The sequence below is a fragment of the Shewanella sp. KJ2020 genome (assembly GCF_024197625.1).
GTDB lineage: Bacteria > Pseudomonadota > Gammaproteobacteria > Enterobacterales > Shewanellaceae > Shewanella.
Genome location: NZ_JAKUKD010000010.1, coordinates 1 through 221,828, shown reverse-complemented (window position 1 = coordinate 221,828; position 221,828 = coordinate 1). Strand labels below are relative to the sequence as shown.

Sequence of the window (221,828 nt, the reverse complement as noted above, 5' to 3'; positions counted from 1 at the left end):
AGGGTCTTCGATGAGTTTCAAGTGTTCAAATAAGGACATGGATTAGGCTCAGTAGAATAACATGCCCGATCAGATCATGCAGATACGAAGAAGTTCCCTACTGTTAACAAAGTATGATCCCGCCCTGATCTTACTCTTGACTCGTCAAAACTAAAGAAATTGGAACAACATCAGATTTTACAACAGAGAATTATTGGTAAAAGTGATGTTGATATAGCAGGTGTAATTAATAAGCTCAATAACAGTGACTGGGTTAGACATGGTATGAATTACTTACTTCAATCAGAAGGTGAGTGCCCCTTTTGCCAACAAACACTACTGAGTGGCTTTGAAGATGAGCTAGCCAATTATTTCGATGAAACATTTACTCAAAATATTGAAACTCTACAGGCTATAGTGGCGACATACTCTAGCACATCACAACAATTGATTTCACATCTCGAAAGTCTTGTAGCTAATAGCCATGCAGATATTGACAGCAACTTATTAAAAGCGAAGTTTGACACATTGAAGGCGATAACCAGTGAGAATATGCAGTTGCTTGGTAATAAAATATCAGAGCCTGCTTCTACAGTTACATTAAAAGCTACTCATGAAGTAATCGATGAAATTCAATCGATAGTTGAAAACGCCAACAACTCAATTAATCAGCATAATTTAATTGTATCTAACTTTAAAAGCGAAAAAGAATTGTTAGTCAATCAGGTTTGGAAATTTGTGTTGGAGAAGGAACTGAAAGCAGAACTTCAACAATACACAAAAGATTCCTCAAGTTTGCAAAAAGCTATTCATGGTTTAACTGTCGGTATAAGTACTAAAAAGGCAGGCAAGATAGCTAAGGATGCTGAAATAAAGGCGCTAGAAAAGGACACGACTTCAATTCAGCCAACTATCGATGCGATTAATAGCTTATTAAAGTCATTTGGATTTACTAGTTTTACTATTGGGAAATCTACGAAAGACCGTTGCTACTCTATTGTTAGAGGTGATGGCTCTTGTGCAAAAGAGACATTAAGTGAAGGAGAGAAAACCTTTATATCTTTTTTATACTTTTACCATTTACTTAAAGGTAGCTTCAGCGAAATTGGCATAACAACTGACAGAGTTGTAGTTATCGATGATCCTGTTTCTAGTTTGGATAGCGATATTTTGTTTATCGTAAGCACTTTAATAAAAGGATTAATGTCCGATGCCAGAAATGATTCTAGCTTAATAAAGCAGTTATTCATCTTGACTCATAATACTTATTTCTTTAAGGAGGTTACGTTTAATAAAAGGCGGTCAGGGCAAGAAAAACTGAGTGATGAAACCTTTTGGATAGTGAGGAAAGTTGATGGTACATCTAAAATTGTTGGGCATAATTCAAATCCAATAAAATCATCGTATGAATTACTCTGGCAGGAGATAAAAGCGGCAGAACCTTGTTCGCTAACTATTCAAAATACAATGAGAAAGATATTAGAGAACTATTTTACATTTTTAGGAAATATCAAAAAAGATGACATGATTGAGCTTTTCGAAGGAGAAGAAAGGTTGATTTGCCAGTCACTGTTTTCGTGGGTTAACGATGGCTCTCACCATGCTATTGACGATTTATACGTAACTCAAGACATTGGGGTTATTGATACCTACAGAAAAGTTTTCAAGAAGATTTTCGAAGAGTCTGAGCATGGCGCTCATTATAAGATGATGATGGGGATTAACGGTGAGCCACATGAATCGTCAAAAGATCAAGGAGTGGCTGCATAATGAAATTTGCTAAAGCTTAGTTTCGAGTGTTCTAGAATGGATGACCATTTTTTGTACCTCAAGAGGGACTGTCAACGCGTGGCGTTTCCACTCCCATTGAGCCGCGGTGGTTGCAGTTGTTGTGTTTGAGTTTAGTGGTAATGTGTTGCCAGCCCTTTAGGCGGGCGTTATACCCTTAGGAGGATAAATGAACTTCGATGAATCAAATAATCCGACAGTAGACAGATTGGCTGCTATGTATGATGCGTTAGAAAGCCTAGGAGTGTTGTCGGCAGATCTTGAACGAGAAGCTTCTGTATTGTCAGTGATTAAAAATTTTAATTCACGATTTAAAGATCAAGCATGGGTGCTGAATGATTACTTACCTTTAGCGCATTGCGAAGAAGCGGTATTGTTGGCGGAGGGTGGCAAGCTATCTGAAGCTGAAACAGTGCTGATAAAAGGGGTCAATGATGGTCTTTCACTTTTTATGCAACACCTATCAACGGCTAAAGAATTTAAACAACGTGCAGTAATTCTGAACAACGCAAAAGAACTACAGTTGCAAAAAAACTATGGAGCAGTTGTTCCTCTTTTGTTGATGGCCATTGATGGTATATCTAATGATATTATTAATCTTGGGCTATTCGCCCAAGGTTCAGACATAGGTGTGTGGGACTCTATATGCCAATATGACGATGCTTTCACTTATTTACAAAAGAACTTTCTTACCAAAAGTAGAACTAAAACAAATTTCGATGAGATATTTGTTCCGTTCAGAAACGGGATTTTACATGGTAGGGACGTAAATTATGCAAATGCAAGTGTATCGGCTAAATGCTGGAATATATTGTATGTTTTACGTACTTGGTATCGTGATAAAAAAGATGAATCTTACAAAAGGCGCAAACTTGATGCTGAGTTAAATATTTCGAAAGAAAATGAAAAATTGAAGTTTTACTTAGAGCAGTTTGATAAGCGTGAGAATGATCTGTTAGTTATCGAAAGCTCAGGTGCGTCAAAAGCAGCTAATGTTTTTTTGGAAAGCTGGCAGAAAAAGCAATGGGGGAAAATTGTACCTCTTATGTACCATCTAGTCGGTAAGCATCAAGGGAAATCAGCAAGTGAAGTTAAAGAAACATACGTTAACTTTGAATTGATCGATTATAGGAGTATCGGAGGCCATTGTGACACTCCTAGTAGCGTTGTCTTAGATGTCTATTTGACTATCTCATTCGGAGGGCAAAGAGAGGAGCACTTGGTAAAACTTCGGTTAAACTATTCATCTGACGACCTCCTACCTTTGCCAATAAATCATCCTGATGGCAGTTGGGGGATTGTACAAAACTCATTGTCCTCAATACTGTTTGGACGGGTATAAAAAACAATTTAAGAGTGATTCCCCACGCTTGGCATTTTTGGTTTGGGTCAAGTTTAGTGTTTAAGGTGTTCAAATTGGGTATCGTGGTTGCGTGGTTCACACCTTAATTGGGCGTTAATCCATAGAAATTTTTATCCGAAATTCACCTGATACAGCCGACGTCCAGATACGCTTTTGTCCCGAAGTGAGGTACAACGAGTATGATACTTTAATACTCCGTTGTTGCTCGATTCTAAATGGGTAGAAGCAAGTAGTGTGAATCTTTATTTTTGATCACGTTTAATCACAAACAGTACGATCAGAGTTACTTGGCTGTTTAGTGTGAGACTTAACCTTGGCCATTGCTGCGTCTTAAATTATGACGATAGTGCCACAGCCCACGAAAAACTGGTTCCAGCGTTAAAGAACCACTAATCATATTACCCGTCATATTCGTTTGCATTCGGATGTCAAAAAGCTGCCCAAGTCATAACAAGAGGGCTTCGCTCACTACCCAATAGCGATTAACTAACTAATAAATATAAGATTAAAACTATAAATTAAATCATATTATTTGATTAAAAACACCAAGGTTAGCGCATCAACAGAAAACACCAAGGATAGAAACTTTATTCCTCTCCCACATTAGCGTACGTTTTCGTTCCATTGGGCTTCAGACCCCTTTTTAATCTACAATTGAATGTAAATTATAGAGGTTTTGTAACTTTGAATTAAGCGAAAACTGTAACATTGTAAAATGCTATATTAATCAGTTTCTCACTCATTGTTACATGTAACTTGGTATTTATAATATATGAATACCCTACGCATCGAAGTGGAGAAAACCCAAAAAGACGCCTTGATCACTAAAGATAGGATGCGTGTGGATGTGAAGGCCGACTTCTACTTGCGTGTCGCCCCCAATGCCGACGGCATTTCGATGGCGGCACAAACCCTAGGGACGCGCACTACCCGAGTGGAAGAGTTGAAAAAACTGATGGAATCTAAGTTTGTCGACGTGCTGCGCGCCGTTGCGGCTGAGATGACCATGACAGAAATGCATGAGCAGCGCGCCGACTTTGTGCAGCGGGTGCAGAATAACGTCGCTAACGATCTGGAGAAAAACGGCCTCGAACTCGAGTCGGTTTCATTAACGGGTTTCGATCAAACTGATCTGCAGTTTTTTAATGAAAACAACGCATTCGACGCCGAAGGTCGTGCTCGTCTAGCGAAAATCATCGAAGAAAAACGCAAAGAAACCAACGATATTCAGCAGGAAAACCGCATTAAGATTGAGCAGCGTAACTTAGAGGCTGAAAAGGAATCCTTAGAGATTGAAAAGTCGGAAGAAGAAGCGCGGCTGATCCAGCAACAGTCTTTGGAATTTAAACGCGCCGATCAAAAAGCGGAAATCATTAAGCAGAAAGAAAATAAGGCCCGCGAAGAACGCGAAGCCGAAATTGCTAAAGAGCGTGCTATCGAAACCGCTGAAATCGAAAAGACCAAGGATATCGAAACCCGCGAAATCGAAAAGTATAAGTCGATTGAGCAATCGCGCATTCAACAGCAAAGGGATATCGAAGTTTCTGAGCAGGAAAAACGCATTGCGGTTGCGGCCAAATCTGAAGAAGAGTCGGCCGCCCGTGCCCGTGCCGCCGAAGCGGAAAAGCTGAAAGTAGAGAAAGAAGAAGCGGTTATCACAGCGCGCCAAGTGGCTGAAGCGAACCGTCGCAAAGAGATTGAAGTGATCGACGCCCGTAAAGAAGCTGAACGTGATGCGGTAGGCGTAACAGTACAGGCCGAAGCCGAGAAACGTGCCGCCGAAGACAGATCGAGTGCGATCCTGATTGAAGCGCGCGCCAGTGCCGATGCGAAAAAACTGCAGGCCGAAGCGGATGAGAAGGTCTATGCCGTTGAAGCTGCGGGTAAACAAGCACTTTACGAAGCCGAAAACGTCTTGAGTGATGAGCAGATTGCCCTGCAAAAATCCCTCGCGATCTTAAAAGCACTGCCTGAAATCGTGGCACAAGCCGTTAAACCATTGGAAAACATCGAAGGCATTAAAATCCTTCAAGGTTATGGTTCGGGCAATCAATTAGCTGCGGGTGGCGAAGCTGCTCACCATCAAGGTGGCATCGCAGAGCAAGTGACTAGTGCGGCATTAAACTACCGCGCCAATGCGCCAGTTGTTGATGCCATGCTCAGGGAGTTAGGGTTAGTGAATGGCGACTCTGGCACCTTGAATGATCTATTGAATGGCAATAACACCTTAACCGCCCAGGCGTTAAGTGGCGTGAAGTCGCCTCATGCTGAGATTAAAGAATATAGCCAAGTGCAGGTGGTCGAGAGTCAAAGCGTGCCTAAGCAGTAAGGTCGACTTAGCTAACTTTACGAGATTAAATCCGCTTGATTAAATAAACCGCTCGCATTATTGCGAGCGGTTTTATTTTTGGGCGAATAAAATCTAACGGCTTATTTGTGGACCTTATCGACACCCGATGAGCGGCCTTCGGCATGGCAGGTGGCGCAGGATTCTTGCCCCGATTGGTAAATTCGACCACCGCTGGCATCACTTTGATAAACCCCGCCAAAGCTGCGTGCATGGACGACTAAACTATCGATCAACGTGTGACAAGCCGCGCAGGTTGCTAAGGTTGGCGAATACTCGGCAATTTGCCCTAGTTTGGCTGCATCGGGCGTTGCAACTAATAGGGATTGCTGTGCACTCAGTCCCGCAAGATCCAGCTGTCCAGTGCTATGGCAAACACTGCAATTGTTTTTTGCATTTGGGTAGGTGAGTTCGGGGCGTGGGTTGCCAAAACCGACTACAGTACGGGTTCCCGCATGCAGTGAATGCACCATTTCCCTGTAGCTCAAAGTATTGTTGATGGTGCGATAGGGCTTGATTTGGTCGGCCCCTGGTGTGTGCATTACACCCGCATTGAGATACATAATCGCATCATTACTGTGGCAACTTTGACATTGCCCATCGGTCAGTGCGGTTGCCGTTTGCGGAGCATGACAGGTGCCACAGCTGCTATTGGGCTCAAAAATCCCATTCATTTGATGCGCCGATTGGACTCTATCCTCTAATCCTTGATCATGACATTGGCGACAGGCCTGTTCATCGACTTTAGCTTTTGCCGTAACCGCTTGACCTTGCAGGGTTAGCGAGTTAATGGCGCTGAGACTCACCTCTTGATTGGCGCTATTACAGTTAACCGCAAAGCCGGTATTTTTATCGGCACAGAGCACCAGTTTACTGTAGAGCTTTGATTGACTCAGGTCACCAAAATCGGCAGTCGTCAGGTTAGATATGGTAACGGTTAGCTGATTGGGCGCGGTAATTTTTAAGGCGACGTCGCTCGTGTTTGCCACTAAATCCCACACTTTACGCTGGCCATTATTGATTGGCATGTTCGCACTATTTGTTTCCCCCGCGGCAATCAACCAGAAGGATTTAATCATAGGTTGACTGGCGGGCAGTTGCTCCATTTGCTGCACTTGCAATGTCACCGCAAGGGTTTGAGTGTCAACACTTAGCTGCGAACTCAGCAACTCAACTTGGTAATCGCTCACCAGCTTAGTGGTTGTTTTCGCTGCGGCATTGTGGAAAAGCCCGACACCTTCAGGATTAGTGCTATCGGGGTGGCAGCCGCTACAACCCAGTGCCCAGGCATTGGCAAAAATTTCCCTGTTGTGGAATAAACCCGCTACAGTGCCATTCCAATCGGCAGGAGTTTGCGCTTGGTGACAGTCAAGGCAAGCGGTTTTGCTGGGGATATTGCTATTGCCACTTTGCGCCGCTGCGCCGGGAATATGACATTGCTGACATTGGGTCATATCACCGGGATAGGTCACCTTGGCGTAGTCATACAACTGCCCCTTGTAACCGACAATTTGATATTTGGCTTGGTGGATCTGGTGTGTCAATGTCGCCATATCAAGGCTATTGCCCGTTTCAGGATCGCCAGAGTAAGTCGTGTGGCAGACAACACAGCCCTCAAAGGCAAAACGTTTACTGCCGTGCATCAAAAGGCGAGTATCGGTATTGGCTAAGTCTGGGTTATGACATCGAAAACAGGCTTGTTCCGGAGCGATCACTTTACGGCCCATATCGGCTGCAACGGTTTGCCCCGTGGCGGGCACAAAATCGTACACGCTGTTGATCAACTGAGTGTCGATCGGGCTATTTGCGAACGGTTTTAACTCTAGGTAAATCCTGTGGGTGAGCTCTGGCGAGTACTGGGTGTCTATCCCCGTAAATTGCGGGTAACCCGTGAGTGGTTTACTCAAAGTGTAACGGTATTGGCCCGCGCCTAATGAGGTTAGACAAGCCGTTTTACAGCTGCTTTCAATGCCTGCTTGCCACTGAGTCTGTGCATTCGCTTGGGCATTTGCGGCCGGTTCGACTTGATTATTGATGTAACTGGTCCACTGCAGTGCAGGATCTGTCGTGCTTTTAGCCTCGGTACTTATGGCTGTTTGGGCTTGATAATGAGCCTGTGGTGGAGCCAATTTAGCAATACCGACACCTAAGGTATCGAGATCCTGCAGGCTTTCTAGCCCAGTGACCGCAATCCCATTGGCATTGCTGAGGAAAAAATCGATCTGCACATGGGTTTGCGCATCGATAACCACATTTTCTATTGTTGCTTTAAGTGTATCGGCCTGTTCTATGCTGATACTCACAACCCCAGGTTGGCCTGCTTTCCCATCGTCACCATCGGAGCAGGCTGTCATCAAACAGACTGCAATAGCCATTGGCGTAAATATTTTCCATTGAGAACGGGTATTCGTTTTCATCATTTTCCATTCCTTTTAATTAGATTCTGTCGGGACTCTAATCGGAATGTATGCGGTATAGATATTAACTTAGTTATGAGCCGAATTGCACTTAATTAACCCATTTTAAAAGTTGTTTGTTAATTATATTGAGATAATTTGATGTAGGGCATTATTTGAATTTGCGAGATGTTTAATTGTTAATTCTGAAAACTATTATTTTGGCTTAAGTCATGTAACTTGAACTAATACTGTCCCAATATGGGTAATTGTGACGCAGGTTAAAAATCAAAGACGTAATTACTTTAGCATAAATTGTCGGGAATCAAAGTGTATGCATATTTTAATTATATTGCTTTGACTAATAAAGGATCAAATATGATTACCAGAAGAGGAATGCTTAAAGGCGGTATGGGCGTTGCTGTCGGTACGGTTTATAGCGGAACATTGATAAGTTTTCTGACCGGTTGTGGCAGTGACAGTAATAGCCAAGAAATCGTAGAAGTCATGCCTGGTGGACTCATGGTGGTAAACCCTACGGTTTGTGTAAGTTGCAGACGCTGCGAAATTGCCTGTGGTTGGAACCATGAAGGGGACAGTAGCCCTACATTGGCCCGCGTCAAAGTTGAAAAAAATATGAACTATGGTCCACATGGTGTGCAATTTGACTATGAAATACAACGAGGTGAGTGCGGCGATAAAACCGTTGTTCCTTCAACTTGTCGCCACTGTGAAGTTTGTACTGAAGTTTGTCCACAGCAGGCTATTTCAACGAATGCACAAACTGGCGCCAAAGTGATTGATGAAGCACGTTGTGTCGGATGTGGTTATTGTGCAGATAAGTGTCCTCAGCAGGTCATTAAAGTTGATCGCAGTAAAATGAAAGCCGTTAAATGTGATTTATGTAATGGTAATCCTGCTTGCGCGCAGGTTTGTCCTACGGGTGCAATTAAATTTTATAACTGGGAAGAGGCTGAAGCTGCATTAGAACAATATGAAAAATACACTGGCTTAGTTTCTTAAATTCAGGAGAAGTAATATGAGTGATAAAATAGGCGGTTGGGCGGGTAAAGTTCTCAGAGTTAATTTAACAACTAATCATATATGGTATGAGCCAATCAATAAATATTATGATTATATCGGTGGTATGGGTATTGGTTATAAAATATTGTGGGATGACCATAAAGATAATATCACTGCCACCGACCCAGATAATATTATTGTCTTTTCCGCTGGGCCATTAACGGGGTCGGGCGTTATTTGTACGGGACGAACAACTATTACTTCCCGTAGTCCCGTCATTGAAAAACATCTGATTGCCGATGGTCATTTTGGTGGGCATTTTTCACCGGCGATGAAATTTGCCGGTTTCGATGCGATTGCGATAGAAGGCAAAGCGAGTAGCCCTGTGTGGCTGAAAATTGTCGATGATAAGGTTACGATTGAACCCGCCGATGCCCTATGGGGTAAAGGCATATTTGACACCCACGCCATGATAGCGCAAATGATGGGACCCAACGCACAGGTCGCTGCGATTGGCCAAGCGGGTGAAAACCAAGTGCCACTGTCAGTGATTATGACCCAGGGCGGGCACTCAGCCGGTGGTCATGGCTCGGTAATGGGATCAAAAAATTGTAAAGGGATCGGCATTATCGGCACTGGCGCCGTTAAAATCGCCGCCAATAATGAAAAGATGCGTGCCTTAGATGACCATATTTTAGGGATTATCGGTGCCAACAATAATGGTGTCGTACCTTCAACGCCGCAATCTTGGGCTGAGTACTCAGCACCCATCAGCCGTTGGAAATCTCGGCCTGGTTTGAAGTGGGGCGCCGCCGATCAAGAAATCGATTTAGGCGAAGTGCCATGGAATGAGCGCAATCGTATTGGGTTTCGAACTTCAATGGCAGAAAGCTACATAGGTGTGGAATACGCCAATAAGTGGATGAAGCGTACGGGGGGCTGTCATTCATGCCCAATACGTTGCTTCTGCGAGCTTAAAGTCCCTGAATTGAAAAGCAAATATGGTCGTAAAACCGAACATATATCTAACGTCTGTATGGGATTCCTCGTACCGCAGTATTTAATGGGCACCAAAAATGGTACCGAAGCACACGCAATGGTGGGGGCTTTAGGGGCCCATATTCTCGATGACTATGGTATTTGGTGTAACTATGGCTCCATTTCTCATCTATTTAAATTCCTAAAAACAAAGGATATGTTTAAGCATTTATTACCCGAAGATGAATTTAACAGTATTCCTTGGGCGCTTTGGGATAATCAAGATCCCGCTTTCTTACTGGATTTTTATCGTCGAGTGGCGTTTAAAGAAGGTGAAATCTCCCATATGGCTGACGGCTTATATGATTTGATCAAGCGCTGGGGTTTAGATGGAACCAATCCTGCATTAGGTTATTGGGATATTCACAAAGAAAGTGCCACTAAGGTATTCAACAAGAAAACCAATGCTGCCGTTCACCATGCCAGTGAAACCGCGGGGCAGGTTGGTACCTTAATTAACGTCGTCTTTAACCGTGATGCCCAGTGCCATTCCCACATCAACATAGTTAACAGTGGTTTGCCACACGATATGACAGTCGCGATTGCCGAGAAAAAATGGGGTGAAGGGGCATTCGATAAGGTGAATTGGTATACCCCAATCAATGCGGCTAAGATCCGTTTTGCAAAATGGTCGCTGGTGAAAAACGTATTACATGACTCTCTGACACTATGTAACTGGATGTTCCCACTGCTGGCATCTCCGGATAAAAATCGTAACTATGAAGGCGATAGCACCATTGAATCGCAGATGTTCAGCTTAGTGACTGGGATTGAAACCAGTGAGACTGAGTTAGATTTCAAGGCGGAAAGAGTGCTGCATTTACACCGCGCCTTAACCGTATTGCAAATGAATGAAAGCAATATGCGTGAAGAGCATGATGTGCTTAGTGACTGGGTTTATGATTTGAATCCAGATAAAAACTTTGGTGATGAGGGCACCATTAAGATGGACCGCGCTGATATGCAAACCGCGCTGGACATGTTCTATGAAGCCTTTGGTTGGGATATTCAAACCGGTGCGCCAACTAGGGCCACGCTCGACAAGTTTGGCTTAGGATTTGTTGCCGATAGATTGGCGGCGCGAGGCCTGTTACCCAGTTGAACACTATAGTTGGACACTATGATTGAACTTGTCGGTTATATCAGAGTATTTAGCCAACACGGACGCTTAGTCACGGCGGAGCAAATCGCCGCCGTGGCAGGGCTTAAGTGGGAGAATAAGCAAACGGTTGGTCGTTATATTCGCCTGATCCTCAATGGAAATTATGCGGATATTCAGATGCGTCTATCGGGTAAAGAACATTACTTTTATTCCGAGAAATTTATCGTCGAACGTTATGCTGAGCAGTGGTTAGCCCTTAATCGAGGGGAAGATCTAGAGGCTATTGCCGCTCAGATCCGCCGCAACAGTTGTCGACATACTGCCGTATTTGAGGAAAGTATACTGACCTTCGCCCCCTACCATTATGATGAACTCAAGCTGGCTAAAACTCGAGATCTGTTGCCACAGCAGCCTGGAACCGAAGATATTTTTTACGCCGTGGATAATCAGGGCCGAGGGTATTATTACTCTACTCAAGGGTTGAGTCACAGTTATGCCGCAGTGCTGGCGAATTACGATCCCTATGAGTGGTCATACTGATATTCATTGCTGAGTCACTCTGAGTGATTAAGCGGTTCATTGGGCTATGTTGGCCTTTATACCCCCCAGATTAAGCGCCTACGGGCGCTTTTTTATGGAATAAATTTGTAGTATTTGGTTGTTACCTTTGTCGCGGCAAGGGGAGTAAAGTGGTGAAGTTATTTAGAGAGTGGTTGCAAACTTTCATTCAGATACTGTCCTAATAAAAGGAGTTTACCATGGCAAAAATTTTGATCATCGCCGGTGATTTTGTTGAAGATTATGAGTTAATGGTGCCGTTTCAGGCGCTGCAAATGGTGGGTCACCAAGTTACCGTCGTTTGCCCCGATAAAGTGGCCGGACAAACCATTAAAACCGCAATCCATGATTTTGAAGGCGACCAAACCTACAGCGAAAAGCCTGGGCATCTCTTTGCTTTAAATGGTGATTTTGCAAAGGTGAGTGCCAATGATTTCGATGCTTTGCTACTCCCTGGGGGCCGAGCACCTGAGTATTTACGTTTAAATCCGTTAGTGCTGAATTTAGTGAGGGCGTTTTCGGAGCAAGATAAGCCGATGGCGGCCATTTGCCACGGTGCACAGTTGCTGACGGCGGCGGATGTCGTTGGCGGTAAAAAGGTTTCAGCTTACCCTGCATGTGCTCCCGAGGTGAGGCAAGCGGGTGCTGAATATTGCGATATTGCCGTAACCCAAGCGATTACCGATGGCAAGCTTGTCACCGCCCCCGCTTGGCCAGCACATCCTGCTTGGCTTGCACAATTTAATCAGTTGCTTGGCTAGCTTATCAGTTTGATTTTGTGGCATAACAGTTCGGGTAGCCATCTAAGGGGAGCAAGAAAGTGTGTGAAATCTATTCCGGCGCCGAACCCGAACTGTTCGAACTAAAAACTCGTTCGATTCGTATCGATGGCGTCGTGACCAGTGTGCGTCTCGAGGCGGTTTTTTGGCAAATCATAGAAGATATCGCCGACGAAGCGGACCTCAGTGTTGCGGCATTTTTAACGCGAATATATCAGGAAGTGTTAACTCGCGACGGCAGAGTGACCAATTTTGCCTCTCTGCTGCGTGTCGCCTGTACAACCTATCTAAATGAAGGCAAACGTTTAGTGTTAAACCCTAAAGTCACCTTACAGCCAAGGAAATGAGCTAGGTTTAACTGGCTAACCTTTGGGTGTACTTTTTGATGATTTCGTCAATTTTACCATTGGCCTTCAGTGTGACTATGGCTTGATTGATGGTAGGAAGCAAATCGGTATGTTCTTTCCTTAGCCTAAACACTAAGTCACCATCAGAATGCACTGCCGCCAGTGCGACAGGGCAAATCGAACTAAGTGTTTATACTGCAAACATCGCTTAACCGTATTGCTTTTATCCTTGTTATCAGTGCTTTAGCCAAGGCCTGTCCGATGGCCATTCTACCTAAACTGTGTGAATAAATTGTTTATTGGCTCACAACCGGTCACATCAGCCATAGTTAAACAGTTTTCAACTTTACACCATTACTCTTTACGCTATGACGCCTAAGCCAATAGCTGGCACAGGGCTGGCTGCTGATTATCAGGATAAATTCTATAGGCTTTATGGTGTTTAATTAGGCTCGCTTTCTTATTGCCTTGGCTCAGCAGTAGACCGTGGGATAGGGCGATGCGTGTGAGTTGTTGCTCATCGGCCCGCACATATAAATTAATTGGCTTAATAAGTTGCCCATCTTTGATATGTTGCGCCAACTCCTTTGCATCAATCACTAGGCTAGATTGACCATCGCCGTCGAGCTTGAGCTTAGTGTTGATTTCTGTGTCAGTAAAGACTAACCAATCGGCTTTTTTTAAAGTGTCTAGCATGGCATTTAATGCCGTACCTAAAGCGGCTTCTGATTTTTCAACCGTTTGATATTGAAATACAATTCTCTCTAATAAACGCTTGAGTTCAGCACCAGCACCTTGGCTGCGGGCTAAACGTATCCATGCTGTGAGGTCATCGGCAACCAGTTTAGAAAAGCGTTTTTCCTTTAGGGATTCAACCATCCAATTACACAGAAAATGGCTTTCCTGCGCAGGGGTGCGTTGTGCTTTTTTGGTTTGTGCCGATGCAGTTAAATCGGCAAGGCCTGCGAGTGCGAGTTCGAGCACAGCTTGGTTATAGGTTTGAGAATTCATTATGACTCCGCCGCGGGTTGAAGTGATGTTATCTAATTGAACATTGACGATTTTGATTGCGGCGGGATTAGTTTAACAAAGCGGCCATTAAATCGATAATGATTCTTGCGAATTGACTAGCCCAGTGCTGGTGGCCGTTGAGTGGCGGGTGACTTTATTCTTAAGGTTGACATCTTCATATCGGTTCTAAAAAGTACGGTTGAAAGAAGGGGGCTCTAGGGCTAGACTGAAAATATTAAAGGATTGATCCACTTTAAATATTAAGTTAAGTGGTAATAATGGAAGGGGTGAACTATGCGCTTTTATATGGCAAGACAACCTATATTGAATAGAAAAAAACATATAGTTGCCTATGAGTTACTCTTTAGAGATAGTCGAGAAAACCGTTTCCCGCAGGGAATTGCTGATAAAGTCGCTACCGCAAAACTACTCATAAATAGTTATTTGAATATGGATTTAGAAGAGTTAACTGAGGGTAAGCCCGCGTTAGTTAACTTTCCCGCTCATTTCTTGAGTGAGTATTTAGTGTATATGTTGCCATACAAAAATATTGTTGTTGAAATATTGGAAACAGTCAGTCCAAGTGAAGATAACTTTAGTGTTATTAAAGAACTACATAAAATTGGGTATTATCTGGCTTTAGACGATTTTGTATATTCGCCCCTATGGGAGCGTTTTTTACCTTTTTTTAAACTGGTGAAAATCGACATAGTTGCAACACCGCTTAATAGTATTTCCCATTTAATTCCAATGTTTAGACGATATAATTTAAAGTTGTTGGCAGAAAAGGTTGAAACATTAGAAGAGTTTGCATTGGCTAAATCTCTAGGGTTTGATTATTTTCAGGGGTATTTTTTCTGTAAGCCAGAAATAATGGAAGGAAATGATATTGGCTCTAGTCAATATCATTTAATGTCAATTTATAATGAGGTGATTAAACCTGAGTTTAGTTTTTATAAGCTGGAAAGGTATTTTTCACAGGATTTAGATCTTACATACAAACTACTAAAATTTGTCAATTCAAGCGAGTTTAAGCATGAAAAAGAGTTTTCCTCAATTAAACAAACAATGATTTTTTTAGGTGAAAATAAACTGCGTAAATTTGTTAGTCTGATTGTATTGGCAGAACTCAATCCAAATAAACCAATAGCACTAATACATAACACTATGATAAGGGCAAAGTTATGTGAAGAATTAGTTTCTTTAATGGGTTATCCCTCCCTAATGGAATCAGCTTTCCTAACCGGGCTACTCTCTACTTTGGATGCTATTTTAGACAAACCGATGGAGAGTGCATTAGAACAACTTCCTCTAGATCAACAAATAAAATGTGCGTTACTTAAAAATGAAGGTTGCTTAGCGCATTGCTTACAACTCGCATTAGCATATATCGAGGGAGATTGGATTTCGGTCGATTATTTCACGGACACTTATAACATTGATGCTGATAGGCTGATATCAAGATGTGACAGAGCATACAATTGGTTAAGGCAGTATCGAAGCTCTGTTCAATAATGATAAACGTAAGCTAACCATAAGGATATTGGTATATGAGTAGTGTGGATTTGAACTTGTTTAATTCATGTGCATTTATGCTATCACCTAAGGGCGAGTGGTTAGGTGAGAATCATGCATTTTCAATAGATAGGTTTTTTTCAAGTTCAAAAGAAGTACTGATCGAACACTTTAACACCTTGAAATTTAACTCATTGCCAGATGATGAACTAATAGTAGATACCCATCGTATAAGATTTAAAATACTAGAGATTAAAACTAAAGATATTATTGTGTTTTGTAGTGTTATAAATGATTTTAAATTAACTTATAAAACTGAGTTTAAGCAATTTAACCGCTTTGAAATCACTAAACGTGACAGCGAACATCGCCGTTCCGTTTGTTTTGATGCATTTATCATTATAAATAAATATGATTGCATTGAGTTTGTGAGTGAAAATATTGTGGCTATATTTCCCTATATTGATACTCGTTTTTATATAGGTAAGCCATTATTATCATTAGTCGGTGATGTTGTGAATCGCGAGTTTAGTACTATTAATAAAGAACACTTTAAAGTACTTAAATGGTTTGGGTTTAAAATTGAGAAAAATAAACGAATTAAGTTCACATTCAAAGCTGCATCTGGAGTATTTCTCGAATATAGAGATGTTTTTCTTGCCGACGGGAGTCGATTTGGCTTATTAATAGATAAATCCGCTAGCGCTAAACATGAAGAAGCGCTGATGTTGGAATACTCATCACTCGTTCAACTTAATAACAATCAGAGTGACTTTATTGCAACACTTGGCCATGAGATTCGGACACCATTAAATGCGATATTAGGTTTAATTGAGCTCGGTTTAGGTAGTGTGAGGGGACAAGAAAGAGCACTGCTATCTATAGCATTTAGCACTTCTAAACAAGTGTTATCTCTTATAAATCATATGTTGAACTTTAAAGGAGGAAGTAGAGATAGGCTGAATAATACCAATAAAGCCGTAGATATAAGGGTGTTGGCAGAGTCTATTGTTGATGCCTTCAGTGTTCAAACTGATAAAAAAGGGATTGTGTTAGATTTTTATATGCCATTAAGTTTTAGTGGTAAAGTAATTTGTGATGAAGTAAAAATAAGTCAAGTTATTTATAATTTAATTTCTAACGCCATTAAATTTACAGATAAAACAAATGCTTTTATCTTGCTATCTATTGATGTGTTGGATAAAACATTTTATAGTGTTAAATTAAAATTTTCAGTTATCGATAATGGTATTGGTTTAACCGAGGGTGAAAAGTTACGAGTGTTTGGTAAATATGAACAAGTCATTTCAACTGCTTTCAGTCAACATAATGGTGTCGGTTTAGGTTTATATATAAGTAAAAATATATGTAATTCGATGGGCGCAGATCTTCAGGTGGTTAGTAAACCGGGTGAAGGTAGCACTTTCTATTTTGAAATAGAATTTATGTTAGATGATAAAGATACTAGTGAAATGGAAAGTCATACATATGGCTCAGTGGGAAATGGTTTAGCTAAGGCTTACACTAATAGTCCTGAATTTTATAAATCTGTAAATTTATACTCAAAAGAGATTAATTTTACTTTGTTATACTTGCCAAGTGATGAAATTGTTGATGTTGCTATTGGTGATGGAGTTTTATTCGTTGACTTAAATCAAGGAGATATCATTTCTATGGAGGAGTTTTTAAGTCATATCTCCCTCCGTAGTGAATGTATTATTGAGTTGAGAAAGGTGTCATTGACTAAATCATATTTAGACTGTGAAATCATGTTGTATCCGCCGCTAAAGATACAACAGGTTATCGATTTTGTTAATGCTAAAAATAAGTTGAATTGTATCGGTGACGGTAATATTGCTGAATTTGATTATAATGATATCAGTGTTTTAGTTATTGATGATTGCCAAGAGAACTTATTTGTTATTGAAAAGCAGTTGCTATCCTTTGGCGTTAAAGCGACTTGTGTGCAAGATCCGATACAAGCCATTGAACTTTTTAAGGTGAATAAATTCAATGTCGTGATTTCAGATGTAGTGATGCCAACGATATATGGTGTCGACTTAGTGAGTGTTATTCGTGAGGTTGAAAATTACAGGGCGTTGACACCGGCGATCATTATTATGCTGACAGCAGAACATGGTGATGACTGTAAAGATGAATGTTTGCAGGCGGGTGCTAACAGAGTACTGGTAAAACCGTTAGCCTTAAGTGAATTGGTGGACCTTTTGGATGATGTTAAGGCAACTTTTACCCATCATAAAAGCAATCACTTTGTTATAGCAGATAGCGATAATATGATTGAAGAGCATGATTTTGTTTGCTTTGATGAGCAGGATGCAGAACTGTTTGAAGTGACACTGCCGTCAACGTCTAAGGTGCAGTTGGTCAATTTATCAGAGATATATAATTTTGTTGGGGAAGATGTTAGCGATGAGGAGTTAGATACATTTTTAGAACAATACTATAGTAACTTACTCCTAAAGCGTGAAGCGTTAAAATTAGCCATAATGGAGAATGATTGTCTGAAGATTAGTGCTATTAGCCATACACTAAAAAGTAATTCTCTTTTTGTTGGTGCTAAAAAACTCAATTTATCTTGTCAAGAGTTAGAAACTATTTCACGAGGTAATTCAGTTGATTACAATACATTGTTAGACTGTTGGCAGGAAGTGGATGATGATTTGTTCACTTTAACGGAGTTTTTTATGGAAAGGAGTCACCAGAGTGGACAGAGTTAATTTTGAACATATCGTTCTCTATACAAATGATCAAGAAAATGACCGATTGTTAATCGGTGTGCTAATACGTCATTTCTCTCGGATCCATGTTATTAAGTCTAATGCTGAGCTGATTGAACAGATAAAACAGCCAACACCTAAAGTTATTTTAGTTGCGGCCGAAACTTTGCAAGAAACTTTGCTCATTTATTATGAGGCCATTGAGGCGCTACAAGCGGTTGAAATATGTGAGCACGCGGTTGTTTCTCTCATTCCAAAACATCAAGAGAAAGAGGCGTATGAGGCTTATCGCAGTGGAATAATTAATGACTACTTAATTGCTAGGCCCATGTATGAAATACATAGGGCAGTTATTATATGTACACATTTATTGAGAGAGATAGGGTTAAAGGGTAAATATAGAAAAGCTGAAGAGTTTGTCAATGTGCAAGAAAATTACTCTGAGCATATAAAAGAGATCGTTCTAAGAGGCGCTCAGCGTAAGAAAGATTTGGAACATGACTTTGAGTTGAGTTTAGATGAAATTGACAAGTCTTTAGATAAGGCCGAATCCCACCTAGCAAATAAAAAAGTTGCTGAATTAGATGTAGCATCATTAAAAAAAATATTATCTTTTATTCGTTCTAACGAGATTCGACCAGCACTGTTGAAATTGCAGAGTAAGGCATTGCACTTGCTCGAGCTTGTAGTGACAGACGTATCAAATGTTGCATCAGTTGCAGAAGCTCCTTTACCTGAAGATCAGGAGGTCACCGTCATTCATCAGAATGGTTCTTCAGCATCTGACACTAAATACACCTACAATAGATTATATTCTGAGTCAAAAGGTGTTACCCCATCGCAGGCTGCAATTGAAATTCCTATAGTCCCAAAAATGTTAATTGTTGAGGATGATCATATTAGTTTGAATCTGACTATTATGCTGCTTAGAACCTATGCGATAGAACTTGATACTTCTCTATCGGGACGTATGGCATTAGATTTATTGTCGAAGAAAAAATACGATGTTATTTTAATGGATATAAACCTTCCCGATACTAATGGGTTTTATATTATAAACCATGTAAATAAAACTAATGGAATAAACTCAATTACGCCTATTGTTATGTTGACGGGGAATAAAAATAAGTCATCTGTTCAGCAGGCCATCACAGCCGGTGCTAAAGGTTACATTATTAAGCCATTGCATAGGGAATCGATAGTAAAGCTTTTTAGGAAATACGATATTCCATTGCATTTACGTTGAAATAAGATTTGGCATAATGAATGTCATCTTAACGGCAGTTGAATAAAAAAGCGTCCATTTTAGGACGCTTTTATGTGTATTTTAGTTTGGTTCAATCATGCAGCTATTTAAGCTTCATTTGCAAATCACTTTAGTTTTTTAGCTTTGCTTGGCGCTTGGCCGACTTTGACCTTGACGCGGCGGCCCTGCATGCTTTTTTCAGCTATAACCTGTGCACCAACATTGTCGGTTCTTTGTTGCTTTTTGGCAAAGCTACGGCGGGTTTGCAGTTGTTTTAGGAGTAGCTCGCGGCTGCCAACTTCATAACCAGGCACAGTGACGCGGCGGATCTGTTGGCCGATCAATTTTTCGATATCTGCCAGCGTGCGTTCTTCTTCGCGGCTAACGAATGAAATGGCGACCCCGGTTTTACCCGCGCGGCCAGTGCGACCGATACGGTGGACATAGTCCTCGGCGAGGAAAGGTAAGTCGTAGTTGACGACATATTCGAGGCTTGGAATATCCAGACCACGGGCGGCAACTTCGGTCGCGACTAATACGCGAACTTTACCTGCCACAAATTCACGCAGGGCACGGCGGCGACTGCCTTGGCCTTTTTCACCGTGGACGACTTCAGATGGGATCCCATCTAAGTTTAATTCTTTGACTAAGGTATCGGCGGCTTCACGGGTTGCGGTAAATACCAATACCTGTTGCCAGTTTTTCTTGCCGATAAGCTCAGATAACAGTTCGCGTTTACGGCGTTGTTCAACCGGATAAACCACTTGGCTAACGGTATCTGCGGTGGTGTTTTGTTTATCGACGCTGATCACCTGCGGTTTGACCATCATGTCGTTGGCGAGTTTCTTCACGGCGCTCGAGAAAGTGGCCGAGAAAAGCAAGTTTTGACGCTTCTTATTCACCGCTTGGAGGATCTTTTGAATATCGGCGCTAAAGCCCATGTCGAGCATTCGATCGGCTTCATCTAGCACTAAAAAGTCGACGTTCGACAGGCTTAAATTACAGGCGGTAAGGTGCTCGAGTAAACGACCAGGTGTGGCGACAATCACATCGGCGCCGCGTTTGAGCTTTTGCGCTTGAGTCTCGATTTTTACGCCGCCGTAAATCGTTAATACACTGAAGTTTAAGTATTTACAGTAGGCCGTGACGTTGTCAGCCACTTGAGCCGCAAGCTCGCGAGTCGGGGTTAGGATCAATACGCGGGCATTCGACTTTAGGGTTTCGCTTGGGTTTTCAACCATCTTTTGCAGGATAGGAAGCGCGAAGGCCGCAGTTTTACCTGTGCCTGTTTGTGCGCTGGCCAGCACATCTTGGCCGCGGCGAATAGCGGGTATCGCTTGCTGCTGAATAGGCGTCATTTTTTGATAACCGCAATCTGAGATAGCGCGCAAAATCTCGGGGGAAAAACTAAAAGATTCAAATCTCATTTTGGATTCCTATCATTCACTTATTCAAACATTCAAGCGCCAAGTTTGACTCTGCCACACAGGGCGCGACATCACACTGGGTTTGCTCATTCTTCCACACAGATTTATAAGAAAAATGGCGGGCGCGGAGTATAGCAAAATTTTCGGTTAAAACCTGTACTTTTTAACCTAGGCTGCGCTTTATACCGACTTGGCGGCCCCAATACCTCAATCGAGTAAGGTATTGGGGCATAAGCGACCTTTCGCTAGAAGCGACGTTTTGAATATGTTTATGCCCTAACCAAAGGCGCGGCGTAACCCCTGCGCCTTTTGAGCATTGTGTTTTAGATGGTTAGCTGCATCACCAATTTGATGGGTTGCAGCGAGGTTTTCACTGCTAGTTTGAGTGATAGAGTGAATATTATTGGTGATTTCATTGACCACTTGGCGCTGCTGATCGGCGGCAACGGCATTTTGCTGGGCAAAGGTATGGATCTCACTGACCTCTTGGTAGATGGTATTGACGTTATTGGCGGATGCTTGAATATCATTAGCGCAGAGTTCGGCGTGTTGGCGGCTCTGCTCCATTTCCTTGGCCCAGGCATTTAACATGCTAAACATCTTATCGACACTCTGGGAAATGCTATTGGTTGACAGTTGGGTGCGGCTCGATAGGGCGCGCACCTCATCGGCAACCACCGCAAATCCTCTGCCTTGTTCACCTGCGCGGGCGGCTTCGATGGCGGCATTGAGGGCGAGCAGATTCGTTTGTTCGGCGATAGAATCAATTTCCCCCATAGCGTTGGCAACCTGTTCCGCCTCGCGATTTAATTGATGGGCATTGTTAGCCGCATCGGCAACAGATTTCGCTAATAATTCAATCTGTTGAGTGTTAGCCTTCATATTGGCGCTACTTTTAAGGCAGAGGTCGTAAGCGGTGTTGATGCTGGTCGATGTTAGGTGGGTATTTTGTGCGACCTCGGCGATAGTGGCACTCATTTCTTCCATCGCACTGGCGAGTTGCTCTAGTTGGTTTTTCTCTTGATCTAGGCTCACATAGGTTTGCTCTGTGGTGACGACTAGTTGGTCGGCGATAGCATGTAGATGATTGGCTTGGTCTTGGGTTCGACCGAGTACACCATTCATTTTTGCCTGTAGCATGATCAGTTGGAAATCAAGGATAGATGAGGTATCGGCACCGGAATATATATAACGGCTGATAGAGTCGTATTTTTGCTGCATTTGCAACAGCTGAGCCGGAATGCGAAAGGCCTCATCGTAGAAAATGGCCAAGTTGAGGCTCATTAAAATGGCCCCTGCGATGATCACGCCCCAGCCCCAAAAATAACCCGCGATCAGTAATCCCGTTGTGGCAACAATGGCTGAGACAAAACGCTTTTGCATCAAACTTAAGGGTTTTGGTATGGATTTATCCTGCTTAAGCCTTTGATAGATATCGGTCGCTTTAGTCACATAGGCCGCTTTGGGCTGAATGCGTACCGATTGATATCCTACGATAGTGCCGTTTTCGAACAGTGGGGATACGAAGGCATCGACCCAATAAAAATCGCCGTTTTTACAGCGATTTTTGACGACGCCACGCCAGGATTGACCGGATTTAAGCTTTTCCCACATTTCTTTAAAAGCGGCACTGGGCATATCGGGGTGGCGCACTATATTGTGGGGAGAACCTAGCAACTCTTGGGCGCTATAGCCTGAAATGCTAACAAAGCGGTCATTTACATAGGTGATGATGCCGCGACTATCTGTGGTGGAAATCAGTTCGTCTTGTGCGGTTAAGCGGATTTCTTGTTCAGTTCGTCCCATAGGGGAGGGGCGATTATCGATGACGTTACTCTGGCTCATTGTGCAGTCTGTCCATTCAGGGTCGATATTATGATTCTGGGTAAAATCGAATGTGCTAAATATGCGCCATCTCTCATAGGAGGTAGCTTGTTATGTGATAATGGTATCATTTTAGTGTGGGTATAGGAGAGGGCTTTTTTACCTTAGCCCTGTGATTATCAATCGTTCGTTGTATTTATAACTTACTGCCGAATATGAGATTTTTGATTTTTTATGGCAATTTAACTCCCGCGTTTATCCTGTTTATTGGCTAATTCCAGTATTTTATATAGGGTTAATTGGATCTGGGTTTAATTAATGTGGGAGTCTGCTGTTGTTGGTAGGGGTTGATAGCTTAAATACCTATAAAGGGATAAGGCTCGGGTCGTTGTGGGGGATGATGAGCGTCTATGGGGTTGATCTGCCAGTTTAGACTTGTTCGACTATGCTTTAATGGGTTTGAGTTCTTGTATGCAGCCTAACCTGTTATTCATCTATATTGATGGGGTATGCATTCTTTAACCCACTGGGTTACCACGGAATACCATTGCAAAAGGACCTTCCCATGGCGATAGCTCTGCGAAGTGATGTAACCAGCTCAAATAATGCCGTATGCCTACCACATTGGCGGCGATTGATTTTTAAACATTTATTTGGGTTTCTCGCCATTCTGTGCGTGCCCGTCTATATCACCAGCGTGTATCTCTGCGCGATTGCCCAGTTATGGGGCATGGTGATATTTGATACTTTGGCGTATCTATGTTTACTGGCTTTACTCCTGTTCCCTCATTTTTCCGATAAGACTCGTTTTGGTATCGGTTGTTTGCTCGGCTATGCCATAGGGGTTGGTTTTTTGATCACTATAGGCCCCTCTGGCGCTGGATTTTTCTGGTTATTTATCTTCCCGCCATTAGTGAGTATTTTTTTGGGGCGTAGAGCCAGTTTTTATGCGCAGTTTTTAAATGCATTCAGTTTGATATTGATTGGCATCGCTTACCATTTTCAATGGTTGAACTGGCCAATCACCCAAGACTATAGCGTAGGAATTTGGGCAGTAGTGGCGGTCAACTTTTTAGTCACTAATGCGATGCTGACCTTAACTATGGGCTATCTATTAGAAAAACTCAGTGTGGCCTTAGACTCCACTTTAGCCTCTAGGCAAGCAACCGTATTGGGTTTAGCCAAGTTGGCCGAATATCGAGATAACGAGACTGGCGCGCATTTATTACGGATGCGGCAGTATTCTAAAATGCTAGCCGCCCAGCGTATGTTGGCCGAAAATCCCCCCGCAGAATTGAACGAAGATTTTATTCAAGACATTAGTTTGTCGGCCATTTTGCACGATATAGGTAAGGTCGGTATAGCCGATGCCATTTTGCTTAAGCCGGGTAAATTAACCCCCGAAGAGTTTGAGCAGATCAAAGCCCATCCTGTAATTGGGGGGCAAGTGTTACGCAGTTTGTTGGAATATGCGCCCCAATGTACTTTTATTCAAATGGGACGGGATATTGCCTCCGGTCATCATGAAAAATGGGATGGTAGTGGCTATCCATATGGTTTAAAAGGGGAAGATATCCCGCTGTCGGCCAGAATTGTCGCCCTTGTCGATGTTTATGATGCGCTCACTTCGCCCCGTTGCTATAAGCGTCCCTTCAGCCACCAAGAGGCGATTGATTTGATCCTTGAGGGAAAAGGCAAGCATTTCGATCCCGTTTTAGTCGAGTGTTTTATGGCGATTCACGGGGAGTTTGAAGCACTATCTAAGGCATCTTTAGATAACGAGGTTCGGCTCGCTATGATGCAACCTAAGGTGGTGTAGGTAGTAGGTGTCTGTGGTGGAAATGAATTCGTCTTGAGGTATAAGGTGGGTTTATTGTGCATTGTTATTGTGAATGTTACTGATTTTACTGCAGTAAAGTTGTCTAGTTAATCATATGAACATATTTGGGCCGTTTTGGCTCGCTGCATTCTTTCTGTTTTCTCTGACAGCTTTTCGCTGATTAGCCAGATTTGTAGCCATTCTCACTGTTGTCATGCCAACAAAGTATATCGTTTAAAAAAAAGAGTTGGGTACTGGTTTTTATAAGAAATGATGACTATACCTATAAAACTATGTTCGAAATGGTAGAGGCATAAATAAATATGAGTTAACTATTAGTAATGTGAGTCTAGTAATGTGAGTCGATTGTTCAATTAACTTGAATAAATATCATCAAGTTGGTTTTTTAACTCGACGCCTTATGTTTTTATAAGTGGTTTTATTAAGGTTGATGTTTTTAAAAGGCAATTTTTAAGGGTGAACAAAATGAAGTTTAGTCACAAAATTGTTGCTGCCTCCTCTGTATTGCTTCTATTAACTGTAACCTTGTTAACGATGAAACAATATTATCTAATTAAAAAAGAAATGCAGTCACAGCTCGAAAACAGCGTTTCCGAAATTGTTGAAGGTGTTAGGAATACTGTTTCATCCGAAATTGAAGCCCGTAAAAATATTGCTGCTTATACTACAAGTTTAATAGAGCAGAACCTCACGCCAGAGCATATTACTTCAGTCATTACTCGTCCTGTTATAAAAGACTCTTTTATACTTGTGGGTTTTGGTTATGAAAAAGATGGTACTAATATCAATAATAACCCTAGCTGGGATCCTGGTCCAGGATGGAACCCAAGAGTTCGACCTTGGTATATAGATGCAAAAAATTCCGATAAGCTAATTATCACGGCTCCCTATGCCGACTCAGCGTCAGGCGAAATTCTCGTTTCGATTGCTACACCTGTAAAGGATAATGGTGAGTTTATTGGTGCTATTTTCTATGATGTTAGTCTTGTTGGTTTGGCTGAGCTCGTTAATGAAGTTAAGTTATTTAATGCTGGGTATTTATTTATCATTTCAGGCGATGGGACCACTATTGCGCATCCAGAGTCGAAACGGAATGGTATGCCCATGAATGATTATTTACCAAATGTGAAAGTAATGGAGCAATCACAGCAAATCACCCTAGATGGCAAGAGTTATACACTGAATTTTTCTCGAGTTTCAGGAGAGGATTGGTATGTAGGTGTGATTTTAGATGAAGAAATTGCCTACGCGGCAGTCACTAATTTACGTAATAGTTCTATTTTATATTCTGTCATAGCCTTAGTGATTAGTATCACTGTGCTGCTTTTCTTGATGACGACCTTGCTTCGTCCATTGGAGGCCTTAAATAATGCTATTCAAGATGTTGCTTCAGGTGAAGGAGACTTAACTAAACGTTTAAATACGCAAACAGATGCTGAATTTTCGTCCTTAGCGATTGGATTTAATACCTTTACAAGTAACTTGCAGCAACTGATTATTGAGTCTAAGTCAATTGGACAGCTCATTCATAAAAGTTCTGAGATGACATCCTTAGAGTTACAGCAATCTACCGATGCGATGAACGCACAATTGCATGAGCTAGAGCAACTTGCTACAGCCATGCATGAAATGGCAACAACATCTTCTGATGTGGCTCGTAATGCTCAAGGAGCTTCTTCTGCAGCAAAAGAGGCTGATGAGGCGACTAGTGTTGGAACCAAAGTGGTGAGTGAGACAACCAATGCTATTAATACCCTTTCATCGAGAATCGATATGGCTGTTGCTGAAGTCAACTCATTAGGAGCTGCCACTGACAACATTGCCACTATATTAAAAGTGATCAATGACATTGCAGACCAAACGAATCTATTAGCCTTGAACGCAGCTATTGAGGCGGCTAGAGCAGGTGATTCAGGTCGTGGTTTTGCAGTCGTTGCAGATGAAGTTCGAACGCTTGCCCAAAGAACTCAACAATCTACAACTCAAATTCGCTCCATGATAGAGCAGCTTCAAGCTGGGGCACGTGCCGTTGCAGATGTTATGAGTCAAAGTAAAGAAAATGCAAAAGATGCGGTGGTACGTGCCCAAGATGCTAATACCGCACTGGAAAAAATCCGTGAAGCCATATTGCAGATTAGTGATATGAATTTACAGATAGCCTCTGCGGCTGAGGAGCAAAGTTTAGTTGCCGAAGAGATTAATAATAATACGATAAGAATTAAAGATTTATCTGTACAGGTATCGAATGTAGCCATTAATGCGAATACCGCTATGCATACTCAAACTAAGTACATTAAAGATCAAGATGAAATTCTTAATAAGTTTACTGTGTAATTTCTAATTGTTATATAAATTTGAAAGGTGGTGTGATAAATAATTTCGAATGATTCCTACTTAATTAAATTAGGTTTTATATAATTACTCGAGCAGTTTTTTGATGTGAGTGTTAGTGTGACTGTTTTATTTCACTATATTTTTTTGAAATTTAAGTAATGCAGGTGCAGCATGTTGTTATTCTGAATTAACGATAGAAAATATTAATATAGGAAGGTACTCATTATGAGTAGAATCGTATTGTTAGTATTAGTTATTGCTCTTCAAGTACCAGCACTCGTGAATGCCCAAACACCAGAAGAGTCAGAACGGTTAAAACAACTTGAGCAGAGAGTGAAGGAGTTAGAGCAACAAACAAAATCGACACAAAGCAGCCCTTCAATGCAATCTTCATTGCAAAATAGTCATTTTTCCCTCTATGGTTCACTTCGTCCTACCTTGGAGTATCAAGATAAATCCGATGAAGTATGGGATATCGGTGATGCGCTTTCTCGATTGGGTGTCAAGGCTGATACCGAGTTTGTCGCTGGTTGGCGTGCTATTGCCCAGGGAGAATGGAAAATTCGTCTCGACGATAATGGTCAATTCGGCGAAGCTCGCCTTGCCTTCGCAGGATTAGCCTCTCCCTATGGTCAGCTTACCTTTGGACGTCAGCGGCCAGTGCAATATACTTTAGTTGCTGAATATATTGATATTTTTAATAATGCAAATAGTCCGTTTGGTTATAATCAAGAAAGTCCATTTTTTGTTAATAATGCTTTGATATACGAAGGGAAATTCAAGCCTGTCACAATGATGGTTTCCGCCACTTTTGATGGCAACACTGGTGGCGGTGGTGCGGATACTGTTAATCTTGGTGCTGGTTTTGATCAGAATGGATTCCATTTAGGCATTGCCTATTTACAAAAGGATACATACGTTGACTCTAATAGAACTGGAGAAGAACAGCTGACCGGTGGGGTTATTTCATATGAATTCAGTAATGGAATATATGCTGCTGTGGGCTATCAGAATAAAGAGTATGAATTTGAAACCGCGACCAATCGCACTGGTAATACTTTTGATAGCGCTTTAGCGATCCCTTTTGCTAGTGCTTATAAGTTAAAATTGGGCTATTTTGGATTTAAAGATGGGATAAAGGATATCAGTAGTCAGGACTATGATGGCTATAACCTCACATTAGAATGGTAACCTACAACAAATGTGCGTATGCACTTAGAATACTTACAACAAAATAATGAGCAACGTGTAGATGATACTATTATCGCGTTAGGGGTTCGCTATGATTTTGATTTAAATTGGCAACTCTAATTCAGCGTCATTATGTTTGCTTTGACGCAATCTTTATTTAGTATGAAGAGTGAGAAAAAGGTCAGGTTTTTCTCAGGATTGTGACTAGGAGTAATAGCCTCCAATATAAGAATCTAGACGAGTGGAGATATTTCGTCATTGTTAGGTTTTTAAGTTGTGGTTGACAGATATCATGCTGCAGGCGCTAGGTGCCTGCAGCATGCGGATGTCAATTTATCGCATTAAACGAGTTTATATTTTTTCGAACTTTGCTTCTTAATTTCTATTCCCGCTAAACATAAGTGGGCTAAATGGATTTTGTTGCTTGTGTAAGCCACTTGAGTTCATCACCCGACATCAAAGGCGACAAGCTATTAAACACTTTTTGATGGTAAGTATTAAACCAATCAATTTCTCCTTGGGTTAACAGGCTTTTATCGATAAGGCGTGCGTCCATAGAGATCATCGTCAGGGCATCGAACTCATATATTTCACGCTCGGCCCCGTTAAGTGCTTCACAGTGTTGCACTACCACTAAGTTCTCTAAGCGAATACCAAAACTCTCCGCGCGGTAGTAACCCGGCTCGTTGGAGAGCACCATACCTGGCATCAGCGCGATACCATTAACATTTTTACCTATGCGCTGCGGGCCTTCGTGCACACTTAAAAAGTGGCCAACACCATGGCCTGTGCCATGGTCGTAATCAAAACCATGCTGCCATAAATATTGACGGGCGAATGCGTCCAGCTGTTGGCCTGAAGTGCCTTTCGGGAAGCGAGCTTTATCCAGCGCGATATGGCCTTTTAGCACTAGTGTGACCATTTTTTTATGCTCATCGGTCACTTTGCCAATCGCAATGGTACGGGTCACATCTGTGGTGCCATCGATATATTGCGCGCCAGAATCCACTAAATAGATGCTGTCCATGGTCATCATGGCTGGGGTGCCATTATTGTGATTGTAATGGCACATGGCGGCATTGGGACCGGCGGCTGAAATGGTATCGAAACTTGGCTCGCGGTAACGCTCATCTTCTAGGCGAAAGCTTTCTAATTTATCGGCAAGGGTGCCTTCATCGTGCATGCGATTGGCTGCCACTTCGGCATCGAGCCATGCAAGGAATCGACTTACGGCAACGCCATCGCGGATATGACAGGCGCGCATTCCGGCAAGTTCTGCTGGGTTTTTCTGCGCCTTAGGTAAAGAGGCGGGATCGATTCCGGCAATTAATTTAGCCCCGGCTTCACGGGCGAGGTTTTGTGCCCAAGCGTTAGCCGAATTGGGATCCGCCAGCAGCTTAACACCTTGTAAACTCGATAAAGTATCGGCAAAAGATGCCTCGCTCTTAAAGCTTACGCCAGCACCAACATGCTCCTCAATGCCCTCTGGTAGCTTGCTTAAATCGGTAAAAAGCTGCATATCGCCATTGGCGTGGAGCAGCGCACTGCCGAGCACAACCGGTAGGCGCGGCACATCGTTACCGCGAATATTGAGCAACCAGCAAAAGGAGTCTAAGGCGGCGATTAAAGCGATATCGGCGCCGGCTTTTTTCACTAAGGTGCCAATTTCAATGCGTTTTTGCAGGCTAGTTTTGCCAGCACTCTCGTTACTGAATAAAGTGATAGGCGCGCTGGAGGGGGCGGGTCTATTCTGCCAATGCAAATCGATGGGGTTTTGTTCAACCGCCACTAATTCGATTTGGGCTTTGCTGAAGGTTGCCTTGGCATTTTCATACCAAGCTAAGGTATGCAATCTTGCATCGAAGCCGACACGGGAGCCCGCTGGCAATGTGTCACACAACCACTCAATTTGTGGGGTATCGGTCAGGCTCTCATAATTGAATAGGCTGGCATCGACTTGCAGACGAACTTGCACCGTATAACGGCCATCGGTAAAGATAGCTGCCTTATCTTTCAATACAATAGCCATGCCTGCTGAACCGGTAAAATCCGTTGCCCAATATAAACGCTCATTGTGTTCTGGCACATATTCGCCTAAGTACTCGTCGGCGCGGGGAATAATAAAAGCATCTAAATGGGCGGTGGTCATTTCGCTACGAATAGCATCGAGACGCTGGGCTATCTTGTGTGACATAGGGGCTCCAATGGGTCTGCTTTGGTCGTGGGATACATTCCCACTGAATCCTGCATCTTCAGGTTATTTGGGTGTATTGCTGGCGGCGATTATCGCAAGCACTATGGCGAAGTTGCAAGGGGATGGAATAAAGGATTTTGTATACAATTTTGTGAGTGTTGCAAAAATGCCTGCGAGTAAGGGCTGTATTTTGGTGTGATCTCCTGCAAAAATTCATTACCGCCTGCTGTCTATCTCACGTAATTTTTGACACTACACCTTACAAATTAGCAACTTAAGTATTATTCAATCGCTAATATACACCCCCTGTGCTAACATTCGCCATCTCCGATCGGGGTCAGAGGGGAGCACATGTATCAGTGGAGTTGACGATGCAAACATTAACAATAGACGTGGGCGGTACCAAAGCCCTATTCGAACTTCAGCTCGCGGGGCATACAGAACAATATAAAATCCCCACAGGTGAAGGCTTTAAAATTGAAGAGTTAAATAATCAAATCGCAGCCTTAGAACGGGATTACGATTTACAAGATTACCAATTAGCGATAGCCGTACCTGGACTCGTACAACATAATCGTTTGGTCTCCTGTAAGTCGTTACCCGGTCTCAATGGGTTAAGTTTTGACACAGTAAAAACCCAGGGCGAGCTTAAGCTTATCTGCAACGATATCGATGCCGGTATGCAGGCGACCTGTGATGCAAAATATGCCTGTGAGTTATTAGTGATGTGCGGCACTGGGATAGGCATGTCAATTGCCTTCAATGGCAAGGTGTTTACCGGCGCATCCGGTGTGGCGGGGGAGCTTGGTCATTGCCGCGTGATGACCGAATCCGGCGAGTTTAGCTTAGAACAACTCGCCAGTGGTGATTCAGTGCGTAGCCGCAAAATTTCCACCCAGGATGAGTTGTATCGTGCGGGTAGTTACCTTGGTATGGGACTGGCGTGGGCGGTGAATTTATTTAACCCCAATCGCATCTGGTTAGCGGGTGGCATGATGAACAGTGCGCCTTACTACAAGGGCTGCCTCGAAAGCTTAAAGCAAATGGCGTTGAGTGCACCCCTTGCCGAGATGAAAATCCATCGGGTCGATGATATGGAAACCTTAGTGTGTCGTGGGTTATCTGTGATCCTTGCGAGGGATTTTCACCAGCCTAAATAATTATGCTACATCGCAAGGTATCGTTGGCACGTCATTGACTCTTCCCTGATGGCTACAGTGCTGCCAAATGCATCCAATAAAAAGCCCTGCGATAATGCAGGGCTTTTTATTGATTAGATTTTTTGCTTGATGTTTTTAGGCAGTCGAATTTACGACTGATTTAATCAATCTTAAGCAGTTCCACATCAAAAATTAACACAGAACCCCCGCCAATCTTGCCCGTGCTGCGGTTGCCGTAGGCGAGATCGCTCGGGATAAAGAAACGGTATTTATCGCCAACGACCATCAGCTGCACGCCCTCGGTCCAACCTTTAATTACGCGGTTAAGCGGAAATGCGATAGGCTCGCCGCGATCAACTGAACTATCAAACACAGTACCGTCGATCAAAGTGCCATGGTAATGCACTGTCACTGTATCGCTGGCTTTAGGGTGAACTGTGCCATCGCCTTGGTTTAGCACTTGATATTGCAAACCCGAAGCTGTGGTGATCACACCTTCTTTAGTTTTGTTTTGGGCTAAAAATTCATTGCCTAAACGGATATTCTCCTGGGCGGCTTTTTGGCCGTTCATCGAGGTAAAGAAGTAAAAAATCACCCCAGCTATCACCACAATGGCAAGTAACATTTTCATATAAAAAGCACCTTAAGTTAATTTCCGCCATATTATCAGTTTTTTAGCGTGTGAGGCTACTCATGGCAACTCAGCCTTTAATTGGATGGCTCGCGTTACATTTTCCTACAGTTAAAAACAGCAACAAGACTTTATCCCGCTTTAGAGATCGCTTAACCTGTGGGCTTAAGACTCAATAAAAATTCAATAAAAACAGATAAGAACTAGGCGTGTTGACGTTTCAGTTCAGATAATAAACAAGGAAAGTCTATGTTAAACAAAGCGGCAAAACCTTTGGTTAAGCTCGTCGACCGATACCTACCAGATCCCTATATTTTCGTGCTTTTACTTACCTTAGTAGTGTTAATTGCGGCTGTGGTCGCAGAGCACAAAACTCCGCTGGAAGTCATCAGTTATTGGGGCGATGGCTTTTGGACCCTGCTGAGTTTTTCTATGCAGATGTTGTTAGTGCTGGTGGCGGGATTTATGCTGGCAAGCTCGCCGCCGATTAAAAAGCTGCTCGATGCGATTGCGGGGTTAGCTAAGTCTGCGCCCAGGCCATTATTTTAGTGACCTTAGTATCACTGGCCGCCAGTTGGATTAACTGGGGATTCGGGCTAGTGGTAGGCGCATTATTTGCTAAAGCCTTAGCGCGCAAAGTGAAAGTGGATTATCGGCTGCTGGTCGCCAGCGCCTATGCGGGCTTTGTGGTGTGGCATGGCGGCCTTGCGGGTTCTATCCCATTAACCATAGCGACGGCGGGGCATTTCACTGAATCACAAATTGGCATCATCCCCACTAGCGAAACCATTTTTGCTAGCTTTAACTTACTGTTAGTGGCGATTCTGTTTGTGGTCATGCCCTTAGTGAATCGCTTTATGTTGCCAGAGGAAAAGGACAGCATCTATGTGGATCCTAAGCTTCTTAATGAAACTGGCGCCGAAAATGTCCCTTCTATGTTGGATGGGGACAGTGGTAAGAGTAACTCGAATCGTCCCGCGGATAAGTTAGAAAATAGCCGTTTACTCGGTTGGAGTGTCGGTGGCGCTGGGCTGGTATATTTAGGTTATTACTTTTGGATGCAAGGCGGCAGCTTAAACCTTAATTTAGTGAACTTCTTATTCCTGTTCCTCGCCATCCTTCTACATCAAACGCCACGCAGTTTATTAACCAGTTTAAATGAGGCCATCAAGGGCGGCGCAGGCATAGTAATCCAATTTCCCTTTTATGCGGGCATTATGGCGGTGATGGTGCAATCGGGTTTAGCCCAAAGTATTTCGGAAGGGTTTGTGGCCATCGCCAGCGCCGATAGCCTGCCATTTTGGAGCTTTATCAGTGCGGGGATTGTGAATATTTTTGTGCCATCGGGAGGCGGTCAATGGGCCGTGCAGGCACCCATTATGTTACCCGCTGCGCAGGCCTTAGGCGCCGATGTGGCTCGGGTCGCCATGGCCGTTGCCTGGGGCGATGCCTGGACTAACCTCATTCAGCCTTTCTGGGCATTGCCTGTGCTGGCCATTGCGGGCTTAAAAGCGCGGGATATTATGGGCTTTTGTTTAATGCAACTGATGATCACAGGCGTGATTATCAGTATCGCGTTGAGCTGGTTTTAAAGGTAATAAATAGTGCAAAATTAAACAGGGTAATTCTATGATTACCCTGCTTTTTAGTTAAGGTTTCAATGGTATTAATTGCTTGAACCATTTACTTTTTTTGTTGCTTCATCAGCGGTGATTTGACCAAATAGAGCTGACATCATATAGCTAATACGATCTGCAGCATTACCAAACTTACTCGGGTTTGCAGTATAGGGTACTTGAAACTTGATATTGCCAACCCTTTGGCCATTTTGAAATGCGTTAATTTCAGCACTTTTTAAATATAACGCCAAGTCCCAAGCCCAATTACCTTCATATTCTAATGTGAGTTTATTTAAATCATGTTTAGAACCATCAGGTTGCACTGTGTAGGTGTAATTGTTTGCTTTTAGCCATGTTTCCATAGTTTCTTGGAAGCCGTCACGTGTTTCTTTATCTTTAATAATGACTATTTCTACATTGCTAGTATCTGTTTCTATTGGTTTTGCTGTATAGCGAGGTGCGGCGCAACCCGATAATATTGCAATACCCAAAACTGCAACTAAAAATTTTTTCATAATTTAACCTTTTGTTATTTATATTGAAATAAGTTAAAGCGCTTTAGTGACGAACTTTATATTTTTATAGAATCCATTGTTTGCTAGATAAACATATTTACGGCGCCGGCTTGTATGCCATACCCCAGCACGGCTAAGTTGGCGACAACGGTCAGCCAGAAGACGTTTCTAAATGAGGCTTTAACGGATTTATGCCTGAGCAGGTTTTGGGCAAAGAGGGCGCCAGGCCAGCCGCCCATTAGAGCGAGCAGGTGTAAAGTGCTTTCTTTCGTGCGCCATCTACCACCTTTGGCGGCGGATTTATCGATAGCATAGGCGATAAAGGTCAGCAGGCTCAGCGTGAGGTATATACCTACAATGCCAACAGGCAACATATGTTGCTGGGCTGCACCTATTAATCCTGCAAGAAAAATCACTACCAATAACAGTGGCATAAGGCGTGAGCCTGACGCTGCGGCATTGGATTTTTGACTGCGGCTTTTGGGGTGGCTCTTCTGTATGCGATTGGTTTGAGGACGATTTGTTTGGGGTGAAGCCTTGCCGCCCGTTTTGGCTGACTTTGTGTTTGCCATTCTCTTGTCTCTATCCCTTGTCTCTATCTCGTGCCAGTGTGTTAAGGCTTATTGGTGTTCCAGTGGTGCCGCCTGTTTTTTAAACGCGAGGTGGCGCCACAGTTTTTCTAGCGGTCCTTGCTCGAAATAACGTAAGTACAGGCTGGCCAACAATAATTGCACTACTGAATAAACCAGTGCCATCACCATATATTCCCCCCTATCTAGACTCAAGATCCATTCGGGGGCGAGGTGCCTAAACACGAGAACGCCAACGATGGATTGCAGAATATAGAGGCTGAACGCGAGTTTGCCGACATTTTGCAATGCTGTCAGCTTCTTTGGATTGTTTTGGCATAGTTTTACTATGATGTGAATATAAATCAGTGCCATAGGGATGGCGCTTAGCATGATTAATACATCTGAAAACGCGACTAGAATAGAATTGTTCGTTAACCCAAGTAGGGTATCGAGTAGCGAGAGTGTCAGGCTGGCGAGTATTAACTTTAGCAGCCCTGGCTTGTTAAATCCCCGCTCAAATGTGCCCTGCTGGTATAGCGCCATGCCGTGTAACATCAAGCCAGCGGTAAACCACATCAAAGTCAAAGGGATAACCAGTGCCATGTAGCCAACCTGCATCAATTGCAACAGCAGTTGATTTGCATAGCTTGAGGTCCATGCGCTGTATTGCTGTGTAAATAGGTTAGATCCACGGGTAAAAGGTTCATCGCTGCCCGTAAGGCTAATTAGTGTGATAATCACTAGGGCGATAAATATAAAGATATTGGCCTTACGTTTAAGGGCATCAATACTTAACTCTCTGTAACACAAAGCTAAAAAACCGCTGATCCCATAGGTGAATAGGATATCACCCGACCAAATAAAAATACCGTGAATAAGGCCAAACACAATTAACCATTTCAAACGTGAGCGTAGGAGGGGATAGGCGTTATATCCATTAGCACTAAATCGTTGATATTGGATGAAAAGCCCGACACCAAATAAGATGGAAAACAGGCTGATAAAGCGCGCCTCGATAAAAAAATTACTCAAGATTTCGATGATGCGATCTAACAGCGGCTGGGTTTCGTGGGGCGCATAGCCATAAAAAGTAATGCCCATAAAATAGATATTCATAAAAAATATCCCCAACACGGCTAAACCGCGAATGGCATCGAGATTGGCGTTACGCTGGGCGGGTATGGGGCAAGTATCTTGTGTGTTAGTAGGTTCACAGGGCGTCATCCATGGATCCTGGGGGGAGTTTTTGCTTGACACGTTAGCCGAGTTCCTTTCGCTATTAAGCATGTTGGCTGTTAATTTGAGGGCTAGCCTAGCAGGGGTTAGCCCTTAATGAAATAGAGGAAATCACACAGTGAAAGACGTGTTACTCGCCAATATCTTCATTCCAAAGCTTGGGATTATTGGCGATAAAGTCCTGCATCAGTTGCTTACATTCGGCATTATCGACCACAGAGACATCCACGCCGCGGGATTTGACATAGGCTTCTGGTCCTTGAAAGGTGGTGTTTTCTCCGACGATCACTTTAGGTATGCCATAGAGCAATACCGCGCCGCTGCACATGTCGCAGGGGGATAGGGTGGAATACAGCGTCGCCCTTTGGTATTCGGCGGCGGTGAATCGCCCCGCATTTTCGAGGCAGTCCATTTCGGCATGCAATACTGAGCTGCCTTTTTGCACTCGTTTATTGTGACCACGCCCGACAATCTTGCCATCGATAACCAGCACAGAACCAATAGGAATGCCGCCCTCGGCGAGTCCCTGTTTGGCTTCTTCAATGGCCGCCGCTAAAAATTCATCCATCTTGGTTTTCCCCCTAGGTTGTGTGATTTTTAGCATAGCAGCAAGTGACTGTTTTTCAAGTGACTGTTTAGAAAGTAACTTTAGCAGTTATAGCTGGCAATTACTGTTGTGGTTTTGCCGAAATCCATAACTTGATATGGCCTTTGACCACTATCACTCCTTGGGTGTCATAGGCGGTGACAGGGACAAGCATATCGCCGGGTACCCATTGTTCTGGCGTGACTTCGGCGACACATAAAATATCGCTGCCCGCTTTAGCCGTGTAATCCAAACTCATGCCCTTAGGGATCCAACGTAAATGCTTGGGAATAGAGGCTTCGGCCATCACGCCCATGGCCATTTCGAGGCCATTACAAATCGCAATCACATGGACGGTTTTGATATGGTTATGCACGGCATGGCGTTTTTTGATTAAACAGGCACAGCGATTAACGCGTAACTCAGTGATCAGTGGCTTGATAGTGCCAAAGTATGGCGCCATACGTGACACCATGATTGAAAAGATTTTTTGGCCAAAGGGATAACGGCGAGTCCTCTGGTAGAGCGCTAACACTTTATTGGTTTTTTGTTCTGCAGTGTTGGGAGTATCAGTCTGGCTCATGGTCATCCTTAATTGGGTAAATATCGCGCATGATATTGGGTGAGCGTTAAGTTAGGTTTGTACTCGCTCTGGTCGGATGAGTGTAACATTAGGATAACAACAAATACCAGCCTGCTAAATTAAGCAAACTTCATTTCGCGCTTTAAAGCGTAACGCCGTATAATTGCGGCTAATTTGTCGTTTAACGACTGGAATCGGATTGAATAACAAGGACTCAGAGTGAAATACTTGCTGACGTATTTGAAGGGAATGGCCATGGGCGCCGCAGACGTTGTACCGGGCGTTTCGGGCGGTACTATCGCTTTTATTACGGGGATCCTCGATACCTTGCTCGACAGCGTAAAACGCATTAATCCATCGCTTTGGGGCGTGATTAAGTCGCAGGGGATAAAAGGCGCATTTATCCATATTAATGGCGGTTTTTTAGTGAGTCTGCTGGCGGGGATCCTGACCAGTATTTTTACCTTCGCTAAGTTAATTTCTTGGTTGCTGGCGACGCATCCTATCCCTATTTGGTCGTTCTTTTTCGGCTTAATTATTATTTCTGTGGTGCATATGCTTAAGCAAGTGAGTGGTTTCACGCTTGCGCGTTTAGGCTTATTTGCCTTCGGTGTACTGGCGGCTTGGGCGATTACTGTGCTTAATCCTGTGTCGGTCGAAGCCAGTTATTTAAATATCTTCTTCGGCGGCGCGATTGCGATTTGTGCCATGGTATTACCGGGGATTTCAGGTAGTTTTATCTTATTATTGTTAGGGTTATATCCAGTGGTACTGGCGGCGGCTAAAGACATTCAACTGGATATTCTGGCCTGTTTCGCCGCTGGCGCTGTGATGGGATTACTGTCGTTCAGCCATTTATTGTCGGCGTTACTGCGCAAATACCACGATGCGACCATCGTCTTTTTAACCGGCTTGATGCTCGGTACCTTAGGTAAAATTTGGCCGTGGAAGGAAACCTTAACCTGGCGGACAAACTCCCATGGCGAGCAAGTGCCGTTATTGGAACAGAATATTTCGCCGCTTAATTTTGAACAAGTGACCGGCCAACCTTCGCAGCTCGCCTTTGCCATAGTGTGTATGTTGGCGGCGATTGCACTGGTTTGGGGATTAGAGAAAGTCGGGCAAAGGGATTAATCCTTTATTTAATACCATTGGTATAACGTTTCCCCTCTTAAAGCAGCGAGCCTTCGCTGCTTTGTTGTTTTTGCCTCAAAGGCGTCAGATATTTAATTTTCTTGGTTTTTTTTGTACAATCCTTAGCCTTTGCAGCGGTGTGTCCTTGGTTGAAGGCACCTGTATAAACTCAGTATGAGTTTGTCGTTACGATAAGGATGTTTTGTGAATAAGAATTCCGTTTCATGGGCGGGCGCTGCGCTCGCTTTGTTCGCGTTAACCCATGTGATTACCAATAGTATCAATAAGCAAGATGCTGGGCTCTCCCCTGAGCAACGCACGCAGATGGAAAACACCTTGCAGCAGTATGGGCCCAAGGGCAATGGATCTCAGTATGGCCAATATGCTCCAGCCGATGATACCAATCTCACTACTGACAACAGCCTTGAGAATGTCCGCCATATTTACGCTAATAAGGGCGCTTTTGCGGCACTTCGGCAGGATGGCAGCGTGGTGACATGGGGGGATCGTCAGTGCGGCGGCGACCATAGCGCCGTGGAGGCTGAATTAGTCAATGTCAAAACCATTTTTGCTTCGACAAATCGGTGTGGTTTTGCGGCATTAACCCAAGACCATCGACTGGTAATTTGGGACATGGGTGATGCGCCTGCATTACTGAAAGATAAGCTTACGCAGGTGGCGGATTTTGTGATGCGTGATGATCTATTTGCCGCCATAAAACGAGATGGCAGCGTGATCAGTTGGTCTATCGTGGATGGGTCTTTGGATGAGTTAACCCATGGGATTTACTCAGCGCCAGAGATGAAAGATGTGCAGAGTGTAAGCATGAATGATGCGGCATTTGCAGCCCTAAAACAGGATGGCACTGTAGTGACTTGGGGCTCGGCATATCACGGTGGAGAGAGTCAGTACCTTGCTGCAAAACTTAAGGATATTAAAGCTATTTATGCGGGGCCAAGTGCTTTTACTGCCGTGACTCAAAATGGAGAGTTAATTTCTTGGGGGAGCGTCAATGATGGGCAAGAAAGCCAAAAACAACTGGCGAGACTCAGTGAGTTTACTTCAGCCATCAAAGTGGTTAATACCGCATTTGGCTTTGCTGCATTAATGGCCGATGGCCGAGTCTATGGGTGGAGCGAAGGTTTTTTGCCTGAGAGCAGAGTGCTTTTTCCCTTAGCCTTAGCGAACTCGCCAGCCAATAGCCAAGAAAAAGTCATTGATATCATTGCTAATGATGGCGCTTATGCTGCGTTAAAAGCGAATGGCGATGTCGTGGTTTGGGGCCATATTCGCCATGGAGGCAATACTGCGGCCCTGCAAAAAAAGTTGCAACATGTACGTGCGCTCTATGCTACTGAGATGGGGTTTGTTGCGCTGCGTGGGGATGGCACAGCAATAGGTTGGCAAGGTGTGGAGGATTTAAGCGCTGAACCTATGGTGCAAGAGATTACCGATGTGATTCAAATAGTCACGTTAAACCAAGGTTATGCAGCGTTGAGAGCGGATGGCACTGTGGTGGAGGATAGCGCGGGACCTAAGGCTGGGGTCTCTGAGGTTGTTGAACTTATTCCGAGTGTCCTAGGATTTACGGCTAAGCACAGTGATGGGAGCCTTTCCGTTTGGGCGTCTGGTGGACTGAGTTGGAAAGTAAATAATCAAGACATTGATTTAACTGATTTTATTGAGATGCGTGGCAATATCTCAAACATGATAGCACTCACGCCTGAGGGTAAAGTGTTGAGTTGGGATCTGCTAGGTAATGCTGGTGAAGCCGATCCAGATCGTCCTTATTGAAGTGGCTGAATCCTAAAAATAGGGCTGAGATTTGTTGCATCTCAGCCCCGTTTTAACGCATTAGGCGATGGTAAAGATATGGTATTGAGCGATGATATTAACGGACGGTATTAAGCTTGATTAGGCGTGGTTGGCTTTAATTTCCCGCAGGTAACGGTAAATTGAATGTACTGAAATCCCTAATCGGGTTGCGGCCACTTGGGCGCTGTCTTTGAGTTCAAAAATGCCTAACTCATAGAGCTGATTGACAATTTCACGGCTCTTCTGTGATGGCGAAATCGCTGGATTCGAGCGAACTTCATTATTTATACTATCGATAGTGCTGTGGAGTGCTTCATCGATATTACGGGCAAAGACCTCGGGTGAACTCGTGAGTTCGCTGCTAAATAGGTGATCTGGCATCATAGTGCGCAGCACGGATTGCAGCGGGGCATCCATATCGGTATTGATACATAACAGCCCAATAGGCAGATTTTTACTGTTGCGGATCACTGTCGTGATCGATCTGAGCGTCTTACCATTGGCGCATTTCGTGAGGTAAGAGTTAGAGATATCTTGCCCCGTCTTTAGCTTCAGCAGGGCAAGATTGGTGATCGGCGCACCCACTTCACGCCCAGTGACATGACCATTGGCAATTTTAACCACAGAGGGATGTTTGGCATCTAGGCTATGCAATACCACTTCCGTGTGTTCGCCGTACATAGCGGCAATACCATCAACAATATTTTCGATGGATTTGAGCACACTTAGATCAGTTGGCGTTAAATCTTGCAGCTTCACAATTTCAACCTTTCATTATCAATCCGCCCAATCGCAGCGGATTAAAGCCATTATGCCGACATGATATCGATTATGGTGACATCGGTGGATGACATGCCATTGAGGACCATTTTGCCTATGTTTTTAATGGTTTTTTCAACATCGGTGGCAATAATACCTTGGCCAGAAACATTGTGACTACTTAACGCCATCAGAAATGAGCGCACGGCCGCACTGGATGAGGTGCTGACCTTCATGGCACAGGAGGCCTTGGCACCATCACACACCATGCCAGAGCTATCGCTGATCACGTTTTGGATTGCGAAACAGGATTGCTCGAAGGAGCCGCCAGCAATATACACCATGGCCATAGAGGCGGCAGCGCTGGTCACCGTATTGCCACAAAATGCCGACAGTGGTGGGTAGTGTGACTTGATATAAATCGCCCCTAGATGGCTCATGATCAAGGCGCGGGCCAGTTTTTCTTCGCTGGCGTTATAGCATTGTGCGGTTAATACCACGGGGATAGTGGCCGCAATGCCTTGATTACCGCTGCCAAGATTGCTCATAGCGGGCAGATTCGCGCCGCCCATACGGGCATCGGAGGCCGCGGCAGTGAGCATTACAATTTTATTCAGTAAGTCTTCGCCAATGATCCCGGCAGCAATACCACTTTTCATGGTTCGACCCACTTCGAGCCCATAGGGATTCGCCATGCCTTCATCGGATAATTTGCTATTCAATTCAGAGGCTTTAAGGATGAATTTAATCTCCTCAAAGGGGACTTCCTGGGCGAACTTATAGATAGATTCGATACTGATCTCAATCCCATCACAGATGGAGCCTGTGGCTACCGCTTGGGTGCTATCAGAGGTGTAAACTGGCTCGCCATTGAGACGCTTTTCAGCGATTAGGGTGTGGCCGCCACAGATTTTCACTTGGGCTTCTTGCTCGCCAGCCTTGAGGGTGACACAGCAATAGATAAATTCTGCCGTTTCGGTTCGCTCTACTTTCACTTGGCCGGCATCAATAAGGCGTTGTGCCTGGTCGACCTGTTCGGGAGTGATAGCGGCAAGTACTTCTAAGCCCGCATCTGCGTTACCCGCAATAGCCCCTGCTGCAGCCGCAATCGCAAGGCCAATTTTGCCTGTGCCTGGTACATACACACCCATAGAGTTTTTATAGAGGTTATCTGATACTTGTACTGCAATGGAGTCAGGCGCTGCATTAAGCAGTGCACGTGCCACGGCCGATGCATAGGCTGCGGCTATGGGTTCGGTGCAACCTAATGCGGGTTTGACGACTTGGTTGATGATCTGAATATACTGCTGCCATTGGGGGATCATGGGGTTACAACCTTACAATACTGAAATGTGAACGTGGGCTATGGCTTTAATTGTTATTTTTAGGCCTGTGGTTTTCATTGTCTCTAATCTGCAAATAAAATTGAATGACAGGGCCAACGGCTGCGCAACATTATTGGTATTTTTAGGTGTTATTGCAATTGTTTTTTAATCAATTTCACCGCTAGTGGTGATTTTACGCTGCCTATTGCCCATTAAGCTAACCTTGTTTGTATTCACGCTTTACTCAACAAAAGTTGAGTATTTTGGTGGTTGAGCTTATTGGTTTAATTCCCTTTGTACAAAAAGACTGGCAAAACAAAGCAGAAGTCAAAGTGTACGACTCGTTAATGCCACTATCTGCGATGGAGCCTAAATAGGCGCAATGAGTTGGGTCATTTTGTCTGATACAAATGTGAATTTGTATACTTACTGTGCTCTGCCGTAGGTTTTTGAGTGTTGGGGTCGCCGCGTTATTGTGCTCGATGTAGGACTCCCTATAATGCCGAACATTACTTTAGTTTTCTCTTCTTTTTCTGACGCTAATCAATGGTAAGGAATGTACCCTATGCAAAGACGTGATTTTCTAAAAACGGCGGCGCTGTTGTCGACCGCAGCGGCGATGACTCCGGTATTAGCTTCCGCTAAGTCGAGTGTCATTGAGCAGCCTTCCTCAGAGGGGCGCCGTCGTTTTACCCTGATGAACACCTATGATTTGAAAGCGCCCTATGGCTCTGAGGGCGCTGTTAACTTGTGGATCCCGCTACCGGAAGACACCGCATTTCAACAGGTCCGCAAACTTAATTTTAATGGCACATATCAGGATGCCTATATCAGCACCAATAATGCCTATGGGGCAAAAACCCTGTTTGCCACTTGGCCCGATGCCAAAGGCAAGATGACCATAACGGTCGAGTTAGTGATAGAAACCGAAGATTGGGAGCCCGTAAAAAGAGGGGAATTAACCCATTACCGGACTCCAACAAAACTCCACTATCCCGCCGATATTGCACTCTACCTACAGCCGACTAAACATATGCCCATCGACGGTATTGTTAAGCAGACCGCAGATAAAATTGTGGCTGGTGAAACGGATCCATTGAAAAAAGCGCGACTCATTTATAACTGGGTCAGCGCCAATATGTTCCGCGATAACAATGTGATTGGTTGCGGCACTGGTGATGTAGCGACGATCCTTGAGAGTGGTAAACTCGGCGGGAAATGTACCGATATCAACTCGGTATTTGTCGCGCTAATGCGCGCCGTGGGGATCCCTGCCCGAGAGATGTTCGGTATTCGTTTAGGCCAAGCCATCAAGATGGGTCAGTACTCTAAAAAAGCCTTTGGTAGCGCCGACGATAAAGGCATTGCCGATGTCACCGGCGGCCAACATTGCCGTGCCATGTTCTACCTTGCCGGTTATGGCTGGTTACCTGCCGATCCCGCCGATGTCACCAAAATGCGCCTTGCCGAGAATAAGGAGCATAGCGATCCGGCCGTTCAAGCGGTAAATGACTACCTGTTTGGTAATTGGGAAATGAACTGGGTCGGCTTTAACTATGGCCGCGACTTTGACTTATTCCCCGTAGCGGAGCAGACTCCGCTGAATAATTTTGGCTATCCCTATGCCGAAGTGGATGGCGATCCTGTGAATTACTATGAGCCAAAAGTCTTTGCCTATGATTACAAGTCAAGCGAACAGCGCTAAGCAGCTGTTAGCCACTATGGTCGCCGCAGTCATTGCGGCGATTGCCTCTAGCCTTTGCTGTATCGCGCCCTTAATCTATTTAGTGTTTGGCGTATCTGCGGCTGCGGCTGGGTTGTCGGGGTTATCGAGTTTAGCTTGGCTGCAAGTGCCCATGTTGATTCTGTCAACAGGGATGATTTTGCTTGGGTTTTGGCGCTTGTACCTTGCGAAAAAACCACTCTGTACTGGCACCTTTAGCCGAGGACAAATGCTGCTTATCTATTGGCTCACAGTGCCCATTGTGCTCGCTTTTCAGCTCTATCCCTTTGTTTTACCTTGGCTGCTTGAGGTGTTCGAATGAAGCCACTATCACGTATCACACGATTAACCACACTATCGACCCTATTAGTCATCACATCATTGGGATTTACGCCATTCACTTGGGCAGAAAATCTCTTGGTCACACTCGATGTGAAGGGCATGACCTGCCCATTATGCGTCACCGTCGTTAATCAGGCCCTTCGCAAAACCGATGGGGTGATTAAAGCCAAAGCGAACCTTAAAACTGAGCAAGCCGTAGTCACAGTCGCAGAAGATGTTAACCTCGATAATCTGCTTAAAGCCGTCGATGCCACCGGATATAAAGGCAGCATCAACAAGGTTGAAAAGCAGAGTTGAGTCGAGATGGGTCAAACTGAGTCTGCGCAGACTTCGTAGTGCTAAAGTGGGTGGGTTTAGATAGAGAACGTCAGCTTTATTCTGATATGAAGTTCACAACCAACCGCAACCTATTCGAGTCACACCAAACTTTAAGATGAAGCCTTAGTGTGACTTCTGAGCTGATTAAAATCGAGGATGTTACCAATCATTATTGGACGTCTATGGACTGTGAATTAAGCTAAGTCATTGATTTTACGTTATTCAAGGCAAGAAAAAAGACGTCCTGAGACGTCTTCGTTCTTATATTTGGTGGAGGCGGCGGGACTTGAACCCGCGTCCAGAAAACCTACATCCAAGGCGCTACATGCTTAGTCTTTCTTTTGGTTAACCTGAATAAACTCCGAAAGACAGGATTTCATCAGGCGAGTCCGGTACTGTTTCGCGGTTCACCCCCGGACGGAGTTCCCTCGCTATCAAATGTAAGATGACCATCTGTATACACTGCCCATTTGAGAGACCTGTGTCAGATGGCTAGCGGCATTAAGCGGCTAGAGCGTAGTTATCGTCGTTTGCAACTATAACTGTGCGGCTTTTTACGAGGCCAACCGCCCCTCGGCATGCTCCCAGGGTTTCGTGAATCCTGTCGAATCCAGAATCGCCCCCAAGAAAGTTGATTGTAACCTGTCGCTTAAAGATAACCTAGTATCATTTATAACAAGTTCAATCGTTTGTTCATTATCCGCGCGTTTTCTCTTTTTTCATCACCCGGGCTTTTTCAACTTCCCATTCCCGTGCTTTGGTGTCTTCGCGCTTATCGTGATCTTTTTTACCTTTACCTAGGCCTATTTCTACTTTGACCCATGCACCTTTACGCCAGTACATTGAGATCGGAATAATAGAGTAGCCTTGGCGTTCGACTAAGCCTGCAAGTTTGTCGAGTTCTTTGCGGCTTAGGAGTAATTTTTTTAATCGAAGCGGGTCGCAGACTACGTGTGTCGATGCAGTATTGAGCGGAATAATAGTGCAGCCATGCATAAAGGCTTCACCATTTTTCAGGAATACATAGCAGTCCGACAGGTTGACCTTACCCATGCGGATCGACTTCACTTCCCATCCCATAAGGGACAGGCCAGCTTCCATTTTTTCTTCGAAACGGTATTCGAAGGTTGCGCGCTTATTGCGTGCGATTGTCGCAGGCGCGGCTTTTTTTGAGTTTTTCTTTACCATAGTGGCGCCATTATACGCACGGTGAATCAATTTGAAATGGATATAAGGGCTTATTTGACTTATTTCAACCCTATAGTATTTTATTGCTGCTTTTTTACACTCACTTAGTGCAAAACGCTATGGGTGTGATGCCCTTATGTGAGCAAGGGATGCGTTTTTTGCGTATCGTGATAAAATCCCATGCAATTTTTAGTTTCCCTAGGTTTCTTAGGGCATGTGAGATGACTTCTGCTCGCGTGAATTGGTTATGTTAAGAGTACCTAAGCCCTATGCCGCAAATTTCTCGAAGTGTGTTAGTTCGTTTTAGTGCGATGCAAATGTATGATTTAGTTAATGATGTTGAGTCATATAAAGAGTTTTTACCCGGTTGTGTTGGCGGAAAAGTGCTAGAGTTTGATGGTAAAACTATGCTGGCTTCGGTTGATGTGAGCAAGGCGGGGATCCGTAAAACCTTTACAACACGTAATCAGGTTGTTCCCGGTAAAAGTATTGATTTAACGTTAGAAAATGGGCCTTTTAAACATTTACTCGGACAGTGGCGTTTTACCGAATTAACCGAGGATGCCTGTAAGGTAGAGTTCGATTTAAGTTTTGAGTTTTCAAGCTCACTCGTCGATATGGCCTTTGGTAAAGTGTTTAATGATCTTATGGTATCAATGGTGACGGCGTTTACGAGCCGCGCTAAGGTAATTTACCGTGATAAATGAAGCAGATAAGTTTGTAGTCGATGTGATTTATGCGCTGCCGATGCAGCAGAAAGTCATTTCGGTGAGCGTGCATCCTGGCACGAGTGCGATTGAGATAGTACGCCAGAGTAATATGGTGAGTTTTTTCCCTGAGATCGATCTAGAAACGGTTAAATTAGGGGTGTTTAGCAATCAGGTTAAACATGACCAAGTGATTTTACCGGGGCAGAGGGTTGAAATTTACCGCCCTTTGATTGCCGATCCTAAGGATGTACGCCGTCGCCGTGCCGATAAAGCTAAGGATGAGGGCCGCGCGAACAAAGTCACGGGTGGCCGTGCTTAATTGCATTTTGCACATAGTGGGTCATTAGCAATAAAAAAAGCGCCTTAGGCGCTTTTTTATTGTTGAATCAAGTCAAAGTGTTATTAAGTTTTTGACACTACTTAATGGGTTTTTGCACTTGTACTTCAGATTGATTTTCTTTTACTAGCGGCTTTTCATCTGGACGTTGCGCTGGGATTAAGGGCGTTGTTTCCACCGTTGTCGCCATAGGCAATTTGCTTTGTTCCAGTGGGGTATCAAATTCTTTACTTAATTCGTAATCCCCAGTGACCGACGTTAATTTGTTGCCCGTAAAACGCAGGATCAACTCTTTGTGGGTGATACTGGCATCGCGGCCACTCTTATAGTGATAAACATAATACCAAGCATCGTCGGCAAAACTATCGCGTAACACAGGACGTCCGAGAATGTATTCGGCTTGTTCTTTGGTCATGTCGATACGCAACTTTTCAACTTGTTGCTGTTCCATGTAGTTACCCTGTGGAATGTCCGGCTTATATATCAGCCAATCAAACACACTACATGCACTGAGCGAAACAGAGAGCGCCACAGCGCCCAGCAGGGTAAGACTTTGCTTTTTATTGATCATTGTATGCGCTACTTCTGAAAATCTGGCGGCCATAATACCCAAGCATTCCCCCTTATGACAAGGGCATTTGGGCTTTGCTGCCTTCATAGTTCGAATTGTGTGAGTTTTCGACCTAGGATATGGGGTTAAGTTCTCAAACGGTGGAGATATTTGTGCGTTTATTGGGACTAGGTTTTCATTTTGTGCCTTATCTGGCGTGAGATTGATCAATGGTTAGGCAAATTTTACTAAATGGAGTGTTGCTATGTGGCAATGTTGTAAAAACATAGGTAGAGTTGTGAAAAGGTTTTACTTTGATGGCGTTAGCATATAGTTAGGCGAATTGGGGGCAGTTTGGGGTCATTAGTCTGTGTGGGGACTGGTTTGCAGCTAGCGGGACAGATAAGCGTCTTAAGTCGCAGCTATATTGAGCATGCCGATATCGTATTTTCACTCCTGCCCGATGGTTTTTCCCAGCGTTGGTTGATGAAAATCAACCCAAATGTCATCAATTTGCAGCAGTTTTATGCGCAAGATGGCGAGATAAAAAATCGCCGAGAAACCTATGAACAAATGGTCAATGCCATTTTGGAGGCCGTGAGGGCGGGTAAAAAAACCGTTTGTGCGCTCTATGGTCATCCGGGCGTGTTTGCCTGTGTTTCCCATATGGCAATTGCGCGGGCGCGGGTGGAGGGATTTTCGGCTAAGATGGAGCCAGGGATCTCAGCTGAAGCCTGTTTATGGGCGGATCTGGGTATCGACCCTGGTAACTCTGGCCACCAAAGCTTTGAAGCCAGCCAGTTTATGTTTTTTAACCATGTGCCCGATCCGACAACCCACTTATTACTCTGGCAAATTGCCATTGCGGGTGAGCATACATTAACGCAGTTCCATACGTCTGCGGACAGATTGCAAATTCTGGTGGAGCAACTTAACCAATGGTATCCCCTCGAGCATGAGGTGATTATTTATGAGGCGGCAAACTTGCCGGTGCAAACGGCGCGTATCGAACGCTTGCCCCTTGCTGATTTGCCCCAAGCGCACTTAACACCGATTAGCACTCTGTTAATTCCGCCAGCAAAAAAGCTCGAGTACAACTATGCTATTTTGACTAAGTTAGGGATAAGCCCCGAAGATTTAGGCTAAATAGATGATATTGAGTCATGACTAATAATAAGGAGAAACGATGTCTGCATTATCGGATTTTTTTACCCAGCTAGGCCAAGATGCGCAGTTAATGGAAGATTATCAACAGGATCCAGAGGGTGTGATGCGTGCCCATGGGTTAACTGATGAAGAAATTACCGCCGTGATGACGGGGGATATGGAAAAATTGAAAAACCTCAGCGGGGATGAGAATTATCAATCTTACGTTATTATTTCACATGGTAATGGTGGTTAGTTGAAGCTTGTTTGTGCTTTATTTACGGTGATCTTGGGCATACTCTGTATGCCCTTAATTGCTGCACCTAAAAATTATGATGAAGCATTAACTAAGATTGAAACATTACAACATTCCAATTTACCTGATGCAATAGAACTGCTTAAAACCCTTGAGTCTGAATTTGATTCAATGTCACGTTTGCAACAAGGGCGATTCTTGGTCTTTAAAGGCGCAGCATCTATTTATGCTGGGCAGTATCAAACAGCTATCGATACATTGAATCAATCAGAAGCCTTACTCAAAGATTCTGAAATGTTATTTTCTGCATATAGCTATGAGGCGACAGCCTATATTGTTTTACGCCATTTTAATGATGCTTTCAATGTGATGGGGAAGAGTCTTGGGTTAATTGAGCGCATTGAAGATGTTAACCTTAAACGCGCCTCATATTTACGTTTGGCCAGTCTCTATGCCACCATGGGGATTACAGAAGAAGTGGCAACATACGCAGCTAAAGCGCTTGCTCTTGCTTCTCCTAATGATGTTAAAGATGTGTGTGGGGCTAAGTTATATTTATCCGTTCACCAGTTAGAGTTAAAGTCTTATTCTCAAGCATTTGATGAATTTAAATTCACTCGTAGCTTTTGTGAGTCCAGTGGTTACCCATTAATTGCATATATTGCATTAAAAGGTATGGGTGAATCTAAGTTAAGGTCGGATGAACCACTCCCTGCCGTATCCTATCTATTGGATGCGCTAAAAGGTTATGAGTCATTTAATTTTCAACTTGAGATAAATAGTACACATGCGTTGCTCAGTGAAGCCTATTTGATGTTGCAAGATTTTACGAAAGCAGAGTTACATGCTCAATATGTTATGAATCTTGTGGATGATTCTAGTAATACAGAGCTTAAGCACGGTGCATCACGTGTACTCGCTAAGATTTATGCTCAAAAACAGCAATTTGAGCAAGCCTATGAATACTCAAGAAAAGAGCAGTATTATAATCAACTGCTTTTTGATGAGTCTAAGATGAAGACCCTCGCTTATCAGGCGGCTAAATTTAACGCCGATGAACAGGCGCGTGAAATCAATTTACTCAATAAAGAGCGTGAACTCTATATTGCCCAGCAAATGGTCAAGGAGCGTGAGTATACTAATATGCTGATGTTTATCACTATATTAGTAGGTGGGCTGTTTTTCCTCGGGATTTTATTAATCGTTGGCAGTCTGCAAAAGCGCAAATTTATGCGCATGGCGAGGATCGACGCCCTCACTGGGGTGCTTAATCGCGGCGCGGGGCAAGAACTCGGGGAAAACCTGTTTGTGCAGGTTGCTGCGCGAAAAGGGGATTTTTGCGTGATCTTATTCGACCTAGATCATTTTAAGTTGATTAATGATTCCTATGGCCACGGTACTGGAGATTGGGCGCTGAAGAAGGTGGTTGAGTCACTTAAACCCCATATTCGCAATGGTGATGTGTTTGCCCGTATTGGTGGCGAAGAGTTTGCAATCTTTCTGCCCTATGCCAATGAAGCAAAGGGTATGGAGGTTGCCGAGCAGTGCCGGGTCAGAATTGAGGCAATTGATACCCATCTTTCGGGGCATAAATTTGTTATTACCGCCAGTTTTGGGGTGAGTGGTATGAGGTCGGAGGATTTAAGCCTCGATCCTTTATTGCACCGTGCCGATATGGCCCTATACGCGGTGAAATCCAGTGGGCGTAATAACGTTTTTTGCTATTCGGATATATTAAAGTCCGATAAACAAGCGACCAGCTTAGGTAACCGATTGGTGAGTATGCGCTAAGTGTTGTCGCTATTGGGGTTGCTTATACCGCCGCGGGTCGATAGGGGTTGATATCAATTTCTTCATGTCTTTAGCCGCGTTTATTCCCGTTTTCCTCCTTCGCCGATTTATCCTGATGTTTTGATTTTCCTCTTAAGTTTTAGGGTTTGTTAACAAATAAATCGGGTATGATTAGCGATAATCTATGCGCGCTTGTTGCCTATCATTTTTACTTTGTTGGAGCCCTGATGGAACAGTCGAGTTTGTTGACTTCCGTGCTACTTTTTTTACTCGCCGCGGTGATTTTTGTGCCCTTGGGTAAGCGCTTTGGGGCGGGGCCTATTCTGTCCTATCTTGCTGCTGGGGTGATTTTAGGGCCTGGCGGTATGGCGTTAGTTTCCGATCCTGCTGCCGTTTTACACTTTGCCGAGCTTGGTGTGGTGCTGATGTTGTTTGTGCTCGGGCTTGAACTGAATCCAAGTAAACTTTGGGAACTGCGCAGCGCTATTTTTGGCTTAGGTAGCGGTCAGTTACTGCTTTCATGGGCGGCGATAGGTGGTTTAGCTTGGGGATTTGGCCTATCCGTTGAGGCGGCATTAGTGGTGGGCGCGGCATTATCCTTATCTTCGACCGCTTTTGCGGTGCAGCTGATGAGTGAGCATAGACTGCTGACGACACCACTCGGGCGCGATGCCTTTGGGGTGTTGTTAATGCAGGATCTTGCCGTGATCCCCATGTTGTTACTCACGGCCTACTTAGCGCCCAATTCGGCCCAGATTGAACACCATGCCGTGCCATGGTATTGGACATGTGTGGCATTAGTCGGCTTTGTGTTGGTGGGTAAATATCTGCTGCCGCGAGTGCTTAAATTAGTGGCAAGTAGCGGTGTTCGTGAAGTGCTCACCGCCTTTGCATTATTGCTGGTGATGGGCAGCGCCGAGTTGATGGAATGGCTCGGGTTATCCGCGGGTATGGGGGCATTTTTAGCGGGGATTATGCTGGCAAACTCCAGCTATCGACATCAGCTTGAAACCGACATAGAACCCTTTAAGGGGCTCTTACTCGGCCTGTTTTTTATGGCGGTCGGTATGAGTATGGATTTAACGTTATTGCTGACCGAACCCTTGTTTATCTTAGCCATATTGCTGGGAATGTTAGTGATTAAAACCTTAGTGCTGATGCTGCTTGGGCGCTTACGTCACCATACTTGGCGCCCGAGCATCGCCCTTGGATTAATCTTGGCCGAGGGTGGCGAGTTTGCCTTTGTGCTGTTATCGCAGGCACAATTATCCGGTATTGTGGGCGACAAAATTGCACAGATTTTAGTGCTTGCTATCGGTCTATCGATGGCGGTTACACCGCTGATTTTCACCTTGTTCCGGGCCACTAAAGCTAAAGTGGTGGATACAAGGTTACCCGATACCATTAATGTGACTGAGTCAGAGGTGGTGATCGCAGGTTTTGGTAGAGTAGGGCAGATAACGGGACGGATTTTGGCCTCCTCGGGTATTCCATTTGTGGCTTTGGATAAGGATGCCAGCCATGTGGACGTTATTCGTAAATATGGCGGTGAAGTGTATTTTGGTGATGCCAGACGATTAGACATGTTGATGTCGGCGGGGATCGCGCGCTCACGGTTACTCTTGCTGGCGGTTGATAATGTTGAGGATTCCATTGAGATTGCCCAACAAGTAAAAACTCACTTTCCTCACGTTAATATTGTTGCCCGAGCTCGGGATCGTAACCATGCCTATCGTTTGATGAGTCTTGGGGTAACCGATGTGTTCCGCGAAACCTTTGGTTCGGCATTATCCGCTAGTGAGAAGATCCTGCAGGGCTTAGGTTTATCGCAAGTGCAGGCCAACGAACGGGTTAAAATCTTTGCCGAGCACGATAAAAAGCTGGTGGTTGCCAGTGCTGTCCATCAACATGATTTAGCGAAGCTGATTGATTTATCTAATAAAGGTAGAGCCGAGTTGGAATCCTTGATGCGCGGCGATAGGGAAAATGTGAGTTAAGTTTTATTGCCATAAACAACAAGAGAGCCCATGGGCTCTCTTGTTGTTTATGGCTGCGGGAGAATGCTTAGAAACTATAGCTATATTGCAATGTCATATTGCGCTCTTCGCCGGGCATACCGCCGAGGAACATGGCTTTACTGTAATAGTCTTTGTTGAACAGATTGTTGATATTGAGCTGCACTTTCCACGAGTCGGCGGTGTAGCTGATTGCCGAGTCCACTATGGTATAGCTTGGCACGTAACCCTCTGGGATCCCAAATGAGCTCGAGTGCGTGCTTCTATCATCCACATATTTTGCGCCAAGGCTGAGTTCAATTGGGCTAGCTAGTGCAAACCAATCGGCACCGTAGGTTACCCAAGCGCTGGCAGTGACATAGGGCACACCTTTTTGACGGCTGTTATAGGTTGAACTGTTTGGATTTTGTTTATCCCTTGCATCTTGGTACATACCGTTGAGGTTGATACGCCAATTGTCGTTTAAGTGGGCATTGAGATCGAGCTCAACCCCTTGGGTATCTTCGCTGCCGTCGTAGAAATACAGGGGGACTTCTGGCCCTGAGACGCCTAATTTATAGTCTTCATTCGTATAGGGCACATTGGTGCGTGAGCTTTTAAACAATACGAGTGATGCGAGCAGTTGATCATCGAAGGCTTTAAAGCGCATGCCCAGATCATTGCTTATCGATTCAGAATCTTCACGGTCAGTAAGAGTGCCAGTGACAGAGCCTAAAATATTGTAGGCGGTGCGTCCCTTAGCGTGATTGATAAAGAATGACAGATCATCCATCGGCATATAGGTCATGCCTAAGTTATAGGTAGTGCCGTTATCCGTGGTGTCCTGTTCTTCGGTCGCTTTGGCCTCGCTGGCACTGTAGCGCGCATCGACACCTAAATGTTCATAGCTTTGTTTTATCTCATTAAAGGCAACACCAATCCGAGTCGTAAAACCGTAACCTAAATAACCAACATGCTGTAGCCCTAGGCCCCAGGCACTGACTGTCTTGTTATAGTTGGCGGTTTTTAGTGGATCATAGTCCTCAAATGTACCTGTGCCCCAATTAGGGTGGCGAATGTCGTAGATGTAGGGGAGTGATCCCTGGTAAGTGGTTTTCCCGTCCTTGCTTTTAAAGATTTGATCCGCATCGTAGATAGAGTATTGCTGGAAGCCAATTGTACGGTCTTCGTAGTTAGCGTTAAGTAATAACTCATTGTCTATATTGCCAATTTGGAAGTCATAGCGTAAATCGGCAAAATATTGCCAGGATGTTTCATCGGCATCGACTTTACGGTATTCCTGCCGTCTGGCGGCAAAGGGATATAACACGCCATTTTCAACCAAGGGCGCGCGCGGATCGGCATTGATTGCCCCTTTATTATTCCAATAGACGTAGTTATAGGCACCAGTTTGGCGAGCAAACCCTGAGGTGTAGTCACGGTACTGCAGTTGCTGATTGAGGAAGAGATTGTCGTTAAAGTAGATATTGTGGGTCAGCTTAAATCTTAATTCTTCGCCTTCGTTATCCTTCGCCATGGGCGAAATCAGGCCCGCATCGCCAAAGGAATAGGGCGTTAGGCCATCCCCGCTGGCCAATGATGCCGCTAATTGCTGGCGCTGCTCATCGGTCAGTTGTATGCCTTTGCCGTTAGGATCGTTGATCAAATCTTGCCAACTGACTTCCCCGGCCGTTTTGCCATTAACAGAGTCGGCGTTATAGATCCGAATAGGGTGGCCTATGGAGTCAACGGCAATGGCATCTTTGATATAAGCTACTGAAAGCATTAAATCTTGGCTATCAGTGATTAGCCACTTTAAGGAGGCGTACACTTCGTCTCTGTCGGTCCCTAAATCCCGATATCCCTCACTTCGGGCGGATTTGGCGACTACGCGATAGGCAAGGTTATCCGTGAGACCGCCGGTACTATCGAGTGCCAATGAATAGGTGTCCCACTGGCCGATTTCAGCGGTAAATTTATGGTTTGACTCAAATTGAGGCTTTTTCTCGATCAGGTTGATGACTCCGCCTGCACTCCCCATACCGTAGAGACCCGTCGCAGGGCCCTTTAGTACCTCAACTGAGTCTACATTGGTTAAAGAACGTGTAGGGTTAAAAGTGTTACCAAGGCCTGCGCCACCATACATACCGTCATAGGTATAGTTAGCGCCTAAACCACGGATCATTAAGTTATCGCCAATACCGTAGTTATTCCCCGCTTGGATTACACCACTGATGTTATGGATTAAATCCTGAAGATTATCTGTACCTTGGGCTTCTATTAGCTCTTGATCGACAATTACAACGGCGGCAGGGGTTTCCATTAGTGACATATCGGATTTGGTTGCTAACCCTGAATTTTTAACGACGGAGTTCTGTTTACCGTAAACCGTAATACGTTCGATATTGGTTTGGTTATTTGGCGCTGAAATAGGATCCGCCAACGCGGTTTGATACAGGCTGCCCATGCAGGCGAGTGCGATGAGTGATAAGCAAAATGGCTTCATAAATGTAATTCCCCCATGAAAAGGTTGCGAATGATAATGGTTTTCATTTTGTTTGCAACAAATGTTTCAGGTTCGAATGGGGTATAGCTGTGGCATCCTTTACGTATATAAAACGGTAAAAGCTAAGAGGAGGTAATCCTCTTATCGAGTTACTCCCATGTTGTTGGTGGCATTTTCGCTAACATGCCGTTGTTATTTCGACTTTGTTTCATTTTTTTTATAAAAAAGTGATTATTTTTTTGAGTTAACCAGAGCAACCGACCTTGTTGATCTGGAAACGCAACCCTAAGTGAAGTGATCTATAGGTTTATGCGTTCAACCGTTTACGTAAACGTCAAATTGAAACGAGTGTTTAAATTTGTCATATGTCACTTAATGTTTAAGATTATGATTTTTATCACATTTAAATCTTTACCTCTAGGTTAGTTCAAAACATCTTCATATTTCTACTTAGGTCTAATAAGGTCTCAAGTGTGTATTTAAAAATTTACTTAATGTAATAAATATACGGAATTAATTACAATGTGTCATCGCTGGTAAAGTTGTCTGACAATTTTCATATTAGTAAATATTTATGATATTGCGACTTACTTATTTTGTTGTTAATCAATGTCTTGTGCTGTAACTTTTTGCTTGGTCTGACCAATTTTTAATGCGATTTTGGTCAAGTTTAAGCTGTTTTTACCCTTGACTGGACTGTTGCAAATACAAAGGTTTGTCGGTAAGTTTTAGTTCGAAACAAACATTTGATGGTTTTGTGGCTGATATTTAGACAGCGTGATTGGGGGCTTGTCCCAGTATCTGCGACAAAACTGTGATAGTTGAGCCTCTTGGGAGGGCGAGAAGATGACGGAACACACTTTGAGTGAACAGCAGTTGAATTCAGCGCAGGGCAAATCAATTTCCAGCGGTCCATTAACCATAGTGGGCAAACATATCCCTGGGCAGGAAGTCATATTTACCGAAGGGGCCATTGCCTTACTCGAGTCTCTTTGCCGCGAGTTTGGTGACGAGGTACCAGCGTTACTGGCTAAACGTAAAGATAAGCAAGCTCGTATCGACAAGGGAGCTTTGCCAGACTTTTTACCCGAAACCCGTGCGATTCGAGATGGGGTGTGGCAAATCCGAGGTATTCCTCAAGATCTACTTGATCGCCGGGTGGAAATCACCGGCCCAGTTGAACGTAAGATGGTGATCAATGCACTCAATGCGAATGCCAAAGTGTTTATGGCTGACTTTGAGGATTCCTTAGCGCCGAGTTGGCAAAAAGTCATCGAAGGTCAAATCAATTTACGCGATGCAGTGCGCGGGGATATTGAATACACGGCTCCCGAAACGGGCAAACATTATAAGTTGGGGCCAAATCCTGCGGTATTGATCTGCCGCGTCCGTGGTCTGCATTTAAAAGAGAAGCATGTTGAGTTTAATGGTCAGGCCATTCCCGGCTCACTGTTCGACTTTGCCCTGTATTTTTACCATAACTATCGCCAACTGCTGGCCAAAGGCAGTGGACCCTACTTCTATATCCCTAAGCTAGAGAGCCATATTGAGGCGCGCTGGTGGGCAAAAGTGTTTGCTTTTGTTGAAGAAAGATTCTGCCTGCAGGCGGGAACGATCAAGTGTACTTGCCTGATTGAGACGCTGCCAGCAGTGTTTGAAATGGATGAGATCCTCTATGAATTGCGTTCTAACATTGTCGCGCTCAACTGCGGCCGTTGGGATTATATCTTCAGTTATATCAAAACATTAAAACGTCATAGTGACAGAGTGTTGCCCGATCGCCAGGCCGTCACTATGGATACACCTTTCTTAAGCGCTTACTCAAGACTCTTGATTAAGACTTGCCATAAACGTGGCGCCTTAGCCATGGGCGGAATGGCTGCCTTTATTCCTGCGAAAGACCCCGCACAAAATGAAGCAGTTTTGCAGCGAGTGCGCAGGGATAAAGAGTTAGAAGCGCGTAACGGCCACGATGGTACTTGGGTTGCACACCCTGGACTTGCCGACACGGCCATGGGGATTTTCAACGAATATATCGGTCAAGACCATAGTAATCAGTTGCATATTACCCGCGACGTCGATGCGCCTATTCTCGCCGCAGAGTTACTCAAAACCTGTGACGGTGAGCGTACCGAACAGGGCATGCGCCTCAATATTCGTATTGCGCTGCAATATTTAGAAGCGTGGATCAGCGGCAATGGTTGCGTACCTATCTACGGCTTAATGGAAGATGCGGCTACGGCGGAGATTTCCAGGGCATCTATTTGGCAGTGGATCCAACACGGTAAGTCGTTGTCAAACGGCAAACTTGTTACTAAACAACTCTTTAGAGATATGCTGGTGGAGGAGCTTGCCAATGTGAAGCAGGAAGTGGGCAGCGACAGATTCACCCATGGCAAGTTTACCCAAGCCGCAGTATTGCTCGAGGATATTACCACTTCTGACGAACTGGTCGATTTCTTAACCTTACCCGGTTACGAGATGCTCACGGCTTAGCATAAACGTTTATCTAAAACATTATTAGCTGTGGCGGGGCTACCGCCAATCAAACCCATAAGCAGAGTGAAACTGGGGGGCAGTTTCATGATAGCTACAACATCACAGAGAAAGGAGTGACCCTATGACTAAGGCAACGCAGATTTCACGTCAACAGCAGATTGATGCGATCAAGAAAGACTGGGCAGAAAACCCACGTTGGAAACATGTGCGTCGTCCTTACACTGCGGAGGAAGTGGTGGCGTTACGTGGCTCAATCGTGCCAGAGAACACCATCGCAAAACGGGGTGCGGCTAAGTTATGGGATTTAGTCAACGGTGGTGCGAAAAAAGGCTATGTTAACTCCCTCGGTGCCTTAACCGGCGGTCAGGCGGTGCAACAGGCCAAAGCGGGTATTGAAGCGATTTATCTTTCTGGCTGGCAAGTGGCTGCCGATGCTAACTTGGCTGGCACTATGTACCCAGACCAATCTTTGTACCCAGCGAACTCAGTTCCGGCTGTGGTATCGCGGATTAATAATTCCTTCCGCCGTGCTGACCAAATCCAATGGGGCAATGGCGTCAATCCAGAAGATGAAGCATTTGTGGATTACTTCCTGCCAATCATTGCCGATGCCGAGGCGGGTTTTGGTGGGGTATTAAACGCCTTCGAATTGATGAAGTCGATGATCGATGCTGGCGCTGCCGGTGTGCATTTTGAAGATCAGTTAGCTTCGGTTAAAAAATGCGGTCACATGGGCGGTAAAGTGTTAGTGCCTACTCAAGAAGCGGTGCAAAAGTTAGTTGCAGCACGTTTAGCGGCGGACGTGAGCGGCGTTGAAACCTTAGTGATTGCCCGTACCGATGCGAACGCAGCCGATCTGTTAACCTCCGATTGCGATCCCTATGACCGTGACTTTGTGACTGGCGAGCGTACTGCCGAAGGTTTCTATCGCGTGAGAGCGGGTCTTGACCAAGCGATTTCCCGTGGCCTTGCCTACGCCCCCTATGCCGACTTGATTTGGTGTGAAACCGCTAAGCCAGATTTGGAAGAAGCGCGTATTTTCGCCGAGGCTATCCATGCCAAATATCCAGATCAATTATTGGCCTATAACTGTTCACCTTCCTTCAACTGGAAGAAAAACTTGGATGACGCCACTATTGCGCGCTTCCAACAGGCCTTATCCGACATGGGCTATAAGTACCAGTTCATCACTTTAGCCGGTATCCACAACATGTGGTACAACATGTTCGATCTTGCATATGACTATGCTCGTGGCGAAGGCATGAAGCACTATGTTGAGAAAGTTCAAGAAGTTGAGTTTGCAGCGGCCAAGAAGGGTTATACCTTCGTTGCCCATCAGCAGGAGGTTGGTACTGGTTATTTCGACCAAGTGACGACAGTGATCCAGGGTGGTCATTCATCGGTCACTGCACTGACTGGCTCAACCGAAGAGGAGCAGTTTTAAGGGATTGCTAAGGTCGATTTACCCGTAAGATGTTGTCAATGTAAACCCTGTGTTTAGCTGCGTTGCAGCTGTTGTACCCCCGTGCAGTTTGCCTACATGTGCTGCACGGGTTTTTAAGTCAAAACTTGTGACTTAACTTCCTACCCAGTAAGTATTTGCTTGCCTAAGCTTGGCGACTCTTTGAGTCGCTATTTTTTTATCGTTAACTGACTGATTATTATGGTGCAACTCTGGTTCGAGTTGGTGCAATTTTTAGCGCATTTTATAAACACTTATTGCTATCTCATTGTTATTTAATGGCGAGTAAAAATGGCCTGAATAATGCTCTCAATATAAGGCACGCTTATTTGCGTACTTAAGCTGTTTGTTGGCATTCATATAGAGGTCATCGCCATGAAATATTACAGTCGTCGTTTAGTTAAACCCGAACATTTAAACCCCGCGAACACACTGTTTGGTGGCCAGCTATTAAGTTGGATTGATGAAGAGGCCGCCATCTTTGCCGCCTGTCAGATGAAGACGACTAGCCATGTCACTAAGTTGATCTCAGAAATCAATTTTATGACGCCAGCCCGCCAAGGGGATGTGCTCGAATTTGGCTTAGAGTTGGTGAGTCTTGGACACAGTTCCATCACTGTCAGTTGTCAGGTTCGCAATAAGATGACGCAGGCGCCTGTGGTCAGTATCGATAAGATGGTGTTTGTAAACGTCAATGCGCAAGGTTTGCCTGTGCCCCATGGTATTCGGGCTAATGCGGCCTAGGGATTGAGACCCGATAAAGCAGAGTGGCGCATGGGCGTCACTCTGAATCTTCTGTCAGTTCTTCTTTGACCGATTTCACCGCATCCCGTGAGGCATGACCAATAGCTTTGGTGGTGTCGCGGGTGGCGTGACCTATCTCCTTGGTCACATCTTTAGTGGTGGTGCCAATGGCTCGTCCGGCATCCTTTAAATCTGCACAGGCCGAAGTTGCAAGCAATAGCGGGATCATGATTAGCGTTGCTTTATTCATTTTGATATCCATCTCTTAAAAGTGATAGTAACGTTAAGTGAGGGCAATATAGCAGATAGTCGCACTTTATTTCACCTCTTAACGGGATACAGGTGTTGCCGTTAGTGTCATTTAAGGTGGAAATGGTTAATACGACCGATGTTTTTAGGGGGCTGAGTGTGAGTGGTGCCGAGGGGGAATAGGGTGCTAAGTGTGAATTATGGAGTGAGGCGATTATCATGGGTGCCAGCACTGCGCGTGGCACCCGCTGGGAGAGATTAGGCTTGTTCGAGCTTGGCTAATCGCTGCTGATAATCTTCAATCAGATGCTGCATAATTTCCTCTGGCGCGGCATCGTCACAACATTCATCTAAAAAGATTTTAAAGGTGACGAGGGCGTGGCCATCATTTTTCAATCTGTCACTCTGCATCGAAAAGTAAGCGTCTTCATTTTCGGCTTTGCGAACGACAAATTTATTGGTCTCGAAGGATTTATTCCCTGAAAGTTCATGCCATTTGGTAATACGGTTTAACGCAATTTCACAGGACTGGTTCATTTCGATATGGTTTAACCAAGTAACCGGATGTTCAGGATCTTTGTAATGTGGACATCTAACTGTGTAGTTATATACGTGCGTAATTGCTGTCATAGCGTACCTACCTGTTCGAGGATATTGTTGCCATCATAGGCATCGTTTTTGAATTCGGTCAATCATTAATTATGGCGATTATGTTCGGTTTCTTTTCTAAATAAAGCGTTTGTTTTTGTATGAAAATTAAATAGTTGCTTCGGTTTGTTATGACTCTATTTAGCATGAGTTTTTTACCAATAACTTTGTGCTAGCTCTCAGTTTAGAATGAAGTTTCGTTTTTGCTGAATTACTGATTAATAAAGCAACAATTGACCGCAGTGCTATCAGTGTAAGTGATTAAAAGAGTGTTAGGCGCAATAAATCGCCTATGGATAGAATAAGCGCAGGGTATAAAAGCAGAAGGCGGAATGGACAGAGGCCCATTCCTTAGAATGGGCCTCTCAGCTGGCTTCATCTTTTGCAGGGAAAAAGCGAACTGGCTGCAGTTTATCGGATCTGTAACAGGGTGTAACCCACAGAGATCACGTTTTTTATATCATTTTGCGATAACTGTGAGATTGCATGGCGATTCCTGCTGACCTCATTCAGATTAGAGCGCATTAGTGAAGATCTGGCAGATCTCCCCATGGGTCGCTTGTTTTGGATTGGTGAATCCACAGGCATCTTTTAAGGCGTTTTCAGCTAGGGTTGGAATATCTTCCGCTTTAACGCCTAACAAGGTCAGATTTTCAGGAATTTTGACCGCAACAGACAGTTTTTTAATTGCCGCGATCGCCGCACTGGCACCTTGCTCATCTGTCATCGCAGATACATCCACGCCCATCGCTTTGGCAATATCTTTTAAACGGTTAGGGACGATCTGGGCGTTATATTCCTGCACATGGGGCAACAGCAGAGCGTTACACACGCCGTGGGGCAGATCGTAGAAACCGCCCAACTGATGCGCCATCGCATGTACATAACCTAAGCTGGCATTGTTAAACGCCATACCCGCTAAGAATTGGGCGTAGGCCATTTGCTCACGGGCATTGATATCTTGACCATTTTCAACAGCATTCACTAAGTTTGCCTGGATTAACTCAATCGCCTTGATAGCACAGGCATCTGTGATTGGGTTCGCTGCGATTGATACATAGGCTTCGATTGCGTGGGTCAGTGCATCCATACCCGTTGCCGCCGTTAGGCTAGCAGGTTTTTTCAGCATTAACTCAGGATCGTTCACCGACAGCAAAGGCGTAGTGTGCTTATCGACAATCGCCATTTTAATGTGGCGGGCTTCGTCGGTAATGATGCAGAAACGGGTCATTTCACTGGCGGTGCCTGCCGTCGTATTGATGGCCACTAACGGCAACTGTGGTTTTGCGGATTGATCTAACCCTTCGTAGTCTTTAATGCTGCCGCCGTTGGTGGCAACTAGAGCGATACCCTTAGCACAATCGTGGGGGGAGCCGCCGCCGAGGGAAATCACAAAGTCACACTCGTTAGCTTTTAGCAGGGCTAAACCGGCTTCGACGTTCGCCACGGTTGGGTTTGGTTGCACGCCATCATAAATGGTTGAGGTAATGCCATTTTGACCGAGTTTTTCGGCCACTTCACCGACTAAGCCAATTTTGACTAAGGGTTTATCCGTCACTATGAGTGCGTGTTTAAAGCCTAAGGTTTTGATATCACCGATAGCGTCATCCACTGCGCCTTGGCCTAATACGTTGACAGAAGGAATAAAAAATTTAGCAGCCATATATCCACCTATATAATTTACAAAGATAAATTTGTTTCATTTTCTGGTTACCAAGCTACCAATTAAGGGGGAGTCGATATGTGATTTAGATCGAGTTCAAGGGATTGTTGGGGCTAAATTCCCACTAAAGTTGGAACTTGGTAACAAAATGATGAATTTTTATGACGGGGTCGCACGGGTATTAAAAAGCACTGAATATTCAGTGCTTTTTTACGCTATAACATTCGCTTTAGCGGGGGATTTAGCTGGCTGGGCAGTTGGTTTCTGTTACTGAATTGATAAAAATTTCTTCCACCGGCGTATAGGAGAAACCCCCGCTGGTTTTAGTGGGCACTATGCTTATTTGATCGACTACATCCATCCCATCAACGACTTTGCCAAAAACGGCAAAACCATAACTGCTGGCCGATGCATCCAGATCCGAATTATCTAAGATGTTGATAAAGAACTGTGATGTTGCAGAATCAGGAGCAGTCGTTCTCGCCATTGCAATTGTTCCGCGCTTGTTGCTAATACCGACTGCGGCCTCATTGACTATGGGGGCACTGGTCGGTTTAGTCTTTAATCCCGTCGTAAATCCGCCGCCTTGAATAACAAAATTATTGACGGCTCTATGGAATAAAGTGCCGTTATAGAATGACTTATCCACATACTGCTTAAAGTTTTTACCTGTGATTGGCATGTTCGTTAGGTCAATGGCGAGGGTAATATCACCCTTCGATGTGTCCATTAAATAGCAGATATCGGCGGATAATGCGGGTGGCGTCGGATCCGGTGTGGGGATGACTGGCGTCGAATCTTCCTCGCTACTACCACCGCATGCTGTTAACAGGAGTGTCAGCCCACTCGCAAAGAGTAGCCCTGTGAATGTTTTCATCTTATATCCTTATTTTTAGTAAAATTTATAACCAATTCATCGCCGAAGAAACACGCGGTTGTGCATATTGGATTTAAATAAACAGCGCTGTATGTTGGCTGTATGTTGCTTTTTTGTGGCTGAGCGAATGGTGACAGAAGTGGCTCGCAAAATTCAAGGTAAAATTCTAATTGATACAAAGTGTTGCAGCTTGATTGTTGCAACCTAATTAAACAAAGTTCAAGGCGTGAAGGTTGAGTAATGGCGCAGGGGGGGTATTTGTTCTGCCAGTGGAGCATTAAAAATGCTCCCTTTAAGTTCATTGCACCTTTTTTAACCACTGCTTGCTTCAATCTAGTGCACTAAGGCATTTATCTTCCACGGCAAGATTTTGCAATATTCCAAACTAAGTTATTCAAGTCACTGATTTATAAATTGTCTTCACTGTCATTTGGCTGACACAAATTTGTCGTCATGCTGTTATTTTGTGCTGGCATGGTTACTGCCTATCTAAAGCTATGGATGAGCCGTCGCGGGGGCGACAAATATGGGGCTGGAGAAGTTGCTGTATTTGCGAGGGGTTGGAGCAGACTTTACTGACTGCTTTGGCCAATATATCCGCATTCCTGAGACGGATAGGCAAGGGATTTTGACTTGCATGCTGCAGGAGAAAAACACCCTTGCCAGTGGTGAAAAAGGCACACAGGCGCAGCCAGCCTTACTGAGTGAGAGTGAGATTGCAGCTCAAATTCACCAGCTTGATGCGCAGCATTGGACTCAAGTTTTGCCCACATTCCATTGGTGTTATGTGGATGAGCCCTGGCTCAACCTTTACTTACCCCAGGACTATACTGGCGAGTTAACTATCACTATTGCCTGTGAACAAGGCGAAACGATTGTTTTTGATGTGCCATTTCCATCCTTAAAGCCAATAGGTGACTACCGAATTCAACATGCCCTCTTCGGTGAAGGGCAATATATTCAGTATCGTCTCGAGTTAGTGAACTGTGACTTAGGTTTGGGGTATCACGGGATAGCGTTAAAGTTAAAATCGCCACTAGAGACTTGTCGTCAACGGACTGAAATCCCAGAAGATTTGACCTTCCATGGCACGTTAATGGTGGCGACTAGGACGGCGTACCAAGGTGTGCTCAGTGCCACGCTCCAAGAAAAACGCCATAAACCATGGGGAGTGAGCGTTCAGCTATACAGTTTACGCAGTGATAGCCAATGGGGCATAGGTGATTTTGGTGATCTTGAGGAATTGCTCGCTTTTCTTGCGAGTCATGGGGCTGATTTTATTCAGCTTAATCCACTGCATGCCCTAGATATCGCCGCGCCGGAACACCCCAGCCCCTACAGTCCATGCGATCGCCGCAGGCTTAACCCTCTCTATATTCATTTACCAAGTGTGCCCGAATATGAGCACTTGGCTAGCGAGTTAACGTCACCGAGTTGGCAGGAGGCAATTGTTGCACTTAATCGGGATAATTGGCTCGATTATCCCAAGGTGAGTGAGCTTAAGTACCGAGCCTTTGCCCGTTTATATAGCGTCTTTTGCGAAATGCATTTAGCGAAGGAGACCCCAAGAGCAAAACGTTTCCATGACTTTGTTGCCGAGCAGGGGGAAGCCTTAGTTGAATTTGCCCAGGCTGAATCCCGGATAAGTCCAAGGGCGATCGCCCAGGATGAGGGTTTCTACTTATATTTGCAGTTTGTTGCCGAAACCCAGCTGCAACTGTGTCAGTTAAAAGCCAAAGAAGCGGGGATGGGCATTGGACTTATCCGGGATTTGGCCGTAGGTGCAGCGCTTCAAGGGGTTGAAGTTCAAGCAAATGCCGAGCAGTTTTGCCTCAATGCCAGCATAGGAGCACCGCCGGATCCCTTTGCCCCCCAAGGCCAAAATTGGGGTTTACCCCCCCTCGATCCTGTCAAATTAAAACAGCATGATTACCGTCATTTTATTGAACTTATCCGTGCCAATATGGAGAACTGCGGGGCGCTACGCATCGATCATGTGATGGGGTTACTGCGTCTATGGTGGTGGCCGCTGGATAAGCACTTAGGCAAGGGCGCCTATGTGTATTACCCCGTTGAAACCTTACTGGCCATCGTATGCCTTGAGAGTCAGCGCGCCCGCTGTGTGGTAATAGGTGAAGACCTAGGGCTAGTGCCACCCGATATTATTCACCGCCTCTATCAGGCGGGCATTTACTCCAACGAGTTGTTCTACTTTTGCAAAGACCATCAAGGCTTTAAGTCGCCAGAGCAATACAAGTCCCAGAGCCTGATGATGCTGGCAAACCACGATGTGCCGACCTTGGTCGCCTGGTGGACGTGCAGCGATTTGCATTTAAGGCGGCAGCTCGCCCTGCTTGCCAGTGATGGGCTGCTAGATGAAGCCTTGGCGGCGCGGGAATATGAGAAACAGCAGTTAGTGTCCCTGCTAATCCAGCAAAAACTATTACCGGACTCTGCGGCCCAAGACGTTGATATTAATGAGCTATTAACCGCTTGGATGACCCTTGGTGCCTCGGGTTGCAGTGCGCTCTATAGCGTGCAGTGGTGCGATCTCCTCGGCGATCGCCACGCGGTGAATATTCCGGGGACTTGGCTCGAATACCCCAACTGGCAACGGCGTTTACCCCTTAGCGTCATGCAGGCTAAGACTCAGGGGGAGATCCGCCAACGCTTGCAGAATATTGCCAGCGCACGGCAACTGCCCCAGCGAGCTAATACCCATTTACCCGATTGAACCATTGATGAATAACGGAAGCAAAATGATGACTGAGGCTAATGCTTATTTTTATGACGGTGCCGAGGTGGCGCTGCTAAATGGTCAATACACGGATGTGTTCTCACTCTTAGGTATGCACAGCTCGCCGGATGGTAAGGGACTCATAGTACGTTGCTTTTTACGCAACGCCCTTAAGGTTGACGTGATAAGTCTTAAAGATGGCCGTAAGGTGGCGAGTCTGGATAGAGTCAACGAGCAGGGCCTGTTTGCGGGCACATTGGGGCGGCGGGTTAAGCCGTTTCTCTATGGCTTAAGGGTGGAATATCCCCTGTGCCAGTTAGAGATAGTTGACCCCTATCAATTTGGTTCTTTGCTCAGCGACGATGATGTTTATCTGTTTGGCGAAGGTAGCGCCGAGCGGGCCTACGGATTTTTAGGGGCGAATTGGCGCTATGTGGACGGCATTGAAGGTGTGCATTTTTGTGTCTGGGCGCCCAATGCGAAACGGGTTTCCCTGGTCGGGGATTTTAATCATTGGGATCATACCCACCATGTGATGCGCCAACATATCGCTAATGGCCTTTGGGAGCTATTTTTACCTAATGTGGCCGAAGGTGCGCACTATAAGTTTGATTTGGTTTATCAAAATGGTGAGCGGCACGCTAAAGCCGATCCTATGGCAACCCAAATGGAATGCGCGCCCCATAATGCGTCTATCGTGCCGCCCAAACAGCATCACAGTTGGAATGATACCGCTTGGATGAGCAAGCGGGCGGCAACGGCTTGGCATAAAGCACCTATGTCTATCTATGAAGTGCACTTAGGTTCCTGGCGCCGAAAGGGGAGTCATGGCGAGCAATTCTTAGATTATCAAGATCTTATTGAACAGCTGATTCCTTATGTGAAGGCGCAAGGTTTTACCCATATCGAATTGATGCCGATCAGTGAATATCCCTTCGACGGCTCCTGGGGCTACCAGCCCGTCGGCCTTTTTGCCCCGAGCCACAGATTCGGCGAGGCCAGTGGGCTCAAGGCCTTTGTTGATGCCTGTCACCGGGCGGATATTGGCATTATTCTCGATTGGGTCGCGGCCCATTTCCCTAAGGATCCCCACGGCTTAGTGCGTTTTGACGGCACTTGTTTATACGAGCATGAAGATCCCCGCAAGGGTACTCACCCCGACTGGGACACATTGATCTACAACTATGACCGCGGTGAAGTGCGCAGTTTTTTACTGAGTAATGCCTGCTATTGGCTAAGGGAATTTCACTTCGATGGTCTAAGGTTAGATGCCGTATCCTCCATGTTGTACCTCGATTACAGCCGCGAGCCGGGGCAATGGTTACCCAATGCCTATGGCGGGCGGGAAAATTTAGAAGCCATCGATTTTCTGCAGGTGCTCAATCAGCGCCTTTATCAAGCCTTCCCCGGTATTTGCATGATAGCCGAGGAATCTACCGCCTTTGCGGGGGTGACTAAGCCTACAGATCACCATGGTTTAGGCTTTGGCTTTAAGTGGAATATGGGCTGGATGAACGACAGCCTAAGTTACCTAGGGCGCGATCCCATCTATCGCCAATACCATCACCATCAACTGACCTTCAGCTTAATGTACGCCTACACTGAGCAATTTATGTTGTCCGTCAGCCACGATGAAGTCGTGCATGGCAAGGGCTCACTGCTGCATAAAATTCCCGGAGATGATTGGCAAAAATTTGCGACTCTGCGTGCCTACTATGGCTTTATGTGGGGACATCCGGGTAAGAAACTCCTCTTTATGGGCAGTGAATTTGCCCAACGTAACGAGTGGAACCATAACCACAGCTTAGACTGGCATCTGTTGGCCTTTGAGCCACACCAAGGCGTGCAGCACTGGCTTCGCGATCTCAATCAGTTATACCGGCAAATGCCGGCGTTATCGGTGCTCGATTATGACACAGCGGGGTTTCGTTGGCTCGATTGCGACAATGGTCGTGACAGCATTTTCACCTTCGTACGCTATGGCTTAGCGGAGGATTCGCCCCTCGTCTTTGTGATCAATATGACGCCCACGGTTCACCAAGGGTTTCGCATCGGCTTACCCCAAGGCGGGGATTTTTGTGAATACCTCAACAGCGATAGCCATCTCTATGGAGGTTCTAATCAGGGGAATGCTGGCCTAGTCGTGGCTGAGGCGCAGCCATGGCAGGGGATGGCGCAGAGTGCGCTGATTACAGTACCGCCTCTGGGTTGTTTAGTCCTAGGCCCTGCAGCGGGGCGAGGTTAACAGACTATGGCAACCGAGGCTTGGCTGACACCAAAGCACCATTTCCCCTATGAACTCAGTGCAGGAAGCCCCTTTCCCCTAGGGGCAACTGTGGATGAGGGCGGGGTGAATTTTTCGCTATTTTCTGCCCATGCGACTGGGGTCGAACTCTGCCTATTCGATGATGCCGGCCATAGCGAAATCCACCGTATTGCCCTGAGTGAACAGACTCAGCAGATCTGGCATGGCTATGTGCATGGGCTTAAGGCCGGGCAACTGTATGGCTACCGGGTTTATGGTCCCTATGAACCGCAGCTCGGGCATAGATTTAATCCCCATAAATTGTTACTCGACCCCTATGCACGTCAACTGGTGGGTGAGTATCAACACCATAGGGCTAACTACGGCTATGAATTAAATAGCAGTAATGAAGACTTATCATTCAGTACCTTAGATAACGCGGCTTTTATGCCTAAGTGCAAAGTGGTGGATATTCGGCCGCTCATCGCTGCCGCCAAGGAATCGGCCATTCGGCCACTCGTTCGCCGGCCATTAGCGCAAAGCATTATCTATGAGATGCACCTTAAGGGGTTTACGGCGGCGCATCCCGAGATTGACGATAAGCGGCGCGGCACTTTTGCGGGGTTAGCTTCCACGCCCGCCATCGATTATTTAGTCGAGCTTGGGGTGACCTGTGTTGAACTCCTTCCGGTGCAGGCTTTTTTTACTGAACCTTTCTTACTGGAAAAACAATTAACTAATTATTGGGGTTATAACAGCATCGGTTTTTTTGCCCCCGAACCCAGTTACTTATCCTCGGCGGAGATCGGCGAGTTTCGCACTATGGTGGATGCGCTCCATAGCGCCGGGATCGAAGTTATCCTCGATGTGGTCTACAACCACAGCGCCGAAGGCAGTCGGCTGGGGCCAACTTTAAGTTTTCGTGGCATAGATAACCTCAGTTATTACCGTTTGCACCCCAACGATAAACGTTTCTATATCAATGATACGGGTTGTGGAAATACCTTAAATATCAATCATCCTCGCATGTTGCAGCTAGTGCTGGATTCGCTGCGTTATTGGGTCGAAGTCATGGGCGTGGATGGCTTTCGCTTCGATTTGGCCGCCTGCCTTGGGCGTGAAGCCTATGGGTTTGATCCGGGTTCAGGCTTTTTCGACGCACTGCTGCAGGACCCTGTACTGTGCCAAGTGAAATTGATTGCCGAGCCTTGGGATATTGGCCCCGGCGGTTATCAATTGGGCAATTTCCCGGTGGCCTTTAGCGAGTGGAACGACAGATACCGCGATACTATGCGCCGTTTCTGGCGTGGCGATCACGGCATGTTGCCCGAGTTTGCCCGCCGCTTTCACGGCTCTGGGGATTTTTTTGAGCACAGTGGACGGCCTCCCGCCGCCAGTATTAACTTTTTAACCAGCCACGACGGATTCACTCTGGGGGATCTCGTGAGTTATACCCACAGGCATAACCTCGCCAATGGGGAAGATAATCGCGATGGCCACCAAGAAAACTTCAGTTACCACTACGGCGTTGAAGGGCCGACCTCAGACCCTACCATCATGGCGATTCGGGCGCGGCAGCAGCGTAACTTATTAACCACGTTATTGTTATCCCAGGGCGTGCCCATGTTGCTCAGCGGAGATGAAACGGGTCGAACCCAACTAGGCAATAACAATGCCTATTGCCAGGACAATAAACTCAATTGGTTCGATTGGTCGTCACTCGGGATGGACAGGGAACTGCTTGCTTTTACCCGCACACTCATTGCCCTACGTAAGCGTTTTCCGCTCCTGTGCGCTAGGCATTTTATCCACGAGCAATTAGCCGCCCAGCCCTTAGCCAGCTCATGTGCCCGTTTAGACTGGTTTAGCCGTCAGGGGGAGCAAATGACTAAGAGCCTGTGGAGTGAGTCCATGTGCCGCAGCCTTAGCGTGGTCTTGTCTGGGGACTTAGAACTTAAGGGCAAACAACAGGCGTTACTGCTTATGGTTAATGCCGACGATAATCCCTTAGCTTTTACGCCCCCGACACTTACCGACTTAAGCCCGTGGCAATGTCTCATTCATACCCAATCAGACTCGCAATCGGGCACACCATTAGACAGCCAATCGTCCCCCTGTGTTGAGCCGCTGGATGCTCAGGTCTTACCGACTCGATACCTGTTACAGGATCGCAGTCTTATGCTGTTTCATGCTGATTTGATTTTATAAATTAATCAAGGAATTAACTATGAGTAATGACAGTGAACTGAGCCTTAATCCCCCTGACGCTAAAACGGCTAAATCCAGCCGCGCCAAAAAAACGAGTACCGTTAAAAAAGCGGCAGAACCCTGTGAGCCCTGCGATGCGCTGCCCGCGTCCTTCGAACGCCATGTTCGTTATGGTTTAAGCCGCGGTGAAGGGGTTAGCTGCGAGTTATTTCAAGCCCTTGCACTGAGTGTAAAGGAGCAAATGTTAGATAACTGGCGCCAGACCCGACTCGATGACAGCCATTTTGAACGGCGGCAAGTGGCTTATTTTTCCCTTGAATTTTTAATGGGTAGGGCGCTGGGTAATGCCTTATTAAGCTTAGATTTACAACAGGATAGTCGTGATGCATTGAGCCATTATGCGGTCACATTGGAGGCGCTAGAAGAGGTGGAACATGATGCGGGCTTAGGCAATGGGGGCTTAGGTCGACTCGCAGCCTGTTTTCTCGATAGCTGTGCCAGCATGGATTTATCGGTAACGGGTTATGGCATTCGTTATGAGTACGGCATGTTTGCCCAGAAGATTGTCGATGGCTATCAAGTCGAGCGCCCCGACCGCTGGTTACGTGAGGGTAATCCTTGGGAAGTGCGAGTGCCAAACCATAATGTGACAGTGCCGTTTTTTGGCCACACCGAATCCTATGTGGATAAGCAGGGGCGCAGGCATATGACTTGGGTCGACACCCAGGATGTGCTCGCCGTCGCCTACGACATGCCAGTCCCGGGGTATCGCAATGGCAGGGTGAATACCTTGAGGTTGTGGAAGGCGGAGGCCACGGATGACTTCGACCTCGCGGAATTTAACCAAGGTGACTACACAGAGGCCGTGGCCCGTAAAAACTTGGCCGAGCAGATCACTATGGTGCTCTATCCCAATGATGCCAGCGAAAACGGCAAGGAGCTGCGCTTACGTCAACAGTATTTTTTATCCTCCGCCAGTTTGCAGGACCTGCTCAAACGTTGGGTGCACCAGCATGGCCATGACTTTAGCGATTTTGCCGCTAAGAATGTGATGCAGTTAAACGACACTCACCCGAGTATCGCCGTACCGGAATTAATGCGCTTATTGTTGGATGAATATGGTCTGGAATGGGATGCCGCTTGGGCCATCACTTGCCACACTATGGCCTACACCAATCACACCTTGTTACCCGAAGCCTTAGAGCGCTGGCCCGTGCGCATGATGGCGTTAATGCTGCCGCGCATTTTAGAAATCATCTATGAAATCAATGCTCGCTACTTAGATTTAGTCGCCCACCATTGGCCAGGGGATGGCGCAAAACTGGCGAGTATGTCGATTATTCAAGATGGTCCAGATCCCCACGTGCGCATGGCATATCTGGCGATAGTGGCCAGTTTTTCGGTGAATGGGGTGGCGGGGCTGCACACCCAATTATTAAAGACAGGGCTATTTAAGGATTTTTATACCCTGTGGCCGGAGAAGTTTAATAACCGCACAAATGGCGTGACTCCAAGGCGCTGGTTGGCCCATTGCAATCCTGCATTGGCCAAGCTGTTGACTGCCCATTTAGGCCATGGGTGGGTGACAGATTTAAAGCAACTCACGGCGCTCAATGCCCTAACGCACGATGTCAGCTTTATTCAAAAATGGCGTGAAGTAAAACAGGTCAATAAGGCGCAGCTGGCACAAATGATCCTTAAGGAGTGCGGCGTCGCGTTCGACCCCAGTATGCTGTTTGATGTGCAAGTTAAGCGTATCCATGAGTATAAACGTCAGCTACTCAATATCTTACATGTTATCCATCTCTATCATCAGATCCAGCAAGGCCACACCGACAACATGGTGCCGCGCTGTGTGCTTATCGGTGGTAAGGCCGCCCCCGGCTATTTTATGGCAAAGCTGATTATCAAACTCGCTAACAATGTGGCCCATATGGTCAATTCCGATCCCGTGGTGGCCCCCTATCTGCGCTTTGCGTTTTTACCCAACTACAACGTCAGCGCCATGGAAAAAATTTGCCCAGGCACAGATTTGTCGGAGCAAATTTCGACCGCGGGTAAAGAGGCCTCTGGCACCGGCAATATGAAATTTATGATGAACGGTGCGCTCACTATCGGCACCTTAGACGGCGCGAATATTGAAATGCTCGAGGAAGTCGGGGTGGATAACTTCTTCATGTTTGGTCTGAATGCCGAGCAGGTTGGGCAGATGCGCTGCGATTATCACCCGCAGCGGATTATCGCCCAGTCCAGTGCCCTGTCTGAGGTGATGGCGCTATTAAAGAGTGGCCATTTTAACCTACTCGAACCCGGTATTTTTGACCCTATCATCGCCTCCATCGAAAGTTCGGACGATCAGTGGATGACGGCGGCGGATTTTGATAGCTATCGCACCGCCCAAGAGGCGGTCGCCCATGTGTATAAAGATCCTCAATTGTGGACGCAAATGAGCATTCGCAATACCGCGGCCAGCGGCCGTTTTTCCAGCGATGTCACTATCGCAGGTTACAGGGATGAAATTTGGAAGTTGTAAAGGCATCCAGCAATCAGTCAAAGGAGAGTGGAAATGAAAGGATGCCAATATGGGGAAGTCCGTTGCCAGTCAACTGGGGTTAAGGGGATGTCGATGCGGTGTTTTATCGCGGCATTAATCGACTGTAATGCGTCGTTTTCGGAGTAATAGCCTATGTCTAATGTACGTTATATCAGTAATTTAACTCGTGAAACCTATGCATTAATTTTGGCTGGTGGGCGAGGCTCACGTTTGCATGAACTCACGGATTGGCGCGCTAAACCCGCGCTGTATTTTGGGGGTAAATTCCGCATTATCGATTTTCCCCTATCGAACTGTATTAACTCTGGGATCCGTCGTGTGGGGGTGGTGACTCAATATAAATCCCATTCATTGATCCGCCATGTTATGCGCGGCTGGGGCCATTTTAAAAAGGAGTTGGGTGAGTCGGTGGAGATTTTACCCGCATCACAGCGTTACTCGGAAAATTGGTATCAAGGTACGGCCGATGCCGTGTTCCAAAATATCGATATTATTCGTCACGAGTTGCCTAAGTATGTGATGGTGCTGTCGGGGGACCATGTGTATCGCATGGATTACGCCGGACTGTTAGCGGCCCATGCCGAGTCGGGTGCGGATATGACAGTCTCCTGCCTCGAGGTACCCGTTGCCGAGGCCGCCGGCGCCTTCGGGGTGATGGAAGTCGATGAAGATTTGCGCATTTTAGGCTTTGAAGAAAAACCGCTACAGCCGAAGCATTCACCTGGCAATCCTGAAAAGTGCTTAGCTTCCATGGGAAACTATGTGTTTAACACTGAGTTTTTATTTGATCAGTTGAAAAAGGATGCGCAGAACGCCAATTCTGACCGTGACTTTGGCAAAGATATTATTCCCTCGATCATTGAAAAACATAAAGTGTTTGCTTACCCCTTTAAGAGTGCCTTCCCGAACGAGCAAGCCTACTGGCGCGATGTTGGCACCTTAGACTCCTTCTGGCAGGCCAATATGGAGTTGTTATCTCCAACGCCCGCCTTAAATCTTTACGATGCGAAATGGCCTATTTGGACCTACCAGGAGCAATTGCCCCCCGCCAAGTTTGTGTTTGACGATGATGATAGGCGTGGCATGGCGGTGGATTCGATTATTTCCGGCGGCTGTATTATTTCCGGCGCGACCGTGCGGAGAAGCGTGTTATTTAATGAGGTGCGCGTTTGTTCCTATTCGCTGGTGGAGGATTCAGTGGTACTGCCCGATGTGGTCGTGTTGCGTCACTGCAAGATTAAAAATGCCATTATCGATAGGGGCTGCATTATCCCCGAGGGCACAGTGATTGGTTACAACCATGACCACGACAGGGCTAAAGGCTTTCGGGTTTCAGATAAGGGGGTCACCTTAGTGACGCGGGATATGTTAGGCCTACCCGTGGGATATGAATAAGGCTAAACCATTAATCGCCCGTGGTGTTGGATAATAACTTTTGGAGTGCCGATTTAAGTGAAACGTATCTTGATGGTTGCGGCGGAAAATGGCGCCCTAGCGGGCGCCAAGGTGGGCGGCATGGCAGATGTGATCCGTGATTTGCCACCGGCTTTGGCGGGCGTGGATTTGTGCGTCGATGTGATTATGCCCAGTTATGGCTTTTTGACCTCGCCAACGGCCCAGGCTTTAGGCGAGTTTGAGGTAGCCTTTGGTGGAAGGTCTGAGCGGGTCAAATTAGTTGTGATCCCCCATCCTAGGGTCGATGGGGCCAAGATTTACTTGCTCGAACATGGACTCTGGCAATCCACCTCCGGGAAAATTTATAGTCAGGGAAGTGCCGAACGTCCCTTTGCCGATGATGCGACTAAGTTTGCACTTTTGTGTGCCAGCGTAGCCAAAGCCTTAGTGACTGGCCTTATCCCTATGCCGCAGGTGCTGCATCTCCATGATTGGCATGCGGGTTGTCTAGCCATGTTGCGGGCTTTTGCGCCAGAGTACAGCGCCCTCAAGACGATTGGCTGTGTGTTCTCTATTCATAACCTCGCCCTGCAGGGCATTCGGCCCCTAAGCCAGGATGCTTCATCGCTGGCGGCCTGGTTTCCCGACCTGTTTGCCGCCCTGAGTGATGGGCAAAGGCAATTGATCGTCGATCCCCGTTATCCCCACTGCATTAATCCTATGCGAATGGGCATAGTGCTCAGTGATAGGGTGCATCTTGTCTCGCCCAGCTATGCAAAGGAAGTGTTGTTGCCATCGGATGTCGCTGCGGGATTCTTTGGTGGCGAAGGGTTAGAACAAGACCTAAGGCGAAAAGCCGCTGAGGCTAAGGTCATTGGGATCTTAAATGGTTGCAACTATTCAGACCTAAACCCGCATCTGAGCTCAAATCTAAGCTCAAGCTCCCCAAAAGGTCAACCCGCAACGCCGCCGTTGCAACATATTCAACTCGATGAATTTAAAACATTACTCACAACGATTGAGGCGGCGTTAGTCGAATGGCAGGGCACGCAAACCCAAGTGAGTGGTGTGGATATGATTGCCTTCGCCCGGACTCAGGCCCATTGGCGCCATGCCCTAGCAGGTGAAGTCCCAACTTTCCTCCTGACATCCGTTGGCCGCTTGACCGATCAAAAAGTGCTGATTTTGCGCCAGCAATTACCTTCGGGTTGCTCTGTGCTCGAAACTCTATTAACACAGCTACAACAGGCTCAACCCCAGGCCCTATTTATCCTGCTGGGAAGTGGTGATGCTGAGATTGCTAAATTTTTTCAAAGCCTTGCCGCCAAATATGCTAACTTTCTGTTTCTGCAGGGATACCATGAATTGCTCTCTGAATGTCTCTACCAATATGGGGACTTATTCCTGATGCCGAGTTCCTTTGAACCCTGTGGGATCAGCCAAATGCTAGCGATGCGGGCCGGGCAGCCCTGTTTAGTGCATGGTGTCGGTGGACTCAAGGACACAGTACACGATGGTATCGATGGCTTTGTGTTTAATGGCAATGGCCTCATTGAACAAGGTGAAGGTTTTTTAAGCAGGCTGAAGGAGGCAATAGATTGTTTTAATAGTGAAAACTGGTCAAAAATCCGGATGAATGCCCGGGCGAAACGTTTCGATTGGAGCCAGATTGCGCAACTGTACCAACAGCAGTTGTATGATAATTTGTGATAACAGGCTTGTAATTAGCGCATGATTTGTAAGCAATTCTGCTACACTAGTGAGGGAAAGTTGTAACAGGTTTCTCATCCTTCACTTTTTGGAGTTGCTCCCTGATCCATGGATAAAAGCATTTTATTACCATTAGTACAAAATGCGGCATTACTGCTCGCTTTAGTGTTTTTGTATGATGCGATACCTAAAAAACACCAGCGGCAGTATTTTTTACTGTGGCGTTTGGGGATTGGATTTCTGATTGGTGGAATATGCATCACCATTATGAGCAGCCCTCTCATATACCAACCTGGCATTATCTTCGACACTCGCTCCGTGCTGCTCTGTGTTTCTGGGCTCTTTTTTGGTGGATTGCCGACATTTATCGCCGTGACCCTTACCTCCCTTTATCGCATCGGCATCGGTGGCTCAGGTATGTGGATTGGGGTGGGGGTGATTATCTCCTCTGGACTTATCGGGATGATGTGGCGTCAATATCGCAAGGCCTACCTTGCGGATCTCTCGGTAAAGGAAATCTTCAGTTTTGCCTATCTGGTCCATATAGTGATGCTACTGTGGTTTTTTATGTTGCCCTTAGACGTCGCTTTACCTCTCCTGATGACCATCAGTTTACCCGTGTTAACCATTTACCCTATCGCTACTTTGCTGTTATGCAGGTTGCTATCGAGACGGTTTGAATCTGAGCGGGACGAGCAAATTCGTCTTCAGGATGATTTTCTGTTTCGCAGCCAATTCAACGTGGGCAATATTGGTATTGCGATAACTGATGTGGACCAAAAGTGGATCAAGGTGAATCCCCGTCTGTGCCAAATGCTGAAATATTCAGAAGGTGAATTACTCCATATGACATGGAAGCAGCTGACTCATCCAGAGGATATAGAAGCGGATATCGTTAAGTTTGAATTGATGTTAGCGGGAAAACTCGATAATTATGAGATGGATAAGCGTTTTATCGCTAAGGATGACTCGGTTGTCTATACCCATATGACAGTTGCCTGTAAGCGCGCAAACAATAATGTACTGCTGGTCATTGCCGGTTACTTAGATGTGACAGCGCAGACGTTGGCGGATAGGGAAGTGCTTGCCAGTCGTGAGCAACTCGAACTGGTGTTAAGCAGCAGCGATCTGGGTGTGTGGGATTGGGATATTCGCCTTGATCGCATCGAACGTAATGCCCGCAGTGCCGATATGCTGGGCTGCGATATCGACATGTTGAATGCCGACAGCCGCCAGTGGATGGACGCCATCGTCGCCGAAGACAGACCTAAGGTGCTGCACTCCCTCGAAGCCCACCTGCGGGGGGAAACCGCGCAGCATAGGATGGAATATCGTTTAAATACTCTTAATCGAGGTGTTCGTTGGATTTTAGATACGGGTAAAGTCGTTAGCCGCGATGCCAATAATAATGCCCTGAGGATGTGCGGTACTTATACCGATATCACCGAGGCTAAACTTATTGAGGAGTCGTTAAAATTATCCGCCCTAGTGTATGAAAACAGTTCCGAGGCCATGAGCGTACTCGATGAAAACGGCCTGATTATAACCGTCAATGCCGCATTCACCGATATCACAGGGTACAGCGAGTCCGAGGTCCGAGGGCAGCATATTCGGGTACTTTACTGTGATCTCAATAGCCATGATTTTTACACCAGCATGAACGCCGAAATCCGCGAAAAGGGCCGCTGGCAGGGCGAAATGTGGCAGAGGCGTAAGGGGAAGGAGGAGTATGTCATTTGGTTAACGATAAATACCATTAAAGATGAAGCAGGCAAGCCCTTCCGCCGAGTGGCACTGTTCTCCGATATTACCGATAAAAAACAAAATGAACATTTGATCTGGAAGCAGGCCAACTACGATACCTTAACGGGCTTACCTAATCGCCGCATGCTGCTCGAATACCTTGGGGCTGAAATAAGAAACTCCGACCGTAATCGCAATCATTTTGCCTTATTATTCCTAGATTTAGATTACTTTAAAGAAGTCAATGACACCTTAGGCCATGCGATGGGCGATCTATTGCTTATCGAAACCGCCAACCGTTTAAAAGACTGTGTGCGCGATACCGACGTGGTTGCACGCCTTGGTGGGGATGAATTTACTGTAGTGCTGAGTGCTATGGCCGACCACAAGGGGATTGAGCGGGTCGCCGAGATGATTTTGCGGCGTATTGCTGAGCCCTATCTATTAGGGGAAGAAACCGCCTATATCAGCGCCAGTATAGGTATAACCCTATATCCCGATGACTCTACAAGCATTGAAGGTTTACTTAAGCACGCAGACCAAGCCATGTATGCGGCCAAAGATCAGGGGCGCAATCGCTTTAATTACTTCACCCCCTCGATGCAGGAATATGCCAAATACCGCATGCGGCTAATCCAAGACCTACGCCAAGCCGTGCTCAATAAAGAGTTTCAGTTGCATTTTCAGCCGATAGTGGCATTGGAAACGGGGGCCATCACTAAGGCCGAGGCATTGATCCGTTGGGATCATGCGGAGCGTGGTTTTGTGTCGCCGGCGGAATTTATTCCCGTGGCCGAGGATACGGGACTTATTGTCGACATTGGTAACTGGGTCTTCGAGCAAGCGGCACGGCAAAGTGCCGCCTGGCGAAAGGAGTTAGGCGTTGAAATCCAGATCAGTGTGAATAAATCCCCGATACAGTTCCGCGATGAGGGCGCATTACTGCACCATTGGCTCGGGCTGCTGCAGGAATTGGATATGACGGGAGCCGGTGTCTGCGTCGAAATTACAGAGGGATTATTACTCGATGCCAGCATGGGGGTGACTGAAAAACTGCTCGCCTATCGGGATGCGGGAGTACAGGTTTCCTTGGACGACTTTGGTACTGGGTATTCGTCACTCGCTTATTTGAAGAAGTTCGATATTGATTATCTTAAGATAGATCAATCTTTTACCCGCAATGTGGATACGGATACCAACGATCAAATTCTCTGCGAAGCCATTATAGTGATGGCCCATAAGCTGGGGATGAAGGTCATAGCCGAAGGGGTTGAAACGGAGGCCCAGCGCCAGGTATTGCTGGCCGCGGGGTGTGATTTTGGTCAGGGGTATTTATTCTCTAAACCACTGATAGCGAGTGACTTTGCTGAAAAATATTTAAAGGCATCGGCTAAGCTTATCTCTCCAGTCGCTTAAATTTCCCTTGGCTTTAGACTGCGTTGGATAATTGCCTATAAAAACGCCGTGGATTTTGGTAGACTCCGCGGCCCTGCTTTTAGGGGCAGTGCGCTTTCCTTGCAACCCCTTAGATGTTTTGCCACTTAGCTAAAGAGTCTTTATGAAATTTGAAACACTCGGTTTATCTTCCCCCATTTTGAATGCGATAACTGAGTGCGGCTATCTGCAACTCACTCAAGTACAAGAGAAAGTGATCCCGCTTGCCTTTGAAGGCAAAGATATTATGGCCTGCGCTCAAACGGGAACGGGTAAAACGGCCTCTTTTGCTTTACCTGTGCTTGAAAAATTGTCCGCTGAGAATATCGATAAACCCACACTGCGCGCTCTGGTGATGACACCCACCCGCGAACTTGCTATCCAAGTTTGTGATAATATTCAAAAATATAGCCAGTTCTTACCCCTTAAAACCCTAGCGGTTTACGGCGGCGCAAATATGAATCCGCAGCGTAAAGGAGTGGAGCAAGGGGTGGATATTCTGGTGGCGACCCCGGGACGTTTGTTCGACATTATTGGACAGTTTAATTTAGATTTATCGAGTGTAACGACGCTCGTTGTCGATGAAGCCGACCGTATGCTGGACTTAGGCTTTGTGCGCGATATTGAAAAGGTGAAGCGTTTAATCGCGCCATTGCACCAAACCATGTTGTTTTCAGCAACCTATAGCGATGCGGTTAAACAGCTCGCCGAGAAGATGCTCAATGAACCCCAGTGGGTCAATGTGGCCGAAAATACGACGGCATCGACCGTAGTGCAGGAAGTGTATCGCGTCGATAAACGCCGTAAGGCCGAATTGTTGTCCGAACTCGTTGGCCGTCATAACTGGCGCCAAGTGCTTGTGTTTGCCAGTACTAAGGAGAGTGCCGAGTATTTATTGCAGGAATTAAAGCTCGATGGTATCGCTGCGGGCGTGTTCCATGGGGATAAAACCCAAGGCGCTCGAAACCGCGTGTTAGAGGATTTTAAAGCGGGCAAACTACGGGTATTAGTGGCCACCGATGTGGCGGCCCGTGGCCTCGATATTCAGGCCTTGCCCTTAGTGATTAACTTAGAGTTGCCCTTCCTTGCCGAAGATTATGTCCATCGCATTGGCCGCACTGGCCGTGCCGGACTCTCGGGTCGAGCCATCACTTTTGTGTCCCCCTCCGATGATGAGATGCTCGCTGAAATTGAAGCCTTGATTGGACAAACACTGCCCGTGTCGGTCGAGCCAGGTTATGAAGAGGGTGCACCATTGCTAGGACGTTACCGCGAGTCGCCAGCATCGACGGCCAAGGCGACTAAGTGGAGCTATAAGGCCCCTAAGGATCGCACTATTGGTAAGTCGAACGGCAAGTCGAGTGGTCCGTCTAGTGAGAGTCAAGCGCGGTCCCGCCAAGCACCATCTCGAGCGGGGAAATACGCTAAAGATAAACCGACCCAAGGCGCTAATGCTCCGGCGGGGAATGGTTTTAATAAAGCTAAGCCGAAATCCCCCTCGGCAAATCGCTCGGGTTTTGGCGCATCCCGCGGTAATAAGCCGAAATAACCCAGACTAGCCTAGTTATCCCAACCTATTTTAGACCCAGTTGAGTTTAGCCATGATAGTAAAAGCCATTCCCACTAATATCATCACAGGTTTTTTAGGGGTCGGTAAAACCTCTTTAATCAAGCAATTACTGGCAACTAAACCGGAGAATGAAACCTGGGCCGTATTAGTCAATGAGTTTGGCGAAGTGGGGATTGACGCAGGTTTACTCAACAATAGCGATGCGGGGATCCAGATCCGTGAGGTTTCCGGGGGCTGTATGTGTTGCGCGGCGGGGGTGCCGACCCAAGTTGCCATCAATCAACTGATTGCTAGGGCTAAACCCGATCGTTTGCTTATTGAACCCACGGGACTGGGTCATCCAAATGAAATCATTAAGGTATTATCAGCGCCCCACTATCAGAATGTGATTTCCCTACGCAGCACTTTATGCCTAGTCGATGCCAGAAAGGTGAGCGATCCCCGTTACAACACCCATGCAAACTTTATCCAGCAATTACAGGTTGCCGATGTGATTGTGGCCACTAAGGCGGATTTATATTCAGATGCCGAAATTGCAGGAAGTGACTGTACAGAAAGTGACGCACTATTAACGGCGCTGCACGCTTATATTAATGATTTACAGCGTATTGATATTCCTATCGTCAGCCATAGTTCACAGCGTGACTTGCCACTGGAATTACGCGTTTTTCTGGATCAACCACGGCGGGAGCGAACATGGGCACTTAAGGCCAATGCGGTTGCAAAGCCCCACAGTTTACTGCGCGGGACGGTTACTTCATTGGCTGAGATGGGGCTTTTTGCCGAGAGTGATAGTGAACAGTTACTCAGCTTTGACCCACGTGGAATTGCGCGTAAACAGAATCAAGGCGAAGGATGTTTTAGCTGTGGCTGGGTATTTGAACCTTCTCAAGAGTTTGATTTTTATAGGCTAATGGCGTTTGTCGAACGGCAAACTAAGTTGGCTTCGGCGGGAGCATCGCTACTGAGGTTGAAAGCCGTGATGATCACTACCGACGGTATTGTGGGCATTAATTGGGTGGATAGGGAGCGTCATATTACCGAAATCGATGACACCTTAGACTCGAGATTAGAGATGATTGCGACCCAAGAATTGGATTGGGATGATATCGAGCAGCAGTTAATGGCTTGTTTAGTCGTTTAATTGGGATTTAGTTAGGGATTTAATTGGGGATTTAATCGGGAATAGTCACTCGATGGATTTTGCTAAGGTTGGCAAGTTCGCCGCTTTGCAGCATATCCTCGAAGAAAAAGTCGAATTGCTGCTTGAGCGGTGCAAATTGCGCTTGTTTAGGGAACGCCATAAAACCATCCTGAGTATCGATAAGCGGAAAAATGGGGTCGATCGCCTGGGGGATTTTTATATTAGCTAAGGTCGCCTCGGTATTACGCACATTGGTGGCCAGCAGATCGAGATCGCCGCGGGATAAACGTTCAATACCACTCTTGATATCAACAAACTCATTTATGGTAAGTGACTGAGTTTTTTCATTAAATAATTCTCCATAACTCCAGCCCTGCATCTTACCTATGCGTAGACCTTTGATACTCTCGTAGTCACCATTCCAGGGGATGATGCTGGTTTTTCGGGCGTAAAAAACAATCTCATCACGGTAGAAAGCCTTGGCCGAGAAGGAGAGTAGGTGTTGCCGAGCTTGGTTGAAGTATGGCCCGATCAAAATATCTGCTTGACCGCGTTCAACCATAGACTGAGCTCGGCGCCAAGGGGTCATTTGATAGTGAATAGTGACTTTTTGTTGCTTGGCGAAACGGTTCAATATATCGACCCCAAGGCCAGTAAATTCCCCATTGGCTTGTTGTTCAAAGATTTGATTAAAGCGAGTACCAACCGCAAGCAGATCCTCAGCCTGAACAGTACAGCAAAAGCCACTGAGTGCTAAAAGGAGAGCTTTGGGATGGATTTTGCTCAGTATCATGGCGCTCCTTAGGGGATTTATCATATTAAATTAGTGGGATCCAAGGCTTAGGGGATAAACGACATTCATAGCCAGTAAATTGTACACCTTTTTGAACATTCGTAGACATTGCGTGTGTTAAGTGTAATCGAGTCACTCTGTTTTATTGGGTGAATAGTACTGAATTAACTGCTTGTATTAGTTTGACAGTTAACCTTAATTTTCAGGTTGTTTCAATTTGTATCTTCATCAGTCTTTAATCATTTAAGGCCGACGAAAGGGGATTCGAGTATGCTAAGCCTCGCATTAAACATTACGCCTATTTAGGCGGCTATTTGAGAATGGAGATTATGAAGTTACAGCATGTTGATAAAGGCATTTACCGCAAAAACATGAACTTATTTATGGTGACTTTAGTGCTTAGCCTGATATTGCTCTCGCTTTCCTTCGGGGCAGGGCTGATTGCGCTTTTCGGTGTGCCTGCTATATCCGGTGAGCCTACGGGGAATTTTCACTTAAATTTACTCGGGGTGATACTGGCGGTGATCCTCTGCAGTGCCATAGTGTTTCAACTTAAAGCAAAACCGTTTTTTACTGAAATTTACTATGTTTGGCAGTTAAAACAGTTGCAGAATCGTATCTACCGTAAGCTGATTAAAATAAAGGCTGCTGCGGCTAAAAATGATGTTAATGCGCTGATTACTTTGTTGTTTTACTATACGAGCTTAAGGCAAGTGTATCTATTGGATGATAATACCTTAACCTTAGCCACAGTGGATCAAGCGTTAAGTCAGCTGCAGACTCAAATTCAAGAATTGGGGTTAGTGCTCAGCGCCGAACAATTCACCCCAACGCTGCTGGACTGATTGCCAATCGCCCAATAAAAAAGTGAGTATGTGCATACTCACTTTCAAATGTTGTTTGGGTTACTGCGCCGCTTGCTGCGCCTTTTGCAGTGTCAGTAACCACTTACCATAGAAATAAATTCCGACCGCAGAAATCGTGCCTATCGCAGCAATAATGTACCAAGCCATGCCTATGTTGTGGCTATGGTAGAGCAGTTGCGTGAGATCATGGGCATTTTCCCCGGTATAGCTCACCAGAGTCGTAAAGGCTTCACCCTGTGGGATGGCATCTACCTCCGTGCTACCCATGCCGCGTTCTAGTAATAAATCCCGTGAAAATAATTCCTTAGAGGCATAAATCTCATAGAGTTTAGGGCCAAAGTAGCCTTCTAATCCCCAACCAATCCCTTGGGGTAACATCACAAACCCTAGGTACATGGCCTTTTTGCCTTCGGGGGCGATATTGCCCATAAATTCGTTTTTCTTCGGGCTTATCATCATTTCGCCGATGGAAAACATGGCAATAGCGAGCACGATAAACCAAGCCGCATGGAAAGCACCAATAAACACAAAAGCTAAAATACTCAGCAAGCAACCAATTAACATGGCCGTGGTGATGCGATATTTGGCGGTCAATGCGGCGATGATAAAGCAACTGGTCATGATCAGACCCGCATTGAGGTTGAGCATGCCCTCTGGCATCACCTTAGTGCCTTCGTTATTGAGACCGAGCCAGAATTGCAGGATGCCGTTACTGGTGCCTTCGCTACCAAAAAGCGAGGTGACGATGACGCTAGTGTCGACCCATTCGGAAATATGGATGGGCAGCACATCGAACAGGGCGTTGAACAGGAACCAGAAACCTGAAAATACCAGCATATAGTAGATCACTATTGGCTTTTTCAGCTCATGCCATGCATCACGCCACAGGGCTTCTTGCTTGATTTCCCCTGACTTAATCTGCTTGTTGCGTGCCAGTCGCTCGGCTTTACCGGGTTCAGTGTAAGTCAGTAAAAATAAGAAGTTGAGTGAGATAATTGCCGCGCAGGCGAAGAATACATTGTCCCAGGATAGTTGGCGCATATGTACGGCAACCAGTGGCCCTAAAAAGCCACCAATGTTCACCACTTGGTAAAAAATCCCCCAAGCCATGGAGGTATTATTGCGATTGGTCGATAGCACTAAGGTGCCTTGAATACCGGGTTTAAATATCCCTGTGCCTATGGCGAGGAGTAAAGAACCCGCGAGAAATCCCCAAAAACTGGGGAAAAATGCCATCACCAGATAGCCAAAAATCTTAATGATGGTCGAGCCAAAGATGGTTTCTTTATAGCCGACTCTATCGGAAATGCCGCCAGTAAATACCGGGACAAAGGTCTGCATAATGGCCCACAGCGAAATAATAATGCCGTAGTCACTAAGGCTTATGCCTAAACCACCCGCCGATTCGGGGGCCTTGGCATACAGACCCGCACTCGCCTTAACACCGTAGTAGGCGATACGTTCGACCAGCTCCATGCCGCCAACGAGCCAAAAAATGTAGCCCAAGCTCGTGATAGAGGCCCACATGCCTAGCTGTTTTACTTCCCGCAGATCGTTTTCTGCATTTGGACTATTTTGACTCATGTCCTTCCCTTTATTATTGTTATCAAATTAAATTGTCTATAACTCATTTTTTATCAATATGTTAGATATATGTCTTTCGTTATTTTACTTAAGACATAAAACCCAATTTGAGTTATTTAAGCCAACACTTTACCTAATTCAAGATTAAATACCAAAAAAGTAGCGAAAAATGATGAGTTGCCCTAGAACTGTTGCCAAGTGGTGCTGCGATTGTCACCGGGCTGAAATGAAACTGTTTTATGTATAACTTGTTGTGATTATTATGTTTTGCCATAAATTAAATCGAATGATCCGGTTTTGTTTTATGGCGAAATTTAGGTACAATCCGTTGCCGCATTTTTGTTCATTGATATTTTTTTAGATCCGATGCGCGCCTCCTTAATCTTTTTGAGACACGGTAATGACAGCACTATCCCAGGCACCAATAGATCAGCATTTGCTCAAGGAGCCGATCGCCAAGCTTTTTTGGCGTTATACCATACCCACCATAGCGTCCATGCTCGTGACTGGGGTGTATGTCACTATTGACGGCATTTTCGTTGGGCATTACTTAGGTGAAACTGGGCTGGCGGGCATGATGCTAGCGTACCCTGTTGGGGCCATTTTATATGCCGTTGGTGCCATGATAGGCATGGGCAGCGCGGCATTAGTGTCGATCAATCTTGGCCAAGGCAATGTCGCTAAGGCGCGTAAACTCCTCGGTAATGCCTTTAGCCTATGTCTATTGGCTGGCGCGTTTTTTGCCCTTATTGGCGGGGTATTTTCCAGGGATATTTTAATCGCCTTAGGTGCAGAAGGGGAAATCCTTGAGAATGCCAACGAATACCTATTTTGGTATTTCGCCCTGTGTCATTTTCCCATTATCTCCATGACTTTTACGACGTTATTGCGTAATGATGGTCGGCCTTCTATGGTGACCTTTGTGCTGATCTTAGGGGGAGTGCTTAATACTTTCTTAGATTGGCTATTTATTGTGGTGTTTCCCTTCGGTTTGGCGGGGGCCGCGATTGCGACTATGTTGTCCCAGGCTGTGACTGGGCTTTTGTGTTTGCAGCACTTTTTTAGTCCGCGTACCCAGCTAAAGATCAACCTTGAGCAGATGAAGCTCAAGCTCGACAATTGTTTGAATATCGCCCGTGTGGGGCTTCCCAGCTTTTTGATGAACCTCTATCTGTCGATAGTGTTAACCCTGCACAATACGGCCTTTTTGTGGGTCGGTGGACCTTTGCATGTTGCCGCATACGGCGTAGTGAGTTACACCGAAGCGTTTTTCTATTTGATTTTTGAGGGTATCGCCCTTGGTACTCAGCCCATTTACAGTTTTAATGCGGGAGCAGGGCGGTTCGATCGGGTAAAACAGGCGCGCAATATTGCCTTTGGCATGACGCTACTCACCGCGGTATTAGGGTTATTGCTGATCTATTCTCGCCCCGAGTGGTTAGTGTATTTATTTGCTGGCGATAATCCTAACTTAACGCCGGTGGCAATTGAGGGCATGCGTTGGTATTTCTGGGGCTTACCTATGGAAGGTTTGATCTTAGTTGGTGCGAGTTTCTTTCAGGCGATTAATTGCTCTCGGCAAGCCTCGATTCTGACAGGCGCTAAACTTATCCTGATTGCCGCGATAATTTACTGTTTTGCTTGGGCATTTGGGGTTGTTGGTGTGTGGATATCATTGGCGACCTGTAGCGCAATTCTCACCATTTGGATGTTTATCGCCATGGGACGGGTCGAATCGCGTCTACTTGTCCCTTCGGCTAAAACTGCCCAAGATTAAGCCTAATTCCCCATGTGGAGGGCTTTTATTTTAGTGCGAGCGGTGATGTAAATATCTTTTGCGGCAAATATGACTTAGGGCTAGCGTGGGATGATGTGCTCTGATACATTTCGCTGGTTTTAGTCATTTATGTTTTTAATGAGGCCCCTATGCGCACCACTGCAGTCATTTCTATGCTGTTGTTTGGCGTGTTAACTAGTGTTAATGCCAGTGCCAAAGATAATGAGTTAGTGTTTGCCAGCGACTTTGAAGGTAATCGTTTATCTCAACCTTGGTCGTGGATCATGGGTTGCCAATTTGAAGGCGCTGAGCCCCACAGCGGTGAAAGCGCACTCCTATGCGCCGAAGGCAATAGCAGTATCGTCAGTAAGTATCCTATTTCAGAAGCGGGCCTATTAGAGTTTTGGGTGAAAACTCAAAATACTCAAACCCAGTATCGAATCAATGTATTAACCTCTCCGGTATTAAAACTCGATGCCCAGTGGCAGCATGTCGCCTTAATCGATATCACCCCCGGCGCGAATGAATATTTGGCCCATCGCGTCTCTATTGACGACCCGAGCCGCCAGTATATTCGCCTTGACATCGAGTCCATCAATGGCTCTATAAGCTTGGACGATCTGACGCTCGATAAAATTCGCCTCGATATTGCGCTGCAAAAAAACGAGCAAAAAATTATCGGTGGGATTTTAGATAAGCTTAAGGAAGATAAAAATTACGAGGTACAATCCGAGTCATTTCGCACCCTTGGTAAAAATTACGCCGCCCAGCTTGAGAGCCAAAGGCAATACCTCGAATACTCCAATGCCATCTATTCGAGTATTACCTTCGTATTAGCAACCTCTGAGCGCAATAAGATGTCTAACCCATTAGGTTATAACACTTTTAGGTCGGTTCTGACCGATGCTAAACGAGTGGCATCGCCTATCCAGCAGGCGCGTTTAGGTTCTATGGTGAAACCCTTCGGTGACTTGGCAACCGCCACATTAAATGTGGTCAGTGCCGGTGCTTATTCCGCCTTTGCCGAACCTTTTAAGTCATTCTTGGCCGCGACTTTTGATCGCTCTAACTATGACAACAGCGACTTGAGCCGCAGCGATAAAAAGTTTGCCGAAGAAAATGGCCTAAAGATCTACCAGCAGGCCGAGCGATTTATGTCTGAAATCGAGAAAGAGTTGCAACAGGTCACAGCGCTCGATAATGATTTAGTCAATATGCAGAAGAACTTAGATACGTTTCGCCGCGATCTCGACAAGCACCTGCGCAGCTATTTACAACATGCTGGGATTGCCCGCACCCCTGAAAATTACAGCCGAGTGATGAGTAAGGACGAACAAACCCGTGCATTAGTGATCGCCGATGCCAGCGCCAATATTAGCGCTAAGGCCGAAGCCCTATTAGCGTCAAATAGCAATGCTGAACTTGTGCAGTATATGATTAAGACCACTGAAAAAATTGATGAATTTCAAGAGTTCAAGGAGCGCTTTAACCAGATCACTTCGGCCATGTTAACCTTCTATGACCGTTTTGAACGCTCAATTGCCGCCGAACAAAACCCTTTCACCGACCCAAGCGATCGCGCCGTGTGGGAGCAACATGCCCAAAGCGCCCGTAACTATATTCGCCAGTCGAAGGAAGCGTTCACCAAGGCCTTTATGTAGCAGATTGTTATAAGTGGTTGTAATGGCATAAAATTATGGAGATCTTTCTATTTTCGGTGTTGAGGTTATCAAGGATAAAACAGGTAGTCAGAATCATTTCTGTTAGTGGGCAAGGATGATGAGTAAACCCTATACAACAACTCGGTTTGACACAGATACCGCCACAATGGCGATATTTGATCCCGCGGCATTAATTCATCGCTGCGAAGATACGGCTGATTGGTGGTCTGTGCCGAGTGACGAAATTTTGGAAATCAATCAAGGTCATGTGCTATTCGTAGGACTTGGTATCGATGGCTGTTATGAGGTTGAAATTTTCCGCAAGTTAGGTGAGGCTGGGCTCAATTCGAATTATCTCTCTGCAAATTTAACAGTATTGTCAGGGTGCCTGTATATTGGCGCCGCCGAGCAAGTTCCAGCAGGAGATCTTGGGCCTGAAACAACCTATGGCGGCGCTTTAATTTATGCTGTGCGAGGGAATATTGAGGTGAGAGTGTATCGGCTTACACTCCATAAACTGGTGGTTGAATATGAGTCAACCTCAGAAGATGTACTAAACGAGTTTACGTCTAGCCCATTACTTTAAGCGGCTTACTTTATGCGCTACCATTTTTAATCCCTATATGGGCTGTTAAACACCAAAGGTAACTTGTTAATCATCAGGGGTAAAAAAGCAATTTAACATTATGAGTTCTATGATGAATAATACTAAATGGCGCGAATGTATGACGCTGTTAGCTTCTCGTCCTGTGTATTTGCAACTACAGTTGGTCGGTGAAGAGGACTTTCCTCTCGATTATGAAGCCTCCAATCAAGTGTTATCCGAGATCATGGCTACTGATTGTCTGTTTGTGCAAAGGCGTATTCGCTATAAATCCATTAACGCGATTAGAATTGCGAAAACCGTTTTTCCCGCCGGTTTGGCGGATGACAATGTATTTCTGCTTGCGGAATTAAAAATCAGATTACAGCAACTCGGCCAGTTACCCCTAATTGAAGACGATCAGTTTATTGTTATTCATGGCTATCATAACCTCCTAGTTTGTTGAATCCAGAGCATCTACACTGGCTTACAACACACACCATATCTTAAGCTCGCTCTGCGATGGAGTTCATAGACTTCACAACCTAACAATGGCTCAGTTCTATTAAGAACGGCACCAAAACGCTCAAAGTAGTCTTCATTAACTTGTTTTGCACTGATAAGCGGTACTTCAATACTGACATCTACACGACCTTTACGTATTAACGCTGGGTCAAGATTATCAAGATGATTTGTGGTCATTATGACAAGGCAATCATCAAGAGGGACGATTCCGTCTAAGGCGTTTAAAACGCCACCTAAAGTGAGTGGTGGGTTATCGACATTGCTTTCAGCAGTACGTGATACCGTAGCCTTTACACAGTCACAGTCCTCTATTAACAACATAGCTCCGGGCGGTACTTTTCTAATCGCCTTATGAATAGTGGCATCATTGACAGTCGATAGATTCAATATGTATAGATCGCGATGATACTCAACCGCTAAGGCTCTCGCTATACCCGTCTTACCCGTGCCCGTTTTTCCATGTAACAGTATGGTTAGCTTACTGACAACCGATTTTCCCCGACTTGCGAAGTTATCAACTTCCCTCATCAACTCCTGCTTAAACCCTTCATCTAGCACTAATTCACTAAAACCCGATGATTTCAATGTGCCATAGCGACACCATTCGGTTTCTTCGAAAATATTCACTTTCGGCTCAGTAGAGATGTCTCCACGAGTATCTTCTAAAAAACTATGTAGTTTATCTTTTGCCCACCATGGTGCTCTTACAGTAATAGAATCGTATGCCATCGTACTATCGACCTTAGTACGGGTTGCCAACATAAAACAACCACAGTATTTAAACAGGTGCATTCCGTAGCCGATAGATTTAACACTGACACGCCCGTCGTAATTCACACCATAGTCAAAGTACACAGCCTCAGAGATAGAGCGTGAAAAAAACGGAATGGTAGTATTACTGATCAAAAAGGACAGCTTATTGAATATCTCTGCGCGCGCCTGATGGCTATCGTCTATAGTGAGCCGCACAAACAGCAGACTACTGAGCCAACTTAACAGTTTCGCGGGGACATCTTTTAGCATGTAGCCTACGAGTCCAATTAGCGTAAATGTTAATACTCCAACAATGACAGCCGTCAACAAAGGATCACCATTGGTGAGCGCCTTTATTTGTAGTAATACTTCGTTCATTTACTCACCTTTACTATAAATGCCTCATGGACATAGTCGAGAATACTATCAACCGAGTCGAGGAGACTACCAAGGTATCCTCAGTTTGTGCGCTATAGCACGTGGTTAAAGCGACTTGATAAAGGAGCCTGACCAGCAGAATGGGGCGGCCCTGCATCCTCGGATTGACTTGAACAATACCCGTGTTTAACTGCCAGTTCGTTTCGCCATCTGATGCTAAAGTTTAAATAAGAAAGCCGCCGATGAAGGCGGCTTTTGTGTTTCGATTATCCCGTAACCTGTGCGTTTTCTAGGTTACTTTACATCATGACGTTCATTCGTGGTTCTAGAGCAAATACACGTTCAAGCTGCAGGCACCGTGGGCGCCAACGACGAGAGCTTGTTCGATATCGGCGGTTTTTGATGGACCCGCGATAAACACTCCGAACTCACCTGAGGCTAAGGTGATTTCTTTAGCTGCCTGATGTAGGTTCGGCACAATCTTATTCGTTGGCAGGGCTAAGATCAGGTTTTCACAGATAAAAGGCGTCACTCTGTGGCCTAGATTCTTATTGTTAACCCAAATGGCACCGTTTTCAGCAACGCCAATGTCACCCGGGATCACTGCATAATCTATGTCTTTGAGCTCGTGGGCTGTGGGTGGCATTTCACGGTTTGCTGTGACACCTTCTACAAGGGAGATGACCTGTAACCCTTGGGCGACAAGTTCATCCACTTTGGCTTGCAGGGCTTTGATGCCACCGTCTTTATGTAGTGTACCCGCCACAGCATTGAGGTTAGTTTCAAACTGGCCGACAAGGTTTTCGAGCCTTGGCGTCACGTCTATGCTCGGCATTGGGTGATTGGTTAAGGCCGACAGTTTGAGCGCATTGAGAATTTCAAGTTTACTAGACATCTTATAGGCTCCTGTGTTTCTTAAACCAAGCTTCAAAGCTGGAATTGGGGGCGACTGGGAGTTCACGGTATTTGCCCCATGCGCCACTAAATGGCTTGAGTAGACTGCCAGGTAAAATACGTAGCGCCGTTCTTGCCATGCTCATAGAGCAATTTAGCATGGTTTCACTTGCCATAAATTTACCGACTAATGGCATATAGCCATTTTTACCGTAGGGGAGTTGCCCCGCTTCGGCCTTAAGGCGTCTGTGGTGATGAATAATCTTATCGAGCGGTACTTTGGTCGGGCAGACATAGGTACAGCTACCACACAGAGTACAGGCCCAAGCGATGGAGTTGGTATCGTCATGCTTGGCGCCCACCGCAATCCCAATCGGACCAGGAATGGTGTAGTTGTAGCTGTAACCACCGGAACGGCGATACACAGGACAAGTATTCAAACAGCCACCACAACGAATACACTTCAATGATTCTGCTAGGATTTTATCCTTGAGCATCTCAGTTCGACCATTGTCGACGATAATAATGTGCATCTCGCCTTCGGGCTGTGGACCACGGTAAAAGGCGCTGTAAGTCGTGACAGGTTGGCCGGTGGCATTGCGTGCCAGTGTGCGCAGTAGCACCGCTGCGCTATCGACATCGGGGACTATTTTATCTATGCCCATAGAATGCAGCTGCAACTTAGGCAGGTTAGCGCCCATATCGGCGTTGCCTTCGTTCGTACAAACCACCACGGCGCCTTTATCGGCAATCGCCATGTTCACGCCCGTCATCGCGGCATCGGCGCTGAGGAACTGTTGGCGCAGGTGGGCGCGGGCGGCGCGGGCTAAATACAAGGGATCGGATGCCCCCGCTTTAGTGCCGAGTTTCTCATGGAAGAGGTCGCCGACTTCTTCTTTTTTCATATGGATAGCGGGCACAACTATGTGCGATGGCGGCATTTTGGCGAGCTGAATAATCCGCTCACCTAAATCGGTATCGATAACTTCAATACCACGCTGCTCTAAATACGGGTTGAGGTGGCATTCTTCGGTCAGCATCGACTTAGACTTCACCAGCTTTTTCACTTTGTGGCTGGATAAGATGTCGTGAACGATACGGTTATGCTCGGTGCCATCTTTGGCCCAATGAACTTGTATGCCGTTTGCTTGACAATTTTTTTCAAAATTTTCAAGATATTGAGCAAGATTGGTTAGCGTGTGTAGCTTGATTTCAGAGCCAAGTTGACGCAGTTGTTCCCATTCTGGCAAGCTTCCTGCGGCGCGGTCGCGTTTTTCTCGCAGCACCCAAAGGGCTTTAGAGTGCCAGTCAACTCGGGTTTCATCGCGGCAAAAAATATCGGCCTTATGGGCATGGACTTGTGAGCCAACCGCCCCGTGATTGTGTTGATAAGCCATGGTCAGTCTCCTAGAGCGCTGCGTTTAGCACTTGCGCTATGTGGCGAATTTCAATCGGCAATTGCTGTCTGCGGATCATGCCATCGAGGTGTAATAGGCAAGATGGGTCAAAACCGACCACATATTGAGCCCCTGTCGCCGCGTGGGCCTGCGCCTTATCTTTGCCCATTTTGGCTGAAACGGCGCCCTCATCGACGGCGAATGTTCCACCAAAGCCACAGCATTCATCACGGCGATCGGGATAAAGGATTTCGATGCCTGCAATGTTGGCTAATACGGCTTCGACTTTGTTAAATCTTGGGCCCATTTGCTCGCTTGGTGTCGCAAGGCTCAACATGCGGATGCCATGGCAACTGAGTTGCAGGCTGATTTTGTGGGCGAAGGGCTTGGTAAAGGCGGGGATTGGTGCGATATCGTGTAAAAACTCCGTGAGTTCATAGAGTTTATCGATCACCGCTTGGGCTTCTGGGCTGCTATCAAACTCGTGGAAGTTTTCCTTTGCGGCCACTAAGCAAGAGGCGGCGGGACAAACAATGGCGTCGCATTCGACTCCCTTAAAAGCGTTGAGCAATTTAAGGGTGGTACTGCGCGCTGCATCGAAGCAACCCGAGTTGGTCATAGGTTGCCCGCAGCAGGTTTGGCCCTCGGGAAGAATCACTTGGTGCCCGAGTTTTTCTAATAATTCCAAGGTGGCGATAGCGACATCTGGCATCATTTGATTAACGAGACACGGGATGAAAAGAGCAATTTTCATGGTGTTTTCTCTTTCTTGTTAGTGAACGACATTGCCTTACATTGTGTCCCCAATGTCCACACAAATGTTAAGGTAGTTGATCAAATATAGGCTTATCTTTACAGAATATGTAGCCCTAATTTAGTAAATGATCCTATGGATTTTTGCAAAAATGAGAATATTTTAATGCATTGATTTTATTGTGTTTTATTTGGTTTTTTATTGCTGTGTTTCAAGATTTTAAATTGTGTTTTAGCTATAAATGAGAATGATATCTTTTAGATGTAAAAGCGGGCTAAATTAGCCCCGCTTTTACGCCATTAACGAATGATTAACGGGTGCACTCTTCCAGCAGATAGGCTAAGTGGCGATAGGAAATCCCACTGTGTTGGGTTAGACCTACCTCACACATACGGTTGGCGTAATAGCCTTCCTTAATCTCTACTGGGATCAGCTTTTTAATATTACGCAGTGCACTGGCATTGATTTCGGGTTTGTATAACCCTTTTTCACCCGCGTAACCACAGCAGTCAATCCCTGCGGGTTTTAGCACTTGGGCTGAACAGGCATTGGCAATCGCCTGCATTTTGGGCTCGAGTTTCATCTTGCGAGCACTACAGCCTAAGTGAAGAGCCACATTGACTTTTTTGCTGATATTGAGCTTATCGAGCAAGTTGTCGTGCATAAACTCAACTAAGTCGATAATTTGTACTTTGGGGTTACCCGTGAGGGTGCGATAGGTACAAGACAGTGCATCGACGACCACAGGCAGCTTGCCACCATTGGTCATTTTGCTGACCGCATCGATCAGTTCCTGACGTTTGGCATCGGCATTTTTAAAGTCACCCTTAGATTCCCACATCTGACCACAGCAGAGATCGCGGGTCTTTTCTGGGGTGATGACGTTATAACCCGCGCGTTCTAGCAGGGTGACAACGACTTCAGGCAGGGTGCGATTATCGGGATCTTTCGGCGTTGGGCCAAAGGTTCTGCCGCCACAGGCGGGGAAGTAAACCACGGTTTCTTGGCCAGCTTTAGCAGGCGATGGTTTTGGCAGTTTGCCGCCCTTAGGGAAATCCGGATTCCAATAGGGCACTTCTTTAGAAATTAAGCGGCCGGTTTTCATTAAGGCATTGGTAATGCCATCGCCGGTGATTTTATGGATAACCCCGAGCATATCGAAACCTGAGCTGATCACTTGGTTCACTGCGCCAAAGTGTTTGGCTTGGAAATCCAGCACTTTTTGTTCAGTGGTGGTGATGTACGGCGTGCGCAATTTACGTACCAATTGGCCCATGCTGTTATCAACCGGACAGGCAATAGTACACAGCTGGCAGGCGGCGCAGGTATCAACCACATCGTATTTAGCCGCGGCGCGCATTTCTGCTGCAGCGGCTTTATCACCCGATTGCTCTAGACGCTCAATTTCACGCAGGGTGGCGATACGCTGACGTGGCGAGAAGTTAAGTGCCGAGGTCGGGCAGGTTTTTTCGCAGAAACCACATTCGATACACTTATCGACAAAATCATCGACCACAGGGCAGGGTTTGATGTTTTTAACGTGGATATTGCTATCGTCGTTGAGTATGACGCCGGGGTTTAGGATCCCCTTAGGATCGAACACTTGCTTGATGCTTTTCATCAGAGTGTAGGCATCTTGTCCCCATTCTTTTTCGACGAACGGCGCCACAGCACGGCCAGTGCCATGCTCGGCCTTCATTGAACCGTCGTACTTATTAATCACCATATCGGCAATATCATCCATAAAGGCATGGAAGCGGTCGATATCGGCTTGGGTAGAGAAGGTGGGGGTAATAATAAAGTGGAAGTTACCCGCTAGGGCATGGCCATAGATACAGCCTTCTGGGTAGCCATGTTTATGGAAAAGCTCGGTAATATCCCGTGCTGCTGCCGCCAGATGCTCAAGTTCGAAGGCTACGTCTTCGATAATGACCGAGGTACCCTTTGGCCGCTCGCCGCCCACAATCGGGAATAGCCCCTTACGCATGGCCCAATACTTGTCACACACCGCAGGGTCGGCACTAAATTCCATTGGGCGAATAAAGTCAAACCCGGTAAGTTTTTGGGTGACATCTTGGGTATAAGTTTCGAGGGTTTGCGCATCATCGGCTCGGGATTCAATCAGCAAAATAGCGGATAATGCAGGTAATTCCGATAGCCAGTCTGGCATACCAGGTTTACCGGTTACCGCTTTGATGGATGGCCAGTCGAGGAGCTCCGCCGCTGCAACACTCTCACCGTTGATCAATGGAATAGCGCGGGCAGCATCTTCCATATTGTGGAACACGGCCATGGCCGAGGCTTTAAATTTAGCCTCATTGACAGTGTTGTAGGTGACTTCGTTAATGAAGGCTAAAGTGCCTTCCATACCCACCATTAAATGATTAATGATGTCGAAGGGATCGGTAAAATCGAGTAACGAGTTGATACCATAGCCAGTGGTATTTTTGATGGAATATTTTTTACGAATACGCTCCGCCAATACTGGATTATGGCGAGTCATGTGCGACAGTTCTTTTATCGCATCGAGCATTTTGCCGTGGGTTTTGGCAAATTCTGCCTTTGATTTTTCACAGCCAGTATCGAGCTCTGTACCATCGACAAAAAGCAGCTTGGCTGAGGCAATCGTTTGGTAGCTGTTTTGGGCTGTACCACAGCACATTCCCGAAGCATTGTTTGCCACAATACCACCAATTTTGGCGGAGCCTATAGTGGCGGGATCGGGACCAATTTTGCGGTTAAGCGGCGCTAGTACGGCGTTAGCATCGGAGCCAATAACAGCGGCACCTAGGGTGATTTGCTTGGCGTCGCTACTGACTTCAATTTTTCTAAAACCATCATGGCCGAGGATCAGCAATATGCCTTCACCGATAGCTTGGCCAGATAAACTGGTGCCGGCGGCCCTAAAGGTCACGGGCGCATTATGCTTTCGTGCTACCGCTAACGTCTGTTTAACTTGCTCTAGGGTTTCGGCATGTACTACGACTTCGGGGACGATTCTGAAGTAACTCGCATCGGTAGACCAAGCAAAACGACGGACGGGATCATCTGTGACAGGGTGGTCACCTAATTGCACTCTTAGATCATCGATGACCAATTTATAGTTAATCGACATTGCATTACTCTCTTTGTAAATTGACTGAAGTCGAAGTCACAGAAAGTGACCTCGACTGTTCAATTAAATCAATGGATTAAAAGCCACCCCATAGGGTTGCGATAGTACCTGCCAGTAGGGCATAAGCGATGGCAACTGGCATAGTCTTACGGATAATTTCTGATTCTCTACCCGCCATACCTACCACAGTTGCTGCGGCTACCACGTTCATTACGCACATCATGTTACCGGCGTTTGCGCCAATCCCTTGTAGTGCCAAAACCAATGTGTGGTTCATGCCGATATTGTCGGCCACGCTGTATTGTAGACTAGAGAACATCATGTTAGAGAAGGTCGCTGAACCCGATAGGAAGGCACCAAAGATACCAACGATAGGCGCCATCCATGCCCATACCGCGCCCATTGATTGGCCTAACATGTCTGCTAATGCCACGGGCATAGAGGCGAGGCCTGAACCGTTAGCACCTGAGTTTAGGAAGATTTTCACCATAGGTACTGAGGCGCCCAGTGAAATAATCGTCGGTAACATTGATTTACATGAAATGCTTATTGACTGCTTAATCGCAGGGCTTTTCATTTTGAACAGGAAGAAACCTATGATACACACGGCGACGAAGAACGCACCCGGTGCATATAAAGTGGCAAAGCTGGCCTTAAGTTCGGTGCCCATTAAACCTGTCCAGCTGATATTGAAGCTAGATAACCAGGCAGTTAATGGTGCCACTGTGCGTGATAACACTAGCAGGGCAGCCATAATGATATAGGGTGTCCAAGCGGCAATTTGTGAGAATTTGGCCGTAGCCTCAACCTTCACACCCTCTTGATTGTCATTCTCGGCAAAATCATTCCAAGGGGTTTTAGGGAGCATATAACCTTTGCGGGCAACGGGGATCACCAGCGCCATACCGATTAACGCACCGATCACTGAGGGGAATTCTGGGCCTGCAAGGTAGTTGATGATCCATGCGGGAACGGTAAAGGCAAGACCTGCAAAAATCGCAAATTTCCAAATCGCTAATCCTTCCTTGAAGGATTTATTGCGTCCAAAGAACCCCGTCAACATAGTCACCATGACCAGCGGGATTAATGAACCTGTGATTAAATCGATAGTGATCATATGCATGACGATATATCGAGCATAACCAGCATAGTCACCGCCGTGTGCAGCAAATTGCTCCGCCGCCATGCTTACGCCGCCCTGAATTAAGCCCTGTTCCATACCAAAGAGCACGGGTAAACCGATAGCACCAAAGGACACACAAGCTGAGTCAGCAATCAAAGCTACAACGGCTGCGGCAACGGGTGGAACCCCTAGCAATACCAGCAGTGGTGCACCAATCGCGGCGGGGGTACCAAAACCAGCACTGCCTTCGATAAAGGCGCCAAACAACCAACAAATGATGATCACTTGCACCCGGGCATCGGCGCTGATATTAGTAAAACCGGCGCGAATAGTGTCCATAGCACCTGAGTATTTCAGGGTATTGAGTAGGAATACGGCACCAAAAATGATGGTTAATGGTGTGATGGCTGAGAGTAGTCCCTCGAGGACCGATGCGGCCAGTAGCGTCGTATCCATTTGCCATATAAATACGGCGGCGAGCGCTGTAGCTATCATGGAAATGGGCATAGCCTTTGATGCTGGCATTCTGAGTAACACTAGAAATAGCATTACGCTGAGCACTGGCGTCAAGCTGGCGAGGAGTTGAAGTATTGTCATGCTTGCCTCTTCATAAAGTGGTCTGTCTTTTTTATTAAAATATTAGGATTATGCATCTACCTTAATGTCGACTTTCCAGACCTTGTATCAGCAGTTTTTACTGAAAATATTGATGGTCACGACATTCTGTGGTGTGTACTAGACGCTATTTGGTGCTCGACTAATATGATCTAGATCATTTTGACTGCTATATGAAATGCTAATTTACAGCGCTGCGGGGTGCTTCTCTCATAGGAATTTTCTATCTGTGATCAAGATCACTCGATATGGCTATGGCATATCAACTTCACTTATATATGTTTCAATAAATCGCTATTAAAGTTATTAAAAGTGAACTTTTAAACGGGTTTAGCCCTCGTAATTGCAATTAACTGATCCATTTATTTCATTAATGGGTTCTTACTGGATTTTTAACACATTTTTAAGGTGTGATTAAGGTCGCATAAGTTAACGCTCAAAATACATCAGAATATTAACTGGTTAGCTATTAATATGATATATAAGGTAAAAATTTTTATTTTTGCGATTTTTTGATGGTGATATGGATCACGTTTTTGATGGGTGTTAAATATGGTGTGACCAAGGTCACTTAGTGAAATTAAGTTAATTGTGTAATTTACTTTCCGTTAATTAAGTCGTTTACATAAAAAAACAGCACAAAAAAGCATTAGCCATTTTTAAAAGTCTGGGTCGATGGGACTGGTATTAGAGTAGCTATCAGCGGTTATCAGAACAGTTTGCTACCCCAGCCTAATTTGGTGCGCAAAACGTGGAAATAATTATGCCCCTTAGGGTGGATAAGCCGTAGTTGTTCCGAGCTACGACGTACAATAATTTCATCACCCGGTAACACGGCCAAATGCACATGACCGTCACAACTCACTTCGAGGTTTTCCCCATTTTCCGGCGATACCACCATCTTAATCGTGCTACAGGCGTCGACCACAATCGGGCGGCAGGATAAAGTGTGTGGAAACATAGGTACTAAGATGAGTGCCTGTAAATTTGGCGTTAAAATAGCGCCGCCAGCGGAGAGGGCATAGGCCGTCGATCCCGTTGGTGTTGACACTATCATGCCATCGGCACGCTGGCTGTACATAAATTGGTCGTCAATATAGACTTCAAATTCAATCATATGGGCAATTTTACCCGGATGAAGTACGGCTTCATTGACCGCGGTGTTGCTCGCCTTGAGCATGCCGTGGCGATAAACCTCGGCTTCGAGTAAGAATCTGTGCTCGGTATCAAATTCGCCATCAAGCACTTTAGCGAGTGCTTCTTCGAAGGCATCGGGTGGTAAGTCCGTTAAAAAGCCTAAGTTGCCGCGGTTCACGCCGATCACACCCACATCGAAGCGGGCTAATACCCGGGCGGCGCCTAACATATTGCCGTCGCCACCGACCACTATGGCTAAATCACAGCGCCGGCCAATCTCCAGCAAATCCACTGCTTCAATATTGGCGCCTAGTTCGGTGGCAACTCGCTCTTCGGCTAACACTTCATAGCCTTGCATCGTCAGCCAATGGTGCAGACGTTTTAAGGTTTGGTTAGTCCCTTGATGATGCGGTTTGCCGATAAGGCCAATGGTATGGAACTTTGTGGTCATATTTATGCTAGATCTGGCCTTAGGCCTTGAAACGTCAAAATTGATCCCCATAATATGCCCAGAGTATTTAGAAACAAAGCATTTTTAGCTGGAGTGAAAATGAGCAACGAGTCGATTAAAGCAGAACAGGATCTGATCCAAGAGGGTGTAGAGTCTGAAGTCTCTACCGAAGAAGCGAGTCTTATCGACGAGCTTACCCAAGCCAATTTCCGTATTGAAGAGCTGGAACAGTTACTCGCTGACGCTTTGGCGAAAGTTGAAGAGCAGAAGGATTCAGTGATACGCGCCGCAGCCGAGGTGGATAACATTCGTCGCCGTGCCGCTATGGATGTGGAGAAGGCAAACAAATTCGCATTGGAAAAGTTCGCCAATGAACTTTTACCTGTGCTGGACAACATGGAACGTGCTCTACAGGGCACAAATCCTCAGGATGAAGCGACAAAAGCCATCTATGAGGGCGTTGAGTTAACCCAGAAAGGTTTCTTAACTGCCGTGGCTAAGTTCGGGGTTAAGCCTATCGATCCCCAAGGTCAGGCGTTTAACCCTGATCAACATCAAGCGATTGGCATGCAGCCAAGTGCCGAATTTCCGGCAAATACTGTAATGTTAGTGATGCAAAAGGGTTATGAGCTCAATAGTCGTTTGCTACGCCCTGCTATGGTGATGGTGTCCCAGGGCAGCCCAAACCAAGAAAGCGCGACTATTGATATCGAGGCATAGGCAATACTGAGGCTTTGCTAAAGTAGATGTTATGAAAAAGGACTGCAAATGCAGTCCTTTTTTATGTTCTAATCCCAACACCATTTAGGGATGGGATTCAAGATTGTTTGACTAGATAATCTATTGATTATTCAGCTAGATAAGCATTGATTTGCGCTAGAATGCCTTCGGCATCGAGCTGTAAATCATGGGTCACTTCTTCCGGTGAACCGTGTTTAATAAACTCATCGGGTAGACCAATTTGCAGCACAGCTTTAGGCATTTTAAGTTTTTGTAAAAGCTCTAATACGCCAGAGCCAGCGCCGCCCATAATGGCGTTTTCTTCCACTGTGACGAGTACATCGTGGGTCTGCGCCATCTCTTTAACTAAATCCACATCCAGCGGCTTCACAAAACGCATATCGACCACAGTGGCATCTAAATCCTCGGCCGCCGATAATGCCGCAGCTAATGTCGTACCAAAGTTCAGTATGGCAATGCGTGTACCGTTACGCTTGATGACCCCTTTACCAATAGGCAGTGCCGTCATCGCCTCGACCTGCGTGGCTCCTGTCGCGCTACCCCTTGGATAGCGAACCGCACTAGGACCGGCATCGTAGCAATAACCGGTATACAGCATCTGACGACATTCATTTTCATCCGACGGCGCCATAATCACCATATTGGGGATGCAACGCATAAAGCTTAAATCGAACGCACCTTGGTGAGTTGGACCATCGGCGCCGACAATACCACCGCGATCTATTGCAAATAAAACGGGTAATCGTTGCAGGGCAACATCGTGGATCAGTTGATCATAAGCTCGTTGCAGGAAGGTCGAGTAAATCGCCACCACAGGTTTATAGCCTTCACAGGCAAAGCCTGCGCCGAGCGTCACAGCATGTTGTTCGGCAATGGCGGCATCGAAATACTGTTTCGGGAAGCGCTGGGAAAACTCCACCATGCCTGAACCTTCACGCATGGCTGGGGTAATACCGAGCACTTTGTCATCCTGCTCGGCGATATCGCATAGCCATTTGCCAAATACCTGGGAGAAGGTCGGTAGCCCAGGTTTTGTCGCGGGCTTTTTAAACTGTGAAGGGTCAAACTTAGGCACGGCGTGCCAACCGATAGGATCTTTCTCGGCGGGCTCATAGCCACGACCTTTTTTGGTCATTATATGCAGGACCTGTGGCCCCTTGAGATTACGCATATTGCGTAGGGTTTCGACCAAAGCTTCCACATCGTGGCCATCAATCGGACCGATATAATTAAAGCCTAGCTCTTCAAACAGTGTGCCAGGTACCACCATCCCTTTGAGGTGTTCTTCGGTACGTTTGGCCATTTCTTTGATGACAGGCATGCCCTTGAGCACTTTCTTGCCGCCTTCGCGCAGTGTGGTGTACAAACGGCCTGACATCAGTTGGGCTAAGTGATTGTTTAGGGCGCCGACATTTTCAGAAATTGACATTTCGTTGTCGTTCAGCACCATCAGCATATCATTGTGCAAGTCGCCAGCGTGGTTCATGGCTTCAAACACCATACCGCCTGTCATGGCGCCATCGCCGATAACGGCCACTACTTTACGTCCAGCTTGTTCTTTCTCTGCGGCAACGGCCATCGCCAGCGCGGCACTGATGGATGTGCCTGAATGCCCCACGCTAAAGGTGTCGTATTCACTTTCTTCACGCCAAGGGAAGGGATGCAAACCATTCTTTTGCCTGATGGTATGCATTTTATCCCGGCGCCCCGTTAAAATTTTATGGGGATAGGCTTGATGGCCCACATCCCAAATTAAACGATCGAATGGGGTGTTGTAGACATAATGCAAGGCAACGGTTAATTCGACCGTACCTAGGCCAGAGGCAAAATGTCCGCTGGACATGCCGACGGACTTAAGAAGGAACTCTCGCAATTCATCGGCTACCTGTGGTAATAGGGCCTGAGGAAGTTGGCGGAGTTCATTGGGAGTATTGGCCTGGGCCAATACGGGAAACTGAGAAATGTCCAAACTCATAGCGAGATACTTCGTCTCTTATTATATTCTTCGCTCAATGATATAGCGGGCGAAGTCTGCAATTAACTGGCTATTGTATGGCAATTTAGCCAGCGCTGATAGTGCCTCTTGGATCAGTTGCGCTGCGGTGTCTTTAGCACCTTGTAGTCCAAGCAGTTGCGGAAAAGTACTCTTATTCGATTCTGCGTCCGAGCCCTGGGGCTTGCCGAGTTCTTCCGTGGTGGCAATGATATCCAGAATATCGTCTTGCACTTGGAAGGCAAGCCCTACTGCATGGGCAAATTCCATCATAGCCTGATATTCATCTTTTGGTGCATTGGCGGCAATCAAGGCTAACTCAACGGCGCAGCTGATCAGCGCACCCGTTTTCATATTGTGTAGTTGAGTTAAAGCATTAAGATCAATTTTTTTATCGGTTGAGGCTAAGTCTATCGCTTGGCCGCCACACATACCCCGATACCCCGATGCTTTTGCCAATGCCCGAACCATAGCGATATGCTGCTCACTGCTGATACCAGGAACCGCTTCGGTCACAATTTCAAAGGCTAAGGTTTGCAATGCATCGCCAGCAAGGATGGCGGTGGCTTCATCGAAGGCAATATGCACTGTGGGTTGACCGCGGCGAAGCGCATCATCATCCATGGCGGGTAAATCGTCATGGATTAAGGAATAGGCATGGATGCACTCAATGGCGGCGGCGCAGGCATCTAATTTTTCAAGCGTGACGCCGAACATCTGCCCAACACTGTAAACAAGAAATGGACGGATCCGTTTACCACCTAGGAGTGCGCCATGGGTCATGGCCGCCTTTAATTGGGGGGCGGTATCTTCGAGTGTACTAAAACGCTGTTTTAATTGGTTATCAACCCGTTGTTGATATGTTTGTATGGCATTGACTAACACGCTTATTCACCCTCAACGGCATAGGGAGACAGGGGCGCATTTTCATCTGGTTTCAGTAAAATGGCCACTTTTTGTTGGGCTTGTTCGAGCTTAGCTTGGCTATTACGCACGAGGTTAATGCCACGTTCAAATTGTTTTAACGCATCATCGAGTGAGACGTCCCCCTGTTCTAACTCGGCCACAATGCGCTCGAGTTCAGCTAGGGATTCTTCAAAACTGAGGTTTTCGGGTTTCTTCGCCACGTTAATAATTCCTTTGAAAGAGCGGACACAAGGTATATCAGGGCGGCGCAAGGGTCAAATTCAGACGGCGGATATTTGCTCAATAGCACGCTTTGTTGCTGAATTTTTTTCAGAAAATATAAATAGTCGCTAAACTTGCTTAGTGCTTGTCCGATAACTGACAATAGGATAACCACGTTTTAGATGATTTTTGCATAACTGATAAGGCTCACGTAAATACTAGCGTGTTATGTTGACGCAAATAACACGAGTGTAATTTTACTCATAGAGTCAGTATTATGTTGTTTATAGCCAATATTGAGGAGCCATTGTGGATTTAGCTACATTAATTGGTCTGGTCGGAAGCTTTGGTTTTATCCTTTGGGCGATGGTGACCAGCGGCGGTTTGATGATCTTCGTTGATGTGCCCTCGGTTTTGATCGTATTTGGTGGTTCTTTCTTCGTTGTGATGATGAAGTTCAATCTTAAACAGTTTTTAGGTGCGGTTAAGATCGCGACGAAAGCCTTTATGTTTAAGCTTGATAAGCCAGATGATCTTATCGAGCAATCAGTTACTATGGCCGATGCCGCCCGTAAAGGCGGTTTTCTCGCACTAGAAGAAGCGCAAATTACCAATAGTTTTATGCAAAAAGCCGTCGATATGCTGGTTGATGGCCATGACGGTGAAGTGGTGCGCGCCGCCCTCGAAAAAGACATCGCCTTAACGGAAGAACGTCATCGCATTGGTATTGCTATTTTTAGAGCTTTTGGCGACGTTGGCCCAGCGATGGGGATGATAGGTACACTCGTCGGCCTAGTGGCAATGCTATCGAATATGTCAGATCCTAAATCCATTGGCCCTTCGATGGCGGTGGCGCTGTTAACCACTTTATATGGTGCTGTGGTTGCCAACATGGTGTGTCTTCCTATCGCCGATAAACTCACCCTGCGTATGGGCGAAGAAATGCTCAACCGCAACTTGATCATGGATGCGGTATTGGCTATTCAAGATGGACAAAACCCACGGGTAATTGAAGGGTTCTTGAAAAATTACCTGGCTGAAAAACAGCGGAAAGTCGATACAACGGACGGAGAGTAGCCTATGGCTAAGTGCAATTGTCCACCGCCAGGGGCTCCACTCTGGTTGGCAACATTTGCCGACTTAATGTCGCTGTTAATGTGCTTTTTCGTGCTGCTGCTATCGTTTTCTGAAATGGATGTGATGAAGTTTAAGCAGATCGCAGGCTCGATGAAATATGCTTTCGGGGTGCAAAACAAGGTCGAAGTGAAAGATATTCCTAAGGGAACGTCGGTGATTGCACTGGAGTTTAGGCCCGGTCGTCCCGATCCCACTCCGATTGAAATTATCAACCAACAAACCAATGAAATGACCGAGCCTGTTTTGGATTACCAAGCGGGTGAGGACGAAAGCTCCGGTGGCGTACAGCAACAAAATGGTTCTCAAAGGGGAGGCGAAGCGAGTGCGACGGCTCAGGATACCGCCGACGCTGTCAAAGCCGAAGCCGCTGCGGCCCAGGATCAGATTAATCAGCAAGTGAAAAAAATGGCCCAGGAGCTTAATAAAGAGATCACCGATGGTGCGATTGAAATTGAGTCTTTAGGTCAACAGATTATTATCCGGATCCGCGAGAAAGGCTCATTTGCCTCGGGCTCTGGCTTCCTTCAGCCCAAATTTAAACCTGTAGTTCATGCTGTGGGTGAGTTATTAAAAGATGTGCCGGGGATCATTACCGTGTCTGGTTACACCGATGATATGCAGATAAGTGATGAGCTTTATAGCTCTAATTGGGATTTATCTAGTAAGCGTGCCGTTGCCGTTGCCAGTGTGTTATTAGAGGTGAAAGACTTTGATTCTAAACGGATGAAAGTGGTAGGTATGGCATCTAACAATCCCATAGTACCAAATAATTCAGCGGAAAATCGGGCCCGTAACCGCCGAGTGGAAATTGCTATAGAGCAAGGTAAGGCAAAGGAATCCGAAGAAATTCAAATCGATAAGACGCCTTAAATCCATTGGGTTTATTTTTAGCTAAAGCCGCAAATTTACTGCGGCTTTTTTATTCGGACTTTTTGGGCTGTAAGATCCTAACCCTTTGTGTTGAATGATTGAACACTTACTCTCCCGTGATGGCGCGCATCCTTAGGCATCATTATCTAGTGCAAAGCACAGCTGAAAGACATGGTGCATGGAAACAGGTGCGTCAATCGCGGTGAGTTTGTTATAATCCCCCGATTATTCTTTTAACCAATTTTGCTGTATTCAAAATTGCCCGCGGAAATCCCATGAAGTTTATTGTAAAGCTATACCCAGAAATCATGATGAAGAGCAAGCCTGTGCGGATGCGCTTCACCAAAATGCTCGAAACCAACATCCGTAATGTGCTCAAAAAAGTTGATGAAGATGCCAAAGTGCAGCGTCAATGGGACCGTATTATGGTGATGGTACCTAAGGATAAACCTGAGTTAGCGCAGGCCTTTGGTGAGCGCTTGGCATGTATCCCTGGTATTGCCCACGTTGTTCAGGTCGATGAGTACAGTTTTACCTCTGTGGATGATATTTATCAGCAAGTGCTGCCCGTTTACCGTGAGCAAATTGCCGGTAAAACTTTTTGTGTGCGGGTGAAGCGCACTGGCACACACGACTTTAATTCCATCGAAGTGGAGCGTTATGTCGGTGGTGGCTTAAATCAGTTTACCGATGCATTGGGTGTCCGTTTAAAAAATCCAGAAGTGACAGTCAACCTCGAAATCGAGGGAGATAAATTGTACATGGTGACTAAACGCATCGAGGGGTTAGGTGGCTTCCCGATGGCAACCCAAGAAGATGTGTTGTCGTTGATTTCCGGCGGATTTGACTCGGGTGTTTCTAGCTACCAATTTATCAAGAAAGGCGCTCGCACCCATTATTGCTTCTTTAATTTAGGCGGCGCGCAGCACGAAATCGGTGTAAAACAGGTGGCGTATCACTTGTGGAAAACCTATGGTGAATCTCACAAGGTGAAGTTTATTTCTGTGCCCTTTGAGCCCGTGGTTGCCGAGATTTTAGAGAAAATCGACAATGGCCAAATGGGAGTTGTGCTTAAGCGGATGATGATGCGCACCGCGGCGCGTATCGCCGATCGTATGGGCATTCAAGCCTTAGTGACGGGCGAAAGCTTAGGCCAAGTATCAAGCCAAACCCTCACAAACCTAAATGTGATTGACCGTTGTACCGAACTGCTGATCCTTCGTCCCTTGATTGCCATGGATAAGCAGGACATTATCAATGAGAGTCGCAGAATTGGTACCGAAGATTTTGCGAAGTCTATGCCAGAATACTGCGGCGTTATTTCCCAAAAGCCGACCGTAAAGGCGGTACTGGCGAAGGTTGAAGCCGAAGAGAAGAAATTTTCAGAAGATTTGATCGATCACATAGTGGCGCAGGCTGTCGTTATCGATATTAGGGAGATTGCAGAGCAAATGGATACTCGGATAACAGAAACGGAAACCGTGGTCGCCATCGAAGATACCAATGAGGTTGTGATTGATATCCGCGCTCCAGAGGAAGAAGAAAACAAACCGCTTCAAATTGAAGGGGTTGAGATTAAACGTATTCCATTCTTCAAGTTAGCAACCCAGTTTGCGGATCTCGACAGGCAAAAAACCTACTTGTTGTATTGCGAACGAGGGGTGATGAGTAAATTGCAGGCGCTGTATTTAATTGAGCAGGGATACACTAACGTTAAAGTGTACCGTCCATAGATAAAGGCTGCTAATTGCTTGATTGATAAGCGTCTTGGGTGAATGCCAAAACGAAAAAGCCGCAATATTTGCGGCTTTTTCGTCAAACATCCCCCTCTATTGGCGATAGGGTAGGCGTTAACATTATTGCTCTACTTTTACCACTTGCTGGCTTGGAACTTTGCCTTCTTCCGCAATCAGCATGGTGGGAGTTTGTAACTCTTCCTGCTGCATTTTATCCATGGCTGCGGTGAGATCGGCATTGATACTTGCCTGTAAGTCAGTGGTATCTATAACGATTTCGTCAACGAGTACATTGGCACTGACATTAACACTGAGTGCTGAGACTAACACTAACGCAAATGCAGATTTTAAATTGAACATAGTCGCCTCCGGGCTGACAAAATAACGCTGTCAGACATTCCCATCATCGTTGTCGAGATTGTCCAACCTAGGTGTTTCATTGGCGCAAAATTTAACCAAAAAAGCTGGCCTTTACAAACGATTAAATGTAACAATACGGATTAGAAAAACTAATTAAAAATTGAGATAGAGATCACTATGTCAAGACGATTACCACCACTTAATGCGGTTAAAGCATTTGAAGCCGCCGCACGGCACTTGAGCTTTACTCGCGCGGCTGAAGAACTGTTTGTGACTCAGGCTGCAGTGAGCCATCAAATTAAGGCGTTGGAAGACTTTCTCGGATTAAAATTATTTCGCCGAAAAAACCGCTCTTTGCTGTTGACCGAAGAGGGGCAGAGTTATTTTCTCGATATTAAAGATATCTTCACCCAATTGGCCGACGCCACCGACAGACTTTTAGCCCGCAGTGCCATAGGTTCGTTGACTGTGAGTATGTCTCCGAGTTTTGCTATCCAGTGGCTGGTGCCACGTTTGGCCAAATTCAGTGAAAAAAATCCCGATATTGACGTGCGGATTAAAGCCGTTGATACCGAGGCCAGCTCTTTGACCGATGATGTGGATGTGGCAATTTACTACGGTTTAGGTAATTGGCCTGGCCTACGGGCCGATAAGCTCAGAAACGAAGTGCTTATCCCTGTATGCTCGCCCATGTTACTCAATGGACCTAAGCCATTATCAAAGCCGGAAGATTTAAAATATCACACCCTGCTGCACGATATGAGCCGCCACGACTGGCAGGCATGGTTTAGGCAATGTGGCATTAACGATATCAATGTTAACCAAGGGCCGATTTTTAGTCATTCCTCCCTCGTATTACAGGCTGCGGCCCATGGCCAAGGCGTGGCCCTGGGTTATAGCGTACTCGCTCGCCCTGATATCAAAGCGGGGCGACTTGTGTGTCCATTCCAAGAAGTGTTAGTCAGTAAAGACGCTTACTATCTAGTGTGTCAGCAAAATCATGCGGAGCTTGGAAAGGTCGTCGCATTTCGTGAATGGATGTTAGATATGTTTGCCGAGGAGTCCCGTAGTGAGTTACTGCCAGGATAACCCCGCATATTTGATTGAAGGTGAGCCCAGTGACACATTGATTTTATTTGCCCATGGAGCAGGGGCCAACCGGGATTCTGAATTTATGCGCTCGATGGCGTCAGGATTGGTGGCCAAGGGTTTTAAAGTGATGCGTTTTAATTTCCCCTATATGCAGGCCAATGCGGCCGATGGCAAGAAGCGCCCTCCCGATAGGGCGCCCAAACTGCTCGCTTGCTTTGCAGAAATGCTCGATGTGGCGCATGCAGAGCCGCAGGTAAAACGCGTGGTACTGATGGGCAAATCTATGGGCGGTCGTATGGCGGCTAGCCTTGCCTGCGATACTCACCTAGCAAGCCGGATCGACAGGGTGATTTGTTTAGGTTATCCCTTTATTCCCCTTAATGGCGGCGAACCGAGATTGGCGCCACTCAATGAATGCCAAGTCCCGGTGCTCGTGTTGCAGGGCGAGCGGGATAAATTTGGGAATAAAACCCAAATACCCACTTGGCCACTGAAGGATACTATCCAGTTCGGCTGGTTACCCGACGGGGATCATAGTTTTGTCCCAAGAAAGTCGTCTGGCGCGACTGAAGCGGCTAATCTAGCCCTTGCTATTGATTTATCAGTTAAATTTATCATTAGTTAAATTTATCATTAAGAGTTAAGCCCATTCCATTTGGAGATTGAAATGCGTAAAGGTCTGTTATTACTCGCCGCACTTAGCGGATTTTTAGCCGTGGCTTTAGGCGCGTTTGGTGCCCACGGTTTAAAAGCAGTTGCCCCACCAGAGTTGATTGACGTGTTTAATCTTGGGGTGCAATACCATTTCTACCATACCTTCGCCTTAATCATGGTTGCTTTCTCGGGCCAATGGTTAACCTCACGTTTATTGGATTGGTCGGCCTATTTGTTTATTGTAGGCATAGTGCTGTTTTCTGGTTCGTTATATGGACTGGCATTGTTTGGAACTAAGTGGCTTGGCCCTATCACGCCTATGGGTGGCGGTTGCTTCTTACTGGGGTGGTTATTATTTGCCGCTGCGGTATGGCGCCACAAAGTGGTAGATGGTAACGAGTCTTAAGTTAAAGTCAGAATGTGAGTTGCTAGGCTTAGGATGCTCCTAAGCCTTTTTTATTGCTCAAATCGCACTTAGTGTTTGCGGTGCAGCAAATAGGGCATTTGTGGATTGAAATTGGTATACTGGCGCCCAAATCGATAGTCAGCCAGAGCTTTGGCTTGGATTTCTTAAGGATCTCCATGAAAAACCTATTTTTATTTTGCCGCGCCGGCTTTGAAAAAGAATGCGCAGCAGAAATTCAACAGCGAGCCAGTGAGCTCAATGTCGGTGGCTTCGTTAAGGCCAATAATAACGACGCCTATGTGGTGTTCCAGTGTTTTGAAGAAGGCGCGGCGGATATTTTAGCTAAGCAACTTCCATTAGATTCATTGATTTTCGCCCGTCAAATGTTTGCAGCGAGTGAGTTGCTCGCCGATTTGCCTGAAAACGACAGAGTCAGCCCAATCGTTGCGGCGCTCAGTGAGGTCAGTAAGGCGGGGGAAGTGCGGGTTGAAACGCCAGATACTAATGAAGCGAAGGAGTTGTCGGCTTTTTGCCGTAAGTTTACTGTGCCCTTACGTCAGCATTTGAAAAAGTCTGGCAGTTTGCTCGCCCAGGAAAATCCCAAGCGTCCGATTATCCATGTGTGTTTTGTCGGACCAGGCCGTGCCTATGTGGGTTATTCCTACAGCAATAACAGTTCACCACATTTTATGGGGATTCCACGCCTTAAAATGGCGGCGGATGCGCCGAGTCGTTCTAGTCTGAAACTCGATGAAGCCTTCGGTCAGTTTGTGCCTAAGGAAGAGCAAGAAGAGCGTATTCGCAGTGGTATGAATGCCGTGGACCTAGGCGCTTGCCCTGGTGGCTGGACCTATCAACTGGTGCGCCGTGGTATGTTTGTCTCGGCGGTCGATAATGGCCCCATGGATGAGAAACTCATGGAGACGGGTCAAGTAAAACATTACCGCGAAGACGGCTTTCGTTTCGAGCCCCAGCGCAAAAATATCTATTGGTTAGTGTGCGACATGGTTGAAAAGCCTGCGCGCGTAGCCGAACTGATTGAAGCGTGGGCGATTAATGGTTGGTTTAAGGAAGCGATTTTTAACCTTAAATTACCGATGAAGAGCCGTTATAAAGAAGTCACGGCGATCCTTGAGACCATGCAGAACATTTTAAAGGAAAACGGCATCACTGAGTTTAAGGTGCAGTGTAAACACCTCTACCATGACCGAGATGAGGTCACAGTGCATTTATGGCTGCGCCCTAATACGGCTTGGAACTGATCCTGATTGCAGTATTAGGTGATTGCTGCTTGTGGTATAAGGCTATGATTATGTAACAAAAAGCCCCGAATATTTTTCGGGGCTTTTTTATTTGGCTACCTTAATGTAAAGCGGTTAGCTTAAACATGCTAAGGTCACAGACGATGATCACAGGCGATCGAGTACCGCTTGGGTAAAGTCGGTCGTGCCGTGGGTGCCACCTAAATCGCGGGTGGTACGGTCGCCTTCTTCGATCACGGCAGATACCGCTTTACGGATCTGCTCAGCTTTGTCAGCCATGCCTAAGTATTCCAGCATTTGGATAGAGGCTAAAATCACCGACGTTGGGTTCGCAAGGTTTTTGCCCGCGATATCAGGCGCACTACCGTGAACGGCTTCGAAAATTGCTGCATCACGGCCAATGTTGGCGCCTGGTGCCATACCTAAACCACCCACTAAACCGGCACACAGATCCGATAGAATGTCACCAAACAGGTTGGTGGTGACGATCACATCGAAGTTCTCTGGGTTCATCACTAATTTCATGCAGGTTGCATCGACGATCATTTCTTCTGTCTTGATGTCTGGGTAACGTAGGCTTACCTCACGGGCCACTTTCAGGAACAGGCCTGAAGTTGACTTCATGATGTTAGCTTTGTGCACGATAGTGACTTTTTTACGGTTTTCTTTGCGGGCCAGTTCGTAGGCGAAGGTGGCGATTTGCTCTGCACCTTGGCGAGTAACGATACTGGTGGCTTCTGCCGTTAACCCATCGTCAGACACTTTTTGACCGTGGCCAGAGTACATGCCTTCGGTGTTTTCACGGACTGTGATGATATCGATATTTTCGTAGCGGGCTTGGGTGCCTTTAAAAGACAGCACTGGACGTACGTTAGCATACAGACCGAATTTCTTACGTAGGGTCACGTTGATAGACGTAAAGCCTTCACCAACCGGTGTCGTCAGTGGACCTTTAAGGGTGATACGATTTTTTTCGATAAGCTCTAAAGTGCGTTGTGGAAGTAGCTCGCCCTGCTTCTCGAGCGCGGTGAGTCCAGCATCGGCAAATTCATATTCAAAATCACAACCTGCTTTATCAAGAATTTTTAAGGCAGAGTCAATAATACTTGGGCCAATTCCATCACCTGGAATTACGGTTATCGTTCTTTTTGACATGGAGAAGTCCTTCCACGGTTCGTCGTTACTGCAATTGTCTGCCCCAGCGTTAGCCGGGTAACATGACTATGAATTTGGTATTTTTTCTGGCTATTATTTTAACCATCTTTGGTCAAACTTCACAGGGAATAGTGAGCGATATCACGATTTTTTGTGTGGTATAACTTGTAAAAATACTGGGTTATAACGATGATGGAGAGCTAACCGTTAAAAAAGTCTACTTTAGTCTAACAAATATATAAAAGAGGAAGACATTGAAGTTATTACCTATCACATCTTTGGTACTGTTATCCCTCGGTATATTGCCAGTCGTGCAGGCAGAAACCAGCACTAAGCCGCTTACCTTAACAGACATTATGCATTTTGAATCCCTCGAAAAGCCGGTTATCGCTGACAATGGTCAGGTGATTGCGGTCGAGGCAGCCCCTGACCGTGGTGATAGCCATGGCATAGTGAAAAATGTGCTCACTGGACAACATTTTACGGTTGCAGGTGGTTCAGATCCGCTTATTAGTCATTCAGGGCGTTTTGTGGCTATGGTGGTTAAGCCTAGCTTATTAACGCTTGAAACCAGCGATGCTAAAACGAAGAAAAAACTCAAGTCTGACATGGTGTTACTCGACATACAAACGGGTTCGCAAACCCGTTTCGAACGGGTAAAAGAATTTGTATTCAGTGACGATGGCAAATATTTAGCGATTGGGTTTGAGGCCGATGAGGAGTCCAAAAAAGACGCCGATGGGGCTAAATCGGTCGATGTTAGCACCGAAAATCCAGCTAAAGCCGAAAAGCCAAAGGTGGATAAGTTTGACCAAGGCCGCCGCTTTACCTTGCTTAGTTTAGAAGATCAAACCAAGCGCATCGATGTTGAGCATGTCACGGCTTATGTTTTCGACAAAGATAGCCGTAGACTCGCGCTCGCCATCAATAATAGCGCGGAGCAACAACACCAATTGCAGCTAGTTGACTTACAGATCCTTAAGCAATCCACTGTTTTTGAATCGACGACTCAACAAATTGGCGCTTTAGCGCTGGCAAAAAATGGCCGTTGGTTAGCGTTTACTCAAGGTCAGGCGAGCGAATTGCCCTATGGCCGCAGTTATCAGTTAAGTGTTGTGGAATTAGCCTCTAGCAAAATCCGCCATGTGCCCAATTCCAAAGAGTGGACACTCAATCGTTACGCCAGCTTGAACTTCTCTCTGGACAGTGAACGACTATTTTTTGGTCGTATACCCGAGGTGAGTCAACAGCTGAGTTTGGCAAAAATTACCGAAGAAAAGGATCTGTTCGATACCAATATCGTCACTGGCCAGCGCGGGCTTAAGGTGTGGCATGGTGATGATCCGCGGATTAAACCCAATGAAATCAAGCAATACGAGGACGAGCAAAAACGCACTTACCTTGCAGTATTGCATTTAGGCTCAAATAATGTGGTGCAACTCGGGGATAAAACTGTACCCGATGTGGTGATGTCGCAGCATAAGCGTTTTATGCTGGCAAGTTCCGATTTGCCCTATCGTAAAATGGCAACCTGGGCGGGTTTTTTCCAAGACTATTACCTTGTCGATCTGAATACCGGTCATAAGGTGCCATTTTTGACCCAACAGACCAGCGATGAGCTGCCGAGTCTGTCGGGAAATGGTAAATATGTGGCTTATTATCAACAAGGTAATGTCTATCTTTATGATGTCGCACAGGGGCGGCGCACTAATCTAACCCAATCCTTAAGTGTCAGTTTTGCCGATGAAGACCATGATTATCCATCTAATGCGCCGGGCTATGGTTTTGGCCCTTGGCTTAAGGATGATGCGGGTTTCTTAGTCTATGACAAATACGATGTCTGGCAGTTTAATACTGAGTCTAAGGACGGATTTGCGCTAACCGCAGGTCAAGGGCGCGCGCAAAAAATCCAATATCGCCTTGAAGGCTTAGTGGATAATCCCGATGCGCCGACTGAACTTGCCTATAACGCCACTGTGTTACTCCACGGTTATAGTGATAAAACCAAGGCCGATGGTTTTTACCAAGCGACCTTAGGCGAAGCGGGCGTGAAGACGCTGATGCAAGGCGAGTATAAGCTGAATGTGCTTGGGCGCAGTAAAGACGCCGACACTATCGTGTTTTCTAAGGAGCGCTTCGATCTATTCCCCGATTTATATACAGCCAGCTATAACGCTCCACAAAATGCGGTTAAACAAACCGACTTGGATAAACAGCGCCAAGCCTTTAACTGGAGCAAATCCGAGCTGGTTCACTGGACGAATGGCGATGGTAAGCCGTTAGATGGTGTGCTGATTAAACCTGTCAATTATCAAGCGGGTAAGCGTTATCCTGTGTTGGTTTACTACTATCGCTTTATGACGGATAGACTGCATGCCTTCCCGCAGATGAACATTAACCACAGACCTAATTTTGCCTGGTATGTGAATAACGGTTATGCGGTGTTCTTACCGGATATTCGCTTTGATATTGGTTATCCAGGGGCGAGTTCAGTTCAAGCGCTTACATCCGGTGTACAAAAGCTGATTGAGATGGGCATTGCCGATCCCGCTGCGATTGGTCTGCAAGGGCATTCTTGGAGTGGCTATCAAACGGCCTTTGCCATCACTCAAACTAAAATGTTTAAGGCCGCAGTCGCGGGTGCGCCAGTGGCGAACATGACCAGCGCCTACAGCGGTATTCGCCATGGCACTGGGATTGCGCGTCAATTTCAGTATGAAACTGGGCAGAGTCGTATTGGTGCAAGTTTGTTTGCTGCGCCACAAAAATACATTGAAAACTCACCGGTATTTTATGCCGATCGCATTCAAACGCCTTTGATGATCATGTTTGGCGATAAGGATGATGCAGTGCCTTGGGAGCAGGGTGTTGAAATGTACTTAGCGATGCGCCGTGCGGGTAAAGAGGTCGTATTTTTGCAATATGAAGATGAACCACATCATCTGAAAAAATACCCCAACAAACTCGATTACAGCATTCGAATGATGGAGTTCTTCGACCATTATCTTAAAGGTAAACCCGCACCAGCTTGGTTGAGCCAAGGTGAAGCCTATGTCGAATATAAAGCCGATGATGAGTAATCCTCTGTTTTAGCGTTATCAATAAGCCAAACGCCACCAGAAGGTGGCGTTTTTTATGCTGAAAAGGGCACTAGGGGGAGAGTATTGATATCTTATGCAGATAACTTTCTATGGGACAAAAGCGTGATAGCTCCTTTGCTCTAATTTGTCAGTTTCGGATTAAAATTTCTATGGAGATAACGCCGCATTCAGCGGCTTGTCCGCTGCAATGCTTTGTTATAAGCCGCTTTGCAATTCATTTTTTAATGCCTTGAGCAACCCTGGGGCTGACTCTCTTACGAAAGCTATCTGAGCTTTTGAAAGGGGCTCTCCATGAACTGCATAGTTGCAGACAGATATAACTTCCATAACCCCATGAAGTACATTTTTGGATATGCTTTCATAATTTCTTAGGTCACTCAAAAGCTTACCAACGGAATACCTACGTCGATATTTTTCATCAATGTCTGAATACTCGCGCAACAGATTTTCAAAGGACAACCTTACTTTGAACATTTCAACGTGGACTGGATCAACACCGTAATCATAAAAATCGTCTTGCGCTGCCGTTATGCCCATTTTGTTCAGAGTACGTTGTATCTGATCAGATAGATCTGGAATCTCAGAATCTTTCGGAGGTACTGCACCAGACTGAAAATATATCTGGTTGCTGTTGGCATTTGACACCTCTATTGAAGACTTAATTTCAGTTTCAAGTATGGATAGTTGATGGTTTACATCTTTCTTTAACTCATCGATTTGTTGTTTTAGCTTTACGCCAAATAAATCCATTTCTTGGAATATGGGCGCAAGACAAACACCAACCCAGATAACGAAAACGACAACGTCGAAGTAAGATGGTTTCCCCTCTATTAGATTTGGATATCTCCCATACAAATAGAACCCTATGACAACAACGAGGATTCCCCACCATACAGTTTTGAAGTTTTCAGAGTTTTTCATTTACACCTTGCGTCTCTTAAGGCTTATAACTTCTTAGTATTTATGCGCTGCGCTGTTTGCGGGGCATAAATCGCTTCTTCACCACATCTCAAATATGGCCGCTGCCACATCCGTGTAAATGGGTATGAACGATGCTATAGGAATTTGCTTTTTTGCGGTAGCGGTTTTTATACGGTTCGATGGGTAATTACTTGATATTGTTTTACCTTTCTCGTTCTTTCACGCTTATTTTTTGCAGATGAATCGCTATCTAACGACTCAAAACTCCAAGGAATACACCTCCCCTCCGAGTTGCCGCAGGGCGAATAGACAAATTGCGTGTGTTCGGTCATGGATGACCGACTAGCTTTCGCAGGTGCAGGGACGCATCCTTCGGAAGCGATAGCAAATTTGGCAATGAGCACAAGGGGCTTTCAACTCCGTAGGGGGCGTCTTGGAGCATCCAAGGAGGATAGGACGAGCAGTCCTCCTTGGTCGGGTGTGGGGTGAAGCCCCACGACTTTGATTTTGATTAAGCATTCAAATTACGAAAAAGATGGGATACATAACTGCTAAGTCGAACCATCAACTTTTCTATAGGCAGAGCTTTACTTGGCCAATTCCCCTTTTGAACTGCGAAACACACATTGGGGCAATAGCTTTTTAGCTAAACGAACAGCAGAAGTGTTAGTTAAGATTGGCATTGTTGCACCAGTGACCGTTGGCGACATGGATGTCGCCGTCGAGCCTATATGGATGCTTATTTTGAAAGAAATAGACGGCGTGTCACTGGGGAAATAATGACAATCAGTGCAGCACACCTGACGACAAAGTTATCTTGCTTTGGGGCAAAGTTAGTTTTTGCTGGAGGTTTCAGTCTCTTTGGCTGAGGGACTGGCAATATCCGTTCCGGCATCGAGATACTGTTTATAGGTATCCCCGCCCCAGGCCATGAGTTTATTGTTCTTAAAAATGAGAGGAGTACATTCTTCTTTAGTGGTGATACCATCGGATTTTTCATGGTGAGTGCGATAAAAGAGCACTTGCAATTGTGTTTCTTGAACCGCTTTGGCCTCTGAAAAATCTGCTTTCCCCAATAGTGACTTCACCTCAGTAATGTCCTGCCCTAGGCTTAAATCAGTCATTTTTTGGCTGTTATAGACTTGCCTGTCTTCCCAATCCATTTCATCTGGAGTCGGTTCATAGACGAGTACAACCACAGCGACAAAGGCCACATAGGCAGCGAATATACTACCAATAATTACCGAAGTTTTTGATTTCATTTAACCTTATCCTTTGCTCATCAAGTGAGTCTTCCTAGCTCGCCAATAAAATACGCTTTTGTTGCCTTAAGGTAAATGCGTTTATTGCAACTTAGTGTTAACAAGTGTCTTATTGTTCCCTGTCGGGTGCAGGATGTGCTCCGCTTGCTCGGAAGTCTTTTAAATTGATATTGAGGGGTAGGTCCGTTTGCAATTGCGCCAGTTTGTAACTGAGTCGTGCCATTTCTTTGCCTTCAGCCAGTTTCTTCGCCTGTTTAGCGCCCAAATTAGGTAAAGATGAAAAGAGTGTGCTTAAGGTTCTAAAGGTTTTTAATAGCTCTGCCGCCGATTTGGGGCCAATCCCCGCGATACCGGGAATTTTATTACCACTATCACCGGCGAGCGCCATTAAATCGAGAAACTGGCTGCGTTCGACCCCAAGCTTTTGTTCTAATGCGGTGATATCGAGGTATTGTTGATTAAAATGATCCCATTGGCTTATGCGGGAATGATTTAGTTGACTAAAACCCTTATCGGTTGAAACGATAAGGGCTTCTCCCTGTGCCTTGGCGGTTTTCATCGCCAGTGTGGCGATAACATCATCGGCCTCAGCGGCGGCATAAATGGAGCCTATGCCCATTGATGTTAAATGATCTTGCAGCGCAGTGAGCCCCTTTGCCAGCGGCTCTGGCATAGGTTTACGACCTTTTTTATAATCGGGGTAAAGCTGTTTGCGCCATGAAATTTCATCACCATCCCAGACAATGGCGACATGGGTTGGCTGGTGGACGCGCAGCAGTTTCGAACATGCCGAACTGACACGCTCCTTAAGGCTATCCATATCGTTCTCATCGGGGATCGCCGCATAAATACGGCGAACCAAATTGAGACCATCGATGATTAAGAACTTATTCATTGGCAAAGTTGCATAAATTAACTGACGCTATTTGACTATCTTATAGCAGGGAACATAGGTGCTTCCCGGCAGTTTCATCCTATGTTGGCTGACAAATGCGCTCAGTAAATTGTCCATCAGCTCCATTAAACGGGGATCACCTTTTAATAGGAAGGGACCAAAACGCTCTATATGTTTGATCGTATCCGATTTTACATTCCCCGCTACTATACCCGAAAATGCCTTACGAAGGTTGGCGGCAAGGTCGGCTTTATTGGTTTGGAAATGCAAATCCAAATTGGCCATGACTTCGTGGGTTGGAACAAAAGGCAATTGGAATTCAGGCTCAATTTTGAGTGCCCACTGGTATTGATAGGCATCACCCGTGGCGCGGCGGTAGGTTTTGACTTGCTCCATGCCTTGCTTCATCACCCTTGCCACTTCGGCGGGGTTGTCTATGATGATTTGGTATTTTTTCTGGGCATCTGGCCCTAATGTTGCCCCAATAAACTCATCTATTTTACTAAAATAATCCGCACTTTCCGTTGGGCCTGTAAGCACGAGCGGGAAGGGGGTTTCTTGGTTTTCTTTATTAAGCAAAATCCCTAGGATATAGAGCAGCTCTTCTGTCGTGCCAGCGCCGCCAGGGAAAATAATAATGCCATGGCCCAGCCGTACGAAGGCTTCCAGACGTTTTTCGATATCGGGCAGGATAACCAGTTCATTGACGATTTGGTTGGGCGGCTCGGCGGCGATAATACTAGGTTCAGTCAAACCAATATAACGCGCGTTTTTAACGCGTTGTTTTGCATGGCCGATAGCAGCCCCTTTCATTGGCCCTTCCATTGCGCCGGGACCACAGCCCGTACAGATATCCAGTTCCCTCAGTCCGAGTTGGTAACCCACCTCGCGGGTGTATTGATATTCGACGGCATTGATACTGTGGCCACCCCAGCACACAACCACGTTGGGTTCCTTCATCGGCGCGATTGCCCGAGCATTGCGCAGAATATCAAACACTACGTTGGTAATATGGCTCGCATTGGTGAGATTGATATGTTTTAGGGTGTCGTATTTATCGCTGATATAGAGAATGTCCCTGAGCACAGCGAACAGATGTTCTTGAATACCTACGATAATTTGGCCATCGACAAAGGCTTGTTCTGGAGGATTGATGAGTTCTAGTTTTACGCCGCGTTCCCGTTGTAGGACGTTGATATCGAAATTATGATATTGCTCGAATAAGGCTTTAGAGTTATCGGTTTTTAAACCCGCAGCAAGCACGGCTAATGAACAGTTACGATACAGTTGATAGAGTGCGCTTTTGGCGCTTTTTTTAAGGCGATCAACTTCGAGTTGTGAAAGCTGATCCATGCTACCTTTTGGGCTGATTTTGACTATCATTTACCACTCCTTCATGTCGACAGGAGTGATAAGAGGAGACGTATAGTTGAGTCTAATTATACGTCTATCACAACCCTGTCTCTGCTTTCATGTTTTGCTTTGTAGAGTGCTGCGTCGGCGCGCTCAAAGGTTTCATGTATGAGTTCATTCCCCATAACTTGCGCAGCCCCTATAGATACTGTAACTGTAATTCTCTGATTTTTAAATTTAAATGGAATATTTTTTACTTTCTCGCGCACTCTGTTCAAAAGTTGAACAATATCGCCATTGCCAACATCGGGTAGGAGCAGCACAAATTCTTCACCACCATAACGGGCAACAAACTCAGTATCTCGGAGTGAATTTTTGAGTGCCATGGCGATAACTTGCAGCGTTTTATCGCCAGTGCTGTGGCCAAAACTGTCATTGATGGTTTTAAAGTGATCAATATCGGCTACCGCCACCCACAGGGGCGATTTATGGCGTTGATAGTTGCGATATTCGAGCTCCATGCGTTCTTCTAAGGCGGCGCGGTTAGGCAACTGCGTCAGGCTATCGAGTAAATTGAGTTTTTGCTGCTCGAACAAACGCTCTTTGTAGGTGTTGGCCTCAGTGCTCAGCTCATTGAGCTCTTTACGCATAGTTTCCATCGACTTGCGCAGTAAGGCTTGCTCCCTTTGTTCGAGGGCTTCTTTGCGGGCAAGGGCTGAACGAATCGAATTAAGCTGCTCGGTAAGTTGCGCTTTGAGATCGACAACATCTTCCACATCTATGATGATCTCACCGGCGTTATCGACGCGGGTGTTGATCTCTCGGTTGAGCTGGGTCTTAAGTTGGAAACTGCGCTGATTGTGGTTATAGGACTCAGTGACAACTTCTCGCACCGCGGCTAAGGCATCGTTTAGGGCGTATAAAAACTCCTGTGATGCCGATTTTTCACGGGCGATATTGTCGAGCAGTAAGGATAAAATCGTTTGGTAGGCTTCGAGCAAACTGTCGATTTCGATGTCCGATGCCAGCACTTCTTTAATGACTAACACTTGGTCACGTTGATCTTTACGAAATTCGATTTCCGAAATCATCTGCGCTAACTCATGGGCTAGCTGCCGATGTTTTGGGAGAACATCGAGCTTTTCAGATTCATTAAATTGCTGCTGTAAGATGGTTTCGTAGAAGCCAATGATTTGTTTTACTTTAGGAATATATTCCCAAACCGTGTGAAATGGTTTGGAGAGATCCTGTTTGAAATAGTTAACTTCTTTTTTGAGCTTTTCAGGGGCGGAGTTTACCCTTTGGATCTGACGAACCACCTGCGCAAGGCCCGCTCGGCTCTCTTCGAGCTGAACCATCACATGGTGATACTGACCCTTTAGTAAGCGTTCTACATCGACTAATTCTGGCAACGCTTCATCGACCCGCTCAAAGGTATTTAAGTTGTGGCGGAGTTTGGCGAGTTTATTATCCAGCTCAAGATTTTGCCCTTTGCAGGCGAGGCTTAAATGGCCAATAAATTGGAGTAAGGTTTGTAACTTGGCATTTCTATCTTCATTGACCTCATCTAGGGCAAGTTTAGCCGAGTGAAGTTTTTGTTGAAGCAATGCAAGTTGTGAAACTGTCGCGTTGGAATCCTTCATCCGGGGTATTTTCCTGGCTCTGCAAGGCTAAAAAGCATGATGATCCTCTGTCCAAGTTAGCGCTTAACTCTGATGCTACTAATGTTATAACAACGGCAGTAGAGTGCAAATCTGTTTGCCTGTGTGTCTGTGATTAATTGCTGATATTGATCAAATATTTTCCAATAAATGCCGATCTTGATTATTTTCCCAGCAAGGCCAGTGGATTTCCTCTTTATTGGCGTCGGTTTCGACTCGGATTAGCCCGCGTTCTATGCCCTTTTCAAGGTGTAGAAAGAGCGGGTTAGCGAAGAGGCTAGAGGGCACAAAATCCAATGCTCTAAGGGTGACAAAATGATCCTTATTTGTAGGCAAACTGCGGGCACAGGCGAGCGCCATTTGTACGGTTTCAAACTGCAATTTAGGGTCCATTTTCATTTCTGATTTGGCGAGCAGGGGCAAGTGGATAAATCCAAGATTAAAGGTTTGTGTTAGTTGCCGCTCATCTAATTGTTGCCGCATACGTGTGATAACCTGCTGCGGCTCAATGTTCTCGGTAAATCGTACCGCCAACACGCCTTGCCTAATCACATAAACGGGCATGGCGAAGGTTGCTGAAATAAGATCAGCAAGCTGCGTCATTACCGCATTCGCAAAGTATTGGCCATGCTTGATATCTGAATTTAGATAGCCTTGGAATTCAATTAAGCCAAGGGCCATGGTGGGAAGCGGGTTTGCACGTCCTTCGCCTAAGTGAGCGAGCAGTGCGGCATAGCCTAAATGATGGGTAAACGGCTCCTCTTGACTCAATTGCATTAGCGCCACGTTTTGGGCGCGGATTTTTCGGCGATGTTTGAAGAGTATAATGATGGTTATCATCAAGATAGCGGTAATCAATCCACCGAGGGCTAAGAGTTTATTGGTGGTTTTTGAGGCTTGAATCCTATCATCAAGCTTACCCTGCAGCATGCTGAGTTCGAGCTTGAGTTGCTGCTCCGCGAGGGCTGAGGGTGATACTGCAGCGTCTTTTTCGGGTGCTTGTGTCTGTTGAGCCAGTTCGATAATGCGTTTTTGGGTAGCAATCGTTTTACTCTGGTCCCCTAATTTTTCGGCGGCGAGGGCGATTTGTGTCAATGCGGATTTTTGCTCATCCGCGAGTTCTAACTCGCTGGCGAGTGCCAGGGCGTTGTCGGCATGGGCCATCATCAGCGGCCAGTCTTCCTTGGCTTGGGCTATTTCCCCAATTAAAAGCTCATTGTAAACAAGGTAGTGATGGCTTTGTTTTTCTTTAAATATTTGGTTTGCCATCAATAAATATTTTAGGGCACTAACATTGTCATTGATGTTTGAATAGGCTTGGCCAAGGTTATGAAAGTTGAGGCCTTGGGCAATATAGTTGCCACGTTTAATATCTAATTGCTGGGCGTTAAGGTAGTAATCTATCGCTTTATTCCAGTCCCCTTGCTCGCCGTATACCATAGCGATCACTGTCATACAGCTGGATAGATAAGTGTCATTGCCGAGTTTTTTAAAGCCAGCTGCAGCCTCATGGGCATTCTTTAGTGCTTCATCCCATTGTTTTAAATCTCGATACACCTTAGCCAGTTGTAGTTGCAGATGGGTTTTCATCGAGGGATAGTTGGAGCGATTAGAAAGTCGAATGGCTTCACTGTAATGTTGTAGTGACTTAGTGAGTTGTTGATTTTTATTGTAATAGTGCCCAAGTTTCGATTCTGCTGCCGCAATTAAATAATCATTTCTGAGCTTGTAGGCAATATCTCTGTAGGTATGAAAGTGCATTAATGCTGGCACGTCCTGACGGAGCACTAAATGTAAGCCACCTAAATGTTCGTGAATGGTATGTTTGAGCAGCATGGCTTCGATATCGAAGCTGTCGTTAATGCGAGTTAAAGCCTCATTATAGAAGGTTATCGCTTCTTGATATTTTTGCTCTGTTCGCCCAAGGTAGCGGCCTTGTAGCATAGATACCATAGCTTGTTCATAGGGGGACTGGGCAATGCTAGTGAGGAGTTCGATTAGCGTCTTAGCATCTTGAAATTCAACCTTAGATTTAACATTCGGCTCCATATTGAGCCTTGCGAGCAGTTGCAAAATATGTTCGAACTCATCGGGTTTATAGCCTTGTTCCTTGGCGGCGCGTTCGAACTGCTCCCGATTTTTAAAGGCGATAGGAAAAGAGATCGATTTATTTAAGCTGTCGTACATTTTCTGCGGAGTTTCACGCAGTTCAATCTCTTCCGATTCGAGATCGCGCCCTAGGGTGCTAAAGGATACTGACAGCAACAAGGCCACGAGAATAACGATGAGTTTATGCATTTGAAAGGGGATCCCATATTTCCTAAATCAAGGAATTTATTTTGTTAGCTTTTGTTAGCGCCTAATGAGGATGCTACATCGACTTGTTATACTTGGGAAAATCATAAGAAACATAATAACAGAAGGAAGCAAGAGTGAAACCCAACAGATTATCAATCTTGGTATTAAGTGCATTATTTTCGGGCAATGTGTTTGCCGATGTACATTATCAAATTGAGTTGAGTCAGCCAGAACAGCATTTGGCCCAGGTGAGTGTGACTTTCCCCCATGTGAACGCGAGTGATTTAACCGTTAATCTGCCCGTGTGGCGGACAGGTAAATACCAAGTCTTGCCCCTATCCGACGGTGTGCGTTTATTCAGTGCTAAAGATAGCCAAGGTCAAGTTCTCCCATGGAAGCGCAGCGCCAGTGGCGAATGGCAAGTTTTACTCAGTAAGCCAACGAGTGTCACGGTTAGTTATCAGTTGTATGCCAATGAACTCGGCCAAAGGGTGCGGCATATCGACGCGAGTCATGCCTATTTAGATGCGAGCGGCGTGTTTATGTACAGCCCTCAATTTCGTACTGAACCTGTTTCCATCCAATTAAAGGTGCCTGAAAACTGGCAAAGTTACTCTGGTATGTCCTCGGGCAATGCCGCACATTCTTTCGTAGCTCCCAACTATGATGTGCTCATCGACTCCCCCATAGAAACGGGGATCAGCACCCACAAATCATTCAGTGCCAACGGCAAAGAGTATGAGTTAATCTTTTGGGGTGAGGGTAACTATGACGCAGATAAAGTGGTTAAGGATTTAACCGCATTAAGTGGTCAGGCGAAGGCGATTTGGGATGATTATCCCTTTGATAGATACGTTTATATGGTGCATGCCACCAGCGGCGCCAGTGGTGCGACTGAGCACTTAAACTCTACCGTGATCCAATTACCGCGCTTTAGTTTCCGTGAACGCAAGGATTACCTGCGTTTTATTAGCACGGCTTCCCACGAGTTTATCCATACTTGGAACGTGAAAGCCTACCGTCCCGCAGGGCTGGTTCCCTACGATTATCAGCATGAAAACATGACGGAATTATTGTGGATAGCCGAAGGATCTACCAGCTATTTTGAAGACCAGTTGTTGCTGCGTGCAGGGGTGATAACACCTAAAGAATTCCTCGAAGATTTAGCTAAACGTGTTGAGAGAAACCAACTTAATCCTGGGCGTGAGATCCAGTCTGTTGCAGAGGCGAGTTTAGGTGAGTGGAGCAGTACTGGGGGCGATTATGCCATTAACCACAGTGTAAACATTTATTCAGAGGGTTTTTTAACCTCACTGGCACTGGATTTTTCACTGCTGCAAGACTCTGAGCTTCAGCATTCATACCGCGACGTGCACCGCCGTTTGTATCAAGACCACCGGGTGCCCAAGGGCTATAGTGTCGACGATGTGCTGCACATACTAAAGGATTTATCCGGCAAAGATTATGCGCCTTGGTGGCAGGCGAACGTGAATAGCCCCATGAGCTTAGATTTCCCTGCGTTGTTGTCACAGGCTGGGTTAGTGATCTCCTATGGCAAAGATTCAAAAGCCGAGGCATTTGCGGGCATGAAGTTAAGCAGTACCCACGGATCTTTAGTGTTAGACCAAGTGCTACGTAATGGCCCTGCGTGGCAGGCGGGGATTGTTGCTGGGGATGAAGTGCTAGCGATTAATGGTCTTAAGGTGACGGCTGCGGGTTTCGATAAGCGCATCAAAGACTTTAAGGCGGGTGATAGTGTGGAAGTGACATTATTCAGTAACGATAAAATCAAGCAAGTGAGGATGACGCTCGGCGAGCAGCAAAGCGGTAAGCTAGTGCTCAAGGGCGATGCTAAGGCGACTAAGCAGCAAAAAGCCTTCTTTAAAGCTTGGTTAGGTATTGATTGGCCGTTTGATAATAAAGGCGAGTTAGCGACTAAAAGCTAATTCGCACCTGTGCTCGAGAGCGGCTGTATTCGACAATGAAAATGCTCACTCGCATCAATGCCTGTGTTTTAACTTAGTTGTTAATCATTAAAAAGGCGCAGCGGTTAACCGCTGCGCCTTTTTACTTTCTAGGTGTGCTTAGAGGCTTAATTTGGATATTAAGCTTGAGTTTCTTCAAGGCCACCTAAAGCAGAAACAAGTGCATGCATTAAGGCGACTAACTCACTGCCCATCAAGGCAAAATCGGCATCTAAACGGGCCATTGGGTCATCAGTGCCAACTTCATCGTTACCCGCTCTAAATTCTTCAGAGAACTTAAGACGCTTAACACTGGCGTCCGATTGCAACAGCAGGGCAATTGATTGTCCAAAGTGCAGGGCTAGCTTATGGACCTCTTTGCCTGTGGCGAGGTGGGCTAATACTTCATCTTCCTTTAGATCCTGCTGCTTAAAGCGTACGATTCCGCCTTCGTCAGCGGCGGATTTAAGTTCAGCTTCATCTTGCATTTCAAAGGGTAATGGCGCGCTGCCATTCTTTAACCATTCGGTTAAATGGGATTCTACTGGCGCTTTAAAGCTCAGTGGGATCACAGGTAAACTGCCTAACGCTTTACGTAATAACGCTAATAGTTCTTCGGCCTTAGTGGCGCTTGAGCTATCGACGAGGATCATTTCAAGCTCTGGCAAAATCAGTGCGCGTGTTTGGCTGCGGCGCGAAAAAGCGCGTGGCAATAGGCTAGTGATGATTTCATCTTTCAGTGCATCTTTTTCTTTTTTCGCGAGTTTTCGATTTTCTTCATCTTCGATGAGGGCGACTTTTTCTTCCAAGGTTTCTTTAATGACTTGGCCGGGAAGAATTTTCTCTTCTTTGGTTACACAGATCAGATGGCGATTATTGGCGCTGTGTACCAGTGAACTGCCCTGTTTGCCCAGTGCGTTGGAAAAGCCAAATTTACTGACATCTTGGCTTGAGCACGGAGAGAAAGTGAAATCGGCCAGCGCAGTTTCAAGCGCTTCAGTTTCGACGGCAAAAGGTTTATTGAAACGATAAAGAGTAAGATTTTTAAACCACATAAGAGGCGCTCATTGGAAAATAAAGTGGCAGTTTACGGCATAGTTGGGGCTGGGTAAACCTGTGCGAAACAGTCAAATCTTTACCCAGATACAGAATTCATCAAATTGTAACATTGAAAAAAATCCCGCTGTAACCCTTGTGGTTATTGGCTTTTTATTTCGAAATGTCAGGCGGATCCCAATGGCTAAAACTAAGTTGTCACATTTGAAATAAAACTGAAACACATTCATTGCACACTTTCGGTCGTTCCAAACCAATAACCAAGACGAACATAACGTCGAAAGGATTAAATGATGAACGTTTTTTGTAAAACTCTACTTGCTTCTGCGCTAGCTTCTGCAACTCTGGCTTCAGCTTATGCCGCTGAGCCACTGACTGTTTATGGTAAGTTGAATGTCACCGCTCAATCAAATGATGAGAAAGGTGATGCTACAACAACTATTCAAAGTAATGCCTCTCGTTTTGGTGTGAAGGGTGATTTCGAGTTATCAAGCTCACTTACCGCTTTCTACACAGTGGAATACCAGGTTGATACGGGTGCCGCATCAAGCGATAACTTTACTGCACGTAACCAATTTGTGGGTTTAAAAGGCTCCTTTGGTTCGTTCTCTGTGGGTCGTAACGATACTCTGCTAAAAATTTCTCAAGGTGATGTTGATCAATTCAACGACCTTTCAGGTGACTTAGGCAAGCTGTTCAAGGGTGAAGTTCGTGCTGCTCAAACGGCGACTTACCTAACACCTTCCTTCGGTGATTTTGTCTTCGGTGTTACTTATGTTGCCGAAGGTAATGATGTAAAAAGCCAATTCGCCCAAGACGGTTTTAGTGCTGCGGCCATGTATGGTGACGCTAAGTTAAAGAAAACCGCCGTTTATGCCTCTCTTGCCTATGACTCAGATGTGTCTGGATATGAGATTGTCCGTGCCAGCTTACAAGCTAAGTTAGCTGGCATTAAACTGGGTGGTATGTACCAGCAGCAGGAACAAACTTACAAATACGACTCAACAACGAGTGAGCCTATTGAAGTCTCAGCAGAAAGTGCAACGGGTTACCTGTTAAGCGCCGCTTACGATATCAATGCTGTGACATTAAAAGCACAATTCCAAGACATGGAAGACTTAGGTGATTCATGGTCAGTCGGTGCGGATTACAGCTTAGGTAAGCCAACAAAATTATTCGCCTTCTACACTAACCGTTCGTTAGAAGCGAATACCGATGATGACAAATACATAGGTATTGGTTTAGAACACAAGTTCTAATCTCAGTATTAAGATTGAATTAAGGAGGCAGATTGCCTCCTTTTTTATTGCGATAAACAAACAGTTATATAAACTTAATATGACAATTATCGCTACTATATGGCTTGTGCGGCGCACTTATTCATAAATCTGTAATAAAAATGACTAATAATAGCCGTGTTGACATTCACTGACAGAAAATCACATATGACTGCAAGGATATTGATAGTAGAAGACGAGTTAGCCATCCGCGAGATGCTGACTTTTGTAATGGAACAGCATGGGTTTACGACCTCTGCGGCGGAGGATTTTGATTCGGCCATTGCGCTGCTAAAGGAGCCTTACCCCGATCTGATTTTATTGGATTGGATGTTTCCTGGCGGAAGTGGTATTCAACTGGCGAAACGCTTGAAACAAGATGAGTTTACCCGCCAAATTCCGATCATAATGTTAACCGCCCGCGGTGAAGAGGAAGATAAAGTCAAAGGCCTCGAAGTCGGCGCCGATGATTACATCACTAAACCCTTTTCCCCTAAAGAGCTGGTCGCCCGTATTAAGGCAGTATTGCGCCGCAGTGCTCCTACCCGTTTAGAAGAAACCATTGATGTGCAAGGTTTACTGCTCGACCCCGTGAGCCACAGGGTGAGTGTGGGTGAGACGGTACTCGATATGGGGCCTACTGAGTTTCGCTTATTGCACTTTTTTATGACACACCCAGAACGTGTCTACAGCCGCGAACAGTTGCTCGATAATGTGTGGGGGACCAATGTGTATGTGGAAGACAGAACCGTTGATGTGCATATCAGACGTCTTCGTAAAGCCGTTGAAGAATCTGGACATGATCGTTTGATCCAGACTGTTCGTGGTGCCGGTTATCGTTTTTCAACACGTAGTTAGTGCCGAATAAGAGATAGGCACAGGTTAGCTTTTCGGCTATCTTGTGCTCCTCCTATTTAGCCTGATGTCTGGGTTTATCTATGTCTCACTCTTATTCAGGGTATCGGTTATTTACGCGCTTGGCAGTTTTTCTACTGCTTTGTTTGCTAATTGGTTTATTGGTTGGGAGCCCCCTCTGGATACTCACTATTGGCCTGCTCGGTCTAGTGTTGTGGCATTATCGCCAATTAGCACGGCTTAATTTTTGGTTGTGGCGGGATAGAAAACTCACGCCGCCGCAGGGCAGTGGGAGCTGGGAAGGGATATTTAACGGTATTTATCGCCTGCAAGGTAAAAATCGCCGCCGTGTTGGGCAATTAGCCGCGCTGTTGGCCCGATTCCGCCAAGGTGCTGAAGCGCTGCCCGATGCCGCCGTCGTGCTCGACTCAGAGCATAATATTTTATGGTGTAATAAGTTAGCGCAACTTATCCTAGGTTTTGTTTGGCCGCAGGATAATGGTCAGCGTATTGATAACCTCATCCGTCATCCAGATTTTTCCGCTTATATTAAATCTGCCCAATATAAAGAACCCTTGGAATTACCTTCGCCCGTTTCGGAGAGGCGTTTGCTCGAAATTCGGATTATGGCCTATGGTGACCGGCAGCTACTGTTAATTGCGCGGGATATTACGCGGATAAGACAACTCGAAGGCATGCGTAAAGAATTTGTCGCCAATGTGTCACACGAGCTCAAAACCCCGCTGACCGTACTGCAAGGATATCTGGAAATGATGCAAAGTATGGCAGAGCCCGATTCGATGAATGCTAAGCCGCTGGCATTGATGCAGCAGCAAACCCGGCGCATGCAATCCATGGTCGAGCAATTATTAGTATTATCGCGCATTGAGGATGCGGCGGATATTAACCTCGAAAACACGGTTAATATGGCGCAGTTAATGGAAGTGCTGAAGGAAGAGGCGAAGGCGTTGGCGCAGGATAGATACGAGCTGAGTTTCTATTGCGAAGCGGGGCTTAATTCCCATGGTAATGAGTTGCAGCTTCGAAGTGCTTGTTCTAACTTAATTTCTAATGCGATTCGCTACACAGAACCGGGTGGAAAAATCACTGTGCAGTGGCGCAGTGTGGCGACGGGTGGGCTCTTTAGCGTGACAGATACCGGCGAAGGGATTGCACAGCAGCATATTAACCGCTTAACGGAGCGTTTCTACCGTGTCGACAGTGCCCGCTCAAGGCAAACCGGTGGCAGTGGTTTAGGACTGGCGATCGTGAAACATGCACTTAATCACCATCACAGTGAACTCAATATCAGTAGTGAATTGGGTAAAGGCAGCACTTTTAGCTTTGTGATCCCATTGCATTTAATCGAACGTCAGAAATAGACCTTTATCTCACGCATGAATGTTATTTAAAAACAGGCTCTTATGGCCTGTTTTATTTTTTGCCCTTCCTCTTTGTTGGTCCATGAATTTAAAAAATATAAAAACCGGGCATTGTCATCTAAGTGTCATATCACCGACATAGAATTGTCACTGTAGCGATTGATACTGGCTGCGTCTGAAGAAACTTAAGTTAGAAATTAGTTAGCTTACTACTGGAGCACATAATGAAACTGAAAAAGCTTGTCGGCGCGATGACCCTCACAGCCGCTGGTGTATTCTCTGCCACTGCCATGGCATCTATTGACCCATCTCTGCCAACTTACGAGAAAACAAGTGGCGTGTCTGGCAATTTATCATCTGTAGGTTCAGATACTTTAGCCAACATGATGACACTGTGGGCAGAAGAATTTAAACAGATGTATCCTAACGTCAATATCCAAATTCAAGCGGCGGGTTCTTCAACTGCGCCACCAGCTTTGACAGAAGGTACTTCACAATTCGGCCCAATGAGCCGCAAGATGAAGCCTAATGAAGTTGAAGCATTTGAAAAGCACTATGGTTACAAACCCACTGAAATTCGTGTAGCGATCGATGCTTTAGCCGTATTCGTACACAAGGACAACCCAATCAAAGGCTTAACTGCTGAACAAGTTGACGGTATCTTCTCTTCTACCCACAAATGCGGTGGAGGCGATATCCAACGTTGGGGCGATTTAGGCCTTGACGGTAACTGGTCAGCTAAAGACGTACAGTTATATGGCCGTAACTCAGTATCTGGCACTTACGGTTACTTTAAAGAGAAAGCCCTGTGTAAAGGTGACTTTAAGGCTAACGTGAACGAGCAACCTGGTTCTGCTTCTGTGGTTCAGTCTGTTTCTCAATCACTGAACGCTGTGGGTTACTCAGGTATCGGTTATAAAACCGCAGGTGTGAAAGCCGTTGCGATTGCGAAAAAAGGCAACGAGTTTATCGAAGCCTCTGCTGAAAACGCAGCCAATGGTACTTACCCATTATCACGTTACTTATATGTCTACGTGAACAAGCAACCCAACAAAGACCTAGCACCAATGGAAAAAGAATTTATCCGTTATGTGCTGTCTAAGCAAGGTCAGCAAGTGGTTGAAAAAGACGGTTATGTGACTCTGCCTAAGAGCGTAGTTGCTAAAGATTTAGAACAGTTAGGCATCCGCCTCTAATTCTTAATCGCTAATCATTAAGGGTCTCTTCGGAGGCCCTTTTTTGTTTTTGGAGGGTATTAACTTGGTCTGTGGAATGTGGTTGCAAACGGGCATAAAAAAAGCAACCTAAGTAGGTTGCTGTAAATTCCAATTCGGAATCTTGGGACGGTCGCGCTAGAAACCATCTAAAGGAGAATGATGATGAACGAAGAAACTCATTGCAAAGATTCGGTTCATAATATCTGACTCGGCCTATTTAAATTAGTTCAGCAAGAGTGCAAAAAATTCTTACTTTCTACGATTTATTTGATAAAACATTGTTACTCATCTTTAGCCTAGGAGTTGTCGTTTCCATTTGATTGTTGGTAAATTCGCAGTTGATAATATGGTTTAGGAAGCTTAATCAAATACAGGTTATCGAAGCGATGTCGTTAGATCCAATACTACAAAAAGCAATAACTCCAACAACTTGGGATTTAACTCGGGATTATCATTCCTTTGCCAACAGTGACGAGGTGCAAGTGACGCACCTGTCATTGGCACTCACGGTTGATTTTGATGCGCAGACGCTGGTCGGTAAGGCGACACTTTCCCTGCATTACCTTCAGGATCAGGTCAGCGAACTATGGCTCGACACTCGGGATTTAACCCTATTATCAGTGACGACTCTGGCGGGAGAATCCCTCGCATTTTCGCTTGCAGAAACGAGCGTCATACTGGGGCAAAAATTGGTCGTCAGTTTGCCCAATGTGCGCTGTGACCAGATCTGTATTCACTATAAAACCTCGCCTAAGGCGCAAGGATTGCAGTGGCTAACGCCTGAGCAAACCGCAGGCAAGCAGCTACCTTATCTTTTTAGCCAATCACAACCGATCAACGCCCGTAGCTGGATCCCTTTGCAGGATACGCCTAAGGTACGGGTCACCTTCGATGCTAAAGTGCAAGTCCCCAGCGGAATGCGTGCCGTGATGAGTGCGATGAACCATCCTGAAATGCCAGCCGATGGTCTATTTAGTTTTCAGATGGAAAAGCCCATTCCAACGCATCTTATGGCTCTCGCCGTCGGTGATCTCGCATTTCAAGCGATAGGTCCTCGCAGTGGCATTTATACTGAGCCGAGTATGCTTGCCGCCGCTGCAAAAGAGTTTGAAGACACAGAGCATATGCTCGACGTCGCCGAGTCTTTATTGGGTCCCTATGTGTGGGATCGGTATGACATGATCATCCTGCCACCGAGTTTTCCCTTCGGTGGGATGGAAAATCCGCGTTTAGCCTTTTTAACCCCAACCCTAATCGCAGGGGATAAGAGTCTAGTGTCAACCGTGGCCCATGAATTGGCCCATTCGTGGACGGGAAATTTAGTCAGCAATGCGACTTGGCGAGATCTTTGGTTAAACGAGGGCTTTACGACTTATTTTACCAATCGAATTGTGGAGGCGGTTTACGGTAAGGAACAGGCTGAATTGGAGTGGGTGATCGAGTTTGGTCGCTTAAAAGAGGAAATGACTTCTTTACCTAAGCACAGGCAAACCTTGCCTGCGAACGTACAGGAAGGCGATCCTAATCTGGCCTTTAATCGTTTTACCTATGATAAGGCATCGATGTTTGTGCATGATTTAGAGCATAGGTTAGGGCGAGTGGCGTTTGATAAATTTTTACGCAACTATGTGGATCATTTTGCCTTTAAGGCGATCACGACCGAAGTTTTTGTCGAGTATGCAAAACAGACCTTACTCAAGGAGCACTCCGATAAAATCACCGAGGCCGAGCTTTTAGAGTGGGTTTATGGTGAAGGTTTACCCGCAGGGTATTGTGGCCCAACGTCCTCGAGTTTAGATAAAGTCGACGATGCGCTGGCATGTTTCCTACAGGGCAAAGCTGCGAGCCAACTAACGGTTAAGGAGTGGCGAGTTCACCATTGGCAGTATTTTCTGACCCAATTGCCAGAAGTCTTAAGTCAAGTGCAACTGATGGATCTCGATGAAACCTTTCAATTTACCCAATCGACGAATGCGGAAATTGCCTGTGATTGGTTTAGGGTGGCGATTCGTAATCATTATGATCCTGTGTTACCCGCACTAAGTGCATATTTGGTGAATATTGGCCGAGGTAAGTTTGTGCGGCCACTTTATGCTGAGCTACAAATTGCGGGATATCATGCCGAGTTGGCCGAAATTTACGCTAAGGCTCGTCCCGGTTATCACCCTTCTATTCAAGTTCAATTAGATAAATCATTAGGATTTTAAATTATTGGAGATAAAAAAAATGGCAACCTAAGGTTGCCACAAGGAAATCAGAGTGGGATACAAAGAATGCAGTGCGCTAGCGTGTATTCAATTGTGTCCCCAAAGGGAGATGATGATGAACGACCAACCAATCTGACTTAATGCGCTAAAACAGAAACTGTGTCATTTGAGTAGATGAAACTGCTTATTCAACAAATTTCACTACTAAGGTTGCATTAAATCTTATTCGTTAATCCTTACCTATAGTCAGAGTCACCGTATTGAATAAAGTTCACCTATACCATAAAAAAAATTAAAAATATTTCTAGGTAGCCCATGCAAAGGGGTTTAGCGGTGAGATCTCGGGCGAGTGGTTAAGTAATGGGGTGCGCTCAAGTGGTGGCATACGGCCATGCTTATTTTATATAAAAATCATGGTGATAAAAAAAGGCAACCAAATGGTTGCCTAGTGACCTATTCCTAGGTCAAGGGGGCCGCGCTAGAAGCCCCAGGGAGAATGATGAACATGAAAAAGACATTCGCTGTTCAATACATTTGAGGGGGCTCGTGCGGTTTAAGTTCCATAAAAAATTAAAAATAAATTAAATTTTTTATAAAACACAAATTTTCAAATAGATAGCTCGAAACTATTTTAATAGGGCGGCAATTTTATCTGCGATGGCTTCGGGTTTTGTCGTTGGAGCGAAACGCTCAACCACATCGCCCTGACGATTAATTAAGAATTTAGTGAAATTCCATTTTATGCCTTCGGTGCCTAACACACCGGGAGCCTGCTTTTTAAGGTATTGATACAGTGGATGGGTATGTTCGCCATTCACTTCAATTTTAGAAAACAGCGGGAAAGTGACCCCGAAATTCAGCTCACAAAAGTGTTGTATTCCTTGATCATTGGCTTTTTCCTGGGCGCCAAACTGATTACAGGGAAAACCTAACACGACTAATCCTTGGTCCTGATACTGCCGATACAGTGCTTCTAATCCTTTGTATTGCGGCGTAAATCCACATTCACTGGCGGTGTTGACTATCAACAGGACTTTACCTTGGTATTGGGCCAATGGGACAGGGTTGCCTTTTATATCGGTTGCCGTATAGCTATAAATGGTGGATGCCATGTTTATCTCCTTTAGTGGTCTGCGTTAGCATAAACAATATATAAATTTCTAACAATATACTTGTGCGCAATTTATTTTGGGTATTTGCTAATTTTCTTAAATATCAATATAGTTACGTTAATTTTATTGTGAAAGAAGGGCATTTATGTGACTGAACATGAAGCCGAATATGAAACAAACACTCAGGCCGATGTCGGGCAGGTTGTTCAACAACTCACTGAAGTTGAAGGCGAAGAACAAGCCGAAGTGTTTAGCGAAATTTTAAATGAGCTAGAGCCTGGCACTATTGCGCTGGCACTCGAGTCATTGCCCTTAGATGAACGTTATGAACGTTGGCAGCAAGTTGAATTTAGTGAGCGAGTTACAGTACTGAGTTTGATGCGCGCTGATCCCCGTATGGGGATCCTCAAGCAGATGCCCGAAAACGAAGTGGATCTGTTATTTGCCCAATTAAGTCCAGAGGATTTGATTGAGTGGAGTGATTACCTCCCCGAGAGCTTTACCGACCGCGCCTTGGCACAAATGGGCGAGCGTCAGCGGCAGCGCTTTGAGCTTTACGATCAATATTCTGAAAATGAAATCGGCCGTTATACCGATCACCAAATGCTAGTGCTCAGTGATAAGGCGACTGTGGCTCAGGCGCAGCGCTTTTTCCGGCGAATTGAACTCGATTGCAACGACAATTTGTTTATTGTTGACGATCAAGATAAGTATCTTGGTACGGTTAGGCGCTACGATATCTTTAAGCATGATCCCGATGAGCCCTTAGTATCGATTTTATCTGAAGATAGCCGCGCCTTGACGGCGGATGCAACCTTGCTTGAAGCCGCCGAAGCTATCGAACACAGCCGCGAAATTGAATTACCCGTTATCGATGAGTCTGGTGAATTAATTGGCCGAGTCACGCTGCGAACGGCTACGGCGTTAGTGCGTGAACATTATGAGTCGCAATTGATGGCAACGGCGGGTATGGATGAATCCGACGACTTGTTCGCACCGATTATGAAAGGTGCCCAGCGCCGTGCAATATGGCTTGGGATTAATTTGCTTACGGCATTTTTAGCCTCGGCGACGATTGGCTTATTCGAAAATGTGTTGTCCCAAGTCGTTGCGTTAGCCGTACTGATGCCGATTGTGGCTTCCATGGGCGGAATTGCGGGGAGTCAGTCGTTGACTCTGATGATCCGCGGTATGGCGATGGGGCAGATCTCCGCCGGTAACGTGTTTTCCCTGATGAAGAACGAACTGGGTATCGGCATAGTGAACGGTACTTTATGGGCAATTGTTATCGGTCTCGTCTCGGGTTGGTGGTTTGATGACAGTACGATAGGCATAGTGATTGGCTGCGCGATTCTGATCAATATGGCGGTAGCCGCCTTGGCTGGCGTATTTGTGCCTATGGTATTGCAGAGATTTAACCAAGATGCGGCGCTTTCCGGTTCGGTGATTTTAACGACGGTGACGGATGTGGTCGGCTTTTTCACTTTCTTAGGCATGGCGACCTTGCTTTACCTTTGAGTGATGTAGAACAGTTATTTTATATCAATGAGTTAACCTAATCATGAATGGTATTCAGTTTGTACTTTGTGATAAGCAAGAAGATTTAGTCCTCGCCGCCACTCTGGTCGATAGCCGTGATGATAATGCCCATCCGTTAGACCATGAATCCTTTTTCCACTCAAGAGCGGTGATCCTCGCGAAGACAATTGAAGGGGATATTGTCGGGTGTGCGGCGATTAAGGCTGGAGCTGGTGACCTTGGTGAACTTGGTTATCTTGTTGTTTCCCCTTGTTATCGTCGCCAAGGTATTGCGCAAGCATTAACGCTCAAACGTATTGAAGTCGCCAAGTCCCTCGGTATAGCCATGTTATTTGCGACCGTTCGTGCGGAGAATACCTCAAGTCGAGCGAATTTACTGAAGGCGGGCTTTCAATTTTGGCGTGATTATTTAAGTATTCGGGGAACAGGAAATACTGTGGGTTGGTATTACTTACCCCTTAAAGAGCATGTCGATGTTGAAACCGCTATGCAATCTTTAGTGGGAGATCGAGTGCCAGTAGTTTAAATGTTTTTAAATTGAAATCGGTTCGTTTTGCAGTTGTTTTGAAGATGTTTTAGTTAACGCTAAACCTCAAAAATCTCAGCTATTCTCAGCTAAATATGCAGATTTTCTTTTTTTATTCGGTATGATCCGCGCCATTACCCACAGTCATTATCGAGGTGTTTTTATGGCTAAGTTCAGAGTAGCAAGTGTCTTATTATTGAGTGCAGCAGCGCTGCAAGTGAGTGCGTCAGAATTTAATCTTGGGTTAAACAACGATGTGGTTTCTACCGAGTTAGAACTGCAGATGAATAAAGATACCAATGCGGTATTAGGCTATATCTATTCAGATGAGAGTGGCCATATTGCCCAAGGTGCAATGCACATGACCCATGATGCTGGCGTGCATCATTTTGAAGTGGGGGCACAGTTAAGCCAGCTTTGGTCCGATGATGCACCCAATGGCAGTGCCATATCCGTTGGCGGTCGCTATATCCTAACGATGGGACCGAATATTTCCTTGCATGCCGCCGCTTACTACGCGCCAGAAGTCTTGTCCTTTGGTAATGTCGATGGTTATTACCAGTTAGATTCAAAAGTACAGTACAGTGTCACGCCAAACATGGCGCTGTATGTCGGTTACCGTAAAATCGCCTTTGAATACGATAATGCCCGTGATTTCACCTTTGAAGATGGCATTTACATCGGCGGTAAATACCGTTTTTAAGCCATCGACCGCTTTTATTGGGTTTGTGTGATTGCAAAGAGCCGGCCAAGGATTAACTTTGCCGGCTTTTCCATTTAGCCTTGAGCTCACTGTAGCTGGGGAGTATGGATGAAAAAATCACAAGCCCGATGCCGATTAGCATCACTAAGCTCAATTCCTCATCCAAAATCCACCAACCGAATAGGGCGGCAAAGATCAATCCAGAGTATTCCACTGGCGCCATTTGGCTCGCATCGGCGCGTCGATAGGCGTGTATGATGAGATAAGTCATACCAATATAAAATAGCCCTAACGTGAGTCCCACCTGGGCCACCGACACACTAAAATCGGCTCCTTCGTATAGGGTTGCCGGTATCAGAAATATCATCGCAAAGGCATTAGACCAAAAGAGCATGGAGAAAGGATGTTCATGGGTCGAATAGGCCTTTAAAATCAAGCTATTCAATGCTGATGTCATGGCACCGAAAAAGGCCAAGCCGATATAGAGGTTAAATTCGCTTGGTTGGCTGATAAGTAAAATGCCACTAAAACCAATGATCCCGGCAACGGTACGTCGATAGCCAATGCGCTCATTTAAAAATAATGCCGACAGCACGAGAAGTAATAAAGGTGAGGTATAAATCACCGCGGTTACTGTGGCTAAGGGGAGATGCATAATAGCGAGCATAAAGATAGCGTTGCCAAGTCCAATCAATAACGCCCGGGCAAGGTGCACCTTATAAAAGGGGCTTAGTTTAAGGTTACCCTGCAGACGCCATACAAAAGGGAGCACTAACAAAGTGGCAAATAACTGACGATAAAGCACAAGTTGAAAAACGGGGGCGTCAGTTTCCAGCAGTTTGACCAAAAGGTTACCGCTGGCAATTAACAATTGTGCAGCTAAAATCATCAGTAGAGGGGGCATGGTTTCCACAATAAGAAGTCAATATTGGGTCTGGGTCGTATATGGGCATTTTAGGTCGAGCCTTAGATGTTACGGCTAAAATACCACCATAAGACATTTGATATCCGACTAATTTAGTCTAACTGATTGTAAAAAATTAGAGGTATACATAAAGTTAACGCTCTAATTTTATTTTTAATGTGAAAATAACCCAGTATCCGAACCCATTTACCTATGAATACACTTAAAAAAATCACGTTCCGGTGCTTTTTTCTGATTTTATGGATATTTAGTCCCTTTGCCTTTAGCGCAGAAATTGCGCTGGACTCTCCATATTTATTCCATGCCGACGTGAAGCAATCTCCGCCGAATAACTACAGTGAGATCTCCCATTGGATGGGACAACTCGATGAGGCGACATCGGTCAGTTTAACGGGGGGAGATTACTGGATGATCACCCCAGTGTTAGTCAATAGCCGTCAAAATGAGTGGGTTATCGATGCGAGTAATTCGATCGTTGAATCTGTCGATTATTGGTTATTGGGCAGTGATGGCAGTGCTCAATATGCCCGCAGTGGTTATAGTGCGCCCTATGAGTTTTTGTTCGATTATGGCCGTAAGGTCGAACTCAAGATGGGCACGGATTATTGGTTAGTCGTCAAACTCAGTAGCCGTTATTATTCATCGGCCCCAGAACTCACATTGCAGAGTGTGGATCAGCATCAACTTGTGTCCGATAGACTCGCCATGGCGGTTCTGTTATGTTTGGGCGGATTATTGTTTATTGCGTTCTATAATTTACTGATTTATTTCTCTATTTTTGATAAAGCCTTTCTCTACTATGGCCTCTATGTGTTGGCGTATTTTGGGGGATGGGCACTGACCTTCCATTTACCCGCTCACTTGTTTAATTTCCATTTACTCGAATTGCATCATCTGTTTTTTATCGGTTTGCCGATATTTAATATTATGTTTTACAAGCATTTTCTTCAATTACCTAGCTATTCGCCTCGGTTATGGCGAATGAGTCAATGCCTGATGTTTGCCTGCATTGTGGCATTGCCCACCAGTATTTGGTTGATATCCTACACGGCGATTATCGCCTCAGTGCTGATCATGCTATGGATTGCCCTAGCGATCACCTGCGGTAACGTGTGTTTGATGAAGGGTTTTGCTCCCGCACGCTATTTTATCTTGGCTTTTACTTGCCTATTGCTCCCCGCAGTGATTATTTTGCCTGGCAATATGGGGATAACCCCCGATTTTATTGAGCATGCCGAACTTGCCACCTTAATGGGAGGAACGGCCGATGCCTTGCTCTTGTCCCTCGCATTAGCCAATAAACTCAAACTATTGGCCGAGGAGCGCAAAGCCCATATCGAAGAGTTGGGGATTGCTTGGGAAAAGGCACGTCTCGATGGGCTTACCCGGGTCGGTAATAGGTATGCCTTTGATGAGTATATGAATTCACAATTAGGTTTTTCCAATAAAGCCGTGCAATCCCTAGCCTTAGTGCTACTGAATGTGGATAGTTTAAAGGCAGTTAATGATACCTTAGGGCATCAAGAGGGAGATCGTTTACTGCAAACCTTAGTGCAGTTGCTGCAAACGACGGATATTGCGCACCTTAAAATGTATCGTATCAGCGGCGATGAATTTGTGATTATTCTCCCCGCCAATGGGACTTCAACCTTGCTGAATACCTTAAAAAATTTAACGGCGCTGGTGGCAGAGCAGGGGTTTAGGGATTGTCAGTTTAGTTTTGGGATCTCGTTAAATACTGAGGTAGAAGAGCCCCACGAATGGCTGCGATTAGCGGATACCAGCTTATATCAATCTCGGATGGAAAAACGTCGTCAAGAATATGCACAAACCCAAGGTATCGATGCGAGTCTACATTTAAGTTAAGGGTGTGAATCATCCTATTAAAATAAAACGGCGTGGAATATTCACGCCGTTTTATTTGCTAATAACTAGAAATCCTTTTCCCCCTTGATTATTACTGGGTGGCCGCAGATGGCTTTAGCTGTGTGCATGCCCGCCATAGTGGCTGCCTCGACGCAGCCTGCATTGAGGCCTGTTTTTATCCAATCCCCGGTCATATACAAGTTATCTATCCCTGTGCCATCTGTGGTGATGCGATACTGTGAACTGCCCTTAACCGACAGGACATAACGTTCGGATGGGTCCACATTGGCGCGCCAATATTGGCTATCGAAACGAGCCTCGCCTTGGCGGTTCTGATCATCGTGTAGCCATTCCCAGGGGAAGCTATCACCGACATCTTGCCAAAGTTTATGGATTTCGGTAGTGAGCTGATGGATAGCACCCGCTTTAGCTTCTAAGGTTTTCCGTTGTTGGAACTCCACATCAGAGCGAGGTGGGTAGGCTGTGACGGGTAATGCCGAGCAAAAATAACTGGCATTTTTAGGCGCTAAACCACGCCAATCTTCTTTATCCAATAATTGATCCATCGATGCCCAAGTATCGAAGGGCTCGGTAAAACCGGATAGTACTGGCTCTTCGCCCTCTTCAGAATAATTCGGCCAGCCTATTCCATTCAGATCTTGATTCATCCACAGTTGATAGGCTTGGGTGGCAACGGTTTGCACTTTATCAACGCAGAGTGAGAGGGCGGGGCTTTGCGCCATCACTTCTCTGGCGACATGGGGCACAGAACCTATGGAGAGACCGAAGATCACTTTGTCGAAATCCACCCCTTTGACTAAGCGCTTTTTCGGCAGGGCTTTGCCAAAGTGAGCCTCATACACGCTGTCCCAATCGCTCCAGAAGTGTTCCAGATTGATATTATGGGCTTTAAGCAGCGCCGCTTGTTCGGGCTCAAGCTGCGCATAATTGGGCGTACTCGGCCAGCAAGGAAGCCCTTTGACATCGACTAAGGGGTTGTAACGGGTGACAGTCGGCGCCAACGCGACTTGCTCAGTAATTTCAATCGCTTGAATGCTTTGATCGCGGCACTCGAGATTATCGACTCGATTGAAGTAGTGGAAGTTTACCCCACGGCGTTTGAGCACTTCGTAAAAAGGGGTAAAGACTACATCGCCCATACCTGCCTGCATTTTCCACATGACGCCACCTTGATAGCACAGGGCGATACGCAGCATGGCGCGGATAATCGTACCCGCCTCGACATTGGGTGTGTCGAAGTTACCTTTTTCATAGGCAAACACTAAGTCGTAAAAACCGCGGACGGGCGCACTGTCGACGGTATATTTTTGACTCGCGCCGTGCAGGGTTAACCATTCGCGGTAGTCATAGCCATTGATGGCGTCGAAGCCCTTTTCAAACACATCGTCGGCGAACATGCCCTTAAGGATGGTGAGCCCGAGATCGGCGGCGATATATAAGTGGCGCAGTTCATCATTATTATCTAAATGATCGCCGAAACGTTTTACTAACCTTTGGTGCAGGGCATCGACGGCCGATTCCACCAGTCCATCGTCACTTTCGCTGTGCACATGCTCATCGCATTCACGGCCAATCATTTGATTAAAATGGCATTCTAGCTTATCGCCGAGCGCGTCGAGTGACTCCTTAGCATCTTCGACCGAATCCTCTAACTTATCCCTTAAGCGTTCGAACCAGTCGGTATCTAACCAGTTTTTAGGGGTTGCCATGGCTTTTTCATCGGCATCGAGCAGGTCATCCATGTCCTTGAGCCATTCCTTTATCCAAGCAAAGGCCGCTTTGACCACTTTCCAGAAGGTGAGGGTTTCGGTGCCATCACCGGGGATGCCGGGCAGTGTTGGGAAAGTGATTGGCCAGCTTACAGAGCGACCATCGATTTCCTCCTGTAATACGATGAAATTATGGGGTTTAAAGGCATCAAAAAAGCTTGCTAGCGGAGCGTTTGCTGGCCTATCTAATTCTTCATAGGCTTTGCGCATTAAGGCGAAGGCGTTTTGATAAAAACCAAACCAAATGTGCAGCCCGTGTTCCTCGATCCTCTGTCCCATGGCGGCATTGCGACCACTGGCCCCCTTACCGCCGATACGCCAACCGAGTTGATAGATATCAATGTCATATTGATTCTGCCAACCGGGTTTGTCGGTGAGATAACAGGCCGCTGTCATTGCCGCGACACCGCCACCGAGAATGGCGATTTTCTGTTTTTTGATCTCGGAGTTATCGACTAACACTTCACCGGGCGGCACTTCAAAATCGAAGTTCACATGGTAGGGCAGTAATACGTGCTGCTCGCCAATCTCGACCCCGAGGGTGTCCTTAAGAGGAAAGCTGGCGTTATCAAAAATGGTCGCGACAAAATCATTGTCGAGTAAGGCAACACTGTGCACTTTATTCACTTGGGCAGGGGCGGCGATTATGGCCTGATACACCGCTTTGTGCCCAGAGGAGTCTGGGAGCTGTTTGAGGAAGACTTGCTCGATGGTGGGTTTAAACAACAGTTGAAATAGCTGCTCTTCGCCGAGCTGGTCAAGTTCTGGGATAAAATCCGTCTGTTCTTTAAAGAGCTGCCAGGTTTGAGTAATGGCCTCAAGGGTTGAAAGCTGCGCCTCGGGCTTAGCATCACAATTTACTTCAATCAATGGATGCAGGGCGAGTTCGGTTTCAGGTGAAAAATGTAAAAAGCTTTTGGCTGCAAGTGATAATCGCGTCAGAGGCTCACCGACCGCTGGCATAGTGTATTCACAGGAATATTTGGGATAACCAAAGAGTTCGCGGCCGTTGATCAAGGCCATCGCATCGTTTACCCAAATGTGCAGCGGTTGAAAATACACTTGGCTTATATTTGTACTGTCGCAGCTATCTTGCCGCCCGACCATGACCCAAGTAATGATGTCCGTTTCTTGGATCCAGCCCTTGGCTCTGTCTTCTGGGTAAGCGGAATAAGCCTTTTCAATCTGAGTAAAAGTTGTCAATACATAGGGAGATAACACCTTAAAATACATTGCACTACCGGCAACTTGATTCAAGGTTTTATCGATAGAGCGTTGCAAATTTGCCCGTTTCCCCTTCAGGAAAAAACCGTACATATCGGCTTTATTCAGTACTAAAGGGGAGTGCATTAACATACTGCCTTGGGGATAGATAAAATCGGGGCGTTGTTTTTCCATGGGATCATCCTTTAAACCCGGTGCGAGTCATTTTTGTATCATTATCAATATATTAAGCTCATTAATTGTTGAGTTAATCAGCTCTAAAAAGCATAGGGCAAATAAGCTATTTAGCCTATTGATTTTGCAATTGATTTGTTACAGCGGGAAAACAGGAGAGGAGACTGGTTTAACTAGCAAGTTGGAGGGCTTCCAACTTGCTCGGATTTGACTGGCTTTCATAAGGTACTAATTTAAAGAAATAAATTAGTATAATTCACGCTACTTTGATTTATGCTGATAAAAATCCACCTCAGTCTCGTCAGAGTAACGGCGCTTAGTATCCCTGCGACGTTGTTTTACGCGTTTATTCTTTTGTTTACCTTTGACGTTATCGCCCCATGGCGCATCATCGTCGTCAAATTCATAGGAGTGTGACATGGTCAAAATTCCAAAAATACCTGTGCCATTCTCAGCACCCGATCTTTTTACCCAAAGGTGAGATGAAGCTAAAGCGAAATTTTTCATCATTGATGGTGAAAAGTTTTGTCCAAGATCGTGCTCTATCTATACTTTCAAGATTACTCTGGATTGGTTTGTGACTTTTTACGCCTATCTATATGATATGTAATTAGTATTTAGAACTATATCGGTGAATGTTTTGGTGCGGTGATGATTAGCGCCCATAATGTTGGGCGCTAAGATCCGATAAAAAATAATGAGTTAGTGCTATACCTTTCGCTGCATCTTGGCGACAAACATGCCATCACTGTTGGCTTCAAATGGCCAGACGGTCAACATTTCTGTTTGTTCACCGGTAAAAGGATGACGGATTGGCGTGAGCGTGAACTCTGGATGTTGCTGTAAAAATGCCGTCACTACATCTTGGTTTTCGATGGGCGATAAGGAGCACGTAGCGTAAACGAGAACGCCACCGGCTTTCACTGCTTTGCTACTGCGGCTTAAAATATCGAGCTGCAGCGCGGCTTTACCTGTGACGGCCTCAATACCATCCAACCAACGCATATCGGGATTACGTCGCCAAGTGCCAGTGCAGCTACAGGGGGCATCGACTAATACGCCGTCGAAATGATCCGCAGGCACGGGGAGGGCATCACTCTTCCAACGGGCGATGCTAATGCCGTCAAATTGGGCTCTTTGGGCGCGTTTGCTCAGCTCTTCTAGGGCATTGGCGCGAATATCCGACGAGACTATGCTGCCGGTTGAGTGGGGGGCCGCGGTTTTGGCTAACATTAAAGAGCGCAGTTGCAGTGTTTTACCACCCGCTCCGCTACAAGTGTCCCACCAATGGGCATCGGCTGCTGGGGCGCAAATTTGCCCTATGACCTGGGAAGCCAAATCTTGGATTTCAATCTTGCCGTCTTTATATAGGGTTATTTCATTAAGATTCATGCTCTTGTTGCCAAGATTGATGGCATCGCTGAAGTAGTGGCCACAGCTTGCCTCTATACCGAGTGCTTGCAGTTGTGTTACCGCCTCTTGACTAGTGATCCCCTGTGCCCGTCCCCAAATTGGTGGACGGCTGGACATAGCGGCGATGAATTGCATTTGCTGCGCCGCATCAAGGGGGCAAACCTGCCAGAACCAATCGGGTAATAAATCCTGCGCTTTAAACTCAATAGCGGGAAATAGCTGTCGCATCAGCGCTAATTTATCGTTAAGAGTTTCAACACTCAGTAACTGTGCTTGCTGATAATCTACGGTTGATTGCGATAGCTCATGCCAAGCGCTGGCAATATCCTGCCAAGCATGGGCTTCGAGTAGCGCACTGGCACTTAGGTTGGCAAAGAAGACGGCCGAGGACTGTGGTTCACCGAGTTGTTTAAACCAACCCCACCAACGAAACAGGCTAAACAAGGATTCACGGATGATTTTACGATCCTTGGAGCCGTGTTTTTTATGTTCTCTAAAGTAGTTTGCCAGAATACGGTCCGCGGGCATTTTACTGCTTTGAATTTCATCGAATAATTGCTTAATGGTGCTGGCGTAACTGAGCGCGCGTTTCTGCGCTGGAGTGTTTGCCTCTACATTTAATGCCGATGATGTGTTTGAGTTGAATGCTTTATCGGATGAGAAGCTGTTTGGATTACCCATAAATGTAGCCTGAATCATGTCCCTGTATTGGGGCAAATGGGGGAATAATTGCCATCACAGAGAAGAAAATAAGTGGCGCAGAGTGTAGCAGTTTTACCTAAAAACAGGCAGTAAAAAAGCCCCTATTTAGCCTAAGCTTGCGGGGCTTTAAGTGCTTTAGCCACTGGTGCTCAGTGATTTTGTATCTAACGGCTATTGGCAGGCGATCGGACAATGGCCGTTTAGTTGATAATTATTTGGTTACCATCTTTTGGATTTGCTTAGCCCGTTCTTCATCACTCATTTCCACCGGTGGTGGCGTGACTATGCCCTTTTGGCAGGCGGGTCTGAGTGCTAATTCATCCAACCAACGTTGCAGATGAGGCAGACCTTCCATATTGATGCCGCTCCACTCGTGGATCCGCACCCAAGGCCAAGTCGCGATATCGGCAATTGTATATTCATCACCGGCAAGATAGCGATTTGTCGAGAGTTGCGTGTTCATCACTTCGAATAAACGCCTGCCTTCCTTTTGATACCTGTCAATGGCAGCGGGGATTTTTTCGGGGAAGTAGCGGTAAAACACATTGGCCTGTCCCATCATGGGGCCAACACCACTCATTTGGAACATCAGCCATTGGAACACTTGAGAGCGTTTTTTAGGATCGGCGGGCAGCAATTTACCTGTCTTTTCGGCAAGATATAGCAGAATCGCTCCCGATTCGAATACCACAAAATCGTCGTTGTCGCGGTCGATAATGGCGGGAATTCGGCCATTGGGATTGATGGCAAGAAACTCGGGCTGTTTTTGCTCATTGGTGCTGAAATCTAGCTTATGGACGCGGTACTCTAGCCCCATTTCTTCTAATGCGATGGAGATCTTAAAACCGTTAGGGGTCGCGGCGGTATATAAATCAATCATAGTTGTTCCCTTAGATTACGAGTTTGGCTGCTAGGCTACTTTTTCGGGGTTAACGACACTATCGCTGGACGTTGTGCCATTGTTGTAAACCAAGCCTTGAGATGCGGTAAATTATCCGCGACTTCAATATCTAAATTCTTAATGAAGCTGATAAAAACGTAAGCGGAAATGTCCGCGACACTGAATCTATCGCATGCGATAAAGGGTGATTTGGCCAATTGTTGGTCTAAGGTGGGGAGGAAGTCAATCACCCTTTGGCGGGATTCTTTGCCCCATGCTTCGACATAGTTTTCTCTGTCTTTATAGATGCCGCTTAAATTACGGAAGGCTTGAAATGCTACCATTAGGCCCTGTAGTTCAACGATCCGGTGCCACATTTCAATCTTGGCACGTTCGAGAGCATCATTGCCAAACAGCGAGTTAACACTCGGGTAGATTTCATCTAAATAACGGCAAATGGCAACGGATTCACACAGGTAGCTGCCATCATCGAGTTCGAGTAGCGGGATGCGGCCATTTAAACTTTTAGCTTTAAATTCAGCACTTAAATTTTCACCTCCGCGGATATCGACGTTCACCCTCGGGATATCGATACCTTTTTCTGCGAGGAAAATACTGACGCGGCGTGCGCTAGGCGTAGGGGCTAGTTCATAGAGTTTCATCTAATATCCTTGAGCTTTTAGCTTTTGTTTGAAGTTGTCTAGGCCATATTATGGTTAGAAATCAAGCTCGAGTGCGAAGCACAGATAAGCCATCAATTGAGTGCAATGCGCAAATTGCTCCGCACAAAAACGGGGGGCATCTGGGCGGCAGAGGTCCTCAAAGGCGATATTCTTTATGGCAATAAAATCTTTGCGTTTTAGCTCAGTGAGCATAGGGTGATTTTTATCAAACCCCTTTGGCGGCCGAGTTAAGCTGTCTCCATCCATGTTAAATCCATGACTTTCAAGCGTTTGTAGCGCCTTTTTATAACCGTTGGGATTCTCATCAATACAAGTGCGAATGGCATTTAAGACCTTTGATTCTGGATGCCAAATTCCCGCGGCAATAAAACAACCTTCTTCGGCAATATGCAGATATAAGCCGGGGGCATGTACATCCTTTCCCTGAAAGTGACGAAACTGAATGCCGACATTGGTTTTATAGGGGGTTTTATCGTGGCTAAAGCGGCTATCCCTTTGAGGGCGCATTAAACTGCCGCCCACTTTTTTAGGCACTGCAGTGAGCCTTGGCGACAGTTCAATAATATGGGGTTGAATGTGGGCAATAAAGGCTAATGCTGGGCTACGTACCGTATTTTCGTACTCATCCTGATGGGCTTTAAACCATTCGCGGGAGTTGTTTTGTGCCAATTGTTGTAAAAATTGCATACTGGCGGCGCTGAATGTAGCAGCAGTAGCTATGGGGAGAGGAGTCGTTAGCGTGGCCATTATCGGTGAACCTTATAAATGCATATTAAACGAGTGAAACAGGAGGCGAGTCGCCAACATGCCCCACTTGTGCTGTCCAGTCGTGCACTATCGAGAGGGTGATAGCTGGTTGAATATGCCACTCATACTGCCATCCTTCGGCAAGATCTTCACTTAAATTTTTGCACTGTGGCTGGATCTATCTTGTTTTCAGTAAGTTAGTTATTTACATGTAAAGCTAAATGATATCCATTCTTATTTGTGTGCTAGCTGTCTATAATGCCGCCCTATTTTTAATTGGTTTGTTAATAGGAAGATGTTGAATGGGTTGCCAGCCTAAGTTTGGGAAATGGAAAGCGAAGAACACTCTGTCGCTCATGGGATTATGTTTATTGCCATCACTGCCGTTGCAAGCTGCACAGGTATTAGGTGAGCCTAAGGTGGAACCGATTGAAATTATGCAGGTTCACGGGCAGCAATATCGCCGTGCAATGACAGTGACTAAACCGGGGGAAGCTATTATCTCCATGGAGCAAATCGAGGAGATGCAGGCAACGACCTTTGCCGAAGTGATTGACGATATGGCGGGGGCCCATATTGATGGCGGTACTCGCAGTGGCGGAGAGCGGATTAATATTTGGGGTTTTGGCGAGACCGAAGACTTTAACGTCTATGTGGATAATGCCCCCGTGGGCTTTGAACAGTATCGTTACGGCTCATTTTTCCTCGACCCGGATCTTATCAAGCGAGTCGAAGTGATCAAAGGAGCCCATGATGTGCGTTCTGGCAATGGCGGTTTTGGCGGTTCCATGTATGTGGTCACTAAATCTGCCGATGATTTTCTCAAGTATGATCAATCTGTTGGGGCACGAGTAAAAGCAAGTTACGCCAGTAATAACGATGCCGAAAGCTATACAGGCACAGTCTATGGCCGGGTGAATTCGCATTTGTCTGGCCTGCTGCATTTAACCCGCAGGGATGCCGGAAATGTCACGTTAGCGAATGGCGACGAATTTGAATATTCAGGCTATGAGCAAGATAACTACTTAGGAAAGCTTGATTATACGCAGGGGGATCATCAATTAGCGTTGAGCCTGACCCATTACCTCGATGAGGGCCGAAAACCTTGGGCTAACCGCCGTGGCCCTATGCCAGCAATCTCAGACTACAACATCAAAAAGTATGGCTCCTACGAGCAGGCGCTGTATGCCACTACCGCCTACAACACCTATGAAGACAACACTTGGTCGGCTAATTATCGCTATTCACCCAGTAATCCGCTGATCGATACCCAAATGGTGATTTCCCATTCTGCTAATGCACGTCACTGGGTAAGACCCGAGATCGCCTGGGAGAAAATGACGGTTTCCGTCGGTAACTTTGGCCATGAATCTTGGCTAGATTATAAGCGTGACTACATTGATATCAATAACTTGAGTTTGGTTGGCGATCAGGAGATCACCGCAGGCTTACAGTATCGCAGCCTAGATCGTACTTCACTGGTGTTTAATAAAAGCTATGAGACGAGTCCCGAAAAAAACTTTGGCTGGTATACGCCTTACTATCAACCCGAAGGTCGCCAAGATACCTATGCCGCCTATGTACGGGATGCGATTCATCTCACCAATGACTTAACCGTCACCCCTTCGCTGCGATACGACTATATCTACAGCATAGGTCAGCCAAATATTGCGCCCGATTACAACGATATCAATGCAGGCCACGATTATAGCTCGACCCATCATTCGGGGTTTTCACCGAGATTAGGCATAGATTATCAATTGACAACCCAGGCGCGTGTAAACTTTGATTACGCCTATAGTCTGCAAGCACCTGTCGTTGATGAGATTTATGCAGTGCAATATGCCAAGGCCAGCGTCACAGGCACGAGCCGTGAGATTGATGTCGAGCGCTTGCACGCCTTCAAGTTAGGGCTGATGACGCAGCACCAGCATCTGCTGGCCAATGATGATGGACTGTCGACGCAACTGACATTGTTTGCCAATCTCGGTCGGGATGATATCGCCCAGCGCCGCGGCGCTAAGTCAGATAAAACCCAGTTAATCCAAAGCGGTTATACAAATCTTGATGGTTACAACATCTATGGTGCTGATTTTGAAGGCCAATATCGTTATCAAGAGCTGTTCAGTGATCTTGCGGTTTCATGGCTGCAAGGGCAGCACAATGGCTCACTTAGGGATAGTTTGGATGATGACGAGTATTTAGCCAACATTGCGCCGCTCGATATTCGTTTGCGTTTAGGCATGTATATTAGCGAGGATATTTCAGTCGCTTGGCAGGGCGCTTGGTATGATGCGCAGACGAATGTTCCCCATGGCGATATCTTTAATGCCGAGTCGCCAAGTGAGAACTACTTCCTGCAGAATGTGTACTTTGCCTATGAGCCTCAAGCCCGCTTAAAGGGCCTTAGTGTGCGTTTGATGGTGAAAAACCTCACTAATCAGCAAGTGGTGCCATTTCTATCCGATGGGATCCCTGCCGCTGGGCGCGATGTTCGCTTGAGTTTAGCCTATGAATTTTAAAGCTTAATAGCCGAGGCTGTGGGGACTAGTGAAATAAAACTTATAAAAAATAAGGTTATCTTGCCAAGGCCCCCTGCCGTAAAAAGCCAATTTATGGCATAATCCGCGTTTTAATAAGCATATAGACAGAAAAATGACTGAAAATGAACTGCTAAGTCGCTGTGGCGGCAAGTGTGAGCTCTGCACAAGCGAACTCGAACTTTCAATTTATGACTTACCCGCATCGGATGGTCGTGAAAATGAGATCATGATTTGTGAAACCTGTAGTGGCCAGATTGCTGCGCCAGATACCATGGACATGAATCATTGGCGTTGTCTGAACGACAGCATGTGGAGCCCGGTCCCGGCCGTTCAAGTGATGTCATACCGTATGCTTAAGCGCTTAAATGGTGAAAGCTGGGCGCAGGATTTGCTGGATATGCTGTATCTGGAAGATGACTTAAAAGCCTGGGGTGATGCCGAAGTTGCCGCAGCGGGTGACGATGTGACGCCAACGTTAGACAGTAACGGTGCAGTGCTTAACGCTGGCGATACTGTGGTTATCATCAAAGACTTAAACGTAAAAGGCACGAGTTTTGTGGCTAAGCGCGGCACAGCAGTGCGTAACATTGCCTTGACTAGCAACCCAGAGCATATCGAAGGTCGTGTTAACGGCACTCGGATTGTGATCCTGACCTGCTTCGTTAAAAAGTCTTAAGTTTGGCTTAGTCTGGGCTCGATTTTTTTAGCTCAACACAATAGAAAACCGCCATAGTCGTTAATCGACATGGCGGTTTTTTTATGCCTAGTGAAGCAGTTATTTGTGCACCGAGGGCCCGATAAAGATATTTAAATTCAGCCTGAAAATGACTAATATGCAAAGAATCTTTACGTAGAGATAAACCCGTGGCAACTAAACCTATGGCAACAAAACCGATGACAACTAAAACTAAGCCCACTATCGCTAGTATAACGAACGAGGACCAAGAGGCTATGAACACCCAAGCGGATGGTCTCGATAGAATTGTCGGTCAGTGGCAGCAACAGGGGGTGACTGAAGATTTGATCCCTATGGGGGTGCTCGGGCGAATCGCGCGTTTAACCAAATATATTGAAGTGGTCCTGCTGCAATGTCATGGCGAATTTGGCTTAGGTCAGGGCGAGTTTGATGTGCTGGCGACGTTAAGGCGATCGGGTGAGCCCTTTACCCTCTCGCCATCCCAGCTTTATCAGAGCATGATGTTAAGCTCTGGTGCTATGACGAGCCGATTAGATCGACTCGAAAACAAAGGCTTAATTGAACGGACACACAGTAAGGAAGATCGTCGCGCCGTGCATGTCTCATTAACACTTGATGGCAAGGCGCTCATTGATAAGGCATTGCCGCAGCATATTCAATGTCAGAGTGCGTTGTTAGCAGGGGTGAGCGTTGAAGATAGGCCTATGTTATTACAGATTTTAAAATCTTGGCTGACCCAATTTGAGCCGCAATAGTGTAGTAATCTGCCCACATTGATATTTGGGATAGAGAACCGCTGATAGCTGGCCGAGCGCTATAGGCAAACAGGATAATCCGCGCGGGACAATATTTGATAATACAAGGGAGTTGCCATGGTAAAAAGACGTGAAGCATTTGAATTAGCGGGAAAACGAGTCACAGCGGGGACTCAGCTTGGGATCAAGCTACCCGTCGCTAAGTTATATACCGATACCCAACTCGATATTCATGTGGAAGTGTTTCACGGCGTCAAACCCGGCCCGACATTACTGGTTTGCGCCGCCATTCATGGGGATGAACTCAATGGCATCGAAATTTGTCGGCGGTTATTAGCCAGAGTGAACCCCAAGAATTTGACGGGCACTTTACTTGTAGTACCTATTGTGAATGTATTTGGTTTTATTCAACAATCTCGTTATTTACCCGATAGGCGCGATCTTAACCGTTGCTTCCCGGGTTCGAGTAAGGGGGCGCTGGCAAGCCGATTAGCTAACCTGTTTGCCACTCAATTATTAGTCCATGCAACCCATGTGATCGACTTACATACTGGCGCGATTCACAGGGACAACCTGCCGCAAATTCGCTGTGATACGAATAACGAAACTATGCTCGCCATGGCCAATGCCTTTGGTGCGCCGCTGATCATGCATTCTAAGGCGCGCAATGTTTCCATGCGGGGTTACGCGAATCAGCAGGGGATTCCGTGTATTTTGTACGAGGCGGGCGAGGCGCTGCGCTTCAGTGAATTATCAATAAAATCAGGCCTTAAGGGCGTGCTCAATGTGATGCGTAGTTTAGGCATGCTTAAAGGACGGGTCAGCAATAAGGGCGCGAGTGTTAGCGCCATTCGCAGTTATTGGGTGCGTAGCGAATCCGACGGTTTAGTGAATATGAAGCTTAAGCTCGGCCAGCGGGTGACCAAAGGTTATATCATTGCCCATATCGTCAGCCCCCACGGCGGAGATAGTGTTGCGATACGTGCCCCAACCGATGGCATTATCATAGGGATCAGCAATATCCCTGTGACTAACGAAGGTGAGGGCATGTTCCATATCGCCCAGTTTGAAGGGGATGAGATTGAGATCGCCAACGAACAACTCGATGAATTTTTGATGGAATATGCTTAGGGCCTAGATCCTAATCCCTAGAACCTATCAACTCTATAACTTAAAGCGTGCAGCAGTGCCTAGCTCTGCTGCATACCTTCATTGGCCTGCAACTGCCCTGTAAAGAGTGGTCATTCGTGGGGCATTTTTATGCCGTGCCATACCCCTAGTACATTGTTTTTATTTAGATATAAAATTAAGTGCAGCAGAGAGTCGCAGGCGCAAAATTGTATAATGTGTTTTGATTGTAGTAGCGAGTGGCATTAAGTAACCACAAGAAGGACAGAAAATGAAAACCGTGATGTTAGCTAATGAAGCGATAACGCCGAGTAAAATCCTTTGTATTGGGCGCAACTATGTCGAGCATATCTATGAGCTAGGCAATGAAATGCCAGAGAATATGGTCGTGTTTTTAAAGCCCAATTCGGCGATTTCGTCCCAGCTGCTTGCCGAGCATCAAGGTGAAAGCCTGCACTATGAAACCGAGCTGTGTTTTATGTTCCAAGGTGGCCGTTTCAGCAGCGTCGCCGTTGGGTTAGATCTCACAAAACGTGATCTGCAAACTAAGTTAAAAGCTAAGGGATTGCCCTGGGAGCGGGCAAAGGCCTTCGATGGTGCCGCGCTATTCAGCCCCTTTGTGGCGATTGATGATGCCGAGGCGCCGCTGCATTTTACCTTGAGTATCAATGATAAGCTGGTCCAAGAGGGTCATATCGATTTAATGATCTACAAACCTTTGACTATATTGTCCGAGTTGCAAGCTTTTATCAGCCTAGAGGATGGCGATATTGTGATGACAGGTACGCCTAAGGGCGTGGGGGGTATTCCCGCTGAGAGTGTCTTTAACGTCACATTGAGCCGAGGTTTAAAAGCGAGCACTGAGCCCTTGCTCGAGTGGCAATGGCAAGTGTCTTAAGCCTTGAAGTAGCTGAAATTTGTCTGAACAATGTCAATAAATCGCGAAGCAATAGGTGCTGTTACGGCGAGTTACCCCTAATACTGCTCATGTAATATCCCCGTGGTTGTAACTTAATATTTGGGGTTTAGAGTCTTGAATTTAAAAGTTTAATTTAAAGATTTTTATTCAAATGAGCTAGAGTCCCGCGACGGCTTCCATATCGAGTTCGATGTCGGTGCAGCCTTTAGCGCAGTATATTCCTGCGGCTTGCCCGGTTTTTGCCTGCTCAGGCAATATCACTTTAAGGGTCTGGTTACAGTGAGGACATTGCACTGGCTTACCCTTAAATACCCGCTTAATCAGATTTTTCTGCTCATTAAACGAAGTCGCCGTGGTTTGATTTAATACGGCAAAGGGGCTAGTAGAAGCGCTTGTCATCGGCGAGGGGATCCTTAACTTTTAAGTGGATAAACGTTTAATGCCTAACTGCTAGGGCGTGTAGTACAGGGGCATGGGCCTTAGCGCGGGGATTATAGCCTGAGTCTGGTTATTATTGAAAACTGCCGAGTGATGTTTTTAATGGCGAATGTAAACCGCTTGCTTACTCCCGTCGTCATTAGCTGAACTTAGGCTGACGAAAGCAAAAATAAATCAAGTTTCATGCAGTGTATGGGTTTGTTTTTTACGGCTATCTGTAATACTGCTTTTTCCCTGTGAAATAGGGGACAGGAGTGGAATCGGAAGGGGAAGAAGATGAGTACATTTGTAAAATTAACCGTAGTCGCCACCATCGTTGTGCTCGGCATTCTTGCTGTGGGTATTTACCGTTTCAACATGACCAATGATGATATTTTTATGGTGATGGAAGACGGTGGGGTGATGCAATACGATGAGGCCATGGCGAAGAAGCACGCCGATGCGGTGGCAAATGAGGCGCTAAGCACCCCCGAGTTTGCAGTACCCAGTGAGGTTAAACCTGTGGCGAATGCCTCGGAGGTTATGGGTAAACTCTTTAGCCTAAATACCGCAAACCCCTTTGAAGTGAAACTACCTGAGGGGAATAAGTCTGTAGTGTTAACCCATTTTATCAAGGTTAAACAAACGGAATTTGCCATGGGTGATTATCAGGATGGCGAAGTGAAGGGGCGAGTCTTACTCGACTATATGCGTATTACGCCACTTAATTTTGATCCCGCACTCAATCCCGATACTGAAAATCAGGCACCCATTTCGGATGATCCTAAAATGCAGACCATGCCCTTTGTCGCCCCCTTTATCGTGACGACTCAAGGCTCAGGGGTATTTTGGTATCTTGGATTATTTAACCTCGATTATAGCCAGAATACTCTAAAGCATTTGGGCAGCGTTATGTTAGGTGACAGGATAGAAGTCGATAGTATCGAACCTGTATATCCATTTGAATCACCTTACAAAATAGCAGTGACTTACCGAGATAGGGCGCCGAGCCAAGCTATGTCTGAGGAGCCTAAAGTCGTTAAGACGGTTGAAATGACTGTAAGTGAATCCCAGATCTCCAGTGGACATTAGGGTTATCCAGAGTCCTGTGTTAAGTTATTTTTCGCCCGATAAACTCGCTTAGGTCCTAGATGTGATTTGGTGTTTATGGCTTTTTGAGGCACCAAAGCTTGGGAATGCACAGTTCAAGATCAAAACAAGGAGAGTGCGATGGACAAAAAACAAATCAGCGGAAAATTCGATGTAAAACTCACCCCCAGTAACGCTTATGCAACAGGCGTTAATGGTGTGGCCCTTGGCAGAATGACGTTAGATAAAACCTTTTACGGTGAACTTGAAGCCCGCAGCCAAGGGGAAATGCTCAGTGCTATGACAGCAGTAAAAGGCTCTGCGGATTATGTGGCGATCGAGCAAGTGGTGGGTAGCTTGTGCGGTAGGCAGGGCAGTTTCGTGCTACAGCACTTTGGCATTATGACCGACGGGCAAAATCGCCTGATCTTAGAAGTCGTTCCCCATTCAGGCGCGGGCGAGTTGCAGGGGTTAACTGGCACTATGGCCATCAATATCGAAAATGGCCAACATTTCTATGAATTTCAGTTTGGTTTTGAAACCGCCACAGAGCCTGAATTTTAGCTTGTATCTGGCGTTAGCTTTCAGTGGTCCTATTTCCCGTTCCCAAAATCTGCACGGTTTTTGCTTGGGTTTTTGCTTGGACACCCAACCTAAAATGGCGTAACAGTTAACCTCCTACTCTGCTTTGGTTAAGCATTAGACAAGGAGGTTTTTATGCCGCGCCCTCGCAGAAATTAGATAAGTCTTGAAGAAGATTTAATCAGGCCCATTGTTAAGTTAGGCATCATTTATTCGATTGGTTGCAGGCGAGTATTGTCGCGGTAATTTCTGTTGTGTTAGTAAGCCATCGGGAAAAGGGATTTTTCCGTTGAGCCCCCAAGGATGGTGGGTTTACGGCGTGCCACTGAAGTGGCACGTCGAGCAGAAACTGAACCAAAAACTGAACTAAAAATTGAACCCAAACACGAGCAGGTTAAGTTTTCTTCAACCTGCTCGATAGGCTTTGATCAAACGGGGTTAGCAGCGTTGCAATGGTTTCCAGCGTTGTAGGCTAACTGGAATACTAACCCCTTGGGATAACAGCAAGTTAATCCGGGATTGATAAGCCGCGCCCACCATTAAGTGTTTGGCTAAATCCACCGCATTACGGGCCTTATAGTCATCTAAATAACTGCCTTTGGCCCACGCATTAAATGCCCCCAGCGCAGGGCCTGCCCAGATTTGGTAATCCATTTCGCGGCCGGCTTCACCTGTGTTTGACCAGCGGCTCGACAGACCCAAATACCAGCGGAAAATCAGCGCCATCTTACGTTTGGGGTTATCCAGTGCGCGTTCGATTTGTTTAGGATCGCGCTCGTTAAAGTGGGCGACAGTGCCCGCCCAAATGTCATCGAGTGATGAGCGAAACACTTGCTCTTCGAGTTTTTTACGCTCGTCTGCAGGGATGGCATCAATCGAATCGTAACGGGTATAGATTTCATACAGCTTATTGGCGCGCATCGGGAACAAAGTACCGCGCTTAACCACTTGTAATTTCACGCCCATTTCGAACATATCGGCGGCAGGTGCCATAGTCACATCGGCCATTTCTGTGGTGGCGAGTAACTTACGGGTGTGTTCACTTGCGCCCGCCTCCACACACGCTTGGTTGATTGAACCTGTGACAATAAACGCCGCGCCCATGTTGAAGGTGGCGAGTGCCGCATCGGGTGTGCCGACGCCGCCGCCTGCTCCGACACGGATGGGTGTCTTGTATTGATACTTAGCTTGGATTTCATCTTTAAGCGCCAAAATCGTCGGCAATAGCGTGACCAGTGGGCGATTGTCGGTATGGCCGCCTGAGTCGGCTTCGGCCGTGATGTCGTCCGCCATGGGCACAAGTTGCGCCATCGCCATTTGGTCTTGGCTGATAAGGCCTTCACTCACTAATTGCTGGAGGATTTTGGCAGGCGCCGGCTCCATAAATTTAGTCGCGACTTCGGTGCGGCTGATTTTGGCGATGACTTTGTTGCCAATGACGATGTCGCCATGTGCGTCGCGGCTCAAACCCGCCGCGCGGTAATAGACGATTTGCGGCGTTAAACCTAAAAATGCTGAGGCTTCGACCGTGCGCACTTTATGTTTTAAAAATAACTCAACACTGCCGCGCTCTAATGCGGGCTCGCTTGGGCTGTGGATCAAGTTAAAGGCGTAGGGACCATTGGGCAGCGCCGCTTGAATGCGGGTAATGGCCGCTTCAACACGGGATGGAATTAACCCTGCCGCGCCAAATGAGCACAAAATGCCCGCTTGACCCAGCGCGATAACCAGCTCTTCTGAGGCAATACCGTTGGCCATAGCGCCAGCGTAGTAAGCGTATTTAACCCCGTGTACGCGGCGAAAATTACTGTCGCCTAAACTTTGGGTGCCAAGGGCAGGGGCAAAGGCGCTGACGGGGTGTGAGCCCAATGGCGCTTGGCTGTCGCTTGTGGTGACTTCGGCCGTTTGCGCTATGCCTAAGCCTTTTTCACTGTGATTCACTAAGTAACAGGCTTGGCTTAAGTCTTTGAGTTTTTTGCCTAATGAGTCGATATCAAAGCTCAGCGCTGCATCATTGACTTGCCACGGCCAAGGACTGAGTTTTTCGTTATTGCTATTAAATTGATCGAGAGTATGGCTAATCATAGGTGTTCTCATTTTTAGTGCCGCCTTTGGCTATCTAGCTTATGTTATCTGGCTTATGTTATCAGGCTAAGGCGGCAACATTATTTGTTATGCGATATGTGTTATTCGTCTCTGTTTAACAAGGCAAAACCATTAGGCTTCTTCAATACAGATGGCGATATCTTTGACTTCATAAATTCGCAGGCCATCTTTACTCAAGTTGGCATCGCCCATAATGATGCGTTTGCCATTGTCGTCTGTCACGCTGGTAATGTGAACATCCAGCGACATCTGCTTGTTTAATGGGTTAATTTGGCCGCGATATTTCCATTTGATATCCGATAAAATCTGGCCAAATTTAGGACTCTTAAAACCCGCACCAAGGTCTTGGTCAATCGCATAGGTTTGCATCAGCTCGATAATTGCTTCAACCCCTAATGAGCCTGGCATTACCGGATCTTGATGGAAATGGAATTGGAAGAACCAATCACTCGGGTCAATGGTGCGCTCGGCGTATAAATAGCCAAGGCCCGCTTTACCGCCGGCTTTTACGATTTCGGCCTTGTCGATAAAGTTAAGTTGACCGCCCGCTAAACGGTAATGTGGCTGGCCTTGTGGGGCGTTAAAGCTGCGATGTTGTTTATCTAACAGATTGATTTGGCTATCGGCCGCTATGCCATTTTGCACATGCCAAGGCTGAGTTGTCTTGCCGTTGTCTATCCCAAGTTGGTTTTTCAGTGCATCGCCCTTGAAGTAACCAAATACCGCTTTACCTTGGTAGAAAGGCTCGCCATCGCAGCTTAATTCAAAACTAAAATTCTGGATGATGTTACTGCCAGCAATTACAGTCGATAACAAACGTGAGTCGTTCACTATGGTTTTGCCGCGTAAATCCACATGGCGCAGCAACTTACCGCTACCGTCTAAGTTACGGAAGAACAGCTCTTGGCCGGGGAAACCCAAGGTGGTACCCATATAGCCTGAGATAAAGCCATTTGGCTGCAGTGATATTTCCATCAGCACAGAATAGGGCATCACAGCTTGATGGCTGTTTTTAGTGTAATACCAAGCGTTTGCTGGCACTTCGTATTCGGCGATGCAAGACGAAGGCTTTTTCAGCTCGTCGCGTTTGCCGTCAATCGCAATGACGCGAGTCGTGAGCTGCAAATCACCGCAAGGCGTGCGCGGTGGAATAAGGCCGCGATAGATGCTGAAATCGGGGCCGAAGCAGTTTTCGATGTCGCCAGTGGCAAATTCGAACATGTGGTAAGGCGTGAACGGCAGGGTATCGGGCACGCGGTTAGCATACTTTGAATCCGCTGGCGCGACTGGCGCAGGTACATGCTTAAGCGGCACTACGCCTTTATTGGTTGGCGCAGTTAAATCGGGCTGCTGGGCCATTAGCGGCGCCGCTAAGGATATTGGTGTTGTCGAGGTAAGCGGCGCATTCTTATTAGCTGTGCTGGCATCGTTATCCGCAAGGTAGCGGGTGCATTCGGCTTCTTCTTTGATCATCACCCCAAGGTTTTGGAAATCCACCACCACTTTGCCATTGAGCAGAATATCGATATTCGCCTTCGCATACGGGCGTGGACTCATGCCGATTTCGGTGATTTCCATGCGATAGGTGAGCAGGCCAGATTGCGGCAACACTTGACCGCGACAGCGCACTTTTTGAGAGGCGTTTTCGAGCGGTTGGAAACGACCGTTTTTGACGCCCCCTTCTTCTGTGCTGGCGTGCATTCCAATGTGCAGCATAAAGAATTGCAGTAATTGACCACAGCCTTCGGCCATTAATGACCCCGCCATCACTTGATCGCCCTTGAAATGACACGGGAAATACCAATGGTCGGCTTCGAGCTGCTTATGGCCTTCAACTGAACCTAAGCCCCACGCGCCGCCATGCACCTCAAGATTGCTGACCTGTTCAATCATCAGGAATTTTTCAGAGGCAAAACATAAAGAGGGCTGCAACCCATATTGGGCTTGATGCGCCGCATGGGCACCGCCAAAACAGCCACCGATATCGGCGCCGAGTAATTTATGGATTTGGCTGTAATCAAATTGGTTTTGCGCGCAGTTAAGCAGCGGATTAAAGCGCGGTTTATTCGGATTATTGAGCGCAAGGTTACGGGCTTTGATTTCGGCTTCGGTGCGAATAACGCCCTTGCCGTCGGCGAGTTCCTTGTCGGTGAAGAAGCCGGCGCAGCCGCCATCCATTTTCAGGATCAGCTTATCGCCCACGAAACATTCGTAGGAGAAGAAGAACAACAAGGTATCGCCATTACGGGCAAAGTTGTTGATGGATATGTCGTAGCGCAAAGTGTCGCCACCACGGGGTAAGTCGCCAAGGAAGGTCAGAGTACAATCGAGTAGGCGATAAACGCGTTCGCCCTTGTTTTCAAAGTCGATACCTAAGTAGCTGATCAGCATTAAGTCGCATTGACCCGATTCGACCGCCACGGCCCAAGGGATTTGGCCATCGACCAAATAGGGTGCATCGACAGGAATGTCGTATTCTGTGGTCATAGTGCAAGGCTCATATCGGTTCATCTGGGCGTTTAATTTCGTTACCCGAGACACCAACAAATAGTCCGTGGTTGGCAGGCGCACACGGCGCGAATAGCTGTCGATAATGGCGTAATCTGGGCCAAAAACCTTAGCGATATCACCTTCGGCGTACTCGACCAAATCCGCATAATCCCAAATACAAGGTTTGCTTATCGGCGTTGGCGGCGTGTATTCAGGCACTTTTGCATGGTTTGGATAAAGCACTTGGTTTGGATAAAGTGCAGTATGTGGAAGAACCTCTGTCGCAGATGCCTGAACAATGGCTTGCTGCTCCGCTGGCGTCGCTTGGCCATTGACGGCTAACTCGTTGGCAAGCTGGGCTTTCATCAAGGTATCGGCCAGTTTTAAGCCCTGCGCACGGCTTTGCAAAAAGGCTAAATGTGCTTCACGGGCGAGTTGCTGATTACGTAAAAATGCCGCGTCTTTTAGAGCTGCGTGAGCGGCAGTGTTGTTGGGCGTGCTTAGGGCATTTATTGGCATGCTGCTTAATGTCTCTTTTGGTAGCGCCGTAGTTGGGCTGCTTGTTGCAAAGCGATTAGTGTCTTTGCTTGCTATTTGGGCCAAATGCTTGCGTTGGCTGCGCGCTGGCAATACCGTCATGGCTTGGGCTTTTTGTTGTATTGCATCAAGGTCAGCGAGCGGCGTATCCAGGATATGCTGATAGATATCGCGGCCTCCGAGCGTCACTTGTTTTATCAAGTGTTTTTGCTCAGAAAGCGTTAAGTCTTGCGCGAGTCTTTGTTGCAAACTGTGCGCTTGCGTAGCACTTTGGCTGAGCAATAACTGCGCGCATTTACCTTGGCTAAAGGTGGCTACGAGCGCGTGCTGCGCTTGGTTTTTAAGCTGAATTTGATTTTTTAACTGAAGCAGGGCGCTTAACATACTCGCCATTCCCGCCGCCGCAAAGTTATGGCCTAAGGTGTCTGCGGCTTGGCTGCGCTCACTCACTCTTGGCAACAGGGTATTGAGTTCCAACTCTGAATCGGCAAGTTGCTCAACCGCAATACTGGTTTCAATCAAGCTAATCTGGCTGCTATTCACTTTGGCTTGAGTTAACAAGTTATCGCAAATTCGCGCCGTGTTGCTGTTGCCTTGTGGGTCATATATAGCGCCAAATACTTGGCCGCTAATGTGACCATAACTGTTGCTATTCGCAGCATTAAGCTGAGCATTCGTATTTGAATTTTCAGCAGTGAGTACCAGCGCACCTGCACCTTCACCGACTTTCCAGCCAGTGTCTGTTGCATTTAATGCTACAGGCGATACGGCGTTTTTGAGGATCACTTGCTCGAGACTGCCACTTAAATCGACGGCGGCGATCACTACGGCATCTAAGGATTCTTGGGATAACAGGTTTTCGGCCACATCGATACAGCGGGCGACTGAAAGCTCGGCCGCCGAAATGGTAAAGGCGGGGCCGTTAAAGTCCCACAGGGATGCGATGCGTGACGCCATGATGTTGCCAATAAAGCTAGTATATTGGTTCAGTTTGGCGGCATCGAGCACACTATCCATGGCTATTTTTTCAAGGGCGAGATACTCAGCTTGCGTGAGTGTTATCCCTTGCTTTTTAAGGCTGTCCGCCAATTGCGTGTGCAGATTCACCCGGCCACGGAACTGGTGTAATTCAAGCTCAGTTTCCATCGCCACTAATACGGCCACTTTACCACCGGGTTTTAGATTGGCATCACGAATCGCTTCATCGGCCACTTTGATCAGCAGCAGTTGCTGGGAGATCAGGCGATCGTCCTCATTAGGCGGCACTTTAAAGCGCAGGAAGTCAAAATCGAACTGGTCGATATAGGCGCCCTGCGGTACAGCAGGCAAGCCAAAGTTAGCTAAGATGTCAGGATGTTTATCTAAGCCTTTCCAACGTTTTTTAGGCAGTGGAATGAAGGCGTTTTGCTGAGAGCTAATCGCGTTATCCAGTGCATTAATCGAAGATAAAGGCCCAAAGTGCGATGCTAAGCCAATGATAGTTAACGGCGTGTGCTGATAACTGACTTGAGCTGCACTCTGCGTATGCTGGCTACTGATATTTGTCGGTACATAGGATTCCAGCAACAAATGCGCGTTACAGCCGCCAAAACCAAACACAGAAACACCCGCATGGCGTCGGTCATTGCCAGCTTTATCAGGCCACGCATGCATTTCTGTCGGGAGGTTTTTACCGCTAAACAACCCCTTAGGTGAGAATATCGGCGCCGATAAATTAATGCTGGGCGGCAAGCGGCCCGAGCGCATGGCAAAAATCATCTTCATGATCCCCGGCATGCCCGCGGCCGTGAGTAAATGGCCTAAGTTGGATTTTGCCGAGCCGATCAGCGGCACAGCAGAGCCCGCAAGTTTGTCCTCAAAAAAGCGCTCCATCGAGGCGAGTTCGACCTTATCTCCAAGCGGTGTGCCCGTAGCGTGGCATTCAATCACTTCGATATTCGCGGGCTGAGTGTTTGCCGCACTGTAGGCGCGCTCGAAGGCTTGCACTTGGCCCTTGCTGTTGGGGCTTAATACAAACTGGCCTTTACCGTCGTTCGATAAACCAATACCGCTGACGACGGCATAGATGTTATCGCCATCGCGCTCAGCATCTTCTAAGCGTTTTAACACTAACACCCCAGCGCCTTCACCGGCGAATAAGCCCTTGCTGTTGCTATCAAAGGGCGCCGAAATACCGTGGTCTGGATAGGCGTGGAAAATCGAGAATCCCATGTTGATAAAGAAGGGATCGGCGCCCGAGACCGCGCCCGCTAGCATCACATCGGCCTTGCCTGTGGTTAGATAATCACAGGCGAGTTTGAGCGCATAAACCGAGCTGGCGCAGGCGGCGTCCAGACTCAACTGTGTGCCACCCAAATCGAGTGCATCGCTGACCAGCTTTGAGGCTGTGTGGGCAACCGCGCCATTGGCGATGTTTAAGGTCTGACTATTGGCATTGCGGTCGTTAACTGAGTTGCCAAAATCAGCCAGTTGAAACGCGCTTTGATTCAGTTTGTTTTGCAGCGCCTTTTCAACGGTTTGGTGATACAGAGGCAAAAATAATTCATTGGAGCGGGCGGTGGGGAACGACAAGGTTCCCATTACGACACCTGTGCGCGCCAGTACCGCATCGCTTGGTGCAATCCCTGCGTCTTGCAGGGCTTTACGACTGCAATCGAGTGCCCATAAAAAGCTTTCATCTAAACCGTCAAAGGCGGACTCCGGCAGTTGATAACCTTTGGCATCAAACTCAAAGTGTTGGATGTAGCCGCCCTTATCACAGTAAAAGCGATCAGACTGACCCTGCACACCTTGGTAATCGGCGGGATTGGCATTGAGCTTCTCGCGGCTAATTTGGCTGCGTGAGTCTTTTTTATCCAGCAGATTTTGCCAGAAGGTTTGCGGATTATCGGCGTCGGGATACTGAGTCGCGAGACCGACGATCGCAATTTTTGACGCACTGTTTGATGTGCTTTTTGACGTAGCCATAGGCACGCTAGTGTTATCAATAGTAGGGGAATGCTGAGAACTCACAGGGGTTCTCCTTGTGGTGATACTGCTGATGATAAAGGGGCTGCGTTAGCATTTAATGGCAGCATGAGCGGCGCGAGCGACAGCGGTACTCTGTGACTTATCAGCTGAGCTAAACACTTGAGTAAGCTGGTAATCGCATCGGCACCCTTGGCATTGCAGGCAATGGCGGCTGTAGTTGCGTTCTCGGTGCTTTGGCCTGCATGGGCATGGTTGATTTTATCTATGAGCGTGCTGGTTTGCCTATCGGCGCCCACTTCGACAAATAGCCTTGCGCCTTGCTCGGTGGCATTTTTAATGAGCGCACTAAAGTCGAGTGGCGAACAAAAGGTATCGGCAATCGCGCGGCCGATGCTTGCGCTATCAAGGGTGACTGGCGCAGTTTGCGCTGCGCTGATAAAGCGAATAGGCGAGTCTTGCGCCGCCGCTTCCTGCGCCTTAGGTTTCAGCGCCTCAGGTTTTAGCGCTTGCGTATAGAAATCTTGTACTTGCCCATGGACTAACATGGCGGGCGGGGTATGCATTGCCGTGACGCGATTAGCAGCAATGCCGCGTTTGCCTAACGTGGCAAGCAGAGCTTTACAGCTTGTTTCGCAGCCTGCAATGACGCAAGTATCACCTTGAATGATGGCTAAATAAGCGCGAGGGAACTCTGGCAATAATGCCTTGATTTCATGGCTATCAGCGCGCACTACAAAGCTGTTCCACACTATGGCTTCATCATCCGCAAGCTGCCATGCCCGGCGCACTGCGGTTAGCTCGCCAGAAATGGCATGATTGAAAATATCGCTATTTTCGGTGGCGTTGATCATTGCGTGCGGGGTTTGCCATACATCAAGACTGGCCCACATGGCGGCTTCGCCCATAGAGTAACCGAGCGCCATTTTTGGCTTAATATTAAAGACTTGCGTGAGCAATTTAGTGAATAAATAACTGGCTCCCACGCCGCTAATCGCTTGCTGGCTTAGGCTCATGTTGGCCGCGGCTTTAACATCTGCCGTATAAATCAGCGGAGATTGCAGCATGGCGCTTAAATCGCCTTCACGTTCTAGCTGGTGATACAGCGCAGGGAAATACTCATGCAAGTTATTGAACATATTGGCGTAAACCGTACCAACGCCAGGATACACGAAAGTCAGTCCCGCATCGCCTAGGGGTTTAGCGGTAAAACAGCTGCCCGCAGGGGTCTTAAAGGCTTGACCCTGATGACGAACCGCATCATTTTCAAGGGCCGAAAGCATAGCTTTGGCTTCAAGTTTCAGATCGTCAATCGATGCCGCCATCAAGACTAATGCCAGTGATGCGTTGGCATCATAGCGTTCAAACCAAGGTTTGAGTTGCTCAGTGCGAAAGCCGGCGCAATTTTCCAGTGTGCCCGCACCATTTTCTACTGTGTTAGCTAGTCGCAATACTTGCGTTATGAGTTCATCAATATTGTCAGCACTTATCGGCACAAACAGCCGGTTTTCATCAACAAGAGCTTTGGGCGCGATAACTTGTGTGCCTTGGGTCAGCACAATACTTTGGTTTAGATGTCGAAGCTCATCCGTTTGATTTGACGTTTTTGCGACAAGATTTAGGCACAACACCCGCGCTTGATGTTGGTCGCTAAACCAATAGCCCGTTTGCTGATTTTCCCCTTCTTTGCCATGAAGCGGCACTTGTGTGCGCGCGGCGAGGGCGGTTATGCCTTGGCGCAGCGCAACAAATGCCTCGTTGAGCGTGTTGGCGACCATCTGATACTGAACGGTTTGTGCTGGACTGCGCTTTGCCGCCGCCAATGCCGCATTAGCAACAGCTGCCGCATTAGCAACAGCCGCCGTGTTAGCAACAGCCGCATTCACGCCACTTGTTGCCTCATTACCAGCGGCAAAGCCTGCAATAAACGCGTGGGCGTGAAGGCGCAGTTTGGCAGCGGTTAAACCATCGAGCAAATATAAAGACTGAGTCAAAGGCTGGGGCAGATTGCCATCATTGAATATCAATTCAACCAGCTTGTCTTGCTCAATGGCCGCCACAGCTTGGCTCAATAATGCAGTAAGCGAGCTTTGTTCAGGTACTCTTGGTTCATGAGCTGTCGGCCCATGTACTGTTGATTGGTTGACATCTAAAGCGAAAATCTGAACGCTTTCATGTTCCGCAAATCTCCCTAATACTTGGGCAGAGTGAGAGTCAAGGCTGAGCGCATCGCCAAGCAGCACTGCAATACGCAGTGGCTTGGCGCTATTTGTCGTTGCTAAAGGAGAGGCTAAGTTCACTCGACTTTTGCCTCCACGCTTTCCATGCTTTTATTAGCAACTTTATTCGCAACTTTATTCGCAACTTTATTGGCTAAGAATGCACCGTTAAGGTTTTTGCTGATGGTGACTTTGGCATTGTTCATCTCGCAGCTTAAACGGCCATCTTGATGATATAGCGCGATATTGGCTTCAAGGGCACGGCCAGAGTGTTTTACCACCTCGAGCACGAGATAGCCATTATCACCAAAGGCAAACGGCGCATGGGAAATAAACTCACCAATGCTTGATGGCAAACTTGCCGCGCCATATTTGAGTCGTGCCCACACCAGCATCCCCTGCAGCAGCAAATCTTCTGCAAAGGCTTGTGAGCCTTTAGGCGTGAGATTGGGCACAAAATCCCCGCAGTCCGCTAACGCAACATGGGGTAGGCTCACCTTGGCGACTAAGCTCGCATCGTCAAATTTCAACACTGACTCAATACCTTGCAGTCTTGGGCCGTGGAACAGCGTGCCGTCGCTGTAAAGGCGGCTCGCGGTTGTGATGGCAGAAAGTCCTGCCAAGCTTTGCGCGTCAAAGGCAGTTGCTTTGCTGTTAGTGGCTAAGTGTTCGCTAGCTGCATCATCAACGACTAGGATGGCTTGATATTGCGGACGACCTTCAAAGCTGATTAAGGCATTGAATGTTTGTGCATTATCCAAGGGCGTTAGTTCAAGTTCCAGCGTGATGGGTGCTGCACTTTCTAACACTCCATTTTGTAACACGGCAGTGTCGAAAATAATGCCCTTCAACAGCTTGTAGCTTTGCACTTTGACAGGCTGCTTAAGCACGTCAAAGGCGGCTTCACGCATCCACTGAATTGCGCACACAGTTGGCAATACGGGATTACCATTAATGCAATGATCTTCAATAAAGATCATTGCCTTAGGGTCCAGTGTGCGCTGCAGTTTTACTGTTTGTGTGAAAGCGATTGCAGCAAGTGTTGATGCCAAAGCATGCGGATCCGACGCGTCAGTGGTCAGATCCGCTTCAGGCTTTTTTAGATTGCGACCTTGAGTTGCTGGTTCGTCACTTGGAACTGTGCCTTGCATATCAGTACCAACCAGCAATTGTGCACCTGTGTTGCTCAGTAATTGGCTGGCAAATAGCTCTGCACCCGCCTTTAACGGGATCACATACACACCGCGATCGATAAACATCTTTTTCAGCGCAGGATTCACCATGCCGCCGTCCCACGGACCCCAATCGAAGCTCATCACTTTGGCATTTGGCAGTTGCTGCGCCAGTTGCAGTGCGGCTTTGTTGAGTATGTCGTTGGACATAGCGTAATCGCTTTGGCCAGTATTGCCGTAAAAACCCGCCGCCGATGAGAACAGGGCAACCAGTTTTAACTTATCTAAATCCAGTGCGGCTAGCAGATTGCTAATGCCAGTGACCTTAGTGCCATACACCCGTGCTAACTCATCTAAGGTTTTGTCTTGGATGTGTTTATCGGCGAGTACGCCCGCACCATGGATGATGCCAGTAATAGGCGACAACTCAGTGATCGGCACTATAGTGCTGGCGATGGCATCTGGGTTGTTAACATCGAGACTTAAGTACTCGGCGCTGGCGCCTACCGCGGAAAAGGCTTCTAGTGCGGCTGCAATTTCTAGGCTGCTTTGCACTGGCCATACTAAGGCATCCACTTGTTTTGGCGTGGGTTTCTCGCCCAAGCTTTGGATGTGGGCGATGGCAGCGGCTTTGAGTTCACTGTTATTTTTGCCCTGTGCCCAAGCGGGAATCGCTTGTTGGCTGCTTCTGCCGGCAAGGATAAAGTGCGCCTTGCTGCGTTTGGCCAAACTTAGCGCACATTCAAAGGTCACGCCTTTTGCGCCGCCGGTCACCAGAATTTTATCTGCACTCGTTAAGTTCGCCGCGCCGTGGCGGGTATAGGCCTTGCCTGCCACTAAGGTCACGCGCTCAAGTGCTTGGGCTGCGCCTTGGCTAACACCGACTTCTAATAGCTTATCGGTTGCAAATAACTTATCTGTTGCAAATAGCTCTGCGATCACTGCATTGGCCAGTTGTTTGGCATCAAGTGCGGGCGCGATATCTAAGGCGCGGCAATGCACACTTGGCCACTCGTGGCTTAAGGTTTTCGTCAGGCCTGATAACGCTGCTTGGTTTAATTCGCTATTGGCAATTTGGCTGTGGTTGAGGTAGCCAAATCCGCCGTCGATACGACTGACGCTGATAAAGCTACTTTGTCCAGTGACCAACAAAGGTTGCAAGTGTTTAGCGAACAAGAAGGCTTGCTCGACCGACGCTTTGGCGGCATTGGACAACACTAAACCTTTCGCATCGGCGGAGGTTTTATGTTGCGGTTGCAGATGAATAAAGCCTGCAATTGTGCCTAAGTTTTTGATCTCATTAATGACACTGCTAATGCTAGCATCGTCAATCGCCGCCAAGGTAAAGCTGGCAATGTGGCTATCAAGCGGCGATGCACCAGTTACAAGGCTTTCTGGTGAGCGCACAACCGCGACCTTGAGACCTTGAGCATGCAATTTCTCGGCAAGTACGCCGGCATTGTGACCATCATCAGCGATGATAATGCAGGCATCTTTAGCAAAAACGCGTGTTAGAGCCTGTTGCGCTGCCTTTTGTGACTCACCTTGTGCTGATAGTTGCGTTAGCTCAGCCGCCGCTGGCAACTTTTTTAGCACTACCTCACTGTGTGGGGGGAAATCATGTGGTAGCAAATCGATAGTAGGTTCAGCTGCGACAGTGACGTTTACCATATTTGCCGCATTATCCTGGTCTAGCTTGCCTTGCCCTAAATCTTGCGAAAAGAGCATAACGATTTCACCTAAGGTACGACACTCGGCCAGATCTTCAGGATTCAGCTCAGGTAAGCCCGGCAGTTCGTCTTGCACTGTGCCTAGGATTTCAACGCGCTTGATAGAATCGATACCTAGATCGGCTTCCATATCCATGCTGAGTTCCAGCATTTCAGTGGGGTAGCCTGTCTTGTCTGCCACCACAGACATCATGGTTTGTTGAACTAATGCAGCGCTTAAACCGTTAACGGCAGGTACGGCTGTGACAACTTGAGTGACTACATTTGCTGTTGTAATCGGCGTAGCAATAACAGATCCCGCAGCGGGCAGCTTGCTATTCATATAGCTTACGATTTCACCCAAGGTACGACATTCGGCGAGATCTTCAGGATTCAGCTCAGGTAAGCCCGGCAGTTCATCTTGCACTGTGCCTAGGATTTCAACGCGCTTAATCGAATCAATACCTAGATCGGCTTCCATATCCATGCTGAGCTCCAGCATTTCAGTGGGGTAACCTGTCTTGTCAGCCACCACAGCCATCATGGTTTGTTGCACTAAGGCAGCGCTTAAACCGCTTGCGGCAGGAGCTGTAATGGTTTGAGCAACTGGCGCAGCTGTCGAAGCAATAGCCACCGCTGCTGGTAATTTGCTATTCATATAGCTAACGATTTCACCCAAGGTACGACACTCGGCCAAATCTTCTGGGCTGAGTTCAGGTAAGCCCGGCAGTTCATCTTGTACTGTGCCTAAGATTTCAACGCGCTTGATAGAGTCGATACCTAAATCGGCTTCCATATCCATGCTGAGCTCCAGCATTTCAGTGGGGTAGCCTGTCTTGTCGGCCACCACAGCCATCATGGTTTGTTGTACTAATGCAGCGCTTAAAGCGTTAGATGCAGTAATTGCAATGGTTTGAGCAACTGGCGCAGCTGTCGAAGCAATAGCTCCCGCTGCTGGTAATTTGCTATTCATATAGTCAACGATTTCACCCAAGGTGCGACACTCGGCCAGATCTTCTGGGCTGAGCTCTGGTAAACCCGGCAGTGCGTCTTGCACTGTGCCTAGGATTTCAACGCGCTTGATCGAATCGATACCTAGATCGGCTTCCATATCCATGCCAAGTTCTAGCATTTCAGTGGGGTAGCCTGTCTTATCGGCAACCACAGCCATCATTGTTTGCTGTACTTTTTCAGCACTTAAACCGTTCGTTGTTGGTGCCACAGGTGTCACTTCTGGCATCACCACAGCAGGCATGACTAATTCAGGAGCAGGAGCTGCAGGCGCCACTTGTACTGTTACCTCAGGCGTATAAGCAACGGGAGCGGTTTGCACCACAGGCGCAACAGGTGTGCTAACCGCGGGTCTCGCCGCAACAGCTTGAGTCGCTACTGGTGCGGCATTGTGTGCCACTGTCGATGCAGCAACAGGTGCAGGAGCCGGCGCAGTTGCTCGTGGCTGACTTGCAACCGCTGGGGTAAAGTTAATCGGCGCATTGTTTAGCATGGCCAAGGCCGCTTGGCTGCTACTGCTTTGCAGTTGCATAAATTCGGCGTGGCTTTGCAGGGTTTGTGCTTGATGCTGGTGGAACATTTCCATCGAGCGTTGCAGGCTTTCAGGGATTGCAATGCCAAGGCTTGCCATCTTGGCTTGTTCAGTCATCAGTGTCGTGAAGGTATCGCCATATTGCTGTGGGATGGCTAAAAACTGTTGATGCAACTGCGCCGCTTGAGATTGTGCGCTGAAAAATGCCGTTAATGCATCGCCGCTGACGCTTGGGCTCAACTGCGCCGTCGCTTGTTGCTGGTGATTGCTTAAGCCTTGCGTCACGCTTGGGGATGTTTGTTTCATTTCAACAGTTGCCACTTGATTCGCTTCCACTTCTATTATTTTTTCAACCACTTTTTCGACGATGACTTCTCTCTCAACGATTTTTTCGACTTCTCTTTCGACAACCGTTTCAACGATGCGATCCACATATTGCACTTGGCTAGTCACGCTGCCTGTGGCGAGGGATTTGGCCATCTTAGCTTGGGTTGCGGCACTGATATGGTTAGTGGCGGTGAGTTTGATGTTCATCGCCGATGGCGCTTCACGCTCGGCAATCTCCTGTGGCGTGACGGCTTGATAGGGGTCAACCTCAGTTAACGCCACACCGGCTACTGCGAGTTGCACTGAGGCTAAGCGTAATTGACTGTCACTGTCGCCCTTAGGGTTCGGGTTCATGCTGACAAGGCAAAGCTCATTTAAGTGTTCACTTAAGGTATTTTCAACGAGCTTTTGCAGTATGTTCTTAGGGCCAAACTCAACAAACACACGGGCGCCAGCATCATACATAGCCTGCAGCTGTTCGCTAAAGCGAACCGATTGCAGCATGTGCTGTTTAAATTCTGCTTTAATCGCTTTGCCATCGCTTGGGTGCAATTGACCTGTGCCGTTGGCATAAAGTGCGATTGAAGGCGCGCTGAATTTAGCTTTATCAATGGCCTTGGCAAAGGGCTTTTGTGCGTGCCCAACCAATGGAGTATGGAACGCGCCAGAGACGGGCAGGGCAATCGCTTTAAAGCCCAGTTCACTAATGGCTTTCGCGGCCAGCTGAGTTTGCTCTGTGCCACCTGCGATGACTAATTGCGTCGGCGCGTTGTAGTTGGCAATTTTAACGCCATCAAACTGGGCTAAACAGCGATTAAGCGCATCGATATCACTCTTTTGTTTGAGGATGATGGCGTACATGGCTCCTAAATCGACTTGAGCGCCAGTATCATTTGGCGTTTGCGCCATGGCGTGCCCACGGGCGAAGGCCAGTTCGACGTAATCAACACTCGAAATCACGCCAGCCGCGCAAAGGGCTGACAATTCACCAAAGCTGTGACCCGCCACCATATCGGGGGCAAAACCTGCCTGAGTTAATAGTGAATATTGCGCCATTGAAACCGCACCTATGGCGCTTTGGGCGAACATAGTATTGGTCAGCGCCGCTTCTTGGGCTTTCACCGCATCGGCATCGAATGCCGGAATAGGGTAGAGGATATTGGATAACGGAGTTTGACCGTGGTGAGCAAATACCTTATCGCTGGCCATCACTTGTTGGCGCATTTCAGGGAAATGGCAGGCGAGTTCGCGGCCCATGTTCAGGTACTGTGAACCTTGGCCGGCAAACAGAGCGGCCACTTTCTTTGATTCATCTTTAGCGAGCAAGGCATGGGAGCGGTAGCTGATCCCAGAAGGTAGCTGCCACGCCTCGCTGACACTGGTTTCTAGGTGCCCGCTTTCTAAATGCGCAATCGATTGATTTAACTGAGCTTGCAGCTGAGGGATATCCTTAGCCACAAAACCTAAACGGGCATCTGTGTCTGTCAGTGGGCGCAGCGGATATTGCTGAGCGATAGCCTTTAGGCTCGCAGCGCTGCTCTTATTGGCGTTCGTATTCACGCTTTGGCTCAGCGCAGCTTTTAACTCGCTAAGCAGCGCGGCTTTATTGGCGGCGGCAAACAATAACGTCTGCGGCACACTGCGCTGACGGTACTGCTCATCACGGCTGTGCTCGGGTTTGTATTCTTCTAATACGAGGTGGAAGTTAGTACCGCCAAAACCAAAGGAGCTTATGCCAGCACGGCGCGGCGTACCGTCAGTGCGCTGCAGCCAAGGGCGCGTTTCGGTATTTAAATAGAATGGCGAGCTTTCGATATTCAGTTTTGGATTAGGCTTGCTGACGTTAATGGTTGCAGGTAATACCTTGTGATGCAGTGCCAGTGCGGCTTTTATCACCCCCGCAGTACCTGCGGTGGATTTAGTGTGGCCCACTTGGGATTTCACTGAGCCTAACGCGATATGCTGATTGGTGTCGTTGCCTTGGGCAAATACTGATTTTAAACCATTGAATTCTGCCACGTCTCCCGCGGCAGTACCTGTGCCATGGGCTTCAACTAAGCCAATGCTGTGCGGGGCAAAACCCGCGTCGTCGTAGGCGCGCTCCAATGCTTTAGCTTGGCCTTCGGGGCGCGGCGCATAAATACTCTTAAACTTACCGTCCGATGAGGCGCCAACGCCTTTGATGACGGCATAAATTCGATCGCCATCGCGCTCGGCATCTTCAAGGCGCTTAAGCGCGACCATGCCGATACCTTCGCCGATCATCATGCCCTTTGAATCGATATCAAAGGGTTGAATGGTTTCGTTAGTGGTGAAGGCCGGCGTTTTTGAGAAGCTCATGTACATGGATGGCGAGTTGTCGGTACAGACGCCGCCTGTGATCATCATGTCACTGCGACCTTCGGTCAGCTCAGTCAGCGCCATACGCATGGCGGCAAGCGAGCCCGCACAGGCTGCATCGACTACGCAGTTCATACCGCCAAAATCAAACCGGTTGGCGATACGGCCTGCAATCACGTTACCGAGTGAACCTGGGAAAGAGTTTTCTTCCCAGTGGATATATTGGTCTTGAAACTTTTTGATCAGCATTTCGCTGTCTTCATCGCTCAGGCCACTGCTTTTAAATACTTTTTTAAGCACTGGATATTGCAGGCGCGAGTTCAAGCTCTGACTGATTTTTTGACCACCGCCCACGCCTAGGGTGATGCCGATACGATCGCGATCGTAATCGGTGGGCAGATTGGCATCGGCGAGCACTTCTTTGGCGACAATCAGCGACAGCAGTTGCGAGGTATCTGTCAGCTCAAGAATATTGGGTGGCAGACCGAATTCCATTGGATTGAAGTCGACTTCTGGTAAAAAACCACCGCGTTTACAGTAGCTTTTATCGGCTTTGCTTTTGTCGGCATCGTAGTAATCTTCGGCGCGCCAATGGGTGTCTGGGATGTCAGTGATGGCATCGATTTTTTCGCTGATCAAATCCCAAAATTTATTTAAATAACGCGAGTTAGCGAAGATGCTGGCCATGCCGACGATGGCAACGGGCATATCTTTTAAGCGTTTGTTGAGTCGTTTATCTTTTTTTGACTCAGCTTTTGAGTCAGTGGTTGAATTAGGTACAGAAGGGGTATGGCTCATAAAGAGTCTCCACGGGTCGACCTGGATACGGTGACCTTGTTTTGGGATTTAGCCGCGCTTGTCTTTGGCGTGCCATGGGCACCGGGAAAACGGGCTAAGAAGGTGTGATAGTTGCGAACGAGCAACTTTCGTAAATGAAACGGCCCATGTTTGAGGACATAGGCGATATATCTATTGGTCGCTTGGGTGTTGCTGTCTTGATAAATATCGAGGTAAATCCAATCACTTGGCGTATCTACGCCTAATAGCACAGAGCTTGGGGCTTGCTCAGTGAGCTGAGGCGGTATGGTGAGTGACACCACTTGCACCACAGTATTGCCGTCGGTACTTGGTAATGCGAGGGCTTTGGCTAAGGTTTCTGGATTAACCGTATAGGTTTTGATATCGCTGCCTTGGGTCACAGGTAATTGATTAAAATAGCGTTCGGGGACTTTTGGGGCTTCAAATTCATCGAGGCGCGATATGCCGTAGCGCTTTAAGCAACGGGCAAGGCCGGAGCGCGACACATTGGGATTAATAAAGGTTTGGGTAACCTGAAGTAATCTATCTAAGGTGAGTTTGAGTTGATAGCGTAATCCCACCACCACATATTCTTCCATCGGCGTGAGCGTGGTATTGAGGTGGTGTGGGGTATTGGGACTGTCAACAATCGATTCCCGCTTCCGCCATTTGCGCACTGTGGCCTCGGTGATATTCAAAATTTTGGCAAGCTGACTCACACTCAAATCAGATTGCTGAATAAAGTGCCGCATCTCAGGCGTAGTGGTGGCGTTGCGATGCCGAGGTGCGCTGTCTTTTTTCGCTGCTTGAGTCGTGCTCTTAGGGGCGTAAGACGGCGCTTTAGATTGAGAGTCGCGAGCTGTCATTAATAATAATTATCATCCGACATAATCTATTGGGACTGAGAAGCCATTTTGGCTGAGTCAGCTGTGGCACTCTTGACGAACATAGTGACACTCATAGTAAAACCTGTGCTTATCATCTGTGTCACTTAATGGGGATGCAGATTACCTGAGGTTTCGGGTCGATACAATCATCTGGGACTGGAATTTATTGGCTTTCGTTGAGTAATGGTATTTACTGTGCGTTATGTTGGGTTTTCGCTGACCGCTTGGGCTTTTTAATACTTTGATAGTGGAAGAATTAAATTTTTAGGGGCGATAAAGGCCGCTTTTTTGAGTTCGCAGGGTAAAATAGCCCAATATTGGCTTACGTCCCTTTCGTCATGAATGAGACTGTGCGGCTAAACCTGTTAATTGGGGCGCAAAATCTTGGCGCAACTGCAGCAAAAAATTTGCGCATAGGATGGCGTTCAGGGTCGTTCTAAGAATTGCTCTAATTAGAGTGCAGCTAAGAATTGAACTCGGGCTTAGTTGAAACTATTTAAGATGCTAATGAACTCAAATAATGATGAACCCAGATAAGAATGTTGCTAAGTGCTCTCCAAAAAGCCAGACAATGATAACCATCAGCCGCAAGGCTTTGTCCTGCAAGGCCCTCAAATGACCGACTCTAGAACATCTAGCAAAAACGGCGTGAATGTGGATCTATTTTTTATTCCACTGAGCGATATTTCATTGCCGCAAACATCACTCGCTCAGTCTTGGTTAAGTGATGATGAACTCGCTAAGGTCGTGCGTTATCGCGATCCGAAGGCGCAAATGAAGGGATTACAGGTCAGGGCAGCGTTGCGGGCCGTGTTATCTCGCTATGCGGATTTATCGCCACACGAGTGGTGTTTCGAATATGGTCCTAGAGGCAAACCAAGTTTAACGGCTTCGCAGTGGCAGCAAACTGGATTGGATTTTAATGTCAGCCATAGTGGTGATTGGTTATTGATTGGTGTGACTAAGGCGCTAAAGGCGAGATCTGTGTTATTTGGTGTCGATATCGAAAGATCGCGGCCGAAGACGGATATCTATCCAATCCTAAATCATTATTTTTCTCCCCAAGAAACCGTGGCTTTACTCGCTCTCGCCGATGAAGCGAGCCAGCGGCAGCGCTTTTTCGATTTATGGGCGTTAAAGGAGTCCTATATCAAGGCCACAGGACTCGGTTTAGCGCAGTCGCTTAAATCTTTCGCCTTTGAGCTAAAGCCGTTCGAACAACTGGCAGTCGAATCGCTTGAGCTATCCTGTCAAGATGCCGCATTAAGGCAATCCTGCGGCGTGGCCAATTTGCTGAGTGTCTACCCAAATATCCCGCTGCAAACAATCGATGCAAGTTCATGGTATTGGCAAACCTATTTTGGGCGTTTGACCGAGGAATATCGCTTTGCGGTGAGCTTAGGGCATACAGCTCATGCCGCGCTGCCCATGGGGTTAACCGCGCAGCTAAGCAGCATAGAAACCTTACTCGCTGATTATTATTAACCTGTTTTATTCATCTTCAGTTAAATATTCTTGGGTATAGTTACACTCATAATATTTTGAATTTGAATGGAATAAATGAGGTTTAGCAATGAAGCGGATTAAATGCCTAATACCTGCCACTATGCTGGTGTTGCTATCTGGCTGTGGCTATTTTGGTGGCGATGAAAAGCAGCAATTAGAGCAGGCTTGGTTGGCCAAAGATCCACAGTTACAGCAAGTGGTTGAGCAAATTCGTGCCAATGGATTAGATGTAGTGGCGCAAAGCGCGGCGGCGGGAACTGTTTCTGCCTGTGTGGCTGAAAAACTCAGCCAAGATCCGCTTGGCAAGTTAGTCAATGTTGAAGGCTCGCTGGTGGAGTCGGCTAAGGTGGCTGAATTGCTGGGTGACTTACAGAAAGTGATGGAGCAGGACGTGAGTTTTGATCAGGTCGCGAGCTTGCTACAAAAGGGCGCCGATGCGGCGGCTTATGCAAAAAGCCTTATCGATCAACAAGGTTTAGAGCAAGCAATCCAAAGTCTTAAACAAATGGCGGTGGCTAGTCAGCAATTTGCCCAGCAGGATTTAGGCGCGCATTTCCAGCAATTATTGCTTGAATGTAAAACCGTGGCTCCAGAGCCTGCCTCTGGGAATTAATTCTGGGTTTGAATTTAGCAAGATTAGTTACGAAGCTTACTGCTTCAGGCCAGTACAAAAACGGTAAATGAAAAAGCGCTGAGTCTGGCTAGCCACGAGGGCGAGTGATTCAGCGCTTTTTCCGTTTTTAATCTCAGTTTTAGTGCCCGTTAATTACTGTCTTGCGAGTCTGTGGCTTTCGCCTGGGTGCTCAAAATCACTGCGATAAGGGTTGATATCTAAGCCGCCACGGCGCGTATAACGGGCGTACACGGTTAACTTAGTGCAATGGCAGTAGCGTTTTAAATCGACAAAAATCCGCTCGACACATTGCTCGTGGAACTCGTTATGTTGGCGGAAAGAAATCAAATAGCGCAGCAGTTTCTCGCGATCGATTTTGGGCCCTTGATAACGGATCATGACACTACCCCAGTCGGGTTGCGAAGTGATCAAACAGTTGGATTTCAGCAGGTTTGAATTAAGCGTTTCTGCGACGGTTTGCTTATCGTCCGTGCTGTTTTCTAAGTAATCAGGATTAAAACTATAATCGCTGACTTCAATATCGAGATCGTCAATGCAGGTGCCTGGCAGTTCTATAATACGTTGAATACCAAAACTTTTAGGCTCGATAATCTTAACTGTGACCTCACCTTGAGCGCACTGACTTAAGTCCTGCACTAAGGTTTTTTGGACGGCATCGATACTGTCGAATTTGGTCTGATTAAAGCTGTTTAAATACAATTTGAAGGATTTCGACTCAATCAGATTCAGGCTTTCATAGCTTAAATGAAATTCAGCTATGGCTACCATAGGCTTACCTTTTGCATTCAGCCAAGACAGCTCATAACCGGTCCAGATATCGGCGCCATGAAAGGGCAAGGTCCCAGTCAGTGCAATCGCATTACGGTTTAGTGAGCGCGGAACCCCTTGCAGCAGCGATGCATCATACTCAGCTTGGTAGTCGGTGGCTTTACCTAACGTTAGCCCAACAAGCTCTTTTGCATCACTATAGGGATCGTGATTCTGTGTCATCAATACTGTTTCCATGTCAAAATAGGCGCACATTATACCTGAAATTGGATTGTGCTTAAGTGTCTTGTCTGTCTGCCCTCGATAAATTTTTGCAAAATTATCATCAAGCTTACCTAACTACTTTAGGTGAATTACCGCGATATTACCCGCAGGGGGAAGCATCTTTATGTATTCAAGGTGAGTTTTTGCCTGATGAGGGTGAGGCCGTTGCGTGGAAGCCTATTAAACGTGATGAGCAGGGCAGTTTTGTTAACCTCGAACAGGCACTCGAGTTAAGTCTCTGGCCCGATATCAATGTGTTTTACGGCCAGTATTTTGCGGCCCCTTTGCTATTTGACTCCCAGTGGGGCACCGGCGAATTGTTGCAGGCGTGGAATGAGGATGATTTTAACTGTTTGCAACAGAATATCATTGGTCACTTGATGATGAAGAAACAACTCAAACAGCCACCAACTTGGTTTATCGGCCTTTTAGACGATGGCGATAATATGCTGACGGTCAATAATGCCGATGGTAGCGTTTGGATCGAGATCCCAGGTGAGATCCCCTCCCAGCAATTGTCGCCAAGTTTGGCGGAGTTTATTGGGGCGTTATCGCCACGGATAGCACCGCCGGTAAAACATGAAGAACTCCCTATGCCCGCATTAGAACATCCGGGGATTTTTTCCAGCTTTAAACGTATGTGGCACAACCTGACGGGTAAGCGCTAAGACAGTTGATGATTGCACTGCAAACTCGATATGAGGATTATGAGCGAGTTTGCAGTGCAGAAAGATGACTATTGATGATCCCAGGATAGGTTAGACACTATGCGGCAAGGCTCGCAGCGAAAGTGGAACATATCCAATAGCGGTTCATCGAGCCTCCAATCTTGACTGCCACAACGAGGGCAGGGGCGCGCCATTTCTGAGGTGAGATCTTTACCGCCGACGCGATATAAATAGTAATAGGTCGGGATCTGAGTGAGATATTCGATACGGCCGCGTAAATCCCAACCTCTGCGAAATAAATCACTGTCTGGACTCGATAATTCCTCAAGCGCGGCAAATTCGGCTTTAGTGGCCGCCGCCATTTGCAGCTCGTCACAGGCTTGCCATTCACTCTGCCAACGAATAATTCGCTTATGGTCGCCATTAAAGGTGGCGGGTATACGGTACAGGGGAATAGGCAATAAATTGTCGCCACTGCGCAGCGGCGAGCACATATGTACATAACTGGTATACAGCAATTGCCAGCTTGGGATATCGGTATTGCTGACCTCAGAATTGATATCTTGCCCGATAAACTTTTCCCGCGGCGCGAGTAGCTTAGCTTCGGTTAATTCGGCTAAGGCTTTTTTCACCCAAGGGCTGTGGTATTTGTGTGCTAGGCTGTTATTTTCAGGCGTTAATAGCCGCACTCGAAACTCACCGTCATTAAAGGCGACCACAAATTCCCGTCCTAATACTTGGCCATTGGCTCTATAGGCCTCAAGGAGCTGATTAATGGCCTTCTCGGCAGCAGAAATCGTGGTATCGGCAAAGCATTCGAAGCGCAGTTCAGTGACAAACATTAAGCTGTTTTTCCTTTTGATTCTAATAAGCTGATGCGTTGTTTTAGCTCAAGCAGTTCGTTTTTTAATTGCATGATTTCTGCTTTTTGCTGCTCAGCATGGCGCTCAAAATGGGTTTGTTGCATCTGCAGGCGATCGGCGAGCATCGTAAGGGTTAAGGTATCGCTAGTTGTCGCTGCTTCTGTTGTTGAGCTGATGGTTGGCAACTCAGCTAAGCGCTCACGTTCCGCTTTTGGCATAGATTTAAATTGCTGTAAACCTTGGATCAATATAGGTAAAGGCAGACTGTTACCTAGGCGAGTTTTAATTAAGGCTAAGCTTGGGACTTTTCCGCTGGCCTCGAGCGCACGTGCCGCAGCCAATACTTGGTCAATGGGACTCATAATGAGTGAAATTCCTTAATTCGAGTTGTCATTTACACTAACTCCCTGCATGTGAAATTGATTTTGTTTTTAATTAACAATGCATTATATTTTTGGCGTGTATTTTGCTTTTGCAGCATCTCAATAACAATTACACAGGAAGTCATATGATGAATACGAGATTTAATCGCAAACTTATCGCAGTTACGTTTTTAGGGCTTGCAAGCTTAGGTCTTAGCGGCTGCGTGGTCAATGTTGGCGATGGAGAATCGGGTTGGGATAGCAGTGAATCATGGGAAAAAGTGCAGGAAAAGAACCGCAATAATTTAATTAAACTCAGCCTTGGCATGAGTAAAGACCAAGTTATGACCCTAATGGGAACCGCTGATTTGAGCGAAGCTTATATTCAACAAAGTGCTCAGCAAGGTGAAGCCAATAAAGAAGTGTTAGTGCTTTTTTATCGTACCCAACATACCCATAGTGACGGTAAAACCACTAAGGACGAATGTACCCCCATCGTCCTTAGCAATAATGCGTTAGTGGGCTGGGGTGATACAGCCTATAGCAAAATCTAACCGAGCCTAGCCGCAAAGTCTGCGAGATCAGGGCTTTCTGAGCTGAGTATCCAGCTGTTCAATAAGCTCAGTCCATTGGGCATCGGCTTCTAGGGCTTCGATAATGAAGCTCTTCTGGGCCGATGTCCAAAAGGACGCTTGGCTTAAGTGTATGTGTGGCGCTAATTTATGGGTCGCGATAAATTGCACTATGGCTGCGGGATGATTATCCAATCCCAGTTGTTCAAATAAATGCGCTAAGTTTACGGGTGTGGTATCCATTTGTTATGCCTTTCCAATAGGTGCCTTAACTTAGGGTATGCGACTCGCTGAAAAATGCAATTTATGATTAAAATTTGCACTTTCTTGTTTCCTTGTTACATTGATTAGTACTCATAAGAGTGTGATCTAAATCAAGGAATTCTAATAATGGACAATAAAACCTTGGACGAGTGTCGTGCCGTTTATTTGACCGCCGAAGATTTACGTGTTGCCGCATCAATTCTTTATAATGCCTACCATGATGATCCCTTCTTTGTCGAAGCGCTCGCAACTTCTGACAAGTTTGCCTACGAACAAAAACTGCGCGCCGCCATTCGTGAAGAACTCAATACGCTATGGCAACAAAAACAAGCGTTAATAGGGTTGTTTGATCAAGAACGTTTAGTGGGCGTGGCCTGTGTCGCGACTCAAGAAGTGCCACTTGGGGAAGGGCGCTATTGGCATTGGCGTTTAAAAATGTTGCTGGGTACGGGATGGCAATCGACCCAAGCTATAATGAAAAAAGAGTCGACAATTATGGAATTGTTACCTAGCAACCGATGTGGGATCTTGCAGTTTATTGCTTTAGCTTTGAATGAACAGGGCAAAGGCTTAGGTCATCAGCTCGTACAAGCGGTTGTAAGTTGGTGTGATGAACAGCCCGAACTCGATGGTATCGGGGTTTTTACGACTCAAGAAAGCCATACGCATTTATTAACTCAGCATGATTTTGTCTCACTGGGCGAATTGGTTATTGGCAGTGTGCCAGGGCAATTATTATTTTATGCGGGTCAGCAAGATGAATGAGCGATACAAATGTTTTGCCGATTTTTATCCCTTTTACCTCTCGCAGCACCAAGACAAAACGTGTCGGTGGCTGCACTTTATCGGCAGCAGCTTAGTATTGCTGTTACTTGTGGGCGCCATAGTCACCCATAACGGCTGGCTATTATGGTTTATTCCTGTGGTGGGTTATGGATTTGCATGGGTTGGGCACTTCATTTTTGAGAAAAATCGACCCGCGACATTTCAATATCCTTTGTATAGTTTGATGGGCGATTGGGTGATGTTTGCACAGATGCTGCGCAACTTATTGAAGCGCTAAAGAATCTATACAAGTGAGATGCTCATCCCCTTGTGAGATATTGCTTACAAAGACTGTAGGATAAAATGTTTTCTTTTGGATTGTTTTGTCATCTGTGTTTTTAAAAATATTTTTTAATCAATATCTTAAGTTAAGAATGTTCTCGGCTGTGCAAATTTTAAACTGAGGTGTGTTCTTCTCACGAAACAAAAATAACAGGATTGGCGTAGAATTTATTCATCGCCAAAGCAGATGGATAGCATGGATTGCAAAACAGGCGAAAGGGACGCAGGAGGCTACAAATTTAGGTTCTTGGATTTGAACCTGTGGCGGTAGGAAAACTGTCATCTGCCTAAGATAGGCTAAGGAAAAGCAGGGTTGCTTGTTCATGGATGATAATAGGACAGCGCACTTGTCAGGATGATAGGTTTCAGGATGAATACAGGACGGGCTTAAGGATTAAGCTTCTCGGTGCAGGAAGTATCGAGATAATGGATAGTATTAAGGGATAGTGTTAAAGGATAGTATAAGGGTGAACAGCTTGTACTCAATTCATGGAAGATACATCAGCAGGATGCAGGTGCAATAGGATTAGGTCATAGGATGTGACAGGCTCCGAGCGGGACGATTCGGATTAAGGGACTGAGTGTTAAAACACTGATTAGTTCAGGGATGACAGGAAGCAAGCATACGCATGGACGGTGCAGGGAGCACGAATCGAGCAGGAAGGCTTACAAAGGATAAATGGGGCGCACTAAGTGCGCCCTTTCTTTTTTAACTGAGTCACAGTCTGTCATTAGCCACTGGAGCCGTAATCTCAGAGAAACTGGTGGGTGCGTCAAAATGTCTATGTCTAACAAGCGCCAGCTGTAAATTAAATCCGTTAACTGACTTTTGCTCTTTTATACGGTTATTTACGTCTAATTTAATCTGCCGATCCATTAGTCAGCCTGCCAAATTCATTGCGAAGGATAAAAACTGCCAATCTCTTTGTGAGATATGTCTCACAAGCATGTAAGTAATTTGTAAATTGTTCGACTGACAAAAGCCGTCACATTTTCATCAAATATTATTTAATCAGTATGTTAAGTTTGATTTTGAATTGTGTCGTTAATATTGCAGTGGATTTTTTTATTTTCAGCAGCGTAAGCCTCACCACGACTGTCGTAAACTTCATTTGTAGATGGAACTACAGACAACAGGATGTTAGCGGTCAGGATGACTGGGCAGTGTTTAAAGGATGAGCACTTAAGGAGTGAGATGGAGATAAGCTTTCAGGATGAGAGCGCATAGACTCCACGGAAGGGCAGACTATCAAGGACAGATAGCCTAGTTGCATAGGACTGCAATGGCACATGGAGTGCAGTAGAAGGGATGCTTCAATACCTATTTCAAGGATGATGGTGGAACCGCTCAGGAAGGAGCAAGCTTGGTATAAGGAACGCCAAGAGATAGGGAAGTACTTAGGTACAGGGAAATATCAAGGATTGAGCAAGGATGTGCAGGATGCCTGTTTACGCATGGATGGTGCAGGGAGCACAATAATAGCGGGATAGCTTAACAGAGAACAGAAGGGCGTGATCTTAGGATCGCGCCCTTTCTTTTATGGGGATTGGTGACTTGGTTTGACTATCGAGACTGAGCTTTTTCGAGAGTCAGTCGCTTAGTGGCACTTGCCTGAGCTACAGCCGCTTTGCGTACCACAACCGCCAAATTTACCCTGCGCTGTAGGCGCTTCATGCCATTCTGGTTCAGGGAAGATTGGCCACTCAATTTTTTGAATTTTTTTGCCGAGCATCCAAATATGACCACTGTATTGGTTGATACCGTCGGTACTAAATTCAAATAAATATTTAGCTTTCCAGCATATTCCTGTCGTCCCACCTAGACTTGGGCGGGCGGTTTCCATTGCAATCGCTAGGAGCTGAACTTTTTGCCGACAACATTCTTTCTCGGCAAAAATACGGCTTAATTCTGCCATTTGTCTTAGTTGCCAAAAGAATGCGGCAATCACGACCAATGCAATAATTAACAGTAAATCTGACATCATTTGCTTGCTGCCTTAAACAAACCACCTATGGCCTGTGATAGTTGAACGCTACGATTGGGATTTCTTAATTCACCTAGTAATTGATTGCGTAAACTAGGGATAGCCACAATATCAGCAAAGACCTGATTAAAAAAGGCTTGGGGTTGAAGGGCGAGTGCTTCTAAGTAAATACTGCGACTCACCTCTTGCTTTAGTACTGTCCAATTACGTCCTGCGATACTGAGCAGGCTATTGGCGTCTAGCTGTGATGCTTGATGCAAATGAATAAATGCCTTTTGGCTTAACTCGTTATTGGAGGCTAATGCGCGAAGAAAATAGGTTTTGTATTCAACTGGGGCCAAGGTGAACTTGTCAAAAATTTTGTTGGCAAGTGCTGGGCTTAAATGCACATGCTCTAAACATTGGCAAAGGGCGATTTGCACTTCCATTGCTGCCGTATCAAAACTGGCAACAATGTGTGCCTCATGGTCTTGGTCATTAACTCGTACGCATACATCGGCAATTCCTTGCATACCTACCTGTTGCCATTGGCTGGGAGCGATTTGGCCAGCAAGGTATTGCATTGCAAATTCATACTGTGTTGATGCCCTTTGTCCCAATTGCTTACGTACTAATGCATTGAATACCGCTAATTTTTCTTGGCTTGGTTTAAAGCTAAAAGGATTGTTGGCTAAACGTTCTTGCTGCTCATCACTTAGTGGTTGGGTGGGATCTTGTCCTAGGGCCGATAACACCATTTCGATAAATTGTGACCGAGGCGCGGGCGACAGTAATCCCTGTTCATCTAACGCCAGTTTTAGGAACCAGATAAAATGCTGCTGGCTCGCATCCCAAAATACAATGGCAAATTGCGCATGTCCCTGTATTGGATAAGGATAAGGAGTTGCAAGGGATTCGATTTGATGAAACGCCAGCAGATCAATATGTTGCACCCTGCGACCTAGGTCATACACTTGAAACTGGGTTTTGGCTGTGGTTAAAAATTGGCTAAGAGTAGTAATTTCAGTCATTTGGCTACAATATCATCAAAAAGGCTCAATAAATGGGTGACATTATAGGGGGAAGTGCGTCTGGATGGTATGATTGCCGGACTTTAATCGACCGAATGAGCGTGCAGGCATCTTGGGGATGTCGCTATCCCGCGCTAAATGTGCAGTGGATTTGAAATCAATGTTATATAGTCAAACGCGAACAAAACTAGCGCAAATATCCGATTGCTTACGTCAAGCAGGGTTATGGTCAACCACAGCCCCCTCCGCGCAGGCCATGGAAAGCACTGCCCCTTTTGCCTGTGATCTTATGCCCTTGGAACAATGGTTACAGTTTATTTTTATCCCCCGCATGCAAGCGCTGATTGACGCCGGGCAGCCATTACCCTCGCAGATTGCTATTGCTCCAATGGCACAGCATGTGTGGCAAAACATGGGCCAATTACAGTTGTTAATTGGTGTCTTAAACGAATTGGATATGTTGTTAAATGAACCAAGATGATGCATGGCTGGATATGCCCGATGCTGCACTAGACACAGCCACCCAAGGTGACTGTGATGAGCAAGCACCTGAGTTGACTATTTTATTTGAAGATGAACATATAGTTGCGATCCATAAGCCCGCAGGCTTACTCGTTCACCGTAGTTATTTGGCCCGCCGTGAGCGTTTTTTTGCTATGCAGTTGACCCGGGATTTAGTTGGTTGCCATGTATTTCCTGTGCACCGTTTAGACAGGCCTACTTCCGGTGTATTAGTGTTTGCCAAAAGTAGCGAGATAGCCAATAACCTCTGTGAACAATTTGCTAATCATACGGTTGAAAAACAATATCTTGCGCTAGTTCGCGGCAATATGCATGAGTCTGGTGTGCTCGATTACGCCCTCAAAGTCGAACTCGATGAAGTGGGGGATAAATACGCAAGCCAAGATAAAGCGGCGCAGGATGCCGTGACTGCCTATGAGCCTTTGCTCAATGCGGAAATTCCATTTCCTTCAGGCCGATACCCAACGAGCCGTTTTGGGTTAGTGCGTCTTTGCCCTAAAACGGGTCGCAAGCATCAACTTAGAAGGCATATGGCCCATTTGCGTCATCCTATTTTAGGTGACACCACCCATGGTGATGGCAAACAGAATGCCTTTTTCCGGGAACATTTTGGCTTGAATCGCCTGTGGCTTATCGCTAAAAAACTCACCTTTACACACCCCGTAACCCAAACACGGATCAGCATTGAAACTGAGCTTGAGCCACAATGGGAGCAGGTATTTTCCGGTCTTGGTTGGGATGATGCCGTACTCAGCCAAGAGCCGACACTCTTGATTGCTAAATAGTTGATTGCTAAGGACGAGCAAAAACCTGTCTAGAGTGGGCGGAGTGGCTTATCGAGCATCTTTTATATTATCTATCTGGGATTGATCAAAGTGAGACTGGTCAGGGCAATTCGTTAAGCACCTATCTACACCTGTATTGTTATCAGTCTTGTATGATGGAAGTATTTGTTACCTGTGGACACAGCTTTTGCATCATATTGGCTAAGGTTGAAAAACCGGGTGTGGAAGCGAGTGGGGATTGAAGGTCCTGCTGGGCGGCGTGGAAGTAGTGCTTACGTCTAGTTTTGGTGGTTTTGTGATGCTGCTTGAGGTGTTTTAGCCTAGTGGTCTGTCGCATCCGTCGCCTTCCTCATGCTCAATAACTTGATTTATAAATATTTTACGTCGTTACTTGCCCTAAAGCCTGAGAATAAAGTAAGTTCAGCTTAATAGTGCAGAATGGAGTATACCATGAAAAAGGTGAATCTGGTGTTTGGCACTGTGTATGGTAGTGCACAGTTTACGGCCGAAACCTTAGAAAAGGCATTAATTCAACTCGGTTATGGGGCAAAACTATGGCAACCGGACGAGATTGCCCATTTCACTCCACCCCAGGATGAGTTGTTAGTGGTGGTGACCTCGACTACGGGGCAAGGTGATTTGCCCGATGATATTCAGCCTTGGTTTTATCACTTAAAAAATACCGCTCCCTATTTACCCGATCTTAAATTCAGTGTGATTGCACTTGGGGATTCGAGTTACGAGACTTTCTGCGGTGCGGGTAAGTCGGTCGATGAGTTACTGATTGAATTAGGTGCTAAACCAATTCTTGAGCGCCTTGAAATCGATGCCTGTGAAACCATGGAACCTGAGGTAGAAGCAATAAAATGGCTGGAACGTTGGAATCAAGTCGTCAAGTCCGAGCTCGCCGCTTAGGTCACTTTGTCACTCAACAATGGTTTAAATTTGCTCAGCGCCTAAGCCAAGCGTTACTCATTCCTATTGCTATTTTGCCGGCGGCAGGAGTGATGTTGGGGTTAACCGTAAGCCCGATTCCTTTTATGCCCGCCGAACTTACCGTGTTGATGTTGGCTGTGGGTAAGCTGATTTTCGCCATTATGCCTATGTTGTTTGCGGTGGCTGTGGCCATAGGTTTTTGTCGCGATCAAGGCATTGCCGCATTTACCGCCGTGTTTGGATACGGGGTGATGACGGCAACCCTAGCGGCCCTCGCCGATCTATACCGACTTCCAACCCAGCCCTTACTTGGGATGGAGACTTTAGATACTGGCATTGCGGGTGGTATGTTGCTCGGCGGTATCACTTGTCTTGCGGTGCGTTGGAGCCAATATATTCAATTGCCAGCCATTTTTTCCTTCTTCGAGGGACGGCGCAGCGCATCTTTACTGATTATCCCTTTAGCCATGGGCTTAGGTTATGGGCTTGCCCATGTTTGGCCACCCCTGTCACTTCTGATTGAGCAAGTGTCGGACTGGGCCGTATATCAGAAGCCCGCCATTGCGTTTGGTGTGTATGGTGCGCTAGAGCGCTTGCTCATTCCCTTAGGGCTACATCATATTTGGAATGCGCCTTTCTATTTGGAAGTGGGACAATACCAATTACAGGGGGCGGAAGTTATCCGTGGCGAAGTGGCGCGCTATTTAGCGGGCGATCCCCAAGCGGGCAATCTTGCCGGCGGCTATTTGATTAAAATGTGGGGGTTGCCGGCGGCGGCCCTTGCCATATGGCGCTGCGCCGATAGGTCTGAGCGCAATCGTGTGGCGGGCATTATGCTCTCGGCCGCGGCGGCGAGTTGGTTGACTGGGGTGACTGAACCTATCGAATTTGCCTTTATGTTTGTGGCACCGGTTTTATTTTTAATTCATGCGTTACTCTCAGGCCTTGCCTATTCGGTGTGCATTCTGCTCGATATTCACCACAGCATAGTGTTTTCCCACGGGCTGGTGGATTTTTCGCTGTTGTTTTCCCTTTCTCGCAATACCAGTTGGTTTATTTTCCTTGGCCCATTAACGGCAATAATTTATTACCTTTTGTTTAGATTGAGTATTTTAGCCTTTAATTTAAAAACTCCCGGTCGACTCGAACGACAAGAGCATCAAGGGGCTAAGGAGAGTTTAAGGGCGATCATAGCTGCACTTGGCGGAAGAGAGAATATTGTTGAATTGAATGCCTGCTTAACCAGATTGCGCTTAAGTGTGCATAAACCTGAGTTGGTAAATAAAGTACGTTTGAGCCAGTTAGGGGCCAAGGGTGTGATTGTGATGGGAAAAGGTGTCCAAGTGGTATATGGCACTAAGGCTGAAACCCTGCGAAAAGTGTTGCAGCGCTATTTGGATACTCGCCGTTAAGTCTATTGAATTTGATCAATATTGGCCGAGATATCCGCCGATCCTTAGTGTGGTATTCATTTGCTTGCCTCAATATTGCTCCCATCGCCTTAGATTCCCCAAATTTGTGGCTTAAATTTTGAGGGTTATCGAATGAATCCTCTGAAATATCGGTTTTATCTCGTTATTTGTTAGATTTTCTGCTGTTTGATGTAATGAGCTATGGCACACTCGAATGAGGGACCATAGAGGAGATCAGATTTTGCAGTCACAGCATGAACAAGCATTGAAAGCTCGGCTAGTCTTAGCCCGTAAAATCCTAATGACAGATTGTGCCGATGCCCAAGGGCTTATCGCTAAGATCACGGGCGTTTGTTTTAACCATAAACTCAATATCATTAAAAACAGTGAGTTTGTGGATAATGCCCAGGGGCGATTTTTTATGCGCACTGAGTTAGAAGGGATATTCGATAGCGAACAGTTACTGCAGGATCTGCGGGATGTACTGCCAGCACAGAATCATATGACCTTAGTCAGTGCCGGTAAAAAGCGCATTGTGGTGCTGGTGACTAAAGAAGCGCACTGCCTAGGCGATTTACTGATGAAGGCCTATTACGGAGGGCTCAGTGTTGAAATTGCGGCCGTGGTTGGTAATCACGATGCATTGCGGGAACTAACTGAGAAGTTCAATATTCCCTTCCATTTAGTCAGCCATGAAGGATTAGACAGAACGCAACACGAGCAAGCACTGCTTGCCGCTGTATCCCAATACGAACCCGATTATTTAGTATTGGCTAAGTACATGCGGGTATTAACCCCCGATTTTGTGGCGCAATATCCAAATCGCATCATCAATATTCACCACTCCTTCTTACCCGCCTTTATTGGCGCCGCGCCCTATCGTCAAGCCTGGGAGCGCGGGGTGAAGATCATCGGCGCGACCGCCCATTTTGTGAATAATTGCCTCGATGAGGGGCCGATCATTAAGCAGGATGTTATTCCCGTCGATCATAGCTACAGTGCCTTAGAAATGGCGAGGGCGGGGCGGGATGTCGAGAAGAGTGTGCTCAGCAAGGCACTGCAGCTGGTGCTCAATGAGCAAGTGGTTGTTTATGGCAATAAGACCATTGTATTTTAAGGGCGCTTTTCGCTGAAGGTTGGGGCAGCTTAACGTCGGTAGCCTCGCCCCATTGACCCATGGCAATATCCATTTATATATTATCCAATTGTTGAGTAAGCTTTTATGAGAGTATTCTGGTAAGTACCCGTAACGTGTTTATTCAGTGCGCTAGTCATGGATGGGAGTGATGAATGTCAACTAGTCGAAGTCTTATCGTTGGGGTGAAGGATTTACCTGACAATTTAGATCTATCATGGGCGCAACTCGATGGGCAATTTCGAGTCCAGCGCATGAGCCAAGCCTTTTACGCCCGTTGTAAGCGCTCTGCAGCACAAATCATCAATCAGCCACTCTCAGAACTTTTTAGTGCTTTCACTGCTGAACTCTGTGCCGATATTACTCGGCAGCAAAGGCAAATTGTGGGGTTTCAGTTACAAGATGATCAAGGCATGCGATTACATTTTTCGCTGCACTTAGTGCCCAATATGGGCTGGAATTTGATCCTATCCGACACCAATTTTGAAGACCCACAGATTAAAGAATTACACTCGGATTACCGACGTGCGATTCAAGCAAGTGACGCATGGCTGCAACATATTGAAGATGTTATTAAATCCCCCCAAGAAGATGTATTTAAAGTTGCAGTATCTAAAGCCATGTCCTTAACGGGGAGTCATTATGGTTTTATTTTGCTGCATAACGAGAAATTAGGTTCGTTGACGCTGGCTGCGCGTTCCGAATATCCCACTCCTAAGAATAATGCGGCAGATTTTGTTAAAGAAGGTACTCAAGTTGCGGAGCGTGAGTGCCGTTTATGGCTTGAATGTGCCAAAAACTATAAGCCCATTATCCACAACGACAGGGACAATCTGCCACATCGGGTGGATTTTGTATTTGATCAGTTGCTGTTAAATGGCCGCTATATGGCAGTGCCGATTTTATTTCGTGCTCGAATGGTCGGCTTAGTTTGTGTGATAGGCAGGGATGACCCCTATACTCGCAGTGATGCAAGATCTTTGCTTACCTTCGCGAGTATTCTTTGGCATACCATAGAGTTACCTCGGTCATTACGGGCCGTTTCCCGCCAGTCAAAAATCATTAAGGCCCAAAAAGAGCAGTTATCTCATTCATTAACTCAGTTGATCAGCGCGATTTCAGAGGCGCTAGAACTGAAGGATGCCTATACCGCGGGGCATCAAAAATCAGTAGCCCAGCTAAGTTATTTGATTGGCGAAAAGCTTGGCTTAGAACCGCAGCGTTTAGAAGGACTTAAGATAGGTGCCCTAGTGCATGACATAGGGAAGCTCGCCATACCGTCGCAAATCCTCACTAAACCTTCTAAGTTATCCAAGGAAGAGTACGCGTTAATCCAAACTCATCCGCAGCACGGTGCGGAAATCGTTGAAGGTGTGGAGTTCCCCTGGCCAATTAAACAGATGATTTTACAGCATCACGAACGGCTCGATGGCTCAGGTTATCCACTAGGGCTGAAAGATAAGGCCATTCTCTACGAGGCCAAGATCATTGCGGTTGCCGATGTGGTCGATTCAATTCTCTCCCACCGACCTTATCGGCCATCCTTGGGCTTGGCTAAAATGACCGAAGTATTACGGGCGGGCAAAGGTACGCTGTTCGATCCCGAAATAGTGGAAACCTGCTTAGAGATTTTAATTAACCGTGAGCTGAGTATCAGTGATCATATCGGCTCTGCGGCATTAGAACCGGTAGTGAATGTGACACTTGACCATGAGCTTGCCGATATCAAGCGCTTATTAACAGCCGCCCATGCGAAAGTTGCCGTGGTGTTGGATGAAACGCACAAAATCATCGGCATGATCACTCAGCGTCTGTTAGATTACTGGTTGAGTCCCTTAATAGGCACAGCCGCAGAGCGGGAACAGGATAGGGCCTTTCTTCGTAAAAAAGCCCATCAAATTATGGAGCGCTCTGTGCCTATCATCAACGATGTCGCGACCTCTGAGGATGCTTTGCAGCAGCTTAATCAATTGGACATTGAATTTCTTGTGGTCGTCAATAAAGCGCACCAAGCCATAGGTGTCATTGGCTGGCGAGCGATAGCGATGGCAAACAAGGAGCGGCAAGAGGTTGAGCGTTTAATTTGACCTTATTGTTCGCCTGTGCACAGATTACACATTATAAATCAATTAATTAACTAGTTTATTAATAAATCGGTCAGTCAAAAAAAAGGCGCCTGAATGACGCCTTTACAGTGAAACTTAAATGGATTAAAAATTAACGGCATAGACCTCATCCATAGTGTTTGCGGTAATATCTTTAATAGTCACTTGACCTTGCACATAACGTCCTATGCGTTGCGCGGTTTTTTCGGCACCTTGACTCAAGGCGAACTGATGAAAATTTTCACCATTGCAGACTAAACGTGGAAATATTCGTGCTTCATTAATCCGATATTCTTTCATCGTACCATTGAAGGATACCAAGCTATTGCTGGCACCGGCTTTACATACCGCGATGAGGGTATTTTCAAGCTGTGGATCCATTGCTGCAAACGCATGAGTGCTCATACCCAGTGCACAGAATGCGGCTATACCACCTAATTTTGCCAATGTAGATTTCATATTAAGCTCCTTGCTGAGGGATATTCCTTTTTCAGTTAAGTTGCTTTTGGAGGAGTTTGCAGGGGTATTTGGGCGGTCAAGTGTATCTAAATGTTGGATCTGGAACTATGTGTGTCCCTGTGTAACTGCATGTGTTTTTTTGGATAAAAGAGCCGTTAGGATATAAAAAATGCCAAGCAGGGGCTTGGCATCTTAGTAACATTAGCTAACACGAAACATTAAGGATTGAAGGTTAATCAACAATACGCAGTAGCTCGTTGATACCCACTTTACCACGGGTTTTAGCATCCACTTTCTTAACGATAATCGCAGCATAAAGGCTGTACTTGCCACAGGCTGAGGGCAGGTTGCCAGAGACGACAACCGAGCCTGCTGGGACGCGACCATAATGCACTTCGCCGGTTTCGCGATCATAAATCCGAGTGCTTTGGCCGATATACACGCCCATAGAAATCACTGAGCCTTCTTCAACCACTACACCTTCAACAATTTCAGAGCGCGCACCGATAAAGCAGTTATCTTCGATGATGGTTGGGCCCGCTTGCAATGGCTCAAGTACGCCACCAATGCCGACACCGCCAGATAAATGCACGTTTTTACCGATTTGTGCACATGAGCCCACGGTTGCCCAAGTGTCCACCATAGTGCCTTCATCAACATAGGCACCTAAGTTGACGTAGGATGGCATTAACACGGTATTCTTGCCGATGAATGAGCCTTTACGCACTGTGGCAGAAGGCACCACACGAATAGCCTCGGCTTTAAAACGTGCCTCATCATATTCGGCAAATTTTAACGGCACTTTGTCGAAATACTTAGTTTCTGCGCCATCGATAACCGCGTTATCGAAAATACGGAAGGACAGTAATACCGCCTTTTTCAGCCATTGGTGCACATGCCACTGGCCGTCGATCTTTTCGGCGACCCGCACTTCACCTTTGTCGAGCATATTGATGACATGTTGCACATCGCTGCGCACGCTGGCGTCGACTGTGCTTGGTGTGATGTCGGCGCGCGCTTCGAAAGCGGCCTCAATACGTTGGCGTAAAGCCTCCATTTACTTCTCCCACTGGTTTAGTTAATTAAACTGATTAGGTATGGCTTGCGCTAAGGGCGCTGATTAACGCTTCCCTAAGGGTATTTTCTTGGGTTTCATTAAGTTGCAGACCATCATTGGTCTGCAGTATAAAAAAGTCTTCTGCTCGCTCGCCAATGGTAGTGATCTTGGCCGCGAGCAGTGTTGTGTTACAACGGTAAAAAATATCACCCACTTTAGCCAATAGGCCCGGCGTATCTAAGGCGATAAGCTCCATCATACTTGTACCATGGCGACTGCTTTCGAGGAAACTGACTTGTGTTGGCACATTAAAAGGTTTCATCTTACGCGACAGTTTTCTAAAGCGCGGCAGTTTGGGGCTATCGCTCGACAGGGCTTTTTCAAGTGCCTTGCGGATACTTTGGATGCGTGACAACTGGCTTACGGGCTCACCATCCTGCTCTAAAATCACAAAGGTATCGAGGGCATAATTGTCTTTTGAGGTCATGATGTTGGCATCATGGACGTTGATATTTTTATTGTCGAGCACCGCCATCACGGTTGCGAACAATTTTGGCCTATCTTGGCAGTAGACAAATAGCTCTGTGCCGCCGCGGGTAGTGTGCTTAGAGACGAGCACTAAGGGCTCATCCTGTTGTTTATGCTTTAAAATCGCTTCGGCGTGCCATGCGACTTGATTGGGCTGATGGCGTAAAAAGTAATCCGCCTTGAAACGCTGCCACAGGGTATCTAAATCTTTTTCTTTTAGTCCGCGCCGTAGCAGCTCTTTCTTGGCCTTGGCTTGGTATTCGCGCACTCTGGCACGAATATCGACGGGTTTTTCCTTACCGCGGGCGAGTACCCTTTGGGTCGAAAAGTATAAGTCGCGTAGCAGTGAACCTTTCCAGTTGTTCCAGGTTTTTTCGTTGGTGGCGCAGATATCGGCGACGGTTAAGCAATACAGATAACTTAAATGCACCGCATCGCGAACTTTATTGGCAAAGTCGGCCACCACATCGGGGTCGGAAATATCCCGGCGCTGGGCGGTGACAGACATCACTAGGTGATTCTCAACCAGCCAAGCGACTAAACGGCCATCGTGATCGTTTAACCCGTGCAGCTTACAGAAGGCGAGGGCATCGCTTGAGCCCAGTTTGCTGTGATCGCCGCCGCGGCCCTTGGCAATATCGTGAAAGATTGCACCGAGTACCAGTAAGCCCTTTTTCGGCAGTTGGTTGATGAGAATCGAGCCTAAGGGAAATTCTTCTTTTTGTTCGGGCTGGGAGAATCGCTCGATATTCAGCAGCAATCTGTGGGTATGTTCATCGACTGTGTAGGCGTGGAACAGGTCAAATTGCATTTGCCCCTCAATATGGCGCCAGGCGGGTAAATAGGCCGACAGTACGCCGTGTTTATGCATTAAGGACAGGGCTACAATGCCGCGGGGATGACGCAGAATTTCCATAAAGGCTTGGCGACAGAGCGGGTTTTCTTGTAAGGCTTGGGGCTGGGCACGTCTCGCGCGGCGCAGTGATCGCAGTGTGGGTGCGTAAATGCCTTTGATATTGGAGTTTTTTGCCACGTGCACAAACAGACGTACGATTTCTTCGCCACTGTCGAACAAGTCTTCTCGTAGGGCTTCGATAAAGGCGCCGCGGCGTTGGTAGTCATTATCAATCGCTTGGATTTCAAGGGCCTTGGTATGGCCAAGCGTCGCTCGCTTAAACAGTTGCAGCAGCATTTCGTTGAGCTCCATCACCCGGCGAACCGTGCGATAGTAGCGCTTCATCATTTGCTCGACAGCAAGCTGGGTGGCGTCTTCATATCCCATCAATTCAGCGACTTGGCGCTGAACATCGAAGAGTAGACGGTTTTCATCTCTGCCCATGGACATGTGCAGGGCAAAGCGTAGCTTCCATAAAAAGTGCTGACATTCGAGCAGCTCTTCTAACTCGGTGGGCTCCAAAAAGTCGTATTGAACCAATTCTTCAAGCCTTGACGCGCCAAAGTGGCGCATGGCGACCCAGGCGATAGTCTGAATATCCCTAAGGCCGCCCGGACAGCTTTTTAAATTGGGCTCTAAATCGAAGGCGCTGGCCTTGGCATGGCGTGCATTCTGTTCATCCCGTTTGGCGATAAAAAAATCGCTGGAAGTCCAAAAATCACTCTGGCGAATGGCGTCATATAAATGGTCGAATAGGGATTCTGGGCCTGTGATTAACCGCGCTTCCAAAAGATTTGTCGCGATAGTGATATCTTCGCGGCCCAGTCTTAGGGTGTCGTCTAATGTTCGTACGCTGTGGCCGATTTCGAGACTGGCATCCCATAGAAAGGCAATAAATTGACTGAGTGCGGCTTCGGCTGCGGGGGATAAGTCGCCCTCAAACAGAAACAATAAATCAACGTCGGAGTGGGGATGTAACTCCCCACGGCCATAGCCGCCTACGGCAATCAGGGCAATATCGTATTCCCTTAGTCCGTGCTGTTCCCAAGCTTGCTTGACAAGGGAATCGACAAATTGGCAGCGCTGCGTGACGAGCTCTTCAATCGGGGCTTTTGCTTTAAATTTAGCTAAAAGCGTTTGATTTTGTTCTATTAGTGCAAGTTTTGCGAGCTGAGCTGTATTCATCGAGTCCCTTGTTTGGATTATTTAGTGATTGATAAAGCGTGGAAAATCTTCCTCATCACGTAAGGTGAGCACTTCAACACCAGTTTGCGTCACTAATAAAGTGTGTTCCCACTGGGCGGAGTTTTTACCATCGGAGGTGGTTACCGTCCAATTGTCATTGCGATCGAGCACTGTGGTGTGGCGACCGGCATTGATCATCGGCTCAATGGTAAAGCACATACCTGGGCGCAAAATCGTGTTATCACCGTTACGGTAGTGCATGACTTGAGGTTCTTCATGGAAACCGGCACCAATACCATGGCCACAATAATCTTGCACGATGGAATATTTCTCAAGCCCTGTTTTGCTGGCCTTGATGAATTTTTCGATAGTGTTACCAATTTCACCCAGTTTTAAGCCTGGGCGCACCTTACGGATCGCCAAATACAGGCTCTCTTGGGCAATACGGCATAGACGCTTATCTTTCGGACTCACTTCGCCGATTAAAAACATCATTGAGGTGTCGCCGTGGTAACCGTCTTTAATGACAGTGATATCGATGTTGAGAATATCGCCATTCTTCAATGGCGGACTATCATTGGGGATGCCATGGCAAATAACGTTATTCACCGAAGTACAGATTGACTTAGGAAAACCATGGTAATTAAGCGGTGCGGAAATCGCACCTTGCTCTTCGGTGTATTTGGCGCAGATATCGTTGAGCTCATTAGTGGTGACGCCGGCCTTCACATAGGGGGCGATCATTTCTAACACTTGTGCGGCAAGCTTACCCGCTGCACGCATTTTTTCGATTTCTTCTGCTGTCTTAATGACGATACTCATTGCGTTTTCTCTTGTGTCTTCGATGTCTATTGGCCACGCCATCCCTATGCAAAAATTTGTGCTTTAGGGCTATTTGTGGTATAAAGCGCGCCGTTATGTTTAAGTCTTGATGAATTACCCAAGCTCAGCTTTATCTGCTCTTGGGCGATGGCAAAACTAAAGATGGCGGCCATTATACATGGCAATTTGTCTAAATACTAAATCACACACGTGTCGACACATTCTTCGGGGTGCCCTCAGTTATTCTCTGCGGGGTCGAAGACATGGGATACGTGGAGGTCTAACCCCCTAAATTTTAAGGTAATAGAAATGACTACAGTTTCAATGCGCGATATGCTTCAGGCCGGTGTCCACTTTGGTCACCAAACCCGTTACTGGAACCCAAAAATGAAGCCATTCATTTTCGGTGCTCGCAACGGTGTTCACATCATCAACCTTGAGCATACTGTGCCAATGTTCAATGAAGCACTGGCTTTCATCAGCAACGTTGCTTCAAAGAAAGGTAAAGTATTATTCGTTGGTACTAAACGTGCTGCTGGCGAAGCGATCAAAGAAGCTGCTCTGTCTTGTGACCAGTACTACGTTGATCACCGCTGGTTAGGCGGTATGCTGACTAACTGGAAAACCGTTCGTCAGTCAATCAAACGTCTGAAAGAACTGGAAAGCCAATCAGTAGATGGTACTTTCGACAAGCTGACCAAGAAAGAAGCGCTGATGCGTACTCGTGAGCTTGAAAAGCTGGAAAAATCTTTAGGCGGTATTAAGAACATGGGCGGCCTGCCAGACGTATTATTCGTCATCGGTGCTGACCACGAGCATATCGCAATTAAAGAAGCTAACAACCTGGGTATCCCTGTTGTTGCAGTTGTTGATACTAACTCTGCGCCAGATGGTGTTAACTACATCGTTCCTGGTAACGACGACGCGATGCGTGCTATTCGCCTGTACACTACTTCTGTAGCTGCTGCTGCTAAAGCTGGCCGTGGTCAAGATCTGGCTGTTCAAGCTGAGCAAGACGGTTTCGTAGAAGCCGAATAATAATAAGGCGGGATGATTATCATCACCCTTATTAACCAAGATTTTTGATTGGTTAACAGGGGCCATACGGCCCCTGTTTTATATCTGCAAATTAGTCGAATTTTTAGAGAGGATTTAACAATGGCAATTTCTGCTGCCCAAGTTAAAGAACTGCGTGAGCGTACTGGCGCAGGCATGATGGATTGTAAAAAAGCGTTAGAAGAAACCAACGGCGACATGGAGTTAGCAATTGACAACATGCGTAAGTCTGGTGCTGCTAAGGCTGCTAAGAAAGCAGGTAACATCGCTGCTGACGGTACTATCCTGATCAAAAACGGCGAAGGTTTCGCTGTTCTGTTGGAAGTAAACTGCCAAACTGACTTCGTTGCTAAAGATGCTAACTTCTTAGGTTTTGCTAACTCAGTATTAGACGTTGCTGCAGCGTCTAAAGTTGCTTTAGAAGACTTAAAAGCACAGTTCGAAGAAGCGCGTGTTGCTTTAGTTGCTAAAATCGGTGAAAACATCAACGTTCGTCGCGTTGAGTACATCGACGGTGCTAAATTAGCTTCTTACCGTCACGGTGAGCGTATCGGTGTAGTCGTTACCGGTGACGCTGATGACGAAACTCTGAAGCACATCGCAATGCACGTTGCCGCTTCTAAGCCAGAATACGTTAATCCAGAAGACGTTCCAGCTGACGTAGTGGCTCGTGAACAAGCTCTGCAAATCGAAATCTCTATGAATGAAGGCAAGCCTGCTGACATCGCAGAGAAAATGGTTGTGGGTCGTATGAAGAAGTTCACCGGTGAGATCTCTCTGACTGGCCAAGCTTACATCATGGAACCAAAGAAAACTGTTGGCGAATTCTTGAAAGAGAAAGGCGCTAAAGTCACTAACTTCATTCGTTTAGAAGTGGGTGAAGGTATTGAGAAGAAAGAAGAAGATTTCGCAGCTGAAGTTGCTGCTCAAATCGCTGCTTCTAAAAAGGCTTAATCGCCAACGCTAAATACCCCCAAGACCGCAGCAATGGCTGCGGTCTTGTTATGACCAGGATAAAAATTATGAGCACCAATCCAAAACCTACATTTAGACGCATTCTTCTAAAATTAAGTGGCGAAGCACTGATGGGCGACGAAGGCTTCGGTATCGATCCCAAAGTATTAGATCGCATGGCTCAGGAAGTGAAAGAGCTGGTAGAGTTAGGCATTCAGGTGGGTGTGGTCATTGGTGGTGGTAATCTGTTTCGCGGTGAAGGCTTAGCAAAAGCGGGCATGAACCGTGTGGTGGGCGATCACATGGGTATGCTGGCAACGGTGATGAACGGCTTAGCTATGCGTGACGCCTTGCACCGTGCCTATGTTAATGCTCGTCTAATGTCAGCAATCCCATTAAAAGGGGTGTGCGATGACTACAATTGGGCTGAAGCGATAAGCTTATTAAAGTCGGGCCGTGTGGTGATTTTTGCCGCGGGTACGGGTAACCCCTTCTGTACGACTGATTCTGCGGCGTGCTTACGTGGCATTGAAATCGAAGCCGAAGTCGTGTTAAAAGGCACCAAAGTTGACGGTGTTTACTCCGACGACCCAATGAAAAACCCTGACGCCGTTAAGTACGACGAGTTAACTTACGGTGAAATACTTGAAAAAGAATTAAAAGTAATGGACTTAGCAGCCTTTACTATGGCGCGTGACCATGACATGCCTATCCTAGTGTTCAATATGAACAAACCCGGCGCATTACGTCGTGTGATTATGGGTGAAGAAGAAGGCACATTGATCCGAGCGAAAAAAGTTATTTAATGACCAAGAAGGACATTTAACGTGATTACAGATATTAAGAAAGATGCTCAAGAGCGCATGGGCAAGTGTGTAGAAGCGACTAAAAACCAAATGGCTAAGGTGCGTACCGGCCGTGCACACCCAAGTTTGCTGGACTCAATCCAAGTGTCTTACTACGGCACTATGACGCCGCTGAACCAAGTGGCCAACGTGGGCGTTGAAGATTCACGCACTCTGTCTGTGACTGTGTTCGATCGTAGTGCGATTCAAGCGGTCGAAAAGGCCATCATGAGTTCAGACTTAGGTTTAAACCCTATGTCTGCTGGTGCAACTTTACGTATTCCATTACCTGCGCTGACTGAAGAACGTCGTAAAGACTTTATCAAAGTGGTTCGTGCTGAGGCCGAAGGTGGTCGTGTGGCGATTCGTAACGTACGTCGCGATGCGATTTCTGATGTGAAGAAACTCGAAAAAGCCAAAGAATGCACTGAAGATGATGTTCGCCGCTTCGAAGAAGAAGTACAAAAGTTCACCGATGCTCATATTAAAAAGATCGATGATATTTTAGCGGCCAAAGAAATTGAGTTGATGGAAGTCTAATCTCAGGCTCGATAAGCTAGAGTTGATGCGCCGTGTAGGGGTATACTACACGGCGTTTGTCTATTTTAAAGGGTTGTAATAGATGTCATCCACAGTGGAATTTGATCCGCAATTTAGGCCGGACGAGTGTGAACACTATGCTCAAACGACCTTGCCTGGACAATTACCCGAACTCGTAAAACAGTCATTACCTAAGCATGTTGCCATCATTATGGACGGTAATGGCCGCTGGGCTCAGACCCAGGGCAAACCACGAGTCATGGGACATAAGGCCGGTGTTAAAGCGGTGAGACGTGCGGTGAGCACAGCGAGTCAATTAGGGATCCAATCGCTGACGTTATTTGCGTTTTCCAGCGAGAATTGGCGTAGACCCGATAAAGAAGTCAGCTTGCTGATGGAATTGTTTTTTACTGTGCTGCAGCGTGAAATAAAGCTGCTGCATAAAAATCAGGTTAAGCTCAACATTATTGGTGATATCAGTCGTTTTTCCGCTCGTTTACAAAAGCAAATTAGTGCAGCCCAAGAAAAAACCGCTGAGAATACGGGGCTTGTCCTAAATGTCGCCGCCAATTACGGTGGTCGTTGGGACATACTGCAAGCGGCGCAAAAGTTAGCACAAAAGGTCGAAACTGGCGAAATGACCAGCAGTCAGTTCACCGAAGAAGCCTTAAGTGAACATTTGTGCATGCAAAATCAGAGTGAAGTTGATTTAATGATCCGCACGGGTGGGGACTGTCGTATCAGCAATTTTGTGCTGTGGCAGGCGGCCTATGCAGAGTTGGTGTTTATTGACACCCTTTGGCCTGATTTTGATGAACAGGCTTTTCATGAAGCGATTGCCATTTTTGCCAGTCGCCAGCGCCGTTTCGGTTTGACGGGAAGTCAGATTGATGAGATGCGCGCATTGTAAAACGTCATGAGGGATTTTTTTTGCTAAAACAACGAATAATAACAGCAATTTGGTTAATTCCATTAGTTTTGGGGGCGATCTTTTTACTCCCAGTCGAATACTTTGCTTGGGCTTTAGTCGCCGTCTTTCTTATTGCCGCTAAGGAGTGGGGTCGGATTATCGATAGTCAGTGCGATGTCACCCAATGGAGCTTTACTGGCACCCTAGGTATTTTATTAATCGCCATAAATTTAATTGTCCCCATTGATGCTGTGTGGCTTCGGGGGCAGTTGCATCCTATCTATTTAGCCGTGATCTTGATTGGTGCATTTTGGTGGGCCATTTCGCTTTTGCTGGTGGTGACTTACCCTAAAAGTGCCAAACTCTGGCAAAAAAATCCTATGCTAAAGTCCATGTTTGGACAATTAACCTTAGTGCCTTGTTTTGTAGCGCTGATCGCCCTTAAGTCTATCAGCTCGCAGATTTCGCCTTACTATGGGGCATCTTTAGTGCTACTGGTGATGCTAATTGTGTGGGCGGCGGATTCAGGCGCTTACTTCGTTGGCAAGGCGATCGGTAAAACGAAATTAATGCCCGCTGTTAGCCCGGCTAAAACCCTTGAGGGTTTAGTGGGTGGATTAGCGACGACCATGGTGGTTGTGGCGGGGATCATGTATGTCTCCCCCGAGCAAGAACTGGGATTAGTGGTCGCGGTAACGATTTTTGTGGCGCTGATTTCGGCCCTTGGCGACTTGTCCGAGAGTATGTTTAAACGCGCCGCTTGTATCAAAGATTCGGGAACGATTCTCCCTGGGCATGGCGGTGTACTCGATCGCATCGACAGTCTGACAGCGGCTTTGCCGGTGTTTACCCTAATCTACATTGCATTCTGGATGTAACGCTATGCAAAATATGGTGATTTTGGGTGCGACAGGCTCTATTGGTGCCAGTACCCTTAGTGTGATTTCAGCCAATCCTGCCGCCTACCGCGTTTATGGGCTAGTGGCGAATGCGAGTGTCGATAAGATGCTCGACCTCTGTGTGGCGCATCAACCCCAAATCGCCCATATGGTTGATAAGACTGCTGCTTTGACATTAAAAGCGTTATTGCCTCCCGCGCTCAATATCCAAGTCACCAGTGGTGAAGATGAACTGCTCGATTTAGTCACTTCATCCAAGGTGGATACTGTGATGGCGGCAATTGTCGGCGCCGCAGGCCTAGTGCCAACACTCGCCGCTGTGAGGGCGGGTAAGCGGGTATTGCTGGCTAATAAAGAAGCCTTAGTCATGTCGGGCGAGCTGTTTATCGAGGCGACTAAAACTTCTGGCGCCACATTATTGCCTGTCGATAGCGAGCATAATGCGATTTTCCAATGCTTACCCCAGGAAGTGCAGGCCAATTTAGGTCGCTGCGACTTAGCGGCGTCGGGGATTTCCCATATTCTGCTAACTGGCTCAGGTGGTCCTTTTTTAACCTCGGACTTAAGTAGTCTTGCCGCCATGACGCCTGCACAGGCCTGTAAACATCCGAATTGGTCCATGGGGCCGAAGATCTCGGTTGATTCGGCGACCATGATGAACAAGGGCTTAGAGTTTATCGAGGCCCGCTGGTTGTTTAATACTCAGGCAGAGCAACTTAAGGTGGTTATCCATCCGCAAAGCGTGATCCACTCTATGGTGCAGTACAAAGATGGCAGTGTGATTGCCCAAATGGGCAACCCGGATATGCGCACCCCGATAGCCCATTGCATGGCCTATCCACAAAGAATTCATTCGGGCGTTGAACCTTTAGATTTTTTCAAAGTCGGACAGTTAAGCTTTTATGAACCTGATTTTGAACGTTTCCCCTGTTTGGCTTTGGCAATGGAGGCCTGTGCCCAAGGTCAAGAGGCGACAACCGTATTAAATGCAGCCAATGAAATGGCGGTCGAGGCATTTTTGCAGGGGCGAATTGGTTTTACGCAAATAGCCCAAGTCAACGAAGCTTGTTTAGCGGCTATCCCCAAAGGGGCGATGACGAGTATCGAGGATATTATTGCGTTAGATACGCAAACGCGGGTTTATGCGCGGGAAATCTTGGCCAAGATCGCTTAAGCACAGTTGATTAATGCCGGTTAACGGATGACATAAGGAGTGGAATGTTAGATTTTTTATGGAACTTAGGTTCTTTTATCGTTGCATTAGGACTGTTAATTACAGCCCATGAGTACGGCCATTTCTACGTTGCGCGCCGCTGTGGCGTCAAGGTCGAGCGTTTCTCCATTGGTTTTGGTAAGGCGATTTGGCGCAAAGTGGGCAAAGATGGCACCGAATACGTGGTCGCGATGATCCCGCTCGGCGGCTATGTCAAAATGCTCGACGAACGGGTAGAAGATGTGCCCGATGAATTAAAACATCAGGCTTTCAATCGTAAAACCGTATGGCAGCGCATTGCCATTGTGGCCGCTGGCCCTATCGCCAATTTTATTTTTGCCATCATCGCCCTGTATTTTATGTACTTGATTGGCGTGCCATCCCTTAAACCTGTTATCACCTCGACGACCCCAGGAACCGCAGCGGCGCAAATCCAAGTCAATGAGCCTATGCAAGTGACGGCAATATCGGGCCAAGCTGTGCGTAACTGGGAGGAAGTGAATTTAGCCTTGGTTGGGCATATTGGTGATGATAATTTAACTATCTCCCTTGCTCCGTTAAATGGTCTGCAGGGCTTAGATTCGAGTTCGCGGACTTATACCTTAGACACCCGGCAATGGCGTTTCGACCCTGAAAAAGAGTCGCCCATCACCACCTTGGGCTTAGGTATTTATCGACCCGCAATTGAGCCCACGATTGCATTAATTAGCGAAGGTAGCGCCGCCGAAAAAAGTGAACTTAAGGTCGGTGATATTTTAGTTGCCATAAATGGCGAAAATTATACCGATTGGCAGGCTTTTGTTGACATTATTCAACATTCTGCCAATGTGCCTGTGGAGCTTACTGTGCGTCGTGGTGGAGAGCAGTTTACTGTCTCTGTGACCCCGTCGAGCGCTAAAAATAGCGAAGGGCAGGAAATCGGGGTATTAGGCGTGAGCCCAGCTCAGGCTCAGTGGCCCGATAATATGCGTTTACAACTAGAATATGGACCAATCGATTCTTTAGGCATCGCAGCCGATAAAACATGGCAACTTGTTGTTGTGAGCTTTAAGATGATTGGCAAATTATTTACCGGCGACGTGTCGGTGAAAAACCTGAGTGGACCCATTTCAATCGCACAGGGTGCGGGCAGTAGTGCAAACTATGGCTTGGTCTACTTTCTCGGGTTCCTCGCGCTCATCAGTGTGAATTTAGGCATCATCAATTTGTTGCCTTTACCCGTGCTCGATGGGGGACACCTGCTGTATTACTTTGTTGAAGTAATAACTGGTAAACCTGTATCTGAAAAGGTGCAGGAAATAGGATTCAGATTTGGGGCAGCACTATTGCTGATGTTGATGAGCATTGCGCTTTTCAATGATTTTGCCCGACTCTGAGCAAGGACAGACTAATAATTAGAAGTGCTCTATGAGATTGAATAAACTTTTTGCCTCGATGTTATTCGTCGGTGCGTCGTTTTCAGGGACTGTGTTGGCGGATACTTTCCAACCGTTTGAAGTGACCGACATCCAAGTTGAAGGTTTGCAGCGAGTGGCACTGGGTGCTGCCTTGTTAAGCTTACCAGTAAAAGTAGGTGACACTGTTGACCAGTTAAGAATTCAACAAGCCATTAAAAGCCTGTATGCATCGACTAACTTTGAGAATGTCTCAGTGAGTCGTGACGGTGGTGTATTGGTGGTGAAAGTCACTGAGCGCCCAACCATCAGTGCCGTGACCTTTGAAGGCAACAAAGACATTAAAGATGAGCAGTTACAGGAAAGTCTGGACGGCTCTGGCGTTAAAGTCGGTGAATCCTTAGACCGTACTATGCTTACCGGTATTGAAAAGGGTCTGCAGGACTTTTATTACGGTGTGGGTAAATACGGTGCCAAAGTCGAAGCGCAGGTGATTAACTTGCCCCGTAACCGCGTCGAATTAAAATTCAAATTTACCGAAGGTTTAGCGGCTGAAATCCGCCAAATTAACGTGGTTGGTAATAAAGAGTTCACCGATGCCGAGCTTATCGGCATGCTAGAACTTAAAGATTATGTGGCTTGGTGGGATCTGTTTGGCGAACGCCGCTATCAGAAGCAAAAGCTACAGGCCGATCTCGAGACCATCAAAACCTATTATCACAATAAAGGGTATATCCGCTTTGCAGTCACCTCGACTCAAGTGGCGATGACCCCTGACCGTAAAGGTTTATATATCACCATCAACGTCAATGAAGGTGAGAAATATAAAGTGAAAGAGATCAACCTGACGGGCGACTTGATGGGCCGTGAAGAGTTGATGCAATCCATTCTGCCGATCAAAGCGGGTGATATGTACAACGGCGGTGATGTGACCTTCACCGAAGAAATGTACAGCAAGTATTTAGGCCGTTTCGGTTATGCTTACCCTGAAGTTAAAACCTACCCTGAAATCGATGATAAGACTAAGGAAGTGACCTTAAATATCAACGTTAAACCGGGTAAACGGGTTTATGTGCGTTCGGTTAACTTCAGCGGTAACACTGTTACTAAAGATGAAGTGATGCGCCGTGAGCTGCGTCAAATGGAAGGGGCTTGGTTAAACTCGGCGCAAATTGAGCAATCGAAAGCTCGCCTTAACCGCCTTGGTTTCTTCGAAACCGTCGATACTGAGACTATCCAGGTGCCGGGCACAGACGATTTAGTCGATGTGGCCGTTAAAGTGAAAGAGCAGCCATCGGGCTCATTCAACGCTGGCGTGGGTTATGGTACTGAATCAGGCTTAAGTCTGCAGTTTGGTGTGCAGCAAAATAACTTCCTCGGGTCGGGAAATCAGGCTGGTATCAACTTAAGCACCAACAAATACTCTAAAAACGTGAACTTATCCTATACCGATCCCTACTGGACCAAAGATGGGGTGAGTTTAGGTGGTAGCGTTTATTGGAACGAGTTTGATGCGAACGAAGCGAACTTAGAACGCTATAAAAACAGTTCTTACGGTGTGGCGCTTAACTCAGGTTTCCCTATCAACGAATACAATCGTCTCAACGGTGGTATTGGTTATCGCCATAACACGATTTCTGAAATCTCTGCCTATGAACAGGCGCTGCGTTTCTACAACATCTATCGTGACGATGATCCAAATGCAGACTTGAGCTTCGATAACTTCGAGTTAAACCTAGGTTGGTACCGTAGTACCTTGAACCGAGGCACCTTCCCAACAGACGGTTCATCACAACGTTTAAGCGGTAAGATGACGGTACCTGGCTCGGATTTACAGTACTTTAAGACTGACTTTGACACTAACTTCTATCAGCCAATCAATCGCAGCCATAGCTTTGTGCTTCTGGCCCGCGGTCGCCTAGGTTATGGTAACGGTTATGGTCAATTTAACGATAACGATCAGATCCTACCTTTCTGGGAAAACTATTATTCTGGTGGTAGTAGCTCCTTACGTGGCTTTAAGTCTAACTCTGTGGGGCCGCGTTCATTCTACCTCTATCGTGGCAGTGAACCCTGCGCGCCGGATCCATCGGGTGATGGTTGTAGCTTACCTGGGGATCCAAATAGTATTCAGGTCAGTTCAGGACGTTCTATTGGTGGTAACGCCATTGCAACGGCCAGTATGGAGTTGATTGTTCCGACTCCATTCTTAGATGAAGCCTATACTAATTCGGTTCGGACTAGCTTCTTTGTTGATGCGGGTAACGTCTGGGACACTGAGTTTGATTACAACGCCTACCAAACCCTGCCAGCGGATGAATTTGATAAGTTACAGGATTATAGCGATCCATCCCGTATCAGGGCTTCCTGGGGCTTAAGTCTGCAGTGGCTATCGCCAATGGGACCTATGGTATTTAGTTTGGCGTGGCCATTAAAAGAATACGAAGGCGATGAAACAGAGATCTTCTCGTTCAATATTGGCAAAACTTTTTAAAAGGCATACACTCGGCAGGTTTTGCTGAATATAACAAAGGTAACAAGGAGTCTATTTTGAACAAGATGGTAAATCGTGCCCTGATGACGTTAGTTTTATTAGGTGCGCCGTTAGCAGCACAAGCTGAGAATATTGCCGTAGTGGATATGGGTGCTGTGTTTGAACAGTTACCACAACGTGAACAGATCTCCCAATCTCTGAAAGCGGAGTTTGGTGATCGCATGGCAGATGTTCAGAAAATGCAAGAAGAAATGCGTTCTCTTATGGAGAAGCAGCAACGTGATGGCGCGTTAATGAATGACACGCAAAAAACCGAGCTGGTTCGTAAAATGGAGTCGCTAAAATCTGAATATCAGTTAAAGGGCAAAGCACTGGATGAAGACCTACGTCGTCGTCAAGGTGAAGAGCAAAATAAACTGTTAGTTAAAGTGCAAAAAGCCATTAACACTATCGCTGAAAAAGAAAAATACGATTTAGTCTTACAACGTGGTGCAGTCATTTATGTTAAGCCAAATGCTGACATCAGTGGCAAAGTGGTTGAAGCCTTAAGCAAAGGCAAGTAATAGATGAAAAGTGTGACTTTAAAAGAGTTAAGCCTGTTATTGGACGGTGTGATCCAAGGTGATGATACGTTAGTGATAACCAGCGTAGCGACCCTAGAACATGCCAAAGCGGGTCAAATCTCTTTTTTAGCCAACAGCAAATACCGTGCTCAGCTTGAGGCAACTCAAGCGAGTGCGGTGTTATTGTCGGCTAAAGATGCGCAGGACTATCAAGGTACTGCATTAATCGTAAAAGATCCGTACGTGGGCTTTGCCCGTGTTGCCCAGTTTTTAGATACCACGCCTAAGGCGGCCTCGGGTATTCATCCTTCGGCACAAATTGACTCTTCTGCCCAGCTAGGGGAAGGCGTGTCTATCGGTGCCAACGCCGTTATTGGGGCGAATGTTATCCTCGGTGAAAATGTGCAGATTGGTGCAGGCACTGTGATTGGACAAGATGCGATCATAGGCTCAAACACTCGTCTGTGGGCGAATGTGACTGTGTACCATGATGTGCAACTCGGTCAAGATTGTATTATCCATTCGGGCGCCGTATTGGGTTCCGATGGCTTTGGTTATGCTAATGAGCGTGGCCAGTGGATTAAAATCCCGCAAACGGGCGGTGTGCGTATTGGCGATCGGGTTGAGATTGGCGCGAATTCAACGGTAGATCGCGGAGCATTAGGCCATACCGAGATCCACAGTGGCGTGATTATCGATAACCAAGTGCAAATTGCCCATAATGATATTATCGGTGAGAATACCGCCATTGCGGGCAGTACCACCATCGCGGGCAGTGTCACTATCGGTAAATATTGTATTATTGGTGGCAATAGTGCTATTGCGGGCCATTTGTCCATTACCGATGGTGTGCATATTTCCGGTAGTACCAATATTACCAGTACAGTGCGTGAGCCCGGTTTATACTCTTCTGCCACTGTGGCAATGGACAATACACTTTGGCGTAAAAATACAGTGCGTTTCCGTCAATTAGACGAGCTGTTTCAGCGCGTTAAGACGCTTGAAAAAAATTTAAAAACACCAGATTAATTGCCCCAAGGCAATTTGAGGAACTAGGTTCGTGTCTAATCAAATGAACACTATGGATATTACGGAGATCCTTAAGTATCTTCCCCATCGATATCCATTCCTATTAATCGATCGCGTTTTAGATTTCACCCCAGGTGAGAGTCTGCATGCGATTAAAAACGTGACGATTAATGAGCCCTTCTTTCAGGGGCATTTCCCGATCCAGCCTGTGATGCCTGGCGTGCTGATTTTAGAAGCGATGGCACAGGCGACTGGTCTACTTGCTTTTAAGACCATGAGCGACGACGTGCCGCCTCCGGGCGTGCTGTATTATTTCGCCGGTATCGACAATGCGCGTTTTAGACGTGTGGTTGTACCTGGTGATCAAATCCATTTTGATGTCAAAATGATTAAAGAGCGCCGCGGGATTGGCGTCTTCTACGGTGAGGCCAAAGTGGATGGTGAAGTGGTTTGTTCCGCTGAAATCATGTGTGCCCGCAGAGAGATTAATCAGTGATAGATACATTAGCGTTTGTGCATCCCGATGCAAAAATTGGTAAAAACGTCACTATCGGCCCATGGAGTTATGTGGGTGCGGGTGTCGAAATTGATGACGATTGTTGGTTAAGCTCCCACGTAGTGGTGAAGGGCCCAACGGTTATTGGTAAAGGCAACCGTATTTTCCAATTCGCCTCCGTGGGTGAAGAATGCCAAGACAAAAAATACGCTGGCGAACCGACACGCCTTATTATTGGCGATAACAACGTTATCCGCGAGCATGTGACTATTCACCGCGGTACGGTTCAAGATAACAGTGAGACCCGCATCGGCTCGAATAACCTGTTTATGAACTATGTGCATATCGCCCATGACTGTGTGGTCGGCAATAATGTGATTCTAGCGAACAATGCGTCAATCGCTGGCCATGTGCATGTGGGTGATTGGGCCATTTTAGGTGGCATGACAGGCGTCCATCAGTTTGTGCATATCGGTGCCCATGCCTTTACTGCGGGTTGTTCGTTAGTGCTGCAAGATGTGCCGCCTTTTGTGATGGCATCGGGTCAACCGTCTATTCCGCGCGGTTTAAATAGCGAAGGGATGAAGCGCCGCGGTTTTTCTAAGGAAAGCCAATTGGCGGTTCGCCGTGCCTATAAAACCTTATACCGCAGCAGCTTAACGGTAGAAGAAGCGATTGAAGCCTTAGCTGAAGATGCGCAGAACGATGAACAAGTGAAATTGCTGCTTGAATTTGTTAAATCATCGAGCCGTGGCATTATTCGCTAACTCGATGAATGCATAAAAAACAAAAGGGCATTTTATGCCCTTTTGTTTTATGGGCTTGGAATGATGTTTTTTACCTCATCCACTGTCATTAATTCATAAGATGTGATTGGTTTATGAGCAATAAAACTCCATTAGTGTTTGCCATGGTTGCCGGAGAACTCTCGGGCGATATTTTAGGTGCAGGTTTAATGGCTGCGCTGCAAAAGACCCATCCCGATGCGCGCTTTGTCGGTATCGGTGGACCTCGTATGGAAGCCTTAGGCTTCGAATCCCTGTTTGCGATGGAAGAACTCGCCGTGATGGGTATTGTTGAGGTCTTATCCCGTCTACCTCGCTTATTAAAAGTGCGGTCATCCTTGATTAAAGAGATCACTGCACTGAAGCCCGATTGCTTTATCGGTATAGATGCACCGGATTTTAATATCGGCCTCGAGCTTAAACTTAAAGCGCGCGGTATTAAAACCGTTCATTATGTGAGCCCATCCGTGTGGGCGTGGCGCCCCAAGCGTATTTTTAAAATCGCTAAGGCCACCCATATGGTGCTGTCTTTATTGCCCTTTGAGAAAGCATTTTATGACAAGCATCAAGTGCCTTGTACCTTTGTGGGCCATACCTTAGCGGATGATATTCCGTTAGAAAGTGATAAAGCGGCGGCGCGCCAGTTACTTGAACTCGATGCCGATGCCGAATATTTGGCTATTTTGCCGGGCTCCCGTGGCGGTGAGTTAAAACAATTAGCCGAGCCCTTTGTCAAAGCGGCGTTGCTGATTAAGGAAAACTTCCCCGATATTCGTTTTGTGACCCCGTTGGTGAATCAAAAACGCCGTGAACAATTTGAGCAAGCCTTAAAGGATTTTGCGCCGGATCTTGAAATTCACATGGTCGAAGGTCAGTCGCGGGAAGTGATGGCTGCCGCCGATGGCATTTTGCTCGCATCTGGCACCGCGACCTTAGAGGCCATGTTGGTCAAGCGGCCAATGGTCGTGGCGTACCGCGTGAGTCCATTAACCTACCGTATCGCCAAGGGCATGATGCAGGTAGAGCGTTTTTCGTTGCCAAATCTCTTAGCGGGTAAGGAGTTGGTGCCTGAACTTATTCAAGACGATTGCACCCCAGAGAAGATTGCCGCCGCGGTGACGGTTGAGCTCAACCGTGATTTTGCGCCGCTTAAAGCGGAGTTTGAGCGGCTCCATAGAATGCTTCGTTGTGATGCCAGCCAAAAGGCTGCCGAAGCCGTGCTTGCGCTCGTCGACTCGAAGGAGACCAATTAATGGCTGTCTTTAAACTGTTAACCGACTCCGATATCAAGGCCTTTGCGCAGGACCTCATTGCCGGTGTCGACGAGGTGGGTCGTGGCCCCTTGGTCGGTGATGTTGTGACTGCGGCTGTGGTGCTAGATCCCAATAAGCCCATCAGTGGGCTCAATGATTCGAAAAAGCTCAGTGAGAAGCGCCGCGAAGCGCTGTTCGATGAGATTTGTGAAAAAGCCCTGTGTTACCACATCGGCCACGCAACTCCGGCAGAAATCGATGAGCTTAATATTCTACACGCCACTATGCTCGCCATGCAGCGCGCCGTAGCTGGGCTTAACATCGCGCCTAAACTGGTGTTAGTAGATGGTAATCGTAGCCCCGCGTTTAGCCACAATGGCCTGTCTATTGCCAGCCATAGCATCATTAAAGGGGATGGTTTAATTGCCAGTATCAGTGCGGCGTCGATTATCGCCAAAGTGACTCGCGATAGGGAGATGGACGCGCTCGATGCCGCTTATCCCCAATACGGTTTTGCCAAGCATAAGGGCTACCCCACTAAGGCGCATTTTGAAGCCATTGCCCAGCATGGTGTGTTCGATCAATATCGGAAAAGTTTTAAACCCGTCAAGGCATTACTGGAGGGCTAACGCGTATTTTTACGCCATAGTCCCAGTTATCCAACAAAGTCACTAGCCCTAGGTGCGTGACTTTGCTAGTCTGCTTTTTAGTTATTGTTAACCTGCTATCCAAAGATAATCCTAATTATGTCCGATCCTCGTTTTGTGCATCTTCGTGTCCACAGTGACTTTTCTATGTCCGATGGCGTAGCCAAAGTTAAGCCTATTCTTGCCCAAGTTGAGGCATTAGGCATGGCTGCGGTGGCATTAACCGATCAAAACAACTTCTGTGGTTTAGTTAAATTTTACAGTGGTTGCCATGGCGCGGGGATTAAACCTATTATTGGTGCCGATTTTTGGATGCAAGTACCTGGGTTTGAAGGTGAATTATGTGCCTTAACCATCATCGCCATGAACAATGTGGGTTATCAAAATCTGACCCAAATTATCAGCCAAGCCTATTTACGTGGCCAAGTGGCGGGGCGAGTGGTGATAGACCAAGAGTGGCTTGTCACCTATAACGAAGGGATTTTATTGTTATCGGGCGCCAAAGAGGGCGATCTCGGTAAGGCGCTGCTTAAGGGCAATGGCACTCAGGTCGAATCCCTATGCGAGTTTTATCAAACTCATTTTAGCGATCGTTATTTCCTCGAGCTTATTCGTACGGGTCGTGCCGATGAGGAACGTTACCTGCATATGGCGGTGGCTCTAGCGCAGGAGAAGGGCCTTCCTGTGGTCGCGACCAATCAGGTGGTGTTTCTCAAACCTGAAGACTTCGATGCCCATGAAATTCGCGTCGCGATCCACGATGGTTTTACCCTTGCCGATCCCCGCCGCCCTAAAAAGTACAGTGAGCAGCAATATTTACGCAGTGAAGATGAAATGTGCGAGTTATTCGCCGACATCCCTGCCGCGCTGTCCAATACGGTGGAAATCGCTAAGCGCTGTAATGTGACCATACGTTTGTACGAGTATTTCCTGCCTAACTTCCCCACAGGCGATATGTCCATCGAAGACTTCCTCGTGGATTGCTCGAAGAAGGGACTCGAGGAACGCCTCGAGTTTTTATTCCCAGATCCCCAGGTACGCGCCGAGAAACGTGGCGAATACGATGAGCGCCTAGATATCGAATTGCAAGTGATCAACCAGATGGGGTTCCCAGGTTACTTCTTGATCGTAATGGAGTTTATCCAGTGGGGTAAAGATAACGGCATCCCTGTCGGACCCGGTCGTGGTTCGGGTGCGGGATCACTTGTGGCCTATGCGCTCAAAATTACCGACTTAGACCCATTGGAATTCGACCTGCTATTCGAGCGATTCCTCAACCCAGAGCGGGTTTCTATGCCCGACTTTGACGTCGACTTCTGCATGGATAGACGCGATGAGGTAATTGACCATGTGGCCGAGCTATACGGCCGTGATGCGGTGTCGCAAATTATCACCTTCGGTACTATGGCGGCAAAAGCGGTGATCCGCGACGTTGGCCGTGTGCTAGGTCATCCCTATGGTTTTGTTGACCGCATTTCCAAACTCATTCCGCCAGAGCCCGGGATGACGCTCGCTAAAGCCTTCGAGGTCGAGCCTGCGCTGCAGGAATCCTACGACGCCGATGAAGATGTAAAAGATCTTATCGACATGTGTCGTAAGCTTGAGGGTGTGACCCGTAACGCGGGTAAACACGCGGGGGGCGTGGTGATCGCGCCGACTAAAATCACCGATTTTTCGCCCTTGTACTGCGATGCTGAGGGTAAAAACCCCGTCACTCAGTTCGATAAGAACGACGTTGAAACTGCGGGTTTAGTTAAATTCGACTTCTTGGGGTTACGTACCCTCACTATCGTCGATTGGGCGCTGGAGATGATCAACAAGGTGGAGGTCAAAAATGGCCGACCGCCAGTACGCATTGAAGCCATTCCGCTTGACGATCCGGCCTCGTTTAGATTATTGCAACGCTATGAAACTACAGCGGTATTCCAGCTTGAATCCCGGGGTATGAAGGATTTGATCAAGCGCCTGCAACCCGACTGTTTCGAAGATATGATCGCGCTAGTGGCCCTGTTCCGTCCCGGCCCTTTGCAGTCGGGCATGGTGGACAACTTTATCGAACGTAAGCACGGCCGTGAGGAAGTGTCATACCCCGATTCCCAGTATCAGCATGAGTCCTTAAAAGAACTGTTATCGCCAACCTATGGCATTATCTTGTATCAAGAGCAGGTAATGCAGATAGCGCAGGTGTTGTCGGGTTATACCTTAGGCGGCGCCGACATGCTGCGCCGAGCCATGGGTAAGAAAAAACCCGAGGAGATGGCTAAGCAGCGCAGTATCTTTAAAGAGGGGGCGATTAAAAACGGCGTCGACGGCGATCTGTCGATGAAAATCTTCGACTTAGTGGAAAAGTTCGCCGGTTACGGTTTTAACAAATCCCACTCCGCCGCCTATGCCTTGGTCTCCTACCAGACGCTGTGGTTAAAAACCCATTATCCTTCCCAGTTTATGGCGGCGGTAATGTCTGCGGATATGGATAACACAGACAAAATCGTTACCCTAGTCGATGAGTGCGATCGTATGGGGCTCACCCTGATCCCACCCGATGTGAATAAGGGCCTGTTTAAATTTACTGTCGATGATGAGTTACGCATTGTTTATGGTATCGGTGCCATTAAAGGGGTGGGAGAAGGCCCGGTAGAATCGATTTTAGAGGCGCGTAAGGATGGTCCCTTTGTAGACCTATTCGATTTTTGTGCCCGTATCGATTTGAAAAAGCTCAATAAGCGCGTGATTGAAAAACTGATCTGCGCCGGCGCCTTAGATACGCTCGGGCCACACCGCGCCGCTATGATGGCCACCTTACCCGAGGCGATGCGCGCGGCCGATCAACACGCCAAGGCACAGGCTATCGGGCAGCACGATATGTTCGGCTTGCTCAACAGTGAGCCAGAAGACAGCAAGCAACAATTTGTTGAATGCACCCCATGGCCAGATAAAATTTGGCTCGAAGGCGAGCGTGAAACCTTAGGTTTGTATTTGACCGGTCATCCGATCAATCAATATTTAAAAGAGCTTAAGCATTACACCTCCGGCCGTTTGAAGGATGTGCATCCCACTGAACGGGGTAAAACCGTTAAAGCGGCGGGCCTAGTGGTGGCGACCCGCGTGATGCTGACTAAGCGCGGCTCTAAAATGGGCTTACTGACGTTAGACGATAAGAGTGCGCGGTTAGAAGTGATGCTATTTACCGAGGCCTTCGAGAAGTTTAATCATCTACTCGAAAAAGACCGGATCCTGATCTGCGAAGGTGAGGTGAGCTTCGATGATTTTGCTGGCGGTAACCGTATGACGGCGCGCAATATTATCGATATTGGTGAGGCGCGTAGCCATTTTGCCAAGGCACTCGAGGTTGACCTCGATGCAGCGCAGTTAACCCCAGCTATGTTAGACAGTATTGAGCAGGCAATGGGCCCATGGCGAAACGGTGCTGTGCCAGTGCTCATTAATTACAGTCAAACTCAGGCTAGGGGACAGTTTAGATTAGCCGACAGTTGGCGGGTTAATCCTAGCGATGAATTGGTCTTTGCCCTTGAAACCTTACTCGGCCCTAACAAAGTGCGGATTGTGTTTTAAAGTTATTAATGGGCCTTTGGTTTAAGGCCCAGATTTATAACGTATTATCAAAGGATAATCGATGTCAGTCCCCGATCTCTGTGCCCATATCCGTGGCTTTTTAGATTCGCTTAAGATCAAAGTGGGTTGTAAGTTAGTGCTGGCTTACAGTGGCGGAGTCGATTCTGAGGTCCTTGCCTTTGGTCTTGCTGAATATGCTAAACAGCATAGCGAGTTCCGCTACCAACTTATTTATGTCCACCATGGTCTTAGCCCAAATGCTGATGCTTGGGCGCAGCATTGTGTTACCAGAGGGAGCTTCTATGGTCTGCCTGTCACTATTGAATCTGTGACGCTGGAACTCGGCGCTAGGGTGAGTGTTGAGGCCGAGGCGCGGCGAGTTCGTTACCTTGCCATTGAACAACACCTCGGGGCCGATGATTATTTGCTGACGGCGCACCATGAGGACGATCAACTCGAAACCCTCTTGCTGGCGCTTAAGCGGGGCCAAGGCCCTAAGGGACTCGCGGCCATGGGGCAAATTCAGCCCCTAGAGAAGGGGACTCAAATTCGGCCATTATTGGATGTGAGCCGTACCCAGATTGAAGAATTTGCTCACCATCATGGCTTAACTCATATCGAAGATGAAAGTAATCAAGACGATAAGTTCGACCGCAACTTTTTACGCCTTGAGATTATTCCCCGTTTGAAGGCCCGTTGGCCGAGTATTGCCACTACCGCGAGCCGCAGTGCGTTTCTGTGCGCCGAGCAGCAAGCCATAGTTGATGAGGTTGTCAGTGAGCATTTACCCCAGTGGCTCACTAAGGCCACTTTTAGTCAACAAACTGTGTTTAATCTTGAAGGGTTTGCGGCGCAGACACCCCGCTGGCAATCCCTATTATTACGTGGCTTTATTGAATCACAGGGATTTGCGCTACCTTCTTTGGTACAACTCAACCAAATTATCCATCAGCTACTGAGTGCTAAAGAAGATGCAAAGGTACAGATCCGAATTGGGGATTGTGAGCTGCGCCGTTTTGCCAATCAGCTTTATGTGTCGCGCTTTACTCCCCCTAAAAAGCCCATCAATACTCACATTGTGATCCCAAGTGACAGTCTCAAACCCTTGATAAAGGCGGAGTCTGACTCGCTTTGTATCGCCTTGCCACAGGGGGAAACGATGCAATTAAGACTCAGCTTCTCAGGGCCACGACTGCGTTTGCCTTTGCCCGATGAAGTCGTGAGCGTTCGATATCCATTACCGGGGCAATTTCGTTGCCATCCCCACTATCGCAGTAAGGGGCGCGAGCTTAAAAAATTACTTCAGGAATCCGCAGTTCCACCTTGGCTGCGCGGGCAGATAGGCTTTCTTTTTTACGGTGAACAGTTAGTGATGGCGCCGGGATTATGGATTGAAAAAGCATTTTGTGTTGCAGGCGATGGGGTGGGTATAGTGTTTGCTTGATGCGAGTGGTGATATTTTTTAATCCGATGTTTACATTCAATAGCTAATGGCTAACGGCAAATGAGCATCCCTGCCCGCCATTAAGATAATTGTTCTAGGTTAAGTTGGTAACCATTTCGACCGGATGCTTTCGCTCGATACAAGGCTTTATCGGCCAGTTCATAGACCTGTTCGGCCTCTAATGCCTCCCCCGATTCCGCCGCGCCTAAACTGCAGCTGACGCCAAATTGGTCGAAACTATCGTGTTGGTTTGTAGCTGTGACTATGCGCTCGCACAGTAATCCCGCCGCGTGAATATTCCCCTGCACTATGATCACAAACTCATCGCCACCGATGCGAAACGCCTGATCTGTGTTGCGTATTGTGCTGCGAATAATGTCGCCAAATTCCTTAAGAATATAGTCGCCGCACTTATGGCCATGCCTATCGTTAAGCTGTTTGAAATTATCTAAATCCAACACGATAAGCGATACCGAGCCTTGTTTTCGATGGGCTCTGGCGATGGCATTTTTAAGGCTTTGGGTATAGTAATGCCGATTACCTAGGCCGGTCAGTGAGTCAAACATGGCTTGCATCGACATTTCTTGGTATTGCATTGCATTGAGCAAAGGCTGAAGTAGCAGTGGCTCTATTTCTTGCAACAGGAGCTTTTGCGAAGGCGTGAGTGGCGTGAGTAACTGATAGTGGAGATTGAGCTGCATCCCCCCATTCAGTAATTGGCGTTTAAGGCTAATGCCATAGCGTTTTCCCCAACTCAACTTATATTCATCCTTGGTCAGGCGTATCCCTTGGATCGGCAGGTATTGTCCCAGCACTTTGCCATAACAGGCAAAGACTGTCCTCGGATCTAAGCTAGTATGCAACTGCTGGATCACTTGCACGAGATCCAGTTGCGCTGCGCTGGGGCTATATGCCTCTGTGGGATAGTGGTATTCGTCAGGATATAAGCTTGTCGCTAGGCCAAAATCCATCATTATTACTCCAGCAAAAAGAATTGCGGTACGTCATTTGACTTACGCACAGCAATTTCCATGCCGCAATCATTGTTAATATAATTTGTCTTTGTTTGTCATTCGGTTAAGCTTAAAGCTCGTTGAGGTATTTTTGACGCGCCAGCAATTTGACAGGGGTTATCGAGTCCATGGAACACGGTTTCTTGATCCAAATTTTACTCATGTTAATGATTGCTATTGTTGCTATTGCGCTGCTTAGACGCATGGGGCTGCCTGCCATTTTGGCCTATTTATTGACGGGCGTGGTCAGCGGCCCAAGTGGTTTCCACTGGTTTACTCAACAGCAAATGCAGTCAGTGGCCGAGCTCGGAGTGGTGCTGCTTATGTTCACTTTGGGACTTGAGTTTTCAGTCCCTCGACTTTGGGCGATGCGCAGAACGGTATTTGGCCTTGGCAGCGCCCAAGTTGTGGTCACTACCTTACTGACTATGCTGGTGGCCTTACTCTGTGGACTCCATTGGATTGAAGCCTTAGTCATAGGCGCGGCGATTGCCCTGTCATCTACTGCGATAGTGCTTAAATTGCTTAACGAGCAGGGCTGGCTTAGGCGTCGCCACGGAGAGCTTTCTGTCAGTGTGTTGTTATTTCAAGATTTAGCCGTCGTTCCTCTGCTTATTTTGCTGCCCTTGCTCGCGAATAATGATGAGCCCTTAATGCTAGCGGGCATAGCTTTTGCCCTGCTTAAAGGGATTTTGGCATTCTTTTTATTGATGGCGTTTGGCAAGTGGGCATTACCACGACTCTTCGATGAAGTTGCGCGTTCTCGCTCCAATGAACTCTTTGTCCTATCGACATTGGTGGTGGCTTTAGTGACGGGGGCATTTACCCAGTGGTTGGGGTTATCTATGGCCCTTGGCGCATTTATGGCGGGGATGCTCTTAGGCGAGAGTCAATATCGGCGACAACTCGAGGCGGATATCAGGCCGTTTCGCGATCTGCTCATGGGGCTGTTTTTTATTTCTATCGGCATGATGCTGAACTTTGAGTTAGTGATGCGTTTTTGGTGGCAAATATTGCTGATCCTATTGGCAGTTGTGCTAGGTAAGGCATTGATTATTCATGGACTACTACGGCTTATCGGCGAGCCATTTCGCATTGCGCTGAGCACGGCGATGAGTTTGGCCCAGGTCGGTGAATTTAGTTTTGTCGTATTAGCCCTTGCCGTTAATTATCGGCTTTTAGACACTGAAATCAGTACCATGCTCGTCATGGTCGCAGTGCTGTCGATGAGCATTGCTCCTTGGTTGGTACGCCATAGTGTCGATATTGCAAAATGGATGTTGGGGATACGCCAATCACAGCATAGGGATGAGGTTGTTCCTATCGTGACAGATGATCATGATTTAGTTGTTATTTTTGGCTATGGAAGGGTGGGGCAGACCATAGCCCGATTTTTAAAAACGGAAGCCGTACCCTATCTTGTGTTAGATCTTGACCCTACAAGGGTTTCCGAAGCCCGCCGAGGGGGGGAGCCTATTTACTTTGGGGATGTGTGTAAAAGAGCAATCCTAAAGCAGGTGGGGATCAAGAGGGCAAAGATGATCGTGATTACCTTTTGCGAATCCCGTAGCTTAGAAGAGGCATTACCCCTGTGCAAGCTGCTTGCACCCGATGCGAAAATATTAGTCAGAACCCGTGATGATCGCGATTTAGAACAACTGCAAAAGGCGGGCGCTAACCAAGTGATCCCCGAATCCTTAGAGGGGAGTTTAATGTTAGTGTCCCAAGTGTTGCATCAGTGCGGGGTGCCACTAGCGCGGATATTAAAGCGCTTGGAATCTGAGCGACGTAATCATTATCAATTTTTACATGGCTTTTTTTCGGGAGCTGAAACTGACTTCACCTTAGAGTCGCTGCATGCGGTATCGCTGCCCCGCGGCGCAGATGCCGTGGGTAAAATGGTGGCGGATATTGATTGGGCTTTGCTGCGGGTTGAACTAAGGGCAATACGCCGTGGCGGGGCGGAGGTGGAGCATCCCGGACAGGATTGGATTTTTAGTGCAGGGGATATTTTGCTGGTGGTCGGTAAACCCCGAAGGCTTGAAAAAGTCGAAGCCAAACTTTTGCATGGCTAATGATTAGTGCATGGATAATGGCCGGCGGCTGCTGAGGGATAAAATATAGCAATAAAAATGCCGACATGATGTCGGCATTTTTGTCTGCAATTTGCTATTCGATTAATCTATCCCTTGCGAGATAAGGATTAATTACAGAACAACAACGTTCGCAGCTTGAGGACCTTTTTGGCCTTGTTCGATATCAAAAGAAACCTTTTGACCTTCACCAAGGGTTTTAAAGCCTTCTGAAACGATTGCGCGGAAATGAACGAATGCGTCAGCGCCACCATTGTCAGGAGAAATAAAACCGAAACCTTTTTCTTCGTTAAACCATTTAACTACACCAGTAGTTTTAGACATGAATGTCTCCAAAATTTTCAAACAAAATAATTCGCAATTATGCGGGAACTTAGCCAGAAATAGAATTATTTACATTGATGATAAGTTATGAGTGGAAAGCTTCATGACAGCAAACAAAATACAGGGTGCAGCGAAGGTTTTCAAAAACATAATATTGCTTATAAATAGGTCTGAATCACAGGCCGGAGTGCAGATTAACACACTCTGACCTTTTGTATAGTTTTATTTTTAATCGCTGGCTTCCCCAAGGGGGGACTTTTTAAAGATATTGAAAATAAAATATTTTTTAACTGCACGTATTCAACTAGATAGGGATATTTCAACATTTAATATGCTTGGATAAATAAGTTTTTGTGGTCAAAAAAATTTCGCTTAAATGGCAGCCGCAAATGGCGGGACATCCTACAGACATATTGCAATGATTGGTTACGTTATTAAATTGTTGCTTAAATGTGCTGATGATATTATCGCTGCCGAGTAGAGCGTTTGCTGCTCTAGTTAGTGATTACACATAAGTGATTACACATTAATGATTACACAGGCTGTAGCCCACAGATGAGTTGTCAGATCATAAGACATGGAGACTTAAGTTTGAAAACAGTATTAAAACGAATAGGACTCGGTAGTTTAATTGTAGTCTTGCTTTTGAGTGCCTTAGCTGTACATGAATGGTTTGCGAAGAAACCCTTTTTCTTTCGTGCTTTTTTAGACCGAAGTGTCCCGTCCTGAAATACGTTGACATAAAGAGGACTTCTTTATGACAACATCAATTAACTCAAGCCGTAAGCGCACACAACGAGATTACACCTTAGCCTTTAAATTAGGCGTTGTAGAGCGTGTTGA

At 46.5% G+C, this 221,828-nt stretch carries 168 protein-coding genes, 1 other RNA gene and 4 pseudogenes; 104 read left to right on the top strand and 69 right to left on the bottom strand.

The window, feature by feature from the left end:
* Positions 1 to 141: 141 nt before the first annotated feature.
* The 3 genes and pseudogenes from MJO46_RS06430 to MJO46_RS06420 all read left to right on the top strand — a co-directional run.
* Positions 142 to 1,749, top strand: a pseudogene (locus MJO46_RS06430) (AAA family ATPase); the annotation flags it as partial.
* Between the two features lie 187 nt (positions 1,750 to 1,936).
* Positions 1,937 to 3,109 (top strand): hypothetical protein, encoded by a 1,173-nt coding sequence (locus MJO46_RS06425; protein ID WP_253988602.1) that lies wholly within the window; start codon positions 1,937 to 1,939, stop codon positions 3,107 to 3,109.
* A 793-nt stretch (positions 3,110 to 3,902) separates the two neighbouring features.
* Positions 3,903 to 5,459 (top strand): annotated as a pseudogene (locus MJO46_RS06420) (flotillin family protein); the annotation flags it as partial.
* Between the two features lie 101 nt (positions 5,460 to 5,560).
* On the opposite strand, the gene MJO46_RS06415 reads toward MJO46_RS06420, so the two are convergent.
* A complete protein-coding gene (locus MJO46_RS06415; protein WP_253988601.1) occupies positions 5,561 to 7,897 on the bottom strand; it encodes an OmcA/MtrC family decaheme c-type cytochrome in 2,337 nt (778 codons plus the stop codon).
* Positions 7,898 to 8,251: 354 nt separating this feature from the next.
* Here MJO46_RS06415 and MJO46_RS06410 point away from each other — a divergent pair, with 354 nt between their 5' ends.
* From MJO46_RS06410 to MJO46_RS06390, 5 genes are all read left to right on the top strand, one after another.
* Complete coding sequence (locus tag MJO46_RS06410) at positions 8,252 to 8,896, top strand: 4Fe-4S dicluster domain-containing protein (RefSeq protein ID WP_198782724.1); 645 nt, start codon at positions 8,252 to 8,254, stop codon at positions 8,894 to 8,896.
* A gap of 16 nt (positions 8,897 to 8,912) precedes the next feature.
* Complete coding sequence (locus MJO46_RS06405; protein WP_253988600.1) at positions 8,913 to 11,036, top strand: aldehyde ferredoxin oxidoreductase; 2,124 nt, start codon at positions 8,913 to 8,915, stop codon at positions 11,034 to 11,036.
* Between the two features lie 18 nt (positions 11,037 to 11,054).
* Positions 11,055 to 11,576, top strand: coding sequence for a hypothetical protein (locus MJO46_RS06400; protein WP_253988599.1), 522 nt, complete (start codon positions 11,055 to 11,057; stop codon positions 11,574 to 11,576).
* Positions 11,577 to 11,794: 218 nt separating this feature from the next.
* Complete coding sequence (locus MJO46_RS06395) at positions 11,795 to 12,355, top strand: DJ-1/PfpI family protein (protein ID WP_198782727.1); 561 nt, start codon at positions 11,795 to 11,797, stop codon at positions 12,353 to 12,355.
* Positions 12,356 to 12,414: 59 nt separating this feature from the next.
* Entirely contained in the window at positions 12,415 to 12,720 is a 306-nt protein-coding gene (locus MJO46_RS06390; protein ID WP_253988598.1) for a ribbon-helix-helix domain-containing protein, read from the top strand.
* 7 nt (positions 12,721 to 12,727) lie between these two features.
* Here MJO46_RS06390 and MJO46_RS19965 read toward each other — a convergent pair.
* Positions 12,728 to 12,977: pseudogene (locus tag MJO46_RS19965) on the bottom strand (ABC transporter substrate-binding protein); the annotation flags it as partial.
* A 118-nt stretch (positions 12,978 to 13,095) separates the two neighbouring features.
* A complete protein-coding gene (locus MJO46_RS06380; RefSeq protein WP_253988596.1) occupies positions 13,096 to 13,731 on the bottom strand; it encodes a DUF2913 family protein in 636 nt (211 codons plus the stop codon).
* Positions 13,732 to 14,025: 294 nt separating this feature from the next.
* Between MJO46_RS06380 and MJO46_RS06375 the strand changes: the two genes are divergently transcribed.
* From MJO46_RS06375 to MJO46_RS19960, 3 genes are read left to right on the top strand one after another with little or no spacing between them, the layout of a single operon-like run.
* The gene (locus MJO46_RS06375; protein ID WP_253988595.1) at positions 14,026 to 15,246 is read left to right on the top strand and encodes an EAL and HDOD domain-containing protein; all 1,221 of its coding nucleotides are present in this window, start codon (positions 14,026 to 14,028) and stop codon (positions 15,244 to 15,246) included.
* 35 nt (positions 15,247 to 15,281) lie between these two features.
* The gene (locus MJO46_RS06370; RefSeq protein ID WP_253988594.1) at positions 15,282 to 17,984 is read left to right on the top strand and encodes a hybrid sensor histidine kinase/response regulator; all 2,703 of its coding nucleotides are present in this window, start codon (positions 15,282 to 15,284) and stop codon (positions 17,982 to 17,984) included.
* Positions 17,971 to 19,230, top strand: a complete 1,260-nt coding sequence (locus tag MJO46_RS19960) for a response regulator (RefSeq protein WP_253988593.1) — start codon at positions 17,971 to 17,973, stop codon at positions 19,228 to 19,230. The genes MJO46_RS06370 and MJO46_RS19960 overlap by 14 nt, the downstream gene beginning before the upstream one ends.
* A gap of 125 nt (positions 19,231 to 19,355) precedes the next feature.
* Here the strand turns inward: MJO46_RS19960 and MJO46_RS06360 are convergent, their stop codons facing one another.
* Both MJO46_RS06360 and MJO46_RS06355 read right to left on the bottom strand, forming a co-directional pair.
* Positions 19,356 to 20,657 carry a DEAD/DEAH box helicase gene (locus tag MJO46_RS06360; protein ID WP_198782734.1) on the bottom strand — a complete coding sequence of 434 codons (1,302 nt, stop codon included), beginning with the start codon at positions 20,655 to 20,657 and terminating at the stop codon, positions 19,356 to 19,358.
* 276 nt (positions 20,658 to 20,933) lie between these two features.
* On the bottom strand, positions 20,934 to 22,502 hold the full coding sequence (locus MJO46_RS06355; RefSeq protein ID WP_253988592.1) for a PAS domain-containing methyl-accepting chemotaxis protein: 1,569 nt from the start codon (positions 22,500 to 22,502) through the stop codon (positions 20,934 to 20,936).
* Between the two features lie 544 nt (positions 22,503 to 23,046).
* Between MJO46_RS06355 and MJO46_RS06350 the strand changes: the two genes are divergently transcribed.
* The 3 genes from MJO46_RS06350 (at position 23,047) to MJO46_RS06340 (ending at position 27,846) form a co-directional block, all read left to right on the top strand.
* The gene (locus MJO46_RS06350; RefSeq protein ID WP_253988591.1) at positions 23,047 to 24,300 is read left to right on the top strand and encodes an HD-GYP domain-containing protein; all 1,254 of its coding nucleotides are present in this window, start codon (positions 23,047 to 23,049) and stop codon (positions 24,298 to 24,300) included.
* Between the two features lie 486 nt (positions 24,301 to 24,786).
* The gene (locus MJO46_RS06345) at positions 24,787 to 26,655 is read left to right on the top strand and encodes a methyl-accepting chemotaxis protein (protein WP_253988590.1); all 1,869 of its coding nucleotides are present in this window, start codon (positions 24,787 to 24,789) and stop codon (positions 26,653 to 26,655) included.
* Between the two features lie 225 nt (positions 26,656 to 26,880).
* On the top strand, positions 26,881 to 27,846 hold the full coding sequence (locus tag MJO46_RS06340; protein WP_253988589.1) for a porin: 966 nt from the start codon (positions 26,881 to 26,883) through the stop codon (positions 27,844 to 27,846).
* A gap of 406 nt (positions 27,847 to 28,252) precedes the next feature.
* On the opposite strand, the gene MJO46_RS06335 is transcribed toward MJO46_RS06340, so the two are convergent.
* On the bottom strand, positions 28,253 to 30,040 hold the full coding sequence (locus MJO46_RS06335) for an aminopeptidase P family protein (protein WP_253988588.1): 1,788 nt from the start codon (positions 30,038 to 30,040) through the stop codon (positions 28,253 to 28,255).
* A 10-nt stretch (positions 30,041 to 30,050) separates the two neighbouring features.
* Here MJO46_RS06335 and MJO46_RS06330 point away from each other — a divergent pair, with 10 nt between their 5' ends.
* A complete protein-coding gene (locus MJO46_RS06330; protein WP_253988587.1) occupies positions 30,051 to 30,239 on the top strand; it encodes a hypothetical protein in 189 nt (62 codons plus the stop codon).
* Between the two features lie 172 nt (positions 30,240 to 30,411).
* A complete protein-coding gene (locus MJO46_RS06325; RefSeq protein ID WP_253988586.1) occupies positions 30,412 to 31,200 on the top strand; it encodes an ROK family protein in 789 nt (262 codons plus the stop codon).
* Between the two features lie 160 nt (positions 31,201 to 31,360).
* Here MJO46_RS06325 and MJO46_RS06320 read toward each other — a convergent pair whose 3' ends face one another.
* Positions 31,361 to 31,831, bottom strand: a complete 471-nt coding sequence (locus MJO46_RS06320) for an FKBP-type peptidyl-prolyl cis-trans isomerase (protein ID WP_253988585.1) — start codon at positions 31,829 to 31,831, stop codon at positions 31,361 to 31,363.
* Positions 31,832 to 32,080: 249 nt separating this feature from the next.
* On the opposite strand from MJO46_RS06320, the pseudogene MJO46_RS06315 reads away from it, so the two are divergent.
* Positions 32,081 to 33,423, top strand: a pseudogene (locus MJO46_RS06315) (short-chain fatty acid transporter).
* Between the two features lie 74 nt (positions 33,424 to 33,497).
* Here the strand turns inward: MJO46_RS06315 and MJO46_RS06310 are convergent.
* The 5 genes from MJO46_RS06310 to MJO46_RS06290 form a co-directional block, all read right to left on the bottom strand.
* On the bottom strand, positions 33,498 to 33,965 hold the full coding sequence (locus MJO46_RS06310; RefSeq protein WP_253988584.1) for an Sbal_3080 family lipoprotein: 468 nt from the start codon (positions 33,963 to 33,965) through the stop codon (positions 33,498 to 33,500).
* 83 nt (positions 33,966 to 34,048) lie between these two features.
* Positions 34,049 to 34,537, bottom strand: coding sequence for a DUF1294 domain-containing protein (locus MJO46_RS06305; RefSeq protein WP_253988583.1), 489 nt, complete (start codon positions 34,535 to 34,537; stop codon positions 34,049 to 34,051).
* Between the two features lie 48 nt (positions 34,538 to 34,585).
* Positions 34,586 to 35,761 (bottom strand): DUF418 domain-containing protein, encoded by a 1,176-nt coding sequence (locus MJO46_RS06300; RefSeq protein WP_253988612.1) that lies wholly within the window; start codon positions 35,759 to 35,761, stop codon positions 34,586 to 34,588.
* A gap of 142 nt (positions 35,762 to 35,903) precedes the next feature.
* The gene (locus MJO46_RS06295; RefSeq protein WP_253988582.1) at positions 35,904 to 36,341 is read right to left on the bottom strand and encodes a nucleoside deaminase; all 438 of its coding nucleotides are present in this window, start codon (positions 36,339 to 36,341) and stop codon (positions 35,904 to 35,906) included.
* Between the two features lie 100 nt (positions 36,342 to 36,441).
* Positions 36,442 to 36,942: a hotdog fold domain-containing protein gene (locus MJO46_RS06290; protein WP_253988581.1), complete on the bottom strand. Its 501-nt coding sequence runs from the start codon at positions 36,940 to 36,942 to the stop codon at positions 36,442 to 36,444.
* 219 nt (positions 36,943 to 37,161) lie between these two features.
* Between MJO46_RS06290 and MJO46_RS06285 the strand changes: the two genes are divergently transcribed.
* Both MJO46_RS06285 and MJO46_RS06280 read left to right on the top strand, forming a co-directional pair.
* The gene (locus MJO46_RS06285; RefSeq protein WP_253988580.1) at positions 37,162 to 38,076 is read left to right on the top strand and encodes a DUF368 domain-containing protein; all 915 of its coding nucleotides are present in this window, start codon (positions 37,162 to 37,164) and stop codon (positions 38,074 to 38,076) included.
* Positions 38,077 to 38,280: 204 nt separating this feature from the next.
* Positions 38,281 to 39,870: a hypothetical protein gene (locus MJO46_RS06280; protein ID WP_253988579.1), complete on the top strand. Its 1,590-nt coding sequence runs from the start codon at positions 38,281 to 38,283 to the stop codon at positions 39,868 to 39,870.
* A 120-nt stretch (positions 39,871 to 39,990) separates the two neighbouring features.
* Here the strand turns inward: MJO46_RS06280 and MJO46_RS06275 are convergent, their stop codons facing one another.
* Entirely contained in the window at positions 39,991 to 40,650 is a 660-nt protein-coding gene (locus MJO46_RS06275; protein ID WP_253988578.1) for a PAS domain-containing protein, read from the bottom strand.
* Between the two features lie 50 nt (positions 40,651 to 40,700).
* Complete coding sequence (locus MJO46_RS06270) at positions 40,701 to 41,975, bottom strand: serine dehydratase subunit alpha family protein (protein WP_253988577.1); 1,275 nt, start codon at positions 41,973 to 41,975, stop codon at positions 40,701 to 40,703.
* A 227-nt stretch (positions 41,976 to 42,202) separates the two neighbouring features.
* On the opposite strand from MJO46_RS06270, the gene MJO46_RS06265 reads away from it, so the two are divergent.
* From MJO46_RS06265 to MJO46_RS06250, 4 genes are all read left to right on the top strand, one after another.
* Positions 42,203 to 42,352, top strand: coding sequence for a hypothetical protein (locus MJO46_RS06265; RefSeq protein ID WP_253988576.1), 150 nt, complete (start codon positions 42,203 to 42,205; stop codon positions 42,350 to 42,352).
* 188 nt (positions 42,353 to 42,540) lie between these two features.
* On the top strand, positions 42,541 to 43,680 hold the full coding sequence (locus tag MJO46_RS06260) for a transglutaminase-like domain-containing protein (protein WP_253988575.1): 1,140 nt from the start codon (positions 42,541 to 42,543) through the stop codon (positions 43,678 to 43,680).
* Between the two features lie 16 nt (positions 43,681 to 43,696).
* Positions 43,697 to 44,020 (top strand): hypothetical protein, encoded by a 324-nt coding sequence (locus MJO46_RS06255; RefSeq protein WP_367880910.1) that lies wholly within the window; start codon positions 43,697 to 43,699, stop codon positions 44,018 to 44,020.
* Positions 44,017 to 44,337 (top strand): heavy-metal-associated domain-containing protein, encoded by a 321-nt coding sequence (locus MJO46_RS06250; protein ID WP_253988573.1) that lies wholly within the window; start codon positions 44,017 to 44,019, stop codon positions 44,335 to 44,337. The genes MJO46_RS06255 and MJO46_RS06250 overlap by 4 nt, the downstream gene beginning before the upstream one ends.
* Before the next feature lie 289 nt (positions 44,338 to 44,626).
* On the opposite strand, the gene ssrA is transcribed toward MJO46_RS06250, so the two are convergent.
* Together ssrA and smpB are read right to left on the bottom strand one after the other, a co-directional pair.
* Positions 44,627 to 44,982, bottom strand: a transfer-messenger RNA (tmRNA) gene (gene ssrA / locus MJO46_RS06245).
* 72 nt (positions 44,983 to 45,054) lie between these two features.
* Entirely contained in the window at positions 45,055 to 45,546 is a 492-nt protein-coding gene (gene smpB / locus MJO46_RS06240) for an SsrA-binding protein SmpB (protein ID WP_007646482.1), read from the bottom strand.
* Between the two features lie 269 nt (positions 45,547 to 45,815).
* Between smpB and MJO46_RS06235 the strand changes: the two genes are divergently transcribed.
* Entirely contained in the window at positions 45,816 to 46,253 is a 438-nt protein-coding gene (locus tag MJO46_RS06235; protein ID WP_253988572.1) for a type II toxin-antitoxin system RatA family toxin, read from the top strand.
* The gene (locus MJO46_RS06230; RefSeq protein WP_253988571.1) at positions 46,243 to 46,575 is read left to right on the top strand and encodes an RnfH family protein; all 333 of its coding nucleotides are present in this window, start codon (positions 46,243 to 46,245) and stop codon (positions 46,573 to 46,575) included. The genes MJO46_RS06235 and MJO46_RS06230 overlap by 11 nt, the downstream gene beginning before the upstream one ends.
* A 97-nt stretch (positions 46,576 to 46,672) precedes the next feature.
* Here the strand turns inward: MJO46_RS06230 and MJO46_RS06225 are convergent, their stop codons facing one another.
* Positions 46,673 to 47,164 carry an outer membrane protein assembly factor BamE gene (locus tag MJO46_RS06225; protein WP_253988570.1) on the bottom strand — a complete coding sequence of 164 codons (492 nt, stop codon included), beginning with the start codon at positions 47,162 to 47,164 and terminating at the stop codon, positions 46,673 to 46,675.
* A gap of 333 nt (positions 47,165 to 47,497) precedes the next feature.
* Between MJO46_RS06225 and MJO46_RS06220 the strand changes: the two genes are divergently transcribed.
* The 4 genes from MJO46_RS06220 (at position 47,498) to MJO46_RS06205 (ending at position 52,333) form a co-directional block, all read left to right on the top strand.
* Positions 47,498 to 48,289 carry an SAM-dependent methyltransferase gene (locus MJO46_RS06220; protein ID WP_253988569.1) on the top strand — a complete coding sequence of 264 codons (792 nt, stop codon included), beginning with the start codon at positions 47,498 to 47,500 and terminating at the stop codon, positions 48,287 to 48,289.
* Between the two features lie 40 nt (positions 48,290 to 48,329).
* Positions 48,330 to 48,545 carry a hypothetical protein gene (locus MJO46_RS06215; RefSeq protein ID WP_253988568.1) on the top strand — a complete coding sequence of 72 codons (216 nt, stop codon included), beginning with the start codon at positions 48,330 to 48,332 and terminating at the stop codon, positions 48,543 to 48,545.
* A 48-nt stretch (positions 48,546 to 48,593) separates the two neighbouring features.
* Positions 48,594 to 50,336 carry a GGDEF domain-containing protein gene (locus MJO46_RS06210; RefSeq protein ID WP_253988611.1) on the top strand — a complete coding sequence of 581 codons (1,743 nt, stop codon included), beginning with the start codon at positions 48,594 to 48,596 and terminating at the stop codon, positions 50,334 to 50,336.
* Between the two features lie 227 nt (positions 50,337 to 50,563).
* Positions 50,564 to 52,333, top strand: a complete 1,770-nt coding sequence (locus tag MJO46_RS06205) for a monovalent cation:proton antiporter-2 (CPA2) family protein (RefSeq protein WP_253988567.1) — start codon at positions 50,564 to 50,566, stop codon at positions 52,331 to 52,333.
* Between the two features lie 67 nt (positions 52,334 to 52,400).
* On the opposite strand, the gene MJO46_RS06200 is transcribed toward MJO46_RS06205, so the two are convergent.
* Positions 52,401 to 54,836: a TonB-dependent siderophore receptor gene (locus MJO46_RS06200; RefSeq protein WP_253988566.1), complete on the bottom strand. Its 2,436-nt coding sequence runs from the start codon at positions 54,834 to 54,836 to the stop codon at positions 52,401 to 52,403.
* A gap of 846 nt (positions 54,837 to 55,682) precedes the next feature.
* Between MJO46_RS06200 and aceB the strand changes: the two genes are divergently transcribed.
* The 3 genes from aceB (at position 55,683) to MJO46_RS06185 (ending at position 59,541) form a co-directional block, all read left to right on the top strand.
* Complete coding sequence (gene aceB, locus MJO46_RS06195) at positions 55,683 to 57,332, top strand: malate synthase A (protein ID WP_253988565.1); 1,650 nt, start codon at positions 55,683 to 55,685, stop codon at positions 57,330 to 57,332.
* 124 nt (positions 57,333 to 57,456) lie between these two features.
* The gene (gene aceA, locus MJO46_RS06190) at positions 57,457 to 58,779 is read left to right on the top strand and encodes an isocitrate lyase (RefSeq protein ID WP_198782762.1); all 1,323 of its coding nucleotides are present in this window, start codon (positions 57,457 to 57,459) and stop codon (positions 58,777 to 58,779) included.
* A 393-nt stretch (positions 58,780 to 59,172) separates the two neighbouring features.
* Positions 59,173 to 59,541, top strand: a complete 369-nt coding sequence (locus MJO46_RS06185; RefSeq protein WP_011790136.1) for an acyl-CoA thioesterase — start codon at positions 59,173 to 59,175, stop codon at positions 59,539 to 59,541.
* A 37-nt stretch (positions 59,542 to 59,578) separates the two neighbouring features.
* Here the strand turns inward: MJO46_RS06185 and MJO46_RS06180 are convergent, their stop codons facing one another.
* The 4 genes from MJO46_RS06180 to MJO46_RS06165 form a co-directional block, all read right to left on the bottom strand.
* On the bottom strand, positions 59,579 to 59,791 hold the full coding sequence (locus MJO46_RS06180) for a hypothetical protein (RefSeq protein WP_253988564.1): 213 nt from the start codon (positions 59,789 to 59,791) through the stop codon (positions 59,579 to 59,581).
* 257 nt (positions 59,792 to 60,048) lie between these two features.
* On the bottom strand, positions 60,049 to 60,420 hold the full coding sequence (locus tag MJO46_RS06175; RefSeq protein WP_198782764.1) for a cytoplasmic protein: 372 nt from the start codon (positions 60,418 to 60,420) through the stop codon (positions 60,049 to 60,051).
* A 532-nt stretch (positions 60,421 to 60,952) separates the two neighbouring features.
* Positions 60,953 to 62,101 (bottom strand): L-threonine dehydrogenase, encoded by a 1,149-nt coding sequence (yiaY, locus tag MJO46_RS06170; protein ID WP_253988563.1) that lies wholly within the window; start codon positions 62,099 to 62,101, stop codon positions 60,953 to 60,955.
* A 241-nt stretch (positions 62,102 to 62,342) separates the two neighbouring features.
* Positions 62,343 to 62,978, bottom strand: coding sequence for a peptidylprolyl isomerase (locus MJO46_RS06165; RefSeq protein ID WP_253988562.1), 636 nt, complete (start codon positions 62,976 to 62,978; stop codon positions 62,343 to 62,345).
* Positions 62,979 to 63,504: 526 nt separating this feature from the next.
* Between MJO46_RS06165 and malQ the strand changes: the two genes are divergently transcribed.
* The 9 genes from malQ to MJO46_RS06120 all read left to right on the top strand — a co-directional run bounded on the left by malQ (position 63,505) and on the right by MJO46_RS06120 (position 81,718).
* A complete protein-coding gene (gene malQ / locus MJO46_RS06160) occupies positions 63,505 to 65,712 on the top strand; it encodes a 4-alpha-glucanotransferase (protein WP_253988561.1) in 2,208 nt (735 codons plus the stop codon).
* A 25-nt stretch (positions 65,713 to 65,737) separates the two neighbouring features.
* Positions 65,738 to 67,960 carry a 1,4-alpha-glucan branching protein GlgB gene (gene glgB / locus MJO46_RS06155; protein WP_253988560.1) on the top strand — a complete coding sequence of 741 codons (2,223 nt, stop codon included), beginning with the start codon at positions 65,738 to 65,740 and terminating at the stop codon, positions 67,958 to 67,960.
* Between the two features lie 6 nt (positions 67,961 to 67,966).
* Entirely contained in the window at positions 67,967 to 70,168 is a 2,202-nt protein-coding gene (gene glgX / locus MJO46_RS06150) for a glycogen debranching protein GlgX (protein WP_253988559.1), read from the top strand.
* Positions 70,169 to 70,187: 19 nt separating this feature from the next.
* Positions 70,188 to 72,701: a glycogen/starch/alpha-glucan phosphorylase gene (locus MJO46_RS06145; RefSeq protein ID WP_253988558.1), complete on the top strand. Its 2,514-nt coding sequence runs from the start codon at positions 70,188 to 70,190 to the stop codon at positions 72,699 to 72,701.
* 153 nt (positions 72,702 to 72,854) lie between these two features.
* Positions 72,855 to 74,117, top strand: coding sequence for a glucose-1-phosphate adenylyltransferase (glgC, locus tag MJO46_RS06140; RefSeq protein ID WP_253988557.1), 1,263 nt, complete (start codon positions 72,855 to 72,857; stop codon positions 74,115 to 74,117).
* Between the two features lie 72 nt (positions 74,118 to 74,189).
* Positions 74,190 to 75,827, top strand: coding sequence for a glycogen synthase (locus MJO46_RS06135; protein WP_253988610.1), 1,638 nt, complete (start codon positions 74,190 to 74,192; stop codon positions 75,825 to 75,827).
* Between the two features lie 108 nt (positions 75,828 to 75,935).
* Complete coding sequence (locus MJO46_RS06130; protein WP_253988556.1) at positions 75,936 to 78,986, top strand: EAL domain-containing protein; 3,051 nt, start codon at positions 75,936 to 75,938, stop codon at positions 78,984 to 78,986.
* 142 nt (positions 78,987 to 79,128) lie between these two features.
* Positions 79,129 to 80,553, top strand: coding sequence for a DEAD/DEAH box helicase (locus MJO46_RS06125; protein ID WP_253988555.1), 1,425 nt, complete (start codon positions 79,129 to 79,131; stop codon positions 80,551 to 80,553).
* Between the two features lie 52 nt (positions 80,554 to 80,605).
* A complete protein-coding gene (locus tag MJO46_RS06120) occupies positions 80,606 to 81,718 on the top strand; it encodes a GTP-binding protein (RefSeq protein WP_253988554.1) in 1,113 nt (370 codons plus the stop codon).
* A gap of 31 nt (positions 81,719 to 81,749) precedes the next feature.
* Here MJO46_RS06120 and MJO46_RS06115 read toward each other — a convergent pair whose 3' ends face one another.
* Positions 81,750 to 82,511 (bottom strand): ABC transporter substrate-binding protein, encoded by a 762-nt coding sequence (locus MJO46_RS06115; protein ID WP_253988553.1) that lies wholly within the window; start codon positions 82,509 to 82,511, stop codon positions 81,750 to 81,752.
* Between the two features lie 329 nt (positions 82,512 to 82,840).
* On the opposite strand from MJO46_RS06115, the gene MJO46_RS06110 reads away from it, so the two are divergent.
* A complete protein-coding gene (locus tag MJO46_RS06110; RefSeq protein WP_253988552.1) occupies positions 82,841 to 83,356 on the top strand; it encodes a DUF3087 domain-containing protein in 516 nt (171 codons plus the stop codon).
* Positions 83,357 to 83,416: 60 nt separating this feature from the next.
* On the opposite strand, the gene MJO46_RS06105 is transcribed toward MJO46_RS06110, so the two are convergent.
* Entirely contained in the window at positions 83,417 to 84,961 is a 1,545-nt protein-coding gene (locus tag MJO46_RS06105; RefSeq protein ID WP_253988551.1) for an MFS transporter, read from the bottom strand.
* A 400-nt stretch (positions 84,962 to 85,361) separates the two neighbouring features.
* On the opposite strand from MJO46_RS06105, the gene MJO46_RS06100 reads away from it, so the two are divergent.
* From MJO46_RS06100 to MJO46_RS06085, 4 genes are all read left to right on the top strand, one after another.
* Positions 85,362 to 86,738, top strand: a complete 1,377-nt coding sequence (locus MJO46_RS06100) for an MATE family efflux transporter (RefSeq protein ID WP_253988550.1) — start codon at positions 85,362 to 85,364, stop codon at positions 86,736 to 86,738.
* A gap of 149 nt (positions 86,739 to 86,887) precedes the next feature.
* Positions 86,888 to 88,399, top strand: coding sequence for a hypothetical protein (locus MJO46_RS06095; RefSeq protein WP_253988549.1), 1,512 nt, complete (start codon positions 86,888 to 86,890; stop codon positions 88,397 to 88,399).
* A 118-nt stretch (positions 88,400 to 88,517) separates the two neighbouring features.
* Positions 88,518 to 88,985 carry a DUF6386 family protein gene (locus tag MJO46_RS06090; protein ID WP_253988548.1) on the top strand — a complete coding sequence of 156 codons (468 nt, stop codon included), beginning with the start codon at positions 88,518 to 88,520 and terminating at the stop codon, positions 88,983 to 88,985.
* Positions 88,986 to 89,094: 109 nt separating this feature from the next.
* The gene (locus tag MJO46_RS06085; protein ID WP_253988547.1) at positions 89,095 to 89,448 is read left to right on the top strand and encodes a hypothetical protein; all 354 of its coding nucleotides are present in this window, start codon (positions 89,095 to 89,097) and stop codon (positions 89,446 to 89,448) included.
* 11 nt (positions 89,449 to 89,459) lie between these two features.
* On the opposite strand, the gene MJO46_RS06080 is transcribed toward MJO46_RS06085, so the two are convergent.
* The 7 genes from MJO46_RS06080 to nadK all read right to left on the bottom strand — a co-directional run bounded on the left by MJO46_RS06080 (position 89,460) and on the right by nadK (position 100,124).
* A complete protein-coding gene (locus tag MJO46_RS06080) occupies positions 89,460 to 90,638 on the bottom strand; it encodes an AAA family ATPase (protein WP_367880909.1) in 1,179 nt (392 codons plus the stop codon).
* A gap of 325 nt (positions 90,639 to 90,963) precedes the next feature.
* Positions 90,964 to 91,533, bottom strand: coding sequence for an LUD domain-containing protein (locus MJO46_RS06075; RefSeq protein WP_253988545.1), 570 nt, complete (start codon positions 91,531 to 91,533; stop codon positions 90,964 to 90,966).
* A gap of 1 nt (position 91,534) precedes the next feature.
* Positions 91,535 to 92,929, bottom strand: a complete 1,395-nt coding sequence (locus MJO46_RS06070) for a lactate utilization protein B (RefSeq protein WP_253988544.1) — start codon at positions 92,927 to 92,929, stop codon at positions 91,535 to 91,537.
* 10 nt (positions 92,930 to 92,939) lie between these two features.
* Entirely contained in the window at positions 92,940 to 93,683 is a 744-nt protein-coding gene (locus MJO46_RS06065; protein ID WP_253988543.1) for a (Fe-S)-binding protein, read from the bottom strand.
* A 310-nt stretch (positions 93,684 to 93,993) separates the two neighbouring features.
* A complete protein-coding gene (locus MJO46_RS06060) occupies positions 93,994 to 96,798 on the bottom strand; it encodes an FAD-binding and (Fe-S)-binding domain-containing protein (RefSeq protein WP_253988542.1) in 2,805 nt (934 codons plus the stop codon).
* Between the two features lie 76 nt (positions 96,799 to 96,874).
* Entirely contained in the window at positions 96,875 to 98,518 is a 1,644-nt protein-coding gene (locus MJO46_RS06055; RefSeq protein ID WP_253988541.1) for an L-lactate permease, read from the bottom strand.
* Between the two features lie 727 nt (positions 98,519 to 99,245).
* Positions 99,246 to 100,124 (bottom strand): NAD(+) kinase, encoded by an 879-nt coding sequence (gene nadK, locus MJO46_RS06050; RefSeq protein WP_198782791.1) that lies wholly within the window; start codon positions 100,122 to 100,124, stop codon positions 99,246 to 99,248.
* 99 nt (positions 100,125 to 100,223) lie between these two features.
* Here nadK and grpE point away from each other — a divergent pair, with 99 nt between their 5' ends.
* Positions 100,224 to 100,844 (top strand): nucleotide exchange factor GrpE, encoded by a 621-nt coding sequence (gene grpE, locus MJO46_RS06045; protein ID WP_198782792.1) that lies wholly within the window; start codon positions 100,224 to 100,226, stop codon positions 100,842 to 100,844.
* A 127-nt stretch (positions 100,845 to 100,971) separates the two neighbouring features.
* On the opposite strand, the gene dxs is transcribed toward grpE, so the two are convergent.
* From dxs to xseB, 3 genes are read right to left on the bottom strand one after another with little or no spacing between them, the layout of a single operon-like run.
* Positions 100,972 to 102,840, bottom strand: coding sequence for a 1-deoxy-D-xylulose-5-phosphate synthase (gene dxs / locus MJO46_RS06040; protein WP_253988540.1), 1,869 nt, complete (start codon positions 102,838 to 102,840; stop codon positions 100,972 to 100,974).
* A gap of 21 nt (positions 102,841 to 102,861) precedes the next feature.
* Entirely contained in the window at positions 102,862 to 103,743 is an 882-nt protein-coding gene (gene ispA / locus MJO46_RS06035; protein ID WP_253988539.1) for a (2E,6E)-farnesyl diphosphate synthase, read from the bottom strand.
* 2 nt (positions 103,744 to 103,745) lie between these two features.
* On the bottom strand, positions 103,746 to 103,985 hold the full coding sequence (gene xseB, locus MJO46_RS06030; protein ID WP_007646581.1) for an exodeoxyribonuclease VII small subunit: 240 nt from the start codon (positions 103,983 to 103,985) through the stop codon (positions 103,746 to 103,748).
* Between the two features lie 310 nt (positions 103,986 to 104,295).
* On the opposite strand from xseB, the gene pomA reads away from it, so the two are divergent.
* From pomA to thiI, 3 genes are all read left to right on the top strand, one after another.
* Complete coding sequence (pomA, locus tag MJO46_RS06025) at positions 104,296 to 105,063, top strand: flagellar motor protein PomA (RefSeq protein ID WP_253988538.1); 768 nt, start codon at positions 104,296 to 104,298, stop codon at positions 105,061 to 105,063.
* A gap of 3 nt (positions 105,064 to 105,066) precedes the next feature.
* Positions 105,067 to 105,993 (top strand): flagellar motor protein MotB, encoded by a 927-nt coding sequence (locus tag MJO46_RS06020; RefSeq protein ID WP_253988537.1) that lies wholly within the window; start codon positions 105,067 to 105,069, stop codon positions 105,991 to 105,993.
* A gap of 275 nt (positions 105,994 to 106,268) precedes the next feature.
* Complete coding sequence (thiI, locus tag MJO46_RS06015; RefSeq protein WP_253988536.1) at positions 106,269 to 107,726, top strand: tRNA uracil 4-sulfurtransferase ThiI; 1,458 nt, start codon at positions 106,269 to 106,271, stop codon at positions 107,724 to 107,726.
* Between the two features lie 123 nt (positions 107,727 to 107,849).
* On the opposite strand, the gene MJO46_RS06010 is transcribed toward thiI, so the two are convergent.
* The gene (locus MJO46_RS06010) at positions 107,850 to 108,089 is read right to left on the bottom strand and encodes a hypothetical protein (protein WP_253988535.1); all 240 of its coding nucleotides are present in this window, start codon (positions 108,087 to 108,089) and stop codon (positions 107,850 to 107,852) included.
* Between the two features lie 177 nt (positions 108,090 to 108,266).
* On the opposite strand from MJO46_RS06010, the gene MJO46_RS06005 reads away from it, so the two are divergent.
* The 4 genes from MJO46_RS06005 to rlmM all read left to right on the top strand — a co-directional run bounded on the left by MJO46_RS06005 (position 108,267) and on the right by rlmM (position 111,503).
* Complete coding sequence (locus MJO46_RS06005; RefSeq protein WP_198782799.1) at positions 108,267 to 109,178, top strand: transcriptional regulator GcvA; 912 nt, start codon at positions 108,267 to 108,269, stop codon at positions 109,176 to 109,178.
* A complete protein-coding gene (locus MJO46_RS06000) occupies positions 109,159 to 109,806 on the top strand; it encodes an alpha/beta fold hydrolase (RefSeq protein ID WP_253988534.1) in 648 nt (215 codons plus the stop codon). Before MJO46_RS06005 ends, MJO46_RS06000 begins: the two co-directional genes overlap by 20 nt.
* Before the next feature lie 42 nt (positions 109,807 to 109,848).
* Positions 109,849 to 110,241 (top strand): DUF423 domain-containing protein, encoded by a 393-nt coding sequence (locus MJO46_RS05995; RefSeq protein ID WP_253988533.1) that lies wholly within the window; start codon positions 109,849 to 109,851, stop codon positions 110,239 to 110,241.
* Between the two features lie 176 nt (positions 110,242 to 110,417).
* Positions 110,418 to 111,503 carry a 23S rRNA (cytidine(2498)-2'-O)-methyltransferase RlmM gene (rlmM, locus tag MJO46_RS05990; RefSeq protein ID WP_253988532.1) on the top strand — a complete coding sequence of 362 codons (1,086 nt, stop codon included), beginning with the start codon at positions 110,418 to 110,420 and terminating at the stop codon, positions 111,501 to 111,503.
* Between the two features lie 147 nt (positions 111,504 to 111,650).
* On the opposite strand, the gene MJO46_RS05985 is transcribed toward rlmM, so the two are convergent.
* Positions 111,651 to 112,658 carry an isocitrate dehydrogenase gene (locus MJO46_RS05985; RefSeq protein WP_007646592.1) on the bottom strand — a complete coding sequence of 336 codons (1,008 nt, stop codon included), beginning with the start codon at positions 112,656 to 112,658 and terminating at the stop codon, positions 111,651 to 111,653.
* Positions 112,659 to 112,912: 254 nt separating this feature from the next.
* On the opposite strand from MJO46_RS05985, the gene MJO46_RS05980 reads away from it, so the two are divergent.
* The gene (locus tag MJO46_RS05980; RefSeq protein WP_253988531.1) at positions 112,913 to 115,738 is read left to right on the top strand and encodes a prolyl oligopeptidase family serine peptidase; all 2,826 of its coding nucleotides are present in this window, start codon (positions 112,913 to 112,915) and stop codon (positions 115,736 to 115,738) included.
* 216 nt (positions 115,739 to 115,954) lie between these two features.
* Here the strand turns inward: MJO46_RS05980 and MJO46_RS05975 are convergent, their stop codons facing one another.
* A complete protein-coding gene (locus MJO46_RS05975) occupies positions 115,955 to 116,680 on the bottom strand; it encodes a hypothetical protein (RefSeq protein ID WP_253988530.1) in 726 nt (241 codons plus the stop codon).
* Between the two features lie 591 nt (positions 116,681 to 117,271).
* Here MJO46_RS05975 and MJO46_RS05970 point away from each other — a divergent pair.
* Positions 117,272 to 117,460 carry a hypothetical protein gene (locus MJO46_RS05970; RefSeq protein WP_253988529.1) on the top strand — a complete coding sequence of 63 codons (189 nt, stop codon included), beginning with the start codon at positions 117,272 to 117,274 and terminating at the stop codon, positions 117,458 to 117,460.
* 53 nt (positions 117,461 to 117,513) lie between these two features.
* Here MJO46_RS05970 and MJO46_RS05965 read toward each other — a convergent pair whose 3' ends face one another.
* The 5 genes from MJO46_RS05965 to MJO46_RS05945 form a co-directional block, all read right to left on the bottom strand.
* Positions 117,514 to 117,942, bottom strand: coding sequence for a DUF3192 domain-containing protein (locus MJO46_RS05965; protein WP_253988528.1), 429 nt, complete (start codon positions 117,940 to 117,942; stop codon positions 117,514 to 117,516).
* Positions 117,943 to 118,051: 109 nt separating this feature from the next.
* Positions 118,052 to 118,837 (bottom strand): flap endonuclease Xni, encoded by a 786-nt coding sequence (gene xni / locus MJO46_RS05960; protein ID WP_253988527.1) that lies wholly within the window; start codon positions 118,835 to 118,837, stop codon positions 118,052 to 118,054.
* Positions 118,838 to 118,864: 27 nt separating this feature from the next.
* Complete coding sequence (gene ppnN / locus MJO46_RS05955; protein ID WP_253988526.1) at positions 118,865 to 120,220, bottom strand: nucleotide 5'-monophosphate nucleosidase PpnN; 1,356 nt, start codon at positions 120,218 to 120,220, stop codon at positions 118,865 to 118,867.
* A gap of 56 nt (positions 120,221 to 120,276) precedes the next feature.
* Entirely contained in the window at positions 120,277 to 121,833 is a 1,557-nt protein-coding gene (locus tag MJO46_RS05950) for a GGDEF domain-containing protein (RefSeq protein ID WP_253988525.1), read from the bottom strand.
* A 150-nt stretch (positions 121,834 to 121,983) separates the two neighbouring features.
* Positions 121,984 to 124,149 (bottom strand): tetratricopeptide repeat protein, encoded by a 2,166-nt coding sequence (locus MJO46_RS05945; protein ID WP_253988524.1) that lies wholly within the window; start codon positions 124,147 to 124,149, stop codon positions 121,984 to 121,986.
* 134 nt (positions 124,150 to 124,283) lie between these two features.
* On the opposite strand from MJO46_RS05945, the gene MJO46_RS05940 reads away from it, so the two are divergent.
* The gene (locus MJO46_RS05940) at positions 124,284 to 126,095 is read left to right on the top strand and encodes a PDZ domain-containing protein (protein ID WP_253988523.1); all 1,812 of its coding nucleotides are present in this window, start codon (positions 124,284 to 124,286) and stop codon (positions 126,093 to 126,095) included.
* Positions 126,096 to 126,253: 158 nt separating this feature from the next.
* Here MJO46_RS05940 and rdgC read toward each other — a convergent pair whose 3' ends face one another.
* Positions 126,254 to 127,168 (bottom strand): recombination-associated protein RdgC, encoded by a 915-nt coding sequence (gene rdgC, locus MJO46_RS05935; RefSeq protein ID WP_253988522.1) that lies wholly within the window; start codon positions 127,166 to 127,168, stop codon positions 126,254 to 126,256.
* A 291-nt stretch (positions 127,169 to 127,459) separates the two neighbouring features.
* Here rdgC and MJO46_RS05930 point away from each other — a divergent pair, with 291 nt between their 5' ends.
* The 5 genes from MJO46_RS05930 (at position 127,460) to MJO46_RS05910 (ending at position 134,107) form a co-directional block, all read left to right on the top strand.
* Positions 127,460 to 128,428 (top strand): porin, encoded by a 969-nt coding sequence (locus MJO46_RS05930; RefSeq protein WP_253988521.1) that lies wholly within the window; start codon positions 127,460 to 127,462, stop codon positions 128,426 to 128,428.
* 186 nt (positions 128,429 to 128,614) lie between these two features.
* The gene (gene phoB / locus MJO46_RS05925) at positions 128,615 to 129,304 is read left to right on the top strand and encodes a phosphate regulon transcriptional regulator PhoB (protein ID WP_253988520.1); all 690 of its coding nucleotides are present in this window, start codon (positions 128,615 to 128,617) and stop codon (positions 129,302 to 129,304) included.
* A gap of 80 nt (positions 129,305 to 129,384) precedes the next feature.
* Positions 129,385 to 130,683 (top strand): phosphate regulon sensor histidine kinase PhoR, encoded by a 1,299-nt coding sequence (gene phoR / locus MJO46_RS05920; RefSeq protein WP_253988519.1) that lies wholly within the window; start codon positions 129,385 to 129,387, stop codon positions 130,681 to 130,683.
* A 224-nt stretch (positions 130,684 to 130,907) separates the two neighbouring features.
* A complete protein-coding gene (locus MJO46_RS05915; protein WP_198782814.1) occupies positions 130,908 to 131,879 on the top strand; it encodes a PstS family phosphate ABC transporter substrate-binding protein in 972 nt (323 codons plus the stop codon).
* 407 nt (positions 131,880 to 132,286) lie between these two features.
* Positions 132,287 to 134,107, top strand: a complete 1,821-nt coding sequence (locus MJO46_RS05910; RefSeq protein ID WP_253988518.1) for a M1 family metallopeptidase — start codon at positions 132,287 to 132,289, stop codon at positions 134,105 to 134,107.
* 626 nt (positions 134,108 to 134,733) lie between these two features.
* Here the strand turns inward: MJO46_RS05910 and MJO46_RS05905 are convergent.
* Positions 134,734 to 135,219: a glutathione peroxidase gene (locus MJO46_RS05905; protein WP_198782816.1), complete on the bottom strand. Its 486-nt coding sequence runs from the start codon at positions 135,217 to 135,219 to the stop codon at positions 134,734 to 134,736.
* 147 nt (positions 135,220 to 135,366) lie between these two features.
* Here MJO46_RS05905 and MJO46_RS05900 point away from each other — a divergent pair, with 147 nt between their 5' ends.
* The 3 genes from MJO46_RS05900 to MJO46_RS05890 all read left to right on the top strand — a co-directional run bounded on the left by MJO46_RS05900 (position 135,367) and on the right by MJO46_RS05890 (position 137,987).
* On the top strand, positions 135,367 to 136,737 hold the full coding sequence (locus tag MJO46_RS05900; protein ID WP_253988517.1) for a magnesium transporter: 1,371 nt from the start codon (positions 135,367 to 135,369) through the stop codon (positions 136,735 to 136,737).
* Between the two features lie 43 nt (positions 136,738 to 136,780).
* Positions 136,781 to 137,284 (top strand): GNAT family N-acetyltransferase, encoded by a 504-nt coding sequence (locus tag MJO46_RS05895; RefSeq protein ID WP_253988516.1) that lies wholly within the window; start codon positions 136,781 to 136,783, stop codon positions 137,282 to 137,284.
* Positions 137,285 to 137,447: 163 nt separating this feature from the next.
* Positions 137,448 to 137,987 (top strand): YfaZ family protein, encoded by a 540-nt coding sequence (locus tag MJO46_RS05890; RefSeq protein ID WP_198782819.1) that lies wholly within the window; start codon positions 137,448 to 137,450, stop codon positions 137,985 to 137,987.
* Between the two features lie 52 nt (positions 137,988 to 138,039).
* Here MJO46_RS05890 and MJO46_RS05885 read toward each other — a convergent pair whose 3' ends face one another.
* Positions 138,040 to 138,891 carry a DMT family transporter gene (locus MJO46_RS05885; protein ID WP_253988515.1) on the bottom strand — a complete coding sequence of 284 codons (852 nt, stop codon included), beginning with the start codon at positions 138,889 to 138,891 and terminating at the stop codon, positions 138,040 to 138,042.
* A 213-nt stretch (positions 138,892 to 139,104) separates the two neighbouring features.
* Here MJO46_RS05885 and MJO46_RS05880 point away from each other — a divergent pair, with 213 nt between their 5' ends.
* Entirely contained in the window at positions 139,105 to 140,778 is a 1,674-nt protein-coding gene (locus tag MJO46_RS05880) for a diguanylate cyclase (RefSeq protein WP_253988514.1), read from the top strand.
* 65 nt (positions 140,779 to 140,843) lie between these two features.
* Here the strand turns inward: MJO46_RS05880 and MJO46_RS05875 are convergent, their stop codons facing one another.
* From MJO46_RS05875 to MJO46_RS05850, 6 genes are all read right to left on the bottom strand, one after another.
* Positions 140,844 to 143,966, bottom strand: coding sequence for an NAD(P)-binding protein (locus MJO46_RS05875; protein ID WP_253988513.1), 3,123 nt, complete (start codon positions 143,964 to 143,966; stop codon positions 140,844 to 140,846).
* A gap of 261 nt (positions 143,967 to 144,227) precedes the next feature.
* Positions 144,228 to 144,386 (bottom strand): hypothetical protein, encoded by a 159-nt coding sequence (locus MJO46_RS05870; protein ID WP_007646662.1) that lies wholly within the window; start codon positions 144,384 to 144,386, stop codon positions 144,228 to 144,230.
* 288 nt (positions 144,387 to 144,674) lie between these two features.
* Positions 144,675 to 146,060: an RsmB/NOP family class I SAM-dependent RNA methyltransferase gene (locus MJO46_RS05865; protein ID WP_253988512.1), complete on the bottom strand. Its 1,386-nt coding sequence runs from the start codon at positions 146,058 to 146,060 to the stop codon at positions 144,675 to 144,677.
* Positions 146,061 to 146,292: 232 nt separating this feature from the next.
* Positions 146,293 to 146,961, bottom strand: a complete 669-nt coding sequence (locus MJO46_RS05860; protein WP_253988511.1) for a glutathione S-transferase family protein — start codon at positions 146,959 to 146,961, stop codon at positions 146,293 to 146,295.
* A gap of 35 nt (positions 146,962 to 146,996) precedes the next feature.
* Positions 146,997 to 147,623, bottom strand: coding sequence for a glutathione S-transferase family protein (locus MJO46_RS05855; RefSeq protein ID WP_253988510.1), 627 nt, complete (start codon positions 147,621 to 147,623; stop codon positions 146,997 to 146,999).
* Between the two features lie 54 nt (positions 147,624 to 147,677).
* A complete protein-coding gene (locus tag MJO46_RS05850; protein WP_253988509.1) occupies positions 147,678 to 148,391 on the bottom strand; it encodes a DUF2461 domain-containing protein in 714 nt (237 codons plus the stop codon).
* Between the two features lie 302 nt (positions 148,392 to 148,693).
* On the opposite strand from MJO46_RS05850, the gene MJO46_RS05845 reads away from it, so the two are divergent.
* From MJO46_RS05845 to MJO46_RS05825, 5 genes are all read left to right on the top strand, one after another.
* Complete coding sequence (locus MJO46_RS05845) at positions 148,694 to 150,913, top strand: TonB-dependent receptor (RefSeq protein ID WP_253988508.1); 2,220 nt, start codon at positions 148,694 to 148,696, stop codon at positions 150,911 to 150,913.
* Positions 150,914 to 151,046: 133 nt separating this feature from the next.
* Positions 151,047 to 151,610 (top strand): alkylphosphonate utilization protein, encoded by a 564-nt coding sequence (locus MJO46_RS05840; protein ID WP_198782828.1) that lies wholly within the window; start codon positions 151,047 to 151,049, stop codon positions 151,608 to 151,610.
* A gap of 218 nt (positions 151,611 to 151,828) precedes the next feature.
* Positions 151,829 to 152,386, top strand: coding sequence for a MarR family winged helix-turn-helix transcriptional regulator (locus MJO46_RS05835; RefSeq protein WP_253988609.1), 558 nt, complete (start codon positions 151,829 to 151,831; stop codon positions 152,384 to 152,386).
* Between the two features lie 117 nt (positions 152,387 to 152,503).
* Positions 152,504 to 153,517: a succinylglutamate desuccinylase/aspartoacylase family protein gene (locus tag MJO46_RS05830; RefSeq protein WP_198782830.1), complete on the top strand. Its 1,014-nt coding sequence runs from the start codon at positions 152,504 to 152,506 to the stop codon at positions 153,515 to 153,517.
* Positions 153,518 to 153,785: 268 nt separating this feature from the next.
* Complete coding sequence (locus tag MJO46_RS05825; RefSeq protein ID WP_253988507.1) at positions 153,786 to 154,412, top strand: fumarylacetoacetate hydrolase family protein; 627 nt, start codon at positions 153,786 to 153,788, stop codon at positions 154,410 to 154,412.
* Positions 154,413 to 154,589: 177 nt separating this feature from the next.
* On the opposite strand, the gene MJO46_RS05820 is transcribed toward MJO46_RS05825, so the two are convergent.
* On the bottom strand, positions 154,590 to 154,832 hold the full coding sequence (locus MJO46_RS05820) for a hypothetical protein (protein WP_253988506.1): 243 nt from the start codon (positions 154,830 to 154,832) through the stop codon (positions 154,590 to 154,592).
* A gap of 315 nt (positions 154,833 to 155,147) precedes the next feature.
* On the opposite strand from MJO46_RS05820, the gene MJO46_RS05815 reads away from it, so the two are divergent.
* A complete protein-coding gene (locus MJO46_RS05815; protein WP_253988505.1) occupies positions 155,148 to 155,942 on the top strand; it encodes a hypothetical protein in 795 nt (264 codons plus the stop codon).
* 138 nt (positions 155,943 to 156,080) lie between these two features.
* A complete protein-coding gene (locus tag MJO46_RS05810) occupies positions 156,081 to 156,503 on the top strand; it encodes a DUF3224 domain-containing protein (protein WP_253988504.1) in 423 nt (140 codons plus the stop codon).
* 456 nt (positions 156,504 to 156,959) lie between these two features.
* Here MJO46_RS05810 and pfaD read toward each other — a convergent pair whose 3' ends face one another.
* The 5 genes from pfaD to MJO46_RS05785 all read right to left on the bottom strand — a co-directional run bounded on the left by pfaD (position 156,960) and on the right by MJO46_RS05785 (position 175,595).
* Positions 156,960 to 158,606, bottom strand: a complete 1,647-nt coding sequence (gene pfaD / locus MJO46_RS05805; RefSeq protein WP_253988608.1) for an eicosapentaenoate synthase subunit PfaD — start codon at positions 158,604 to 158,606, stop codon at positions 156,960 to 156,962.
* Between the two features lie 132 nt (positions 158,607 to 158,738).
* Positions 158,739 to 164,621 carry a beta-ketoacyl synthase N-terminal-like domain-containing protein gene (locus tag MJO46_RS05800; RefSeq protein ID WP_253988607.1) on the bottom strand — a complete coding sequence of 1,961 codons (5,883 nt, stop codon included), beginning with the start codon at positions 164,619 to 164,621 and terminating at the stop codon, positions 158,739 to 158,741.
* A 41-nt stretch (positions 164,622 to 164,662) separates the two neighbouring features.
* Positions 164,663 to 166,921, bottom strand: a complete 2,259-nt coding sequence (locus MJO46_RS05795; RefSeq protein WP_253988503.1) for a PfaB family protein — start codon at positions 166,919 to 166,921, stop codon at positions 164,663 to 164,665.
* Positions 166,918 to 174,729 carry a type I polyketide synthase gene (locus tag MJO46_RS05790; RefSeq protein WP_253988502.1) on the bottom strand — a complete coding sequence of 2,604 codons (7,812 nt, stop codon included), beginning with the start codon at positions 174,727 to 174,729 and terminating at the stop codon, positions 166,918 to 166,920. Before MJO46_RS05790 ends, MJO46_RS05795 begins: the two co-directional genes overlap by 4 nt.
* The gene (locus tag MJO46_RS05785; protein WP_253988501.1) at positions 174,726 to 175,595 is read right to left on the bottom strand and encodes a transcriptional regulator; all 870 of its coding nucleotides are present in this window, start codon (positions 175,593 to 175,595) and stop codon (positions 174,726 to 174,728) included. Before MJO46_RS05785 ends, MJO46_RS05790 begins: the two co-directional genes overlap by 4 nt.
* 636 nt (positions 175,596 to 176,231) lie before the next feature.
* Here MJO46_RS05785 and MJO46_RS05780 point away from each other — a divergent pair.
* Positions 176,232 to 177,101, top strand: coding sequence for a 4'-phosphopantetheinyl transferase superfamily protein (locus MJO46_RS05780; protein WP_253988500.1), 870 nt, complete (start codon positions 176,232 to 176,234; stop codon positions 177,099 to 177,101).
* Positions 177,102 to 177,189: 88 nt separating this feature from the next.
* Complete coding sequence (locus tag MJO46_RS05775) at positions 177,190 to 177,735, top strand: hypothetical protein (protein WP_253988499.1); 546 nt, start codon at positions 177,190 to 177,192, stop codon at positions 177,733 to 177,735.
* A 153-nt stretch (positions 177,736 to 177,888) separates the two neighbouring features.
* Here MJO46_RS05775 and queF read toward each other — a convergent pair whose 3' ends face one another.
* On the bottom strand, positions 177,889 to 178,746 hold the full coding sequence (gene queF / locus MJO46_RS05770) for an NADPH-dependent 7-cyano-7-deazaguanine reductase QueF (RefSeq protein WP_198782843.1): 858 nt from the start codon (positions 178,744 to 178,746) through the stop codon (positions 177,889 to 177,891).
* A 59-nt stretch (positions 178,747 to 178,805) separates the two neighbouring features.
* On the opposite strand from queF, the gene syd reads away from it, so the two are divergent.
* Entirely contained in the window at positions 178,806 to 179,456 is a 651-nt protein-coding gene (gene syd / locus MJO46_RS05765) for a SecY-interacting protein (protein ID WP_253988498.1), read from the top strand.
* A 68-nt stretch (positions 179,457 to 179,524) separates the two neighbouring features.
* Here syd and MJO46_RS05760 read toward each other — a convergent pair whose 3' ends face one another.
* Positions 179,525 to 180,298 (bottom strand): Zn-ribbon-containing protein, encoded by a 774-nt coding sequence (locus tag MJO46_RS05760; RefSeq protein WP_253988497.1) that lies wholly within the window; start codon positions 180,296 to 180,298, stop codon positions 179,525 to 179,527.
* Positions 180,298 to 180,681, bottom strand: coding sequence for a hypothetical protein (locus MJO46_RS05755; RefSeq protein WP_253988496.1), 384 nt, complete (start codon positions 180,679 to 180,681; stop codon positions 180,298 to 180,300). Before MJO46_RS05755 ends, MJO46_RS05760 begins: the two co-directional genes overlap by 1 nt.
* 146 nt (positions 180,682 to 180,827) lie before the next feature.
* Here MJO46_RS05755 and MJO46_RS05750 point away from each other — a divergent pair, with 146 nt between their 5' ends.
* Entirely contained in the window at positions 180,828 to 181,235 is a 408-nt protein-coding gene (locus MJO46_RS05750) for a DUF3192 domain-containing protein (RefSeq protein WP_198782847.1), read from the top strand.
* A gap of 27 nt (positions 181,236 to 181,262) precedes the next feature.
* Here MJO46_RS05750 and MJO46_RS05745 read toward each other — a convergent pair whose 3' ends face one another.
* A complete protein-coding gene (locus tag MJO46_RS05745; RefSeq protein WP_253988495.1) occupies positions 181,263 to 181,496 on the bottom strand; it encodes a DUF2789 domain-containing protein in 234 nt (77 codons plus the stop codon).
* Positions 181,497 to 181,643: 147 nt separating this feature from the next.
* On the opposite strand from MJO46_RS05745, the gene MJO46_RS05740 reads away from it, so the two are divergent.
* Entirely contained in the window at positions 181,644 to 182,282 is a 639-nt protein-coding gene (locus MJO46_RS05740; protein ID WP_253988494.1) for a GNAT family N-acetyltransferase, read from the top strand.
* The gene (locus MJO46_RS05735) at positions 182,275 to 182,580 is read left to right on the top strand and encodes a DUF962 domain-containing protein (RefSeq protein ID WP_253988493.1); all 306 of its coding nucleotides are present in this window, start codon (positions 182,275 to 182,277) and stop codon (positions 182,578 to 182,580) included. The genes MJO46_RS05740 and MJO46_RS05735 overlap by 8 nt, the downstream gene beginning before the upstream one ends.
* Positions 182,581 to 184,222: 1,642 nt before the next feature.
* On the opposite strand, the gene MJO46_RS05730 is transcribed toward MJO46_RS05735, so the two are convergent.
* Together MJO46_RS05730 and MJO46_RS05725 are read right to left on the bottom strand one after the other, a co-directional pair.
* Complete coding sequence (locus MJO46_RS05730) at positions 184,223 to 184,609, bottom strand: DUF3301 domain-containing protein (RefSeq protein ID WP_198782851.1); 387 nt, start codon at positions 184,607 to 184,609, stop codon at positions 184,223 to 184,225.
* Complete coding sequence (locus MJO46_RS05725; protein WP_253988492.1) at positions 184,606 to 185,619, bottom strand: DUF3549 family protein; 1,014 nt, start codon at positions 185,617 to 185,619, stop codon at positions 184,606 to 184,608. Before MJO46_RS05725 ends, MJO46_RS05730 begins: the two co-directional genes overlap by 4 nt.
* Positions 185,620 to 185,779: 160 nt before the next feature.
* On the opposite strand from MJO46_RS05725, the gene MJO46_RS05720 reads away from it, so the two are divergent.
* From MJO46_RS05720 to MJO46_RS05695, 6 genes are all read left to right on the top strand, one after another.
* Positions 185,780 to 186,100: a YqcC family protein gene (locus MJO46_RS05720; protein WP_253988491.1), complete on the top strand. Its 321-nt coding sequence runs from the start codon at positions 185,780 to 185,782 to the stop codon at positions 186,098 to 186,100.
* Positions 186,087 to 186,926 carry a tRNA pseudouridine(65) synthase TruC gene (gene truC, locus MJO46_RS05715; RefSeq protein WP_253988490.1) on the top strand — a complete coding sequence of 280 codons (840 nt, stop codon included), beginning with the start codon at positions 186,087 to 186,089 and terminating at the stop codon, positions 186,924 to 186,926. Before MJO46_RS05720 ends, truC begins: the two co-directional genes overlap by 14 nt.
* 450 nt (positions 186,927 to 187,376) lie before the next feature.
* A complete protein-coding gene (locus MJO46_RS05710) occupies positions 187,377 to 187,841 on the top strand; it encodes a flavodoxin (protein ID WP_253988489.1) in 465 nt (154 codons plus the stop codon).
* Positions 187,793 to 189,274: a PTS transporter subunit EIIC gene (locus MJO46_RS05705; RefSeq protein WP_253988488.1), complete on the top strand. Its 1,482-nt coding sequence runs from the start codon at positions 187,793 to 187,795 to the stop codon at positions 189,272 to 189,274. Before MJO46_RS05710 ends, MJO46_RS05705 begins: the two co-directional genes overlap by 49 nt.
* Before the next feature lie 301 nt (positions 189,275 to 189,575).
* Entirely contained in the window at positions 189,576 to 190,391 is an 816-nt protein-coding gene (purU, locus tag MJO46_RS05700; RefSeq protein ID WP_253988606.1) for a formyltetrahydrofolate deformylase, read from the top strand.
* Positions 190,392 to 190,564: 173 nt separating this feature from the next.
* Positions 190,565 to 192,496: an HD domain-containing phosphohydrolase gene (locus tag MJO46_RS05695; RefSeq protein ID WP_253988487.1), complete on the top strand. Its 1,932-nt coding sequence runs from the start codon at positions 190,565 to 190,567 to the stop codon at positions 192,494 to 192,496.
* Between the two features lie 123 nt (positions 192,497 to 192,619).
* On the opposite strand, the gene MJO46_RS05690 is transcribed toward MJO46_RS05695, so the two are convergent.
* From MJO46_RS05690 to map, 4 genes are all read right to left on the bottom strand, one after another.
* Positions 192,620 to 192,973, bottom strand: coding sequence for a DUF3718 domain-containing protein (locus MJO46_RS05690; protein WP_253988486.1), 354 nt, complete (start codon positions 192,971 to 192,973; stop codon positions 192,620 to 192,622).
* A gap of 232 nt (positions 192,974 to 193,205) precedes the next feature.
* Positions 193,206 to 194,030: a 2,3,4,5-tetrahydropyridine-2,6-dicarboxylate N-succinyltransferase gene (dapD, locus tag MJO46_RS05685; protein ID WP_007646778.1), complete on the bottom strand. Its 825-nt coding sequence runs from the start codon at positions 194,028 to 194,030 to the stop codon at positions 193,206 to 193,208.
* A 34-nt stretch (positions 194,031 to 194,064) separates the two neighbouring features.
* On the bottom strand, positions 194,065 to 196,638 hold the full coding sequence (glnD, locus tag MJO46_RS05680; protein WP_253988485.1) for a bifunctional uridylyltransferase/uridylyl-removing protein GlnD: 2,574 nt from the start codon (positions 196,636 to 196,638) through the stop codon (positions 194,065 to 194,067).
* A 21-nt stretch (positions 196,639 to 196,659) separates the two neighbouring features.
* Positions 196,660 to 197,460 (bottom strand): type I methionyl aminopeptidase, encoded by an 801-nt coding sequence (gene map / locus MJO46_RS05675; protein WP_253988484.1) that lies wholly within the window; start codon positions 197,458 to 197,460, stop codon positions 196,660 to 196,662.
* Between the two features lie 309 nt (positions 197,461 to 197,769).
* Between map and rpsB the strand changes: the two genes are divergently transcribed.
* From rpsB to tilS, 17 genes are all read left to right on the top strand, one after another.
* On the top strand, positions 197,770 to 198,498 hold the full coding sequence (gene rpsB, locus MJO46_RS05670; protein ID WP_037458301.1) for a 30S ribosomal protein S2: 729 nt from the start codon (positions 197,770 to 197,772) through the stop codon (positions 198,496 to 198,498).
* A gap of 120 nt (positions 198,499 to 198,618) precedes the next feature.
* Complete coding sequence (gene tsf / locus MJO46_RS05665; RefSeq protein ID WP_198782861.1) at positions 198,619 to 199,470, top strand: translation elongation factor Ts; 852 nt, start codon at positions 198,619 to 198,621, stop codon at positions 199,468 to 199,470.
* A 68-nt stretch (positions 199,471 to 199,538) separates the two neighbouring features.
* A complete protein-coding gene (pyrH, locus tag MJO46_RS05660) occupies positions 199,539 to 200,276 on the top strand; it encodes a UMP kinase (protein ID WP_198782862.1) in 738 nt (245 codons plus the stop codon).
* 21 nt (positions 200,277 to 200,297) lie between these two features.
* Positions 200,298 to 200,855 (top strand): ribosome recycling factor, encoded by a 558-nt coding sequence (gene frr / locus MJO46_RS05655; RefSeq protein ID WP_253988483.1) that lies wholly within the window; start codon positions 200,298 to 200,300, stop codon positions 200,853 to 200,855.
* An 82-nt stretch (positions 200,856 to 200,937) separates the two neighbouring features.
* On the top strand, positions 200,938 to 201,765 hold the full coding sequence (locus MJO46_RS05650) for an isoprenyl transferase (protein ID WP_253988482.1): 828 nt from the start codon (positions 200,938 to 200,940) through the stop codon (positions 201,763 to 201,765).
* Positions 201,766 to 201,785: 20 nt separating this feature from the next.
* A complete protein-coding gene (locus MJO46_RS05645) occupies positions 201,786 to 202,643 on the top strand; it encodes a phosphatidate cytidylyltransferase (protein WP_253988481.1) in 858 nt (285 codons plus the stop codon).
* A 4-nt stretch (positions 202,644 to 202,647) separates the two neighbouring features.
* Complete coding sequence (ispC, locus tag MJO46_RS05640; protein ID WP_253988480.1) at positions 202,648 to 203,838, top strand: 1-deoxy-D-xylulose-5-phosphate reductoisomerase; 1,191 nt, start codon at positions 202,648 to 202,650, stop codon at positions 203,836 to 203,838.
* A 44-nt stretch (positions 203,839 to 203,882) separates the two neighbouring features.
* Positions 203,883 to 205,253, top strand: a complete 1,371-nt coding sequence (gene rseP / locus MJO46_RS05635) for a sigma E protease regulator RseP (RefSeq protein WP_253988479.1) — start codon at positions 203,883 to 203,885, stop codon at positions 205,251 to 205,253.
* 31 nt (positions 205,254 to 205,284) lie between these two features.
* On the top strand, positions 205,285 to 207,765 hold the full coding sequence (bamA, locus tag MJO46_RS05630; RefSeq protein WP_253988478.1) for an outer membrane protein assembly factor BamA: 2,481 nt from the start codon (positions 205,285 to 205,287) through the stop codon (positions 207,763 to 207,765).
* A gap of 65 nt (positions 207,766 to 207,830) precedes the next feature.
* On the top strand, positions 207,831 to 208,328 hold the full coding sequence (locus MJO46_RS05625; RefSeq protein WP_253988605.1) for an OmpH family outer membrane protein: 498 nt from the start codon (positions 207,831 to 207,833) through the stop codon (positions 208,326 to 208,328).
* Positions 208,329 to 208,331: 3 nt separating this feature from the next.
* Complete coding sequence (gene lpxD, locus MJO46_RS05620) at positions 208,332 to 209,357, top strand: UDP-3-O-(3-hydroxymyristoyl)glucosamine N-acyltransferase (protein WP_253988477.1); 1,026 nt, start codon at positions 208,332 to 208,334, stop codon at positions 209,355 to 209,357.
* A gap of 31 nt (positions 209,358 to 209,388) precedes the next feature.
* Positions 209,389 to 209,853: a 3-hydroxyacyl-ACP dehydratase FabZ gene (gene fabZ / locus MJO46_RS05615; RefSeq protein WP_253988476.1), complete on the top strand. Its 465-nt coding sequence runs from the start codon at positions 209,389 to 209,391 to the stop codon at positions 209,851 to 209,853.
* Positions 209,850 to 210,620 (top strand): acyl-ACP--UDP-N-acetylglucosamine O-acyltransferase, encoded by a 771-nt coding sequence (gene lpxA, locus MJO46_RS05610; protein WP_253988475.1) that lies wholly within the window; start codon positions 209,850 to 209,852, stop codon positions 210,618 to 210,620. The genes fabZ and lpxA overlap by 4 nt, the downstream gene beginning before the upstream one ends.
* Positions 210,621 to 210,733: 113 nt before the next feature.
* Complete coding sequence (gene lpxB, locus MJO46_RS05605) at positions 210,734 to 211,891, top strand: lipid-A-disaccharide synthase (RefSeq protein WP_253988474.1); 1,158 nt, start codon at positions 210,734 to 210,736, stop codon at positions 211,889 to 211,891.
* Positions 211,891 to 212,520, top strand: a complete 630-nt coding sequence (rnhB, locus tag MJO46_RS05600) for a ribonuclease HII (protein ID WP_253988473.1) — start codon at positions 211,891 to 211,893, stop codon at positions 212,518 to 212,520. The genes lpxB and rnhB overlap by 1 nt, the downstream gene beginning before the upstream one ends.
* Positions 212,521 to 212,637: 117 nt before the next feature.
* Positions 212,638 to 216,111 carry a DNA polymerase III subunit alpha gene (gene dnaE / locus MJO46_RS05595; protein ID WP_253988472.1) on the top strand — a complete coding sequence of 1,158 codons (3,474 nt, stop codon included), beginning with the start codon at positions 212,638 to 212,640 and terminating at the stop codon, positions 216,109 to 216,111.
* Between the two features lie 61 nt (positions 216,112 to 216,172).
* Positions 216,173 to 217,555, top strand: coding sequence for a tRNA lysidine(34) synthetase TilS (gene tilS / locus MJO46_RS05590; RefSeq protein ID WP_253988471.1), 1,383 nt, complete (start codon positions 216,173 to 216,175; stop codon positions 217,553 to 217,555).
* 80 nt (positions 217,556 to 217,635) lie between these two features.
* Here tilS and MJO46_RS05585 read toward each other — a convergent pair whose 3' ends face one another.
* A complete protein-coding gene (locus MJO46_RS05585; RefSeq protein WP_253988604.1) occupies positions 217,636 to 218,526 on the bottom strand; it encodes a GGDEF domain-containing protein in 891 nt (296 codons plus the stop codon).
* Between the two features lie 170 nt (positions 218,527 to 218,696).
* On the opposite strand from MJO46_RS05585, the gene MJO46_RS05580 reads away from it, so the two are divergent.
* Entirely contained in the window at positions 218,697 to 220,643 is a 1,947-nt protein-coding gene (locus MJO46_RS05580; protein WP_253988470.1) for a monovalent cation:proton antiporter family protein, read from the top strand.
* A 132-nt stretch (positions 220,644 to 220,775) separates the two neighbouring features.
* Here MJO46_RS05580 and MJO46_RS05575 read toward each other — a convergent pair whose 3' ends face one another.
* Entirely contained in the window at positions 220,776 to 220,985 is a 210-nt protein-coding gene (locus MJO46_RS05575; protein WP_011790010.1) for a cold-shock protein, read from the bottom strand.
* Between the two features lie 757 nt (positions 220,986 to 221,742).
* Between MJO46_RS05575 and MJO46_RS05570 the strand changes: the two genes are divergently transcribed.
* A partial coding sequence (locus tag MJO46_RS05570) for a valyl-tRNA synthetase (protein ID WP_242325992.1) occupies positions 221,743 to 221,828 on the top strand: 86 nt, incomplete at its 3' end.

Bases quoted from the DNA above. Each gene is read 5' to 3' on its own strand.
- MJO46_RS06425 (WP_253988602.1), top strand. From the start codon at position 1,937: ATGAACTTCGATGAATCAAATAATCCGACAGTAGACAGATTGGCTGCT.
- MJO46_RS06415 (WP_253988601.1), bottom strand. From the start codon at position 7,897: ATGATGAAAACGAATACCCGTTCTCAATGGAAAATATTTACGCCAATG.
- MJO46_RS06410 (WP_198782724.1), top strand. From the start codon at position 8,252: ATGATTACCAGAAGAGGAATGCTTAAAGGCGGTATGGGCGTTGCTGTC.
- MJO46_RS06405 (WP_253988600.1), top strand. From the start codon at position 8,913: ATGAGTGATAAAATAGGCGGTTGGGCGGGTAAAGTTCTCAGAGTTAAT.
- MJO46_RS06400 (WP_253988599.1), top strand. From the start codon at position 11,055: ATGATTGAACTTGTCGGTTATATCAGAGTATTTAGCCAACACGGACGC.
- MJO46_RS06395 (WP_198782727.1), top strand. From the start codon at position 11,795: ATGGCAAAAATTTTGATCATCGCCGGTGATTTTGTTGAAGATTATGAG.
- MJO46_RS06380 (WP_253988596.1), bottom strand. From the start codon at position 13,731: ATGAATTCTCAAACCTATAACCAAGCTGTGCTCGAACTCGCACTCGCA.
- MJO46_RS06375 (WP_253988595.1), top strand. From the start codon at position 14,026: ATGCGCTTTTATATGGCAAGACAACCTATATTGAATAGAAAAAAACAT.
- MJO46_RS06370 (WP_253988594.1), top strand. From the start codon at position 15,282: ATGAGTAGTGTGGATTTGAACTTGTTTAATTCATGTGCATTTATGCTA.
- MJO46_RS06360 (WP_198782734.1), bottom strand. From the start codon at position 20,657: ATGAGATTTGAATCTTTTAGTTTTTCCCCCGAGATTTTGCGCGCTATC.
- MJO46_RS06355 (WP_253988592.1), bottom strand. From the start codon at position 22,502: ATGAGCCAGAGTAACGTCATCGATAATCGCCCCTCCCCTATGGGACGA.
- MJO46_RS06350 (WP_253988591.1), top strand. From the start codon at position 23,047: ATGGCGATAGCTCTGCGAAGTGATGTAACCAGCTCAAATAATGCCGTA.
- MJO46_RS06345 (WP_253988590.1), top strand. From the start codon at position 24,787: ATGAAGTTTAGTCACAAAATTGTTGCTGCCTCCTCTGTATTGCTTCTA.
- MJO46_RS06340 (WP_253988589.1), top strand. From the start codon at position 26,881: ATGAGTAGAATCGTATTGTTAGTATTAGTTATTGCTCTTCAAGTACCA.
- MJO46_RS06335 (WP_253988588.1), bottom strand. From the start codon at position 30,040: ATGTCACACAAGATAGCCCAGCGTCTCGATGCTATTCGTAGCGAAATG.
- MJO46_RS06330 (WP_253988587.1), top strand. From the start codon at position 30,051: ATGGGTCTGCTTTGGTCGTGGGATACATTCCCACTGAATCCTGCATCT.
- MJO46_RS06325 (WP_253988586.1), top strand. From the start codon at position 30,412: ATGCAAACATTAACAATAGACGTGGGCGGTACCAAAGCCCTATTCGAA.
- MJO46_RS06320 (WP_253988585.1), bottom strand. From the start codon at position 31,831: ATGAAAATGTTACTTGCCATTGTGGTGATAGCTGGGGTGATTTTTTAC.
- MJO46_RS06310 (WP_253988584.1), bottom strand. From the start codon at position 33,965: ATGAAAAAATTTTTAGTTGCAGTTTTGGGTATTGCAATATTATCGGGT.
- MJO46_RS06305 (WP_253988583.1), bottom strand. From the start codon at position 34,537: ATGGCAAACACAAAGTCAGCCAAAACGGGCGGCAAGGCTTCACCCCAA.
- MJO46_RS06300 (WP_253988612.1), bottom strand. From the start codon at position 35,761: ATGACGCCCTGTGAACCTACTAACACACAAGATACTTGCCCCATACCC.
- MJO46_RS06295 (WP_253988582.1), bottom strand. From the start codon at position 36,341: ATGGATGAATTTTTAGCGGCGGCCATTGAAGAAGCCAAACAGGGACTC.
- MJO46_RS06290 (WP_253988581.1), bottom strand. From the start codon at position 36,942: ATGAGCCAGACTGATACTCCCAACACTGCAGAACAAAAAACCAATAAA.
- MJO46_RS06270 (WP_253988577.1), bottom strand. From the start codon at position 41,975: ATGATCCCCCAATGGCAGCAGTATATTCAGATCATCAACCAAGTCGTC.
- MJO46_RS06260 (WP_253988575.1), top strand. From the start codon at position 42,541: ATGCAAAGACGTGATTTTCTAAAAACGGCGGCGCTGTTGTCGACCGCA.
- MJO46_RS06255 (WP_367880910.1), top strand. From the start codon at position 43,697: ATGGTCGCCGCAGTCATTGCGGCGATTGCCTCTAGCCTTTGCTGTATC.
- MJO46_RS06250 (WP_253988573.1), top strand. From the start codon at position 44,017: ATGAAGCCACTATCACGTATCACACGATTAACCACACTATCGACCCTA.
- smpB (WP_007646482.1), bottom strand. From the start codon at position 45,546: ATGGTAAAGAAAAACTCAAAAAAAGCCGCGCCTGCGACAATCGCACGC.
- MJO46_RS06235 (WP_253988572.1), top strand. From the start codon at position 45,816: ATGCCGCAAATTTCTCGAAGTGTGTTAGTTCGTTTTAGTGCGATGCAA.
- MJO46_RS06225 (WP_253988570.1), bottom strand. From the start codon at position 47,164: ATGATCAATAAAAAGCAAAGTCTTACCCTGCTGGGCGCTGTGGCGCTC.
- MJO46_RS06215 (WP_253988568.1), top strand. From the start codon at position 48,330: ATGTCTGCATTATCGGATTTTTTTACCCAGCTAGGCCAAGATGCGCAG.
- MJO46_RS06210 (WP_253988611.1), top strand. From the start codon at position 48,594: ATGCCCTTAATTGCTGCACCTAAAAATTATGATGAAGCATTAACTAAG.
- MJO46_RS06205 (WP_253988567.1), top strand. From the start codon at position 50,564: ATGGAACAGTCGAGTTTGTTGACTTCCGTGCTACTTTTTTTACTCGCC.
- MJO46_RS06200 (WP_253988566.1), bottom strand. From the start codon at position 54,836: ATGAAGCCATTTTGCTTATCACTCATCGCACTCGCCTGCATGGGCAGC.
- aceB (WP_253988565.1), top strand. From the start codon at position 55,683: ATGACGGAACACACTTTGAGTGAACAGCAGTTGAATTCAGCGCAGGGC.
- aceA (WP_198782762.1), top strand. From the start codon at position 57,457: ATGACTAAGGCAACGCAGATTTCACGTCAACAGCAGATTGATGCGATC.
- MJO46_RS06185 (WP_011790136.1), top strand. From the start codon at position 59,173: ATGAAATATTACAGTCGTCGTTTAGTTAAACCCGAACATTTAAACCCC.
- MJO46_RS06180 (WP_253988564.1), bottom strand. From the start codon at position 59,791: ATGAATAAAGCAACGCTAATCATGATCCCGCTATTGCTTGCAACTTCG.
- MJO46_RS06175 (WP_198782764.1), bottom strand. From the start codon at position 60,420: ATGACAGCAATTACGCACGTATATAACTACACAGTTAGATGTCCACAT.
- yiaY (WP_253988563.1), bottom strand. From the start codon at position 62,101: ATGGCTGCTAAATTTTTTATTCCTTCTGTCAACGTATTAGGCCAAGGC.
- MJO46_RS06165 (WP_253988562.1), bottom strand. From the start codon at position 62,978: ATGAAAACATTCACAGGGCTACTCTTTGCGAGTGGGCTGACACTCCTG.
- malQ (WP_253988561.1), top strand. From the start codon at position 63,505: ATGGGGCTGGAGAAGTTGCTGTATTTGCGAGGGGTTGGAGCAGACTTT.
- glgB (WP_253988560.1), top strand. From the start codon at position 65,738: ATGATGACTGAGGCTAATGCTTATTTTTATGACGGTGCCGAGGTGGCG.
- glgX (WP_253988559.1), top strand. From the start codon at position 67,967: ATGGCAACCGAGGCTTGGCTGACACCAAAGCACCATTTCCCCTATGAA.
- MJO46_RS06145 (WP_253988558.1), top strand. From the start codon at position 70,188: ATGAGTAATGACAGTGAACTGAGCCTTAATCCCCCTGACGCTAAAACG.
- glgC (WP_253988557.1), top strand. From the start codon at position 72,855: ATGTCTAATGTACGTTATATCAGTAATTTAACTCGTGAAACCTATGCA.
- MJO46_RS06135 (WP_253988610.1), top strand. From the start codon at position 74,190: ATGGTTGCGGCGGAAAATGGCGCCCTAGCGGGCGCCAAGGTGGGCGGC.
- MJO46_RS06130 (WP_253988556.1), top strand. From the start codon at position 75,936: ATGGATAAAAGCATTTTATTACCATTAGTACAAAATGCGGCATTACTG.
- MJO46_RS06125 (WP_253988555.1), top strand. From the start codon at position 79,129: ATGAAATTTGAAACACTCGGTTTATCTTCCCCCATTTTGAATGCGATA.
- MJO46_RS06120 (WP_253988554.1), top strand. From the start codon at position 80,606: ATGATAGTAAAAGCCATTCCCACTAATATCATCACAGGTTTTTTAGGG.
- MJO46_RS06115 (WP_253988553.1), bottom strand. From the start codon at position 82,511: ATGATACTGAGCAAAATCCATCCCAAAGCTCTCCTTTTAGCACTCAGT.
- MJO46_RS06110 (WP_253988552.1), top strand. From the start codon at position 82,841: ATGAAGTTACAGCATGTTGATAAAGGCATTTACCGCAAAAACATGAAC.
- MJO46_RS06105 (WP_253988551.1), bottom strand. From the start codon at position 84,961: ATGAGTCAAAATAGTCCAAATGCAGAAAACGATCTGCGGGAAGTAAAA.
- MJO46_RS06100 (WP_253988550.1), top strand. From the start codon at position 85,362: ATGACAGCACTATCCCAGGCACCAATAGATCAGCATTTGCTCAAGGAG.
- MJO46_RS06095 (WP_253988549.1), top strand. From the start codon at position 86,888: ATGCGCACCACTGCAGTCATTTCTATGCTGTTGTTTGGCGTGTTAACT.
- MJO46_RS06090 (WP_253988548.1), top strand. From the start codon at position 88,518: ATGAGTAAACCCTATACAACAACTCGGTTTGACACAGATACCGCCACA.
- MJO46_RS06085 (WP_253988547.1), top strand. From the start codon at position 89,095: ATGATGAATAATACTAAATGGCGCGAATGTATGACGCTGTTAGCTTCT.
- MJO46_RS06080 (WP_367880909.1), bottom strand. From the start codon at position 90,638: ATGAACGAAGTATTACTACAAATAAAGGCGCTCACCAATGGTGATCCT.
- MJO46_RS06075 (WP_253988545.1), bottom strand. From the start codon at position 91,533: ATGTCTAGTAAACTTGAAATTCTCAATGCGCTCAAACTGTCGGCCTTA.
- MJO46_RS06070 (WP_253988544.1), bottom strand. From the start codon at position 92,929: ATGGCTTATCAACACAATCACGGGGCGGTTGGCTCACAAGTCCATGCC.
- MJO46_RS06065 (WP_253988543.1), bottom strand. From the start codon at position 93,683: ATGAAAATTGCTCTTTTCATCCCGTGTCTCGTTAATCAAATGATGCCA.
- MJO46_RS06060 (WP_253988542.1), bottom strand. From the start codon at position 96,798: ATGTCGATTAACTATAAATTGGTCATCGATGATCTAAGAGTGCAATTA.
- MJO46_RS06055 (WP_253988541.1), bottom strand. From the start codon at position 98,518: ATGACAATACTTCAACTCCTCGCCAGCTTGACGCCAGTGCTCAGCGTA.
- nadK (WP_198782791.1), bottom strand. From the start codon at position 100,124: ATGACCACAAAGTTCCATACCATTGGCCTTATCGGCAAACCGCATCAT.
- grpE (WP_198782792.1), top strand. From the start codon at position 100,224: ATGAGCAACGAGTCGATTAAAGCAGAACAGGATCTGATCCAAGAGGGT.
- dxs (WP_253988540.1), bottom strand. From the start codon at position 102,840: ATGAGTTTGGACATTTCTCAGTTTCCCGTATTGGCCCAGGCCAATACT.
- MJO46_RS06020 (WP_253988537.1), top strand. From the start codon at position 105,067: ATGGCTAAGTGCAATTGTCCACCGCCAGGGGCTCCACTCTGGTTGGCA.
- thiI (WP_253988536.1), top strand. From the start codon at position 106,269: ATGAAGTTTATTGTAAAGCTATACCCAGAAATCATGATGAAGAGCAAG.
- MJO46_RS06010 (WP_253988535.1), bottom strand. From the start codon at position 108,089: ATGTTCAATTTAAAATCTGCATTTGCGTTAGTGTTAGTCTCAGCACTC.
- MJO46_RS06005 (WP_198782799.1), top strand. From the start codon at position 108,267: ATGTCAAGACGATTACCACCACTTAATGCGGTTAAAGCATTTGAAGCC.
- MJO46_RS05995 (WP_253988533.1), top strand. From the start codon at position 109,849: ATGCGTAAAGGTCTGTTATTACTCGCCGCACTTAGCGGATTTTTAGCC.
- rlmM (WP_253988532.1), top strand. From the start codon at position 110,418: ATGAAAAACCTATTTTTATTTTGCCGCGCCGGCTTTGAAAAAGAATGC.
- MJO46_RS05985 (WP_007646592.1), bottom strand. From the start codon at position 112,658: ATGTCAAAAAGAACGATAACCGTAATTCCAGGTGATGGAATTGGCCCA.
- MJO46_RS05975 (WP_253988530.1), bottom strand. From the start codon at position 116,680: ATGAAAAACTCTGAAAACTTCAAAACTGTATGGTGGGGAATCCTCGTT.
- MJO46_RS05965 (WP_253988528.1), bottom strand. From the start codon at position 117,942: ATGAAATCAAAAACTTCGGTAATTATTGGTAGTATATTCGCTGCCTAT.
- xni (WP_253988527.1), bottom strand. From the start codon at position 118,837: ATGAATAAGTTCTTAATCATCGATGGTCTCAATTTGGTTCGCCGTATT.
- ppnN (WP_253988526.1), bottom strand. From the start codon at position 120,220: ATGATAGTCAAAATCAGCCCAAAAGGTAGCATGGATCAGCTTTCACAA.
- MJO46_RS05950 (WP_253988525.1), bottom strand. From the start codon at position 121,833: ATGAAGGATTCCAACGCGACAGTTTCACAACTTGCATTGCTTCAACAA.
- MJO46_RS05945 (WP_253988524.1), bottom strand. From the start codon at position 124,149: ATGCATAAACTCATCGTTATTCTCGTGGCCTTGTTGCTGTCAGTATCC.
- rdgC (WP_253988522.1), bottom strand. From the start codon at position 127,168: ATGTGGTTTAAAAATCTTACTCTTTATCGTTTCAATAAACCTTTTGCC.
- MJO46_RS05930 (WP_253988521.1), top strand. From the start codon at position 127,460: ATGATGAACGTTTTTTGTAAAACTCTACTTGCTTCTGCGCTAGCTTCT.
- phoB (WP_253988520.1), top strand. From the start codon at position 128,615: ATGACTGCAAGGATATTGATAGTAGAAGACGAGTTAGCCATCCGCGAG.
- phoR (WP_253988519.1), top strand. From the start codon at position 129,385: ATGTCTCACTCTTATTCAGGGTATCGGTTATTTACGCGCTTGGCAGTT.
- MJO46_RS05915 (WP_198782814.1), top strand. From the start codon at position 130,908: ATGAAACTGAAAAAGCTTGTCGGCGCGATGACCCTCACAGCCGCTGGT.
- MJO46_RS05910 (WP_253988518.1), top strand. From the start codon at position 132,287: ATGTCGTTAGATCCAATACTACAAAAAGCAATAACTCCAACAACTTGG.
- MJO46_RS05905 (WP_198782816.1), bottom strand. From the start codon at position 135,219: ATGGCATCCACCATTTATAGCTATACGGCAACCGATATAAAAGGCAAC.
- MJO46_RS05895 (WP_253988516.1), top strand. From the start codon at position 136,781: ATGAATGGTATTCAGTTTGTACTTTGTGATAAGCAAGAAGATTTAGTC.
- MJO46_RS05890 (WP_198782819.1), top strand. From the start codon at position 137,448: ATGGCTAAGTTCAGAGTAGCAAGTGTCTTATTATTGAGTGCAGCAGCG.
- MJO46_RS05885 (WP_253988515.1), bottom strand. From the start codon at position 138,891: ATGCCCCCTCTACTGATGATTTTAGCTGCACAATTGTTAATTGCCAGC.
- MJO46_RS05880 (WP_253988514.1), top strand. From the start codon at position 139,105: ATGAATACACTTAAAAAAATCACGTTCCGGTGCTTTTTTCTGATTTTA.
- MJO46_RS05875 (WP_253988513.1), bottom strand. From the start codon at position 143,966: ATGGAAAAACAACGCCCCGATTTTATCTATCCCCAAGGCAGTATGTTA.
- MJO46_RS05870 (WP_007646662.1), bottom strand. From the start codon at position 144,386: ATGTCACACTCCTATGAATTTGACGACGATGATGCGCCATGGGGCGAT.
- MJO46_RS05865 (WP_253988512.1), bottom strand. From the start codon at position 146,060: ATGGGTAATCCAAACAGCTTCTCATCCGATAAAGCATTCAACTCAAAC.
- MJO46_RS05860 (WP_253988511.1), bottom strand. From the start codon at position 146,961: ATGATTGATTTATATACCGCCGCGACCCCTAACGGTTTTAAGATCTCC.
- MJO46_RS05855 (WP_253988510.1), bottom strand. From the start codon at position 147,623: ATGAAACTCTATGAACTAGCCCCTACGCCTAGCGCACGCCGCGTCAGT.
- MJO46_RS05850 (WP_253988509.1), bottom strand. From the start codon at position 148,391: ATGGCCACGCTAACGACTCCTCTCCCCATAGCTACTGCTGCTACATTC.
- MJO46_RS05845 (WP_253988508.1), top strand. From the start codon at position 148,694: ATGGGTTGCCAGCCTAAGTTTGGGAAATGGAAAGCGAAGAACACTCTG.
- MJO46_RS05840 (WP_198782828.1), top strand. From the start codon at position 151,047: ATGACTGAAAATGAACTGCTAAGTCGCTGTGGCGGCAAGTGTGAGCTC.
- MJO46_RS05835 (WP_253988609.1), top strand. From the start codon at position 151,829: ATGACAACTAAAACTAAGCCCACTATCGCTAGTATAACGAACGAGGAC.
- MJO46_RS05830 (WP_198782830.1), top strand. From the start codon at position 152,504: ATGGTAAAAAGACGTGAAGCATTTGAATTAGCGGGAAAACGAGTCACA.
- MJO46_RS05825 (WP_253988507.1), top strand. From the start codon at position 153,786: ATGAAAACCGTGATGTTAGCTAATGAAGCGATAACGCCGAGTAAAATC.
- MJO46_RS05820 (WP_253988506.1), bottom strand. From the start codon at position 154,832: ATGACAAGCGCTTCTACTAGCCCCTTTGCCGTATTAAATCAAACCACG.
- MJO46_RS05815 (WP_253988505.1), top strand. From the start codon at position 155,148: ATGAGTACATTTGTAAAATTAACCGTAGTCGCCACCATCGTTGTGCTC.
- MJO46_RS05810 (WP_253988504.1), top strand. From the start codon at position 156,081: ATGGACAAAAAACAAATCAGCGGAAAATTCGATGTAAAACTCACCCCC.
- pfaD (WP_253988608.1), bottom strand. From the start codon at position 158,606: ATGATTAGCCATACTCTCGATCAATTTAATAGCAATAACGAAAAACTC.
- MJO46_RS05800 (WP_253988607.1), bottom strand. From the start codon at position 164,621: ATGGCTACGTCAAAAAGCACATCAAACAGTGCGTCAAAAATTGCGATC.
- MJO46_RS05790 (WP_253988502.1), bottom strand. From the start codon at position 174,729: ATGAGCCATACCCCTTCTGTACCTAATTCAACCACTGACTCAAAAGCT.
- MJO46_RS05785 (WP_253988501.1), bottom strand. From the start codon at position 175,595: ATGACAGCTCGCGACTCTCAATCTAAAGCGCCGTCTTACGCCCCTAAG.
- MJO46_RS05780 (WP_253988500.1), top strand. From the start codon at position 176,232: ATGACCGACTCTAGAACATCTAGCAAAAACGGCGTGAATGTGGATCTA.
- MJO46_RS05775 (WP_253988499.1), top strand. From the start codon at position 177,190: ATGAAGCGGATTAAATGCCTAATACCTGCCACTATGCTGGTGTTGCTA.
- queF (WP_198782843.1), bottom strand. From the start codon at position 178,746: ATGACACAGAATCACGATCCCTATAGTGATGCAAAAGAGCTTGTTGGG.
- MJO46_RS05760 (WP_253988497.1), bottom strand. From the start codon at position 180,298: ATGTTTGTCACTGAACTGCGCTTCGAATGCTTTGCCGATACCACGATT.
- MJO46_RS05755 (WP_253988496.1), bottom strand. From the start codon at position 180,681: ATGAGTCCCATTGACCAAGTATTGGCTGCGGCACGTGCGCTCGAGGCC.
- MJO46_RS05750 (WP_198782847.1), top strand. From the start codon at position 180,828: ATGATGAATACGAGATTTAATCGCAAACTTATCGCAGTTACGTTTTTA.
- MJO46_RS05745 (WP_253988495.1), bottom strand. From the start codon at position 181,496: ATGGATACCACACCCGTAAACTTAGCGCATTTATTTGAACAACTGGGA.
- MJO46_RS05740 (WP_253988494.1), top strand. From the start codon at position 181,644: ATGGACAATAAAACCTTGGACGAGTGTCGTGCCGTTTATTTGACCGCC.
- MJO46_RS05735 (WP_253988493.1), top strand. From the start codon at position 182,275: ATGAATGAGCGATACAAATGTTTTGCCGATTTTTATCCCTTTTACCTC.
- MJO46_RS05730 (WP_198782851.1), bottom strand. From the start codon at position 184,609: ATGATGTCAGATTTACTGTTAATTATTGCATTGGTCGTGATTGCCGCA.
- MJO46_RS05725 (WP_253988492.1), bottom strand. From the start codon at position 185,619: ATGACTGAAATTACTACTCTTAGCCAATTTTTAACCACAGCCAAAACC.
- MJO46_RS05720 (WP_253988491.1), top strand. From the start codon at position 185,780: ATGTTATATAGTCAAACGCGAACAAAACTAGCGCAAATATCCGATTGC.
- truC (WP_253988490.1), top strand. From the start codon at position 186,087: ATGAACCAAGATGATGCATGGCTGGATATGCCCGATGCTGCACTAGAC.
- MJO46_RS05710 (WP_253988489.1), top strand. From the start codon at position 187,377: ATGAAAAAGGTGAATCTGGTGTTTGGCACTGTGTATGGTAGTGCACAG.
- MJO46_RS05705 (WP_253988488.1), top strand. From the start codon at position 187,793: ATGGCTGGAACGTTGGAATCAAGTCGTCAAGTCCGAGCTCGCCGCTTA.
- purU (WP_253988606.1), top strand. From the start codon at position 189,576: ATGACAGATTGTGCCGATGCCCAAGGGCTTATCGCTAAGATCACGGGC.
- MJO46_RS05695 (WP_253988487.1), top strand. From the start codon at position 190,565: ATGTCAACTAGTCGAAGTCTTATCGTTGGGGTGAAGGATTTACCTGAC.
- MJO46_RS05690 (WP_253988486.1), bottom strand. From the start codon at position 192,973: ATGAAATCTACATTGGCAAAATTAGGTGGTATAGCCGCATTCTGTGCA.
- dapD (WP_007646778.1), bottom strand. From the start codon at position 194,030: ATGGAGGCTTTACGCCAACGTATTGAGGCCGCTTTCGAAGCGCGCGCC.
- glnD (WP_253988485.1), bottom strand. From the start codon at position 196,638: ATGAATACAGCTCAGCTCGCAAAACTTGCACTAATAGAACAAAATCAA.
- map (WP_253988484.1), bottom strand. From the start codon at position 197,460: ATGAGTATCGTCATTAAGACAGCAGAAGAAATCGAAAAAATGCGTGCA.
- rpsB (WP_037458301.1), top strand. From the start codon at position 197,770: ATGACTACAGTTTCAATGCGCGATATGCTTCAGGCCGGTGTCCACTTT.
- tsf (WP_198782861.1), top strand. From the start codon at position 198,619: ATGGCAATTTCTGCTGCCCAAGTTAAAGAACTGCGTGAGCGTACTGGC.
- pyrH (WP_198782862.1), top strand. From the start codon at position 199,539: ATGAGCACCAATCCAAAACCTACATTTAGACGCATTCTTCTAAAATTA.
- MJO46_RS05650 (WP_253988482.1), top strand. From the start codon at position 200,938: ATGTCATCCACAGTGGAATTTGATCCGCAATTTAGGCCGGACGAGTGT.
- ispC (WP_253988480.1), top strand. From the start codon at position 202,648: ATGCAAAATATGGTGATTTTGGGTGCGACAGGCTCTATTGGTGCCAGT.
- rseP (WP_253988479.1), top strand. From the start codon at position 203,883: ATGTTAGATTTTTTATGGAACTTAGGTTCTTTTATCGTTGCATTAGGA.
- bamA (WP_253988478.1), top strand. From the start codon at position 205,285: ATGAGATTGAATAAACTTTTTGCCTCGATGTTATTCGTCGGTGCGTCG.
- MJO46_RS05625 (WP_253988605.1), top strand. From the start codon at position 207,831: ATGGTAAATCGTGCCCTGATGACGTTAGTTTTATTAGGTGCGCCGTTA.
- lpxD (WP_253988477.1), top strand. From the start codon at position 208,332: ATGAAAAGTGTGACTTTAAAAGAGTTAAGCCTGTTATTGGACGGTGTG.
- lpxB (WP_253988474.1), top strand. From the start codon at position 210,734: ATGAGCAATAAAACTCCATTAGTGTTTGCCATGGTTGCCGGAGAACTC.
- rnhB (WP_253988473.1), top strand. From the start codon at position 211,891: ATGGCTGTCTTTAAACTGTTAACCGACTCCGATATCAAGGCCTTTGCG.
- dnaE (WP_253988472.1), top strand. From the start codon at position 212,638: ATGTCCGATCCTCGTTTTGTGCATCTTCGTGTCCACAGTGACTTTTCT.
- tilS (WP_253988471.1), top strand. From the start codon at position 216,173: ATGTCAGTCCCCGATCTCTGTGCCCATATCCGTGGCTTTTTAGATTCG.
- MJO46_RS05585 (WP_253988604.1), bottom strand. From the start codon at position 218,526: ATGGATTTTGGCCTAGCGACAAGCTTATATCCTGACGAATACCACTAT.
- MJO46_RS05580 (WP_253988470.1), top strand. From the start codon at position 218,697: ATGGAACACGGTTTCTTGATCCAAATTTTACTCATGTTAATGATTGCT.
- MJO46_RS05575 (WP_011790010.1), bottom strand. From the start codon at position 220,985: ATGTCTAAAACTACTGGTGTAGTTAAATGGTTTAACGAAGAAAAAGGT.